Origin of the sequence: Rothia endophytica, assembly GCF_928381505.1 — a bacterium.
Classification (GTDB): Bacteria; Actinomycetota; Actinomycetes; order Actinomycetales; family Micrococcaceae; genus Rothia; species Rothia endophytica_A.
The window spans coordinates 57,672-287,475 of the sequence record NZ_CAKMSJ010000003.1 but is presented as its reverse complement, the minus strand read 5'-3'; the positions used below and the strand labels follow the sequence as shown (position 1 = coordinate 287,475).

General features: G+C 57.2%; 217 protein-coding genes, 8 tRNA genes and 2 pseudogenes (2 of these 227 only partly in view). 147 read left to right on the top strand and 80 right to left on the bottom strand.

The features are described from left to right. The 3 genes from L6990_RS05260 to L6990_RS05250 form a co-directional block, all read right to left on the bottom strand. Positions 1-699: the 5' portion of a heavy metal translocating P-type ATPase gene (locus L6990_RS05260; protein WP_237203018.1), read on the bottom strand. It extends 1,578 nt beyond the left edge of the window; 699 of the gene's 2,277 nt are visible here — the first part of the coding sequence; its start codon is at positions 697-699; its stop codon lies beyond the left edge, outside the window. Positions 700-790: 91 nt separating this feature from the next. Further along, positions 791-1,006, bottom strand: a complete 216-nt coding sequence (locus L6990_RS05255; protein ID WP_237203017.1) for a heavy-metal-associated domain-containing protein — start codon at positions 1,004-1,006, stop codon at positions 791-793. Positions 1,007-1,027: 21 nt separating this feature from the next. Beyond that, positions 1,028-1,354, bottom strand: coding sequence for a metal-sensitive transcriptional regulator (locus L6990_RS05250; protein ID WP_237203016.1), 327 nt, complete (start codon positions 1,352-1,354; stop codon positions 1,028-1,030). Positions 1,355-1,457: 103 nt separating this feature from the next. On the opposite strand from L6990_RS05250, the gene L6990_RS05245 reads away from it, so the two are divergent. After that, complete coding sequence (locus L6990_RS05245) at positions 1,458-3,533, top strand: glycoside hydrolase family 15 protein (RefSeq protein WP_237203015.1); 2,076 nt, start codon at positions 1,458-1,460, stop codon at positions 3,531-3,533. On the opposite strand, the gene L6990_RS05240 is transcribed toward L6990_RS05245, so the two are convergent. From L6990_RS05240 to pta, 7 genes are all read right to left on the bottom strand, one after another. Next, positions 3,530-4,234 (bottom strand): LysE family translocator, encoded by a 705-nt coding sequence (locus tag L6990_RS05240; RefSeq protein ID WP_237203014.1) that lies wholly within the window; start codon positions 4,232-4,234, stop codon positions 3,530-3,532. The two genes, L6990_RS05245 and L6990_RS05240, sit on opposite strands and share 4 nt — an antisense overlap. 115 nt (positions 4,235-4,349) lie before the next feature. Next, a complete protein-coding gene (locus L6990_RS05235) occupies positions 4,350-5,312 on the bottom strand; it encodes a bile acid:sodium symporter family protein (protein WP_237203013.1) in 963 nt (320 codons plus the stop codon). A gap of 24 nt (positions 5,313-5,336) precedes the next feature. Next, a complete protein-coding gene (locus L6990_RS05230) occupies positions 5,337-6,770 on the bottom strand; it encodes a M48 family metallopeptidase (protein ID WP_237203012.1) in 1,434 nt (477 codons plus the stop codon). 226 nt (positions 6,771-6,996) lie between these two features. Further along, complete coding sequence (locus L6990_RS05225; RefSeq protein WP_237203011.1) at positions 6,997-7,212, bottom strand: hypothetical protein; 216 nt, start codon at positions 7,210-7,212, stop codon at positions 6,997-6,999. A gap of 272 nt (positions 7,213-7,484) precedes the next feature. Continuing rightward, positions 7,485-7,976 carry a hypothetical protein gene (locus L6990_RS05220; protein ID WP_237203010.1) on the bottom strand — a complete coding sequence of 164 codons (492 nt, stop codon included), beginning with the start codon at positions 7,974-7,976 and terminating at the stop codon, positions 7,485-7,487. 154 nt (positions 7,977-8,130) lie between these two features. Continuing rightward, the gene (locus tag L6990_RS05215; RefSeq protein WP_237203009.1) at positions 8,131-9,270 is read right to left on the bottom strand and encodes an acetate/propionate family kinase; all 1,140 of its coding nucleotides are present in this window, start codon (positions 9,268-9,270) and stop codon (positions 8,131-8,133) included. Positions 9,271-9,527: 257 nt separating this feature from the next. After that, positions 9,528-11,639, bottom strand: coding sequence for a phosphate acetyltransferase (gene pta / locus L6990_RS05210; protein WP_237203008.1), 2,112 nt, complete (start codon positions 11,637-11,639; stop codon positions 9,528-9,530). 247 nt (positions 11,640-11,886) lie between these two features. Between pta and L6990_RS05205 the strand changes: the two genes are divergently transcribed. The 4 genes from L6990_RS05205 to L6990_RS05190 all read left to right on the top strand — a co-directional run bounded on the left by L6990_RS05205 (position 11,887) and on the right by L6990_RS05190 (position 14,706). Continuing rightward, positions 11,887-12,606: a DsbA family protein gene (locus L6990_RS05205; RefSeq protein ID WP_237203007.1), complete on the top strand. Its 720-nt coding sequence runs from the start codon at positions 11,887-11,889 to the stop codon at positions 12,604-12,606. Between the two features lie 72 nt (positions 12,607-12,678). Further along, complete coding sequence (locus L6990_RS05200) at positions 12,679-13,494, top strand: nitrilase-related carbon-nitrogen hydrolase (RefSeq protein ID WP_237203006.1); 816 nt, start codon at positions 12,679-12,681, stop codon at positions 13,492-13,494. 8 nt (positions 13,495-13,502) lie between these two features. After that, the gene (locus L6990_RS05195) at positions 13,503-13,832 is read left to right on the top strand and encodes an acylphosphatase (protein WP_237203005.1); all 330 of its coding nucleotides are present in this window, start codon (positions 13,503-13,505) and stop codon (positions 13,830-13,832) included. A gap of 85 nt (positions 13,833-13,917) precedes the next feature. Further along, positions 13,918-14,706 carry a spermidine synthase gene (locus L6990_RS05190; protein ID WP_237203004.1) on the top strand — a complete coding sequence of 263 codons (789 nt, stop codon included), beginning with the start codon at positions 13,918-13,920 and terminating at the stop codon, positions 14,704-14,706. Between the two features lie 2 nt (positions 14,707-14,708). On the opposite strand, the gene L6990_RS05185 is transcribed toward L6990_RS05190, so the two are convergent. Continuing rightward, a complete protein-coding gene (locus L6990_RS05185; RefSeq protein WP_237203003.1) occupies positions 14,709-15,680 on the bottom strand; it encodes an EamA family transporter in 972 nt (323 codons plus the stop codon). Between the two features lie 179 nt (positions 15,681-15,859). On the opposite strand from L6990_RS05185, the gene L6990_RS05180 reads away from it, so the two are divergent. Both L6990_RS05180 and L6990_RS05175 read left to right on the top strand, forming a co-directional pair. Next, positions 15,860-16,666 carry a di- and tripeptidase gene (locus L6990_RS05180; protein WP_237203002.1) on the top strand — a complete coding sequence of 269 codons (807 nt, stop codon included), beginning with the start codon at positions 15,860-15,862 and terminating at the stop codon, positions 16,664-16,666. Positions 16,667-16,769: 103 nt separating this feature from the next. Then, positions 16,770-17,717: a hypothetical protein gene (locus tag L6990_RS05175; protein ID WP_237203001.1), complete on the top strand. Its 948-nt coding sequence runs from the start codon at positions 16,770-16,772 to the stop codon at positions 17,715-17,717. A 4-nt stretch (positions 17,718-17,721) separates the two neighbouring features. Here the strand turns inward: L6990_RS05175 and purB are convergent, their stop codons facing one another. Then, positions 17,722-19,155 (bottom strand): adenylosuccinate lyase, encoded by a 1,434-nt coding sequence (purB, locus tag L6990_RS05170; RefSeq protein WP_237203000.1) that lies wholly within the window; start codon positions 19,153-19,155, stop codon positions 17,722-17,724. Positions 19,156-19,387: 232 nt separating this feature from the next. On the opposite strand from purB, the gene L6990_RS05165 reads away from it, so the two are divergent. Both L6990_RS05165 and L6990_RS05160 read left to right on the top strand, forming a co-directional pair. Continuing rightward, on the top strand, positions 19,388-19,930 hold the full coding sequence (locus L6990_RS05165; RefSeq protein WP_237202999.1) for a hypothetical protein: 543 nt from the start codon (positions 19,388-19,390) through the stop codon (positions 19,928-19,930). Between the two features lie 2 nt (positions 19,931-19,932). Continuing rightward, positions 19,933-21,864 (top strand): hypothetical protein, encoded by a 1,932-nt coding sequence (locus L6990_RS05160; RefSeq protein ID WP_237202998.1) that lies wholly within the window; start codon positions 19,933-19,935, stop codon positions 21,862-21,864. 11 nt (positions 21,865-21,875) lie between these two features. On the opposite strand, the gene L6990_RS05155 is transcribed toward L6990_RS05160, so the two are convergent. Continuing rightward, the gene (locus L6990_RS05155) at positions 21,876-22,952 is read right to left on the bottom strand and encodes a glutathione S-transferase family protein (RefSeq protein ID WP_237202997.1); all 1,077 of its coding nucleotides are present in this window, start codon (positions 22,950-22,952) and stop codon (positions 21,876-21,878) included. 80 nt (positions 22,953-23,032) lie between these two features. Beyond that, positions 23,033-23,644 (bottom strand): GNAT family N-acetyltransferase, encoded by a 612-nt coding sequence (locus tag L6990_RS05150; protein ID WP_237202996.1) that lies wholly within the window; start codon positions 23,642-23,644, stop codon positions 23,033-23,035. 72 nt (positions 23,645-23,716) lie between these two features. On the opposite strand from L6990_RS05150, the gene L6990_RS05145 reads away from it, so the two are divergent. Beyond that, positions 23,717-24,586, top strand: coding sequence for a spermidine synthase (locus tag L6990_RS05145; protein ID WP_336604470.1), 870 nt, complete (start codon positions 23,717-23,719; stop codon positions 24,584-24,586). 6 nt (positions 24,587-24,592) lie between these two features. Here L6990_RS05145 and L6990_RS05140 read toward each other — a convergent pair whose 3' ends face one another. Together L6990_RS05140 and L6990_RS05135 are read right to left on the bottom strand one after the other, a co-directional pair. Next, on the bottom strand, positions 24,593-25,015 hold the full coding sequence (locus tag L6990_RS05140; protein ID WP_237202995.1) for a YchJ family protein: 423 nt from the start codon (positions 25,013-25,015) through the stop codon (positions 24,593-24,595). Between the two features lie 143 nt (positions 25,016-25,158). Then, positions 25,159-26,631 carry an NCS2 family permease gene (locus tag L6990_RS05135; RefSeq protein WP_237202994.1) on the bottom strand — a complete coding sequence of 491 codons (1,473 nt, stop codon included), beginning with the start codon at positions 26,629-26,631 and terminating at the stop codon, positions 25,159-25,161. Positions 26,632-26,911: 280 nt separating this feature from the next. Here L6990_RS05135 and L6990_RS05130 point away from each other — a divergent pair, with 280 nt between their 5' ends. The 8 genes and pseudogenes from L6990_RS05130 (at position 26,912) to L6990_RS05100 (ending at position 35,780) form a co-directional block, all read left to right on the top strand. Continuing rightward, positions 26,912-27,247 (top strand): DUF2218 domain-containing protein, encoded by a 336-nt coding sequence (locus tag L6990_RS05130; RefSeq protein ID WP_237202993.1) that lies wholly within the window; start codon positions 26,912-26,914, stop codon positions 27,245-27,247. Positions 27,248-27,721: 474 nt separating this feature from the next. Next, positions 27,722-28,033 carry a DUF6457 domain-containing protein gene (locus tag L6990_RS05125; protein WP_237202992.1) on the top strand — a complete coding sequence of 104 codons (312 nt, stop codon included), beginning with the start codon at positions 27,722-27,724 and terminating at the stop codon, positions 28,031-28,033. Next, the gene (gene fdhD, locus L6990_RS05120; protein ID WP_237202991.1) at positions 28,020-28,895 is read left to right on the top strand and encodes a formate dehydrogenase accessory sulfurtransferase FdhD; all 876 of its coding nucleotides are present in this window, start codon (positions 28,020-28,022) and stop codon (positions 28,893-28,895) included. The genes L6990_RS05125 and fdhD overlap by 14 nt, the downstream gene beginning before the upstream one ends. Positions 28,896-28,933: 38 nt before the next feature. Then, positions 28,934-31,234 (top strand): FdhF/YdeP family oxidoreductase, encoded by a 2,301-nt coding sequence (locus L6990_RS05115; protein ID WP_237202990.1) that lies wholly within the window; start codon positions 28,934-28,936, stop codon positions 31,232-31,234. Positions 31,235-31,581: 347 nt separating this feature from the next. Further along, positions 31,582-32,847, top strand: coding sequence for a hypothetical protein (locus L6990_RS05110; protein WP_237202989.1), 1,266 nt, complete (start codon positions 31,582-31,584; stop codon positions 32,845-32,847). A 41-nt stretch (positions 32,848-32,888) separates the two neighbouring features. Further along, positions 32,889-33,215: pseudogene (locus tag L6990_RS11910) on the top strand (DUF3492 domain-containing protein); the annotation flags it as partial. Between the two features lie 160 nt (positions 33,216-33,375). After that, complete coding sequence (pelF, locus tag L6990_RS05105) at positions 33,376-34,632, top strand: GT4 family glycosyltransferase PelF (RefSeq protein WP_272879267.1); 1,257 nt, start codon at positions 33,376-33,378, stop codon at positions 34,630-34,632. Next, positions 34,629-35,780, top strand: a complete 1,152-nt coding sequence (locus L6990_RS05100; RefSeq protein ID WP_237202988.1) for a putative glycoside hydrolase — start codon at positions 34,629-34,631, stop codon at positions 35,778-35,780. Before pelF ends, L6990_RS05100 begins: the two co-directional genes overlap by 4 nt. Positions 35,781-35,787: 7 nt before the next feature. Here the strand turns inward: L6990_RS05100 and L6990_RS05095 are convergent, their stop codons facing one another. The 3 genes from L6990_RS05095 to L6990_RS11905 are packed head-to-tail and all read right to left on the bottom strand — an operon-like array spanning position 35,788 to position 37,739. Then, positions 35,788-36,438, bottom strand: a complete 651-nt coding sequence (locus L6990_RS05095) for a response regulator transcription factor (protein WP_237202987.1) — start codon at positions 36,436-36,438, stop codon at positions 35,788-35,790. An 11-nt stretch (positions 36,439-36,449) separates the two neighbouring features. Further along, the gene (locus L6990_RS05090; protein ID WP_237202986.1) at positions 36,450-37,604 is read right to left on the bottom strand and encodes a sensor histidine kinase; all 1,155 of its coding nucleotides are present in this window, start codon (positions 37,602-37,604) and stop codon (positions 36,450-36,452) included. A 3-nt stretch (positions 37,605-37,607) separates the two neighbouring features. Continuing rightward, a complete protein-coding gene (locus tag L6990_RS11905; protein ID WP_272879266.1) occupies positions 37,608-37,739 on the bottom strand; it encodes a hypothetical protein in 132 nt (43 codons plus the stop codon). 256 nt (positions 37,740-37,995) lie between these two features. On the opposite strand from L6990_RS11905, the gene L6990_RS05085 reads away from it, so the two are divergent. Next, positions 37,996-39,441 (top strand): FAD-dependent oxidoreductase, encoded by a 1,446-nt coding sequence (locus L6990_RS05085; protein ID WP_440480485.1) that lies wholly within the window; start codon positions 37,996-37,998, stop codon positions 39,439-39,441. A 245-nt stretch (positions 39,442-39,686) separates the two neighbouring features. Here the strand turns inward: L6990_RS05085 and L6990_RS05080 are convergent, their stop codons facing one another. Beyond that, complete coding sequence (locus L6990_RS05080) at positions 39,687-41,009, bottom strand: D-arabinono-1,4-lactone oxidase (RefSeq protein ID WP_237202984.1); 1,323 nt, start codon at positions 41,007-41,009, stop codon at positions 39,687-39,689. 256 nt (positions 41,010-41,265) lie between these two features. Between L6990_RS05080 and L6990_RS05075 the strand changes: the two genes are divergently transcribed. The 4 genes from L6990_RS05075 (at position 41,266) to L6990_RS05060 (ending at position 42,994) form a co-directional block, all read left to right on the top strand. After that, positions 41,266-42,279 carry a universal stress protein gene (locus L6990_RS05075; protein WP_237202983.1) on the top strand — a complete coding sequence of 338 codons (1,014 nt, stop codon included), beginning with the start codon at positions 41,266-41,268 and terminating at the stop codon, positions 42,277-42,279. Positions 42,280-42,662: 383 nt separating this feature from the next. Next, positions 42,663-42,735, top strand: a tRNA-Glu gene (locus L6990_RS05070). Positions 42,736-42,786: 51 nt separating this feature from the next. Continuing rightward, positions 42,787-42,860 (top strand) — tRNA-Asp (locus L6990_RS05065). A gap of 61 nt (positions 42,861-42,921) precedes the next feature. Then, positions 42,922-42,994, top strand: a tRNA-Phe gene (locus L6990_RS05060). Positions 42,995-43,108: 114 nt separating this feature from the next. Here L6990_RS05060 and L6990_RS05055 read toward each other — a convergent pair. Continuing rightward, positions 43,109-43,912, bottom strand: a complete 804-nt coding sequence (locus L6990_RS05055; protein ID WP_237202982.1) for an exodeoxyribonuclease III — start codon at positions 43,910-43,912, stop codon at positions 43,109-43,111. Between the two features lie 97 nt (positions 43,913-44,009). On the opposite strand from L6990_RS05055, the gene L6990_RS05050 reads away from it, so the two are divergent. Beyond that, the gene (locus L6990_RS05050) at positions 44,010-45,071 is read left to right on the top strand and encodes a 3-hydroxyisobutyryl-CoA hydrolase (RefSeq protein ID WP_237202981.1); all 1,062 of its coding nucleotides are present in this window, start codon (positions 44,010-44,012) and stop codon (positions 45,069-45,071) included. Positions 45,072-45,377: 306 nt separating this feature from the next. On the opposite strand, the gene L6990_RS05045 is transcribed toward L6990_RS05050, so the two are convergent. Then, positions 45,378-46,823 carry a glyceraldehyde-3-phosphate dehydrogenase gene (locus tag L6990_RS05045; RefSeq protein WP_237202980.1) on the bottom strand — a complete coding sequence of 482 codons (1,446 nt, stop codon included), beginning with the start codon at positions 46,821-46,823 and terminating at the stop codon, positions 45,378-45,380. Positions 46,824-47,040: 217 nt separating this feature from the next. Here L6990_RS05045 and L6990_RS05040 point away from each other — a divergent pair, with 217 nt between their 5' ends. The 4 genes from L6990_RS05040 to L6990_RS05025 are packed head-to-tail and all read left to right on the top strand — an operon-like array spanning position 47,041 to position 50,239. Beyond that, positions 47,041-47,982 carry a carbohydrate kinase family protein gene (locus L6990_RS05040; RefSeq protein ID WP_237202979.1) on the top strand — a complete coding sequence of 314 codons (942 nt, stop codon included), beginning with the start codon at positions 47,041-47,043 and terminating at the stop codon, positions 47,980-47,982. 23 nt (positions 47,983-48,005) lie between these two features. Then, positions 48,006-48,527, top strand: a complete 522-nt coding sequence (locus L6990_RS05035) for a YbhB/YbcL family Raf kinase inhibitor-like protein (protein WP_237202978.1) — start codon at positions 48,006-48,008, stop codon at positions 48,525-48,527. 10 nt (positions 48,528-48,537) lie between these two features. Beyond that, a complete protein-coding gene (locus tag L6990_RS05030; protein WP_237202977.1) occupies positions 48,538-49,353 on the top strand; it encodes an HAD family hydrolase in 816 nt (271 codons plus the stop codon). Between the two features lie 58 nt (positions 49,354-49,411). Continuing rightward, complete coding sequence (locus tag L6990_RS05025) at positions 49,412-50,239, top strand: glycerophosphodiester phosphodiesterase family protein (RefSeq protein ID WP_237202976.1); 828 nt, start codon at positions 49,412-49,414, stop codon at positions 50,237-50,239. A 78-nt stretch (positions 50,240-50,317) separates the two neighbouring features. Here the strand turns inward: L6990_RS05025 and L6990_RS05020 are convergent, their stop codons facing one another. Then, positions 50,318-51,640, bottom strand: a complete 1,323-nt coding sequence (locus tag L6990_RS05020) for a uracil-xanthine permease family protein (protein ID WP_237202975.1) — start codon at positions 51,638-51,640, stop codon at positions 50,318-50,320. 308 nt (positions 51,641-51,948) lie between these two features. Here L6990_RS05020 and L6990_RS05015 point away from each other — a divergent pair, with 308 nt between their 5' ends. From L6990_RS05015 to mnhG, 6 genes are read left to right on the top strand one after another with little or no spacing between them, the layout of a single operon-like run. Beyond that, positions 51,949-55,017 carry a Na+/H+ antiporter subunit A gene (locus tag L6990_RS05015; RefSeq protein WP_237202974.1) on the top strand — a complete coding sequence of 1,023 codons (3,069 nt, stop codon included), beginning with the start codon at positions 51,949-51,951 and terminating at the stop codon, positions 55,015-55,017. Then, entirely contained in the window at positions 55,014-55,535 is a 522-nt protein-coding gene (locus L6990_RS05010; protein WP_237202973.1) for a Na(+)/H(+) antiporter subunit C, read from the top strand. The genes L6990_RS05015 and L6990_RS05010 overlap by 4 nt, the downstream gene beginning before the upstream one ends. A gap of 3 nt (positions 55,536-55,538) precedes the next feature. Then, positions 55,539-57,158 (top strand): Na+/H+ antiporter subunit D, encoded by a 1,620-nt coding sequence (locus tag L6990_RS05005; protein WP_237202972.1) that lies wholly within the window; start codon positions 55,539-55,541, stop codon positions 57,156-57,158. Beyond that, on the top strand, positions 57,155-57,727 hold the full coding sequence (locus L6990_RS05000; protein ID WP_237202971.1) for a Na+/H+ antiporter subunit E: 573 nt from the start codon (positions 57,155-57,157) through the stop codon (positions 57,725-57,727). Before L6990_RS05005 ends, L6990_RS05000 begins: the two co-directional genes overlap by 4 nt. Further along, on the top strand, positions 57,724-58,152 hold the full coding sequence (locus tag L6990_RS11950; protein WP_336604469.1) for a monovalent cation/H+ antiporter complex subunit F: 429 nt from the start codon (positions 57,724-57,726) through the stop codon (positions 58,150-58,152). Before L6990_RS05000 ends, L6990_RS11950 begins: the two co-directional genes overlap by 4 nt. Positions 58,153-58,155: 3 nt before the next feature. Continuing rightward, positions 58,156-58,512, top strand: a complete 357-nt coding sequence (gene mnhG / locus L6990_RS04990; protein WP_237202970.1) for a monovalent cation/H(+) antiporter subunit G — start codon at positions 58,156-58,158, stop codon at positions 58,510-58,512. Between the two features lie 74 nt (positions 58,513-58,586). Here the strand turns inward: mnhG and L6990_RS04985 are convergent, their stop codons facing one another. The 8 genes from L6990_RS04985 to L6990_RS04950 form a co-directional block, all read right to left on the bottom strand. Next, entirely contained in the window at positions 58,587-59,345 is a 759-nt protein-coding gene (locus L6990_RS04985) for an ABC transporter permease (protein ID WP_237202969.1), read from the bottom strand. Continuing rightward, the gene (locus L6990_RS04980; protein WP_237202968.1) at positions 59,342-60,526 is read right to left on the bottom strand and encodes an ABC transporter substrate-binding protein; all 1,185 of its coding nucleotides are present in this window, start codon (positions 60,524-60,526) and stop codon (positions 59,342-59,344) included. The genes L6990_RS04985 and L6990_RS04980 overlap by 4 nt, the downstream gene beginning before the upstream one ends. Next, positions 60,516-61,250 (bottom strand): ABC transporter ATP-binding protein, encoded by a 735-nt coding sequence (locus tag L6990_RS04975; RefSeq protein WP_237202967.1) that lies wholly within the window; start codon positions 61,248-61,250, stop codon positions 60,516-60,518. Before L6990_RS04975 ends, L6990_RS04980 begins: the two co-directional genes overlap by 11 nt. Continuing rightward, positions 61,228-62,286 (bottom strand): acyl-CoA dehydrogenase family protein, encoded by a 1,059-nt coding sequence (locus L6990_RS04970; protein ID WP_237202966.1) that lies wholly within the window; start codon positions 62,284-62,286, stop codon positions 61,228-61,230. Before L6990_RS04970 ends, L6990_RS04975 begins: the two co-directional genes overlap by 23 nt. Positions 62,287-62,378: 92 nt before the next feature. Continuing rightward, complete coding sequence (locus L6990_RS04965; protein WP_237202965.1) at positions 62,379-62,912, bottom strand: DUF4242 domain-containing protein; 534 nt, start codon at positions 62,910-62,912, stop codon at positions 62,379-62,381. A 263-nt stretch (positions 62,913-63,175) separates the two neighbouring features. After that, positions 63,176-64,654 carry a peptide MFS transporter gene (locus L6990_RS04960; RefSeq protein ID WP_237202964.1) on the bottom strand — a complete coding sequence of 493 codons (1,479 nt, stop codon included), beginning with the start codon at positions 64,652-64,654 and terminating at the stop codon, positions 63,176-63,178. A gap of 227 nt (positions 64,655-64,881) precedes the next feature. Then, a complete protein-coding gene (gene pgm, locus L6990_RS04955; RefSeq protein ID WP_237202963.1) occupies positions 64,882-66,519 on the bottom strand; it encodes a phosphoglucomutase (alpha-D-glucose-1,6-bisphosphate-dependent) in 1,638 nt (545 codons plus the stop codon). 186 nt (positions 66,520-66,705) lie between these two features. After that, positions 66,706-68,088, bottom strand: a complete 1,383-nt coding sequence (locus L6990_RS04950) for an NAD-dependent succinate-semialdehyde dehydrogenase (protein ID WP_237202962.1) — start codon at positions 68,086-68,088, stop codon at positions 66,706-66,708. A gap of 224 nt (positions 68,089-68,312) precedes the next feature. Here L6990_RS04950 and L6990_RS04945 point away from each other — a divergent pair, with 224 nt between their 5' ends. The 3 genes from L6990_RS04945 (at position 68,313) to L6990_RS04935 (ending at position 70,646) form a co-directional block, all read left to right on the top strand. Continuing rightward, a complete protein-coding gene (locus L6990_RS04945; protein ID WP_237202961.1) occupies positions 68,313-68,642 on the top strand; it encodes a rhodanese-like domain-containing protein in 330 nt (109 codons plus the stop codon). Between the two features lie 115 nt (positions 68,643-68,757). Beyond that, positions 68,758-69,123, top strand: coding sequence for a DUF4190 domain-containing protein (locus L6990_RS04940; RefSeq protein WP_237202960.1), 366 nt, complete (start codon positions 68,758-68,760; stop codon positions 69,121-69,123). A 71-nt stretch (positions 69,124-69,194) separates the two neighbouring features. Beyond that, positions 69,195-70,646 (top strand): anthranilate synthase component I family protein, encoded by a 1,452-nt coding sequence (locus tag L6990_RS04935; protein WP_237202959.1) that lies wholly within the window; start codon positions 69,195-69,197, stop codon positions 70,644-70,646. Positions 70,647-70,664: 18 nt separating this feature from the next. On the opposite strand, the gene L6990_RS04930 is transcribed toward L6990_RS04935, so the two are convergent. Next, a complete protein-coding gene (locus tag L6990_RS04930; protein ID WP_237202958.1) occupies positions 70,665-71,075 on the bottom strand; it encodes a DoxX family protein in 411 nt (136 codons plus the stop codon). Between the two features lie 163 nt (positions 71,076-71,238). On the opposite strand from L6990_RS04930, the gene L6990_RS04925 reads away from it, so the two are divergent. The 11 genes from L6990_RS04925 (at position 71,239) to ald (ending at position 81,674) form a co-directional block, all read left to right on the top strand. Then, entirely contained in the window at positions 71,239-71,625 is a 387-nt protein-coding gene (locus L6990_RS04925; protein WP_237202957.1) for a GntR family transcriptional regulator, read from the top strand. Next, complete coding sequence (locus L6990_RS04920; protein WP_237202956.1) at positions 71,622-72,530, top strand: ATP-binding cassette domain-containing protein; 909 nt, start codon at positions 71,622-71,624, stop codon at positions 72,528-72,530. The genes L6990_RS04925 and L6990_RS04920 overlap by 4 nt, the downstream gene beginning before the upstream one ends. Then, positions 72,527-73,486 (top strand): hypothetical protein, encoded by a 960-nt coding sequence (locus L6990_RS04915; protein ID WP_237202955.1) that lies wholly within the window; start codon positions 72,527-72,529, stop codon positions 73,484-73,486. The genes L6990_RS04920 and L6990_RS04915 overlap by 4 nt, the downstream gene beginning before the upstream one ends. Before the next feature lie 73 nt (positions 73,487-73,559). Then, on the top strand, positions 73,560-74,141 hold the full coding sequence (gene pyrE, locus L6990_RS04910; protein ID WP_237202954.1) for an orotate phosphoribosyltransferase: 582 nt from the start codon (positions 73,560-73,562) through the stop codon (positions 74,139-74,141). Between the two features lie 35 nt (positions 74,142-74,176). After that, positions 74,177-74,308: a hypothetical protein gene (locus L6990_RS11900; protein WP_272879265.1), complete on the top strand. Its 132-nt coding sequence runs from the start codon at positions 74,177-74,179 to the stop codon at positions 74,306-74,308. Between the two features lie 11 nt (positions 74,309-74,319). Beyond that, positions 74,320-74,988: a TrmH family RNA methyltransferase gene (locus L6990_RS04905; RefSeq protein WP_237202953.1), complete on the top strand. Its 669-nt coding sequence runs from the start codon at positions 74,320-74,322 to the stop codon at positions 74,986-74,988. Positions 74,989-75,155: 167 nt separating this feature from the next. Further along, entirely contained in the window at positions 75,156-76,631 is a 1,476-nt protein-coding gene (locus tag L6990_RS04900) for an MFS transporter (protein ID WP_237202952.1), read from the top strand. A gap of 171 nt (positions 76,632-76,802) precedes the next feature. After that, complete coding sequence (locus tag L6990_RS04895; protein ID WP_237202951.1) at positions 76,803-78,413, top strand: SLC13 family permease; 1,611 nt, start codon at positions 76,803-76,805, stop codon at positions 78,411-78,413. Positions 78,414-78,789: 376 nt separating this feature from the next. Beyond that, positions 78,790-79,812: a class II fructose-bisphosphate aldolase gene (fbaA, locus tag L6990_RS04890; RefSeq protein WP_237202950.1), complete on the top strand. Its 1,023-nt coding sequence runs from the start codon at positions 78,790-78,792 to the stop codon at positions 79,810-79,812. A 245-nt stretch (positions 79,813-80,057) separates the two neighbouring features. Then, entirely contained in the window at positions 80,058-80,474 is a 417-nt protein-coding gene (locus tag L6990_RS04885; protein WP_237202949.1) for a DUF3151 domain-containing protein, read from the top strand. A 114-nt stretch (positions 80,475-80,588) separates the two neighbouring features. After that, positions 80,589-81,674 (top strand): alanine dehydrogenase, encoded by a 1,086-nt coding sequence (gene ald / locus L6990_RS04880; RefSeq protein WP_237202948.1) that lies wholly within the window; start codon positions 80,589-80,591, stop codon positions 81,672-81,674. Positions 81,675-81,722: 48 nt separating this feature from the next. On the opposite strand, the gene L6990_RS04875 is transcribed toward ald, so the two are convergent. The 4 genes from L6990_RS04875 to L6990_RS04860 form a co-directional block, all read right to left on the bottom strand. After that, on the bottom strand, positions 81,723-82,142 hold the full coding sequence (locus tag L6990_RS04875; RefSeq protein ID WP_237202947.1) for a hypothetical protein: 420 nt from the start codon (positions 82,140-82,142) through the stop codon (positions 81,723-81,725). Then, the gene (locus L6990_RS04870) at positions 82,111-82,527 is read right to left on the bottom strand and encodes a hypothetical protein (protein WP_237202946.1); all 417 of its coding nucleotides are present in this window, start codon (positions 82,525-82,527) and stop codon (positions 82,111-82,113) included. The genes L6990_RS04875 and L6990_RS04870 overlap by 32 nt, the downstream gene beginning before the upstream one ends. Next, positions 82,524-82,994, bottom strand: a complete 471-nt coding sequence (locus tag L6990_RS04865) for a hypothetical protein (RefSeq protein ID WP_237202945.1) — start codon at positions 82,992-82,994, stop codon at positions 82,524-82,526. The genes L6990_RS04870 and L6990_RS04865 overlap by 4 nt, the downstream gene beginning before the upstream one ends. 257 nt (positions 82,995-83,251) lie before the next feature. Continuing rightward, on the bottom strand, positions 83,252-84,172 hold the full coding sequence (locus L6990_RS04860) for an NgoPII family restriction endonuclease (protein WP_237202944.1): 921 nt from the start codon (positions 84,170-84,172) through the stop codon (positions 83,252-83,254). A gap of 129 nt (positions 84,173-84,301) precedes the next feature. On the opposite strand from L6990_RS04860, the gene L6990_RS04855 reads away from it, so the two are divergent. The 5 genes from L6990_RS04855 to pheA all read left to right on the top strand — a co-directional run bounded on the left by L6990_RS04855 (position 84,302) and on the right by pheA (position 90,160). After that, positions 84,302-85,555: a DNA cytosine methyltransferase gene (locus L6990_RS04855; protein ID WP_237202943.1), complete on the top strand. Its 1,254-nt coding sequence runs from the start codon at positions 84,302-84,304 to the stop codon at positions 85,553-85,555. 485 nt (positions 85,556-86,040) lie between these two features. Continuing rightward, the gene (locus L6990_RS04850) at positions 86,041-86,745 is read left to right on the top strand and encodes a DUF6318 family protein (protein ID WP_237202942.1); all 705 of its coding nucleotides are present in this window, start codon (positions 86,041-86,043) and stop codon (positions 86,743-86,745) included. A gap of 215 nt (positions 86,746-86,960) precedes the next feature. Then, positions 86,961-87,707 carry a hypothetical protein gene (locus tag L6990_RS04845; RefSeq protein ID WP_237202941.1) on the top strand — a complete coding sequence of 249 codons (747 nt, stop codon included), beginning with the start codon at positions 86,961-86,963 and terminating at the stop codon, positions 87,705-87,707. A 180-nt stretch (positions 87,708-87,887) separates the two neighbouring features. After that, positions 87,888-89,108: a DUF805 domain-containing protein gene (locus L6990_RS04840; RefSeq protein ID WP_237202940.1), complete on the top strand. Its 1,221-nt coding sequence runs from the start codon at positions 87,888-87,890 to the stop codon at positions 89,106-89,108. A 98-nt stretch (positions 89,109-89,206) separates the two neighbouring features. After that, entirely contained in the window at positions 89,207-90,160 is a 954-nt protein-coding gene (pheA, locus tag L6990_RS04835) for a prephenate dehydratase (RefSeq protein WP_237202939.1), read from the top strand. 16 nt (positions 90,161-90,176) lie between these two features. Here the strand turns inward: pheA and L6990_RS04830 are convergent, their stop codons facing one another. After that, the gene (locus L6990_RS04830) at positions 90,177-91,316 is read right to left on the bottom strand and encodes a diacylglycerol/lipid kinase family protein (RefSeq protein WP_237202938.1); all 1,140 of its coding nucleotides are present in this window, start codon (positions 91,314-91,316) and stop codon (positions 90,177-90,179) included. Between the two features lie 143 nt (positions 91,317-91,459). Between L6990_RS04830 and serS the strand changes: the two genes are divergently transcribed. The 4 genes from serS (at position 91,460) to L6990_RS04810 (ending at position 95,487) form a co-directional block, all read left to right on the top strand. Next, positions 91,460-92,764: a serine--tRNA ligase gene (gene serS, locus L6990_RS04825; RefSeq protein ID WP_237202937.1), complete on the top strand. Its 1,305-nt coding sequence runs from the start codon at positions 91,460-91,462 to the stop codon at positions 92,762-92,764. 192 nt (positions 92,765-92,956) lie between these two features. Beyond that, positions 92,957-93,883: a metal ABC transporter substrate-binding protein gene (locus L6990_RS04820; protein ID WP_237202936.1), complete on the top strand. Its 927-nt coding sequence runs from the start codon at positions 92,957-92,959 to the stop codon at positions 93,881-93,883. After that, positions 93,867-94,652, top strand: a complete 786-nt coding sequence (locus tag L6990_RS04815; RefSeq protein WP_237202935.1) for a metal ABC transporter ATP-binding protein — start codon at positions 93,867-93,869, stop codon at positions 94,650-94,652. The genes L6990_RS04820 and L6990_RS04815 overlap by 17 nt, the downstream gene beginning before the upstream one ends. Then, positions 94,645-95,487, top strand: coding sequence for a metal ABC transporter permease (locus tag L6990_RS04810; protein WP_237202934.1), 843 nt, complete (start codon positions 94,645-94,647; stop codon positions 95,485-95,487). Before L6990_RS04815 ends, L6990_RS04810 begins: the two co-directional genes overlap by 8 nt. Here the strand turns inward: L6990_RS04810 and L6990_RS04805 are convergent. Continuing rightward, positions 95,477-96,151 carry a metal-dependent transcriptional regulator gene (locus tag L6990_RS04805; RefSeq protein WP_237202933.1) on the bottom strand — a complete coding sequence of 225 codons (675 nt, stop codon included), beginning with the start codon at positions 96,149-96,151 and terminating at the stop codon, positions 95,477-95,479. The two genes, L6990_RS04810 and L6990_RS04805, sit on opposite strands and share 11 nt — an antisense overlap. Positions 96,152-96,260: 109 nt before the next feature. On the opposite strand from L6990_RS04805, the gene L6990_RS04800 reads away from it, so the two are divergent. The 4 genes from L6990_RS04800 to L6990_RS04785 all read left to right on the top strand — a co-directional run bounded on the left by L6990_RS04800 (position 96,261) and on the right by L6990_RS04785 (position 99,051). After that, on the top strand, positions 96,261-97,121 hold the full coding sequence (locus tag L6990_RS04800; RefSeq protein ID WP_237202932.1) for an HAD family hydrolase: 861 nt from the start codon (positions 96,261-96,263) through the stop codon (positions 97,119-97,121). 34 nt (positions 97,122-97,155) lie between these two features. Further along, a complete protein-coding gene (locus L6990_RS04795) occupies positions 97,156-97,680 on the top strand; it encodes an HXXEE domain-containing protein (protein ID WP_336604468.1) in 525 nt (174 codons plus the stop codon). A gap of 6 nt (positions 97,681-97,686) precedes the next feature. Then, on the top strand, positions 97,687-98,040 hold the full coding sequence (locus tag L6990_RS04790; protein ID WP_237202931.1) for a thiol-disulfide oxidoreductase DCC family protein: 354 nt from the start codon (positions 97,687-97,689) through the stop codon (positions 98,038-98,040). Positions 98,041-98,127: 87 nt separating this feature from the next. Then, positions 98,128-99,051: an AEC family transporter gene (locus L6990_RS04785; protein ID WP_237202930.1), complete on the top strand. Its 924-nt coding sequence runs from the start codon at positions 98,128-98,130 to the stop codon at positions 99,049-99,051. A 24-nt stretch (positions 99,052-99,075) separates the two neighbouring features. Here L6990_RS04785 and L6990_RS04780 read toward each other — a convergent pair whose 3' ends face one another. Genes L6990_RS04780 through L6990_RS04770 form a run of 3 tightly spaced genes read right to left on the bottom strand, consistent with a single transcriptional unit; the run spans position 99,076 to position 104,223 of the window. Continuing rightward, positions 99,076-99,681, bottom strand: coding sequence for a recombinase RecJ (locus L6990_RS04780; protein WP_237202929.1), 606 nt, complete (start codon positions 99,679-99,681; stop codon positions 99,076-99,078). Between the two features lie 42 nt (positions 99,682-99,723). Beyond that, positions 99,724-100,449, bottom strand: coding sequence for a hypothetical protein (locus L6990_RS04775; protein WP_237202928.1), 726 nt, complete (start codon positions 100,447-100,449; stop codon positions 99,724-99,726). Between the two features lie 24 nt (positions 100,450-100,473). Then, a complete protein-coding gene (locus tag L6990_RS04770; protein ID WP_237202927.1) occupies positions 100,474-104,223 on the bottom strand; it encodes an AAA domain-containing protein in 3,750 nt (1,249 codons plus the stop codon). Positions 104,224-104,774: 551 nt separating this feature from the next. On the opposite strand from L6990_RS04770, the gene L6990_RS04765 reads away from it, so the two are divergent. Further along, the gene (locus tag L6990_RS04765; RefSeq protein ID WP_237202926.1) at positions 104,775-105,887 is read left to right on the top strand and encodes a CAP domain-containing protein; all 1,113 of its coding nucleotides are present in this window, start codon (positions 104,775-104,777) and stop codon (positions 105,885-105,887) included. A 65-nt stretch (positions 105,888-105,952) separates the two neighbouring features. Here the strand turns inward: L6990_RS04765 and L6990_RS04760 are convergent, their stop codons facing one another. Next, positions 105,953-107,359 carry a D-alanyl-D-alanine carboxypeptidase/D-alanyl-D-alanine-endopeptidase gene (locus L6990_RS04760; protein WP_237202925.1) on the bottom strand — a complete coding sequence of 469 codons (1,407 nt, stop codon included), beginning with the start codon at positions 107,357-107,359 and terminating at the stop codon, positions 105,953-105,955. A 125-nt stretch (positions 107,360-107,484) separates the two neighbouring features. Between L6990_RS04760 and L6990_RS04755 the strand changes: the two genes are divergently transcribed. The 6 genes from L6990_RS04755 to folE all read left to right on the top strand — a co-directional run bounded on the left by L6990_RS04755 (position 107,485) and on the right by folE (position 114,059). Continuing rightward, on the top strand, positions 107,485-108,003 hold the full coding sequence (locus L6990_RS04755) for an inorganic diphosphatase (protein WP_237202924.1): 519 nt from the start codon (positions 107,485-107,487) through the stop codon (positions 108,001-108,003). 98 nt (positions 108,004-108,101) lie between these two features. Further along, complete coding sequence (locus L6990_RS04750; protein WP_237202923.1) at positions 108,102-109,274, top strand: zinc-dependent metalloprotease; 1,173 nt, start codon at positions 108,102-108,104, stop codon at positions 109,272-109,274. Further along, positions 109,274-110,479, top strand: coding sequence for a tRNA lysidine(34) synthetase TilS (gene tilS, locus L6990_RS04745; protein ID WP_237202922.1), 1,206 nt, complete (start codon positions 109,274-109,276; stop codon positions 110,477-110,479). The genes L6990_RS04750 and tilS overlap by 1 nt, the downstream gene beginning before the upstream one ends. 80 nt (positions 110,480-110,559) lie before the next feature. Then, a complete protein-coding gene (gene hpt / locus L6990_RS04740; RefSeq protein ID WP_237202921.1) occupies positions 110,560-111,111 on the top strand; it encodes a hypoxanthine phosphoribosyltransferase in 552 nt (183 codons plus the stop codon). A gap of 261 nt (positions 111,112-111,372) precedes the next feature. Beyond that, a complete protein-coding gene (ftsH, locus tag L6990_RS04735; RefSeq protein ID WP_440480484.1) occupies positions 111,373-113,493 on the top strand; it encodes an ATP-dependent zinc metalloprotease FtsH in 2,121 nt (706 codons plus the stop codon). Further along, entirely contained in the window at positions 113,493-114,059 is a 567-nt protein-coding gene (gene folE / locus L6990_RS04730) for a GTP cyclohydrolase I FolE (protein ID WP_237202920.1), read from the top strand. The genes ftsH and folE overlap by 1 nt, the downstream gene beginning before the upstream one ends. A 76-nt stretch (positions 114,060-114,135) precedes the next feature. Here the strand turns inward: folE and L6990_RS04725 are convergent, their stop codons facing one another. Together L6990_RS04725 and L6990_RS04720 are read right to left on the bottom strand one after the other, a co-directional pair. Beyond that, complete coding sequence (locus tag L6990_RS04725) at positions 114,136-114,726, bottom strand: hypothetical protein (RefSeq protein WP_237202919.1); 591 nt, start codon at positions 114,724-114,726, stop codon at positions 114,136-114,138. A 1-nt stretch (position 114,727) separates the two neighbouring features. Further along, positions 114,728-114,958: a helix-turn-helix domain-containing protein gene (locus L6990_RS04720; RefSeq protein ID WP_237202918.1), complete on the bottom strand. Its 231-nt coding sequence runs from the start codon at positions 114,956-114,958 to the stop codon at positions 114,728-114,730. 251 nt (positions 114,959-115,209) lie between these two features. Between L6990_RS04720 and folP the strand changes: the two genes are divergently transcribed. The 17 genes from folP (at position 115,210) to L6990_RS04635 (ending at position 131,378) form a co-directional block, all read left to right on the top strand. Continuing rightward, positions 115,210-116,100 (top strand): dihydropteroate synthase, encoded by an 891-nt coding sequence (gene folP, locus L6990_RS04715; RefSeq protein WP_237202917.1) that lies wholly within the window; start codon positions 115,210-115,212, stop codon positions 116,098-116,100. A gap of 249 nt (positions 116,101-116,349) precedes the next feature. Beyond that, positions 116,350-116,766 carry a dihydroneopterin aldolase gene (folB, locus tag L6990_RS04710; RefSeq protein WP_237202916.1) on the top strand — a complete coding sequence of 139 codons (417 nt, stop codon included), beginning with the start codon at positions 116,350-116,352 and terminating at the stop codon, positions 116,764-116,766. Continuing rightward, positions 116,756-117,262 (top strand): 2-amino-4-hydroxy-6-hydroxymethyldihydropteridine diphosphokinase, encoded by a 507-nt coding sequence (gene folK / locus L6990_RS04705; protein ID WP_237202915.1) that lies wholly within the window; start codon positions 116,756-116,758, stop codon positions 117,260-117,262. The genes folB and folK overlap by 11 nt, the downstream gene beginning before the upstream one ends. Next, positions 117,259-117,783, top strand: a complete 525-nt coding sequence (locus tag L6990_RS04700) for a DUF3180 domain-containing protein (RefSeq protein ID WP_237202914.1) — start codon at positions 117,259-117,261, stop codon at positions 117,781-117,783. Before folK ends, L6990_RS04700 begins: the two co-directional genes overlap by 4 nt. 95 nt (positions 117,784-117,878) lie before the next feature. Continuing rightward, positions 117,879-118,538, top strand: coding sequence for a PH domain-containing protein (locus L6990_RS04695; RefSeq protein ID WP_237202913.1), 660 nt, complete (start codon positions 117,879-117,881; stop codon positions 118,536-118,538). Beyond that, a complete protein-coding gene (locus L6990_RS04690; protein WP_237202912.1) occupies positions 118,539-120,182 on the top strand; it encodes a PH domain-containing protein in 1,644 nt (547 codons plus the stop codon). It begins immediately after the preceding gene. Beyond that, the gene (locus L6990_RS04685) at positions 120,179-120,844 is read left to right on the top strand and encodes an ABC transporter ATP-binding protein (RefSeq protein WP_237202911.1); all 666 of its coding nucleotides are present in this window, start codon (positions 120,179-120,181) and stop codon (positions 120,842-120,844) included. The genes L6990_RS04690 and L6990_RS04685 overlap by 4 nt, the downstream gene beginning before the upstream one ends. Continuing rightward, positions 120,841-122,217 (top strand): hypothetical protein, encoded by a 1,377-nt coding sequence (locus L6990_RS04680; RefSeq protein ID WP_237202910.1) that lies wholly within the window; start codon positions 120,841-120,843, stop codon positions 122,215-122,217. Before L6990_RS04685 ends, L6990_RS04680 begins: the two co-directional genes overlap by 4 nt. Before the next feature lie 57 nt (positions 122,218-122,274). Next, positions 122,275-123,171 carry a Rossmann-like and DUF2520 domain-containing protein gene (locus L6990_RS04675; protein WP_237202909.1) on the top strand — a complete coding sequence of 299 codons (897 nt, stop codon included), beginning with the start codon at positions 122,275-122,277 and terminating at the stop codon, positions 123,169-123,171. Between the two features lie 37 nt (positions 123,172-123,208). Beyond that, a complete protein-coding gene (gene panC, locus L6990_RS04670) occupies positions 123,209-124,117 on the top strand; it encodes a pantoate--beta-alanine ligase (RefSeq protein WP_237203105.1) in 909 nt (302 codons plus the stop codon). 86 nt (positions 124,118-124,203) lie between these two features. Next, positions 124,204-125,661: a lysine--tRNA ligase gene (gene lysS, locus L6990_RS04665; RefSeq protein ID WP_237203104.1), complete on the top strand. Its 1,458-nt coding sequence runs from the start codon at positions 124,204-124,206 to the stop codon at positions 125,659-125,661. 110 nt (positions 125,662-125,771) lie between these two features. Then, entirely contained in the window at positions 125,772-125,972 is a 201-nt protein-coding gene (locus L6990_RS04660) for a hypothetical protein (protein ID WP_237202908.1), read from the top strand. A gap of 181 nt (positions 125,973-126,153) precedes the next feature. Continuing rightward, a complete protein-coding gene (locus L6990_RS04655; RefSeq protein ID WP_237202907.1) occupies positions 126,154-126,507 on the top strand; it encodes a histone-like nucleoid-structuring protein Lsr2 in 354 nt (117 codons plus the stop codon). A gap of 410 nt (positions 126,508-126,917) precedes the next feature. Next, positions 126,918-129,536 (top strand): ATP-dependent Clp protease ATP-binding subunit, encoded by a 2,619-nt coding sequence (locus L6990_RS04650; RefSeq protein WP_237202906.1) that lies wholly within the window; start codon positions 126,918-126,920, stop codon positions 129,534-129,536. Between the two features lie 377 nt (positions 129,537-129,913). Beyond that, a complete protein-coding gene (locus L6990_RS04645; RefSeq protein WP_237202905.1) occupies positions 129,914-130,429 on the top strand; it encodes an amino-acid N-acetyltransferase in 516 nt (171 codons plus the stop codon). Positions 130,430-130,527: 98 nt separating this feature from the next. Next, the gene (locus L6990_RS04640) at positions 130,528-131,079 is read left to right on the top strand and encodes a hypothetical protein (RefSeq protein WP_237202904.1); all 552 of its coding nucleotides are present in this window, start codon (positions 130,528-130,530) and stop codon (positions 131,077-131,079) included. Then, entirely contained in the window at positions 131,064-131,378 is a 315-nt protein-coding gene (locus tag L6990_RS04635; protein ID WP_237202903.1) for a hypothetical protein, read from the top strand. Before L6990_RS04640 ends, L6990_RS04635 begins: the two co-directional genes overlap by 16 nt. Here L6990_RS04635 and L6990_RS04630 read toward each other — a convergent pair. After that, positions 131,375-132,337, bottom strand: coding sequence for an A/G-specific adenine glycosylase (locus L6990_RS04630; RefSeq protein WP_237202902.1), 963 nt, complete (start codon positions 132,335-132,337; stop codon positions 131,375-131,377). The two genes, L6990_RS04635 and L6990_RS04630, sit on opposite strands and share 4 nt — an antisense overlap. A gap of 87 nt (positions 132,338-132,424) precedes the next feature. Here L6990_RS04630 and L6990_RS04625 point away from each other — a divergent pair, with 87 nt between their 5' ends. From L6990_RS04625 to L6990_RS04610, 4 genes are all read left to right on the top strand, one after another. Then, complete coding sequence (locus L6990_RS04625; protein WP_237202901.1) at positions 132,425-133,195, top strand: hypothetical protein; 771 nt, start codon at positions 132,425-132,427, stop codon at positions 133,193-133,195. 148 nt (positions 133,196-133,343) lie between these two features. After that, entirely contained in the window at positions 133,344-133,631 is a 288-nt protein-coding gene (locus tag L6990_RS04620) for a hypothetical protein (protein ID WP_237202900.1), read from the top strand. Positions 133,632-133,805: 174 nt separating this feature from the next. Next, positions 133,806-134,615: a hypothetical protein gene (locus L6990_RS04615; protein ID WP_237202899.1), complete on the top strand. Its 810-nt coding sequence runs from the start codon at positions 133,806-133,808 to the stop codon at positions 134,613-134,615. 1,434 nt (positions 134,616-136,049) lie between these two features. Next, positions 136,050-136,421 (top strand): hypothetical protein, encoded by a 372-nt coding sequence (locus L6990_RS04610; RefSeq protein WP_237202898.1) that lies wholly within the window; start codon positions 136,050-136,052, stop codon positions 136,419-136,421. Positions 136,422-136,762: 341 nt separating this feature from the next. On the opposite strand, the gene L6990_RS04605 is transcribed toward L6990_RS04610, so the two are convergent. Genes L6990_RS04605 through L6990_RS04595 form a run of 3 tightly spaced genes read right to left on the bottom strand, consistent with a single transcriptional unit; the run spans position 136,763 to position 137,760 of the window. After that, positions 136,763-137,035, bottom strand: coding sequence for a helix-turn-helix domain-containing protein (locus L6990_RS04605; protein WP_237202897.1), 273 nt, complete (start codon positions 137,033-137,035; stop codon positions 136,763-136,765). After that, complete coding sequence (locus L6990_RS04600) at positions 137,025-137,390, bottom strand: primase C-terminal domain-containing protein (RefSeq protein WP_237202896.1); 366 nt, start codon at positions 137,388-137,390, stop codon at positions 137,025-137,027. Before L6990_RS04600 ends, L6990_RS04605 begins: the two co-directional genes overlap by 11 nt. Positions 137,391-137,415: 25 nt before the next feature. After that, complete coding sequence (locus L6990_RS04595) at positions 137,416-137,760, bottom strand: hypothetical protein (RefSeq protein WP_237202895.1); 345 nt, start codon at positions 137,758-137,760, stop codon at positions 137,416-137,418. 813 nt (positions 137,761-138,573) lie between these two features. On the opposite strand from L6990_RS04595, the gene disA reads away from it, so the two are divergent. Then, positions 138,574-139,650 carry a DNA integrity scanning diadenylate cyclase DisA gene (gene disA, locus L6990_RS04590; RefSeq protein WP_440480486.1) on the top strand — a complete coding sequence of 359 codons (1,077 nt, stop codon included), beginning with the start codon at positions 138,574-138,576 and terminating at the stop codon, positions 139,648-139,650. 208 nt (positions 139,651-139,858) lie between these two features. Next, entirely contained in the window at positions 139,859-141,280 is a 1,422-nt protein-coding gene (gene radA, locus L6990_RS04585; RefSeq protein WP_237202893.1) for a DNA repair protein RadA, read from the top strand. Between the two features lie 7 nt (positions 141,281-141,287). Here radA and L6990_RS04580 read toward each other — a convergent pair whose 3' ends face one another. Then, positions 141,288-142,772: an FUSC family protein gene (locus tag L6990_RS04580; RefSeq protein ID WP_237202892.1), complete on the bottom strand. Its 1,485-nt coding sequence runs from the start codon at positions 142,770-142,772 to the stop codon at positions 141,288-141,290. A 155-nt stretch (positions 142,773-142,927) separates the two neighbouring features. Here L6990_RS04580 and pstS point away from each other — a divergent pair, with 155 nt between their 5' ends. The 4 genes from pstS (at position 142,928) to pstB (ending at position 147,017) form a co-directional block, all read left to right on the top strand. Then, entirely contained in the window at positions 142,928-144,040 is a 1,113-nt protein-coding gene (pstS, locus tag L6990_RS04575) for a phosphate ABC transporter substrate-binding protein PstS (RefSeq protein WP_237202891.1), read from the top strand. Positions 144,041-144,129: 89 nt separating this feature from the next. Next, complete coding sequence (gene pstC / locus L6990_RS04570; RefSeq protein WP_440480483.1) at positions 144,130-145,098, top strand: phosphate ABC transporter permease subunit PstC; 969 nt, start codon at positions 144,130-144,132, stop codon at positions 145,096-145,098. Beyond that, complete coding sequence (gene pstA, locus L6990_RS04565) at positions 145,098-146,198, top strand: phosphate ABC transporter permease PstA (RefSeq protein ID WP_237202890.1); 1,101 nt, start codon at positions 145,098-145,100, stop codon at positions 146,196-146,198. The genes pstC and pstA overlap by 1 nt, the downstream gene beginning before the upstream one ends. Positions 146,199-146,237: 39 nt before the next feature. Continuing rightward, entirely contained in the window at positions 146,238-147,017 is a 780-nt protein-coding gene (pstB, locus tag L6990_RS04560) for a phosphate ABC transporter ATP-binding protein PstB (RefSeq protein ID WP_237202889.1), read from the top strand. Between the two features lie 203 nt (positions 147,018-147,220). Here the strand turns inward: pstB and L6990_RS04555 are convergent, their stop codons facing one another. From L6990_RS04555 to L6990_RS04545, 3 genes are all read right to left on the bottom strand, one after another. Continuing rightward, entirely contained in the window at positions 147,221-148,237 is a 1,017-nt protein-coding gene (locus L6990_RS04555) for an inorganic phosphate transporter (RefSeq protein ID WP_237202888.1), read from the bottom strand. A 1-nt stretch (position 148,238) separates the two neighbouring features. After that, positions 148,239-148,856 carry a DUF47 domain-containing protein gene (locus tag L6990_RS04550; protein WP_237202887.1) on the bottom strand — a complete coding sequence of 206 codons (618 nt, stop codon included), beginning with the start codon at positions 148,854-148,856 and terminating at the stop codon, positions 148,239-148,241. Positions 148,857-149,181: 325 nt separating this feature from the next. Beyond that, positions 149,182-149,889, bottom strand: a complete 708-nt coding sequence (locus tag L6990_RS04545) for a hypothetical protein (protein ID WP_237202886.1) — start codon at positions 149,887-149,889, stop codon at positions 149,182-149,184. Between the two features lie 114 nt (positions 149,890-150,003). Between L6990_RS04545 and L6990_RS04540 the strand changes: the two genes are divergently transcribed. Beyond that, positions 150,004-150,076: transfer RNA gene (locus tag L6990_RS04540), tRNA-Lys, on the top strand. A 91-nt stretch (positions 150,077-150,167) separates the two neighbouring features. Here L6990_RS04540 and L6990_RS04535 read toward each other — a convergent pair. Further along, a complete protein-coding gene (locus L6990_RS04535) occupies positions 150,168-151,328 on the bottom strand; it encodes a tyrosine-type recombinase/integrase (protein WP_237202885.1) in 1,161 nt (386 codons plus the stop codon). Between the two features lies 1 nt (position 151,329). Then, entirely contained in the window at positions 151,330-152,007 is a 678-nt protein-coding gene (locus L6990_RS04530) for a helix-turn-helix transcriptional regulator (protein WP_237202884.1), read from the bottom strand. A gap of 118 nt (positions 152,008-152,125) precedes the next feature. Between L6990_RS04530 and L6990_RS04525 the strand changes: the two genes are divergently transcribed. From L6990_RS04525 to L6990_RS04495, 7 genes are all read left to right on the top strand, one after another. Continuing rightward, entirely contained in the window at positions 152,126-152,350 is a 225-nt protein-coding gene (locus L6990_RS04525; RefSeq protein WP_237202883.1) for a helix-turn-helix transcriptional regulator, read from the top strand. Further along, positions 152,347-152,841, top strand: a complete 495-nt coding sequence (locus L6990_RS04520; protein WP_237202882.1) for a hypothetical protein — start codon at positions 152,347-152,349, stop codon at positions 152,839-152,841. Before L6990_RS04525 ends, L6990_RS04520 begins: the two co-directional genes overlap by 4 nt. Further along, positions 152,841-153,104, top strand: coding sequence for a hypothetical protein (locus L6990_RS04515; protein ID WP_237202881.1), 264 nt, complete (start codon positions 152,841-152,843; stop codon positions 153,102-153,104). Before L6990_RS04520 ends, L6990_RS04515 begins: the two co-directional genes overlap by 1 nt. Then, complete coding sequence (locus tag L6990_RS04510) at positions 153,101-153,328, top strand: hypothetical protein (RefSeq protein ID WP_237202880.1); 228 nt, start codon at positions 153,101-153,103, stop codon at positions 153,326-153,328. The genes L6990_RS04515 and L6990_RS04510 overlap by 4 nt, the downstream gene beginning before the upstream one ends. Continuing rightward, positions 153,321-153,623 (top strand): hypothetical protein, encoded by a 303-nt coding sequence (locus tag L6990_RS04505; RefSeq protein WP_237202879.1) that lies wholly within the window; start codon positions 153,321-153,323, stop codon positions 153,621-153,623. Before L6990_RS04510 ends, L6990_RS04505 begins: the two co-directional genes overlap by 8 nt. Further along, positions 153,620-154,636, top strand: coding sequence for an AAA family ATPase (locus L6990_RS04500; protein ID WP_237202878.1), 1,017 nt, complete (start codon positions 153,620-153,622; stop codon positions 154,634-154,636). The genes L6990_RS04505 and L6990_RS04500 overlap by 4 nt, the downstream gene beginning before the upstream one ends. Positions 154,637-156,742: 2,106 nt before the next feature. Next, positions 156,743-157,303 (top strand): hypothetical protein, encoded by a 561-nt coding sequence (locus tag L6990_RS04495; RefSeq protein ID WP_237202877.1) that lies wholly within the window; start codon positions 156,743-156,745, stop codon positions 157,301-157,303. Between the two features lie 10 nt (positions 157,304-157,313). On the opposite strand, the gene L6990_RS04490 is transcribed toward L6990_RS04495, so the two are convergent. Then, positions 157,314-158,162, bottom strand: coding sequence for a sulfurtransferase (locus tag L6990_RS04490; RefSeq protein WP_237202876.1), 849 nt, complete (start codon positions 158,160-158,162; stop codon positions 157,314-157,316). Positions 158,163-158,533: 371 nt separating this feature from the next. Between L6990_RS04490 and L6990_RS04485 the strand changes: the two are divergent. The 10 genes and pseudogenes from L6990_RS04485 to wecB form a co-directional block, all read left to right on the top strand. Next, positions 158,534-158,782: pseudogene (locus L6990_RS04485) on the top strand (DUF1295 domain-containing protein); the annotation flags it as partial. A 6-nt stretch (positions 158,783-158,788) separates the two neighbouring features. Further along, positions 158,789-159,901 (top strand): AMP-binding protein, encoded by a 1,113-nt coding sequence (locus L6990_RS04480; RefSeq protein WP_237202875.1) that lies wholly within the window; start codon positions 158,789-158,791, stop codon positions 159,899-159,901. Positions 159,902-159,918: 17 nt separating this feature from the next. Continuing rightward, positions 159,919-160,440 carry an NAD(P)H-dependent oxidoreductase gene (locus L6990_RS04475; RefSeq protein WP_237202874.1) on the top strand — a complete coding sequence of 174 codons (522 nt, stop codon included), beginning with the start codon at positions 159,919-159,921 and terminating at the stop codon, positions 160,438-160,440. 77 nt (positions 160,441-160,517) lie between these two features. Beyond that, positions 160,518-161,024 (top strand): asparaginase domain-containing protein, encoded by a 507-nt coding sequence (locus L6990_RS04470; protein WP_237202873.1) that lies wholly within the window; start codon positions 160,518-160,520, stop codon positions 161,022-161,024. 87 nt (positions 161,025-161,111) lie between these two features. Next, positions 161,112-161,774 (top strand): hypothetical protein, encoded by a 663-nt coding sequence (locus L6990_RS04465; RefSeq protein ID WP_237202872.1) that lies wholly within the window; start codon positions 161,112-161,114, stop codon positions 161,772-161,774. A 178-nt stretch (positions 161,775-161,952) separates the two neighbouring features. Next, on the top strand, positions 161,953-163,221 hold the full coding sequence (locus tag L6990_RS04460) for a glycosyltransferase family 4 protein (protein ID WP_237202871.1): 1,269 nt from the start codon (positions 161,953-161,955) through the stop codon (positions 163,219-163,221). Further along, positions 163,214-164,995: a glycosyltransferase family 4 protein gene (locus L6990_RS04455; RefSeq protein WP_237202870.1), complete on the top strand. Its 1,782-nt coding sequence runs from the start codon at positions 163,214-163,216 to the stop codon at positions 164,993-164,995. The genes L6990_RS04460 and L6990_RS04455 overlap by 8 nt, the downstream gene beginning before the upstream one ends. Beyond that, positions 164,988-165,893 carry an ABC transporter permease gene (locus L6990_RS04450; RefSeq protein ID WP_237202869.1) on the top strand — a complete coding sequence of 302 codons (906 nt, stop codon included), beginning with the start codon at positions 164,988-164,990 and terminating at the stop codon, positions 165,891-165,893. Before L6990_RS04455 ends, L6990_RS04450 begins: the two co-directional genes overlap by 8 nt. Next, the gene (locus L6990_RS04445; RefSeq protein ID WP_237202868.1) at positions 165,880-166,743 is read left to right on the top strand and encodes an ABC transporter ATP-binding protein; all 864 of its coding nucleotides are present in this window, start codon (positions 165,880-165,882) and stop codon (positions 166,741-166,743) included. The genes L6990_RS04450 and L6990_RS04445 overlap by 14 nt, the downstream gene beginning before the upstream one ends. A 307-nt stretch (positions 166,744-167,050) precedes the next feature. Continuing rightward, the gene (wecB, locus tag L6990_RS04440; RefSeq protein ID WP_237202867.1) at positions 167,051-168,196 is read left to right on the top strand and encodes a non-hydrolyzing UDP-N-acetylglucosamine 2-epimerase; all 1,146 of its coding nucleotides are present in this window, start codon (positions 167,051-167,053) and stop codon (positions 168,194-168,196) included. Positions 168,197-168,490: 294 nt separating this feature from the next. On the opposite strand, the gene L6990_RS04435 is transcribed toward wecB, so the two are convergent. The 4 genes from L6990_RS04435 to L6990_RS04420 all read right to left on the bottom strand — a co-directional run bounded on the left by L6990_RS04435 (position 168,491) and on the right by L6990_RS04420 (position 175,666). Then, the gene (locus L6990_RS04435) at positions 168,491-169,735 is read right to left on the bottom strand and encodes a glycosyltransferase (RefSeq protein ID WP_237202866.1); all 1,245 of its coding nucleotides are present in this window, start codon (positions 169,733-169,735) and stop codon (positions 168,491-168,493) included. A 1-nt stretch (position 169,736) separates the two neighbouring features. Next, entirely contained in the window at positions 169,737-171,815 is a 2,079-nt protein-coding gene (locus tag L6990_RS04430; RefSeq protein ID WP_237202865.1) for a glycosyltransferase family protein, read from the bottom strand. A gap of 214 nt (positions 171,816-172,029) precedes the next feature. Then, on the bottom strand, positions 172,030-173,283 hold the full coding sequence (wecC, locus tag L6990_RS04425) for a UDP-N-acetyl-D-mannosamine dehydrogenase (protein WP_237202864.1): 1,254 nt from the start codon (positions 173,281-173,283) through the stop codon (positions 172,030-172,032). A 385-nt stretch (positions 173,284-173,668) separates the two neighbouring features. Then, a complete protein-coding gene (locus L6990_RS04420) occupies positions 173,669-175,666 on the bottom strand; it encodes a glycosyltransferase (RefSeq protein WP_237202863.1) in 1,998 nt (665 codons plus the stop codon). A 74-nt stretch (positions 175,667-175,740) separates the two neighbouring features. Between L6990_RS04420 and L6990_RS04415 the strand changes: the two genes are divergently transcribed. The 10 genes from L6990_RS04415 to L6990_RS04370 all read left to right on the top strand — a co-directional run bounded on the left by L6990_RS04415 (position 175,741) and on the right by L6990_RS04370 (position 185,809). Then, positions 175,741-176,475, top strand: a complete 735-nt coding sequence (locus tag L6990_RS04415) for a DUF6270 domain-containing protein (protein WP_237202862.1) — start codon at positions 175,741-175,743, stop codon at positions 176,473-176,475. A 99-nt stretch (positions 176,476-176,574) separates the two neighbouring features. Continuing rightward, complete coding sequence (locus L6990_RS04410; protein ID WP_237202861.1) at positions 176,575-178,788, top strand: RecQ family ATP-dependent DNA helicase; 2,214 nt, start codon at positions 176,575-176,577, stop codon at positions 178,786-178,788. Positions 178,789-178,801: 13 nt separating this feature from the next. Beyond that, a complete protein-coding gene (gene tadA, locus L6990_RS04405; RefSeq protein WP_272879263.1) occupies positions 178,802-179,314 on the top strand; it encodes a tRNA adenosine(34) deaminase TadA in 513 nt (170 codons plus the stop codon). A 102-nt stretch (positions 179,315-179,416) separates the two neighbouring features. Next, positions 179,417-180,064 (top strand): TetR/AcrR family transcriptional regulator, encoded by a 648-nt coding sequence (locus L6990_RS04400; protein WP_237202860.1) that lies wholly within the window; start codon positions 179,417-179,419, stop codon positions 180,062-180,064. Between the two features lie 48 nt (positions 180,065-180,112). Next, positions 180,113-180,203: transfer RNA gene (locus L6990_RS04395), tRNA-Ser, on the top strand. Between the two features lie 100 nt (positions 180,204-180,303). Beyond that, positions 180,304-180,942 (top strand): uracil phosphoribosyltransferase, encoded by a 639-nt coding sequence (gene upp, locus L6990_RS04390; RefSeq protein ID WP_237202859.1) that lies wholly within the window; start codon positions 180,304-180,306, stop codon positions 180,940-180,942. Positions 180,943-181,364: 422 nt separating this feature from the next. Further along, positions 181,365-182,138: a winged helix-turn-helix domain-containing protein gene (locus L6990_RS04385; protein WP_237202858.1), complete on the top strand. Its 774-nt coding sequence runs from the start codon at positions 181,365-181,367 to the stop codon at positions 182,136-182,138. Positions 182,139-182,262: 124 nt separating this feature from the next. Further along, on the top strand, positions 182,263-183,039 hold the full coding sequence (locus L6990_RS04380) for an alpha/beta fold hydrolase (RefSeq protein ID WP_237202857.1): 777 nt from the start codon (positions 182,263-182,265) through the stop codon (positions 183,037-183,039). Between the two features lie 147 nt (positions 183,040-183,186). Beyond that, on the top strand, positions 183,187-185,232 hold the full coding sequence (locus L6990_RS04375; protein ID WP_237202856.1) for a BCCT family transporter: 2,046 nt from the start codon (positions 183,187-183,189) through the stop codon (positions 185,230-185,232). 49 nt (positions 185,233-185,281) lie between these two features. Then, positions 185,282-185,809, top strand: coding sequence for a SixA phosphatase family protein (locus L6990_RS04370; RefSeq protein WP_237202855.1), 528 nt, complete (start codon positions 185,282-185,284; stop codon positions 185,807-185,809). A gap of 123 nt (positions 185,810-185,932) precedes the next feature. Here L6990_RS04370 and L6990_RS04365 read toward each other — a convergent pair. Together L6990_RS04365 and L6990_RS04360 are read right to left on the bottom strand one after the other, a co-directional pair. Next, positions 185,933-186,024: transfer RNA gene (locus tag L6990_RS04365), tRNA-Ser, on the bottom strand. Positions 186,025-186,308: 284 nt separating this feature from the next. After that, positions 186,309-186,396: transfer RNA gene (locus L6990_RS04360), tRNA-Ser, on the bottom strand. 110 nt (positions 186,397-186,506) lie between these two features. Here L6990_RS04360 and L6990_RS04355 point away from each other — a divergent pair. The 4 genes from L6990_RS04355 to L6990_RS04340 all read left to right on the top strand — a co-directional run bounded on the left by L6990_RS04355 (position 186,507) and on the right by L6990_RS04340 (position 190,694). Further along, on the top strand, positions 186,507-187,499 hold the full coding sequence (locus L6990_RS04355; RefSeq protein WP_237202854.1) for an NAD(P)H-quinone oxidoreductase: 993 nt from the start codon (positions 186,507-186,509) through the stop codon (positions 187,497-187,499). A 151-nt stretch (positions 187,500-187,650) separates the two neighbouring features. Further along, positions 187,651-189,897: a carbon starvation CstA family protein gene (locus tag L6990_RS04350; protein ID WP_237203101.1), complete on the top strand. Its 2,247-nt coding sequence runs from the start codon at positions 187,651-187,653 to the stop codon at positions 189,895-189,897. A 14-nt stretch (positions 189,898-189,911) separates the two neighbouring features. Further along, on the top strand, positions 189,912-190,100 hold the full coding sequence (locus L6990_RS04345; protein ID WP_237202853.1) for a YbdD/YjiX family protein: 189 nt from the start codon (positions 189,912-189,914) through the stop codon (positions 190,098-190,100). A 105-nt stretch (positions 190,101-190,205) separates the two neighbouring features. Further along, on the top strand, positions 190,206-190,694 hold the full coding sequence (locus tag L6990_RS04340; protein WP_237202852.1) for a dehydrogenase: 489 nt from the start codon (positions 190,206-190,208) through the stop codon (positions 190,692-190,694). 35 nt (positions 190,695-190,729) lie between these two features. On the opposite strand, the gene L6990_RS04335 is transcribed toward L6990_RS04340, so the two are convergent. Both L6990_RS04335 and L6990_RS04330 read right to left on the bottom strand, forming a co-directional pair. Further along, the gene (locus L6990_RS04335) at positions 190,730-191,359 is read right to left on the bottom strand and encodes a response regulator (protein WP_237202851.1); all 630 of its coding nucleotides are present in this window, start codon (positions 191,357-191,359) and stop codon (positions 190,730-190,732) included. After that, positions 191,356-192,744 carry a sensor histidine kinase gene (locus L6990_RS04330; RefSeq protein WP_237202850.1) on the bottom strand — a complete coding sequence of 463 codons (1,389 nt, stop codon included), beginning with the start codon at positions 192,742-192,744 and terminating at the stop codon, positions 191,356-191,358. The genes L6990_RS04335 and L6990_RS04330 overlap by 4 nt, the downstream gene beginning before the upstream one ends. A 408-nt stretch (positions 192,745-193,152) precedes the next feature. Between L6990_RS04330 and L6990_RS04325 the strand changes: the two genes are divergently transcribed. The 4 genes from L6990_RS04325 to L6990_RS04310 all read left to right on the top strand — a co-directional run bounded on the left by L6990_RS04325 (position 193,153) and on the right by L6990_RS04310 (position 196,245). Beyond that, on the top strand, positions 193,153-194,250 hold the full coding sequence (locus tag L6990_RS04325; RefSeq protein ID WP_237202849.1) for an ABC transporter permease: 1,098 nt from the start codon (positions 193,153-193,155) through the stop codon (positions 194,248-194,250). Positions 194,251-194,297: 47 nt separating this feature from the next. Next, complete coding sequence (locus tag L6990_RS04320) at positions 194,298-195,044, top strand: ABC transporter ATP-binding protein (RefSeq protein ID WP_237202848.1); 747 nt, start codon at positions 194,298-194,300, stop codon at positions 195,042-195,044. 82 nt (positions 195,045-195,126) lie between these two features. Beyond that, complete coding sequence (locus tag L6990_RS04315; RefSeq protein ID WP_237202847.1) at positions 195,127-195,978, top strand: HpcH/HpaI aldolase/citrate lyase family protein; 852 nt, start codon at positions 195,127-195,129, stop codon at positions 195,976-195,978. 30 nt (positions 195,979-196,008) lie between these two features. After that, a complete protein-coding gene (locus L6990_RS04310; RefSeq protein WP_237202846.1) occupies positions 196,009-196,245 on the top strand; it encodes a hypothetical protein in 237 nt (78 codons plus the stop codon). Positions 196,246-196,449: 204 nt separating this feature from the next. Here the strand turns inward: L6990_RS04310 and L6990_RS04305 are convergent. Further along, a tRNA-Thr gene (locus tag L6990_RS04305) sits at positions 196,450-196,521 on the bottom strand. Positions 196,522-196,665: 144 nt separating this feature from the next. On the opposite strand from L6990_RS04305, the gene L6990_RS04300 reads away from it, so the two are divergent. The 4 genes from L6990_RS04300 to L6990_RS04285 all read left to right on the top strand — a co-directional run bounded on the left by L6990_RS04300 (position 196,666) and on the right by L6990_RS04285 (position 201,463). Beyond that, the gene (locus L6990_RS04300) at positions 196,666-197,799 is read left to right on the top strand and encodes a histidinol-phosphate transaminase (RefSeq protein ID WP_237202845.1); all 1,134 of its coding nucleotides are present in this window, start codon (positions 196,666-196,668) and stop codon (positions 197,797-197,799) included. Between the two features lie 145 nt (positions 197,800-197,944). Continuing rightward, positions 197,945-199,117: a thiamine pyrophosphate-dependent enzyme gene (locus L6990_RS04295; RefSeq protein WP_237202844.1), complete on the top strand. Its 1,173-nt coding sequence runs from the start codon at positions 197,945-197,947 to the stop codon at positions 199,115-199,117. Between the two features lie 4 nt (positions 199,118-199,121). After that, on the top strand, positions 199,122-200,111 hold the full coding sequence (locus L6990_RS04290) for an alpha-ketoacid dehydrogenase subunit beta (RefSeq protein WP_237202843.1): 990 nt from the start codon (positions 199,122-199,124) through the stop codon (positions 200,109-200,111). Between the two features lie 17 nt (positions 200,112-200,128). Continuing rightward, complete coding sequence (locus tag L6990_RS04285; protein WP_237202842.1) at positions 200,129-201,463, top strand: dihydrolipoamide acetyltransferase family protein; 1,335 nt, start codon at positions 200,129-200,131, stop codon at positions 201,461-201,463. A gap of 530 nt (positions 201,464-201,993) precedes the next feature. Here the strand turns inward: L6990_RS04285 and L6990_RS04280 are convergent. The 6 genes from L6990_RS04280 to L6990_RS04255 form a co-directional block, all read right to left on the bottom strand. Beyond that, positions 201,994-203,010, bottom strand: a complete 1,017-nt coding sequence (locus L6990_RS04280; RefSeq protein ID WP_237202841.1) for a hypothetical protein — start codon at positions 203,008-203,010, stop codon at positions 201,994-201,996. Beyond that, entirely contained in the window at positions 203,000-204,223 is a 1,224-nt protein-coding gene (locus L6990_RS04275) for a sensor histidine kinase (protein WP_237202840.1), read from the bottom strand. Before L6990_RS04275 ends, L6990_RS04280 begins: the two co-directional genes overlap by 11 nt. Positions 204,224-204,387: 164 nt before the next feature. Next, positions 204,388-205,101 (bottom strand): response regulator transcription factor, encoded by a 714-nt coding sequence (locus L6990_RS04270; RefSeq protein WP_237202839.1) that lies wholly within the window; start codon positions 205,099-205,101, stop codon positions 204,388-204,390. Between the two features lie 182 nt (positions 205,102-205,283). After that, the gene (locus tag L6990_RS04265) at positions 205,284-206,105 is read right to left on the bottom strand and encodes a hypothetical protein (RefSeq protein ID WP_237202838.1); all 822 of its coding nucleotides are present in this window, start codon (positions 206,103-206,105) and stop codon (positions 205,284-205,286) included. A 44-nt stretch (positions 206,106-206,149) separates the two neighbouring features. Next, positions 206,150-206,791 (bottom strand): sugar O-acetyltransferase, encoded by a 642-nt coding sequence (locus L6990_RS04260; protein ID WP_237202837.1) that lies wholly within the window; start codon positions 206,789-206,791, stop codon positions 206,150-206,152. Then, positions 206,784-206,939, bottom strand: a complete 156-nt coding sequence (locus tag L6990_RS04255) for a hypothetical protein (protein ID WP_237202836.1) — start codon at positions 206,937-206,939, stop codon at positions 206,784-206,786. Before L6990_RS04255 ends, L6990_RS04260 begins: the two co-directional genes overlap by 8 nt. A gap of 46 nt (positions 206,940-206,985) precedes the next feature. Between L6990_RS04255 and L6990_RS04250 the strand changes: the two genes are divergently transcribed. Next, on the top strand, positions 206,986-208,704 hold the full coding sequence (locus L6990_RS04250; protein ID WP_237202835.1) for a long-chain-fatty-acid--CoA ligase: 1,719 nt from the start codon (positions 206,986-206,988) through the stop codon (positions 208,702-208,704). Positions 208,705-208,916: 212 nt separating this feature from the next. Here the strand turns inward: L6990_RS04250 and nagA are convergent, their stop codons facing one another. Continuing rightward, on the bottom strand, positions 208,917-210,056 hold the full coding sequence (gene nagA / locus L6990_RS04245) for an N-acetylglucosamine-6-phosphate deacetylase (RefSeq protein ID WP_237202834.1): 1,140 nt from the start codon (positions 210,054-210,056) through the stop codon (positions 208,917-208,919). 213 nt (positions 210,057-210,269) lie between these two features. On the opposite strand from nagA, the gene L6990_RS04240 reads away from it, so the two are divergent. Together L6990_RS04240 and nagB are read left to right on the top strand one after the other, a co-directional pair. Further along, positions 210,270-211,486 (top strand): IS3 family transposase gene (locus L6990_RS04240; RefSeq protein WP_237202833.1). Its coding sequence is split into 2 segments (ribosomal slippage): positions 210,270-210,549 and positions 210,549-211,486, totalling 1,218 coding nucleotides; the frame shifts between segments, so codons are not numbered across the junction. A gap of 109 nt (positions 211,487-211,595) precedes the next feature. Beyond that, the gene (gene nagB, locus L6990_RS04235) at positions 211,596-212,390 is read left to right on the top strand and encodes a glucosamine-6-phosphate deaminase (protein WP_237202832.1); all 795 of its coding nucleotides are present in this window, start codon (positions 211,596-211,598) and stop codon (positions 212,388-212,390) included. Between the two features lie 183 nt (positions 212,391-212,573). Here nagB and L6990_RS04230 read toward each other — a convergent pair whose 3' ends face one another. From L6990_RS04230 to L6990_RS04200, 7 genes are all read right to left on the bottom strand, one after another. Then, the gene (locus L6990_RS04230; protein ID WP_237202831.1) at positions 212,574-213,266 is read right to left on the bottom strand and encodes an N-acetylmannosamine-6-phosphate 2-epimerase; all 693 of its coding nucleotides are present in this window, start codon (positions 213,264-213,266) and stop codon (positions 212,574-212,576) included. Positions 213,267-213,286: 20 nt separating this feature from the next. Next, a complete protein-coding gene (locus tag L6990_RS04225) occupies positions 213,287-214,216 on the bottom strand; it encodes an ROK family protein (RefSeq protein ID WP_237202830.1) in 930 nt (309 codons plus the stop codon). Between the two features lie 95 nt (positions 214,217-214,311). Continuing rightward, positions 214,312-215,232, bottom strand: a complete 921-nt coding sequence (locus L6990_RS04220) for a dihydrodipicolinate synthase family protein (RefSeq protein ID WP_237202829.1) — start codon at positions 215,230-215,232, stop codon at positions 214,312-214,314. 26 nt (positions 215,233-215,258) lie between these two features. Next, the gene (locus L6990_RS04215; protein ID WP_237202828.1) at positions 215,259-216,152 is read right to left on the bottom strand and encodes an ATP-binding cassette domain-containing protein; all 894 of its coding nucleotides are present in this window, start codon (positions 216,150-216,152) and stop codon (positions 215,259-215,261) included. Then, complete coding sequence (locus L6990_RS04210) at positions 216,149-218,227, bottom strand: dipeptide/oligopeptide/nickel ABC transporter permease/ATP-binding protein (RefSeq protein WP_237202827.1); 2,079 nt, start codon at positions 218,225-218,227, stop codon at positions 216,149-216,151. Before L6990_RS04210 ends, L6990_RS04215 begins: the two co-directional genes overlap by 4 nt. Before the next feature lie 2 nt (positions 218,228-218,229). Beyond that, positions 218,230-219,183 carry an ABC transporter permease gene (locus tag L6990_RS04205; protein WP_237202826.1) on the bottom strand — a complete coding sequence of 318 codons (954 nt, stop codon included), beginning with the start codon at positions 219,181-219,183 and terminating at the stop codon, positions 218,230-218,232. A gap of 141 nt (positions 219,184-219,324) precedes the next feature. After that, positions 219,325-220,929: an ABC transporter substrate-binding protein gene (locus tag L6990_RS04200; RefSeq protein ID WP_237202825.1), complete on the bottom strand. Its 1,605-nt coding sequence runs from the start codon at positions 220,927-220,929 to the stop codon at positions 219,325-219,327. Positions 220,930-221,184: 255 nt separating this feature from the next. Here L6990_RS04200 and L6990_RS04195 point away from each other — a divergent pair, with 255 nt between their 5' ends. The 4 genes from L6990_RS04195 to L6990_RS04180 all read left to right on the top strand — a co-directional run bounded on the left by L6990_RS04195 (position 221,185) and on the right by L6990_RS04180 (position 225,009). Continuing rightward, a complete protein-coding gene (locus L6990_RS04195; protein ID WP_237202824.1) occupies positions 221,185-221,973 on the top strand; it encodes a FadR/GntR family transcriptional regulator in 789 nt (262 codons plus the stop codon). A 238-nt stretch (positions 221,974-222,211) separates the two neighbouring features. Next, the gene (locus L6990_RS04190; protein ID WP_237202823.1) at positions 222,212-223,075 is read left to right on the top strand and encodes a MetQ/NlpA family ABC transporter substrate-binding protein; all 864 of its coding nucleotides are present in this window, start codon (positions 222,212-222,214) and stop codon (positions 223,073-223,075) included. A gap of 177 nt (positions 223,076-223,252) precedes the next feature. After that, positions 223,253-224,311, top strand: coding sequence for a methionine ABC transporter ATP-binding protein (locus L6990_RS04185; protein ID WP_237202822.1), 1,059 nt, complete (start codon positions 223,253-223,255; stop codon positions 224,309-224,311). After that, the gene (locus L6990_RS04180; protein ID WP_237202821.1) at positions 224,311-225,009 is read left to right on the top strand and encodes a methionine ABC transporter permease; all 699 of its coding nucleotides are present in this window, start codon (positions 224,311-224,313) and stop codon (positions 225,007-225,009) included. The genes L6990_RS04185 and L6990_RS04180 overlap by 1 nt, the downstream gene beginning before the upstream one ends. A 73-nt stretch (positions 225,010-225,082) precedes the next feature. Here L6990_RS04180 and L6990_RS04175 read toward each other — a convergent pair whose 3' ends face one another. Together L6990_RS04175 and L6990_RS04170 are read right to left on the bottom strand one after the other, a co-directional pair. Further along, on the bottom strand, positions 225,083-225,607 hold the full coding sequence (locus L6990_RS04175) for a hypothetical protein (RefSeq protein ID WP_237202820.1): 525 nt from the start codon (positions 225,605-225,607) through the stop codon (positions 225,083-225,085). 42 nt (positions 225,608-225,649) lie between these two features. Continuing rightward, positions 225,650-226,357, bottom strand: a complete 708-nt coding sequence (locus L6990_RS04170; protein ID WP_237202819.1) for an HAD family hydrolase — start codon at positions 226,355-226,357, stop codon at positions 225,650-225,652. Between the two features lie 126 nt (positions 226,358-226,483). On the opposite strand from L6990_RS04170, the gene L6990_RS04165 reads away from it, so the two are divergent. From L6990_RS04165 to L6990_RS04145, 5 genes are all read left to right on the top strand, one after another. Continuing rightward, positions 226,484-227,026: a histidine phosphatase family protein gene (locus tag L6990_RS04165; RefSeq protein ID WP_237202818.1), complete on the top strand. Its 543-nt coding sequence runs from the start codon at positions 226,484-226,486 to the stop codon at positions 227,024-227,026. 38 nt (positions 227,027-227,064) lie between these two features. Beyond that, positions 227,065-227,649, top strand: coding sequence for a histidine phosphatase family protein (locus tag L6990_RS04160; protein WP_237202817.1), 585 nt, complete (start codon positions 227,065-227,067; stop codon positions 227,647-227,649). Beyond that, a complete protein-coding gene (locus L6990_RS04155; protein ID WP_237202816.1) occupies positions 227,650-228,099 on the top strand; it encodes a VanZ family protein in 450 nt (149 codons plus the stop codon). 107 nt (positions 228,100-228,206) lie between these two features. After that, complete coding sequence (locus L6990_RS04150) at positions 228,207-228,998, top strand: DeoR/GlpR family DNA-binding transcription regulator (protein ID WP_237202815.1); 792 nt, start codon at positions 228,207-228,209, stop codon at positions 228,996-228,998. Further along, positions 228,995-229,804 carry the 5' portion of a 1-phosphofructokinase family hexose kinase gene (locus L6990_RS04145; protein ID WP_237202814.1) on the top strand. The gene runs 153 nt beyond the window's last position, so the window shows 810 of its 963 coding nt (coding positions 1-810); it begins with the start codon at positions 228,995-228,997; its stop codon lies beyond the right edge, outside the window. Before L6990_RS04150 ends, L6990_RS04145 begins: the two co-directional genes overlap by 4 nt.

Below are 229,804 nucleotides of genomic sequence, written 5' to 3'. Positions count from 1 at the left end.
AGTGGAATGCTCAATCTGCCTGCCCACCAACAGGAAGGTGGTAATCATGGTGGCAGCATCGAAGTAGAGCTGATGGTCCATGCCGTGCCCGCCACCGTGCCCACCGTGGGACGCACCCGCATGAGCCGTCATGGCAGGGTCAACAAGAAGCTGCCAGAGCGAAAAGACAAAACTGGCGATGACACCCAGAGAAATAAGGGTGTCCATGGTGAAGGAGCCGTGCTTGAGATTGGTCCAGGCGGGGCGGTGGAAGGGTAACGCCGCCCACGTGGCAACCGGCAAGGTCAGGGCAGCAACTACCCACCCCCAGTGCGGGAACTGGAAGCTAGAAAACATGGAGATAAAGAAAACCGGCACCGCAAAAATCAGCGCCACCACAATGCGGAGCGTTAGCGAGGTGCCGGCTTCCTGTTCGTCGTCCAGGGCGTCTTCCGCTTTGAGGCGTGCGGTATAGCCCGCCTTCTCCACGGTTTCAATGAGCTGCTCATCGCTGATGTTCGCCGGAGCAATCACTCGGGCGGTTTCCAGAGGCAGGTTGACGGAGGGGTCTACACCCAACTTTTTCAGCTTGCGCTCTACCCGCCCCACGCAGGACGCGCAGGTCATACCCCCCACGTCCAGGGTGACGATGCGGGTTGGCTGGCTCAGGGTGTTAGAGACCTCCGGAGCGGAGGCCGAGGTGTCGGGTGTAGAGGTCATGGTGTGGTTTCCTCCATCGGAGGCATGGGTAAAGCGTCATTAGCAGGGGGTAATCCCTCTGCTGGTGATAGGTTGCCCATGCAGGTTGCGCTTACTTAACCAGGGTGAAGCCGGCTTCGGTAATAGCGGCTTCAATGCTGTCGTTGGTGAGGTTGCCGTCGTGGGTGATAGTGACGGTTGATTCGCCGTCCTTGACGACAGCGACCTCAACGTTAGTCACGTTCTCGATTTCTTCGAGCTCTTCGGTAACGCTCATCGCGCAGTGGTTGCAGGTCAGACCGGTTGCTTTGACGGTGGTTGCTGACATGGGTTTCCTCCTTGAGGTGGGTTAGCTTTTGACCAGTCGGCTAATGGCGGTCATAGCTTCGGATAATTTGGCGTCCAAGAGTTTTGGGTTGCCGCTTGTCTGCGCTTCGGTGGCTGCGCCGACCACACAGTGCCGCACATGGTCTTCTACCAGTTGTAGTGAGACGCTGTGCAGTGCCTTGTTGATGGCGGCTACCTGGGTGAGAACGTCGATGCAGTAGGTGTCCTGCTCGACCATGCGGGCGACCCCGCGCACCTGCCCTTCAATGCGGCGTAGGCGCTTGAGGTAGGCGTCCTTCTCAGGGGTGTAACCGTGGGGTGCAGTGGGGCTTGAATCTTCTTCGCACATACCTTTAATGTATACCCCATAGGGGTATATTTCAAGTGTATTGCCTCCAGCAGTTTTAGATCATCTCCACAGTCTTAATAAGCCCCCTGTTAGACTGGGTGGCATGGCTTCATTCATCGAAGATTATGCTCTACTTTCAGATATGAACACCGGTGCTTTGGTCTCACGGGCTGGTTCTATCGACTGGTTCTGCGCTCCGCGCTTTGACTCCCGCGCGGTCTTTGCAGCTCTGCTGGGCGAGCGTGAGCACGGGCGCTGGCTCCTGGCTCCCCTCGAATCGGTGAACCCAGCTCCGGTAGAAGAGGTGCGTACTGAGCGCTCTTACCGCGAAAACACTTTTATTCTGCAGACCGTCTGGTTTGTGGGGGACGCCAGTGTGCGCGTCACCGAGTTTATGCCCCTTTCTGGCGGTACCACCATCGTTCGTAATGTTGAGGGCCTCACCGGTGAGGTCACCATGTACCACGAGCTAGCTATGCGCTTTGACTACGGCAAGACCGTGCCCTGGGTGACCCGTTATGAAGGCACCAGATCAGATGGTTCACCAGACCCGGATGCAGCCATGCTGGTGGGTATGGCTGGCCCCCACGCACTGGTTTTCCACGGTGATAGTGTGCCTGAGGGTGACCCTGAATCCAAGGCGGAAACCTTCACCGTTTCAGCAGGTCAGAGCTATACTTTTGCGCTGTCTTACTTTGCCTCTAACCACAATCCGCCGGTACCGGTCGATTACCCCACGGCACTGACTTACACCCAAGATCAGTGGAGTGAGTGGTCTGATCTTTACACCGCTCCAGAAGAAGAAACTAAGCCTCAGGCTATTGGTGCTGATACGGCCGGCGCTGATACAGCAAGCCCAGAAGAAATCTCTGCGGTGCGTTCGGTGCCCGAGCTTCAAGAGGATGCCACCGAGAGCCTAAAAACCTCCTCTATTCTGCTTGAAAGCGGGTCCAACACGAGTTCGCTGGAGGTCGACGAAGAAACCTACCGAGAACTGGCACAGACTGCTGCTACCCCCATTGCTGTACCCACCGAAGAGTCCCACCGCGAAGAGGCAGACGCCCGTTACCGTGAAGCTCGTCTACGCTCACTGCTGGTGCTGCGTGCCCTGATTTCGCGTGAAACCGGTGCGCTGGTTGCTTCAGCAACCACATCCCTCCCCGAGGTCATCGGCGGTAAGCGCAACCACGATTTCCGCTTCACCTGGCTGCGTGATGTTGCTATGGCTATGGACGTCACCCTCACCCACGGGCACGAGCGTGAAACTGCGCAGCTGCGCAACTGGATTCTGCGCGCCCTTGCCAATAACCCGCGTCAGATTCACGCGGTCTACGGGCTGGCGGGCGAGAAGGACGATATGGAACGCCGCCTGGCGCTCCCCGGCTATGAGGGCTCTCAGCCGGTGCGTTCGGGCAATGGTTCTGGCGATCAGTTCCAGGGGGATGCCCTGGGGCAGGTGCTGGTGACCTTTGCGAACCTGCGTGAGCAGGGTGTGGCTGAGGATCACCTGTCCTGGCCGATTCAGAAGGCACTGCTGAACGCGGCTACTGAGCGCATCGGTGAAACTGACCGGTCCATGTGGGAAATCTACGGTGAACCTTCCACCTACACTCACTCTCAGGCGATGCTTTGGGCTGCCTTTGACGCCGGTGTATCAGCAGTTCGTGATTACGGCATGGACGGCGACGCCGCTACCTGGGAGGCCTGCCGTGACACCGTGGCCGAGGACATTCTGACCCGCGGTTACAACGAAACCCTGGGTTGCTTCGTCTCAACCTACGGTGGTTCCAGCGTGGATGCCTCCCTGCTACAACTACCCCAGATTGGGCTTGTGGCTTGGGATGATCCGCGTATGCTGGCGACCGTCAAGCGTATCGAGGAAACCATCCAGCACACCTCGGGCATGATTTATCGCTATGACAACTCCGATTCGCATGACGGTTTTGAAGGACAGGACAACCCCCATTTCACCTCCACCCTGTGGCTGGCTGAGCAGTACATCCGTTCAGGGCGTGAGGCAGACGGCCGCGCCCTGCTGAACCTGGTGCTGGACTGCGCCAATGACCTGGGCTTGATGAGTTCGGAGTACGACTTTGCCCATGAGCGTTTGACCGGTAACTTCCCGCAGGCTCTTGCTCATATTTCTTTGATTCGTGTGGTTCAGGCGCTGGGTCTTTAGAGGCTAAGGGCAGCTTCCCAGAGGATAGTTGCACCAAAGATCACCAGCACGGTGCCGGCCACCCCGTCAATCACTAGGGTGGCGCGTGGGTGCAGGAGCCACTTCATAGACAGGGACGCCAGGGCGATGATGACTGCGAACCAGGTGACGTTAATGCCACCGTGGATGAGTGCCAGGTAGGTGCCCATCAGCAGTGGTGGCACGGTAGCAACCATAAAAGGTGGCACCGTGGCGATGTAGAAAACCGCGATTTTTGGGTTGAGAATGTTGGCGATAAAACCCGCTAAAAAGTCCCGGTAGACCCCTGCGTTACGGGTGCTTGCTGAATCAAGGTTTCCCACGGGAGTCTTGGGGGTTGGCATACTGGCCAGGGCGGCGTCCTGGGTTTTGAGGGCGGTCACTGATCCCCACTGGCGCAGGTTGAGCAGAAAACGTACGCCCAGGTAGATGAGGTAGGCACCGCCCGCCAGGGTGATGGCATCAAAGACACCCGGGGCTGCTGCCATGAGCACTGCCAAGCCGGTGGCTGCCGCTATGCCCCAAATGAGCAGGCCAGCGGTGATACCCAGAACGCAGGCAAAGGCTGCGGCTCTGCCCCGGGCTACGAGGGAGCGCAGCACCAGGGCGGTATCAGTGGCGGGAATGATGGTGATCAGAAAAGCGATACCCGCAAAACCGATCAGCGCCTGGCTAAGAGTCATGGGCACAGGCTACCAAGGCAGTTTTACTGCTTGCAAGAAAGTTTTGTGATGTAGGACGGCGGGTGTTCTAGGTGCGCCGATAGTAGCCGGCTTGGGTTCTGGACCGGCCTTGGGCCTAGGGCGCCTGACGTGCCCACTTGGCGGCGCGGGCGGCACAAATCATCAGCTGTACCTGGTGGAAAATCATCAGCGGCAAAATAATGGCGCCAACTGCGCCACCACCGAAGATGACCGCTGCCATCGGCACACCGGTCGCCAGTGATTTTTTGGAACCGCAGAACTGAACTGCCACCCGATCACCGTAGCTAAAGCCCAGCTTCTTGGAGACGAAGCCGCTGAACCACAGCATAAACTCCACAATGAGCAGGGACAGAATCACCAGGGCAAGCAGCTGCCAGATGCCGATGCGGGACCACACGCCGTCCACAATGCCCGCTGAGAAAGCAGAGTAGACCACCATGCCGATGGAGAGTCGGTCAACGTTTTTGGTGAGTTTATTTTTGGCGATCCCACCCACCCAATGGCGTAGTAGCTGGCCGATGAGGAAGGGTAGGAGAAGCTGAATAGAAATATCCAGGAAGGCGCTGCCAGAAATAACTAAGTCGCCATTACGCATGAGCAACATCACCAGCAGGGGGGTGAGCAGAATACCGGCAATATTGGAGGCGCTGGCGCTGACGATAGCCCCGGCAACGTTACCGCGAGCAAGCGAAGTGAAAGCCACCGAGGACTGCACGGTCGAGGGTACCAGGCACATGAAAAGTAGACCCAGGTAGAGTTCTTGCCCCAGCACATAGGTTAGGGGGTAAAGCGCCAAACCCAGCAGGGGGAAAACTAGGTAGGTGAAGCCCAGAATGGTGCTGTGCAGCTTCCAATGCTTAAGGCCCTGTAGCGCCTCAGTAGGTGAGAGACGGGCACCGTAGAGGAAGAAGAGCAGAGCAATAGCTACTTTGGTGGCCAGGCTGAAGCCCTCGGCAAAGTCACCGCGAGCTGGTAGAAGGATGGCCAGGATAACCGCCACGATAATCAGCACGATTAGCGGGTCCGGGCGGCGGGCCAGCAAGTTTTTCAGGGTCATTCTAGGGTTTCACCAGCCCCCGGTTTAAGCGGGGTTCTGAGGGTCAGATGCGCCTGCTGAGCTACCGGGATCGTCCGAACCATTGGAGCCGCCGGTGGCGTCCGGGCCTTCTGAGGTAGGACGCTGGGGTGTGTCCGAGCTGGGAGTTTCAGGGTGTGCCTGCGGGGTAGAGCCGCCGGCTGGTGCTGCCGCACCACGCGCCGGGTCACCAAAGCTACCGGGCATATAGCCGCGGAACTGCGGGGGCACCCAACCGGTGTAGAGCATATCGCCCACGGTGCGGTCGCGGTACTGGGCAGGCTCGCGGTAGACCGTCTGCACTGAACCCCAGTGCTGGTTGTCCTCGCGCTCGGGGTAGGTGAGCATGAAGTCGCTGGCCTGTAGCGGGTCTGGCCAGGCGGCTGCCGGTTCGGCAGCAGGCACAGCAGAGAGGGGGTAGACCGGGTTGTTCTTGGGGCGCCAGACCAGGCGTCCGGGCTCGGTGCGGTCGCGCAGGGCGTGGGCACGCCAGGTAACCGGTGGGTGGGTGGTGTTGAGGTTGGCTAGCCAGGTGAAGAATCCGCGCTCGTAGACGGCGCGGTTGGCGAGCTCGTGAAAGTTCACGTCATTCATCAGGTACTTACCGGCGGCAAGAACGCTGGTGGTAGTTTCGGCGCCTTCGGGGCAGAAACGGTAGCCGAAGTTATCGGCGGTGTATTCCTGGGTGCGGGAAAGTAACGTTCCTAGGAAGGGCACTTGGGTGAAGAAGGAGGTAAAGATGAGGCGGAAATAGCTGACGTGGCCAGCGGCGACATGCCCCACTTCGTGACCAATGATGAAGCGTAGAGCTTCGGGGTTGCGTGCTTTTCCGCCAATTTCAAAGAGGTCTGAGTAGATAACGATGAAACGGCGGTGCCCATGCCCGGAGGCAAAAGCATTGATGGTGCCGTTACCGGCGACCACGTAGGCGTCCGGCACGCGGCGCAGACCGGCAGCGTGGGCAGCTTCAACTACCATGTGGTAGCCCTCGGGGAACTGGGTGGGCGACATGCGCACACCCTGGATGCGCATTTGAGCGTAGTTCATGGCGCGCACAAAGAAGGCGATAATAGGCAGGTAGAGAGCAATGACGATGAGCTGAACTACCAGGTTGCTTGGGGTCCAGAAGAAGTCTGGTTCCACGATGAAACGTGTCAGCTGAACGACGAGGAAGACAGCGCCGCCGATGTAGACCATGAAGGTCAGGGCGTAGGCCATAGCCACCAGCGGCACTTCAGCGGGGTGGCGGATGGCGTTGAGGAATTTGAAGGGCAGCAGCGACTGGAAGCCAAAGAGCTTGGGCGCGGGCAGGGGCGAGAGGGGCCGCTGGCGCGTGTCTTCGGGCAGCCAGCCGCGCGAGAGGTCATCGGGTAATGGGGTTCCGGGTTGCTGAGCCGCCTGCTGCTGGGTCGGTTCGATGCCGTAGGGTGTTTCGCTCATGCGTCTCTCGCTGGTTAGACCTGTACTTCCTGTATAACACTAGCAAGAAAGCGGGGAAGGGGCGTGGGTTTGGTGGCGGGCAGAACAAGAAAGGACGGCGGGGCGCTAGCAACTACCGTGCTGGGCTATTTGCGCTTAAAGCGGGAAGTAAAGAGTAAGAAGAGCAGGAGAATGCAGACGGCAAGGACCAGCAGTTCTAGTGGGCTGATCTGAAACATGGGTGCTCCTAAGCAGTACTATCGCGGGAGTCGGTCATGCTTTTCTGCTGACGCTGGCGGTTGGACAGCATCTGAGTGGGAATGAGGAAGCCCATCATGAGGGCAAGCAAGATAAGGGTGACGTACTTGTTAGTTTCTCCCGGATTAAAGAAACCCCACAGGCTATAGATGCTGGTTGCTAGCGCCACCAGAATGCCTACGGTAGCCAAAATTTTCAGTTTCATGGCGTCACCTTTCCTGCCAGGCTTTTAACGGTCTGACCAGCGTCCTTGCTGACAGCACCTATAAACGAAGAGGTAGTTTGACTCTACCCCTCCCACCTAGCCACCACAAGGGGTTTAGACCAGCATGGGTATTCCCTCACGAGCAGGGGGATTACCCCCTGCTCGTGAGGGAATACCCATGCACGCGCCACCGCTTAAAACATTCTGCCCCGAGACGACCGGCTGCAACGCTACGTCTTTTGAACAGAACTCTATGAGGAGACCAGCAGCCATTATTTTAGAGTTTGAACCTCAACTCCCACCCTTTGTAGGTAGAGTTTTAGATTTTCAACATCGTTTGCATCCGGTATGAGGGTTTCATATATTTTGTCGCCGGTATTTATGAAGATAGGGTGCCCATCTGAGATGCCGATTGATGAGCGTTCTGCTGCTATAGATAGCCCTATTCCGCCATACCGTGAAATCGGCGATGCAATGTTGTCTTGAAACTGTACTTCTTCGATGTCTTCAATCCGAACTTTCAAAGTTATGAGTGGCCAATACCTGATATGGATGTATTCACTGTCTATTTCCACCCTGCTCCTTGCCGCTATGATCAGCGGGGTAAAAAGCAGGATAAGTACAGCGATTATCAATAAGGCAAGCCACTCGTACCCCTCAATATCCGCATATATTAAAAGGATAGCTAGAAGGATGATAAGCATTGCGCTGGCAATTCGAATCCACTGGGGAAAGTATGCCCACTGAGACTTGAACTCTTCCACTGACCTCTCGCCTCCTTGCAGAAATAGTTGCTAGACATCCTAGTAACGGCTTCTGACCGGTAACAGCTACACAGCAGAACCTCCGTGCCCCGGGCATAAAAAAACCGCTACACACCCATAGGGTACGTAGCGGTTTTCAAGGGCTGAAGCCGGGCTACTTGGTCAGGGCCTCGGTAGCTTCAGCAATAGCCTTTTCCTCGTTGGTGGGAACGACCAGTACGGGGATAGCTGAGTCCTCGGTGGAGATGATGCGGGGCTCATCGCCACGTACCTTGTTGGCTTCGGCGTCCAGCTTGATGCCCAGGGCACCCAGGCGGGAGATAGCCAGCTCGCGGAACTGGTGGGAGTTCTCGCCGATACCTGCGGTGAAGACCAGCGCCTGCATGCCACCAACAGCCACATGGTAGCCACCGATGTACTTAGCCAGGCGGTAGGAGGTCATGTCCAGTGCCAGCTTGGCACGCTCGTCGCCGCCCTCCATTGCCTCAACGACCTCGCGCATATCGTTGTTACCGGCGATAGCCAGCAGACCGGACTGCTTGTTAAGAATGGTGTCCATCTTCTCAGCGGTGATTTCAGGGTTCTGAATCATCACAGAAGTCAGAGCTGAGGGGTCAATATCGCCGGAGCGGGTGCCCATAATCAGACCAGCCAGGGGGGTGTAGCCCATGGAGGTGTCGATGCAGGCGCCCTTTTCGATAGCGGTGATTGAGGCACCGTTACCCAGGTGGGCGATGACGCCGTTGAACTCGCTGCGCTCTACGCCCAGAAAGTCAGCGGCAATGCCGGTGACGTAGTCGTGGCTGGTGCCGTGGAAGCCGTAGCGGCGCACGCCGTACTGCTCGTAGAAGTCCTCGGGAACAGCGTAGCGGTAAGCATGTGCGGGCATGGTGCCGTGGAAGGCGGTGTCAAAGACAGCGACCATGGGGACGCCGGGGTAGGTTTCCTGCGCTGCACGGATACCCAGCACGTGGGCGGGATTGTGCAGGGGAGCCAGCGGTGAGAGGTCATCAATCTTGGTGATGACGTCCTCGGTAATGATGACGGGTTCAGAGAAAATCTCGCCGCCGTGGACCACGCGGTGGCCGATAGCGCCAATGGTCTTGCCGTGCAGGGGCTCAACCAACGCTTCAGCCATGATGTGCAGAGCCTCGGTGTGAGTGGGGATCTCAGCCCCACCAATGTTTTCGATCAGGCCCTTAGCAATGACCTGGGCGTCTTCACCGGTAGCGGCGGTGTCGCGCACCTGGTACTTGACTGAGGATGAACCGCAGTTGATAACAAGAACGAGCATAAAGTGTTTCCTTCTAATAGATAAAAAGTTTGTGGGTGGCAGACGTCCGGGCGCGCTTTCGCTAGGTGGCAGTAAGCGTGCGCTTGGAGCCAGCTGGCTCGGGGCTGGCGTGAATCACGCGTGAGCGCTAGAGAACCCGTGAGAGTGTCAGCTGGCAAAGGCGCACGCTTACTGCCCAAACCAAGCCGGAGATTGATGCGGCAGAGGGGCGTCCACCGCGTCTAACCTAACTAGCCGGCGTCCGTGCGGAGCCTGAATTACATGGTCTGTGCCTGGATCGCGGTGATAGCAACGGTGTTGATGATGTCATCAACGGTGCAACCGCGGGACAGGTCGTTCACCGGCTTGCGCAGGCCCTGCAGGACGGGGCCAACAGCGACGGCGCCGGAGGTCTGCTGGACAGCCTTGTAGGTGTTGTTGCCGGTGTTGAGGTCGGGGAAGATGAAGACGGTTGCTTTACCTGCGACCTCTGAGTCGGGCAGCTTGGAGGAAGCGATGGATATGTTGGATGCCGCGTCGAACTGGATGGGGCCTTCGAAGGCGAAGTCGGGGTTGGACTCACGCAGCTTCTCGGTTGCTTCGACTACTACCTCGACGTCCGCGCCGGAGCCGGAGGTGCCGGTGGAGTAGGAGAGCATGGCGACCTTGGGGTCTACACCGAACTGGCGGGCAGTTTCAGCGGAGGCGGTGGCGATGTCTGCCAGCTGCTCGGCATTGGGATTGGGGTTGACTGCGCAGTCACCGAAGACCAGCACGCGGTCTTCCATGAGCATGAGGAAGACCGAGGAAACGATTTTGACGCCGGGGCGGGTCTTGACGAACTCCAGGGAGGGGCGGATGGTGTTGGCGGTGGTGTTTGCTGCACCGGAGACCATCCCGTGCACGATACCCTTGTGCACCATCATGGTGCCGAAGTAGGAGGGGTCCATCATGCGGTTGCGGGCGCCTTCAAGCGTCATGCCCTTGTGAGCGCGCAGTTCAGCGTAGGTGGCGGCGAAGTCATCGAAGTATTCGTTGTCATCGATGTCGATGATGGTGACGCCACGCTTACCGTCACCTGCGATGGGTAGGTCGATGGATTCGCGCTGGCAGATTTCCGCGATTTTCTGGGGGTTGCCGATGATGACCAGGTCGCAGAAGTCGCGGCGCGCAATGATGGACGCGGCGCGTAGGATGCGGGGGTCATAGCCTTCAGGCAACACGATGGAGCGGCGGTCGCTGCGTGCCTTTTCAATGAGGTTGTGCAAGAAGCGCAGGGGGGTCATGGTGGCGGGGCGTTCGAGTTCTAGGCGCTCGAAGAGTTCCTTTTCGTCCACGTTGCGGAACCATTCACCCAGGGCTGCCGCGATTTTACGGGGCTGGGCGAGGGCTAGCTGGCCGCGCACCTGGGAGACCGCGCGGCCTGCCTTGAAGGTGTCTAGCTGGGTGGAGAAGACGGGGAAGGGTGCCTTTTCAACCAGCTGGCCGATGGCGGTGTCGCTGCCCAGTTCGTTGGTCAGGCCGCCGGTGAGCAGCATGCCTGATGGCGCAGGGAAGCTGGGTGCCAGGGCAGATGCCAGGGTTGCAACCATGATGTCTGAGCGGTCACCGGGCACGATCACGAAGTCGCCGTCGGTGAACTGGGAGAGGAAGTTTGAGACGGTCATAGCCGCGATTTTGATGTCGTGGATGTCGCGGTCCAGGAAGTCAGCGCTCATGCCTTCACTGTTCAGACCCAGATTGTGCACAACCTCTGCCACGGTGGGCAGTGCCATTTCGGGCAACTCGGGTAGAACGTAGACGGGACGGTTGGAGGGGCCGCGCTTGACGTTCTTGGCGATTTCGTCACGCAGTTCGGGGCGGCAGCGGTTGACCATCATGGCCAGCACATCAACCTTGGCGTTATGCAGCTCGGTGCGGGCGACGTCAATCGCATTTACCGCGTCAGAGACGGATGCCTCCTGGGCGCCAACCACGGCGATGACGGGTAGGCCGAGGTCGCGGGAGAATTGGGCATTGAGGTCAAACTCAACGGTGGCTGCGTTGTGGGAGAGCAGGTCGGTGCCGTCCACGATGATAACGTCACAGTGCGCTGCCATCTGGGAATATACCGACACGGCAATGGAAGACATTTCTTCGTGGTTGCCCTCTGCCAGTAGTTCACGGCAGCGGTCCAGGGAGACGCCGCCGCGTGCCTGATCTTCTGTCAGTTCGTACTTGGTACGCAGCAGGCGAATCAGCGGGTCTTGCGATTCGATTTCACCGGCGAAAACGGGGCGGAAAAAGCCCACGCGGTCAGTTTCTTTGACCAGAGAATCGAAGAGGCCAAGTGCGATGAGGGACTTGCCTGAGCCCTGGGTCATCGCTGAAATGTACATGCCGTTGGTCATCAGTATCTATATTCCTTGTGGCGGGTTGGGCCCTCGCGTCAGGCTCAGTGCGGGCGCGAAGGGGGCTCTTTGCCTTACCTTCGAGTCTATTCCTTTAGGTGAGTTTTAAGGGGTGCAGGTCGTGCGTTTGTGTGACATCTCATGTGCGCTCGCTGCTGTGCTGGGTGCTGACAGTTTGTCGCCACTGGCCCCATTCTGGTGGGGGTAAGGTGGTGGTCAAGTGTTACTCATTTTTAAGGAGTCCCCTGTGAAACCCTCCGCCCGTACCCGCACTCTTACTCTGTCTTTTATTGCGCTACTGGCGCTGACTGCTTGCGGTGGATCTAGTGAAAACGCTCATTCACCGGCGGCACCCAGCAGTGCGGCATCCGGTGCCACGGCGCCCTCAGGTCAGCAAGAGTTTCTCAGTGCTACCGAAACCGGGGCGCGCACCCAGGACGGCTACCATCTCAACGAGGTCACCGAAGGTGCCCCCACCGTCATACTCTTTACTGACCTAGAGTGCCCCTACTGCGCCAAAGCTGACCCCACCTACGCGCAGGTGGCAGGGGAGCTTGAAGGCACCATGAACGTGACGGTTAAGCACTTCCCACTGCCGATGCACGGTAACGCTATTCCGGCTGCACAGGCAGTTCAGGCGGCGGAACTTCAGGGTGCTCATCAGCAGATGGCTGATCATATTTTCAAACACCAGAAAGACTGGAAAGAGCTCACCACATCCGAGAGCCTGATTGAAACATTCACCGGCTATGCAGAAAATCTGGGTTTGAACGCAGAGCAGTTTGCAACCGATCTCACGAGGGACGATCAGTTCGAACTAATTCAGCGCGAGTACGAAGAGGGTAAGGCAAACGGCGTCACCGGAACCCCGCAGTTCGTTGTTAACGGCAAGGTAGTGGAGAGCGTTGATTCATCCACCTCAGCTAGCGATATGGTTGCCGCTTTTAAGAAAGCAGCAAATCTTTAGCACCGTTCCCTGCCCTGTTGTATCAGCCGATAAACCCTTTGAATAAGCACCTTTCTTGCCTAAAGTGGGACTATGAAGATTGCCCTCTGCCAGATTCAGTCCACTAAAGACGTCCCCGCTAACTTGAAGCTACTGCGCGAGTACACCGAGGCAGCGGTGAGTCAAGGGGCGCGCCTGGTAGTTTTCCCCGAGGCAAGCATGGTCAGTTTTGGCGGCTCTCTCTACGATGATGCCGCCCAGCACGAGCTTAGCTTCCGCCAGACCCTGGGCAATCTGGCGCGGGAGCACCGTGTCACCGTGGTCGCCGGAGGTTTTGCCCCCGTGCAACTGGCGGACGAGTGGAACCTGCGGGTGCATAACAATCTCTATGCCTTCGACCAGAATGGTGTGGAGACGGTCTACACCAAGGTGCACCTCTACGACGCTTTCGGCGTGAAAGAATCAGACGGGGTCAAAGCCGGTAAGGAGCTGAAGCTCATTACCGTGGACGGCGTGAAAGTAGGTCTGGCCACCTGCTATGACGTACGATTCCCCAAGCTTTTTGCTGATTACTCACGTGCCGGTGCGCAGGCTGCTATCGTAGCGGCGTCCTGGGCTGGCGGTGAAGGTAAGGCTGAGCAGTGGCAAATTCTGACCAGCGCCCGCGCCCTTGATTCCAACATGTTCATTCTTGCTGCGGACCAGGCCTCCCCGGCTGTGAGCGACCCGCGCGTTGATATTACCCAGCCGCTCGGTGTGGGCTACTCCCGGGTGGTCAGCCCCTTCGGCAGAACCCTGGTTCAAGCGGGCGAAGCGCCCGAGGTGCTGATTGCAGAGCTAGATTTGGGCGAGGTCACCCAGGCTAAGAAAGCGCTACCGATTTTAGACAACGCGAAGTTAGGTTACTAGGAGGCACTGTGGGTTTCTTCGATTTTCTCTCCGATGACAAGGGCACCAAGCAGGCAGCGGAGCCTGCCAAGGCGCAGTTAGCTGCTATCGTCTCGGGGCGGGTGCAGGGAGTTGGTTTCCGCTGGTGGGTTGCCGGTGAGGCAAAGCCTCTGGGGCTGGTGGGCTACGCAAAAAACCTCGATGACGGAACCGTTGAGGTTATCGCCCAGGGCAGCTGGACGGGGTGCGAGAGTCTGCTTGCAGCTCTTAGATCAGGTGATACCGCCGGTCACGTAGAGCAGGTGCAGGCTGAAATTGGTGAGCCAGAAGGGCGCTACAAGAGCTTCGGCATCTACTAGCGTTTTGGACGCCCTTAGTTCTATGGGGTGTGTACTAGTCATAGGCAAATGGAACTAAAAGCGCCCAAAACGGTAGGGTCATTCTATGACCAAGAATATCCAGCTCTCCTTCTCGGGGCTTTCTGCTTCCGTTGCTCGCGATGGTTTCAGCGAGACGGGCTACATCCTCGAGATTGGGGGCGCTGAACAGTCCCACGTGGATCTCGCCAGCCCTGACCACATTTTCTACGAGTACCTGCGCCGCATTGGCCACATAGCTGACCTGGTGGCACCTGCAGGCCAGCCTATGACTGCTGCGCATTTGGGGGCCGGCGCCCTGACGCTGGTGCGCTACGTGCAGGCAACCCGCCCCGGTAGCCGCCAAATTGCCGTGGATATTGAGCGGGAACTACCCAGCTTTGTCATTTCCCAGTTGCCCCTGCCTGCGGGCACCGACTGCCAGGTTCTTATTGAGGACGCGGCGGCAGCGGCACCTCAGCTGACGGGTCACCTAAATGCCCCAGAGGGCATAGATTTACTGGTGCTCGATATTTTCTCGGGCTGGTCAGCTCCCGAACACCTCACGACACAGGGCTTTTATATCGACCTGCGTGATGCCTTATCTCAAGAAGGCATGCTGGCGGTGAACGTGGGGGACGATGCCGGTCTAACCTTCTTCGCCGCCCAAGCACGCACCCTGCTAGAGACTTTTGAGCACGTCTGGTGCCTAACCGAAAGTTCCATGCTGACCGCTAAACATGCGGGCAACCTGATTCTGGTTTGTTCACAGCGACCGCTGGACGCCGATACCCGCGCCCGGATTCTGACGGCTGGGCCGCACCCGGCGTCCGTGCTAGACACTCACGAGCTGGCGGATTGGGTGGGCGAACTCTAGCCTTACTCGGGCTTTTGTGGTTTCGAGCCCTGGGCAGCGGCATCCTCAATCATGGGCAGGGACGCGGTCACCGGCGCTACCTCACCCAGCTGCACCTCTTTAGGGCCGGGATTTTTGCGGGCAGAAAGGGTCACGCCCACGCTGGCGGCAATGAGCAGGGCGATAGCTAGCCAGCGCACCGGCCCGGTGACCTGTCCCAGTAGGAAGAAGCTAGCTATTGCTGCCACCGCGGGTTCTAGACTGAGCAGAATACTGAAGGTATTGCGCGGTAGGCGTCGCAGAGCCATAAGTTCTAGGGTGTAGGGCACCAGTGAAGCAAGCAGGCCGGTGCCTACCGCTAGTAGAAGCAGGTGGGGGTCAGTGATGCCCTTGATAGCTCCGGGCGCCCCCAGGGGCAGTAAAAAGACGGCAGCAAACGCCATGGCAACTGCTAGCCCGCCGGTGCCTTGAACGGTCTGGCCTACCTTTGCACTGGCAAGTACGTAGAGCGCCCAGCCAAGCCCTGCAATGAGGGCAAAAAGTACGCCCAGGGGATCATAATCTGCAGCCCTATGCAGGCTTTCGTAGCCCAGCACACCCATGCCCAGCACAGCGATGCCTAGCCATACAAAGTCAATACCGCGGCGTGACAGCAGTGCAGCTAAAACTAAAGGCCCCAGAAACTCGATGGTGACGGCAAGCCCAATGGGGATTCGCTCAATAGCGGCGTAGAAAGTGCCGTTCATTAGCGCCATAGAGCCGCCAAAGAGTGCTACTGCCTTCCATTGCCCGGCGCTCCACTGGCCTACCTTGGGGCGCACGATGAGGGTGAGTATCAGCGCCGCAACACCCAGGCGCAGGGTGGTCACACCCCAGGAGCCCAACTGCGGGAACAGCTGGTAGGCAAAAACCGCACCAAACTGTAGCGACAGGGCGGAACCGATGACCAGGGCGACGCCGGTGTAGGTGCTGCGGGCGTTAGGGCGCTGTGTCATGGAGTCCTCTCAAGGCGGCTGCTACCTCACCATACGATAGCCCAGGCCAACTAGCGGTGAAAATTGAGCGTTTTGCGGTGTGGACACCTGCTTTCATCCCCGTATCGGAATATGTGCCCTGGGCGTACAAAAGACAAGTAGCCTGTTCATAGTGGGGCGCTGGGCAGTAAACTAGCGGTATGTTTGATATGTTCAATGCCTCCAGTGCCTTTGATTCTGATGGCAAGCCCAAGCCCGCTGTGACCAAAGCTGTTGACACCGTGCTGAAGGTGCAACGCCCCCTCATCGTTTCTGCGCTGAAAAAGATGCGCGAGAAGTACCCCCACGAAACCCCGGACCAGCTAGCGAAGCGCCTTGAGAAGGCCTACCTGCGCGATGTCACCGTCGGCGGCGGCGCAGTGGGTGCCTCAGCTTTCGTGCCCGGTTTAGGCACAGCTGCTTCTGTAGGCCTGTCCGTTTTGGCGGTTGGCGGTTACCTTGAGCGCACTGCTATTTACGCTCAGTCCATGGCAGAGCTGCATGGGGTGCACGTAGAAGACCCCGATAAGGCCCGCCTCATGGTTATGGCAATCATGCTGGGCGAAGACGGCTCCGTGCTCATGAATTCCATGCTGGCGCACACCGGTAAGACCGGTGGTGTCTCCCGCAAGTGGGGCATGATGATGGGCTCTAAGGATTCCGGCAAGATCTTTAGCATCGAGCGCACCATCCGCAACATGTTCATCAAGCGCTTCCTCACCCGCCAGTCCGGTGCACTGCTGGGCCGCGCTATGCCTTTCGGTATCGGCGCTGTGGTAGGTGGCGGTGCCAACCTGGCACTCGGCCGTGCCGTGGTGAAATCAGTCGCTGACACCTTCGGCGCCCTGCCCGCCGTCTTCCCCGCCGGTCTTAACACCGACCGCGCACCCAAGCTGGTGGACGATGCCGCTCAAGGCGTCAAGAACCCTGAGGGTGATACCGAGGGCGGCGCACCCATCGAGGCTTAGGGGGTTACGCTCCGGCGTCCTTCCATCTTCACCCACCCTGTCTGAGTCAGCACCCGTTGCTGGTCTCGGGCGGGGTGGGTTTTTAGTGTCTTAGAATGAAGCCATGACTGACTCTGCTCCCGGTACGCCCTCTGCTGGCCAACAGCCTCAACCGCTGGCGATTCGCCGGCTCAAGAAGCTGCGTCTAAAGCACCCCTATGACACCCCGCAGCAACTGTTGAGCAGGGTGAGCGCTCTTTTTATCAGGGACTTCACCCTGGTAGGTGGGGTAAGTGCTGGTGCTGAGCAGTTCACCCCCGGGGCAGTTGGTCGCCTTACCCGTAACCCTAAGATTGCCCTGGCAACCCGCGCAGCGTCTCACCTGGGTAGCGCCGGCCAGAAAATTGCAGGTGCGGGGCTGAGCGCTCAGCAGGGGGTCAATACCGCGGCTCATGTGGGTTCAGCTCAGGCTATTAAGACTTATGTGCATGCGCTTGCGCTCTTGCACGGGCGGCAGGTGGCAGATGCTGAAGACGCTGCGGAGCAGCTTTTGGGAGGGGGTGTCAATGACCTCCTGGCAGCCCTGGATGCACCCCGGCAGAACACTCCGCAGGGTCAGAGCTTTAACCTACTAGGTGCTATCGGTGTTTTTGCGGCCCGTAACCCTCAAGCTTTCCTGTTCATCAAGGCAGGCGAGCAGTTAGCTAAGACCGGTAGCGCTGTGCTGACCAACAGCAAAGAACGCAAGCTTTTTGCTGCCAGCCTGGTGGAACAGCTGGCCGAGCAGTTGGGGGAGCCGCCGGCAGACTTTCCCCAGTTTTTAAGCCGGGATTTACTTCAGGACGCCGGGGCAGAAGCTGACGACACCGAAGATGCAACTGCCGGCACCCCCGCTGTCACCGCTGACGATGGGCAGGGTGCGGGAGGCATCCTCACTGAAGGCGCAGAACAGGCGAAGGAGGCTCTAGCGGTAGCAGAGCCTGCTGAGCTACCGCAGAACCACCCCGGTGCTATCGGCGCCCGACTGGCCGCCCGCGCGTACTTGAAGGCACGCGGGCGGATGGGGCGCTAAAGCGCTAGCGGTTAGCGTGCTCCAAAAGCTGGGCTGCTAGACCGGTGTAGGTGTGCGGGGTTAGCTCGCTCAGGCGCTTTTCAGCGTCGGCTGATAGACCCAGCTCTGCCACAAATTCCTTGAGACGAGCGGCGTCTACGCGGTGACCGCGGGTCAAATCCTTGAGACGCTCGTAGGGGTTCTCCATGCCCTCAACTCCTGCAATAGCCTCAGCACGCATGACCATCTGAATGGCCTCAGCAAGAACTTCCCAGTTTTCATCTAGGTCAGCGGCAATGACATCGGTGGCGATGTCCAGGCGCTCCAGGCCCTTAACTACGTTTGAGATTGCCAGTATCGAGTGCCCAAAGGCCACACCGATGTTGCGCTGGGAGGACGAGTCGGTGAGGTCGCGCTGCCAGCGGGACTGCACCAGGGTTGAAGCCAGCGTATTCAGCAGGCCGTTGGAAATCTCGAGGTTAGCTTCTGCGTTCTCAAAGCGGATGGGGTTAACCTTGTGCGGCATGGTTGAGGAGCCGGTCGCACCTGCCACGGGAATCTGGCGGAAGAAACCAATGGAGATGTAGCTCCACACGTCGGTGCAGAGGTTGTGCAGCACCTGGTTGAAGTGGGCGATGGAGGAGTAGAGCTCCGCCTGCCAGTCGTGGTTTTCGATCTGGGTGGTGAGCGGGTTCCAGTCCAGACCCAAGCCGGTGACAAAGTCTTCTGAAATCCTCTGCCAGTCAGCACCGGGTACAGCCACAGTGTGGGCTGAGTAGGTGCCGGTTGCGCCGTTGATTTTGCCCAGGAACTCGGCGTTTTCAACCTGCTTAATCTGGCGGTTCAGGCGGTAGGCAAAGACAGCCAGTTCCTTACCCAGGGTTGAGGGAGTAGCGGGCTGACCGTGGGTACGCGAAAGCATGGGCACCTCGCGGGCCTCTTCTGCCAGCTTCATAATCTGCTCTACCAGGCCGCGGGCTGCAGGCAGCCAGACATTGGTGACGGCGTCCTTGATACCCAGGGCGTAGGAGAGGTTGTTGATGTCTTCGCTGGTGCACCCAAAGTGAACCAGAGGGGTCAGATGGGCAAGTCCTAGAGCTTCAAGGCGGCGACCAATGAAGTACTCCACCGCCTTCACATCGTGAACGGTAACCGCTTCAATCTCAGCTAGTTCAAGGGCAGATTCTTCGGTGAATTCGGTGACGATGGCGCGCAGGCCATCGCGCTGGGCGTCTGTCAGGGGAGACAGACCGGGCAGGACAGAGTGATCACAGAGGTAGATGAACCATTCCACCTCTACATGCACGCGGTCACGGTTGAGCGCGGCTTCTGAAAGGTAGTCAACCAGAGTTTCGGTAGCGGCCTTGTAGCGGCCATCCAGAGCGCCGAGGGCTAGACCGGCGCCGGTGAGTGAGTGGCGGCCGTTGGGCAGTGTGGTGCAGTTATCACGATGAGACATAGGTCTAGTTTCTCACGGGCACTAGGGGTTCTGCACCTTTGACGTCTCTCTGTATCAGCCTGTGTGCACCGGGTGGTCATACCCCGTCACAAGTTCACCATTTTTCTTCCCTGGGTGCCGCCCCAGTTCATTCTGTGAAGGCGTGCCTCATCCACAGGGCTGCTGGCGGTAGTGCTGAGGCAGTTTCTCTTTTCTATGCTGTGGGCAGGTGACGTTTGAAAGGAGAAACCAGATGGCCAGCACAGCAGACATAACGGCAGCGTTGGGTCGTGGCGGGTTGGGTGCGGACGCCGCGGCGTCCGCTAGCGCTTCAGCCAGTGGGCTAGCGGCGCGAGTGCGAGAATGGGCGCGGGCGCTCGGGGCACATATTGACGCCGAAGTGCAAGAGCTAGAGAGCATTGCTGCCGAAAGTAGGGCCTACTCTCTGGAGAGCTGGCGCTCGCAGGCGGCGGTAGCTTTTAGGGAGGCTTTGACCCAAGAACAGGTAGCCAACGCAGCCTTTCAAGGGGAGTTGGAGGCAGCGGCAACCTCCACTCGAAATGCAGGTGAGACCATCGGAGCCAGTCTTGATGCCCTGGCCGCCACCCTGGGCGGGGTGGGAGCCCTCATTGATAACGCTCTGCTGGGTATGAGTCAGGTTGAAGGTGTCCTGGATGATGTAATTGCCCATGCCGACCGCTCCGGTTTGACCCTTCTGCAGAATGAGTTACAGAGCCACTTAACCGACCCCCTCTTGAACCAGGTGGCTGGTGCACTGTCGCAGGTGGGGAGGTAACTATGCCCATCGCGGTAACACCGGATTTCTCCCTAGTACCTGCCGGCGCCACTCACATCGTCAGCGTTGATACAGCAGAGCTAACTGCGGTCTCTCAGCAGTTATCAGCCCTGGCAGACCGGTATGAGAGCTTGGGGCGCCGGCTAGCTCCTGTTGCCCTTCAGGTCGGTGCTCTTGCTGCCCTAGATGCCAGCGGCCAGGGGGCTCTTGCCTTCAGCAGTCTCACTGTGGGTGCCACTACACTGGTTACCCTCGCTGCTGCCGCCCAGAGGCTAGCGGTTGCCGTGCGTCAGTCAGCTGCCAACTATGAGGCAGCTGAGGCTTTTGCCTCCGATGTCTTGCGGGGCTATGAAGCCGCCCACCAGCAGGGTCTATCTCTTGCCCGTTCTGTGGGGTCTGCCTTTGGCTACCGGCTCGATAGCCTTGAGATTAAGGTCGAGCTGGCAGATAGGGCGGTGAGCGTCTTTGTGCGGAAGAAGGCCGCCTATGGCACGCTGTCGGCTATTGAAAGCTTTGAGGCCTTCCGCGCCAGTAAGGTGGGGCGCACCGTTATTTCGGGCGCGACCGACCAGCTTCACGACACCGCAAAAAGCTTCGGGCTAGTCCGCAGACTCAGGGTATTTGAGGATATCAGTAACGAGATTGACCCCTGGATTGACCCAGAAACCGGTGAGAACTTACGCCCTGATGGGCCGCCAAAAACAGCCGCTGACCTGGTGCAGATGAACTACCTGGTCAGTGGCGCCCACCAGGCGGTAGACGACCACTACCAGGGCGAACATTACGTCAACGAGTGGGACCATATCGTCCTGCAACGGCACTACGACGAGCAAACCGGGCAGGAGCGCGTTATTATCACCCTGCCCGGAACCGATGGTGAACTGTCTGACCTACTGGCAAACTATGACGGCGGTACGGCGAGCTGGGCTGAAAACATTGCCAATGCTGCCCTGCTTGATGACCCGGACGTCCCGTTGGCGCAGTCCTCTGCTGCTATGCAGTTGGTGGACCAAATGTTGCGAGAAGAGGGTGTAGACTCTGATACCCCTATCATGCTCAATGGGTATAGCCAGGGCGGAGTGGTGGCCATGTCTTTGGCTAACAACAAAGAGTTCAGAAGCAGGTACAACGTGCAGGTGGTTGCTACCCAGGGTTCCCCGGTCAGCGACATAGGCGCTGCACCGCCAGGGGTGGCGCACATTCGTATGGATAACAAGAAAGACTACGTTCCGAAAACCCAGGGGGCCAACCCTCACTACCAGCCCACAGAAGACTACTCCCTCAACTATTGGAATGAGGGCGACCCTCATGGCAGCAAGGGTTACCTGAGCGAGGCCCAAAATAGCGAAAGCTTCAACCAAGAGTCAGAGGTGCTGGCGGACTTCTTCAACGGGGACTTCCGAGCCGGTGAAACAACCGTTTACGCAGGGTCAAGCCAAGATTCAGACCTCACCGAGGTGGAGCTTAACCAGCAACGTTTACTGGGCATAGCCCACGGGACGTCGGAACTATCAGTGAGCGCAAAAGATGCGGCCGATCTGGCAGGGGACAGTGTCAATACCGTCTTGAAGAAGACAGACCTTGCAGACGGAAGCCGTGTTCCCTCTGGCTACATGGATGACCTCACCCAACCGGTTAACCCCACCGAGGTCTATCAAAACCTGGATGAGGGCGTGGACTGGCTCAACGACGAGGTGATAGTTCCTGCTGATGAGAAACTGAACAGTGCCCTGCAGAACATCAAAATTGGCGATATTGAACTTTATCCCCCAGACCTCTCCTGGAACCCCGGTGGGAAGGAAACGCCGCCGGTGCCCATGCCAGATGACAAGATTAAAACCTACTCGCCCAACCCCATCGAAGTATCGCCCGCTGTTCTTCCAGATGGCAGAAACCCCGCCCTCCACGGGGTGGGGGCGGGGTCTAGATTCTAGCCCGGGTGAGCTTAGGCGGGGTAGAGCGGGTTGTGGCCGGGGGTGACGTGCTCGCCGTCCCTGACCGGCCCGGGTGCGGTGGCGCCGGCGTCCGTGTTGAAGGGGGACCCTCCCAGGGCTTCGCGGCCGTGGTCACTGAGCCAGTTCTCTAACTGGGGGCCAGCGGGGACGACGCCGGTGGGGTTAATATCCTCGTGCACGATGTAGTAGTGCTCTTTGATTTGTTGGAAGTCCACCGTATCCCCGAAGCCGGGGGTCTGGAAGAGATCGCGAGCGTAGCCCCAGAGGTTAGGCATAGTAGTTAGCGGCTGACGGTTGCACTTGAAGTGACCGAAGTAGACGGAATCAAAGCGCACCAGGGTGGTAAAGAGGCGCACGTCAGCTTCGGTGATGTTATCGCCCATCAGGTAGCGGCGGGTGGACAGGCGCTCTTCCACCCAATCCAGGGCGTCCCACAGGCGCTGGTAGGCCTTCTCGTAGGCATCTTGGGAGCCAGCGAAACCGCAACGATAGACCCCGTTGTTGATTTCGGTGTAGATGCGCTTCATCACCTGGTGCATCTCGTCTTCTTGGTCAGCAGGCCAAAGATCAGGGGCGCCTTCGCGATGGAAGGCGCCCCATTCCTTGGCGAAGTCCTCGGTGATTTGAGGGAAGTTGTTGGTGACCACCGCGCCACTTTCCACATGGACGATAGCGGGCACGGTGATACCGCGGGAGTAATCGGGGAAACGCTTGAAGTAGGCATCCTGAATGCGTTCGATGCCCAGCACTGGGTCCTTGCCATCTTTGTCCAGATCAAAGGTCCAAGAGCGGGCATCGTGGGTGGGGCCGGGGAGGCCCACCGAGATAGCGTCCTCTAGACCGAGAAGGCGGCGCACAATCAGAGTGCGGTTGGCCCAGGGGCATGCGCGAGCGGCGACCAGGCGGTAGGCGCCAGCTTCTGCGGCCCAGAGCTGGTGCTCGCTGTCGTTGCTGGCCTGCGGGTCCGCTACGATGCGGTCCTCGATATAGGTGGTATCTCGATTGAACTCTTCACCCTCGTGCACGTAGGCGCCGCGGGTTGAACGTTCGGTGGTGTGGTTCGTCATTAGTCCATCATCTCAAATATTATTTTCATAGTAAAGTAATTATTTAAGATGTGGGACGCCCATCTCAGCCTCAAAATTCGCTAGGCCGGTGGCCTTACCCCGCGAAACATACGCCCGGTGACAGCCTCACCCCAGGCTCCCTGGCAGTCCACAAACCTGCCATCCTGGGCAAAACCCAGACGCTCGTAAAACTGCACTGCCCTCTCATTACCCTTGATATACCAGAGATAGGCAGGCTCCTCCTCATAGAGCACCGCATCAAAGAGAGCTGCGCCCAACCCGGTGCCGTGCGTCCTGGCTAGCGTGTAGAGGTGGGTCAGCTCCCGCGTCCCTTCGGGCACCAGGGGCAGCCCTATACGGCGTTCCCACTCCAGAGGGCCGGGCCGCGAAAGCGCGAAACCCACCGGCTGCTCCCAGTCCACAGCCCCACCCATCGCACACGACAGGGGTGCACCCGGCTGCCATGCCGGGTTCTCGTAGGCGAAGAAAGCCCGCACCTTCGGCGCAGTAATGTTCTGATCAAATTCCTTAAGCCAGCTGTCACGTTCCGCCCGCTGGCGCTCGCCAAAACCGGCGTCCACTAGCTCGTTATAGGTCTCTGCTAAGCAGTCCAGCTGCAGGTCCACGTACTTCTGCGCGTCCGCTGGCTCCACCGGTACCAGCACGTACCTGCCCTCTACTGCAAACCCCACACTCGCCGTCCTTTCACCAAGGTCATATTGTTCCCCCTCAGTCTATGCGTCAGCGCGCACTAGACTGGGAGAGTGGCTAAACGCAGAAGAACTCCTAAGAAAAAACAGCAGATTGAAGGTGGCCCCGTTGAGGGCGTCTACGAGATTTCAACCGGCACCGCAGAGCTGATTGAGGATGACTACACCCCCAACGGTTGGGTGCTAGAAATCAACGGCATGGAAAGCTCCCACATTGTGCTGGGTGACCCCCGCGCGCTGGACTTTGAGTACATGCGCTGGCTAGCTGCCGTCATTGAACCCCATGTGGACGCTCATCTGGACCCCGCTAAACTGCGTATCACCCACCTGGGTGGTGGGGCGTGCTCCATGGCACGCTACCTGGCTGACGTCTACCCCAGCTCTCGCAATACCGTGGTTGAGTTGGACGCTAAACTCGCCGATTTCGTGCGTGAATGGTTCGAGTTGCCCAAGGCGCCCCTGGTCAAGATTAGGGTGGGGGAGGCGCGCGCTGTCACCGCGACCCTAGCGCCAGCTTCGAGGGATATTATCATTCGCGATGTGTTCTCTGGCTATATCACCCCCGCCCCGCTGACTACTCTTGAATTCACCGAAATGGCGGCCAAAACGCTGGATACCGGCGGGCTTTACATCATCAACTGCGGCGATAATCGTGACCTGGCAGGTGCCCGCGCTGAGGCTGCTGCCATTTCGCGGGTCTTCGAGCATACCGCCGCGGTGGCTGACCCTGCCATGCTTAAGGGGCGCCGCCGCGGCAATATCATTATCGCTGGCTCGCATTCCCCGTTGCCTGTTGATGGTGAGGCTGTGACCGCTGCGATTTCTAAGCGGTTGCTAGGCGGCGGAGTGCCTGCTCAGTACAAGGACGACGCCTGGGTGCGCGAGTTCGCCCGTTCGGCGTCCCCGCGCCGCGACCCCAGCTAGAGCCCGCTAGGCAACCTCCCCGTCCATGTAGAACCAGTTACCGGCCTCTTTGACAAAGCGGGAGTTCTCTTCTTGCACTCCCCTGACTCGGGCGTCCGGGGCAGTGCCCGGCACAGACCGGTAGTAGGCGGCAAAATGTACTGTTCCGCTGGTTTCAAAGACCGACCCGCTGGTGCCCAGAATATCCAGCCGGTACCAGCGCAGGGTCTCATCCAGGTCTAAGGACGCCGGCCGGGTGCTGGGGTGCCAGGTGGCAAGCAGGTAGGGGGCATCACTCACCGCAAAGGCAGTAAAGCGCGATCGCATGAGAGCCTCTGGCGTTGGTGCGGTGAGCTCACCGGTTTCAGCGAAACGGGCATGGTAGCGATAGCAACATGATCCATAGGTCTCGCCGGTGCCGCAGGGGCAGCGGGTGTGAAAGTCAATCATGCTTTTCATTAAACCTAAACTTTCTGCGGGTCGCCCGCTGGCGCCCAGCCCTGCATGCAAAAGTGACCAGATTTTTCTCATGTGACCAGAAAATACGTGGTCATGTGAGAGAAATCTGGTCACTGTAGTCAGTGATGGGGCGGTTAGTGCATCCAGCCCTCAATGACGCCCATGCCGAAGAAGACTAAGAAGGCAGCTGAGACGACGTACATGATGGGGTGCACTTCGCGCCCGCGGCCCTGAATCATGCGGATGAAGGTGAAGGCAACGAAGCCTGCGCCGATGCCGTCTGCGATGGAGTAGGTGAACGGCATCATGATGATGGTCAGGAAGGCAGGGATACCCAGGCCCCAGTCGGTCCAGTCGATGTGAATCGCCTGGCGAACCATGAGGAAGCCAACGATCACCAGGGCGGGAGCAACTGCCTCGAAGGGGACGATGGAGACCAGCGGGGAGATGAAGACCGCCAGCAGGAAGAGGGTGCCAGTGACGATGTTGGCGAAACCGGTGCGTGCGCCCTCACCGATACCGGTGGCTGACTCGACGAAAATCTGGTGCGCTGAGCTGGAGGAGCCGCCACCGAGTACGGAACCGGCAGCGTCAATGATGAGCACGCGGTCGATGTTCTCGATTTTGCCGTCCTTGATGGTGCCAGCTTCGGTTGCCAGACCTACGGAGGTGCCCATGACGTCGAAGAAGACGGCCAGAAGAATGGCGAACATGAGCATGGTGGCGCCCAGTGAGCCCAGTGAGCTACCGGCAAAGGCTCCGGTCATGTCAACTGCACCAATGAGGGAGAGGTCGGGGTGGCCGACCCACTGGCTGGGGATGCCAGGAAGCATGAGGGACCAGCCGGTGGCTGAGTCCATGGAGGAGCCCGAAGGCCAGACGGTTTCCAGGGTCACTGCCAGAATGGTCGAAGCAACCACGCCAATCAGAATGGCGCCGCGTACGTTGCGGATGAAGAGGGCGATGGTCAGAAAAAGACCGAAGAGGAAGACGGCGATGGGCCAGCCTTGCAGGTGGCCGCCGGCGCCGAAGGAGACGGGCACGGTGGTGCCTGCGGCGTCGGGCATACGGCGCACGATGCCTGCGTTGACGAGGCCGATGAGGGAGATGAAGAGGCCGATGCCCACCACAATGGCGGTTTTAAGGGACTCGGGCACGGCGTCAAAGACGGCACGGCGGAAGCCGGTGAGCACGAGAATACCCATGACGATACCTGCCCACACGACCAAGCCCATGATTTGCGGCCAGGTGAGATTGGGGTTGGTGGCGATGGTGGATGCCAAAAGTGCGTTGACGCCCAGGCCAGCTGCCATGGCGAAGGGCTGCTTAGCCCAGAGGCCCATGACGATGGTGAGGATGCCGGCGATCAGCGCGGTGGCTGCGGCTACGCGTTCAACGCCCAGGGCGTTGCCGGCGCCGTCCGGGCCTAGACCCAGAATTAGGGGGTTAAGCACCACGATGTAGGCCATGGCGAAGAAGGTTGCCAGGCCGCCGCGGAATTCGGTGGCGAGGGTGGAGCCGCGTTCGGTGATTTTGAAGTAGCGGTCGAGCGCGCTTTTAGGGGCGGCGGGTGCGGTTTTGTGAGCCGCGGTGTTCTCAGAAGACATTCGTGAAAATCCGTAGATACTCGTGGGTGTGTGCCCAGAAATGATGAAGCGCCGGGCTCTTGCTGATGGCAAGGTCGGCGCTGAAGTTACTGTCTTAGTCTACGCCAGAGGTCATCGGTGCGGACCAGCGCTAACTGTGACCTGAGTCTAATTTAGGGGGTGTAAATGGGGTAGGGCTTTGCGGTTTGTGGCGCATGGGTAAAGTTTGGCTGATAAAGCGCCATTTTCCTCTTCTTTCGCGGTAGGGTAGTTAGGTAAGCCTAAGTTCAAAGGAGAAACTGTGTCTGATTACCCTGCCGTTGCCGAAATGACTCACACTGCCCGCTCACTGGTAGTTACAGACCGACCCGCCCGGTACGCTAAGCAGTTGGTCTCGCACATGGGTAATAAGTTGCCCGTCGAAGAGATTGAGGGTGGGCACCGTCTGACCTTTAACCGTGACGGTGTCTTTAGTGGGTACGGGGACGTACTCGCGCAGGACGGCGTGCCCCAACTGGTTATGGTGGTGCATGCTCCGAGCGTTGAGAGTTGCACACGAGTCTCTGATGTACTGGCGCGCCACCTGGTGCGCTTCGGGGAGCGTGATGAGCTAGTAGTGGAGTTCTCAGTAGTTTAGGGTTTCGGCACTCTGGGGGAGTGTGTGGGTGTGCAGGAGCTTTCCCTTCGGTCTGGGTCGAATATACTCCAGAGCCTTGCCCCGGTCAGACTACGGGCGTAACATGTATCACATAAATGCGATATCGTGAGAAGGGTGAATTAGATGAACAAAACGGTTCTCGGTTTATTGTGGGGAACCGTGGCGGCAGCACTTCTTGCTGGTATGGCTACACTTGCACTGTTTGTCATGTCTCTAACATCATCTGGCGGCGTGCCTATCGCTCTCGGTTTGGTTCAAACATTGTTTAGCTTGTGCGCGGGAGCTCTGGCTCTCGTGGCTACCCTGGTGCATCTCACCTCCACAAAAAAGTGATATTTACATTTTCCAAAGGGACACGCTCTACTTTAGAGCGTGTCCCTTTGACGTTGCACCCGGGAGGTAGCGCGCTGATAGTCTTTCTGAGGTAAGTATTGGGCTAAAAAGTGAGGGGTCATGAGCGAGAGAAACCCGCAAGATTTAGTGCTTGCCCGGGAATTTGTGCAAGAGGTAGCGCAGCGGCTAGACCTTGACCCGCAGGTTATCCAGCAGACCCTGCCGCATCTTTTAGGGCTCACCAAGCATGTGGCGCACGGGGTGGTGCGCCCGGCTGCGCCCCTAGCAGCTTTTCTGGTGGGTCTTGCCGCAGGGCAGAACTCGTCTCTCGCTGGCTCTGAAGTTGACACTGAACAGCTGGCTGCCGGCGTCCTTGCCCATATTGCCGCGGTTGAAGAGCTGGTGAAGGAGCACAAGAATGGGCAGGCTTAACCGCTCGGTCGCTGCCACCAAGTACGTGCGCAAGCCAGATGGTAGCTTCAGTAAAGATCGCCGGGCTGACGCCATCACCGCCGAAGAACCCCTGGAAATCAGGGTCAATGGCACCACCCTCACCACCACCATGCGCACCCCCGGCCATGACCTAGAGCTGGCGCACGGGTTTCTGCACTCTGAGGGTCAGATTCGCTCAGCGGCTGATATCAGCACCGCCCGCTACTGCGCCGGTGCGGGCCCGGATGGGCAGAATACCTACAACGTGCTCGATATCAACAGCACCTACCAGCCCCCGGCCCCCAAGGGCGACGGTAGCTCGGGCTCCGCGCTCTTCCCTACCAAGGCTGCGCCCCTGCGCCTGACCATCACCAACTCTGCCTGCGGGGTCTGTGGTTCTGGTTCTATCGAGAGCATCATGGAGAAGAGCTACCGGCAGATTAAGGCGGTCAAACTTACCCCTGAACTGGTACTTTCCTTGCCTGAGCAGCTGCGGGAGCACCAAACTCTCTTCCGCAAAACCGGCGGTATTCACGCAGCGGCTGTTTTTGAAGAAGATGGCACCTTCTTGGTGGCCAGGGAAGACATCGGGCGCCATAACGCGGCAGATAAGGTGATCGGCCACCTCCTGCTGGAAGATAGCCTAGAAACCCGTGGTCGCATCCTGGTCATGAGTTCCCGCGCCTCTTTTGAGCTGGTGCAGAAGGCGATCATGGCGGGCTTTTCCGCTCTGATTACCGTTTCGGCGGCGTCCTCCCTTGCCGTAGAACTAGCGCGGGAAGCAGGGCTCACGCTCATTGCTTTTGCCCGCGATAACCGGTTCAATCTCTATGCCGGGGAAATGGACGACAACACCCTTTAGCCTTAGTAATCTAGGCCACTAGCGATAGACTGGAAGCTATGACAACGCTACCTAAGAACGACAAAGCCCCCCTCGTGAGCCGCGTGAGCAAAGACGCCACCCGCTTCGACGGCCCCCGTATCAGTAAAAGACCTAAAGCTGCTGCCGGTGTTGGCGGCGTTGTTCATGCCATGCAGCACGCCGTACCCGCCCGCGGCCTACTGCCCCTGATTACCATGAACAAGCCCGGAGGCGTTGACTGCCCCGGTTGCGCCTGGCCCGAGCCAGACCAGCAAGACCTGGGTATTGTGGAATTCTGCGAAAACGGTGCTAAGGCTGTGGCAGAAGAAACCACCCCTGACCGCGCAACCCCGGATTTCTGGGCGCAGCACACCGTTTCCGAGTTGCGCGATAAGACCGACCACTGGCTGGGCAAGCAGGGCCGTATTACCGAGCCCCTGCTCTATGACCGCTCCAGCGGGGACGACCACTACCGCCCCATCACCTGGGAACGTGCCTTCTCCTTGATCGCTGAGCAACTCAAAAAGACCGACCCCACCAAGGCGGTTTTCTACACTTCGGGTCGTGCCTCCAACGAGGCTGCTTACAGCTTCCAGCTGCTGGCACGCCGTCTGGGGTCTAATAACCTGCCCGACTGCGGCAACCTCTGCCACGAGTCCACCGGCGTCGCTCTCAAAGAAGTCGCCGGCCTGGGCAAGGCATCGGTCACCATGAAGGACATGGAAACCACCGAGCTGTTCATCTCGGTGGGTCAGAACCCCGGCACCAACCACCCGCGCTCGCTGACCACCTTCAAGAAGATGAAGGAAAACGGCGGCAAGATGGTGGTGCTCAACCCCATGCCCGAAACCGGCCTGATGGCCTTTAAGGAGCCCCAGTCGCCGGTGGGCATGTTCAAGCCCGAGCAGCTGGCGGACGAGTACCTGCAGGTACGCCTGGACGGGGACCGCGCCTTCTTCCAGCAGCTCAATAAGGAGCTCATCCGCCGGGACGCCATTGACCACGTCTTTATTGAACGCTTCACCTCTGGCTTCGATGAGGTCAAGGAACATCTGCTGAGCCTGGACGATGCTGAGCTTGAACGCGGCTCGGGTATCTCTGCTTCTCAGGTGGCTAAGGTCGCGGACATGGTGGAGAAGGCGAAAACTGCCATCGTTGCCTGGACGCTGGGCGTCACCCAGCACCGCGAGTCGGTCAACACCATCCGTGAGATGATGAACTTCCTCTTCCTGACCGGTAACATCGGCAAGCCGGGTGCGGGTAGCTCGCCCTTCCGCGGCCACTCCAACGTGCAGGGCAATCGAACTGTTGGCATCTGGGAGAAGATGCCAGATACCTACCTGCAGGCCATCGAAGATTACTTCGGTTTCCCTGTGCCTCGCGAACACGGTCTCGACACCGTAGATGCCCTGCGCCAGATGCGCGATGGCGGCAACCAGTTCTTCATGTCCCTGGGCGGAAACCTGGTGCGCGTTGCTTCCGATACCACCGCCTGTGAGCAGGCCATGAGTCAGCAGGAAATGACCGTTCATCTGTCCACCAAGCCCAACGGCTCCCACGCCTACCCCGGCGAGAAATCCCTGATTCTGCCCGTTCGCGCGCGCACCGATGTGGACGAACAGGCGTCCGGGCCTCAGAAAATCACGGTGGAAAACTCCGCAGGCGTTGTTTCAGCCTCCCAGGGCCACCGCACCGCCAACAAGGATCTGAACCTTAGGTCAGAAGTGGATATCATCTGCTCGGTGGGCCGGGAAACCTTCGGCGATGACTTCTGGCAACGCATGATTGATGACTATGGCGTGATTCGTGATGCCATTGAGGGCACCATTCCCGGCTTTGATCGCTACAACGAGCGCATCGAAAAGCCCGGCGGCTTTTATCTGCCCAACGGCCCCCGTGAGCGTGTTTTCAATACCGCTACCGGCAAGGCCATGCTGACGGTCAACGAAACCAACGTTTTGCAGGTGCCAGAAGGTCACCTACTGCTCTCGACCGTGCGTTCACACGACCAGTTCAACTCAACCATTTATGGGCTGGACGATCGCTACCGTGGTGTGCGCGGAGGCCGGCGCGTGGTCTTTATGCACCGCGATGACATCGCAGCCCTGGGGCTGGTCAACGGTTCTATGGTCGATATTGTGTCGGTCTGGGAGGACGGCGAGCGCCGTGCCCCTAACTTCCGGGTTGTTGAGTATGACCATGCCCGCGGGTGCTGTGCGGTCTACCTGCCGGAGGGTAACGTGCTGGTGCCCCTGGATTCTGCTGCTAAGCGTTCTAATACTCCTGTCTTCAAATCAGTGGTGGTGCGCTTGGAGTCGCTGGGCAGGGTTGCTGATTAGCTGAGCCGCTTAAGAATTGCCCCGTACCTCTGTGAGGTACGGGGCTTTTGTCTGCTCTTCTTGCTCAGGGTGGGTTTGTGAGGCCTGGTGATAGTGGCTGGCGACACTTTCCCATGTCAGGCCACAGTTTGCATATTGCCCCCTAAATGGTGGAGTGTTTTTCTTCTTTGATGTGCGAATGTGTGGGGTGTTTGATGATTATTAAGGTCAAACTGTGGCTACTTGTTCTCTGATTAGTAAATACTTTCTTAACGAGGGGTCTTTCTAGCCACGGCGCGAAGTAGTCTTGAGAATGCAGGGCAGAGATCTGCCTGTGACAAGTTCGCACCACCAGAGAGACTAGATTTTTGTCTACAGCGCTCCTTTCAGGCACCCAAAAGTCAAAACACCGATACAAGAGAGCTCGCTTTCTATACCAGTTTGTTCTCTACCTATCCCCGGTTATTCTTCTAACGTCCATCTTCCCCCTGGTGACCCCTCGTATGGCTGGCATCACGGTGGGCGGGGTGGAGCTACCTCAAATCATCCTGGCAGTTGCTATTACGGTGCCCTGGATGTCGCAGAGCGTCTGCCTGCCGGTCTACCGTGCTATGGGCGACCTTCTGGGGGAGCGCGAGATGAACGCCTGCATGCGCAGGTTCGCTGAGTACTGGATTACTACTAACCTAGCGGTCCTTCCGGCTCTTCTGTTCTTCTCTTTGCCCTTCTTCTTTGCTTTGAACTGGAGCCTCACCACCCTGTTGGCCTTCCTGGTTCTGGGCTTTTTCAACATGGTCTTTAGTCAGTTGCTGGTGATTGCTAACCTGCCGACCGATAGCCGAAACACCTGGGCTTTTGCCTGGCTCGCTTACGCCCTGGCACTCCTTGCCTTCCCTGCCGTCTGGTTCCTGCCCCCGCTCATGGGTATCTTTGTCATGCTCTTTGTGCTGCGCGGGCACCTGCGTCACTTGGTTGCCTTCAAACGTCTTGACTACCACGTGGTTGCCCGAGAGATGCTACGCGGTTACCTACTGGGGTCCGTGCTCTGGGCAGATAAGTACATCCTGTTCATCACCTTGGACGGCACCATGAACGTTATTGCGGTTTACATGGGTCTTGCTCCCGCCGTGATTGCCTACAACTACTTCTTCGCAGCCGAAGCCACCAAGGTGGATCGCGCCGTTGGTAACCTGCGCACCATCATTCAGAGCAAGGGCTACCAGCAGGTTGAGAGCTACTCCACCAAGGTTGAAAACCGCGTGGTTGATTCAACCCGCCGCACCCTGATGATTGCGGGCATTAGCTCCGTTATCGTTGCTGTACTCATGTTCCTCCTGTCTCCTGAATCCTTCACCCTGGCACTGACCGTGATTGTTTCGTCCTGGCTCTTCTTGGCGGTAACGGTCTTTTGCTACCAGATCGATTACCTGGGCTCGCACACAGCCCCCCAGCTCATTGGCTTAGCACATCTCTTCATTTGTGTGGTGGCCTTCCAGCTATTCCCTGGCACCCACGCCTACTTCGCCATCATGGTGGGTGAACTTCTACTCGTTGCGGTCAGCTATGTTGCCTTCCGCCGCACCTGGAAGACTCCGGCCTATGACCTTTTCTGGCGTCACGCCGTTGCCTGGTAAATCGCTAGCACCGCTTATTTTGATTGTTGAGGGGAACAATAATGACTGAGAATACCTACAAAGATTTGATCCTGCCCGAGACCGGGCCCAAGTACACCGACCCTAACTACCCTGATGTTGACGTAGCAATCGTCATGGAATCCACCTACCCCTTCTTGAAGGGCGGGGTGTCGGCTGTGGTGCACGATATCATCACCACCAACCCCGATATCACCTTTGGAATTATCCACATCAGCTGGGATAGCAACTCACCCAATGAAGATCTCTACGGTATGCCCCAGAACGTGCTGTGGGTTAAGACCATCTACATCAGCCTTGAAGAGCACCGAGACGGTTTCAGCCTGCCGGTGCGCGAGCTGAAAATGAACTCTAAGCAGCGAACCGCTGCTTGCAACGAAATTATTGACGCCATGCTGGCTCTGTCAGAAGATTCTGACCCTAACCCGCTCTGGTCCATCTACGACCGCATGTTCTCTGAAAAGAACCGGGAATACCCCCGGGTGGGCTTTGCTGGGCACCAAGGAGTTCATGCAGGTCTTCTTTACCCGCATGAAGCTCCCGGGTATGAGCTTCTCGGACGCCTTCTGGCTGGTTCGCACCTTCTTCTCACTGGCTTACGCCCTCTTGCACGAGCGTATGCCCTACGCCCGGGTTTACCACGCCCACACCACCGGCTACGCCTCGGTGATTGGTGCGGCCGCAGCCCGCGATAACGGCACCAGCTTCCTCTTGACCGAGCACAACCTTTATGTGCGCGATACCATCAACACCCTGCTGAACCGCAACATGTCCTTCCCCGTGGCTGTGGGCGATGAGGACATCTTTGAGCTCACCCCCGAGCAGCGCGCCTGGGTCATTTGGTGGATCCAGATGGGCCGTTTCTGCTACCCTAGCGCTGATTTGATTACCTACCTCTACCCCAAGGCAATTGACGAGGCCAAAGGGCTACACGGCCTCGAAGAAAAGTCGGTCATCCTCCCCAACGGCATGCTGCTCTCGGATGTGAACGAGGCCTACGCGTTACGCCGCACCGCGCGCGAAAAGATTGAACTGCAGGGCAAGAACCACCACTGGAAGTTTGTTTTCATCGCCCGCGTAGTGCCCATTAAGGGCCTGATTGACCTCATTGACACGGTGGGCATCCTCAAGGACCAGGGCTACAACCTGCACATTGACTGCCTGGGGCCCACCGAGCACGTACCCTGGTACTACGACGAGTGCCGCGAGGCAATCGCCGCCAAGGGGCTTGAAGACTACATCACCTTCCACGGCACCGTGAACGTGCGTGAGAAGCTGGGCGAATTCGACGCCCTGGTTATGCCCAGTTACAACGAGGGCCAGCCGATTGTGGCGTTGGAAGCCATGAGCGCGTCCATACCTGTGATTGGCTCGGACGTGGGTGGAATGTCTCAGCTGATTGATGACACCCTGGTGGCTGATAATGGCGAGATGATTGAACGCTGCGGCATTCTTACCCAGGCAGGTGACCCAGAAGGGTTTGCGCAGGCACTGCAGCGCATCATGGATAACCCTGCCTTCTACGAGCAGCTCTGCATCAACGCTCGTGAGCGCGTCCAGCAGTTCTTCCAGTTGCATACCGTGATGGAACGCTACAACATGATTTACCGTGACTTGGGCAAGATGGAACCCAAGCCGGAGCACGCCGGCATGTCCATTGACTCGGTGCGCAGCATCCCCTCCGACGAGCGTGAACAGCAGATCTCTCTTCTGGAACGCGGGTTGGGCACTGACTTGGCCGCCACCACTTTCACCGCTGGCTCATGAATTTTGGTAAGCCAGCAAACAGAGGCCTGTGGGTACGCTACGGCGGGGAGCCAATTACAGAGGATCAAATTGAGTTCGCTGCTGAGCGCTACTCCGTAGCCCTTCTTCAGCCGCGGCAGGTTTATGCTGCTGCGCGGCTTAAGGAGCTTAACCCTGCCATGACGGTGCTCTGCTACAAGTGCCTGTCCTCCACCCGTAGCTATGAAACTGAGGGCCCTTTTACCTCGGGCGTTTCCTATGCTGAGGCGGAGCAGGCTGAGCAGGCGGGGGAGCAGTGGTTTGCCCGCCGTTTGGATGGTCAGCTCATTGAATGGATCGGCTACCCTGGGCACTACCAAATGCAGGTGTGGTCCTCGAGTTACCGCTGGCACTGGGTACGCAACGTGACCACCGAGATTGCTGCCTCACCCTTTGACGGGGTCATGGCAGATAACGATATCCACGGCGATTACTACGGCCTTAACCTGCCCATTCAGGGCGCCAGTAGCTTGAAAGAATTTCATCGCGGCTTGGACCGCCTGGTGAAAGACGCCGGGCGGGCGCTGAACGCCGGGGGTAAAATTCTGGTGCCCAACATTGCAGAATCGCGTGTGAGACCGGGCAAGTGGGAGCGTCACAGTGCTTACGGTGGCGGTTTTGAAGAGGTCTTTTTGGGCTGGTCAGAAACCGACTTCCTGGATCAGCCTTCTGCTCTAGCTCAGATGGAGCAGATGATTGGTCACCACCGCCCCGTGGCTCTGGGTCAGGTTCCTGAGATGGGGGTGCGCAGCCCCAGGCTGACCCTGCTGCGGGCAGCCACAGACGGGCAGGACGACCACCCTAACTTCCTGGCGGCACTCGCCGCTTTCTGGGTCTTTGGTGCTGGCCACTGGTCTGCTCTGAGCGCTAGCGGCCACGATGCCCATAACGGCACCCCCTGGCGAGAAGAACTGGACTGGGATTTGGGCGCCCCGCACGGGGATGCCCTGATGACTAAGGGTGCTTGGGTGCGCCGTTTCAGCCAGGGCTGGGCGGCTATCAACCTCGGTCACAAAGATTCAGGCACCCTCACCCTGCCTGCCGGCCTGGTTTCAGCTACCGGCCCCGCACCGTCCACACTGGTTCTTCCTGCCCACGGTGGGGCTATCTTTCGCTCTACCTGGAACTAGCTCGGAGCTAGTTGAAGATAGGGAAGTTGTAGCGCCCCGCCTCCACCAGTATCTGCAGGCGGGTGTTGATGCCCAGGGTGCTGTAAATGGAGCCGAGCTGGTTCTTCATGCTAGAGAGCGGGGAGCCTAGCTGATCCGCGATTTCTTGATCCGTTTTGCCCAAGCAAACCAGCTTCACAATGGTCTGCTCATCCTCGCTGAGCTGCACCCAGGGGTCCCCCTGTGGGTAGTCGGCAGCGTTCATGGAGGCAACCAGCGAAGCAAGTGCGCGCCGGTCAATCAGGGTGCGCCCCTCAAGGGCTGCCCTGATAGCAGTATCAACCTGGCTGGGGCTTGAGTTCTTCAGCAGATAGCCGTGAACCCCAGCCCTCAGCGCCCCCGTCACGTAGTAGTGATCAACGAAGGTAGTCAGGGCAATAACGGTCAACTCTGGATAGCTCTCTCGCAGGGCAACGGTCGCCTCAATGCCATCCAAAACGGGCATTTGCAGGTCCATGAGCATCACATCAGGCTCAGTACTAGCTACCAGTTCAAGCGCTTCAGCCCCGTTGGTCGCTTCGCCCACCAGCTCAAGGCCGCTCAAGCTCTCCATATAGAGACTGAGAACCTCACGGATTTCGGGCACATCATCAACGATGGCCACCCTAATAGTCTGCACGGTTATATCCTTTACAGGGGGATGGGAAGGTGAATGGTCAGGTCCCAGCGGTCAGCCACGGCGCCGTAGCTCATCGTGCCACCCAACCGGCGGATGCGTTCTTCAATACCAACCAGCCCAAAGCCGGTCCCAGGTTCGCCCGGTTTAGCCTTTTTCTGCAGTGTACCGGTCTTCACCAGGTTACTGGTCCTAATGGTGATGCCCGTGAGATTGGGGCTGACCTGAAGATCAATTTCTGTGTCAGGCTGAGCATACTTGCTGGCATTAAAAGCAAGCTCTTTGATGATTTTGTAGACGGTGGGGCGCAGGCCCTCGGGCACATCGCTGGAACTGTAATCAATAGCTGCCCTCACCATGAAACCCTTAGACCGCAGGTTTTCTAGCTCGGAGCGTAGGGCATCACCCAGCGGCGGGACGTTCGCTGCCGGAAGCTGGGGAGCCCCGCTGAGGCCCTGGTCATCTCTAGCAGTCTGAATGAGAGCACGAACATCGGTCAGCGCCCGGTCTGAACTGGTGGTGATGGCAGTTAGTGCGGCGTCCTTACCGGTCGTCTCAGCCTGCTGCAGAGCACTGTGGGCGTTGAGGTTAATGACGCTGATGTGCCGGGCTACGGTATCGTGCAGCTCTCGGGCGAGTTCCCGGTTAGCTTCGCTAACGCGCTCGCGGTAGATGGCTAGGGTGCTTTCTGAGCGCAGCCGCCCCTCCCAGTGCAGGCGCACTGCCAGGGGCAGGATGAAGAAGATGCAGAAAATCAGTGGGATGTAGGACAGCAGATCTGGGCTATTGAGGCGGTAGTCATCTACTGCTATCAGTGTGAGCACCAGAAGGTTGAAAATATTCTGCGCCGCTGAGGAGTGGATGATACAGATGAAGAGAGCGTAGAGCGCAAAGGGGGTCTGGCCCGATGCGTCGCTGATAAACCACAGGGTAAAGCAGAAGGCAAAGAAAGGCACCGCATAGCTTCTACCCCGGTAGATGAGTAAGCCCCAGGTGAGGCAGAAGGCTGGGGTGAGCGCCTGAACCCACCCGCCCACACTGCCGTTGATAATCCAGCTCAGGATTTCAACGACAGCGAAGAAGATACCGATTCCCAGGCTGATTTTTTTGACCAGCAGAGAGGGCGCACGAAACTTAAGGGCAAAAACCCGCTGCAGGGTTTGTCGCATCTGCTAGCGGCAGATGAAGGGGAGCCACTGGCAGACACCCTGCGGGCTATCGTCCATGTGAGTGACGGTCTGGTAGGCGCTCACACCCAAGGTGCTGCTGGCAGAGATAAGGAGGACGGCGAGGAGCTGCTTCATAGTCTGGTGTCCCTTTCACGAGGAAACCCTTGTGGGTTTAGCTCAACTATAGGTGCCCTAACTCCTTCGGTTCAAAGGTTTGAGATAAAAAGGAAAAAATTGCTCCCATTAGAGTTTTTGGTAGAAAATTTTCGTGGCAAAGTCAGAGCGCTAGAGCTTCTGTTGCAATAACCGCACGCTCTTTTGACCTAATTCATGCTCGCTGGGTGTGCTTATCTCGGCCAACTACCGCTTGCGCTCGGTAAACTGGTAGGCAATGTCTACGTTTGGCACGCCCACCGCGTGTACGAAAGGAACAACTGTGTCTCAAGCACCCCGCGCCCTGCGCGTCGCCGTCATCGGTGCAGGCCCCGCCGGTATCTACGCCGCCGACATCCTCACCAAAAGTGAAGAAGTCAAAAACGGGGATGTTCCCGTAGCCATCGACATCTTCGACCGCTACCCCGCACCCTTCGGCCTCATCCGCTACGGCGTCGCCCCCGACCACCCCCGCATCAAGGGCATCGTCAACGCCCTGCACAAGGTGCTGGACCGCGGCGACATCCGCTTCTTCGGCAACGTAGAGTACGGCACCGACATCACCCTGGCTGAACTCAAAGAGCACTACGACGCCATCATCTTCGCCACCGGCGCTATCAAGGACGCCTCCCTGGACATCCCCGGCGTTGAACTTGACGGCTCCTACGGCGCCTCAGACTTCGTCTCCTGGTACGACGGCCACCCAGACTACCCCCGCGAATGGCCCCTGAACGCCAAGGAAATCGCCGTGCTGGGTAACGGCAACGTAGCGCTGGATGTCGCCCGCGTACTCTCCAAGCACGCCGATGACATGCTGGTCACCGAAATCCCCGCCAACGTCTACGAGGGTCTAAAGAAGTCACCCGTTACTGACGTGCATGTCTTTGGCCGCCGCGGCCCCGCCCAGATCAAGTTCACCCCCCTGGAACTGCGCGAACTGGCCCACTCCCGCGACGTCGACATTGTGCTCTACGACGAAGACTTCCAGTTCGACGAAGCCTCAGAAGAAGCCATGACCACCAACAGCCAGGTCAAGGTCATGATGAAGACCCTCAACAAGTGGCGCGAAGAGCAGAAGGAAACCGAGCAGACCGCATCCCGCCGCCTGCACCTGCACTTCCTGCAGTCACCCGCTGAAATCATGGGCGAAGACGGCAAGGTCACCGGTATCAAGATGGAACGCACCGCCCTCAACGGCAACGGCGGTGTAGAAGGCACCGGCGAGTTCATCGACTACCCCGTGCAGGCTGTCTACCGCGCCATCGGCTACTTCGGCACCGAACTACCCGAGGTCGGTTTCGACATCGAACGCGGCGTCGTCACCAACGTCGAAGGCCGCGTCATCGACGACTCCAGCGTGCCCGTGCCCGGCCTCTACGCCACCGGCTGGATCAAGCGCGGTCCCGTCGGCCTCATCGGCTCCACCAAGTCAGATGCGCTTGAAACCATCACCCACCTGCTCGAAGACCGCCTGGACCTCTACACCGCAGCGCAGCCCGAGGTTGATTCCATCAACGCCCACATGGACGCCAAGGGTATCGAGTACACCACCTGGGAAGGCTGGCAGAGGCTGGACGAGCACGAAAAGGCACTGGGCGCCCAGTCCCAGGACGCCGCCGGTGAGCCCCGCGCCCGCGTCAAGGTGGTAGACCGCGAGGAAATGATTAAGGTGTCCCGCGGCTAAAGCCCTGCCGCCTAAATAATGGAGGGTTTGCTTAAAGCGACTTTCCAGACTTCACAAGCTCATAGCCCGCCTGCTGACCCTCTCGCTGGTTCGCTTCGCTCACATGCGATTCACGCCCAGCCTCGCGAGCTCGGCTGATTCCGCACACTTTTTCTTTCCTCGCGAGCTCGGAAAAGTGTGCTTCATCCAGCCAGCAGGCGGGCTATAAGTTTGTTCCGTCTAATGCCGTGGTAAGTGCCAGTCCGTTAGCTGAGAAGTACCTTCTCAAGGTAGGGATTGAGGAAGGTGCCTGCCGGGTCCAGCTCCTCGCGTAGGCTCGTCAACTCCTCAAAGAGGGGGTAGAGCTCTGCCAGGGCGGCGGCGTCCTGGGTGTGGAACTGCCCCCAGTGCGGCCTGCCCCCGTGCACCATAAAAATTCTTTCTAGGGCAGTGAAATAGTCAGTGTGGGGGCGACGCCAGTACTGGCGTGCCGAAACATAGAAGGTTTCGCGCCCGTAGGCCTGGGACAGCGGGATATCATCGGCGGCGGCAGTGCGCACCACCAGCGGGTAGCTACTTTCACCCAGTGAACCGTTCAGGTGGGTGTAGAGATCTGCCATGACTTCATCGAACTGCTCAACATCGAAAGCGTATTCCATATTGTTTTGGGGGATAGTGCGAGCCACCGTGAAAACCCTGGCTGAGTAGTCGGCGTAACGGCGGTTGCCCTTACCCCAGTTAGAAATTTTGTTGAGCGTAGGTTGAGCGGCGGGGAGTTTCTGCCCCGCGTAACTGAGGGCCGAGAAGATGCCGTTGTTGAGCAGGTGATCCCCGCCGTAGCGCCGTGCCTGGCTCAGTGTGGCACCTGCGGGCATATAGCCGTCGGTGAGCAAAGGTAGACGGGTGAGGCGGCGGGTGCGCACCTCTTTGGACCCGGGAAACCAGCTGAATTCGTAGTGGTCGGCTCCTCGGGCGCGCTCAATAAAGGCGGGGACTATGGTGCTGTAGCGGTGCCCGCGTTCGGCGGCGTGCAGGCGGAACTGGGGCACCACGTTGAAGGTGATGTGGGTGATAATGCCCAGAGCGCCTAGGCCGCAGAGGGCCGCCCTAAAGATTTCGGGGTTTTTGCTTTCTGAGCAGGTGAGAGCTTGGCCGGTGGCATCAACCATGCTCAGCTCTTTGACCTGGGTGGCAAAAATTCCGTAGCCCAGACCTGTGCCGTGAAAGCCTGTAGAGATTGCACCTGCCAGGGTCTGGTCGTCGAGCCTGCCCAGGTTGGTAAAAGCCAGGTTGTAGTAGCCCAGTGCCTTATTGGCATCACGGACGCTGGTGCCCGCTAGAAAGGTGGCGGTGAGGTTCTGAGTATCGACGCTCACCAGCCCCGTGAGGTAATCCAGGGTCAGATGCTGGCCATCGGGTTGCGCTACAGATGAGGCACTCCGGCCCCGTCCTACTACCTTGACGCGTTGACCTGACGCCGCTGCGTCTTGCACCTGTGCTGCAAGCTCAAGGGCAGAACGCGGTGACAGCAAGCCGGTAGGGGTGGTGCTGTGCTGGTGTGACCAGGTGCTCCAGGCCTTATCTGTCATTGTGCCCTCACTTCGTGGAATTGGTCATTACTTTTATTGTCTCACTGCGGGATGGGTAACTACTGGCAGGTTGCTACACAAGAAGTGAGGTTCCGCAGTTTGTGTCAGATTCGCACCATCTTGCGACCATCATGCGAAATAAGACCCTTAAATGTGAGCGGAGGCACTAGACTTGAGGTAAAGACCCCGGCGGTTGCGCCGGAGATTCGGCCACTGCATGCCACGGGGTTCTCACCTAAATAGTAAGGGGAAAACCATGACCGACCGCGAACTCCGCACCTTCGGCGAAGAAGCTGTAGCAAACCGGGGCGACCACTCGCAGCTTGCTGGTGCTCAGGGTGAAATTATCGTAGGTATTGACGGTTCAGAGCAGAGCTACGGCGCTCTGCGCTGGGCGGTGCACGAGGCTGAGGTGCGTAAGGTTCCTGTGCGCATGGTAACCGCTTACTCCCTCCCTGTTTTCACCGGTACAGGTTTTGACGCCGGCTACTCTATGGTTGATGAGAAGGCGCTCACTGACGGTGTGGCTCAGATTCTTGATGAGGCGCACTCCCGTATCGGTGAAACCAGTGTTGAACTGCGCGCCACCGTTGAAACCGGCGATGCCACTGCGGTTCTGCTAGAACTTTCCAAGAAAGCTGAGCTGATGGTCGTCGGCTCACGCTCACACGGCGGCTTTATTGGGCGTCTGCTGGGCACCGTTTCCACCTCTCTTCCGGCGCATTCTCACTGTGCCACGGTGGCTGTGCCTCAGTCCTACGCTGAAAAGATTGAAAAGGACGCCTCCCTGCTGGGCGGCGGAAAGTCAGTAGTGGTCGGTTCTGACGGTTCAGAAGAAGCCCGTATCGCTATGATGCAGGCAGCTGATGAGGCTGACCGCCGGGGCGTTAAGCTCACCCTGGTCAACGCGCTGGCCCCTTACACCGGTGCACTGAACTGGGTGCCTGCCGCTGTTGATTTTGAAGCACTCTACCGCGAAATTGCCGACCTACAGCGCAAGGCTGCCGAGTGGATCCGCGGCTACTTCCCCAACCTGGAAATCGAGTTCAAGCTTATTGACGGTTCCCCCGTTCAAGTTCTGCTTGAAGCTGGTAATAACGCCGACATGATTGTGGTTGGTACCCGTGGTCGCGGTGGAATCGCCGGCATGCTTCTGGGCTCAACCTCTCAGGGCATCCTGCACAACACCCAGGTGCCAGTCATGATTGTTCCCCAGCTTGAAGACCCCCGTGTCGAAACCGCGCCCAGTGCGGAAATCACCTGGGGCTAAGTACCTAGCCCTAAAACCTCCTTACTCCTTCTCTGGTCTCGAGACTCGGGGAGGAGTAGGCTAGTACTAGGCTGCAGACGGCAGAGCATCGCGCCGAAGCTCAAGATTCAAGATGGCTTGGCTTCGACGGTGGTGTTCTGCCGTCTTTTTTAAAAAAATATAGAATTTTTTCCTCATCTACAATCCGCCCCGTAAAAACGCCTTGACTAGGTGTTTCTTTGGTGCGAAGGTGGTAATTTCCTGCTTTTTGGTGGCGTGGGTTACTTATTTTTGGGCAGATTTTATGCAATTCCCGGTTTTTTGATTTGCGCGCTGTTTTGAAGTCGCGTAGTGTATTACTTGTTCGAGCGACGGGCTGAGAAGTCTGGAGTTCATGCGAACTAGCCCCTATCGTCTAGCGGCCTAGGACGCCGCCCTTTCACGGCGGTAACACGGGTTCAAATCCCGTTGGGGGTACTGTGAAATCTTTAGATTTCACGGCCAAGTTGGAAAGAAATTTCTAGCTATGGCCCCGTAGCGCAGTTGGTTAGCGCGCCGGCCTGTCACGCCGGAGGTCGCGGGTTCAAGTCCCGTCGGGGTCGCTCCGACCGCGTAAGTTCTCGTAAGAGAAGACGCGGTTGTGGCATATCTAAGGGTATGTCTGGCTCTGTAGCTCAGTTGGTAGAGCGTGCGACTGAAAATCGTAAGGTCACCGGATCGACGCCGGTCGGAGCCACGAAATCCACTCTCTAGGCTTCTACATGAGAGTGGATTTTTATTTTAAAAGTAAGCCGCCCCGCGCCAGTTTTCTGGTGCGGGGCGGCTTCTTCTTTAGCTATTAAATAAAAGATTAGGCAATCTCGATGATGACGGGGGTGTGGTCAGAGGCTCCCGCACCTTCGCGTTCTTCCCGGTCAATCTCTGCAGCAACGACGCGCTGGGCCAGAGCGGGGGAGAGTAGCTGGAAGTCGATGCGCATGCCCTCGTCCTTTGAAAAACGGCCCTTGGTGTAATCCCAGTAGGTGTAGGGCTCATTGGTCAGCGGGCGCACCGCATCCACCAGGTTCAGCGGTTCTTGCAAGAAGGCGTTGAAGGCGGCGCGTTCGGGTGCAGTCACGTGGGTCATGTTGTTGGCCCGGAAGAAGTCGATATCCCACACGTCCTGGTCTAGCGGGGCGATGTTCCAGTCCCCCACCAGGGCAAGCTGGGCTGCCGGGTCGGCTTCAAGCCAGCTGCTGACGTCCTGGTGCAGGGCAGAAAGCCAGTCCAGCTTGTAACTCATGTGGGGATCCTCGGTGCCGCGGCCGTTGGGCACATAGAGGCTCCATACGCGCACACCGTCACAGGTGGCGCCAATAGCGCGAGCCTCTTGAACGGGCTCTTCGCCGGGCTTGCCGAAGGTGGGCTGGGAGGGGAAGGTGCGCTCTACGTCCTCAAGACCCACGCGGGAAGCGATCGCTACGCCGTTCCACTGGGAGATGCCAAAGTGGGCGACATCGTAGCCGGAGTACTCAAAGATTTCGTAGGGGAAGGTCTCGTCGGTTGCCTTGGTTTCTTGAATTGCGAGGACGTCTACCTCGGTTTTCTCGAGCCAGTCTTCTATGCGCTCAGCGCGGGCGCGAATGGAATTGACGTTCCAGGTAGCAATTTTCATGACTTTAATCCTAGCAGTGCGTCCTCTTGGGCTAGTGACCCCTGCCCGCAGACGGTAGGCTGTGATGTGCATAACCTTTTACTATTTTGGAGGGCTAATGACCGACGAGAAACTGGTGCTGGGCAGCAGGCAAGGAAGCCTGGGCATCATCACGCTCAACCGCCCGCGTGCGGTGAATGCGCTGAACCTAGAAATGATGCAGCAGGTGGATCATCTACTCACCGAATTTGAAGCAGATGACAGCGTGGACACGGTGCTGATTACCGGTGCCGGGGACCGCGGCCTCTGCGCCGGCGGGGACGTGAAGTCAATTTACTACGAGCCCGAGCGTCTGCCCGAGTTCATGGGGTTTGAGTACACCATGAACCTGCGGCTTTCCCGCTACCCCAAGCCGCTGGTGAGCTTTATGGACGGTCTGGTGCTGGGCGGTGGTGTCGGAGTCTCAGCACACGCCGCCTACCGGGTGGTGACCGAGCGCAGCCGGGTGGGCATGCCCGAAACAATCATCGGCTTCAGCCCCGATGTGGGTGCCCTGCACATCCTTTCCCGCAGCCCCCGCAAGCTGGGCTACGCTATGGCACTCACCGGACTGCACACCTCCGGTGCAGATGCCCTAGCAGTGGGGCTAGCAGACTACTACGTGCCCTCTGAGCGCCTCAATGATCTAGCAGAGGCACTGAGCAAGGTGGACGCAGCTGATGACGTTGAGCGCTGTATCCAGGGTTTCGCTGAGGACGCCGAGCCCTCCCGCCTAGAGGAAAATGCTGACTGGATTGAGGCGGCCTTCTCGGAAACCACGGTGGAGAAGATTGTGGCTGAGGTTGAACGCCAAGCGGCGGCAGAGGCGGACGAGGGTGCGCTGGTGCACGAGGTGCTGGCAGCGCTGCGCCATAATAGCCCCACCGGCATGAAGGTGGCGCTACAGGCTACCCGCCGGGCAGCGGACCAGACCCTGAACCTAACGCTGAATCAAGACTACGCAGTGACCCTTAATTCGGCTGCCGGCCACGATATGCGTGAGGGCATTAGGGCGCAGGTCATTGATAAGGATAGACAGCCCGCTTGGCAACCGGCCACCCTGGAAGAGGTGGATGAGGCCAGTGTCCTTGCCTTCTTTGACAATCCGGAATCAGGCCCGTTGGAGCTACGTTCGGTCTAGGCAAAGGGTGGGGAGGGCATCTCTTAGGTTGTGCTCCATCGCTAGACTGGAGACAAGAAAGGGTGAATGCCGTGGAACATGAAAATCAGAAACAAGAGTCAGTTATGAAACAGTTTCTGGCGAACAACTCCTGGGTGCTGTTGGGATTAGCTGTTGGTGCTGCACTTGGGCTGATTGCCTACACCCAATACTGGCTCTAGGGTCAGCTGGTACAAAGCATCCCAAGCACTCAGGTAAGTAGTTGCAGACAGGGCAAAAAAGCCTGCCCCCGGTTTGTCACCGGGGGCAGGCATTCTGTTGAGAGTTTTACTGGCTGACGGGGAAGCTCTGCAACTTGCCGCCGACCATGGTTTCCAGCACGCGGATGACCTGACAGGAGTAGCCGAACTCGTTGTCGTACCAGACGTAGAGAATGGCGTTGGTATCACCCGAGGTAATCGTTGCTAGACCATCAACAACGCCGGCAGCACGGGAGCCGACGAAGTCGGTGGAGACGACCTCATGAGAGTCGGTGTAGTCGATCTGACGGCGTAGGGATGAGTGCAGGGAGCGATCACGCAGCAGGTCGTTGAGTTCGTCCTTAGAGCCTACGGGCTTTTCGAGCTGTAGGTTGAGGATTGCCATGGAGACATCCGGGGTGGGGACGCGGATAGCGTTGCCGGTTAGCTTGCCTTCTAACTGGGGCAGAGCCTTAGAGACAGCCTTGGCAGCGCCGGTCTCGGTGATGACCATGTTGAGAGCTGCGGAGCGGCCGCGGCGGTCGCCCTTGTGGAAGTTGTCAATGAGGTTCTGGTCATTGGTAAAGGAGTGGACAGTTTCAACATGGCCGCGGACCACGCCGAAGACCTCATCCATCACAGCCAGAACGGGGGTAATGGCGTTGGTGGTGCAGCTGGCGGCTGAGAGCACGGTGTCGTGTTCGTCGATGAGCTGGTCGTTGACACCGCAGACGATGTTCTTGACGCCCTTACCCGGTGCAGTCAGTAGAACGCGAGCTGCGCCGGTTGCCTGGAGGTGCTGTGAGAGAGCGTCCTTATCGCGCCAGCGGCCGGTGTTATCGACGACGATGGCGTTGTCGATGCCGTAGGCGGTGTAGTCGATTTCGCTGGGGTCTGAGGCGTAGATGAAGCGGATGGGGGTGCCGTTGGCGATGATGGTGCTGTTCTCTTCGTCCACGCGGATGGTGCCCTTGAAAGCGCCGTGTACGGAGTCGCGGCGTAGCAGGGAGGCACGCTTGTAGAGGTCCTTATCGGAGTTCTTGCGCACGACGACGGCGCGCAGTTTGGGGCCGGCACCGGCTGAGCGTTCGAGCAGGATGCGCGCCAGTAGGCGGCCGATACGTCCGAAGCCGTAGAGCACGACGTCCTGGGAAGTGCCCTTGATGTCGCCCTTCTTGTCGATGACGGGAGCTAGCTCGCCGCGCAGCCAGGCTTCAAGGTCGCTGTCACCGGATTTCTCAAACTTGCGCCAGAGAGCTGCAAGATCGAGGGAGCAAGCGCCCAGGTTAAAGCCCTGAACAATCTGCAGAACTGACAGGGAAGCAGCAGGATCCAGCTCAACATCGTCAATCTGACGGGCAAAACGGTGAGCCTTCAGAATCTGAATGACAGACTTGTTGATCAGTGTGTGCCCGTGAATGGAAACCACCACGTTGTTCTCGCGGTTGAGTTTACCGATCATCGGGATCATGGTCTCAGCTTCAGCTTCAGAAGCGAGCCACTGATCGTGAGCGTTGTCTGCAGAAATAGTCATGGTGTGACCTCTCTCGATAAGCATCGTCGTTGAACTTATCGGTTATGCGCTACGGTGCGCTGACTGGGGTGCTTGAACTCTTGGCGGTAGCTCGACTCCTTTGTAGGAGGAGGGTGTCAAGAGCACTACAAAGACAGTGTATAGTTTCTACGCCACCGTGTGCAGTTTGTGACGTGAACGTTATACGCGGGCGCGCTCACACGGTAAAATTGTGCTCATGCTTACTGTCATTGGCGAAGCCCTCGTAGATGTTGTCCAGCGCCCCGGTGCCGAAACTGCCGCGCACCCCGGCGGATCCCCCATGAATGTAGCCGTGGGCCTGGCCCGTCTCGGCCACGATGCGCAGTTTATTGGCCGCTACGGCAAGGACGATCACGGCACGCTCATTGATGAGCACCTGCGTGCTTCGGGCGTGCACCTGCCGGTGGGTGCGGACGAGAAGAAGACCTCGGTCGCCCAGGCCACTATCGGTGAGGACGGCGCAGCTGACTACGAGTTCGACATCGACTGGTCACTGGACGGCGCCGCCGAGAAACTGGCGGACGTCGCCGCAGGAGCTACCGCAGTGCACGTTGGGTCTATCGGCGCCATGCTAGAACCCGGTGCCAGCACCGTACTGGACACCGTGCGCAAAGCATCTGCCAACGCACTGATTTCTTACGACCCCAACTGCCGACCGACCATCGTCCCTGACGCCTCGGTAGCGCGCAAGTGGGCCGAAAGCATCGTGCGCTACTCGGATGTCGTCAAGGCATCAGATGAAGACCTGCTCTGGCTCTACCCCCAGCGCTCTCTCGAAGAATCCGCCAAGGCATGGCTGGAATTGGGCGCCTCCCTGGTGGTCGTCACTCGCGGCGAACTGGGCCCCTGGGCAATCACCCAAAAAACTGGCCCCGCCGGTGTAGCCATGCCCGCCTACCGGGTTGAGGTCGCTGACACCGTGGGTGCCGGCGACTCCCTCATGGCAGCCCTGCTAGCAGCTCTACTGGATCGCGGCATCGAAGGTAAGGGCGCTCGCGCTACCCTGCAGCTGATGAGCAAGGATGAACTCAAACAGATTCTCACCTTCGCCGCCACAGCAGCCGGTATCACCGTTTCACGCCCCGGCGCTAACCCACCCACCCGCGAAGAGCTCGAAGCGACTCTCGCCCGCTCATAACCCCACAAGACGAGGAGGCTTCAATGTTGAACCGTGAACCCTACGCCGATTTGCCCGACCTACCCACCTTTACCCTCACGTCCACCGACATTCAGGAGGGCGCGTCGCTACCCAAAGCCCAGGTGTCGGGGATTATGGGCTGCGGGGGTGAGGACGTCTCGCCGCAGCTTTCCTGGGAGGGTTTCCCTGAGGGCACCAAGTCTTTTGTGGTCACCTGTTTTGACCCCGATGCTCCTACCCCCAGTGGCTTCTGGCACTGGGCTGCCTCTAACCTGCCCGCTGATGTCACTGAGCTGGCTACCGGTGCCGCAGAGAACCTGCCAGCAAGGGCTCTGGGGCACCTGAATGACGGCGGCACCCGCGGCTTTGTAGGCGCAGCCCCGCCCGCCGGTCACGGTGCTCACCGCTACATCTTCTGCGTCACCGCTGTGGACGTTGAGAAGCTGGACATCGATGAGAACGCCAGCCCTGCCGTCGTGAACTTTAACCTCTTCTTCCACGGGATTGCCCGTGCCTTCCTCACCGCAACCCACGAAGAAAACTAGTTTCACCACCGTGATAAAACTGATTGCCAGTGACCTGGACGGCACCCTCATTGGGCACGACTTTCGCTTTCGCGAGCGAACCCTTGACGCCCTGAGTGCCGCCCGGGACGCCGGCGTGCAACTGGTGGTTGTCACCGGTCGCCCCTTTCGCTGGTTAGACGGAGTGCTGGGTCAGCTGCCCGGCTATGACTCCTACGCTATTTGCTCTAATGGGGCGGTGACTTACCATGTGGGTAAAGGCGAAGTGGTAGCAACCCGCACCCTTGGAACGCACACAGTTTTAGGGGCACACCAGATTTTAGAGCGTGAGTTCCCCACCGCTACTTTCACCGCTGAAACGGTCGACACTGTCTTTTTACAGGGCGATGTGAAGGTGGAAGAGGGCGGCCCGCTTGAAAATAGTGAGCTGGTCTGGGGCAACCTGGCAGAAATTTTGAGCCCAGAGGCGCAGCTGGTTAAGTACCTGGTGCGTGTGGAGGGGTATGACCCCGAGGACTTGCTGTCGCGTGTGGCAAAACTGGTGGGGGAGCGAGTGTCAGTGACGCACGCGGTGCCGGGGGATCCCCTCATTGAGATGGCAGCACCCGGTTTGAATAAAGGGGCGGTGCTGGCTGATTTTGCCGCTGAGCGCGGTATCGAAGCGCACGAGGTTGCCGCTTTTGGTGATATGCCCAATGATCTGGAGATGTTGCAGTGGGCTGGTCAGGGTTATGCCCTGGAATCCGGCTCGCCCTCTCTGCGCCAAACTGTGGGGCGCACCTGCCCCGCATTTGACCAGGACGGCGTGGCTCAAATAATAGAGAAACTGCTGGTCAGAGCGTCTTAGACGTAGTTCTCTTGAGATGAGCGCCCCTAAGTTACTGGCGGGTAGTACTCTTATAAGAATGTCTACTAGGTCAGCAGCGCACAGCTCTTCTCTTCACCGACCCCTCGATACCTTTGAAATTTTTGCCCACAGGGGTCTAGCTCATGGGTGCACCGAGAATACTCTAGAAGCATTTGCTCAGGCAGTGGACGCCGGCGCACACTGGCTGGAAACCGACGCTCACACCACCGCCGACGGTGTAGTGGTGGCATTCCACGATCACACTCTCAACAGGCTCTTTGGTACCTCTGGTGCTATCAAGGACGCAACCTGGGAAGAACTCAAAGACCGTGAAATGGCCAAGGGGGGCAAGCTGGCAACCTTTGAACAGGTACTTCGCACCTTCCCCAGCATGCCGGTCAACGTAGATATCAAGGACGCCGCCGCGGCAGAACGCATCGCCAGGATCACCGTGCAGGAAGGGGCTCAAGACCGTGTGCGCTTTGCGTCCTTCAGGGAAGAGCGTAAGGCGCGTGCGGTTCAGTTTGCAGCCCAGCTGGGTGCGCATATTCCGTCGAGTGGCAGTGAACTCGCTACCGTCCTCTTTTATCTCTGCAGCCGGGTGAGCTGGCGTCTGTGGCCTCTGGTACGCGCCGTTACTGCTCCCTGGATTAGCCCTTTTCAGTCCATCCAGGTGCCCGTCACTCAAACTTACGCTGGGGTTACCTTTAGGGTCGTAGATCGTACCACCGTTGCTATGGCGCACCGTTTTGGCATTAAGGTGCACGTCTGGACGATTGATGATGAAGCGGAGATGCGCCGCTTGCTCGACCTAGGGGTAGACGGTATCGTCACTAACCGCACCGACCTGCTGGCCGCAACCCTGGCGGAGCGGGCAGCGTCCTAAGGCAGATTATGCGTGAAAAAGCGGGGCTAGTTCAGTGTGAACTAGCCCCGCTTTGTGTGGGTCTTAGCGGTGCGGGCCTTAGTGGGCGTCGCCCTTAGCTTCGCTGGGGGTGAGTGGCTCGGGGTGGGAGCCGGTAGTGCGCGCAATGGCTGCCATGAGGTGGTAGACCACCAGGGTTGCGGCGGTGCCCAGGGCGATGCCTGCGAACTGGAGATCCCCAATATCCCAGGTGTAGTCGGCAATGCCCACGATCAGGGCCACGGACGCGGCGGTGAGGTTGACCTGGTTGGAGAAGTCCACGCGGTTCTCTACCCAGATGCGCACGCCCAGCATGCCGATCATGCCGTAGAGGACGGTGGCGGCTCCACCCAGCACGCCTGCGGGGACGGAGGCAACGGCTGCACCGAAGACCGGGAAGACCGAGAGCAGAACTGCCACGATAGCGGCTACCCAGTAAGCTGCGGTGGAGTAGACCTTGGTGGCTGCCATGACACCGATATTCTCGGCGTAGGTGGTGGTACCGGAACCGCCGCCAGCGCCGGCAATGGTGGTGGCCAGGCCGTCTGCCATGAGAGCGCGGCCGGAATACTTGTCCAGGTTTTCACCGGTCATCAGTGCCACGGACTTCACGTGGCCAATGTTCTCAGCCACCAGCACCAGAATCACGGGAATGAAGAGGCCGGCTAGGTTCCAATGGAATTCGGGGGTCTGGAAGTGGGGCAGGCCGATGAGGCCTTCGGTGTCCCATGCCTGCTGGATTGCGCTGAAATCAACTTCGCCGCGCAACGCTGCGGTGATGTAGCCGATGATGACGCCCAGCAAAATGGCTAGGCGTCCAATCATGCCCTTGAAGATGACCGAAATCAGGATGATGGAGGCTAGGGTGACCAGGGCGGTGACGGGGGCTTCCATGAAGTTGTTTTTGGCGCTGGGTGCCAGGTTGAAGCCGATCAGTGCCACGATGGCGCCGGTGACGACCGGAGGCATGAGCTTGGTCAGCCAGCCGGTGCCGGCGAACTGCACAATGGCGCCTACCAGGAAGAGGGAAACACCTGCCATGACGATGCCACCCAGGGCACCGCCGGGGCCGTACTGGTTGGTGGCTGCTGCCAGTGGGGCGATAAAAGCGAAGGATGAGCCCAGGTAGGAGGGCACGCGTCCTGCGGTAATCAGCAGGAAAAGGATGGTGCCAATACCCGAGAAGAAGAGGGTGGTGGCGGGCGGAAAGCCGGTCAGCAGGGGCACCAGGAAGGTCGCGCCGAACATGGCAACCACGTGCTGGGCGCCAATGCCGATGGTGCGGCCCCAGGCCAGGCGTTCGTGGGGGCGGACGACGCCGCCGGGGGTGATATTTTTACCGTCGCCGTGCAGCGTCCAGGCGAAAGGGGAGCGAGAGGTCACAGGGGGTCCCAACCGTAGTGTAATGAGTGTAAATCGTCCTTAGTTTACTCTGCCGCCGGAGCTTAGGGACGCAAGGGTGGGAGTGATGCTGAGTGGATCGTAGAAAAGATGTGTTGAGGTTTCTACCGGACCTTCAAAAGATAATTACCGTTTACGTAACCCCCGACAGATATGTAGCAATCATTGCACCGTGCAGGAATTGCTTTTTATCTGACAAATGTGAATTTTTGAGACCTTCATCATCGACAGAGACGCTAAGCGCACGTATTCTTTTAACAGAATGCCCCTGTAGACCCAAGGCCTGATACGTGACCATAGTTCTTGCCCTCTTCCTCCTCCTGTCGATAGCCACGCCCTGGCTGGCGCGCCGTATGGGAACCAGCGTGTTTTACCTGCTGGCCGCAATACCAGCACTCGTGCTGGCTTTTGTGCTCACGAAAACCCAGAGCATCCTGGGTGGTACGCCCTGGTCCGAAAGCTACCGGTGGATCCCCGAGCTCAACCTCGAACTCACCTTCCGTATGGATACCCTTTCCTGGGTGATGAGCCTGCTCGTGCTCGGAATTGGCTCTCTAGTGCTCTTCTACTGCGCAAGCTATTTCAAGCACAGCAGCGGTGACATCGGTCAGTTCGCCGCCTACCTCTTCGGCTTCGCCGGCGCCATGTTCGGTCTGATTACCGCAGATGACTTCATCATCATGTTCATCTTCTGGGAAATCACGACCATCCTCTCTTACCTGCTCATTGGCTACTCCCGCCACCGCCTCTCGGCTCGCAGCTCGGCGTTGCAGGCTCTGACGGTCACCACCGCCGGCGGTCTTGCTATGCTGGTGGGCATCATCATGCTGGGTCACTCCCTAGGCACCTACAGTCTGGCTGAACTGGTTGAACGCGGCCCCGCCCTGGTAGCCGCCGCGCAGGCAGGCGACAGCAGCACCATGAGCTTAGGGCTACTTTCCGCCGCGCTAGTGCTCATTCTTTGCGGCGCGCTGAGCAAGTCCGCCATCTTCCCCGTGCACTTCTGGCTACCCGGCGCAATGGCCGCCCCTACCCCCGTCAGTGCTTACCTGCACGCAGCTGCCATGGTCAAGGCAGGCATCTACCTTCTGCTGCGTCTGGCTCCAGGCTACGGCGAGGTAGCCATCTGGCAGAACATACTGGTCATCTTTGGTGCCTTCACCATGATTTTTGGTGGCTGGGCCGCTCTCAAACAGACCGACCTTAAACTGATTCTTGCTTACGGTACCGTGAGCCAGTTGGGTTTCCTCACCCTGATTATCTCGGGTGGCACGCCCAACGCTATATATGCCGCTATGGCTATGATGCTGGCGCACAGCCTCTTTAAAGCAACGCTCTTCCTAGCAGTTGGCATCATCGACCATCAGTCCGGTACTCGTGACATTCGCCGTCTCTCCGGCATCTACCGCCGTGCCCCTAAACTCTTCTGGGTCTCACTGATTTCGGCGGCGTCCATGGCCGGTGTATCTCCGCTGGCCGGTTTCGTCGCTAAAGAAGCAGTGCTAGAAACCTACGTGGGGCATACCACTGGCTGGCAGAGCGCCGTCACCTTGGCCGCTATCGTGCTGGGCTCCGTGCTTACCTTTGCCTACAGCGCCCGCTTTGTCTGGGGTGCTTTTGCGGCTAAGCCCTACAACTACATTAACCACGAACACGTCAAATATTGCCAGGAAAGCGCGGACGGCGGCCGCCCGGCTGCCCTGCGCAGCAAGAGCGGTAAAAAGCTGAGCCCCGACACCGCCTTCCACCAGGTCAGCTACAGCTTTGTCGCCGCCCCCGCGGTGCTGACACTGCTCACCGTGTTCTTTGGTTTCTACCCGGAGCCCGCCCACCTCTTCATCAAGCCCTTCCTTGACGCTTTCCCGGCGTCCGCACCAGAACTTGAACTGCACCTGGCTCTCTGGCACGGTTTCACTCCCGCGCTCTTCACCTCACTAGCCATTGTGCTGGTGGGCCTCCTACTCTTTGTCTTCAAGCGACAGATTGAAGAACTGCAGCGAGCCCTGACGCATACCCCCAGTGCGTCAGTGGTCTACCGTAATCTGATTGACCTGCTGGACCGATTCGCCGTGTGGGTCACCGGTATGACTCAGCGAGGCTCCCTTGCCTACTACTTGGCCGTCATCCTGATGACTGCCGTGCTAGTCCCCACCGCAGCGCTTTTCATCAACGAAACCCCGCCGTTAGCTAACATTCGCATTAGCGAATCCCCAGCGCAGTGGTCAATCGTTCTGGTCATGATGGTTGCCGCCCTGGTGGTGGTCTTCGTGCGCCGCCGCTTCCTAGCGATCCTCATGGTGTCAGTGACCGGCTACGGCATGGCAATTCTCTTTGCCACCCGCAGCGCCCCTGACCTTGCCACCACCCAGCTCCTGGTTGAAACCATCGTGCTGGTCGCCTTCGTGCTGGCGATGCGTGTGCTACCCCGTGACATCCCTCGCGTGAAAGCCAAAGACGGTAAGGACGGCGCCCGCAAAACCCTGCGCGTCATTATCGCCGTGGGTTTCGCAACCCTGATGATGGCACTTGCCATGTTCACCTTCTCATCTCGTTCCCTGCCGGCTATTTCTCTGGACATGCCGCGCCTGGCCTACGAAATTGGTTACGGCTACAACGTGGTCAACGTAATCCTGGTAGACCTGCGTGTCTGGGATACCTTCGGTGAAATTTCAGTGCTGGCACTGGCTGCCACCGGCGTGGCATCCCTGCTCTTCATTGAAGGGCGCGCGGATAACCGCAACCAGCGCCTGGACACCACCACCATGAAGAAGATTGAGAAATCTTTCACTCAGCGCAGCCACATTAGTGTGCATCAGCGGGTTGCCGGTCAGTTCTCATCGGTGGAACGTGACCCCTTCATCGTGGCGGGCCGCACCCTGCCCCCGGAGTCCCGTTCCATTCTGCTCGAAGTGGTCACCCGTCTTATTTTCCACACCCTGATTATGGTTTCCCTCTACATGCTGGTTGCCGGTCACAACCTGCCCGGCGGCGGCTTTGCCGGCGGTCTGTTGGCAGGCCTTGCCTTCGCTGTGCGCTACCTGGCCGGCGGCGGCGCGGAGTTACGCGCCGCGTCCCCGCTCTCAGCGGGAGCCTTCCTCGGTGCCGGTTTGGGGCTCTCCACGCTCTATGCGATTGCACCAGCCTTCTGGGGAGATCCCATCTTCTCCAGCTACGTCTTTGACTTCTGGGTACCGGTCTTTGGTGATGTTCACTTTGTCACTGCGACGATCTTCGATACCGGTGTTTACCTGCTGGTCATCGGCCTGGTTCTCGATATCCTGCGCAGTCTGGGCGAACGAGTAGACGAGAAACTCATCAAGGAACGCAAGAACAAAAATCGTAGAAAGGCACAATCATGATTATTGATCTCAGCCTCATCCTGGTCATGGGTGTGCTCTACGCCGTGGGCGTCTACCTCATCCTGGATCGCTCCATGACCCGCGTGGTGCTCGGCCTTATGCTGATTACCAATGCCACCAACATCCTCATTCTGCATGCCGGTGGCCCTGCCGGGCTCGCCCCCTTCTACGCAACAGATATTGCTGCAGAAGACTACTCTGACCCGCTACCGCAGGCACTGGTTCTCACGGCAATCGTGATTTCCTGCGCGGTGACTGCCCTGATCCTGGGCATTATCTACCGCAGCTGGTTGCTCTCACGCGCCGATGAAATTCAGGACGATGATGAAGATATCCGCGTGGCAGAGCAGAGCTCCTTTGACACGGAAGCCGACGCCGATATCGAAGCGGAAACCTCAGAATTTGATGCGGACGAAGAAACCCGTGAACGCCAAGCTAACAAAGAGAGAAGGAAGACCCATTCGATCCCTGTTCGGTCAGCGACCGGGAGCGACAGCTCAGAAGGATTGGGGGCTTAACCTGTGGAACTAGCTCAGCTCGCCCCCCTCAGTGTCATCGTGCTGTTCATGGCAGCAGCCCTGACCTTCATCTCTAAAAAAGATAAAACACAGCGTCTCATCGCCTTCTTTGCCGTGGCAGGGGTGCTCATTTTTGAGATTCTCATGCTTTTCTCGGTATGGAACCTAGAGCCTCAGATTGTTTTCATTGCCGGTTGGGAGGCTCCCTTCGGTATCACCCTGGTGGTCGATCAGCTCTCGGCTCTCATGCTGGTGGTTTCCTCCACCATCTCTCTTGCCGTGCTGGTTTTCGCCACCGGCCAGAACCTGGCGGATGACGATGACGAGGTGCCCATCTCGGTCTTCTACCCCACCTACCTCATGTTGCTGGCAGGCGTCTCTAACGCCTTCTTAGCAGGGGACCTCTTCAACCTCTACGTGGGCTTTGAAATCCTGCTCATGGCGTCCTACGTGCTTATCACCATGAACGCCAACACCCCGCGTATTCGTGCGGGCGTGACCTACGTGGTGGTCTCCGTGGTCTCATCTCTGCTCTTCTTGACCGCTATCGGCTTTGTCTACGCTTCAGTAGGCACCGTGAACATGGCCGATCTTTCGCTCAAGCTGGGAACCCTCCCTGAAGGCACCCAGATGCAGCTACACCTCATGCTGCTCATCGCCTTCGGCATCAAGGCAGCGGTCTTCCCGCTCTCCCTCTGGCTACCCGACTCCTACCCCACGGCACCAGCACCGGTGACCGCCGTCTTCGCGGGCCTGCTCACCAAGGTGGGCGTTTACGCTATCATCCGCACCGAAACCCTGCTCTTCCCTGGCGGGCAGCTCTCCACCCTGCTGGGCGTCGTCGCTGGCCTGACCCTACTGGTAGGTATCCTCGGTGCTCTGGCGCAGGGCGACATCAAGCGTCTGCTCTCCTTCATCCTGATCAGCCACATCGGTTACATGATTTGGGGTATCTCGCTCAACAACGAACTGGGCCTGACCACCGTGGTCTTCTACATCGCCCACCACATCGTGATTCAGACCGGCCTCTTCATGGTGGTAGGTCTGATTGAACGCCGTGCCGGCTCAACCAATCTGCGCCGCCTGGGTGGGCTCATCAAAATTTCACCCTTCCTGGCTCTGCTCTACTTTGTGCACGCCATCAACCTGGGCGGAATCCCGCCCTTCTCCAGCTTTATCGGCAAGGTTGGCTTTATCGAAGCTTCCGTGCAAAACGGTGGTGCCCTCGCCTACATCAACGCAGGCATCGGCGTCCTCGTTTCACTGCTGACCCTGCTGGCTTTGGCTCGCGTCTGGAACAAGGCTTTCTGGCGCCCCGCCAAGGACGCAGAACAGCCCACCCCCGCTCTGGTCCGAGCTGAGCATACCGGTGAGCAACCGGATGAAACCGACAGTAAAAATATCCCCGCCTCCATGATGGTCTCTACCGTCAGCCTGGTATCAGTAGGTGTGCTCATCACTGTATTCGCGGGCCCACTCTACAACCTCTCAGACCGAGCATCAGATAACTTGTTCAACCCCGACCGCTACATCTCAGCGGTTCTCGGTGAGGACGCTCCCACCCGCGAACAGTTCATCAACGAACAGGTCAACCTCAACGGCTCCCAGGAGGTCAACCAGTGAAAGCCCTAAAAACCTCCAGCTCCGACCTGCTGCACTCCATTCCGCCTACCCTCTGGTTGGTTTTCGTGTGGTGTGCCCTCTGGCAGAACTTTTCCCTGCCCTTCCTGGCCTTCGGGTTGGTGCTTGCGCTGGGAATCGTCTGGATTTTCCGACTGCCCACCCTTTACCTCTCTAACCGCTTTAATCCCTGGTATGCCATCAAGTTCTTGGTGTTCTTTATTTGGAATATTGCGGTAGCCAGTGTGCACGTCATGTGGTTGGCCTTCACCTTTACTCCGCCGCTGCGTAACTCTGTGGTGGCAGTTCAGCTGCGCACCCACTCTGACCTGCTCCTCACTGCGGTGTCACACACTATGTCTCTAATTCCTGGTTCTGTCGTGGTGGAGGTAGACCGTTCCCTTTCGGTGCTCTACTTCCACGTGCTCGATAGCTCTACTGAAGAAGAGATTCAAGACTTCATCCGCACCGTGGGTTACTTTGAGTCTCTCATCATCAAGGCAGTAGGCAGTAAAGAAGAGCACGAAGCGCTACTTGCAGATGAGACACGCGATAAGGAGGCCGCAGCATGAGCCTAAGCACCATAGCCTGGATCGCAGGCGTTATTCTCACCATCTCCACCTGGGGCACCGTTTATCGTATCTGGAAGGGACCGTCCCTGCTGGATCGCGTGCTCGCTAGCGACGTTCTGCTCTCCATTATCACCTCGGCGCTCTGCATCATCATGATCGTCACCGATACCGAGTTCTCTCTGATTCTGCTGGTCGCCATTGCTCTCATCGGCTTCGTTGGCTCTGTTACCGTGGCACGCTTCGCCGACAACTCTAAGGCCGATGAAGCTACCCCCATCACCACTGTTGAACAGCACCGCCGCCGTAAAAACCGCGGCAACCGCTCAACCGGTCACGATCACCGTGATCACCATGCTGAGGATACCGACAAAGTGCACCACAGCGAGTCGCATCCGTCCCGCGCATCAATGGATCAGGGGGAATAAACCGTGAATACCGATCTCATTCTCGATATTGTTACTGCTATTTGCCTGATTGTTGGCTCCCTTATGTCCTTAGCGGCGGCGGTGGGCCTGGTGCGCTTTCCCGATCTGCTGACCCGTCTACACGCTGGTACCAAGCCCCAGATTTTTGGTCTTATGCTGCTGCTCCTGGCGGTAGGGCTTCACATGAGAAGCTGGGAGGACGTCCCCGTGCTGATTCTCATTATGGTGCTTCAGATGATCACCATCCCCATCTCGGGTCATATGATGGCGCGCTCTGGCTACCGTAATAAGCACTTCCGTAAAACTGACCTCCGCCACGACGACCTGCGTCGCCTGGTCGATGAGGTAGAAGGCAAGTAGAGCCCTCGCGTATAAAGACCCGCTTTCTGTTATGCCCTTGTTGCGTTGCAGAAAGCGGGTCTTTTAGTGCCCGACTACTTGAGTAGCTTCTGTGCCAGCGTGTCCAGGGCAATGCCTAGAACACCAATGACCAGGATAACCACTAGCATCTCGTCGTAGGCTAGCCGGTCACGGGCATTCAAAATCTCGTAGCCTAGCCCCGAAGAAACACCCAACATCTCGGCTGGCACAATAATGACCCAGCCAATACCCAGCGCCAGGCGGACGCCCGAGAGTACAAAGGGGCGAATGGAAGGTAACACCACCGAACGCAACTGCTCCGGGCCGCTAGCCCCTAGCGTCCTAGCTACCTGAAGGTGTGCCGGGTTGAGTGCCCGCACCCCCGAAACCGTACCCAGAGTAATGGGCCAAATAGCGGCGATAGCCACCAGGAAAATGACCGGCAGGCTACCCACCCCAAAAAGAGCCACCGCAATGGGCGCCCAAGAGAGCGGGGAGACCATGCGCAAGAACTGCACCAGCGGCGCACTGGTCTGCTCAACCAGACGGGAGAACCCGATGAGCAGCCCGAGAGGCACGCCCAAGAGGGCAGCAAGACCCAGCCCGCTCAACAGCCTAAAGAGGCTAATGCCGATATCAGAGAGCAGCACCCCGCGCCCCAGCAGGCTACTCAGGGCGCCGGGGACGTTCTCGGGGGCGAAGGCTGCCAGCATCAGGTTGCCGGTAGCCGCCCGGGTGAAAATCCACCAGAGAAGAACAGCGAAGACAATGCCTGCAGCGCCCAGCACCCAGCTCTTAGTCAGTGACTGATTCTGTTTCTTGACGGTGCTCATGCTGAAATCTCCTCGGTGCGCTCTAGGCTCTTGACACCGAACGTGCCCAGACCACCCGCTGCTTGCATAGCCTGGGTGACTAACTCAGAATTAACGAGCTCCCCATGCACCGCCGAAGCGTCTAGCCCTTCAAGAAAGTCGGTGGGGGCGTCCATGAGAGTGTTGCGCATCTGCTGGACCAGTTCTTGGGTGTAGCTAGCGTAGGGATAGGGCTGAAACTGCAGTAACTCCCCGCCCCAGCTGGGGTTTTTAATAATTCCCTTATGATCCTCAAAATGGTCGGTCATAGCCCGCAGAATGGCAGCGGGCTTCTGCGGTAGGTACTTCTTTTCAGAGAGTAGGGCGGCTGCCTCCACACGGTTCTCGCGGGCGTAAATCTGCGCCTTGACTAGGGCATCTGCAAACTTTTGGGCGGCCCCGTTCTCTCGCTCAATCAGCGAGGAGCGCATCATGGTTACGCAGCAGGCATGGTCGCGCCAGACATCGCCCATAAAGCGCTGAATAGTGCCGGCCCCGCTGGCGTGGGCGGCAGCGTTGAAGGGGTCAGCCACCGTAAAGCCGGCTATGGTTCCGTTGGCCAGCGCCGGAATCATATCCGCCGGCGCCATAACAATCAGAGCTACCTCGTTCTGGGTCTTGTCTGCGGTTTTACGAATCACCGGCGTCAGGCCAGCCTCCTTCAAAATCTTCTGCACCAGAATGTTGTGGATTGAAAACCAGGCTGGAATCGCCACTGTCTGCCCCGCTAGCTCTGACAGGTCTCTGATGGACGGCGAGAGAGTCAGCGCCGAGCCGTTCACGTGATTCCATGCCACCACCTGGGCGTCAGCGCCCAGATCGTACTTGAGGTAAACCGCCATGGGCATGAGCAGGTGAATCACATCAACGGTGCCCGAAATAAAAGCTTCGGTGAGGGACGCCCAGGAGCGGAAGAGCACCGGTTGTTCCACCTGCACACCGGCGCCCTCATACATGCCCCTGGCGTGCGCTAGGAGCAGGGGAGAAGCGTCAGTGATAGGGAGGTAGCCGATCCTGATAGCGTCATCGGTGCTCTGTGCCCTGCCGGCAGCTTCAGCACCGGACGCCGCGCCCAGAGTATGTGCACCCCAAGCAGCACCGGCTGCCGTTAGGGTAAGGCCGCCTGCACCCAGCACTCTTCGACGGTTGAGTTTAGATGACATAGGAACCCTGCTCCCGGTAGTAGCCCAGAATTTCGTCCTTGGATACCTGCTCATCACGGGGCCGCCAGAAGCGGGTGAAACCCTTGCCCGCCTCAAAGAAGCCAATGCGGTCGCCCACCGTCGTGGCCTCAGCGATATCGTGGGAGACCATCAAAACGGTCAGCCCCAGATCCTCAATCAGGCTGCGCAACCAGCCTTGTAATTCTTCGCGGGTGGCTGGGTCAAGTGCTGAGAAAGGCTCATCGAGTAGCAAGAGAGAAGGCTGAATAGCCAGGGCACGGCCAATGGAAACCCGCTGGGCCTGGCCGCCAGAAATCTCACTGACTTTACGGTTTTCAAGCCCGTTCAGACCCAACCGAGAGATAAGTTCCTTGACCCCCTCAGCGGTTACTCTGCCGCTGTTGCGTTTGTAGCGGGCACCTAGCTCGATATTCTGCCGAACCGTCAGCCAGGGGAAGAGTGAAGCCTCCTGAAAGACTACGGCTAGACGGCCCCGGTCAGCCACCTGTATTGAGCCGGAATCCAGTTCTTCAAGCTGCGCCACCGCACGTAAGAGAGTGGACTTACCAGAGCCGGTAGCTCCCAGAATCACGAAGGCTTCACCCCGGGGGAGGGTCAAGTCAATATTTTTGAATACAGGTTGAGGTGCCCCGGGGTAGGTTTTAGTGGCACCTGTGACGGTGAGAGCGTCCATGATTGTTTTAGTCAATCTGAGAGAGTTCATAGCGCAGGTGCCCCTCGGTGGGGGATTGGACGGGCAAGAAGGTTGCCTCGCGATATCGGCGGGCGGTGGCGCTGGTGGTCTTGTAGCCGCGTCCGCCAATCACTGCCATTTCCAGGCGGGTGGCGCTGGTCGCCAGATGAGAGACGTCCAGACGCAGCTGGAGTAGACGGTGGCGGCTGGCAGCAGCAGGCTCCTGGGCGAGGTCGGTGAGCTCGGCGCGCAGGCGCTGGTATTCAGCATTGATCTGCTCAAATTCCTGGGTAAAAATACCCCGGGAGACATCGGTGTGGGGCGCTGTTGCTGCGAGTGCTGCAGCTGCCAGACCGAGGCAGAAAGAGGACTGAATCAACAGAAAAGGTGCAGTGATGGCAGCGAGGAAACCGGGGACGTCGCGGCTGAGAATATCTGCCTCGGGGACAAAGACCTCGGTCAGGCGGATGAAGCCGGATTCAGTCGCATCCAGGGCCAGGAGGCCTTTCTGGTAATTCACATCTAGCCCCTCAACGCCCACACGCAGGGTGACGATGTAGCTACCAGGTTCACCGGGCGCAGCGTCCTCCACTGCCACGGGAAGAACCATGACGCCTCCCGAGTAGAGGTTGGACGCCCAGCTGATGCTTCCATTGAGCAGCAACCCGCCTTCGGTATGCTTTGCCTGAACCCCCAGTTCACCTACTCCCGAGGCGTGTTTGAAGGCGGCAGCCATGGCGGTTGACCCGGTGGTTTCACCGGTTTCCATGCCCTCGGGCAGCTGACGCCCCACGGCGTCAAAGAAGGCGATAGTAGCCCGGTGGGCCCAGAGTGAGAAGGCGGTTGCTGTGTCTTCGGTCGCCAGGTCAAAGGCTACGGCCGCCTGGGGTAGCACTGACCCGGTGCGCCCTAGCGTCAGCAGACCCTGCTGCCCCAGCTGACGCAGGGTCTCGAAAGGGGAGCGTTCCCCCGCGTCCACTGCGGCAGCGTGTTCTCGCGCTAGCGCCAGCAGGTTGTCCCGCTGGGAGTAGGGGTAGAGAGGTTCAAGGGTAAAAGTGCTTGTCATGGCTGTTTTCTAACTGCTCTAGAAGTGGGGTGCTGGGGTTTTAGAGTGTAAAAAAACCGCCGCCTGGTGGTGGGCGGCGGTCTCTGCTGTGTCTAGACGTTGAGCTTGAAGAGGCGGTCAATGGGAGTTGATACCGCTTCGCGTGCTCGTACGACCGCTGCCTCATCAGGGGCATCGTAGAAACAGAGGCACTTGGCGGTATCTTCTCTCACGTAGGTGCGCAGGAAGGAAACCTCGGGCACCTGCGCGTACTTAGGAGAATTAGCCTTCTTGCGAGTGAGGTACTGATCCATGGTGATTTCTGCGGGGATATCCCATTCAACCAGGTACTCTGCGCTGGACTTGAGCTTCTTGATGTCCTCGAGTTCAGCACCCACCAGACGCACCTCATCGGGGCCCTCCAGCCCAGCGCGGGCACTGAAGGCGTCCTTGACCGCGGGAGCGAAGACGCCGGGGTTAGCTGCCTCGATGATGGCGAAGACCAGCTTGTAGTCACCGGTGACCTGGGTTTCAATCAGCTCAGCGCCGTCCACGCCGCCCAGTACCTGAGCGATGTCAGCAACCAGTGCTTTCACTTCGTCCTGCGAAGTATCGTGAGGGGTGAATTCTACGAGGTAGAGTGACATGTTCTCTCCGTTTCATGCGGGGTGCCAGCATTTTAAAGACACCTGTTCACACTAGACTACGCCCGCAGTTTTAGAGGTGTCTAAGTTTTAGAATATTCCGCTTTACATGGGGTAACGCTGGGCAACAATTCGTAACGGGTGCTTGTCAAAAAGGGCAGAAGTAGCTAGAAGGACGCCGCCCCGCCGCTCCCCTCATCCACCGAAAATCGGTGCCGGCAGGGAGCTGCGGGGCGGCGTCCTTCTGTCTAAAAAGATGCTTGCTGCTAACGCACGCCGGCCATCTTCTTAACGATCCACTTATTCATGGCCCAGAGGACGGCACCGATAATGATGGTGACGACACCCAGGGTGGTGAAGTAAGCGACTTCGGTTTCCATGGTGTAGAAACGGCCCAACCAGCCCGCCAGAACGGTACCCAGCGAGACAGAAGTGAAGTAGAGCGCAACCATAGCCACGCGGTGCTTCTCGGGCGCCAGTTTGGTGGCCAGGGAGGTACCCACCGGTGAAATTGCCAGCTCGCCCATGGTGCAAATAAAGAGAATCAGCACAATCCACAGGAAGTTCACGTTGGTGTTCCCTGCCTGGGTTAGGAAGATCAGGAAGGCTAGACCAATCAAAATCAGGGCAAGCGAGAACTTGACCGGGGTGGTGGGCTGACGGTCACCCAACTTGGTCCACATGGCAGTAAAGACAGCGCCGAAGATCATGATGAAAACCGGATTAATGGAGTTCATAAATTCGGGGGTGAACTGTAGACCCATGATGTTCCAGTTGATACGGGATTCTGAGTAGATCGCTAGCACAGTGAACTGCTGCTGGAAGAGCGCCCAGAACGCTACGTTACCGATGAACATGGGAATGAAGGAGACCACCCGGGAATGCTCGTCCACTGTGGTGTGCTTTGAGGTCAGCAGGGTGTAGAAGAGTACCGCGGCGCTGATTGCAACAATGGTCATGACCCAGGTCGCCAGGTTGGCGGGGTTGATAAGACCGGTCATCACCAGGACGAGCACAGCTGCAATGATGAGTACAGCAAGACCGCCGTAGATCTTCTTCTCGCTGGCATTCATGGGCTCAGAGAGCTCGTGGACGCTGGCGGGTAGATTCTTGCGGGTCAGCGAGTACTGGATGAGGCCGATTGCCATACCTGCAGCCGCTAGACCGAAGGCGATGTGGAAGCCGTAGGACTCACGCAGAATACCGGTGAGCATGGGGCCGAAGAAGGCACCGATGTTTACACCGATATAGAAGATGGTGAAGCCACCGTCACGGCGGGGGTCGGTGCGGTCGTAGAGAGACCCTACCAGCACTGATGCGTTGGTTTTAAGACCGCCGGAGCCGATAGCAACAAGCACCAGACCGGCAATAACGCCAGCTGCGCCGGGTAGCACGGCGAGTGCCAGGTGACCTGCCATAATGGCGAAGGCTGAGTAAAAGAGGGTGCGTTCGGGCCCGAAGACACGGTCGCCTAAGAAGCCACCCACGACTGCCATGAGGTAGACCATGCCACCGTAGGCACCCATGACGCTGGCTGCTGATGCCTCGCTGAGGAGGCCCAGGCCGCCACGGTCAGCTTCCCAGTAGAGGTAGTAGAGCATGATGACCTGCATGCCGTAGAAGGAGAAACGCTCCCAAAGTTCTACGGAGAAGAGACTGGCAAGCATACGGGGGTGGCCGAAGAAGGTTTTGCCACTGGGATTGTGGGCGTCCTCCGGAGTAGGCCGCATTGCGGGGGTTGTCATAGTAGTACCTTGTGTGTAGATGTATTGCGCGGGAGACCGTGTATATAAATGCGGTCGGTAGGCTACCTTACTCTCTTAGCTTGGTTATTTACACTTCTGAATGAATATCTATGGGGTTGATGGAGGGTTTTTGAGTCGCTGTTAGGGAGGAAAAAAGGGGCTGCCCGGGAGATTGCTGTGATAAATACAATCTCTCGAACAGTCCCTTCGCAGCGGAGCGCTAGACGCTAGGCGATGACGCCGTCCACCAGCGCCTTAGCTTCCTTCTGAACCTGAGCCAGGTGCTTTGCACCCTTGAAGGATTCGGCGTAGATTTTGTAGACATCTTCGGTGCCTGAGGGGCGGGCCGCGAACCAGGCGTTCTCGGTGGTCACCTTCAAACCGCCAATGGAAGCACCGTTGCCGGGTGCCTCGGTCAGCTTGGCGGTGATAGCCTCGCCTGCTAGCTCCAAAGCGGTGACGTCCGCCGGTGAGAGCTTGCCTAGCTTGGCCTTCTGCTCGCGGGACGCCGCGGCGTCCACCCGGGCGTAGGCGGGCTCACCAAAGGACGCGGTCAGCTCAGCGTAACGCTGGGAGGGGGTCTTGCCGGTCACTGCGGTCATTTCGGATGCCAGCAGGGCCAAGATGATGCCGTCCTTATCGGTGGTCCAGACCTTGCCGTCGCGCATGAGGAAGGAGGCACCTGCGGATTCTTCGCCGCCAAAACCGATCGTGCCGGTGCTCAGGCCGTCTACAAAGTACTTGAAGCCCACGGGAACCTCAATGAGCTTGCGGCCCAAAGAATCAGCCACGCGGTCGATAATTGAGGAGGACACCAGGGTCTTGCCAATGCCAGCATCTGCTGCCCAACCGGTGCGGTTGCGGTAGAGGTAGTCAATGGCGGTTGCCAGGTAGTGGTTGGGGTTCATCAGCCCCTGATCGGGGGTGACGATGCCGTGGCGGTCTGAATCTGCGTCGTTGCCGGTGGCGATGTCGTACTTATCGCGGTTGGCAATCAGGGACGCCATGGCGTTGGGGGAGGAGCAGTCCATGCGGATTTTCTCGTCCCAATCCAGGGTCATGAAAGCCCACTGGGGGTCAACGGCGGGGTTAACCACGTCCATGTTGAGCTTGTACTGCTCGGCGATACGCTGCCAGTAGGCAACGGAAGCGCTGCCCATGGGGTCCGCGCCAATCTTCAGACCGGAGGAGGCAATGGCCTCCATGTCGATGACGTCGCCCAGCTCGTCAACGTAGGTACCCAGGTAGTCGTAGGTGCCGGTAGTCTCGGCTGCTGCAGCCTTTTCGAGGGGCAGGCGCGCGACGTCCTTGTTCCCACCTTCAAGCAGCTGGTTGGCGCGGTCGGCAATCCAGCCGGTCGCGTCAGAATCGGCGGGGCCACCGTGGGGAGGGTTGTACTTGAAACCGCCGTCAGCAGGGGGGTTGTGGCTGGGGGTAATCACAATGCCGTCAGCCTGCGCGGTGTTGGCGGGGTTGGCGTTGTGAACGATGATGGCGCGTGAGAGCGCGGGGGTGGGCACAAAACCTTCGTTGGCGTCCAGAAGAACGGTGATGTCATTAGCCGCCAGCACCTCTAAGGCGGTGTCCTGCGCCGGGCCTGAGAGTGCGTGGGTGTCCTTGCCCATAAACAGCGGCCCGGTGATACCCTGCCCCTTGCGGTACTCTGCAATTGCCTGCGAAATAGCTGCAATGTGGGCGTCGTTGAAGGAGCTCTTGAAAGAGCTACCTCGGTGGCCGGAGGTGCCGAATGCCACGCGCTGGGCGGGGTCGGTCATCTCTGGGGTGAGGTCGTAGTAGGCGCTGATCAGCGCATCGATATCAACAAGGTCTTGAGGGGTGGCAACTGTGCCGGCGCGGTTTGACATGCTTTAAGCCTATCCCGGTGGTGTGCATGAACCGCGTAGAACCGCCCGTGTGTAATCCTCATTGTGGACGCCGGTGAAGCTGGTGAACGTTAGAGAGCCTTCAGTGATGAGACGGTTTAAAACGTGTGACCCGGCTAGAACAATAGCCGGGTCACGCGACGCCGCGGGGAAGCGGCGAGAAGAACTCTAGCTGAGCTGAGTAGCGCGAATCAGCTTCTCATTGGTGAACTCGAGCAGACCCCACTGGGTCAGTTCGCGCCCGTAACCTGACTTGTTGATGCCGCCGAAGGGTAGATCTGCCTGGGTGACAACATGCTCGTTGACCAGCACCATGCCGGCTTCAATCCGATCTGCTACTTCAAGACCGTGATCCATATCAGCGGTCCACACGGATGCCTGCAGACCGTACTCGCTGGCGTTGGCGAACTTAATGGCTGCCGCCTCATCCTTGACTTTGTAGACCACCAGCGCTGGGCCGAAGAGTTCATTGCAGGAAAGGTCATCGTCAAAGTCAACGTCGGTCAGCAGTGCAGGGCTCATAAACCAGCCGGGGCGGTCCAGCTTCTTGCCGCCCACATGCAGGGTCGCTCCGTCCTTGACTGCCTGCTCGATGCGCTCAACGGCGTCATCGCGCGCTGACTCTGAGGATAGCGGGCCCATCTGGGTCTTGGGGTCATCGGCGTCGCCCACCACGAAGTTCTCAACAGCGGTCTTTGCGGCTTCAACGAACTCATCGTAAATGTCTTCAACCACGATGACGCGCTTGGGTGAGGTGCACACCTGACCAGCATTTGAAAAGCGCAGACCAGCAAGGGTTTCTGCCACCTTGCCAACGTTGTCAACGTCGGCCAGGACGATAGCGGGGTCGTTGCCACCAAGTTCCATCACGGACTTCTTGAGGTTCTGCGCCGCCAGCTCAGCAACCGCAGCGCCGGCACGTTCAGAGCCAGTGACCGATACGCCCTTCACGCGGAAATCCTTGAGGATGTGCTCGACGTCTTCGGTATTGAGGTAGAGGTTCTGGTAGGCACCCTTGGGCAGGTTTGCCTCTAACAATACTTCCTCAAAGACCGCCGATGAAACAGGGCAGATGGACGCCTGCTTCATCAGGACGGTGTTACCCACCAGTAGATTGGGGGCCGCGAAGCGTGCTAGCTGGTAGTAGGGGAAGTTCCAGGGCATGACGCCCAGGAGGACGCCCAGTGGGTCGTGGCGCACGAAGTTTACGGGTGCACCTTCGGCATCTAGAGGTGAATCTTCAAGGTGCGCTGGCCCCTCGGTGGCGTACCAGTTGAAAATATCCACCACGAGCTGGATCTCAGCCAGAGCTTCGGCGCGGGGCTTGCCCATTTCACGGCCGATGATTTCAGCAAGTTCTTCCTTGCGCGCATCGAAGCCCTTGGCGGCCGCAGCGAGTACCTTGGCGCGCTCCGCTACGGAGTTGGTTTTCCATGAAAGGTAGGCCTTGTGGGCAGTGTCGATGAGCCCGGGGATCTCGCTGGATGCGAGGGAATCAAAAGTCTTTTCGACCTTGCCAGTGTTGGCATTGGTCAGTGCGTAGGTGCTCATAGCAACCTCCTTTGAGTAAGCGCACGATATTTATAAGCGTGCTTTCTACTAACTCTAGCTGCGCAGCATGGCTCGTCAAAGGGGGTGGGCAGGAAAGCTCTGCGCTCACAGCGTAGAAGTGCGATTCGGAGGCGGTGATTTCGGTACTGGCTGAACCACTTGTGAGCCGCAGCCCACCCTGCCTATGCTGAAGCCAAGAAACATCTCAAGTAAAGGACTCAGCTATGAACGAAGACATCCCCCAGGTTACCGTCGACCAGATTCCCGAAGGCGCCAAAATTCTGGACGTCCGCGAGGACTACGAGTGGCAAGAAGGTCACATTGAAGGCGCCCAGCATATTCCCCTGGGCGAAGTGCCCGAGCGTTACGGTGATGTGCCGGCAGACGAAGATGTATACGTCATCTGCCGTGCCGGTGGCCGCTCACTGCGTGCCGCCGCCTACCTCAACCAGTACGGTTTTGACGCCATTAACGTCATTGGTGGCATGGGTGCATGGCAGGACGCCGAGATGCCCATGGTCTCCGAGAATGGTGAGACCCCGCAGGTGCGCTAAACGCTTCTGCCACTACAGCCGCCCCGGTGCCATCGGGGCGGCTTTTTGTTGCGTAGCTTTGTTGTATGGCGAAATATTTTAGGTAGTTACTTTAAACGCCGTTAGGCTAGTGGGCATGACTACACACCCTGATAACAACAATCCTTACGGTAACTACAACGGGCAGAACCCTGCACCCGGTCAGCCCAACGCCCAGCAGCCTTACGGTGCTAACCCTGAGCTGGTGAAGCAGCAGAAGGACGCTAAGACTTCTGGCATTCTGTCCATTGTCTTTGGCGCGGTAGCCTTCATTATTCTGCCCTTCCTATCAGTTGCTGGTCTGGTGGCTGGTATTCGCGGTCTGATGTTGTCGAATAAGCTGGCTGCTGCTGGCGTTCCCCAGAACTCTAAAGGCTTGAACCTCACCGGTGTCATTATCAGCTCAATTTCCACCGCCCTGTGGATTCTAGGCTTGGTCCTCCGCATCAGCGGGGTTGTTTAAGGTCCAACCCAAAACATTCTTGGAGGGGCACCTGAGGGGTGCCCCTTTTGTTTGCCAGCTATACTAAACCGGTGACTTCCCTGATCTGCCTGCCCCTGCCCTTTTGGGTGGAACCTAAAGATGCTTTTCCCCTGCTTGCAGGCAGTAACCCGTATGCTTTCTGGCTCGACTCTGCCCGCGATGAATCGCCCATGTCCCGCTACTCCTATCTAGGTGCTCCCCACAATGGGGGAGTGCTGCGCTACGAGTCTGCCGGAATGAATCAGCCGCAGGTTAGCGTTCTTGATAACGAGGGGGCGGCGGCTCGCACGCTACCCGGCACGATCTGGCAGGTGCTACCCCGGGTGCTGGCGGAGGCTCCTGCTATTACCGGCGCGGAGGGTCTCCCGCCGGATGCTCTGCCCGGTGGCTACGTAGGTTTCATGGGCTACGAGGCGCACGCTGATCTTGAACTCACTGACTTTCACCACCATCACCCGCACCGGCAGGCGACCACCCCCGATGCGCTCTGGATGCCCGCCACCCACTATCTTGCCTATGAGCACGTCAGCGGTAAGGCGTGGCTGGTGGGCCCGGATGCCTGGGTTCAGCAGACCGCCCGGCAGTTGGCAGAACTGGGTAAAGATACTGGCATCCAAAATATGCTAGATAGTGCATATATTCCTGTCATTCCTGACTTCCCCTTGCCTGACCGCGACGACTACCTTGCTAAGGTTCAAGAATCTCAGCGGGAAATCTTTGAGGGCAACAGCTATGAAGTCTGCCTGACCGCTGAAACTTCTTCTCGGGTGCAGCCTGCTCTGGATGAAGCTGACCTGCTGGCGCTCTACCTAGCCCAGCGCGCCAAGAATGCCGCCCCCTACGCTAGCTTTTTGCGCTGCGATGACTTCACGGTGCTCAGCTCTTCGCCCGAAAAGTTTCTCACCGTAACCGCCGGTGGGCAGGCGGAAAGTAAGCCCATCAAGGGTACTGTGCCCCGCGGTGCTACCCCTGAAGAGGACGCCGCGGCGTCCGCCTGGCTGGCGGCGGACCCCAAAACCCGGGCGGAAAACCTCATGATTGTTGATCTGCTCCGCAACGACCTTTCGTTGGTGTCCTACCCCGAGTCAGTACGCGTGCCGGTACTGATGGGGGTTGAAAGCTACTCGACCGTCCACCAGCTGGTCTCCACTATCACCGCTCAGTTGCGCCCCGGCGTCACCGCGGTAGGTGCAACTGCCGCCTGCTTCCCGGGCGGCTCCATGACCGGGGCGCCCAAAGCGTCCACCATGGCAATTATCGACCGGCTTGAGGGGCGCGCTCGCGGGGTCTACTCGGGCGCCCTGGGATATTTTGGGGCGGACGGCTCAGCGGCTCTTTCTATCGTCATTAGGACGCTGGTTGCCCACCGGGATGGCACCCTCACCCTGGCTGCCGGCGGAGCGATTGTGGCTGACTCAGACCCCGCTGCCGAATACGACGAGATGGTCACCAAGTTGCGCGCGGCCGTGCCCCGCCAAGCAGGTGAAGTAGCGGCATCCTAGCTGGGTTTCAGCCCCGGGCTATTTCTTTGCTACGTAGAGAGCCCCTGCAATCATAGGAATCTGCATGGGGAGGCGGCGCAGGCGCTTGGCGTCTGTATCAAATACCCCTGGAATATCAATGCCCTGGGTGTACTGATAAACATTGGCGGGGAAAACCGCCGCAAAGAGCGCGGCTGCACCAAGCCCGGATGCGCGTCGAGCGCCGGGTGCGGTCAGCAGGGTCAGGCCCAGGGCCAGCTCGGCCACGCCGGATGCATACACTGCGCCCTCGGGGCTGCCAGGTACCCAGGGCGGAACGATGGACGCGAAGGACTGCACGGCGTCCTTCTTGAAGTGCAGGGCGCCCATGAAGGTCAGGCCAGTGCCTAAGCCTAGACGAGTCAATTTCTGCCCGGTGGTTTCGGTGGGGTCTTTCTTAAAAGGATTCATGCTCACCATGCTACGCCCGCCGGTCTATCTGGTGACGTTCTTCTAGATTTCTGGGTTCTCTCAAAAAAACTTCTTGCCAAGCGCCCACCTCTGCCGTAGGTTAACTACATGAGTAACTAACCAACTAACTTGGCGACCGCTAAGTACCGATAAGGAGGTGCTCATGCTAGCGGGTGACAAACCCATCTTCCAGCAGATAGCCGACCACATCAGTGGCGAAATCTTAGCCGGAACCTACGCCGAAGAAACTCAGGTGCCCTCAACCAATGAGTTCGCGGCCTTCTACCGCATCAACCCGGCAACCGCCGGTAAAGGGGTCAACCTCTTGGTTGACCGGGGCATTCTCTACAAGAAGCGAGGCATTGGCATGTTCGTGGCCAGCGGAGCAGCAGAAATTTTACGCACCGAACGCAGGCAGCAGTTCGTCGAGGGGTTCGTAACCCCTCTAATCGAAGAGTCCCGCACCCTGGGGCTGGACCGCAGCGAAGTGCTGGCGGCAATTACAGCGGCCTTTGGAGGCAGTTCACCTACTCAAGGAGATGCATCATGAGCCCCATCGTGCGCACAGAAAACCTCAGCAAAACCTTTCGCGGCACCAAGGCCCTAGACGGTATCAGCCTAGAACTTGAAGAGGGGCTGATTTACGGCCTTGTGGGCAGGAATGGCGCAGGTAAAACCACCCTGCTGACCTCCCTGACCGGGCAAACCCTGCCAGATGCCGCGTCCACCATCGAGCTCTTTGGTGAGGCACCCAGCCGAGCCAACCTTGCCCGCACCCACCTGGCACGCACCGGGCAGACATACCCCGACGACGCCAGCGTCCACCAGGTGCTTCGAATGGGGCGCATCGCCTACCGCAATTGGGATCAATCCCTGGCACTTTCCCTGCTCATGGATTTTCGGGTTCCGCTGACGGCCCGCGCTCGCAGGCTCTCGGACGGGCAAAAATCAGCGCTGGGGATCGCGGTTGCGCTAGCCAGCAGGGCTGAACTGACCCTCATGGACGAGCCCTACACCGGCCTGGACCCGGTCGCCCGCGGCATCTTCTATGACCGCATACTTCAAGACTTCAGTGCTAACCCGCGCACCTTCGTGATTTCAACCCACCTGATTGATGAAATCGCACCCCTGCTGAACCGCGTGATTCTGCTGGACGAAGGCAGGGTAGTTTTCACCGGCGACGCTGAGGACGCCGTCTACACCGCACACGAAATCGCTGGCAGCCAGGACGCCGTTTCGGTCTACCTAGCTAAAGCCAGCCTAGAGGGAGCTGTGGTGAGAGAGCGCTCTATCGGTGCGCTGCGCAGCGCCGTCCTTGCTGCCCCGTTGACCGATGAATGCCATCATCTGGCTGCGGAGTTGGGCGTGAACGTCCAGCCCGTTGCCCTACAAGATACGGTTGCCGCCCACAGCGGCGCAGCCTCCACCCATCGCACCACAGGAGGTGCCCAATGACCACCACCGATTCTTCCTGGGCAGAAGATACCGGCTTGCACCCCGTGGTGCCCGCCGCAGAAAAGAAGCCAGCCCGCTCCACAAAGCGCGAGGGCTCAGGGCATGGCGCTCGCACCGTAAGCCGCATGATACGGGTTAGCTACCTGAGCTCCCCTTTGGCTCTGCTGCTACCGGTTGCAGTGGGGCTGATAGTGGCGGGTTTGGGGGGTATCTCTATGGTGACCAACGGTGTGGATTACGGGGTAGTAGCGCGACCCCTGGAACGCTCCGGGGCAACCCTCTTGCTGATGGGTGTGCTCTTTGCGGTACTCATGTTCTTCACTGTATCCAGAGGCGCATCGGCAATCATGAGCTTGGGCGTTAGCCGGTCTGCTTACTGGAACGGCATGGTGCTTACCACCCTGATCACCGCCCTCAAACAGGGTGCCATTATCTCGGTGCTAGTTGTAGTGGAGGTACTCACCTACGGCTGGGGCATTCTCTGGGGTATTTTCAGTAGCCCCTTCCTGATTCCAGCCATGCGCGATAGTTACGGCTGGGCAACGGGCTTACCTCTGCTAGCATCCGGTCTTCTTAACTGGGTATTTTGGATCTTCCTTGCCCAGCTCATGGGAGCTCTGCTTGGCGCTCTCACTCACCGCTTTGGCACTTCGCTCAAGGGGGTACTGATTTTGGCGCTTACGGTGGTGGCGTGCTGGTATTTCGTTACGGCTATTTTATTCCTTTTCCCGAGCATGGGAATTAGCGACATGATGCGTATCTACCCCGTAAGCTGGGATGCCAACGGAAAACCTGAATACTTACGCTACATTAGGTTTGAACCGGGCTTCTGGCCAGGGCTAGCCACTATGCCTTATTTAGGTTTTATCCCTTTCACGGTGGGGCAACACCTGCTCGGAGTCGTACTTGCCTACCTCGCAGGGCTGCTTGTTTGGCGCCGCACGTCCCTGCGCTAGCAAGGTAAAAAGAGTGAAATGGGGTGCACAGCTGACCGGCTGGGCACCCCTTTCATCTACTAGACTGGGGAGCATGACTAACCTCTCTGACACCCCCACCATTGAAGAAGCCCGCGAGCGTCTGCGCCAACTCATCTCTGAACTAGCTGTTGTGCGCGGCAAGGTGACCCTGGCATCCGGCAAAGAAGCCGACTACTACGTCGATCTGCGCCGTATCACCCTGCACCACGAGGCATCCCGCCTGGTTGGTCAGGTCATGCTCGACCTCATTGACTCAGCCGGCATCGAGTTTGATGCTGCCGGCGGTCTGACCATGGGCGCTGACCCCGTCGGGCACGCCATCATGCGCACCGCAGGTGACAATGACCGCGCCATCGACACCTTCGTAGTGCGTAAGGCTCAGAAGTCCTACGGCATGGGCCGTCAGGTTGAAGGCCCCAGCGTGGTTGGACGCCGCGTCGTTGCTGTTGAGGACACCTCCACCACCGGTGGCTCCGCCCTGACCGCTGTTGAAGCCCTGCGTAACGCAGGTGCCGAGGTCGTGGCTGTTGCCGTCATCGTTGACCGTGCAACCGGCGCTAAGGAGCACATCGAAGAGGTTGCCGGCGTGCCCTGCCTCTACGCCTACTCCAAGAGCGACCTGGGCCTAGACTAAGGTACTTATTCCGTAGCGGATGAGAAGACGCGGGTGTGCGCCCGCGCCAGCAGACCCTCTCACGGGTTCGCTGGCGCTCACGCGTGATTCATGCCAGCCCCACCAGCTGGCTGTGGGCGCACACCCGCGTCTTTGAGCGCTCCACCCAGGTTCAAAACAAGCAGTAGATAGTGAATGTATGCATAACGAACACGCAGCAGAAGTAACCACCACTGACGGTGTAGCAGAGGATGCCCGCGAGGTCGGCGTCGGCCCCTGGGAAGGCGAGTGGCCCGAGGGCGACCACTGGGACGAGGAACTACTGCGTGAGGGCGACCGCCGCAACGTCCTGGACCACTACCGCTACTGGAGCATGGACGCCATCATCGCGGACCTTGACACCCGCCGCCACAACTTTCATGTGGCGATTGAGAACTGGCAGCACGATTTGAACATCGGCACCGTAGTGCGCACCGCCAACGCTTTTCTAGCCAAAGAAGTGCACATCATCGGTAAGAAGCGCTGGAACCGCCGCGGCGCTATGGTTACCGACCGCTACCAGCACGTGCGCCACCACCCCACGGTAGAGGATTTCGTGGAATGGGCGCGGGCTGAGGGCCTGGCAATTATCGGTATCGACATCTTCCCGGACTCCAAGCAGCTAGAAACCTACGACCTGCCCAAGGACTGCGTGCTGGTCTTCGGCCAGGAAGGCCCCGGTTTGTCAGAGGATATTCACGCTGCCGCCGAAGCCACTCTGTCCATTGAGCAGTACGGCTCCACCCGCTCCATGAACGCGGCAACTGCCGCCGGCATCGCCATGCACGCCTGGATCCGCCGTCACGAGTTCGGTCAGAAGGTCAACTAGATTTTCGTGCAGAGTGGCGCTTCCTGCCAGTGAGTGACAGAAAACGCCATTCACTGGTAGGAAGTGCCACTTTTGCCCTAGCGGCTACTGGCAAGCAGTTCAGCCCTCTGAGCGGGTGTACTCTTGGCAGATAGAGACCTGCACCTGTGCACGAAAGGACGCCCGCAATGAGCCAACCTGGCAGCCCACCTTCCCCTACCAAAGGTAGCGGGGCGCCCGCGTCCTTACCGGCTCACACCAGCCCCAAGAAACTGCTGACCGCCCTACTCGTGCCTCTTTTCATGGCGCTCATGGCGGTGTCCGTGGTCAACGTGGCACTCACGCCTATCGGCTCATCACTGGGGGCAAGCTCTAGCCAAACCCAGTGGGTGGTATCAGGCTATGCGCTTTCCTTCGCCGTACCCCTGGTTGCCGCCGGACGCCTGGGCGACGCTACTGGCCGCCGCCGCATGTTCATGCTCGGTCTTATCCTCTTCACGCTGGGCTCCTTGCTCAGTGGGCTGGCCCCCTCCATTGAGTTTCTGATTGCTGCCCGCGTTCTGCAGGGCCTCGGTTCTGGCTTCATCAACCCGCAAACCACCGGCATCATTCAGCAGAACTTCACAGGGCAAACCCGCGCCCGCGCTTACGGAATGTTTGGCTCAGTGGTGGCGCTCGCAGTGATTGTGGGCCCGGTGATGGGTGGTTTCCTTATCCAAATTTTTGGTGAGTCGCTGGGCTGGCGCATGATGTTCCTTATTAACGTGCCTATTGGCCTGCTGGGTCTGGTTCTGGGTTTGCGGTGGATACCTCGAGACCGCATCGCTCCCTCACCTGGCACCAAGCGTCTGGACCTAGACCCCGTGGGTATGGTTACTCTCGCCTTGGCTGTTTTTACCCTTCTTTTGCCTTTCGTGCAGCGCAGCGATAACCCGGCTTTCTGGGCTTTCCTGCCGGTAGGTTTGGCTCTTCTTGTATTCTTCGTGATCTGGGAGGGGCGTTACAAGAAAGCTGGGCACCCACCCATGCTGGACATGGATCTCATCACGCAACCTGCCTTCCGTAACGGCATCATGATTGTCTCCCTCTATTTCTTGGGTAACACCAGCGTTTGGCTGATCATACCTATCTACGTGCAGGGGCACCTGGGTCAGAGCGCCCTGATGGCTGCCATGATTGGGGTGCCCTCAGCGCTGGTGTCAGCCTTTGTTGCCCCCTGGGCAGGACGCCGCGTGCTAGGTGCCGGGCGCCGCATGGTGATGGTGGGTTTCTGCTTTTCTTTGCTGGCAATCCTTGGCACCATTGCGCTCATAACCCCGGTAGAAAACGGCACACTACCGGTCTGGGCACTCGCGGTGCCTCTGCTTCTTCTGGGTATCGGTGGCGGCTTGACTATCTCACCTAATCAAACCCTGACCCTCAAGTCGGTGCCGCCGCGAGTCAGCGGTGTTGCAGGGGGCGTGCTTTCCTTGGGGCAACGTATGGGCACTGCGGTGGGTACTGCCCTGATTCCTTCCATCCTTTACGCGCTGACCGAGGCCGGGTTCCACTGGAATGTGGGTATCATTGCAGCCTTTTCGGCGATCGTGCTGACCCTTAGCAGCGGCCTGGCTTTCACTATTGCTGACCGCAGGCGCGAGGTGCGCGAGACGGCGTCCGCCTAGCCCTAGATACGCTCAACCTGGGGCTCTGCTGATGACTGCCCCGTGCTGCTGCGTCCACCCATGTCATACAAATGTGAGACATGCTTCATAAAAGGCTTCATCCAGTAGAGTGGAGTGACTACCCGCACAAGCGCGGGCTAGGAGCTACACACACAACGAAGTGAGGTCTATATGTCAAAACCCCACGTCACGGGCGATCACCTGCAAAAGTACAGCGCGGCGCCCACCCAGGCGATTTCTCAGATTCACCAGTCTCGCGGTTCTCAGGCCCCAGAGGTTGAGCAGGGTGAACGCAAGAAACGCCTCATTGGTTTCATCGGTGGCCTAGCTGCCGCGCTTTTGGTCTACTTCATCATGCCCGGCGATGTGCCTGATGCTGCCCGCCTCACTGCGGCAACTGCTGTGCTCATGGGTGGCTGGTGGATGACCGAAGCGATCCCGATTCCTGCCACAGCCCTCCTGCCGCTGGTGATTTTCCCGGTCCTTAACAGCGAAGTTAAGATCAATGACATCGGCGCCAGCTACGGCAACAGCATCATCTTCCTTTTTATGGGCGGCTTCCTGCTGGCTCTTGCGATGCAGCGCTGGAACCTGCACCGCCGCATCGCCCTGCTGACCCTCAAAGTCATGGGCACCAACCCCTCCATGATGGTTGCGGGTTTCATGGTGGCCACCGGTTTCCTCTCGATGTGGGTATCGAACACCGCCACCGCGGTCATGATGATCCCCATCGGTGTCTCCGTGCTCATGCTGATTGCCCAGGCAACCGGTGGCAAGAACATTCAGATTGAGGACGGCGCCGCCCCTGACAGCGATGAGGTCAAGAACGCCGTCATTGAGTCCAACTTCGGCACTGCACTCATGTTGGGTATTGCTTACGCGGCGTCCATCGGTTCGCTGGGCACCCTGATTGGCACCCCTCCCAACACCCTGCTGGCAGGCTACATGGCGGACGCCCATGGGGTGACCATCGGCTTTGGCCAGTGGATGATCGTGGGCATGCCCATCGCCATCGTGGTTCTTTTCTTCTGCTGGTTCCTGCTGACCAAGGTACTGTTCAAGCCTGAAATTGATGAGATTCCCGGCGGTAAAAAGCTGATTGCCACCGAGTACCAGAAGCTAGGGAGCATGGGCTCCGGCGAAGCGCAGGTGCTGGTAATTTTCATTCTTGCGGCTCTTGCCTGGATCTTTGTGCCCATCATCTGGTCTGATGCACCCCCGATCACGGACGCCGGTATCGCTGTGGCCGTGGGTCTACTGCTCTTTGCCCTGCCTGCCGGTGGCAGCGCTAATAAGGGTGTTCGTCTAATTGACTGGGAAACCGCCACCAAGCTCCCCTGGGGCGTCCTGCTGCTCTTCGGCGGCGGTCTGGCGCTCTCAGGTCAGTTCACTAGCTCCGGGCTGACCGAATGGATTGGTAGCACGGTTGCCGGTCTGGGCGCCCTGCCCATTCTGCTGATTGTGGCTCTGGTAGCTACCGGCGTCCTCTTCCTCACCGAGCTGACCTCCAACACGGCTACCGCGGCGACCTTCCTGCCCGTGGCTGGCGGTATCGCCCTGGGCATGGGCTATGACCCCATGCTGCTGGCAATCCCCGTGGCACTGGCTGCAACCTGCGCCTTCATGCTGCCGGTGGCAACCCCGCCCAACGCTATTGCTTACGGCTCGGGCTACGTCACCATCGGTCAGATGATCAAGGGCGGTCTGTGGCTGAATATCTTCTGTATCTTCGCCATTACCGCGACCACCATGAGCCTGGCTGTCTGGGTCTTCGGTCTCTAGCCTTTTAGGTTCCGGTGAGGACGCCGCCGCGCACCTTCCCTGCTTCTAGCAGTCGGGTGCACGGCGGCGTCCTTGTGTATATCAAGAAGGAAGGTGAGCTGAGGGTAAGAGGCATCCACGTAAACCCATAAAAACCAACATGTAAGCTTTCTCAGCTGAGAAAAACTGGGCTTGAGGTGCATCAGACCTTATGGTTTTCATGGTTTTAAGTGGGTTTATGACCGAAATTTGTGTGGGAAACCTACCTTAAGAGCGCTCACCCTTGGTAAACTGAGAAGCAGGCAAGTGCCCCTGCCCGGTTAGCCCGGCAGCGCTGGTACTAACTCGACCAACAGGCAGCCAACCGGGCCGCCCAACCGACAACCAAGGAGTCAGCATGCCTATTGCAACCCCGGAAGTCTATGCAGAAATGCTTGAAAACGCGAAGACCAAGGGTTTCGCGTACCCAGCAATCAACGTCACCTCATCACAGACCCTCAACGCAGCCATCGCAGGTTTCGCTGAGGCAGGTTCAGACGGCATCATTCAGGCATCAACCGGTGGCGCAGCATACTGGTCAGGCTCAACCAAGAAGAACATGGTTGTTGGCTCACTGGCTTTCGCTGCCTACGCCCGCGAGGTCGCTAAGCAGTACGACGTCAACATCGCTCTGCACACCGACCACTGCCCCCAGGACAAGCTGGATGGCTTCGTTCTGCCCCTGCTCGAAGAGTCAGAGAAGGCTGTAGCTCGCGGCGAAGACCCCATCTTCAACTCACACATGTGGGACGGCTCAGCGATCTCCCTGGAAGAGAACCTTGAAATCGCTCAGCAGCTGATCGCTCGCACCGCTAAGAATCACCAGGTTCTTGAGGTCGAGATTGGTGCTGTTGGGGGCGAAGAAGACGGCGTTGAAGGCGCTATCGATGACTCCCTCTACACCACTGTTGAGGACGCCATCAAGACCGTTGAGGCTATCGGCCTGGGCGAGAAGGGCACCTACATGGCTGCTCTAACCTTCGGTAATGTTCACGGTGTCTACAAGCCCGGTAACGTGCACCTGCGCCCCGAGCTGCTCAAGGAAATCCAGACCGAGGTCGGCGCTAAGTACGGCAAGGACAAGCCTTTCTACCTGGTCTTCCACGGTGGTTCAGGCTCAACCGAGCAGGAAATCGCAGACGCAGTTTCATACGGTGTTATCAAGATGAACATCGACACCGACACCCAGTACGCCTACACCCGCCCCGTTGCTGGCCACATGTTCAGCAACTACGACGGTGTGCTGAAGGTTGACGGCGAAGTTGGCAATAAGAAGCTCTACGATCCCCGCGTATGGGGTGCAGCAGCTGAAGCTGGCATGACCGCTCGCGTGGTAGAAGCAGCTCAGCAGCTGGGCTCAGCAGGTACTTCAGTGAAGTAGTCCCTAGCTGGCTAGTTTTACAGGCGCGGCGCGTCCTTCTTTCGGGGAGGGCGCGCCGCGCTTTTTGTGTGCGTGGATTCGGCCCGGCGTCCTGGTGGTTCCTGCTTGCGATGTAACCCAAAACTTCACGGGCGTGAAGTAAGAACATGCTGGTGAAGTTTATGGTTACATCGGACGGAAGGCAGCGTGCCTGGCTAGCGCGTAGACTGTGCTGTAGAAGAAGACCCCCACACGAGGAGACCTCCATGTCACTTGCCGGTAAGAATCTGCTGGACGGCCCTGCCCCCACCTACCTGCCCGAAGAAACCGAGCTGCTGGCGCGCGTCCAGGCCGGCGATATTGGCGAAGATTTAGCTAAGGCTTTCCCCAAGTCCCCACTGGCTTGGGCCACCCTGGCTGAAGAAACCTGGGCGGAGGGGCGCGTGCTTGAGGCTTACGCTTATGCGCGGATTGGCTACCATCGCGGTTTGGACGCCCTGCGCGGCAACGGTTGGAAGGGGCACGGGCCTATCCCCGTGAGCCATGAACCTAACCGAGGTTTCCTCAAAGCCCTGCTGTTGCTGGGCCAGGCTGCTGCCGCAATCGGTGAGGCTGATGAGGCGGAGCGCATCGAAAAATTCCTGAATGATTCAGACCCTGCGGCTAAGGCTGAACTGAGCTAGTTTACCCAGGTTTTGTTGCCCGGGCTCTTCGCTCCTCTAGGTGGGGGAGCCCGGGTGCTTGCATGTAATATGGATTACGCCCCAGTTTTCAATGGCGAAGCAAAGGAAGTAACCATGCGCATCGGCGTACCCCGCGAAATCAAGCCCCAAGAACAGCGAGTGGGGCTGACCCCCGACGGTGTCTATGCACTCACCCAGGCTGGTCACCAGGTCTTTATTGAAAAGGACGCCGGTGTTGGCGCTGGCTTCACCAATGAAGAATATGAGGGTGCCGGTGCGCAGCTGGTGAGCCAGAGCGAGGCCTGGGAGCAGGCCGAACTGCTGGTCAAGGTCAAAGAACCCATTGAATCTGAGTATGAGTACCTGCGCGAAGATCTTACCCTTTTCACCTACCTGCACCTAGCTGCAGATAAGCCCCTGACGGAGGCTCTTCTGGCGGCTAAGACTCGCGGTATTGCTTATGAAACCGTGCGTACCGGCCGGGCTCTACCCCTGCTGTTGCCTATGAGCGAGGTTGCGGGGCGTCTTGCGGCCCAGGTTGGTGCTCAGTACCTGCTCTCAACGGAGGGCGGTAGCGGTACCCTGCTGGGCGGTGTGCCCGGTGTCGCGCCTGCCCGCGCCGTGGTGTTGGGCGGTGGCAATGTGGGTACCCAGGCGGCAAAACTTCTGGTGGGTCTGGGTGCTGAGGTCACGATTCTTGAGGGTTACGGGCCGCGGGTGCGCGAACTGGCTGACCTCTTTGGCACATCAGCGCGGGTTCTGACCTCAACCCCAGCCAATATCGAGCGGGAAATTGTGGGGGCGGACGTGGTGGTCGGCTCCATCCTGGTACCCGGTGCTAAGGCACCCAAGGTGGTGCGTCGTGAGCACCTGAAGCAGATGAAACCCGGTGCACTCCTGATTGATGTGGCGATTGACCAGGGCGGATGCTTTGAAACCTCCAAACCCACTACCTATGCTGACCCCATTTTTGAGGTAGACGGCATCAGGCACTACTGCGTAGCCAACATGCCCGGAGCTGTACCGCGCACCTCAACCTTGGCGCTGACAGACGCTACCCTGCCCTACGTACTCAAGCTGGCAGATGGAGTGGACGCCGCCCTAGGAACTAACCCCGATTTGGCACTGGGGCTCAATACGGATGCGGGCAAGATCGTCTTTGACGGTGTGGCAAAAGCCTTCCCTGACCTAGCGAGCTAGGTGCCGGGCGTCGGCCCCTGCCGTGCTGCTGTTATCCACGTCTGCGCACTAACCGTGCTGCAGGCGGGGATTGTTGACGGGGATCATTCTGCGGAAGAAGAGGTAAAGAGCAGCTGCCATGACCGCCTGCTGGGTGAGGACGCCGGGAACCGTGCGGGCGAAGTGGTCGGGCAAGGGGTTGACGATGGCATAGCTGACGAAGAGGCTACCGAAGATGCCAACTAAGAGTAGACCTGCTGCGTACCAACCTGCTTTACCGTGCTGGGGGAGGTTCATGCCGACTTTGACGGTGATGAAGCCCATCATGGTGGCTAAGGCACTGATGAAGGGATAGCCGTCACCGATGAATGCCCAGACAAAGAGGCTGAACCCCAGGGCGGCAAGAAGGGCCGGGAGCCTGCCCACGCCAAAGGCAAGTGTTGCCTCTTCATCCTTTTCAACCTGTGCTGGCTGAGGTTGGCTGCTCATGATGTTCCTCCTTTGGGGATGGAGCGCTGACGGGATAGACAAAGATAAAGCAGATAAAGAACCATATAAAGAGCAGAGCGTGCTGGATTGCTGCGCCGGTGGGGGAGGTGTTGAAATCCTCGCTGGCTATGGCGTCAAAGCCATAGGAGACGGCTGCGAAGCCGGCCAGTATGATGAGGATGGCAGTAGTGGTGCCTTTTAGTGAAGCCAGGTTCCAGCGGTCTTTCTCTACGGAGTAGAGACCGGAGTAGCCAATAAACAAACCCAGGAACATCACCCAGCGCTGATCAGTAGCCACTGACCAGATGGGCAGGCTAAACCCAAAAGCTGCGACGGCTGCGTGTACGGGGTGGATTCCTCTGGTTGGACGCTTGTGGCGGCTCATGGTCGTCCTGTTGTGTGGTTTCGGGGCCGGCCGGGCACTTTAACGGCACTGGGCGCAACGAAGCGGGTGTAAATAAAAGCGATAATTGCGGATAGCGGTAGGCGCCAGTAGAGCGATTCAAGGTTGGTTTGGTCGTAGTAGAAAAGGAAGAAGAGGCAGCCTAGGAAGATGACGGTGGTGACCAGGTGGTAGCTGACTGGAAGGGAAGCGCGCGCTTTCCTACGTTTTGATGTGAATCCCAGGGCAATAACAATAATGAAGCCGGTGGCTAGGGTGATGGTGGTCCACTGGTGCCCGGGGCCGCTCAGGGTGAATGAGACGCTGAGGATCAAGAGGGTAACCCCCAGCGCATAGAAGAGGCTACGGCCGGTGGTGTCGCCGCGTTTTTCTACCCAGTGGTAGTCGTCCGGGCTGAGCACGGAACCGGAACTAGCGGGCTGTGTTTGCGGATCTACTGTATGCGCCACGGTCTCACCTCTTTGTGTCCTGAGTTACCGCAAGTTTAGCAGGGGATGGATAGTGCGTATAAAGCGTTCTCTGTATGGCATGACGCGTTGATGGAGCGATGAGGGTTATTCATAGGGCAGATGAATTAGACTAGTAGCGAAGCTGCTGGCTCGGTGGCTGGTGTGAATCGTTCTTGTGAGCGAAGCGGACCGGGGGCGAGGGCGGTAGCAAGCATGGACCTGCGGAACCCCTTATGAAGAACCCTCCTCAATTTTTACTAATCTGTATACCCAACGAAAATATATGCTTCCACTGTTTTCAGCGTATCGTTTGGGTCGGAAAGGTCCACCGCATAGCGGGTAAGACGTCCAGCATCCATAAACTTTTCTAGACTATGTGCATTATCATTTAAGTCAACCACTTCACCCAACTCCTCATAATTAGACTTGAGAATCACCGTATATATCTCAGTTGAATTTTCAGGGAATGATAAGTCAAGATCGTCCAAAACATCTTTGAAGGCAATTGCGGGGTGTTTTAGTTCGTACATGCCCCGCACGCGAAGGTTCGTGTTTTCGAGTGGATCAATGCCGTATACACGACCTAACTCTTTAGAATCAGCCATCATGTTGCCGCGCAGGTTTGATAGTGCCTCACGTATATCTTGGATTGCAGACTGGTAAATAACGTCATCAGCAATAAATGTATTTCCGTAAACTAGCCAGAGATACTTGAGTTTATTAGCAACTTCCTGTCCCTTCGGGAGGTTACCTACTGCGTATACAACTTCCTTCCTGGTCCATGGCTCCGGCTCCCGAATGCTACTCGCCGCAGGCATGTTTTGGGTTTGGGGCGTTATATACCCCTTAGGATACGAGCTGTTAAGCGAGAGGTTCGAAAAACTGGCACTCTGAATTTTTTTCGGTTCAACGCCCACCCCACCTTTGACGATAAAGTCAGGGAAGTTAGAACTATTTCCTGTCCAAGATAAATATTCTGAGTAAGCCTGCTCTTTGGCTTGTTCATTGCCGTGTTGAGCAGCTCTATTACCAGGGCTAAACATATCCTTAACGAAGTACTCCAAGCTATCCCCGGCTGCGTTGGCAGAACCGTCAGACCGAAAAATTGGTGCCAGAATAGTTGAGTTCCGATCCATAATGTTATGAAGCGCAATAATGATGTCACTTGCCGGTTGCATAGACTCCCTCTTTCTTGACCATACATACCACCAAACGCATTATCTCACACTTCCCCTGTTGGCCTTCAGTGAGCAAATTTGATAAGATATTAGAATATATGTTCGGCCTATGGGATTAGGAAACTTACGATGCTCAGTAAAGCCTCACCTACTTTTAGGTCTTCTCTGACCTATCCCCCTGAAGAAGTTCAGCAAGTTTTCGATGCCAAGATCCAGGAGGAGGAGCTTATTGTTGAAGAGAACTCAACTCCTGTTGCACATCAATTTGAGGAGTTTCTCCACTCTCGTTTGTCATATCTGAGCGGTTGTATAAATATAGCTTCACTCTTCAGTGGAGCAGGAGGGCTTGACCTAGGCGTCAAGCTTTCCGCTGCCACGGTTGAATATGGTGAAGATATTTCCTTAGCAGGTTTAGCAAACCGCGCAAAATTTGAGAAACTCTCAGGTAAAGTGCATTACGTATATTCCAATGACCTTTTTGCTTCTTCGAACGAAACCTATCTATCTAACATTGGGGGAGGAGTTGTAAAGGACTCTCGCGATATTCGTCAGGTTATATCTTTTCCAGACAGTGACCTTATACTGGGCGGTTTTCCTTGCCCAGGTTTCAGCGCTGCAGGTCCTCGTCTGTTAGATGACCCTAGGAATTTCCTCTACATCCACTATATACGTGCTCTCATGCAGTCCAAACCCTCTTTCTTTATTGCGGAGAATGTCAAAGGTCTTATGACGATGGCAGGAGGTCAGGCACTCAAACAGATTAGTGAAGATTTTGGCGCGGCTGGCTACCAGGTAAGTGCTCACCTTGTGAATTCACGTGATTACGGTGTACCCCAATTTCGCGAGCGGGTCTTCATCATTGGTGTTCGTAACGATATTGCTGAGAAATACGGTTTTCAATACGAACTCCCTGAACCTACTCACGGACCTGGTAAAGAATATCCCTGGGTTACACTAAGGGAGGCTTTCGAAGGTCTACCTGTTGGTCACGATGAGGAAGTCTTCGACACCAGCTATAGCTCGATGTACATGTCTCGCAACCGCAAGAAATCATGGGATGAGCAGTCATTCACTATCCAAGCTTCGGGTCGTCAAGCACCTCAGTGGCCAGGCGGTAAGCCTATGGTCAAGCTCGGTAAGAATGAGTGGAAGTTCCAGGGTAGCGAGAACCGCCGCATGTCTGTTAGAGAATGTGCCCGAGTTCAGACCTTCCCCGACTGGTATGAGTTTTCTGATGGTGGCAAGCTTCATACTACTAAGAACAACCGCTTGAATGAGCAGTACAAGCAGATTGGTAATGCGGTCCCTGTGTTGTTGGCTGAAAAAATTAGTCGACCTATCATTCGATTCTTTCTTGAACACAAAGAAATACTGAAGAATTAACGGATAGGTGGTTGAAAGCTCAGACTGATATGTACTGGCTTTAGGTCTGTGGTGCTTCCCAAAATTTAGACCACCACACAACTCTATAAACCATGCCGGAACTCCGAGGGTTATTCATAAGGGGTCCCGCAGGCCCGCGCTTGCTGCCACCCTCTCGCCTGGTTGACTCCGCTCACAAGGCGATTCACGCCAGCCGCCGAGCCAGCAGCTTGGCTGTGAGCCTGCTTCACCTACCCTTATGAATAAAGCTCTCCAACGGTGGCACCCTTTATCAGGCTGCGCGTGGACGCCAGGCACAGTTTTCGAATAGAGACGCAGGGGACATAGATATCTCAAGTGGCAAGCGAAAATGCGTAATAACCGGTCACAAAGGGGGCGCATAGGGCTGGTGGTTGGCGCGGGCTTGCCTTGGCACAAGTCCAGTGGTAGAAAAATGAAACAAGCATTGACTCACGTCACAGCACGATTCTTTTGGAGCTACCCTCATGCATGCACTTCGCTACTTGACTCAAACCCTTACTCTGGCTGCCCTTGGTGCCCTGGTCTTGAGTGGCTGTGGGGAGAAGTCGACGGGGAGTATTCCGGAGCCTAGCGATAGTTCTTCATCTGCTGTTTCTTCGGCTTCTAATGCCGCCGGTGGTGGTTCTTCAGGGGGTGCTACAGCTGAGGCAACTGAGCACTTTTCTGGTGGGTCTAAGGCGCCTGAGGGGGAGTATCGGGCTGCTGATGAGCAGGGCCCTGCTCAGAATGTGCCTCGTCCGGTTGAGCCTGAGGGGATGAATGTTGAGTCTGACGAAGGGCTTGAGAAGTTTTTGGGTTACTGGGCTGAATCGGTCAATTATGGAACACAAACTGGCGACTTTACTTATGCGCTTCCTCTAGTCAGCGAAGCTCATGAGGCAGATATTGAGTATTTCGCTTGGACTGAAAATCTATATAGTCACGGAGGTTGGAAGGCAGGAGGTCTCCGATCCGTAGTTTTGGGTGATGGATTATTTGTTAACCAAGGTAATGGTACCTACACCTGGGGCGGAAATCTCATTGTCCAGGATAGCTACACCTACCATGATGGCGAAATGAGTTTTGTAGATAACTCTGCCAGTGAAACTGAAGGAATATACTTCGAAGTTGAATATAAAGACAACAAGTGGGTAATGAATGGGATTGAACTAGTCGGAGCTGATCAATGAAACGCTTCTTCCCGTTTGTCTCTGCCATGGTGTTGGCGTTGACCCTTTCTTCCGGCACTGATGCATATGCCAATAACTCATGCACGAAATTTGGGGGAAATGCTGATCGGGATCGGCTAAACATGATTTGTAGTGGGGCTCCGCCGAGCTTTGATACACAGCCAGGCGAAAGGGGTAGGAAAGGTAATGGTGGGGGTGGTGCCGTTACTCAGCCCGTGCCCCCTCAGTTAGAGGCGCAGCCAACTGCCATTGCGCCTGTTAAAAGAACCTCTGCCCCGAACGTCCCCTGCAGTAGCCCCGACGCCTCCAGAAACCTCGTCCTCTCCCCACCAGACGCCCCGGGAGTACGCACCGACCAACGAACCGGTCAAACCTACCTCTGCACCCCCAAAACACCAGAAGGCCAAGACCCAGCCCCTGTTGAATACACCCTGCCAGACGGCGAGGTCATCGAGGCGCCAGCCCCTATCGTTGTTACAGCAGAGGACTTCCAAAACCTAGGTATTTTGCCTTCTGCTGCTCATCAGGAGCGTGCCCCGCATACCTTGAAGAATTACAACACTAATTTCTGGGCTAGTCCGCAGGAGCAGACTTTTGATATTGAGATGGGTGGGGTGCCGGTGCAGGTGCGTGCCACCCCGGTTTCTTATCGTTTTGACTATGGTGATGGGGAGTCGCTAAGTACGGTTAATGCGGGTTATCAGTTGGGTGAAGAGGTGTGGGATGAGCCTACTCCTACTAGTCATAAGTATGTGCAGCCGGGTGATTTTACTTATTCGGTGACTACTTTTTATCGGGGTGAGTTTAGTGTTGCTGGTGGTCCTTGGCAGGTGATTGATGGGACGGGTGTGGCTGTGAGTGAGGGTCAGTTGGTGCGGGTGTGGCGGACGCAGGTGGGTTTGGTGGCTGGTGATTGTTCGGTTGATGGGGGTGCTTGGGGTTGTCCCGGTGCTGACCGTTAGCCAGCTGGCGTAACTGTCTCTTTCAGGCTGTAACTACAGGGGAGCTTTCTGCTACCCCACCTTCAGCGTGCTCGCTCGCCCCGGCGTCCTGAGCAGAAAGCCCAATAAAACACCCTTGTCATGTCACATTTCCAGTGGTAGCAATAGCTATTACAAGCAGAAACGAACAAGGGAGAAACCATGTCAGCCCCAGAAGTCGCACCCGTGCGTAGACGCATCTCGCGGCGCGATACCCACCACCCGCAAGACCCACACCCCCGCCCCGCCGCAAGTCTGGCCCATGCCTGGGGCAACTTCTTCACCTACCTCACAACCTTCCGCGGCAGAGCATCACGCAGTGAAGCCTGGGCAGTAGGCAGCCTGGTCTTGCTCTGTCTGCCAGTCCTCCTGGTGCTACAGTTCTTCCTCGACCGTCTCACCGCCGGTTACCGCTACCACGGCCAAACTTTCAGCCTCGTTGGCCTTGGCATTATTCTGATCTACTTCGGCGTCCAAATCCTGGTGCACCTACTTCTCCCCGCGCTCCTCGCTTCACTGGCTGCTCGGCGCCTGCGCGACGTTGGGTTCACTCCTCAGCTGGCATGGCTACTCCTCGCAGCGCCCCTGGGACTACTGCTGCAATGGCTGGGCTTCTGGACTACCGGCACACTTCTTCCTGTCTTACCTATCCTTGCGCTGATGGGGCTCACGCTCCTGCCGTCGGCACCGATGACCGCCGAAACAACACCGGGTGAACCTTTCGCGCCAAACCATCGCCAGCTAGCCGCCGGCCACCCGGTCAATGGTTCACACACGGCGCCGCCCCCTGTATCCCAGCACCCCACTGACGGTCTGCCCCGCCCCCGTGTTGGCCTCGGCACCGCCCTGAGCAACCTCTTTTCATACATGACCCTCTACAAGGGCAAAGCCTCGCGCAGCGAATACTGGTGGGTCTTTGCCTTCTGGGCCGCTACCACCGCCTTGGTATGCGCTACCATCTTCCTCTTCATGCTGTGGATAGCTCCAGAGACAGGGCAACCCGGTGACAAAATGCACGGCTTTGGGGAAGTCATGATGGGCCTGGCGGGCATTATCTTAGCGTGGGTGGCATCCATGCTGAGCTACATCATTGGAATCAGTCTGAGCCTCGGGCTTCAACTGCGACGCCTGCGCGATGCCGGTTTCTCGCCCTGGTGGGCGCTCTGCTTCGTAGGGATTCTGCTGGATGTCCTCATGCTCCCTGTCACTAGCATGATGGGGATTGGTCCTATCCTGGGATTCTGGTGGCTGGGCTTCATACCGCTGCTACTTTGCCTCACACCTTCACGTGACCGGTCAGGCCACCCCTCCCAGCAATCACCCTTGCCAGCGCAACCTGCCACGGCCTACTACCAGCAGGCCCAGAACACCTCTCAGCGATAAAATTTTTTTGGTGCACCGTGCCGCCGTCCCTCTCACCTGCCGGACGCTGCCCCGCACCCACTAGGTTAGGGCCAAGGGGCGCACTAGACTGGTTAACCATGCGTTACACCTACCTAGGCCCCAGCGGCACCTTCACCGAAGCAGCCCTGCTGACCGTACCCGGCGCACTGGATGCTGCCCGTGTGCCCGCTACCAGCGTCCCTGATGCACTGGAGCGACTACGCAACGGGGACGCAGACGCCGCCATGGTGCCCATCGAGAACTCGGTGGAAGGTGGGGTGACTGCAACCCTGGATGCTATCGCTGCAGGGGGTGCTGACCTACGAATTATCCGTGAGGTTTTGGTACCCATCACCTTCGTGTTGGTAGCCCGCCCCGGTGTGAGCCTTGAAGATATTAGAACCGTTTCAACCCACACCCACGCCTGGGCGCAGGTGCGTGCCTGGACGGCAGCTAACCTGCCGGGCGTGGATTACGTGCCGGGATCGTCCACAGCCGCTGCTGCACTGGGGCTGTTGCACGAGAACCCCGGCTACCAGGCCGCTGTCTGCTCGCCTACGGTAGCTCAGCAACACCCTGAACTTGAGGTACTGGCACACAATATCGGTGATAACAAGAACGCGGTCACCCGCTTTGTGCTGGTTGCCCGCAACAAACCTGCGCCTGCTCCCACAGGAGCTGACAAAACCACCCTGGTGATTCCGCTGCCGCAAGATCGCCCCGGCGCTTTGCTTGACCTGCTCGAACAGTTCTCTACTCGCGGGATCAACCTCTCCCGCATTGAATCGCGCCCCACCGGCGAGTTCTTGGGCTCCTACTTTTTCTCCATCGATATTGATGGGCACCTGTATGATGCTCGTGTGCGGGACGCCCTGCGCGGCATCCACCGGGTCTCACCGGGGGTGCAGTATTTGGGCTCTTACCCCCGCGCTGATCAGCGTGTCACCGCTGTGGAAACCCTCCACTGCGAGGATGCCTTTGACGCCGCCCGCGATTGGGTTGAGGCCCTCTTTGTAGGTGGCCGCCCTGAGGGCCTCAAGCACAATATCTAAGGTTCAATGGGTGCCGTTAGAGCCGCAATAGCCTCTGCCACCAGCGCACCTGTTGTTCCACCAGGTCTTCGCGCGCTTCGACCAAGTCAGAGAGGGTGCGGATCTCAAGCTCTTCGGGGTAAACATTAACGTTAACGGCGCCGGGAACCACCGTGGCTGTCATCGAGTCAACTTCGCCCAGCACATCTCCGTCCACCTCGACGGGTAGGGGGTGGCGGGGGAAGTCTACTGTCACGCTTGTGCCCACGAAGTGCTCTACGACGGGGAAGCGGGTATGGGGGCGGCGGGTGATGTACTGCCCAGCTAGGCGTAGCCAGCTGACCACGTTACGCGGGGTCAGCACAATGACCTCAAGATGCCCGTCTGAGGCTTCAGCAACCGAGGCCAGATTCAGACCACCCTGGATCTTGCCGCAGTTGGCAATCAGGACGGTGCGGATTTTACGGGTAAAGGGGGCTCCGCCGTCCACAGAAATCAGTGCGGGGCGGCGGCGGGTAAAGACATGTTTGAAGCTGGCACCTACGTAGGCTAACCAGCCGATTTTTGCCTTTAAATCCTCGCGGGTGTCGGTCATAATTTGGGCGTCGAATCCCGCGCCACCCATGACAAGGTAGTCGATGGGGTCGAGCTCCTTACCGTGCCCGGTTAGTTCGAGATGAATCATATCGATGGCCTGGCTGGTGCCGTGCAGAGCTACGTTAATGCAGCCGTTGAGGTCAGAGATATCAAGCTCAAGGTTACGTGCCAGCAGATTGCCGGTGCCCAGGGGCACCAGACCCAACCGGGCGTCCGTACCAGCTAGCCCGTTGGCTACGGCGCGCACGGTGCCATCGCCGCCCACAGCAATCACGATGTCGGCGCCGTCTTTGACCGCTTGCTGAGCGAGGCCTGTGCCGGGATCCTCAAGGGTGGTTTCATAGAAGAAAGCGCGCGGCCAATTAGCGAAACCCAGCTCGGCGGTAATCATGCGTACCGCTGCCTCCGCCCGGGTTTTAGTGGGGTTATATATCACCGCTACCTGCCGCGGTTCACCCGGTTCAATCATGCGGTGGAGGGGGCGGTAGACCGGGAAGAGATCCGGGCGGGCCAGTCTTGCCCAGCGTATCAAGAGAGCGGACGCCGCGGCGGCCACCCCAGCACCAGTTACTGAAGCCACAAGAATTGTTGAACGGGAAACCATATGTTCAGCATACTGAAAAGATGTTACTTGTGGAGTGCAGTACGCTACGGGCGTCTTCTTGACGGCGCTCGCCCCGTTTAAAACCAGCGCTACCCTAAAACTGCGGTAAATTTAAGAGCATGATCGACATTAACCTCCTCCGCGAAAACCCCGACGTCTTCCGCGCCTCCCAGCGTGCCCGTGGCGCCGATGAAGCCCTCATCGACCAGATTCTGGAAGCTGACACCACTCGCCGCCAGAAAATCTCTGAATTTGAGGCCCTGCGTGCCGAGCAGAACGTCTTCTCAAAGAAGATTGGCAAGGCAGATAAAGAAGAGAAGCAGGCACTGCTGGCTGAGGTAAAGGAGCTTTCACAGAAGGTTTCAGAGGCTAAGGCAGCTAGCGAAGCAGCCCAGGAACGCCAGGAAACCCTGGTGAGCTCAGTGGCTAACCTGATTATTGACGGCATCCCTGCCGGCGGTGAAGATGACTACACCGTCGTCAAGACTGTAGGTGAGCCCCGCAACTTCAAAACGGAAGGCTTCGAACCCCGTGACCACCTAGAAATCGGTGAACTGGTGGACGGTATCGATATGGCGCGCGGCGCAAAGGTATCAGGTTCTCGCTTCTACTTCCTCAAAGGCCATGTAGCCCGCCTGGAGCAGGCTCTGATGTGGATGGCACTTGATCAGGCAACCGCCAACGGTTTCACCATGATGACCACCCCCACCCTGGTGCGCCCCGAAACCATGAACGGCACCGGCTTCAACGTGGAGCACGACGATGAGATTTACCGCCTAGAGCGCGATGACCTCTACCTGGTGGGTACCTCTGAGGTGGCGCTCGCTGGCTACCACGCCGATGAAATTCTTGACTTTAAGAACGGCCCCCTCAAGTACCTGGGCTGGTCCTCCTGCTACCGCCGTGAAGCTGGCTCAGCTGGCAAGGACACCCGCGGTATCATTCGTGTGCACCAGTTCAACAAGGCAGAGATGTTTGTCTACTGCCCCGTTGAAGAGGCGGAAGAGATGCACACCAAGATGCTGGCCTGGGAAGAGGAAATGCTGGCTAAGTGCGAGCTATCCTACCGCGTCATCGACACCGCCGCCGGCGACCTGGGCTCATCCGCTGCCCGCAAGTTTGACTGCGAAGCATGGGTTCCCACCCAGGGCGCTTTCCGCGAGCTGACCTCGACCTCCAACTGCACCACCTACCAGGCACGCCGCCTGAACGTACGTGAGCGCCAGGCTGACACCGTGACTGCTGAGGGTAAGAGCAAGAAGGGTGGCACCCGCTCGGTGGCCACGCTCAACGGCACCCTGGCAACCACCCGCTGGCTGGTTGCGATTCTCGAGACTCATCAGCAGGCAGACGGCTCAGTGCGCATCCCCGAGGCACTTCGCCCCTACATGGGTGGCCTAGAGGTCATCCCGGTAGCATCCTAAAGGGTAGCTGAATAGTAGTAGCGCGGCGTCCTTTCATCACCGTATGAAGGGGCGCCGCGCTATTTTCTGCCCCGAAATTTGAAAGTTCGTTGAGGCGAACTTATGATGGAGGCACACAGGCATGAAGACTTAACCGGCTGCAAGGACGCACCCCGCAAGGCCCTGCCTAACCCCCGAAGGGACAAAATGCCCATGACTCATTGGTGGCAAACGCTCATTTCAGCGCGTACTTTTCTCATAACCTGCCTAGTAGCGATCACCGGGCTAGCGACTGCCTGCTCCACCGTTGAACCTGCCGATAGCGGCAAACCCACCGTGCTAGCTACCTTCACCGTCCTAGCCGATATCGCCCAAAACGTGGCGGGCGAGCACCTAGAGGTGCAGTCTTTAACCAAGCCAGGGGTTGAAATTCACGACTATGACCCGGTGCCATCTGACGTGAGAAAGGCAGCAGATGCTGACCTCATTCTCGCCAATGGCTTGCATCTGGAGGCCTGGTTAGAGCAGTTTTTGCAGGACGCCGATGCGAACAGTGTGACGGCCTCTGAAGGTGTTCAGACTATCGGCATCGCAGAAGGCGGCTCAGCTGATAAGCCCAACCCCCATGCCTGGATGAGCCCGCTAGCTGCCCAAATGTATGTGGACAATATTGCCGCTGCTTTTGCCGAGCTTGACCCCCAACACGCTGCTGACTTCGAAGCGAATGCCAGCGCCTACAAGCAGGAGCTGCAGGCCGTACATGACCGGCTGGTCACTGACCTGGGTGCCCTGCCGCAGAACCAACGCGCCTTAGTGACCTGCGAGGGCGCCTTCTCCTACCTGGCAGCGGATGCGGGGCTAACCGAGAAGTACCTCTGGGCAGTGAACAGCGATGGTAATCCCTCAGCCGGCCGAGTGGCCGAGGTAGCAACCTTTGTAAAGGAGCAACAGGTGCCTGCTGTCTTCTGCGAGACCACCGTGCCCGCAGATACCATGAGGCAGGTTGCCGCTGAATCTGGTGCTACCTACGCCGGTGAGCTCTATGTTGACTCCCTATCGCAGGAGGGCGGAGACGTGCCTACCTACTTGGATTTAATACGCCATGATGCGGAGGTGATTGCTCGTGCGCTCGGCCAGTAAGTTTCCTGCGCCCAGTAGTAGCGGCGCGCAGCCTACCGAGCCCCTGCTCGATGCTCAGGGTTTGACCGTGAACTACGGCGAGGTGCAGGCCCTCCAGCATGCCTCACTGAGCGTCCAGCCCGGTGAAATCTGCGGGTTGGTGGGCATGAACGGCTCCGGTAAATCCACTCTCTTTAAAGCGATCATGGGAGTCACCCCGGCTGAGGGGCAGGTGCTCATTGACGGTCAAACACCCGCACAGGCTCGCAAGCTGGGCCTGGTTAGTTACGTGCCCCAGAGTGAGGACATCGACTTCACCTTCCCGGTGTCAGTGCGAGATGTGGTCTCGATGGGGCGATACGGGCGCCTGGGCCCCACCCGCCGCTTACGGTCAGCAGACCGGTCAGCAGTTGATGAAGCACTAGAACGGGTTGATCTTCTTGACCTTGCCCACCGGCAAATCGGCAACCTGTCTGGTGGCCAACGGAAACGTGCCTTTGTAGCCCGCGGTTTAGCCCAGGGCGCCCGCCTGCTCCTGCTGGATGAGCCCTTTGCCGGAGTCGATAAACGCAGTGAAACCATGCTGATGAGCCTGCTGCGTCAACTTCGGGACGCTGGGGCGGGCGTCCTGATTTCTACACATGACCTAGCCAATTTAGCCGAATTAGCTGATACCGCTGTGCTGTTGCGCAATGAGGTGCTACTCAGCGGGGAGCCAAGCGCCGTGCTGGCTCCCGAGAATTTAGTACGCGCTTTTGGCATGAACCCCCTGGGAGGCGCCCATGACTGAACTCTTATTTGACCCTCTGGCCTACGGCTTTATGCAGCGCGGTTTTCTCGTCACGGTACTAGCGGCTCTGGTCTGCGCCCTGCTCTCTTGCTGGTTGGTTCTCATGGGCTGGTCCCTGATGGGTGACGCTATCTCCCACGCGGTGCTTCCCGGAGTGGTGATCGCTTACATGACCGGGGTGCCCTTCGCCGTGGGGGCAGTCGTCGCTGGGCTGGTAGCCGTAGGGCTGATTGGGGCGGTGCGCTCTAAGGGGCGCATCCGTGAGGACGCCGCCATCGGCATTGTCTTTACCGTCATGTTTGCGCTGGGGCTAGTGCTGATTTCAGTAACCCCCTCCCAAACTGACCTGCACAGTATCCTCTTCGGTAACGTGCTGGGAGTTGCTTGGTTTGATGTGGTTCAACTGGCCGTCCTGGGCATCCTGGTGGCTGGAGCCCTGCTCTTTAAACGGCGGGATTTAACTCTCTATGCCTTCGACCCAGGCTATGCTCACGCTATTGGCCTTCGCCCCCGTTTTTTAGCTGGGCTGCTACTGGTCTGCCTGGCGCTGACCTCGGTGCTGGCCCTGCAAATCGTGGGAGTGGTGCTAGTGGTCGCCCTGTTAGTCATTCCCGGGTCGACCGCCCGCCTGCTGACTGACCGCTTTGCTCCCATGCTGGCCATCTCTGCCTGTGTTTCAGTGCTGGGTTCTCTGGTAGGGCTCTACGCTAGCTTCCACCTGGATGTTTCAGCCGGTGGTGCCGTGGTACTGGCTCTGGGCGCTATTTTCGCCTGCGCCTACCTCTTTGCCCCGCACCACGGCCTGCTGCGCCCGCGCAGAAAAGTTAGGGGATAACCGTTGCCACAAAGACAGCGGCGGCGCCCTGAGGGGAGAGCGCAAAGGTGACCCCACTCCTAGTAGACAGAGCGAGGTGACCGCCTGGGTCCCGGGAAAGCACGGTCAGCTCCGTTCCCGGGCCCACCTCTTGCTCGCTGAGGAAGCGTAGCAGGGCGGGGTCATCGTCCGAAATGCGTTCAACCACCAGTTGCTGGCCCTCACTAGCCTGCTGCAAAGTGAGCCCGGCTAGTTTATCTATCTCACCCGAGACCGAAGGGATAGGGTCGCCGTGGGGGTCACGGGTGGGGTTCCCCAGTACAGCGTCGATGCGCTCAATCATCAGATCAGAGACAGCGTGTTCCAGCACCTCGGCTTCATCATGCACCTGATCCCAGGTGTAGCCCAGGGTTTGCACCAGAAAGGTTTCAATGAGGCGGTGGCGGCGAATCACCTGCAGGGCTGCTGCCTGGCCCTCTTGGGTTAGCTCAATCGCTCCATAGGGCTGGTGCTCCACCAACCCGGCAGCTACCAGCCGCTTCACGGCGTCCGATACAGACGATAGCCGCAACCCGGCACGCGCGGCAATCACTGAGGTGGTGGCGGGGGCGTCAGCGTGCTCGGTGATGCTCCAGATAATTTTGAGGTAATTCTGGGTGCTATCAGAAAGATGATCAAGGCGCATAGGTAACAGTCTAGAGCAGGGCGCCTCACCCCTGCCCGCCCCACAGTTTTCACCCCCTGTTCGCCTGGGAGTAAGGTGTAGGCTAGAGCCAGATGCAAGACTGAAAGGCGTGATTGCTGCAATGAAAGACTTAGAAGTAAACCCGCCCCGACGCTCTAACTGGCAGAAGGAAGACGGGGTCAAATACCTGGTGGCCATCGACATCGATGGTACCCTGGTCAACCACGATGGCGCTATGAGTGAGGCCGTCAAAGAAGCCGCCCAGGCTGTAGTGGCTGCTGGCCACCACGTGGTTATTTCCACCGGACGTTCCATGGGCGCCACCTTGCCCATCGTGAATATGGTGGGCATGACCCGAGGGTACGCGATTAGCTCCAATGGCGGGGTAACCCTTGAAATTGACCCCGCAGCTCAGGACGGTCACCGCATCCTGGACCGGGTCTGCTTTGACCCCTCCCACGCCATCACCATGATCAAAAAACGTTTGCCTGAAGCCTCTCTGGCTCTTGAAGCACCCGATGGCACCGTCTACGCCACCGAAAACTTTGAAGACTGGTCCTTTGGCGCTAACACCGTGAAAAGAACCCGCACCGAGATGGCTGCTATGGACTCAGCCGTGCGTGTGGTGGTGTCATCCCCAACCCAAACCCCCGATGACTTCAAGCGAGCTATCTACGATGTGGGTCTGCACGGGGTCAACTACGCGGTGGGCTGGAGCGCCTGGCTTGATATTGCCGCTCACGGTGTTTCGAAGGCATCAGCCCTCGAACAGATTCGCCGCCGCTTGAGCGTTGACCCCCGCCACACCGTTGCGGTGGGCGATGGCTACAACGACAAAGAAATGATTCACTGGGCTGCCCGTGGCGTCGCTATGGGCCAAGCACCGGCTGAAATCGCTGCGCTCGCCACTGACGTCACCGGCAGTGTCTACGAGGACGGCATCGTGCCGATTCTGCGCGAACTGCTCTAGATGCCCTTACTCGCTGACTTTACTGAGTGATGGGATGTACCAAAAGATGAAAGTAAGAATCCTATCTTCAGCACCAGCCCTGGTAGGGATTTTCAGCCTGCACAATGCTGAGGAAATAGGTTATATGCAAGACCACCTGCCGGTCTCGCCGCAGTTACTTGCCAGAGTGGGGTTAATGCCAGAAGACTATGCTCCCCGGAATATGGCAGTAGGCACTGGGCTGATTACCCTAACGTCTGCCGGCATCCTGTGCGCTCCGTTCCGCAACCGCGCTGTAGGAATAGCCCAGGTGGGGGCTGCAGGGGCATTGGCGGTGAATGCTCTAGCGCATGTGGGGCGGGCATTGAGAGAGAAACGTTATAACCCCGGGCTGGCTACTGCACTGGTCATGCTCTTTAGCTCTCTCAACTATATTTCCCGTATCCGTAGAGAGCTGGGCATGACCAGAATGACTGTAGGCTGGACGACCCTCGGGGCAGGAGTTCTGAGTTTTCCCATCATCATAGGTTATCTACGGCTCGCACGTTGGGTGATAGGCGCTAGGGCCTGGGGAAAGTAGAGCCTCATGACCGAGATCGGCACCTTGTTCTATGACCCGGACTGCGGGATCTGCCAGCGTGCCGCCAAGATACTGGCGCACGCTGGGCTTACCGCGCGCGTGGTTCCCGGTGAGGTAGAAACCCTGCTGGACGCCGGGGTGCACCTGGAACGATTCATGCGGCAGATACCCTTTCGCACCGAGCAGGGGCAGGTTGCCTACGGTGCGCTCGCCATTGGCTTAGCCCTGCGCACCAGCCGCTATGCCCCCGTGCGGGCTACCGGCGTCCTGCTCACCCATCCGCTGGTTCGCCCCACTGCTGAGCGTGCCTACCGTCTGGTGGCAGAAAACCGCTCCAGCACCTGCACCCTCAAGCCCTGAGAGCTAGCACCGTCATAAAGGGTCACCCTTGCAACCGGTCACCGATCACCTTGCTAGCCTAGAGAGGCAGAGTAAGGAGGGCGCCGCGTGGTTGGAGTTTTAGAGGGTTTCACGATTATTGCCGTGGTAGTCGGGGTCGGCTACCTGGTGGCCCGCCTGGACATACTGCCCCCTAACTCGGGTCTGGCACTCAATAAGTTCGCCTTCTTTGTGGCGCTACCGCCGCTCATGTTCGTCACCATGGCGCACGCTGATTTGCACGTTATCTTCTCTGCCCGGCTACCCATCGCTGTGCTCAGCTTCAGTGTCGTTGCCCTGCTCTACGCACTGATTGCACGGTTTTTGCTGAAGAAGGGTGCCGGGAGAGTAACCGTGGGGGCTGCCTCCTCGGGCTACATCAACGCTAATAATATGGGTTTACCAGTGGCAACTTACATCGTGGGGGACGCCGCGCAGGTTGCACCCATCCTGCTCTTTCAGCTGCTCATTGCCGCGCCGGTTGTGCTAACCATCCTTGATACCGTTTCAACCGGTCGCCGCCCCTCGCTCACCACGGTGATGAGCCAGCCGGTCAAGAATCCGCTGATTATCGGGTCGGCACTCGGTCTGCTGGTCAATGTCGCTGGGCTCACCCCGCCAGATATCGTGCTTGAACCCCTGCGAATTCTAGGTGGTGCCGGTGTGCCCCTTATTCTAGCCGCTTTTGGCATGTCCCTGCGCGGCTCGCGTCTGCTCGATACCCCCGGGCAAAAGCTTGAAACTATTCTGGCCGCCAGTATCAAGAACGTGCTGATGCCCCTGCTCGCCTACCTCTTGGCCCAGTTTGTTTTCGGGCTTGATGCGCAGGAAGTCTTCGCAGCCGCCGTGCTAGCAGCGCTACCCAGCGCACAGAACATGTATAACTTCGCGGTGCGCTACAACGTGGCGGTCGGTCTTTCCCGCGACATCGTGCTGCTCTCCACCATCGGGGCGGTGCCCGTCATCCTGGTGATTTCGCTACTGCTTGCCTAGCGGCAGCAGCTACAGGCCGGTTGGTTAGGCGGCGTCCAACTGCTCCATGAGATGTTCTACCAGGGGGCGGGTGGCTAGTTCTTCGTGCCAGAGGGAACGCACTAGCGTCTTGCTGACTGCCTGCGAGGTGATACCCAGAGCCTGCGCTACCGCTTTTTGCTGGCCGCGCACCCCTGGAATCAGCAGGTCAAGGACGCGCCACTCGGCGTCGGTGCGGGCGGCAGCAACTCGGTAGAGCAGGCGAAGCAGGCCGGTGACCTGCTCAGCCTTCTCTCGGTCCTGGGCGTTCAGGCAGATACCGCGCGGAGGGGCGCCGGTCTGCGCCAATTCCACCGCAGCGCGTGAAGCGTTGAGGGCAGCACCTTCACAGTCGGTGGTCGCTACCGCCCCCAGAGCTGCAGCAAAACGGGGCAGCGTGAGAGCGCCGACGCCGAGACCTACCCAAAATTCACCGTGACGGGCACCTAGAAGGGCGGCCGCCAGGGCGTCCTGGGCGGTATCGAAAGCGCCCTGCAATTCATCATGGTAGGTCTGTGCAAAACCTACGGTGGGCTCTAGCTGCTCCAAGCGCTGAGCTAGCGCGGACACATCGGAGCTGGCTGATCGGGCGATAAAGGTTAGAACAAACACGGTTTCCAGTATGCCCTAATCAGCCGGACTGTGCGCGGGTAGCTAACCCTCGTCCCAGAAAAGGGTCTCGGTATCAACGCCAATCAAGAAGAGCTCTTCTTCTAGGGGTTGGCGGCATTCAAGAGGTAGGGCAATGCTGCTACAAGACAGGTCGTAGCCTAGGTAGACACTCATCTGGTCAAAGCCGGTGCGTAGTTTGGCTAGGGAACGGCAGAGATCAACCACACCTGCTAAATCAACATCTGACCCAAAGACCCAGAAGGAGTCGGGGCTGGTCAGCTGAAAGAGCCCCACTGGCTGACCGCCGCCGTCCCGGCCGCGCACCCGAACCCAGCCGGCGGCGTCGATAGCGCCTTCTGAAGGGGCAATCGGGTCAAAGACCCAGGCGCGGGCCTTTTCTAGCCAGCTGGGTAACTGCGGCATGTAGAGGGTCTCTTCACCCTCTGACCAGGGGGTGGACGCGAAGGTGCGGGCGTACATGGCAGACCAGAATTCTTCTTGAGAACAGCTCACCCCCACGCTGTTGAGCAGGGCAGGATCACTGGGCGCACCAAACTGCTCCAACCCGGGGCTAAAGTTCTCGGGGTTCTGCATTGACAAGTCGGCTAGGTAGGCCTGGTCCCAGAAGGTGGGCCGGGTGGTGTAGCTCTGCTCGGTGAGCCGGTCGTTGATACGCCGCAAAAAGTCAGGCTCACCAAGCGCCACGGTCTGCCCATCAAAATGAAAAATGTAGGGTGATCGTGATCGATGGGTGGGGGTTAGTGCCATGCTCTCTCCTTGTAACGTACCGGTCTAATTATGCTCTCTTGCAGGGCGCTTGGGTAGCGCCGCAAAGCTCGGTAGGGGCAGCGCCGAACGGGTGAGTGTGATGAAGCCACCCAGAAGACTCAGCGCCTCCGGTGAGACGGGCAGAAAGTGGGTGAAACTAGTGGACTTGATGATGACCGCCGCCCACATTCCGCGTGAAAGGGCAACGTTCAGTCGGTTGGACGACAGCAGAAAGTCGGTGCCGCGCGGGGAGTCCCCGGCGCTGGAAGCCGCCATAGAAACCAACACCACCGGCGCCTCCTGGCCCTGGAACTTATCGACCGTGCCCACTCGCACCCCGCCGTCCTCATCAGCTAAGCCTGCCTCTAGGAGGGCTTCGCGAATAGTCTCAACCTGGGCGTTGTAGGCTGCCACCACAATGATGTCCTCGGGCTCCAGGGGTCTGGTGCTCTCGGGGTCATGGAGGGCGGGCGTCCATTGATGCCCCAAGAAACTGCGTGCCAGGCGCACTACCTCCGCTGCTTCTTCGGCTGAGAAGGTGCTGTTGCCGCTGTGCTCCACTTCGCTCACATAAACCCCCGGTTGCCAGGTCTCGAGGTGACGCTCGGCCCCGGCTGGTGCTGAACTGAGCTTGCCTTCGTAGGACAGCGCAGAGACCGGGGCGCAGAGCGCCGGGTGCATGCGCCAGCTAACATCCAAAAAGTAGCCAAACGTCTCGGGGAGCACCGTGCGCCCGTCAGAAAGCCAGCCCAATGCTGACTCGTCTACCGGGTAGGGATGGGTACCTTGGGTGACCTGGGGTAGCTGGGCAGGGTCACCCAGCAACAAGAGGTTCTTAGCTGACCGGGCTACCGCCAGCGTGTTGGCCAGGGAATACTGGCCTGCCTCATCGATCACCAGTAAATCTAACGACTCTGCGCGGAACTTGCGATCTGACGCGAAATCCCAGGCAGTGCCGCCAAAGATTCGCCCACCTGCGCCGTCCATGAAGTGTTGAACTTCAGGGTTGCGCACCTCCTGCCAGGGGAAGTCCGGGGTCTGGCTCTTACCCAGCCCCTTAGCTACCTGATCGGGGTCAACCCCGCCATTTTTGATGCAACCCAGCAGCATGTTCTCAACCACCGCGTGGCTCTGGGCCACAATGCCCACTTTCCAGCCCTCAGCTACGAGCCGCCCAATCACATGGGAGCCCACAAAGGTCTTGCCAGAACCGGGAGGGCCCTGAACCGCTACGAAAGAACGGTCAAGATCAGCCACCGCCGAGTAAATCGCCTGAGCCGTCGCCATACTGCCGTGGGTCTGTGCGAAATCAACCGGACGCGGCAGCTGGCCACCGGTTTTCAGCCGCGGGGACGCCCGCAGGAGCAGATCGGTTCCGGCAGTTTGGGGCAAGTTAGGCAGGGATTGCGCGGTGGCACTGGCCAGCTCTAAGAGAGAATCTTCCTGAGCCTTTGTGGGGATAGGGGTGGAGAGAGTCAGCGCCAGGGGTAGCGCCCGGTAATGCTCAGGCTGCCCCTCCCCAAAGCCCTTGAGGCTCTCACGCACCCTAATCCGCACCAGAGCGTCCTCACCTTCAACTTCTTCCAGGTCGAGTATCTCGCTGTTAAAGGCACCAGCCCGCTCAGCCGGTGCTGGCAGGACGCCCTCGTGCAGCGCCGCGTATTCCAGTGCCTGCTGGTGGGTTTGCTGCTGCAAAAACTCGGGCAGAGGGCGTGAGTACATGGCAAAAAGGTTCTTATCGCCCACCTTGACCGAAGACCCCGGCGCCAGGCGTGCAGTGCCTGCCAGAACCCGCGAGAGACTGCGGGCACCGGCAGGTTTGTGCCAGTCCTCCTGCACAGCAACTCGCTCAAAAATGAGGACGTCCCGGGTCTCTTCCCAGTCATCGACCGGAGCGGTCAACCGGTCAAAGTGGTCCCACCAAAACTGGCGGCGCTCCCGGCGGTGGTAACCGGTGGCAGAAGCAACCATAGCCACTGCTTCCTTCTGACCAGCAAGGGCACCGGCCACATCAACGCCCGCTACGAAGCGTTGCAGGGTGCGCTCCACCTGAGTTTCCTGCTCGTCCTTACCGGACTGCACGAGCAACTCGCTGACGTCAACCAGGGGAGCGGGCTGCCTGGCCTCGCCCCGGGCGTCACGCCCCGCTAACTCCAAAAGCCAGTTGCGCAGGCCCAGCAGAGAAACTCCGTCAAACTGCACATCGGTTTCCAGGGCAGAGGTAATGGCAGCAACCCTCTGGCTATCACCGGCGGCGCGGGCAGTACCTAAATCTGTGTAGGCACCTTCAGGAATCTCAAAAGCCCGGCTCTGCCCCTGCATATAGAGGGGTTCTATACCTGCTAGGGAAGCCGTGCCAGCAGAGACCCGTAAGGATCGACGCAGCACTTCAGACAGGTCCACCAGAATGTTATGCCGCAGTAGCTCTGCAATATAGTCCTCGCCCAGGCTGTGCTGGGCCGCTAGCTGACGTAGAGCGTTCTTGGTTTGTGCACCGAAGTGGTAGATGTGCAAGCCGGGGTAGTCGGTGCGCCTTTGGTGCACGGCATTGAGAAAGGAGAGAAGAAGCTGTTTTTCCTCTGCCCGGCTGTGTGCCCAGACCGGGGTGAAGCTGGGTGCCTGGCCCGGCTCCGAATAGGAGGTGAGGCCCAGTAGGTAGCTTAGCCCCCAGGAGTGTTGCCCATTGGGGCGGCTTTCATCACGCCAGAGGCCGTCGCCCCTTAAGCTGAGAAAAATATCTTCCGAGCTAGCCCACGGCAGCTGCCCCAGTGAATGCTTGGGGAGCAGCTTGTAGCTCACGCTCTGCTGCTGGCCTCCGCTCTCAAAGGCGGCCGAAGCGTCCGGTTGCGCCAGCCCCGTTTGCAGAGCTGCCTGCTCGGCAAACTTGCGAGCAGCGCCGCTTAAACCAGGCTGACCCGCCAACTGTGCCAGTTCCTCTATACGGCGCACTCCGTGCCGCTCTATCAGGAGATTGCGGGAGCGCGCCGTCATGCCCTGGGTGAGCATAATATCGCTGTGCTCCTGCACCTGCAGCAGGCATTCATCACAGACGCCGCAGCGGCTGATTTTGCCGTAGTCAGGGTCTGAATGCCACTGCACTGGCTCGCGCCCACTCTGGCAGTGGAGGCTCAACAGCAACCTCAAACGCTCCCGCTTCTCTTCAAAAACAGGGGTAATGGTGCCCAGATTGTGGAGAGATTCAACCCCGTTGCCCAGAATGAGCGAAGCATGACGGTCTACCTCAAGGCCTGCCTGGGATAGCTGATCAGCGTAGGCAGCCAGCTGCAAAAGGGCAGTGACGCGGGCGGTGCGGGCCAGCTTGGAATCAACCACCCGATACGTACCATTTGCTTGCTTCACTAGAAAGTCTGCGCGACCGTGAAATTCACCGTCAAAAAAGGAAGCTTGGAAGACTACATCTGCGCCTGCCCTGAGCGTAGCTAGAGATTCGTCGTGTTTATCTTTGAGAGCCTCAGGGGTATAGGTGGCTGTCGGTTCTACCTCGTAGACACCCCGCTCACCGTCCCAGGTGCCGTAGGTAGAGACTAAATCGGCGAGAACCCTGGCCTCGTGTGCTTCACCCAGGGCGGCAGCGCGGGCCCTGCTTTCGTTGATCACCGGCTCATCGCGGGGCACCCGACCCAGTTTTTGATCCACCATGTGCAGAACAGAGAACTCACACTGGGCAGACTTCACCAGGTCAGAGGCAGAAAAAACCGGACGCAGGGGTGTGCCACCGGTGGTAGTTGAAGGTTCTGCTGCGGTAAAGAACATGGGTGCTCCTTGGTATCTTTCTCTAAGGCTAGCAAGGGTGGCTGACAGTTTAGAGCCGCCCGTAGGGGCGTGATTTCACCGGTAGAGAGACCCGGAGAGCCGTTGTTTAGTAAGTATTTAAAGACATCAAGGGTTGGTTATGAGATGGCTTATAACCATATTCTTATTAGAAAATAATGCGAAAGTATGTTCGACCATTTTCTATTTTTAATAGAAGGTTAATTAATTTCTGTTAGCCGTTTTGCCCGATTTCTTGTCGAATTTTTAATGACAGGTTCTGTGTTTTGACGGCGCCACGCCGGTGAAAAAGGGAAATTTGATACCCTCCCCCGGTGTTGTTGATTCCACATTAAAGCAAGCGTTGTCTTGGGTGTACATTGATAACCTGTGCCCATCTTCATTTATAAATTTGCCCCCAAAAGTGTTGTTTTGCGATAAATATGTCACGAAATGATAAAAATTAGGTCACGATTCTATAAAGTTGTCTTCAGTTATTTCACATTGCACACACACCACATCGCATCCTTAGGGTGCAACGAATCGGAGCCATCGTGAACAATCTTCTTGAAGCTGCGCGGCCTACACGCCGTCAGGTTGCTGCTCTTACTCTCTCTGGCCTGGCAGTAGCTGGCGCAGTTACCGCTGCTACCGCAGCCCCCTCTGACATGCGCAGCGTTTCAGCTGCTCAGCGCGCAGCAGACCAGCAGAGGTTGCTTGACCTCATCAACGCTTTCAGGGCTCAGAACGGGCTGAGGGCAGTGCGTCACTCCGCCACCGTAGCTACCGTGATGCAGGCAGAGGCTGAACGCCAGGTGCGAGCCGGCTACTTCTCCCACGGAACTGAATTTATCTATAACCCCAAGGTGCAGGGTTACAGCTTCGTGCGCGAAGTTATCGCCCTTTCTTATAACGATGACCTGAATGTGCTGCTTAACTTCTGGAAGGGCTCACCCGCCCACCGCGCCGCCGTACTGGCTCCCCAGGCAAACGTTATGGGCATTGGTCTTGCCTACGGTCACGGCACTTCGCTGCCCTGGCGCGTGCTGGGCAATGTGGGTATCTACGAGTACCAGGCTGGACGCGGCCCCAATGATTACGTTTCGAACATTACCGCCAATCTGGGTGCCCAGTCCGGTGACTCTAGAGAAGTTCCGGCCTTCACTCTCACTGGAGCGATCGGGAACCACTACTATGCTCGCGGCGGCGCCAACTTCTTTGGCCAGCCTACCGGTAACGAATTTGGTTCCATCAATGGCGGCGCTATCCAGAACTTCTCCAATAGCCGTACAATCTATTGGACTCCTCAGCAGGGAGCCCATACTGTCTACTGGTCAGGTGCTATCGGCGGACGCTTTGCCGGTGCTCGCTTTGAGCACGGTTGGGGCTACCCCATGAACTCTGAATATAATTTCTGGGGCAGCGTGCGCCAGGACTTCGTCAAGAACGGACGCATCACTTCTGTTTATTGGACCCCCTCAACAGGGGCTAGAGCCATTCAGGAAACCGGGGCAATTTCAGCTCGCTGGTACGCGATGGGTGGCCCTAGCGCACTGGGCTTCCCCACCACAGACGAAACTATGGGGAGCGATGGGGTAATCCGCGTTAGCTTTTCTAGCGGCACCACTATTAACTGGACTGCTACCCGAGGCACCTGGGTGAGCTAACAGCCTTTACTACAAGGCCCCGCACCTTATCTGTTGGTAGATAAGGTGCGGGGCTCTTTGTTGTTCTAGCGGTTGGTCAGGGTTGCTGAAAAACGGTCGATCACGTTCTTGGCGGCTTCGGCGTCCTCTAAATCATTCATGACGACCGAGAAGATGAGCACTCGCCCGCCGTCAGTGACGGTGTAGCCGGTCAGCGATAGCACGCTGTTGAGCGTGCCGGTTTTGGCGCGTACCAGGCCTCGGGCTTCTACTTCTTCTGGGCTGTTAAACCGTGTGGGCAGCCCCAGGGTGCCGCTGTAGCCAGCCACCGGTAGACCAGCTAGGGCAAGGCGTTCGGTGTCTGTGCCGGTGACGGCGCGTTGCGCCAGATCGGTGAGCAACTCATTGCTGACCTTATTGTTGAGAGACAGACCGCTGATATCGGTCTGCTGGTAGTCAGTGGGCAGACCCTGCTCGCCCAGGACGGCGCGAATCTGGGCAAGAGCATCACTCTGGGAACCATCCCCACCCCGCGCAACCGACAGGTTACGCCCCAGCACCTCTGCCAGGGAATTATCGGACTGCTGCATCATCAGCGCGCTTTGCTGGGCGGCGGTGGCAGATTCCACGGCAGCCAGCTCGGTGGCACCTTCACCGCTGGGGCCCTCTGCCCCTGTGGTGAAGCTTAGCCCGGCGTCCGCGCCCAGTTGGTTAAGGGTACTCACTAGCTGTTCGTGCACCTGCCCGGGAGCGTCCTGGGGGCGGGATATGCTGGCTTCACTGCCGCTGGAGTCGGGGGAGTAGTGGGAGAAGAAGGCTAGGGGGGTTACCTCCGTCATGAAGCCCGAGTCGATGTCTTCCTGCGCCCAGTCCGGGTTGAGGGCAGGCCCGGCAAAGATAGAGGTATCCAGATTGACGGCTAATTCGCCGGTGATGCCCTGGCTCTTGAGGGCGTCCACGGTTTTCTGCGCTAGCGTGGTGATGCCTGCGTGGCCCATGACCGCATCGGGGTCAGATTCGCCGGGTACCAGTAGGGTGTCGCCGCCTGCTACCAAAGTGAGGGTTTGGGGGTCAGCCAGCTCTACGGACGTTTTAAAACGAGCCTGTGGTGCGGTGGCCAGCAGGGCGTAGTCCACCAGCATTTTCATGTTGGACGCCGGCAGGCGGCCGGTACTGGCGTCGCGGCTGTAGAGCACCTGCCCGGTCGCGGCGTCCACTATCTGAGCGGAAGCTGTGCCCTGACCCAGCGAGTCAAGCACAGCGTTGGCGTCTGCGGTGAGTGCGGCGGCATCCACCGGGGTGCCTTCGCCTGCACTCTCTACCTGCTGAACTTGCGCTGAGGACGCCGGTGCAACGGCTGCTGCTTCAAGACGTTGGGTTTCAGACCAGGTAGGCACAGCCCAGATGCCCGCACCGATGCAACCTGCGGCTAGCAGGGCGGTGGCAGCCCACCAGCCCGCAGTTTTTTTGCGGGTAGTAACAGACTCAGACACGCCAACCTCCAAAAACGACTACCACCACAATAACCCGCCTGAGCGGCATAGCCTTGCCTTGTCCGCTAGACTAGACCCGATACACTCGTGCACTCGCGCACATACTTCAACCTAGGAGGTTCCTCTTGGAGCTCGACGTCACCATCGAAATCAACCGCGGCTCACGCGTCAAGTACGAAATCGACCACGAAACCGGCCGCCTGCGCCTGGACCGTGTTCTCTTCACCTCCATGCAGTACCCCACCGCCTACGGCTACTTTGAAGACACCCTGGGTGAAGACGGTGACCCCCTGGACGCCATGGTCATTCTTGATGTTGACGTTGTTCCCGGTGTGCTCGTAGAGTCACGCCCCGTTGGTGTCTTCCGCATGACCGACGAGGCTGGCGGCGATGACAAGGTTCTCTGCGTTCCCACCGACAAGCGCTACGACCACATTCAGACCATCGACGATGTGTTCGAGCAGCTCAAGAACGAAATCAAGCACTTCTTTGAGCGCTACAAGGACCTGGAGCCCGGCAAGTGGGTTAAGGGCGAAGGCTGGGAAGACCGCGAATTCGCGGAGAAGCTGGTTGAAGAAGCTAAGGTTCGCTTCGCCGAATCCCACTACGACTCAGCTGCTGAAGCAGAAGCTGACGAGAACTAAGCAGTTTTCTATCACCGGTGAGTGATAGTGGTGCAGTCCCGCTACCGAATGGTAGTGGGACTGACCCTTTTAAGGGGCAGACGGTAAAGTGGTGGTCTATGAATGCCTCACCCGATCCCCAGCGTCCTGCAGTAGCCCGCTCCGTGCCCCTGAATTTTGGGTTGGCTCACAAGGTTGCCCGCTTTATCACCCCCGGCGGGCCTCGGCTTGAAGACCAGCGTAAGCGCAGTGCCGTGGAGGACATGCGCTACGCTGCAACCGCCGCCGTGGATCACGTCTATAACATCACCAGTTTGGACGCCGCCCACAACCTGCACGACTCTGAGTTGCTTATCGTTGACCGCGCCACCTGGGTGCAAGCCAACGCCCAGTCCTTTGACGTCATGCTGGGGCCTGTGGCTGATGAAGTGCTGGGGAGCAAGCTAGAACATCTGACTGACACCCAGTACGCCATCACCGAGGTGGGCGGTGCCACCGAGCTGGGCGCGGTGCTGGGCTTCCTCTCCACCCGCGTGCTGGGGCAGTACGACCCCTACGCCGCGCTCGCCGGTCACGGGGCCTCCGGTGGCAGGCTCATGATCGTGGCACCTAACCTGGTTCAGCTGGAAAAAGAACTCAACCTTGACCCCGCGGATTTCCGTCTCTGGGTGGCACTGCACGAGCAGACCCACCGGGTGCAGTTCTCCGCTGCCCCCTGGTTGCGGGACTACCTGCTAGCCACCATGCACGATCTTGCCAGGGAACTGGGGCAGGTCACCGAGAACCTGCCCGAACGCCTCGCAACTGCGGCCACCGGCGCGGTGCGCGGCATGAAGAACCGCGAAGCACTGGGGGAGGGCACCCCTGCCCCCGGCGTTACCGCCCTGCTCAGCCCCGAAGGCAAGGAACTGATGAACCGGGTTACCGGCATCATGAGCCTGCTCGAAGGCCACGCCAACGTGGTCATGGACGCCGTGGACGGCTCCATCGTGCCCAGCGTCAAAACCATCCGCCGCCGCTTTGAGCGTCGCGGCAAAAATCAGGGCTTCTTCCCCCGTTTCATGGGTAAGCTCCTGGGCATGGACGCCAAAATGTTGCAGTACAAAAACGGGCAGAAGTTCGTGCAGTACATTGTGGATCAGGTGGGCATGGAGCGCTTCAACACCATCTGGGAAGCCCCCGAGAACCTACCGACCGCTACCGAAATCACCAGCCCGCAAGCATGGATTGACCGTGTGCTCGGCGCCGCCCCGGCAAAAACTATCTCAGCAGAAACCATCCCGGAGAACTAATGCAAGAGGCACGCAAAGGCAGACTTAACCCCACCGTGGGTGCAGCGCGCGGGGCGCTAGCTTCCGCCCTCAATGACACCCTGGGCCCGGGCACCGTGGCCCCGGCAGGCCGGGCTACCCGAAACCGGCAGGACGCTCACGGGCAGGACGTCGGTATCCAGCAAGAAAACGCTGCCGTGCCCCTGGTGCTGGTGGCGGTCAGCGGCGGCCCTGATTCTCTGGCGCTCGCCTCGCTCACTGCCCACTTTGCCCGCCGCGGTGATTTTCGTGCCGGTGCTATCGTGGTGGATCATCAGCTGCAAAAAGGATCGGGAGAAGTTGCCGAGAACACCGCCCGCGTTCTGCGGCAGATGGGGCTATCACCGGTTTTAGTAGAGAAAGTCACGGTTAATTCCAGTAGTGAGGGCCCAGAAATGGCGGCACGCCTTGCACGCTACGGGGCTTTTGAAAAGGCAGTCCGCGAAACCGGGGCCGCCGCCGTCCTTTTGGGGCACACCCTAGATGACCAGGCAGAAACCGTTCTGCTGGGTTTGGCACGAGGTTCAGGCACTCGGTCGCTCGCTGGCATGCCCGCCCTCAAAGAAGAAAACGGTGTCACCTACCTGCGCCCTCTTTTGAGCGTACGCCGCAGTGAGGTTGAAGAAATCTGCGCCGCCGAGAACCTGAACCCCTGGTACGACCCCACCAACACCGATCAGTCCCTCATGCGCGCCAAAGTGCGCCACAGCGTCCTGCCCTATCTTGAGGAGCATCTGGGAGGGGACGTAGCCCTATCGCTGGCACGCACCGCCGCTATCGCCGGGCCAGATGCCCTCTATATGCATCAACAGGCAGAAGCAGCCCTCACCCGGGTAGAGATCAGCCTTACCGAGGTGGGAGGCCTGGAAAAACTAAACCTACCCCCGGCAACTGAAGCAGCTGACCTGGTTCTACTAGACCGCACCAGCTTGCTGAACCTTCACCCAGCTTTGCGGGGCAGGGTGCTGGTGCTTGCCGTCAAAAAAGCCGGTGGTTTCAACCCCGGGTTCGAGCGTTTAGGTGCTCTGGATGAGTTTGTGAAAGAACACTCCATTGCAGGCCCCGTTCAATTGCCGGGCCATGTCAGCGCCTACCGGCGCCGCCCTTCGACTACCCTTTTGCGCCAGGAAAAACAGACAAACCTCAAAAAAACCGGGCTTATCGTTTTACTCAGCACCTCAAAGTAACCATACTTAAAGGTAGGACGCGCCGCTGCCCGTTTACGGGGGCGGTGCCAGCACCTTAAAACAACCAGAAAGCAACAGACGTGGACGCTAACGACGTACAGAACGACATCAAGCACGTTCTCTTCAGCAAAGAAGAGATTGACGCCAAAATTAAGGAGCTTGCCGCTCAGATCGATAAGGATTACGAAGGCAAGGACGTGCTGCTGGTAGGCGTACTCAAGGGCGCTATCATGGTGGTCGCCGACCTTTCCCGTGCGCTTAAGGCTCACTACACCATGGACTGGATGGCTGTTTCCTCCTACGGTTCAGGCACCAAGTCCTCGGGCGTCGTTCGTATCTTGAAGGATCTCGACACCGACCTGACCGGTCGCGATGTGCTCATTGTTGAGGACATCATTGATTCGGGCCTGACCCTCAAGTGGTTGCAGCAGAACCTGGTGTCCCGCGGCGCGGCGTCCGTGGAAATCTGCACTCTGCTGCGTAAGCCGAAGAGCGTGAAGACCGATGTTGACGTGAAATATGTTGGCTGGGATATTGAGCCTGAGTTCGTGGTCGGCTACGGCCTTGACTTCGCTGAGCGCTACCGCAACCTGGACTGCATCGTCACCCTGGCACCGCACGTTTACTCCTAAACTGCCTTAGCTTTGAGCGCGCAGGTAGCCCCCGGGCACCTGCGCGCTGCTGTATCTAAGCAGGGTCAGGGCGGGTAAGGGGAGAGGTAGCCCCGGCTTGCCCTTTAGCCCAGAGGCGAAACAAACTAGCATCACGGTTAGAATTCAGGAAACTTAGGTACATTAGATAGGTCTTTAAGTTCTTAGGCCCCGTTCGCGGCGGCAATAGAAAATGTAAGTGGTTGGGCTCGCCTAGCCCCGTCAGATGTGGAAGGCACGGCATTGACGCAAAAAACGGATAACACCCCTGATGGCAAGAAGAAGGGGTTCTTTGGCAAGCTGATTTCAGGGCCCTGGTTCTGGGTTCTTCTTGCCGTGCTCATTGCGGTCCCCATGCTGTTTGCTAACAGCTTTTCATCAGCACGCCAGGTTGATACCAACGTGGGTCTGGGGTTGCTGAACGACGATAAGGCGATCAGCGCCAAGATTTACGATGGCGATCAGCGCGTGGATCTTGAGCTCAAGGACGACTACGTGAATGGTTCTGGTGAAAACCAGGGCAAGTCCGTTTCTTTCTACTATGTTGAGCCCCGCGCTGATGATGTGGTGGCGGCTATGGACGATGCCGGCTTGGAATCCTTCACGGATCAGCCGGTGCAGACCAACTGGTTTACCTCCATGCTGTCCTTCATGTTGCCCTTCCTCATTCTGGTCGCTCTCTTCTGGTTCTTGATGTCTCGCATGGGCGGTGGCAGCTCCCAGATTATGAACTTCTCTAAGTCAAAGGCTAAGAAGTTCAACAAGGACAACCCGACCGTGCGTTTCGCCGACGTTGCCGGTGTGGATGAGGCTCTGGCTGAGCTTGAAGAGGTACGCGAATTTTTGGCTGAACCCGAGAAGTTCACCCGTCTGGGCGCGAAGATTCCCAAGGGTGTTCTGCTCTATGGCCCTCCCGGGACCGGTAAAACTCTGCTGGCTAAGGCTGTTGCTGGTGAAGCCGGCGTGCCCTTCTTCTCCATCTCCGGTTCTGACTTCGTTGAAATGTTCGTTGGTGTGGGTGCCTCCCGCGTGCGAGACCTCTTCAAGGAAGCCAAGCAGAACCCCGCCGCCATCATCTTCGTGGACGAAATTGATGCTGTTGGCCGCCAGCGCGGCGTCGGCATGGGCGGCGGTAATGACGAACGCGAGCAGACCCTTAACCAGTTGCTGGTTGAGATGGACGGCTTCGACGGAACCTCCAACATCATTGTTATTGCGGCGACCAACCGCCCCGACGTGCTGGACCCCGCGCTGTTGCGCCCCGGCCGTTTCGACCGCCAGGTGGGCGTGGACGCCCCCGATATGGCAGGACGCACGCGCATCCTTGAGGTGCATGCTGCTGGCAAGCCGATTGACCGCCGCGTTGACCTGGGCTCAGTTGCTAAGCGTACCCCCGGTTTCACCGGTGCTGATCTTGCCAACGTTATGAACGAAGCGGCCCTGCTGACGGCCCGCGATGGTGGCAACGTCATTGATGAGCGTGCCATTGACGAGGCGATTGACCGTGTTATGGCAGGCCCCCAGCGTTCTTCCCGCATTATGAACGAGCACGAACGTAAGGTCACCGCCTACCACGAGGGCGGTCACGCTCTGGTAGCTGCTGCCCTGCGTAACTCGGCACCCGTCACCAAGATTACGATTCTGCCCCGTGGCCGCGCCCTGGGTTACACCATGGTCATGCCGCAGGATGATAAATACTCCACCACCCGCCACGAACTGCTAGACCAGATGGCCTACGCCATGGGTGGCCGCGCCGCTGAAGAAGTTGTCTTCCACGACCCCTCAACCGGTGCGTCCAACGATATTCAGAAGGCAACCGACACCGCGCGCAAGATGGTGACCGAATACGGCATGAGCGCCAAGGTGGGATCGGTGCGCCTGGTCGCTAAAGAATCTGACCCCTTCCTGGGTGGTGGCGGTGGCGGCGGCAACCAGCATTCCGATGCTCTGGCTGCTACCGTGGACGCCGAGGTGCAGGCCCTGCTTGAGGGTGCTCACGATGAGGCTTTCCAGATTCTGGTTGAGAACCGCGACGTGCTGGACACCCTGGCTCTGGCCCTGCTAGAGAAGGAAACTCTGTTAGAGAACGAGCTGGCAGAAATCTTTGCCAACGTGCGCAAGCGCCCCGAGCGCGAGCACTGGTACTCCAAGGAGACCCGCGAGAAGACCGATATTCCCCCCGTGCTAGCCCCCAGCGAACGTGCTGAGGCAAACCAGGGTGAGAGCGAAGAGTCTGATAACGCTCCCGTTGAGGGCATTGTGCAGCAGCCGGTGGTTGATCCCATGGACCATGGCACACCCCACCCCGGCGCGGCCGGCCCTGAGGGGACCCCCGATGTGGACCCGCTGGGAGGGCAGCGCTAGTGGCGGTGGACCAGCCCCGTATCGAGGCGGCGGTTCGCGAGATCCTGCTGGCGATCGGTGAAGACCCCGAACGCGACGGTCTCTTGGATACCCCTGCCCGCGTGGCGCGTGCCTACGAGGAAATGTTTGCTGGCCTTCACCAGGACGCCGCTGACCTTCTGGGCACCACCTTCGATATCGACCATTCCGAGATGGTGCTGGTCAAGGACATTCCTTTCTTCTCTACCTGCGAGCATCACCTGGTGCCCTTCTACGGAACAGCGCACATTGGCTACATTCCCGGAGGGGATGGCAAGGTAACCGGTCTATCCAAGCTGGCACGTCTGGTGGATCTCTACGCTAAGCGCCCACAGGTGCAGGAACGCCTGACTACTCAGGTGGTTGAAGCTCTTGAAGAGCATCTGGCTCCTTTGGGTGCCATTGTCGTGATGCAGGCTGAGCACATGTGCATGTCCATGCGTGGCGTGCGTAAGCCCGGCACTAAGACCGTGACTTCGGCGGTACGCGGCGCTTTGCACGACCCGGCTACCCGGGCCGAGGCAATGAGCCTTATTAACGCTTCCTAGCCTGAAGATTAGAAAGGGGCCTGTTTGTAGCAACAAACCGGCCCCTTTCGTTGTGCCCTAGCGCCGAGGGCACCTGTTAGATCGTGGCGTCTGTGTCTTCCTGAAGGGTCAACCCCCGGCGTAGTGCTCCTTCGATGAAGAAGAGAGCTGCGATAAACAGAATGGTCACCATGCCCTGGTCTGAGAAGAAGGTTGCCTCTTTTTCTAGGGAATCCAGAACGTAGGCCCTGCTGACACCAAAGGCCACCACCTCAGTGAAAATGGAGTAGCCAATCATGCCGATTAGCAGGACGATGGGCACGGCTCGCAGGGTCGACAGGGCTGTAGCGGTGAAGTCAGCCTTGCGGTAGAAAACCCTAGCCACCCGGTGAAGGAGCACCGCTGTGGCGAGGTAGACCAGGAACTTCCAGGCGAAACCCGCCCAGGCTGCCACTACGGTGAGCTGGCCGAGATTCTCTGCGCTGACCCAGTGAGTGCCGCCGGTGAGCTCGGGGTTGAAGCGGTGCAGGGGTGAGGGAATGCCCTGCTCTGGCCACTGCATGACGGCAAGCCCAAGGACCATGAAGATAGCGAAACCGGTGTAGATGTAGGCGACGCTGAAGTTGTGTTCTTCTGGCTGGGGCTTGTTGTCGGCGTCCAGCCCTAGGTAGTTTTTGAGGTTTCCCATCTCATGCTCCTTGGCTGTCGTAGGTGAAGAGGTCGCCCGGGCTGCAGTCTAAGACCTGGCAGAGGGCGGTGAGGGTTGAGAAGCGGACGGCGCGTGCCCGGTTATTTTTGAGCACCGACAGGTTGGCAACCGAGACGCCCACCTGCTGGGAGAGCTCGACCAGGCTCAGGTTTCGCTCGTCTAGAAGCCGGTCAAGGTTACACCTGATCTGGTGTTCCTGGTCTGGTGGCATGCGTCCCTCCCTACATCAAAAAGCCTATCGTTTATCGATATGCTCTAGTGTGGCATATCGATAAACGATAGGCAAGAGGGGGAGCTGTTTTCGCGAGCGTGCACCTTATCGCCGAGCGTGCGCATTAGAGGCGCACACTCGGCGATAAGGCGCACGCTCGCTGTTGAGGTTAGCCAGGCGCGGCACCGGGCGCCCCGCCAGCTTCCCCTGTAGGGGTGCGGTCTAGTCAGCCTGCCACCTAGACTGGAGACATGAATTTACCGCACGCTCACGGCACTTTTGAGGCTTTGCCTACCGACCGAACCCTGGTGATGGGGATTCTCAACGTCACCCCGGATTCCTTCTCTGATGGCGGTTTGCACGCCACCACCGAGACCGCAGTGGCGCACGCTTTGCGTCTGGTAGAGCAGGGGGCTGACATTATCGACGTGGGTGGTGAGTCCACGCGCCCCGGTGCGGTGCGCGTCCCGCTGGCTGAAGAGCAGCGCCGGGTGCTACCCGTGGTTGAAGCGCTGGCGGCGCAGGGGATTGTGATGAGTGTTGATACCCTCAACCCAGAAACCGCCCGGGCGGCTGTGGATGCCGGCGCCCACATCATCAACGATGTAGCCGGTATGAGTCTGCGTGATGACATGGTCGAAGCGGTAGCGGAGCTGAAGGTTCCTTACATTCTTATGCACGCCCGGGGCACCTCTCAGACCATGGATTCTCAGGCGACTTACGGCCGGGTTGCTGATGAGGTGATTGCTGAGCTGATGGGGCTGCGCCAGCGTCTACTTGCTGGGGGAGTGGAGTCGCAGAAGATTATCCTTGACCCTGGGCCTGGTTTCGCAAAACGTGGGGAGCAGAACTGGCAAATTCTGGCGGGTATTGAGGGTCTGGTTGCCCAGGGGCATAAGGTTCTGGTGGCAGGGTCCCGCAAGCGGTTTATTGCCGCTGCCTTGCAGGCCAGCGACGCGGCGTCCGCCGGGCTGCCTGTAGAGCAGGTTGCTGAGCGTGCGCCCGCTGATCGTGATGTTGCCAGTGCTGCCCTTAGCCTGATGGCGGCGGACGCCGGGGCTTGGGCAGTGCGGGTGCATAATGTGCGTGCGACCGTGGACGCTCTAGCGGTGAGGTCTGCCTGGCAACAGGGTGCCGAATAGGCTGTCGAAACATACTTCTCAACGCTGCAATAAACGCTTCACAAAAGAAAAAGTGTTTGTGACCTTAACCTCCTTTTTTGGGTGATGTGAAACTCAGCAAGCTGGGAGTTTCCGCAGAAAATCGGCAAAGTTTGAACAAATCATGCTTAAAAGCACAAATTACTAGCAGGTCACGCGGCCTAAGCACCGTGGATAATTGCTAGACAAGACACCGACGATGGTGCCCACTGACCCCGGTGAAAGGTGGCCATGCACGTTCACGAATCATCTAGCGATTTCACGCGCAGGGACTACTCGCGCGCCGACCGCATCACGCTGACCGGCGTGGGCAGCGTCGGCTATCACGGCGTGCTCGATACCGAGAAGCAAACAGGGCAGCCCTTCTTCGTCGATATCACCATGTTCACCGATTTCACCCAAGCTGCCGCTACCGACGATGTCGCTAATACCGTCAATTATGCTGAGGTCGCTGAAGTGATCCGCGAAATTGTCACCGGTGAATCCTTAAATCTGATTGAAACCCTGGCAGAGAACATCGCGCAGACTGTACTGGAGCGCTTTCCGCTGGACGCTGTGGAACTAACCGTGCACAAGCCTAAAGCTCCTATCGAAGTCACCTTCGCAGATGTTGCGGTCACAATTTTTAGGGAGAATCATGCCCGTTAAAGCTGTTCTTGCGCTGGGGTCAAACCTGGGTGCTAGTGAAGACACCCTGGCCCAGGCTGTTGCTGATCTTGCTGCTCACGAGAAGATTGAGATTACCCAAGTCTCACCGATTGCGATTACTGCACCCGTGGGAGGCCCCGCCGGTCAACCGGATTACACCAATATGGTCATTGAGATAACGGTAGCTATGCGGCCCTTCATGCTCCTGGAATATTGCCAGAGCATCGAAGAGAAGCACCACCGCACCAGAGAGGTGCGCTGGGGCCCTCGCACCCTGGACATCGATATCATCGACATTGCCTCCCTTGAGATGGACGACCCCGACCTCACCCTGCCCCACCCCCGCGCCGCTGAACGCGCCTTCGTCCTTGAACCCTGGGCCCGTATGGACCCTGCCGCCCAGCTCATGGGATCCTCTGTACGAGAACTTGCGGATGTAGCCCCTGACGCAGAAGGCATTAGGGAGTTCCGCCCAGCCCCAGTGGTGTACGCGTGAATCTGAAGCCCCGCGCGCTGGCGCTCGCCCTTGCCGTTGGAGCCGCTGTCGGCGCCATCGTTAATTCGCTGAGCGTGCGTAACGGGGGGCCGGAGCTTTCCCTCCCCGCCCTTATCTGGGTGGCTGCTCTCCTGATTGGCGGCACAGTCCTTTATCTGGCTAGCCAGGTCAGTAAGTTCAGCAAACGTGAAACCCGCAGCCAGGCGGGCAACATGAACTCCCTGCTCGCTGCTCGCGTTGCGGTCTTTGCGCAGTCGCTGGCCCTGACCGGTGCACTGGTTATGGGCTGGCAACTAGCTATCCTGGTCTTCCAACTTGGCCTCATGAGCAGTCGCGCTTCTACCTGGCCGCTCGCAGAATCAGCTATCTCCATGGTCGCAGGGCTGTTTATGATGCTTTCCGGCGTTATCGCAGTGAACATGTGCAGAATCCCTCCCGGTGATGATGAGGACGGCGGCGGCACGGGTCTGGGCGAGGGTCTGCCGCAGACCGGGCCCCTGGCTAACCGCGAAAGTAAGTAGTATCCTTCTTCGACAGATTATTTTCTTCGCTAGCTTCCATGCCTGTGAAACAATGAACACTGAGGTTGATGAGATACTAGGCAGGGAGCGCTTCCATGACTGAGAACAGGCTGATTGAAGATAACGACCAGGGGCAGGCTGTGCGTCCGTCTGCTACCGAGGTACCTTGGCAGGAGTCTGAAGCACAAAACCCTGTTAGCTCTCCAGTTTTTACCCCCACTCTGCCTCCGCTTGACCTGGACGGTCTGGGCAAGGATTTCATTGACCCCGCCGACATTGAATGGAAGCGGGTATCCCCCAAATACTTCAAGGTGCGTATGATTTCGCGGGCTATCTGGTCGCTTATTATGATTGCTCTGGCCTGCCTTCCCCTGCTGTTGACCGAGGTTCTGGGCTGGTGGAATATGCCGCTGTGGCTATCGGTATCTTTGGCTGCGGTAATGGTGGTGTGGCAAATCTGGCTGACCGTTATCGTCAGCCGGCAGGTGCACGCCCTGGGCTACAGCGAACGTGCTGAGCACCTGCTGACCCGCAGGGGCATCATGTTCCGCAAGGTGCGCGCAGTACCCTACGGGCGCATCCAGTTCATTGATGTAAGCTCCGGGCCCATTGAGAATATGGTGGGTCTTAGCCATCTTGACATCAAAACGGCCGGTGGAGCTAGCACCGTCCTTCCCGGGCTTGATAGGACAGAGGCCCAACGTCTGCGTGAAATTTTGACCGACCTATCTGATACCAAGATGGTGGGCCTGTAAATGAGCGCCACACAACTTGAAAACACGGCGCACTCAGATGAACCTCTCGATCGGGAGCAAGAACAGACCCTGACCTGGCGCCGGGCACACCCGCTCTCACCCCTGGTGCGGTCCTGGCTGATCATCGTTGCCTTCCTTTTGGGGATTGTGCGCCCCGCTGTTGAAGACTTCTTTAGGGGCGATGATCCCCTGACCTTCCAGGATTTGGCGACAGTGCAACCGCCTGAGTCCGGAATCCTGGCATGGTTGCACATCTTCGGCAGTTTCTGGCTTCCGGTAGCTGCCGTGCTGGTTTTTCTGCTGCTGCTGGTTCCCTTTTTTCTGACCTGGTTTTTTTACCGGTTTGCGGTGGATACCTCCAACGTTTACATCAAGAGCGGCATGCTCTTCAAAACTGAGCGCAAGGCACGCCTTGACCGGGTGCAGTCTATCGACGTCAACCGGCCCCTGGTCGCCCGCATACTGGGGCTTGCTGAACTTAAGTTCGATGTGGCGGACGGCGCGGGGTCAGCCTTGCAGGTGCAGTATCTTAGCTACCGAGAGGCACGCAGGCTACGCGATGAACTGCTGGTGCAGGTGCGGGAACTGAAGTCAGGCTCGAAGCCTAGCGCGGCTGGTAGCCAGCTAGAAGTTGAGCATTCTGCCCCAGAGGTAAGTGCTCATACAGGGGAACACCATCTGCGTCAGCGCCTGGCCCAGCACGTCACCGAGAACTTCCTGGGGGTACGCGGTGAGGGCGAGCAGCAGATTGTGCACGTGCCGGTGGCCAGGTTGCTGGGGTCTATGTTCCTTTCGCTGGGAGTATTTTCCGGTGTGCTGTTTGTTGGTGCTCTGATGGGTGTCATGCTCTGGTCAGACATCTCTTTCGGCGCTGTTTTTGCTTCTAACCTGGCTTTGATTGCGGGTCTGGCATCTGCTCTGTGGAAGCGTCTGAACACCGGGTGGAACTTTAGACTGGTGACCAGCCCTGATGGTCTGAAGACCCGTTTTGGCCTTACCGATACCGTCACAAGAACCGTGCCTGAGGGGCGCATCCAGTCGGTGATTGTCACCCAGCCCCTGCTCTGGCGCCTGACCGGCTGGTACAAGGTATCTGTTGCCCTAGCCGGGCAGGGTGAAGGCGAAAATGCCGCTTTTGCCGGTGAGTTGCTGCCGGTGGGCACTCGCTCTGACCTGCTGCGCATCCTACCCCTGGTCGTTGTCGATGAGGCGCACGGCGGGGCTACCGCTGAGCAGCTGCATGCAGGTCTGGACGCTAAGGGTAGCGGTCACGGCTTTACCGCTAGTCAACTTACTGCCCGCTTCCGCGTTGACTGGTTTGCAATCAGCCGCAATGCCTTTTCGCAGACTCCCGCACTATTGCTGGTGCGCGGTGGCATGATGACCAAAAAACTAAGCATTACCCCGCACGCGAAAATTCAGCAGCTTGAACTGAAGCAGGGGCCTCTGGGTAAGCGCTACGATTATGCGGAGGTATCGGTGACTGCCGCCGGTGCCCTGGTGAGTGGTAGCGAGATAGACCTCGTGGACACCGCAACGGCCCGCGCCTTGTTGGTCCGTCAGGCCCAGCTGGGCGTCCACGCCAACCAGGTATTGGCTACCCCCGGGTGTTCGCTCACAGGCAGGGCGGAGGACAGCCCTTGATTGAGTTACTTGCTGCCAAGAAGGCCTTTAAAGAGAACCTGGTTTTTGAGGACGCCTCGGTGCAGCTGCATCCCGGCACCTACTACACCCTGACCGGGCCAAACGGCTCGGGCAAGTCGACTCTCATGAAGTGCCTGCTGCAGCAAGAAGAGCTGACCGAGGGGCAGATGCTTCTGAACGGTGCGCCGGTTAAGTCCTCGTCCCGCCCCTTCCGTACCCAGGTCTTCGGCATCAATGACGCCATCGGCTGGTTGCCCGGGGTGACTGTGGGCCAGCACCTTGAAATGATGGCGCGGGCTGCCACAGAAATTAACACCGCTCTGGGCGCTGACCCCGAGAATCTCTACAGCCCGCGCGAAGCCCTAGAAGAGCTGGGCGTGCCCCAGGCCTACGACCGGCAGCCCTACACCCTAAGCTCTGGGCAGGAGCAGCGCTCGCGCCTAGCATCCCTGCTGGTACGCCCGGCCCGCTACTATTTTCTGGACGAACCCGAAAAACGGTTGGATACCGCCGGCGTGCAGTGGATCACCGAGTGGGTTGACTGGCGGGTTACGGACTTAGGCGATATGGTCTGCATTGCTACGCATGACCCGCTGCTCAATGAAATAGCGGGTACCGTCAATCTGCGTTTCCCTCTGAACCAAGAAGAGAGCCGGGCGTGAGCGCCCTATCGGTCGCCCGCAGCCGCGGGGACCGTTTCGTAGAGGTCTACAATTCTTTCTTTTACGTGGCAGTATTTTTCGCTATTGCAGCCACTATGGCCTACGGGCTTCGCAATGTTCGCGGTACTTACCTTTACTTCACCCTCACCGATCAGCAGGCCCTACCTTTCTTTGCTGGTGCCCTCCTGATTTCTAGTGCCGCCTTTGCCTGCATCCTCTATCTTCTGGGGCCGATTGCCTATTCTTCTTCGGATCTCTTCTGGCGTTTTACCGGTCGCCTGCCCGGGCGCAATCTTTGGCGACGCACCGAGAGCTGGGCGGTGCTGGCGTCCTGGGGGCTGGTCTCCACTCTGCTCGCCACTATCTTTGCCCCTTTTTCAGCCGCTTGGCTGGTGGGAACAGCCCTTGCAACCATGCTCTTCGGGGCGGTTCTCATGCAGGGGGCGCTGGGCTGCCAACTGCTGGGCAGAAAGCTGCCCCTCCTGCTCTGGGCGGCAGGTGCTTTTACTCTTGGCGTGGGTGTGGTGCTGCTGACTACCACCGGTTTAGGGACTGGCGTGAGGCTGGATTTCGTGCCCTTCCTTGCCGGTGGCTGGGTCTTGGCGGCGATAGTAGGTTCTTTAGCCCTAGCCCTCTGGACGGCGCGCACCCCGCTGGAATGGCGCGCAGCAACGGCGGCTTACGGCAGAAGTTCCATGTTACTCTATGCTCTACGCAATGTGGGCGGGGCTGATGGTTACCGCTACTACGGCTCGGAAAGCTCCCGCACCCGGCGCCGGGTCATCTCTGCCTCGGCGGTGCGACTTTCGCTAGCGGCCTTGGCGGACAGCCTCTTACCGTTGATGCTCACCGCCCTGGTCAGCTTACCTTTTGCTATCTTCCTGGGAGTGGGGTTCGGTGCCCTCGGCGCGGGGGCTGCTATCGCACTGGGCACATGGGCTGTGGCCTCTTTCTACCGCTGGCTGACCCGTGAGTGGGCGTCCCACCAGGCTCTGCGCCAGTGGCTGGGGGCTCCCTACTATCGCACATTGCTGGGGTTCGCAACGGGCTCCGGTGTTGCTACAGCTGTCTACGTGCTGACCATGGCACTGGTTTTTCAGCTACCTCTCCAGCTAGCTCTGGGCGGACTGCTCTTTGGGCTTGCGATAGCGCTGGGCGAGGTAAACCCGCCCACCCAGTTCAACTACGATCTCACCGTCACCACTATTGAGGGGCTGGCCGTCCCCATTGAACCCGTTATTGCCACTCTAAAAACCGTGGGGCTTTTGGTGGGTATAACGGCTTCCTTCATGCTTGGTGGTGCTGCTCCGCTACTGGTACCCGCAGCGTTGCTGGTAGCGCGAACCGTGCAACACCTGCGCTCTGCCCGCTAGACTGCCGCCTGCGCGTAGAATGGTGGGGCATCTGCACCTGCCACCGAAAGGCCGCCCGTGAATCCCCTGAAACCTGCCCGCCTGGGTATAGGCATTATTAGCGCCGGGAAAGTGGGAGCAGTTCTAGGGGCCGCATTGCGTACAGCCGGTCACGCTATCGTGGGGGTGCACGCTGTTTCTGAGGCCTCCCAAACCCGCGCTGAGGTGCTGCTGCCCGGCGTCCCGGTGTTGGCTATCCCCGAGATTGTTGAACGCAGTGAAGTGGTTCTTTTGGCAGTGCCCGATGACGCCCTGCCCTCCCTGGTCAAAGGCTTGGCAGAAACTAAAGCCTGGCAGCAGGGGCAGATTGTTCTTCATACCAGCGGACGCCACGGTACTGATGTGCTGGCCCCCGCTAAAGAGTGCGGTGCTATCGGTCTGGCTATCCACCCGGCTATGACCTTCACCGGGCTGTCTCTTGACCTCACCCGCCTCAAAACCACTAGTTTTGGTGTCACCGGCCCTGCTCCCTTCCTGCCCATTGCCCAGGCGCTAGCTGTTGAGATGGGTGGTGAGCCGGTCCAGATTGCTGAGGGAGACCGGGCGCTCTACCACGCTGCCCTGGCTCACGCTTCTAATCACCTGGTCACTATCACCGGTCAGTCCCTGCAGATTCTGCGGTCTATCGGGGTAGAAGATCCCGCTCGTTACCTTGAACCTCTGCTGCGAGCATCCTTAGATAACGCCTTATCAGCGGGAGAAAATTCGCTCACTGGCCCCGTGGCTCGCGGGGATGCTCATACGGTGGATGCACACGCCCAAACTCTGGCAGGATTCGCGGTAGAGGAAGAAGCGGGCGACATCAGCTCTGCTTACCTGGCCCTGGCACGAGCCACCGCCGAACGTGCCCACCGCCGCGGGGCGCTCAGCGATGAGCAGTACAATAGTGTGCTTGCAGCTTTGACGGTAAACTAGAGCCTGTCGTCCAGTGAAAGGACCTCTCACAGTCGTGATGAGCCAACCCGCTATTACACACACCATCGCTGATCTTGGTAACGAGATGCTGCTGGCGCGCGCCAGTGCAGCCAGCCAGCTAGGCGCCCAGAAGGGCTCCAAGAAGCAGCTGACCGTGGGCTATGTCGCCACCATGGGTGCTCTGCATGAGGGGCATGCCACCCTGATTCGCCGCGCCCGCGAGCAGAATGATCTGGTGGTGCTGTCCATCTTTGTGAACCCCCTGCAATTCGGGCCCAATGAGGACTTCGACCTCTACCCCCGCACCCTTGAAGCGGATGCCGCGCTGGCAGCTGAAGCCGGGGTGGACGTTATCTTTGCCCCCACGGTTGAAGAAATGTACCCCGGGGGCCAGCCTCGTATTACGGTGTCCTCCGGCGAGCTGGGTAACCTCTTTGAGGGTAAAACCCGCCCCGGGCACTTTGACGGTGCGTTGACGGTGGTTAACAAGTTCTTCAATATTCTTAAGCCGCTGACCGAGGGCGCTATCCTGAATGCTTACTTTGGGCAGAAGGACGCCCAGCAGTTGGCCCTGATGCAGCGTATGGTTACCGATTTCAACCACGATGTGGTCATCAAACCTGTACCCATCGTGCGTGCGGACGACGGGTTGGCGCTGTCTTCGCGCAACCAGTACCTCACCCCTGAGGACCGCGAAGCTGCCCTGGTGCTCTCCCGCACCCTGGCTCATTTGCGCGAAAAGCACATCACCGGTGTCCTCAGCGATACTGCCGTGGACGAAGCGCGGGAGACCATCAACAGCACTCCCGGCGTGCGTCTTGATTACCTTGAAGTAATTGATCCCGCCACCTTCCAAGCTCCCGTTGACGATCAGGGGCGTGTGCTGGCACTCGTAGCAGCCTACGTGGGCAAGACCCGCCTCATCGATAACATGGACATTAACTAGACCACCTTTGCACCAATCTCAGAACGGGTAAACCATTGACTGAACAGGGCACTACCGTGCACGAAAAGAACGATGTCTCAGAGCAGATGCAGATCCGCCTGGACAAGCGCGCCAAACTGCTTGAATCTGGCCGTGAGGCCTACCCGGTGGGTGTGCCGGTAACGCACACTATCACCGAGATTCGCGAGAAGTATGACGGCAAGCTGGAGGCAGACCAGACCACTGGTGAGCTCGTAGGTATCGCCGGCCGCGTGGTCTTTGTGCGTAACACCGGTAAGCTCTGCTTCGCTTCCCTGCAGCAGGGTAACGGAACCCGTATTCAGGCTATGATTTCTCTGGCTGGTGTGGGTGAAAAGGCGTTGGCTGATTGGAAGGCCCTGGTTGACCTGGGCGATCACGTTTTTGTTCACGGTGAGGTGATCTCTTCCCGCCGTGGCGAGCTGTCCATTATGGCGGACTCCTGGCAGATGGCGTCCAAGGCACTGCGCCCCATGCCTAACCTTCACTCAGATCTCAATGACGAAACCCGTGTGCGTCAGCGCTACCTTGATTTGATGGTGCGCGATGAGGCTCGTCAGATCGTGCTCAAGCGCGCCAAGATTACCCAGACCGTGCGCGACGTACTGAATAAGCGCGGCTACGTTGAGCTGGAAACACCCATCCTTCAGCTGATTCACGGTGGTGCTTCTGCCCGCCCCTTCACCACCCATCTCAATGCTTTTGACCAGCCCATGACACTGCGCATTGCCACCGAGCTATTTCTCAAGAGTGCAGTGGTGGGTGGCATGGAACGCGTCTATGAGATTGGCCGCGTCTTCCGCAACGAGGGTGTGGACTCAACCCACAGCCCTGAGTTCACCACCCTGGAGTGCTACGAAGCCTATGCTGACCAGTTCGTGATGGCTGAGCGCATGAAGGAAATCATCATGTCCTGCGCTGATGCCGTGGGTGTGCACCAGATTGAAACCGAGGCGGGCACCATTGACCTGACCGGTGAGTGGAAGTGGCTGGGTGTTTACCCCGGTCTCTCAGAAGCCGTGGGTAAGGAAATTACCCCCAAAACTTCGGCTGAGGAGCTGCGCGCGATCGCTGCCCAGCACGAGGTTGCCGTTGATCCCAAGTGGGACGCTGAGAAGCTGGTCGTCGAGCTCTTTGGTGAGATCGTAGAACCTACCCTCATCAACCCCACCTTCGTTTACGACTACCCGCCCTCAGCCCAGCCCCTGGCGCGCCAGCACCGCAGTGAAGCTGGACTGATTGAAGCCTGGGACCTCATCATCGGTGGCATGGAACGCGGCACCGCCTTCTCTGAGCTGATTGACCCCGTGATTCAGCGTGAACGCCTCACTGAGCAGTCCAAGCTGGCAGCCGGCGGCGATGACGAAGCTATGCAGCTGGACGAAGGCTTCCTGCGCGCTCTTGAACACGGCGCGCCCCCCATGGGTGGACTGGGGCTGGGCATTGACCGTCTCATTATGCTCTTCACCGGTGTGGGTATCCGTGAAACCATTCTCTTCCCGCTGATGAAGCCTGAAGCCGAGTAAAGGCAGCTGAGAAGCACCTGCAAATATCGCCCATTGGTTCTAACCGATGGGCGATATTTTTGTGTTCACGGTAGATTGGTGGGAGCGAAACACTAAGGAAAAGAGTCACCATGGAATTCTTTATTGGGCTACTTCCCTCTATCGGGGCGGGCCTAGGCCTCTACTTCATCTTGCGGTGGATTAGCCGAGCTGACCGCACAGAACGTGCAGCTAAAAGCGATATTCAAAAGGACGCTGAGGCATGGTATGAAGCGGTCAAGAAGGATAAAGGCACTAAAGACCCTTTTGGTACCGGCAAAGAAAGTAAATAATTTACCGGTAAAATTTCTCTTCATTTCCCATTTTTATTCTCCCGGTGTATATTAATGATTGATATAGGTCCTCCTAATAACTTGTTACAAAAGTTTCACCGAAACATCCTGTTTTTGGTACTTGTATGTTCTTAAGGGTTCCTTTTCATAATCACTGGATTATTTATATGAGGAGAATGTAGTGGCTCAGAAAGTAAAGATCATTCTTGAAGATGACCTTGATGGCGGCCCCGCAGATGAGACCGTCCGCTTTGGTCTAGACGGCGGATCATTTGAAATTGATCTGTCCAGCGCTAATGCGGCTCGTCTTCGCGACGCAATTCGCCCCTTCGCTGCTAAGGCTCGCCGTGTGCAGGGCAACCGTGCACCCGGCCGTCCGGCAGGTTCACGCACCACCGCGGGTGCTACCAAGCGCAACCCTGAAATTGCTGAAATTCGTCAGTGGGCACAGGAAAACGGATACAAGGTATCAAGCCGTGGCCGTATCCACCAGGAAATCCAGGATGCCTACTACGCTGCTAAAAAAGATAAGTAGGCTTTAGCGCGCGATGCTAAAGGTGGGTACCCCGTCAGGGGTACCCACCTTTTGTGTATTCAGTGCGTGATTAAGTAACTTACTATAGCGGGGGTCTAAGTGGGTATATCCTGCGTAGATGCTGGTGATAGGTAAATAGCTGTACCTGGGAATTATCTCGAAGTTTGGTAGCCTCTGATTTTCGATAACAGATTGAAATAAATTTGCGTTCATCAACGTGGGTTTGATGTAGACAGAGAAAAGTAATCTGCCCTCTCTAACACCCGGTGCGTGAAACTTACCTTTTTCCCTCAAACTCGGCACAGTTTACTTTGTTGGCGAACGCAGTTCATTCCCTGGCGAACAGCCCCCCGCGCCCTTGCAAAGACGCGTAATCTTTGGGGTAATAATACGTTTCCAAGGAGTGTTCAATGTTTGAACGGTTTACTGACCGCGCTCGCCGAGTGATCGTGCTTGCTCAAGAAGAAGCACGCATGCTCAACCACAATTACATCGGCACCGAGCACATTCTGCTCGGTCTGATTCATGAGGGCGAAGGTATTGCTGCCCGCGCGCTGGAATCACTGGGCGTGAATCTGACAGCTGTCCGTGAGCAGGTGCAGGAAATCATTGGCTCCGGCCCCCAGGCCTCTAGCGGCCACATCCCCTTCACTCCGCGTGCCAAGAAGATTCTTGAGCTCTCCATGCGTGAAGCTATTCAGCTGAACCACGGCTACATCGGCACCGAACATATTCTGCTGGGCATGGTGCGCGCCAACGAGGGCGTCGCTAACCAGATCCTGTCCAAGCTGGGCGCTGAGCCCGCTAAGGTGCGCCAGACCGTTATGGATCTGATTTCGGGTTACCCCGGCAACAACTCTGAAGGCGGCAAAGAGACCGCCGGTGTTGGCGCGGGTAACTCACGCGAAGGCACTCCTGCCGGTTCAGCTATCCTGGATCAGTTCGGCCGCAACCTGACCGCTGCTGCACGCGAGGGCAAGCTTGACCCCGTGATTGGGCGCTTCAAGGAGATGGAGCGCGTTATGCAGGTGCTCTCGCGCCGTACCAAGAACAACCCCGTGCTGATCGGTGAGCCCGGTGTGGGTAAGACCGCTGTCGCTGAGGGTCTAGCTCAGGCTATTGTTGCCGGCGACGTGCCCGAAACCCTTAAAGATAAGCACCTCTACACCTTGGACTTGGGCTCAATGGTAGCGGGTTCACGTTACCGCGGTGACTTTGAAGAGCGCATGAAGAAGGTGCTCAAGGAGATTCGCAACCGTGGCGATATCATCCTCTTTATCGACGAGATTCACACCCTGGTGGGCGCCGGTGCAGCCGAGGGCGCTATCGATGCTGCTTCTATTCTTAAGCCCATGTTGGCGCGCGGTGAACTACAGACCATCGGTGCTACTACCCTTGATGAATACCGCAAGCACATTGAGAAGGACCCCGCTCTCGAGCGCCGTTTCCAGCCTATCCAGGTGGACGAACCGGCTCCCGAGATGGCTGTTGAGATCCTCAAGGGTTTGCGCGATAAGTACGAGGCACACCACCGCGTCACTATCTCTGATGAAGCAATCGAAACCGCTGTGAACCTGGCTCACCGCTACATCTCAGACCGCTTCTTGCCCGATAAGGCAGTTGACCTGATTGATGAGGCCGGTGCCCGCCTTCGTATCAAGCGTATGACCGCTCCGCCCGAAATCAAGGTGCTTGAAGAGCGTATCGCCAAGATTAAGGGTGAAAAAGAAGAAGCTATTGCTGGTAACGAGTTCGAGAAGGCAGCAGATCTGCGCGATAAAGAGCAGAAGCTGATTGCTGAGAAGGATGAAGCTGAGAAGACCTGGCGCAATGCCGGTGACGCTTTCGGTGAGGTAACCCCAGAGGTTATCGCCGACGTGCTGGCTGCCTCCACCGGTGTTCCCGTTTACAAAATCACCGAGGAAGAGACCGGCCGCCTGCTCAAGATGGAAGATGAGCTGCACAAGCGCGTCATTGGCCAGGAGAACGCGATCAAGGCTCTCTCTCGCTCCATCCGCCGTACCCGCGCGGGTCTGAAAGACCCCAAGCGCCCCGGTGGCTCCTTCATTTTCGCCGGCCCCACCGGTGTTGGTAAAACCGAGCTGGCTAAGGCACTGGCAGAGTTCCTCTTCGGCGATGAAGATGCCCTCATCACCCTGGATATGTCTGAGTACCAGGAGAAGCACACCGTTTCTCGTCTCTTCGGTGCCCCTCCCGGGTACGTGGGCTACGAAGAGGGTGGCCAGCTGACCGAGAAGGTACGCCGCAAGCCCTTCTCCGTTGTGCTCTTCGATGAGGTTGAAAAGGCTCACGCTGACCTCTTCAACTCACTGCTGCAGATTCTTGAGGACGGCCGCCTGACCGACTCCCAGGGCCGCGTGGTGGACTTCAAGAACACCGTCATCATCATGACCACCAACCTGGGTTCACGTGAGATGGCGCGCCGTGTGCCCGTTGGCTTCCAGCAGGTGGGCGATGACGCCGGCTCCTACGAGCGCATGCAGGGCCGGGTTATGGAGTCGCTCAAGGAGCACTTCCGCCCCGAGTTCCTCAACCGTGTGGATGACATCATCGTCTTCCCGCAGCTTTCAGAGACCGAGATTTTGCAGATCGTTGACCTCTTTGTCGCCCGCCTGGCTGAGCGCCTGCGCGAGCAAGATATGTCTATCGAGCTGACCGATAAGGCTAAGGTTCTGATGGCAACCAAGGGTTATGACCCCTCAATGGGCGCCCGCCCGCTGCGCCGCGAAATGCAGCGCAACCTCGAAGATCCCCTGTCAGAGAAGATTCTCTTCGGTGAGATCAAGCCCGGTGAGAAGATCACCGTGGACGTCGAAGGTGAAGGCGACCTGCAGAAGTTCATCTTCTCTTCAGCGCCCCTGGGCGAGTTGGACAGCGCTAGCTTTGAGAAGGCCTTCAACCAGGAGGACGCCGCGGAAGCCCCCGCGGTCCCCGAAGCTGAAATCGCTAACAAGGTAGCCGAGCAGCAGGCCGAGGCTGAAGAAGCCCGTGAAGCTGACGAGAGCTAAACCAGCGGCTTAAGCTCTTAGCCGCCTGCCAGCGTCCTTCACCTCAGGGTGGGAGAACGGCAGGCGGCTTTTTGCTGCCTGGTCGGTGAGAGAATTTGGTTTTGAGGTATCTCTGCAGTGGGCAGCGGGGCTAAAGTCTCGAAAAGATATCAAACCTTAACCAACCTCTCAGGTAGCGCCCAGCTTCTTTAAACGACAGCCCAAGGGTAGTGCGCCATACTTAATTCATACGGTTCGAGAGAGCCCCTAGAGAGCTTTAGTGTGTATGGCTCAAAAGGACAAGAAGATTCTTGTGTGTATGTGTGTGTAATGATGTTAATCAGCCCCGTAGCTTAGGCCGCGGGGCTGATTTATTTTCTCTGTTCTAGACTGAGACCATGACTCAACTGCTTGTTCGCGCCGCAACCGTTAAGGACGTCCCCGCTATCCAGGAGCTTGTGCGCCCCCTTGCGCTCGATGGGATACTGCTGGACAAGGAAGCAGTGACCTACTTTGAAGCTATCCAGGAGTTCTTGGTGGTAGAAGTAGACCGCGGCGCCGGGCCTGAACTGGTGGGCTGTGGAGCGCTGCACGTGATGTGGGAGAACATCGCAGAGATTAGAACTTTGGCTGCAGCGCCGGATGCCCGCGGGCTAGGGGTGGGGCACCAGTTGGTGACCGCTCTATTGGATAGGGCGCGTAAGCTCATGGTGAGCAGCGTCTTCTGTCTGACCTTTGAAGTGGACTTCTTTAAGCGTCAGGGCTTTAGGACCATGGAAAACCAGGAGCAGCTAGACCCCGAAACCTACATGGAACTGTTGCGCTCCCGGGACGAGGGGGTTGCCGAGTTTCTGGATCTGGCGCGGGTCAAGCCAAACACCCTGGGAAACACTCGCATGATTATTGACCTCTAAACACGGTAGTTACCGCCCTGTACGGGGCCTAATATGTCTAGACAATACCCACCACCGTTAGTAATATAGCTCATAATACACGAAGGGGTGGGGTAGCGGTGCAGCTCAATATCGAACAAAAATATGACGAACGAAAAAGACCTGGGTTGATTGTCTGGTTCGTCCTGCCCCTGAGCCTGGTGTTGGCCGTAGCAACTTCTTTCTTTTTAGCTGGAACATCCACTGTGAGCAGGCAAGGCGAGACGCCTATCGAAGACCTCAAGGTCACTAACATCTCATCGAGACCGGGTTACGCTGACGCTGACTGCTGGCAGGCGTCCACCGAAGTTACTGAGAAAAACTATCTGGGCAAACCTTTGGTGACTAACAACTTTATCGTTGTTTGGTGCTCCAAGGATGGCGGCATTATCTACCGGGAGGACGCCACTGAACCGGGATTTGTAGCTGAGGGTATGAAATCGGGGGAGTCACCCTTCGGGGAGCAGGCAAAAACAGTGATTGTAGATTCAGCTGAGGAGATTACCTACATTCCTGTGCGCATGGTGGAGTTCTCTAACAGCTGGTCAAGCTATGGTTTTTCACGCTGCGTCAAATTTACTCTAAAGGCAGACGGTGCAGCAGAAGGGGTCTTGTCATGCATTTCCAGCTAGGTGATATTCCCGGTAGTCGTACGCTTGAAGGTGGCGAGCAGATTTTTCTGAGCAAGAAGCCTGGACTCTTTGCCACCTGGGCTTACCCTGTCGGTGTGCTTCTACTGCTTATCACGAGCCAGTATATTGCCCTATGGCTGGTGCTAGTGGCAGGTCTCTTAGCCCACGGCGTGCGCTACCCCCGCACCTACGATGTCTTCTACCCGGTGAACTTTTATCTCACAGCGGCTCTGGTGCTGTTGTTGCCCTCCTTCTACCTTCTTCTCACCTCGGCAACGCACGTGCAGATAGGTTTTTAGAGGGATACCAGCCCGGCTTTTTCTTGTGCCAGTCCGTCCGCCAGAAGCCCGGCGTAACAGCGGTCAATTTGCTCTGAGGGGGAGTTGAGCGCTGCGAGAGCACGGACGGCTGGGGCTAGCTCTGCGGGGTAGGCGACATCAGGTTTGCCACCGGTGGTGAGTAGCGTGCGGTCAACGCCGCCGCTTGCCGCACGAAGTACCGCCAGCATGGCACCCCGCAATTGGCGGTCAGTGCCAGCCCAGGCCTGGCCCTTGGGCTGGTAGTCAGCTTCGGGCCTACCGGCGGCCACCCAGGCACAGCGGTCAAGCACCGGGCACTGATCACACGAGGGAGACTTGGCGGTGCAGATGAGAGCGCCCAGCTCCATAACCGAGACGTTCCAGAGGTTTGACTCTGCAAGTTCTTCTGGCATCAGTTCTTCAGCCAGCCGGGTTTCTGCAGCGGTGAGAGCCTTGGAAGGCAGCGCCTTGCCCGAGATAAGCCGGGCGTGCACGCGCCGAATATTGGTGTCGATGACCGTGGCCCGGCGTCCAAAAGCAAAAACTGAGATAGCTGCCGCGGTATAAGACCCAACCCCTGGCAGGGCTAGTAACTCTTCATAGGTGCTGGGTACCTTGCCGCCGTGACGCTCCAGGATGGCAACCGCGGCAGCGTGCAGACGCTGGGCGCGGCGGGGGTAGCCCAGTCTGCCCCAGGCGCGTACTGCCTCACCCGGCTCTTCAGCTGCCAGGTCAGCGGGCGTAGGCCAGCGCTCCAGCCAGGTTTCCCAGACCGGCAACACTCGCTTGACGGGTGTCTGTTGCAACATAAATTCGCTCACCATGACCTCCCAGGGCGTGTTGGTGCCGGTACGCCAGGGCAGGTCACGGGCATGTTGCAGGTACCACTGGTTGATACGGTCATGCAGCAAATCTATATCGCGGGCTGAGGGGAGAGCAGGAGTCTGAGAAGAATGCACCTCAACACTCTAAAACACCTGCTCATAAACCGGCTAATACGGTACATAAAGTTTTCTGACCGGTGCTAAACCCGGTACTCTAGTCTTATGTCAGAAAACGTTGATTCACATGGGGGCGAAGTTTCGCCCGAGGTTTACCGTCGCCGCCGCATCGTTGCGCTTCTTGTCTTAGTCTTGGTGCTTCTGCTGGGCATTAGCCTGGTGAGTTGGCTCGTAGGTCGAGGCGGAGACTCTGAACCCACGGCCGCTACATCGTCAACCTCAGCTAGTGCCGAGGCTTTTAGCGATTTCAGCCAGCGCGCCACTGAATCAGCAACTGCCAGCCCCTCAGATAGTGAGAGCGCTGATCCTTCTGCTAGCTCTGATGAATCCGAGAGTGCAGAGCCTACTGAGTCTGCCTCCCAGGAGCCCACGGAGTCAGCGGAACCCACTGAAGAGGCCACCCCTGAGTCCCCCGAAACCCCCGCCGTCGTTGCTGCCTGCACCCCGGCTGACCTGCAGGTAAGTCTTACCGCTGACCGCACCAGCTACGCTGCTGGCCAGAACCCTGCCCTTGCCGTGACTTACACCAACGCTTCAGGTAACCCCTGCCTGGTTACCGGCGGCGTTGCTAACGTGGATGTCAACATCACTTCTGGCCCTGCCCAGGTCTTCAACTACGCCCAGTGCCATGCTGCACCTGCAGAGGACGCTCAGGTTGAGGCTGGCTCCACCAACACCACCTCGCTAAGCTGGGACCGCTCACTCAACGTACTGGGCTGCGGCACTAGCACTAAAATTCAGCCCGGGCACTACTGGGCCACTGCAAGCGTCAACGGTGTGAACTCACAGCCGGTGCGCATCGTCGTTACTGGCTAAAGCGACACCGTCTTTAGATCGGGAGCGCCCTCTTGCAGGGCGCTCCCTTTTTATTTGAAGCTCAGGCCTATGAACTGAACGAGCTGTGTAACCCGCCGTTACCCTTGTCTGAGGTTGCTGGAATCGTTAGGAGTGTTCAGAAAAGTTCATGCGTGAGAAGTACACCCCGAAAACAGGTGCTCAGGGTCGTGAGCCTGCCCCTGAGCAGTTGCGCGAGTTCATGGCTGAGATTGGGCGTAAGGGCGGAAGCCGAAAGACCGAAGCCCAGACCCAAGCACTAGCTAAAGGTGCGAACGCTTCTAGGGCTGTGCGGAGTGCTCAGGCTATCGGGCGTAGGGCACAGATTCAGGCACTCAAAGAGGCTGGGTACAAGCAACGAGAGGTTGCCGAAAAAATGAGTGTCAGCCTTCGAACGGTCAAGGGGTATTGGCGATAGAAGCTGGGGTGCAATTCCTGGAGCTTAATCAGGGTATTACGGTTTCTCTCTCTCTCTGTCTCTCTCTCCCCCCGAATCCCTCCTGCTGCCTGCGGCGCCTCCGTCCGGCCGCTGGCTCCGCTGCTCTCTCGTTACCAAACTGTTATGAAGGTCAGTTGACTTACTATCTAATCTTTGCTTGACTTGTACGTAACACAAATCATTTCGCCTGGTAGCTTCTCTTACGAAAGGAAAGTAATAACTCTGACAAAGAAGGTTTCGACTGGTTTTGCAACTGGCATTCTTGCTCTTGGTGTGGTTGGCGGAAGCGTTGCCCCATCATATGGAGTCGAGGAGAAGAACAATGAAATCTCGCACAATACTGTGAATCTATCTGATTCTGATAAGCAGCAGCTGAATGAATTTTTTGATAAAGCAAAAATTGATTCAGAAACTCGAAAAAATCTTACTGATAAACTTGAGTCAGGGGAGATGTGGGATTCAGTATCTGACACTAAGCCTATTAGCTCAGAAAATTTCTCAGATGAGAACTTTGCGTACATTAAGAATACTTATGCAGATGGTTCTGTATCTTTGGTCAGTGTGCAGAGCGGAAGCGATACAGCTGAGGGCGTCTCTACGTTGCAGTCATTCCACACCGGGGCAAAGATGACAGGATGCAACAACTTGCCAGGCGGCACTGTCCATGAAGTCCGTCAGGAAAAGTGCTTGGTCAAGAATGAGCTGGGTCTTATTATGATGTCTTTCTATATTGACCGTACAGTTTACCCCCATTCGCCAGGTAAAATCACCAGGTATTACGGTGAGAACCACCGAGTTATTGGAGGGGCGCTATCTAATCACCGTTTAGAACAATTCTCGGATCAGCAAGTTCGTTACTCAGCTGATATATCTGTAGCTTTTGAGGGCTCCCCCGTCGGTGCAACCCTTTGGACGCAAGTTACTCTCGGAATCGGTGAAAGTGCGACTGTTGAGGTGAACTAGAAGCAATGACTCATGCATTTATAATAATCTGTATACTAGCTTTTTTTGGGGCGATTGCATTTATGGTATTATGTGCCATAAAAGCGATACGGAATCATCAGAATAAAAAATCAATAAATAATAAATAAAATGTGCGGAGGTAGTACCTCCGCACATTTTATTTATGTATCTAATTTTTTTAAGATTTCTTATTGAAGAGCTGACTTCCTCCTTGGGTAACAGGGATGAGCCTGAGCCCCGTTGTCTGCACTGTACTTTCGAGCGCACTCACCAACGAACCAGCAATACATTCTTTAGTGCAGACAAAAACCTGACGAAACCAACTCTCTTTTAAGTCCCGCCGAGGTCTAATGGCTTAGATACCTCCCCAGCACAGACAGCTAGACAGCTAGGCACAGACAGCTAGACAGCTAGGCACGTATGCCAAACTTCGTTTGACCCTCTCCTTGCTGTGACAAAAACGCGTGTCTCTTTGCCTGCGTTTATCTCAGAAAGTGCGTGGGGAAAATCTACATACCTGTGGCATTGAAGTGCACTTCCGGGGAGTTTTGCCCCGGTAATACAAAGCTCGAACACTGAAAAATCGGTCAGTCAGTCGGTCGGTTTTGTGCTCTGTTTTGTCGTCACACCTCATGCATCCAATGACTGAGGAAGTTGCATTTTGAGTAACTCATAAATAGCGGGGGCATCTAAGCACCGGGTGGAGCAAGCTATACATTTACGTTACGTAAATGGCTTTTGTCCCTGGCGGAGCAAGCTATCTACTTAGGTTACCTAAGTGCTTGTTTCGCCAGGTCTAGCCCGTTTTTGTCGGGGCGCTGCGCTGGGCATTTTTTGCACGCTAAGGGCGTGTGTTTTTCTTTTGGCCGCTCGCTGGTGGTGGCGAATCATAGCCCCCGAACACAGCCCGCCAAGGGCGCTTCGCGTCGCTACGCGATGGCGCTTGCGCCACCCATTGACTCGGGTGTGACATGGGGGGGGGCTTATGCTCCGCGTATCAGCACCAAGAGGATATAAAAGTAAATCTCCACGCCGCATGGTGAATGGGTTGGCCTCTAAGCTTTGTGCAGGACCCCTTGACGATAAGAAGCTTGCTTGGTAAAATTGGGGGTGATGTAAATTACCTTAACTTGGGAGTAATCAATGGCGACACTACTTCAGAAAACTGCTTCAGTAACTACTGCTTTGGTGCTTTGACTTACGCTTACGACTACAAGTCTTACAGCGGCTTCAGCCAATGAGCTGCACTCCGTTGCTGTCTCTTCGGTAGCAGAAAATACGGAGGTTACTCCTGCCGATTTGCCTGTGCAGTCGTTAGAATCAGTCCGGGCAGAAGCTGAATCTCGTGGATATGCGCCAGAAGCAGTAGAGTCCGCTGTAGCTCTTCAAGAAATCGTTAATGCTTATCATGAACTCCCTACTGAGTTGCAGGGTTTGCCCACTTCTGATCCTCGAGTAGAAGCAGCTCTTGAAGAAATAATTGATAAAGACATTAGCACTCCAGAACCTAATAGAAACCCTGTACGGTCAAGCTCTCTGAGGTCTGCTGCTAGTGGTTTTGACCCTATCGCCGCTACTGATTGCATCCTTGCCATTGCAGACGCATTAACAATCGTAGTTCCTGGCGTGAATGCTTGGAAGTGGATTAAAGCTGCTGGCGGAGTTATATCAGTTGCTGATGCCGTAAACGAAGTTATCCAGGGCAAAAGCGAAGACGCCCTCCTAAAAGTGCTTGGCAAGGAAGGAGCTGAACAGTTCCAAAAAGTGCTCGGCGTAAAGGGAGTTGTGGAAAACTGCGTTCTATAGCAACTTAGTAGGAAAACTTTCAGCTGATGAAAAAAATAATTATGATTTTGGTCTTCGCACTCGTCGGAGCTGTAGCTTATTGGCTTAGAGCTGAGTACAACATAACGACTTCGCGATACGCCAGTGTGAATGATGCTAAAGATATAGATTTTAGCTGGGGATATTGCTTGCTGTGGGCCGTAGTCGGTGGGCTTATAGGCGCTTTGCCTATCAAGTCAAAAAAGCAAAAATAACGTAGCTAAACTATTCATGTCAAAGATGGGTACCTATTTTTAGGTGCCCATCTTTGACATGTACTAGGTAAAACAGCTTGAGGGTGTATGGAACCCAAAAATCAGTACTTAAGTCACGCTAGGCTGCTTGGATTTTGCTTCGTATTCTTGAACATAACGTCCAGCAGTGCTTTTGGAAATCTCTAACTTTTCGGCGATAACTCGTACACTCAGCCCTTCCGCACGGAGTTCCGCGACCTGCTCACGCTTGGCATTCGCGCGGGCTAGGTACTGGTCACGAGGCTCAGCCATCAGACGCTGAACAGTGCTTACGCTGACACCTAGCTTTTCTGCTAACTCCCGCGCTGTTTTTTTACGCCGAACCGGGTTCTCAGCAACCATCGTCGACCTTTCTTAGTTCTTCTATAAGAGATTTCTTTCTAGCAATACGCCCTTGTTCTAGGTTCTTTGCCCAGTGTTTGCGGTTAACCTCTGTCTGCTCAGGGGTAATCTTTACCCACACCCACGAAGCAATCGACTTAGCAATCTGAGCAACCTCACCCTCACCCATCGGGCCACGAGAAAACTCATCAGCAATCACCGAAGCATTCTTCATCGAAGCAAAGGCGTACACCGTCTCTGACCACTCCGTGAAGTCCGTATAGCGTAAACGCGCCCTGTAGGCCCACTGGCGGGTGAGGTTGAAGAGGGCGACATTCCTGCCCACCGTGGAGTCTAAGACCGTGGCGTGTCCCAACTACGAAATGAACTTAATCAGGGTATTACGGTCTCGACCCCCTTACACCCTCCCACCCCACTCCCGGCAGCACCTTCCAAGCTACCGAAGCAAACCGCTTCAAGGACTCCTCGACCCAGCCCAAGCTCTCACCCCCAGCCAGTGCCAGCTCTAGCTCCTCTGCACCTGTTGCCAATGCTGCCGACCAGAACCAGGGTTGCTCTAGAAGTCCTAGGCTCACTTCTTGCAGCACTACCCGTTCAGCGGTGTCTTGAACCATGCTTCGGACTGTCTCAGTGTCCAGGTGCCGGTGCTCAGTGAAATCAAGGTCGATAACTTCCCCGGTGGGGTTCTCTTCTGCCTGATCGAACAGGGTGATTTCAATCTTCATGACGGGGTTTCTTTCTCTCGTGATTTTTTCTCACGGTACCGTCCTTGGGTGCTGGTGGTGCCCAAGGGTGCGGGTGAATTTTTGGGGAAACAGGGGGGTGATCCGTAAATTACCCCGTACAGATACCCGTCAACATATCTGTACCCCTGCCCCCTTGATTTTCCGGGGCGCTTTGACCCTTCCCAGCCGACACCACACACCCTCTTCGTCCCTCATCTGGTGTGTGGTGTTGGCTGGTTGGGTTGTGCGCTAGAAAGGCCAAGGGGGCAGGGGTGCACAGGTACGGGGGTTGAGAGTAGAAGAGCGTGAAGAAAAGAAACGGCAGGGGCTACACAGGGTAGATTCATATCAACAATCAGGTAGGAGCTCAAAAGTATCTAACAGCAAGCCCCAAGGTGCAAGGGCGCTAAGGGAAGAAGCCTCAGGTAAGAGCATGGGTAAAGAGAGAGTCGATAAGAGCAGCAGGCACCCCCAGAAACCAAAAGCAGAGACAGGCAGACAGACAGACAGGCAGACAGACAGGTACGTATGCCAAACTTCGTTTGACCCTCCCTTGCCGTGACAAAAACGCATGTCTCCCTGCCTGCTTTTACCTCAGAAAGTGCGCGGGAAAACCTACACACCTGTGGCATTGAAGTGCACTACCGTAACGAGCTGTTACGGAAAATCGTGTTTCGTTGTGGTCTTAGCCGAGCTAGAAGCCGGTCAGCGTAATGAGATGATTTTTCAGACCATTAGGCGCACGGCCTACCGTGGTGGAGACTATGCGCTGCTGGCCATCGCAGGCTGGGAGGAGTTGCCGGGTAGACTACCATTGAACATGTGCTGACAGCTTATAGTGACTCCCTACTGAAAACCCTTGCCCAGATTGCTCCCGGGACGGAGCTGCGCGAGGGGCTAGAGCGCATCCTGCGTGGCCGCACCGGTGCCCTGATTGTGCTGGGTACTGACAAGACTGTCGCTGCAATGTCCTCCGGTGGCTTTGCCATCAACACCGCTTTTTCAGCCACCCGCGTGCGGGAGCTAGCCAAGATGGACGGCGCTATCGTCTGCGATAAGGACGCCTCCACCCTGCTGGCCGCCGGTGTTCAGCTTCTACCTGACCCCAGCATTGAGACCAATGAATCTGGCACCCGCCACCGCACCGCTGAACGTGTGGCCAAGCAGACTGGCTTCCCTGTGATTGCTGTTAGCGCCTCAATGTCCTTGATTTCTGTCTACACCGAGGGCATCCGCTACACCGTTGAAGACACACAGTCACTGATGAGCCGAGCCAACCAGGCGATTCGTACTCTGGATAGTTACACCGAACGTCTGGAGCAGGTGCTTCAGTCTCTTTCGTCCCTAGAGATAGAGGCTAGCGTGACCATGCGCGATGTCGTCAGTACCCTGCAGCGCATGGAAATGGTGCGCCGCATCTCCGTTGAGGCCGGGCACTACGTGGTGGAACTGGGTAACGTGGGCCGCCTGGTAGCCCTGCAACTTGAAGAACTCATCGCCAATGACCTTCCTGCCTCCTGGGTGGTCTTGCGCGATTACCTACCAGCAGAAACCCCCGCTGAGACCCTGCACGGTGCCATAGCAGCCCTTGAAGCCTTGGACGACAAAGAAATCGTAGACCTGCACGCCATCGCGCAGGCTATAGGCTTCGATGACCATCTTGAGGCACCCATGCACCCCCACGGTCACCGTCTACTGGCCGGAATTCACTCCATGCCCGGTACCGTTGCTGACCGACTGGTCTACCACTTTGACGGTTTGCAGGCACTCATGGCAGCCAGCCTGGACGACCTCCGTGCGGTTGAGGGCATCGGCGAGCAGCGCGCCCGCGTCATCCGTGAATCCCTTTCCCGCATGGCAGAAAGCTCTCTGCTAGAACGCTTTATGTAGGGGCTACTCGCAGATTTCAAGCCGCCGCAAGCGCAGCACTGGCGAGCTGACCCTCTCGCCCGGTTCGCTAGCGCTCACGAGGCGATTCACGCCAGCCCCGAGCCAGCTCGCCAGTGCTGCGCTTGCCCGCGGCCCTTAAATTTTGGGATGAGCCTCGCTGTGAGCTGACGGCGCTAAAAATGTCAGCCCGCGGCTCTATGCTGGTTTTATGGCTACTCGTAAGACTTCTCGCTCCCGCTCCGCTAACGCTTTTCGCTGTACTGAGTGCGGGTGGACGACCGCTAAGTGGGTGGGGCGCTGCGGCGAATGTCAGCAGTGGGGCACCGTTGAAGAAGCGGGGGGAGCCGTTACCGCTAAAACTACGGTAGCTTCCAGCGTGCAGAACCCGGCCCGGCCCATTGCTGAGGTGGACTCGCGGGTGGCGCAATATATGAGTACCTGCAACCCGGAGTTTGACCGGGTTCTGGGTGGTGGCCTGGTTCCCGGTGCGGTGATTTTGATGGCGGGGGAGCCCGGCGTCGGTAAGTCCACCCTGCTGCTTGATGTGGCGGCTACTTTTGCCCGTGGGCAAGGGGCTACCGGGGGAGCAGCGGCTAAACCCCACAATGTGCTTTATGTGACCGGTGAAGAGTCAGCGGCGCAGGTGAAGTTGAGGGCTGACCGTATCAGTGCTGTTGCTGACACCCTTTATTTGACCAGTGAAACTGATTTGGGCACAGCTCTAGCGCATATTGAGCAGGTGAACCCCTCCTTGCTGGTAGTGGACTCCGTGCAGACTCTGGCTTCTAGCGAGGTGGAGGGCAGCGCCGGCGGTGTCACCCAGGTGCGCGAGGTCGCGGCGTCTATCATTGCCGCCGCTAAGAGCCGTAATATGTGCACCCTATTGGTGGGCCACGTAACCAAAGAAGGTACCATCGCCGGCCCACGCCTCCTGGAACACCTGGTTGATGTGGTCTGCCAGTTTGAGGGTGATAAGCACTCACAGATCCGCATGCTGCGCGCCATCAAGAACCGCTTTGGCCCCACTGATGAGGTGGGTTGCTTTGATATGCACGAGGACGGCATCGCCCCGGTGACTGACCCGTCTGGGCTTTTTGTCTCGCGCACTCCGCACCCGGTGGCGGGCACTTGCGTCACCGTGACCATGGAGGGCCGCCGCCCCCTGCTAGCTGAGGTGCAGGCGCTGCTGGATCAGAGCGCTACTCCGCAGCCACGCCGTGCCACCAGTGGGCTAGACGGCGCGCGCATCTCTATGCTGCTGGCAGTGCTGCAAAAGCGAGCCGGCTTCAATGTAGGCAAACTGGACTGCTACATCTCAACGGTGGGGGGCGCTAAAATTTCTGAGCCTTCCGCCGACCTTGCTTGCGTTATTGCACTTGCTTCAGCAGCTCAAGATAAACCCCTGCCCCGTAAGCTAGCCGTCTTTGGTGAGGTAGGTCTAGCCGGTGAGGTGCGGGCGGTGCCCGGCATTCGCCAGCGCATTGCCGAGGTAGGCAGGTTAGGCTTCACCCACGTGATCGTGCCAGCCTCGCCTGCCGGGGTGGGTGAGGTACCTGCTGGTGTCTCGGTGCGTGAGGTCGCTTCGCTAGCTGATGCTCTTGCCCTGCTGTTCCCCGGAGCAGGCAGCTAAAGACCTACTACCTTTTTTTGGAGCTGAACTCCTCTTCGATGATGGTCAGCTGGGCGGTGTTGAGCTGTCGCTGTTTCTCTACCCGCTCGGCATAAGCAGCCCTACTGGTAGCTGTGGGAGCTTCGCTCATTTGTTGTTGGGGCAGTTTTGAGGTTGCTGTGCTTTTATCTTTAGCGCGCAAAACGGCAGTCAGTTGACGGGTATCAGCCCGGTGCTTATCTGACTGATCAGGCTGGTGGGTGGGGATAGCGCTAGTCTTGGGGGCATGCTCGGTAATGGAGTCGTCCAGCGGCACCAGCATAGAGGCTGCCTCGTCGTGGGTCAGCCCCGAAGCTTCAAGTAAGTCAACCACCAGGGGGCGCAGCATCAGCACCAGCGCCTCAGCTTCAAGGGAGCGAACCCCCATGATGTGGGGCTCCAGGCGGCTTGCGAGCAGGGACAGCTCGCGGCGTGCTTCTACGCGGCTGGCTCGGCGCACATCGGCTTCGGGCTGAGACATCCCTCGCCCCAGTGCGTCAATAGCGGTGCTGATGGTGCGCAGGGCATCGGCCAAAGACTGAGCGGCCTCAGACGAGATATGCACATTATTGATGGTGGACGCCATGCGCCGGTTGAGCACGCGGGTGTTGCGGATCGCGTAGTCAATCTTGGTGAGGGTCTGCTGGTAGCGGTCAAGCTCTTGCATGTGGTTGCGCCCCGTCCAGGCAAGTTTTGCCATGCCCTTTGAAGTGATGATGTCCCGCTCGCAGACGTTGTAGAGGGGCTGTAAGCGCCGGGCGCTAGAGAGTGAGTGCCAGGCTTCCTTGCCGTCGTAGTGTTCCATGGCGAGTGCGGCGTCGCTGAAGACTTTAGCGAAAGCTCCCATGAGGGTGCTGGCGTTCTCGCGCGGTGTGCGGCGGGGGTCTTTGGGGAAGAGGAACATGAGCAAAAAGGCAAAGACGCCGCCGATGATGCCGTCCAGACTGCGTGAGAAGACGCCGTCCGTATTGGGCGGTAGCAGAACGACCAGGGCCGATTGCAGGCCCATTTGAATGGTGAAGAGAATGCCGTTATCGAGGAAGCGTGCCAGCATGATGGAGAGGAACATGACCAGCCCGGCCTGCCAGATACCGCGCCCCAGGGCTAGCATCATGAGGTCGCCCATGAGGATGCCCAGGGTTACGCCGAAAGAGACTTCGAGGATGCGGCGGGCGTGGGTGGCCCCGGTGATGTAGCCCAGAGAGACAATAGCTGCTGTGGCAGCGAAGATGGGTTCGGTGTGCCCCAGCACCTTCTCGGCAAAGAGGTAGGCACCGATGCCAGAGACCACGATTTGCAGGGACTGGAAGAAACCGTCCTGCATACGCCTGACGCCGTCGTGTACGCGTGTGCGTGCACCGCTTTGTAGTTTCTTCACGTTCTGCCCATAACCCATACCTACCAGTTTAGCCGGGCTGGGTTGGCGAACCGGGCGGGAGAGTGTGAGCTTGCTTGGGCTGCCGGTAGAGCTCACTTATCAATAAGCCGTCTAGTGTTCACCGGTCGTTCACCTGTTTCTAGCCCTTTTAATACTTAGGCTCCTTAGAGTCAGATGCGTTAGACCACGGTTTCCTGCGCCGTCCACCACCTCTCCGGTGGGCATACAGGACCTATGAAAAGGACACACACTTGAAGGCTAAGTCACTCACCCGTTGGGGTTCTCTCGCATTTGTTGGCGCACTGGCACTGACCGCTTGCGGTTCAGATAACGCAACCGACACCGCTGATGGCGGCTCCAACAGCGGTTCTGGCGACTCATCCTTGCCCTCCACCCCGCTGACCGGCGTTGGCGCCTCCTCCCAGCAGGCAGCGATCACCGCTTGGGAGTCAGGTTTCTCAGATCTCGGTGGCCAGGTGCAGTACTCACCCGATGGCTCCGGCGCTGGCCGTGAAGCTCTGCTGGCTGGCGGCGCTCAGTTCGCTGGTTCAGACCGTGCGCTCAAGACTGAAGAGTGGGAGCAGTCCAAGGAGGTCTGTGGCCCCGAAGGTGCAATCAACATCCCCGTTTACATTTCCCCGGTAGCCGTTGCCTTCAACCTGCCCGGCGTTGATTCACTCAACCTGGACGCTGAGACCATCGCCAAGATTTTCAAGGGTGACATCACCACCTGGAACGATGAAGCTATTGCCTCTCAGAACGATGGCGTGGACCTGCCTGACACCAAGATCACCGTGGTTCACCGTTCAGATGATTCGGGTACTACCGAGAACTTCACCGAATACCTCGAGGCTGCCTCCAACGGCGCTTGGGATGTTGAAGCAGATGGAAACTGGCCTTCACAGTACGCCGGTGAATCCAACAAGGGCACCAGCGGCGTTGTCTCCACCACCTCATCCACCGAGGGCGCTATTACTTATGCAGACGCCTCAGCTATCGGCGACCTGGGCAAGGTCAGCGTCAAGGTAGGCGATGACTACGTTGAGCTTTCAGCAGATGCAGCAGCTAAGGCCGTTGAGCTTTCAGAGCGCACCGGTGGTATGAACGAGAACGACATGGCGATCACGGTCAACCGCACCCCCGATGACTCCAGCGCCTACCCGGTCGTTCTGGTTTCCTACCACATCGTGTGTTCCGGCTACTCAAGCCAGGACAACGTTGATCTGGTAAAGGCCTACGAGAGCTACGTCGTCAGCAGCGAAGGCCAGCAGGCAGCAGCAGACGCTGCCGGTTCAGCTCCCCTGACCGATACCTTGAGCTCAGATGCCAAGACCGCTATCGACGCCATTGAAGTAACCCAGTAAGAGATCCTGACGCAAGGAAGCGGTGCGGCCGGCACATTGGGCCGGTCGCACCTTCTCTTGCCTAACGTTCAAAGGCAGAAACACTCACCATGTCAATCTCAGCAGACGCGCTTAAGCCCTCCGGCAATAAGCGCACGAAGACAAAAGACCTACCGGATGTTGGTAATCCGGCAGCCGACAAAATTTTCTCCGGCATCTCCCTGGCCGCGGGCATCCTAATCCTGGTGGTGCTCGCTGCCGTAGCTATCTTCCTGGTAGCTCAGGCCCTACCGGTCTTCACAGCAGATTCAGAAGACCTGACCTCCGGTAGCTTTTTCACATACATCCTGCCGCTGACTATCGGCACCCTGATCGCCTCGGCGATAGCCCTACTCCTGGCAACCCCCATCGGCATTGGTGTGGCACTTTTTATCTCCCACTATGCCCCTGCTAAGCTCTCCAAAGGTATCGGCTACGTCATTGACCTGCTGGCAGCCATCCCCTCCGTCATTTTTGGTGCCTGGGGCGCCTCCGTACTGGCCCCTAAAATTGTGCCCTTCTACGACTGGCTTGCCACCTACCTAGGCTTCCTGCCCATCTTCGAAGGCCCCGCCTCACAGACCGGCAAGACCATTCTCACCGCCGGCATCGTTCTTGGCATTATGATTCTGCCGATTATCACCTCCATGTGCCGCGAAATTTTCATTCAGACCCCCAAGCTGCAAGAAGAAGCAGCTCTAGGTCTGGGTGCCACCCGCTGGGAAATGATCCGCATGACGGTCTTCCCCTTCGCCCGCGGCGGTATTATCTCGGCCGTGATGCTGGCTCTGGGTCGCGCGCTAGGCGAGACCATGGCGGTAACCCTGGTGCTGGCCTCCGGCCCCTTGACCGCCTCGCTGATTACCAGCGGTAACCAAACCTTCGCTTCTGAAATTGCTCTCAACTTCCCCGAAGCGTACGGTCTGCGTATGAGCGAGCTCATCGCCGCTGGCCTGGTTCTCTTCGTGATTACCCTCATCGTCAACGTGATAGCCCGCCTTATCGTGTCTCGCTACAAAGAATTCTCAGGAGCCAACTAATGACCGCCACTCCTGCTCACACTTCACGCCTGACCAGCGGGCAAGCACCTAAGTGGCTTCCCCTGGCGATTCTCGCGGTATCACTGGTTCTGGGCGCTGCCGCCTCCGCCCTTGTCGGGTTCTCGATTGCCACCTTCGCCCTCTTCTCCGGCATCATCTTCATTGTTGCCGGCCCCCTGGTTGTAGGTGCCATGGAAGGCCGACGCAAGGGAGCGGACGCCCTAGCCCGTTACGTGGTCTACGGAACCTTCCTCATCGCCCTCATCCCCCTGGTATCGGTGCTCTACACCGTGCTAGCTCGCGGTGTGCCCGGCCTTTCGGGTGACTTCCTGATGACCAGCATGAAGGGCGTCACCGGCGTCCACGATAACGCTGCAGCCAGCGGCGAGGGCAACGTGCTTGGCGGTATCTACCACGCCATCATCGGCACCCTGGAAATCACCCTGCTGGCAACCCTCATCTCGGTGCCCATCGGCCTGCTGACCGCCATCTACCTGGTGGAATACGGCGAGGGAAAATGGCTAGCAAAAGCGATTACCTTCTTCGTGGACGTCATGACCGGCATTCCCTCCATTGTGGCGGGTCTCTTCGCAGCCTCCTTCTTCGCCCTCGTTACGGGTAATCCCATGAACCGTATGGGTCTGGTTGCCGCAGTAGCGCTATCCGTGCTCATGATTCCCACCGTGGTCCGTAACGCAGAAGAAATGCTGCGCATCGTGCCCAACGAGCTGCGCGAAGCGTCCTACGCCCTGGGTGTGCGCAAGTGGCGCACCATCACCAAGGTAGTTATCCCCACCGCCATCTCGGGTATCGCATCAGGCGTCACCCTGGCTATTGCACGCGTTATTGGTGAAACTGCCCCCATCCTGGTGACCGCAGGCTTCGTTACCTCCATCAACTGGAACGCCTTTGGCGGCTGGATGGCAACCCTGCCCACTTACATCTACTACCAGATCATGACGCCCACCAGTCCCACAGCTGCCACCGTCTCTGAGACCCGCGCATGGGCTGCTGCTCTCATCCTGATTCTGATTGTGATGGTGCTCAACCTCATTGCCCGCGCTATCGCCAAGATCTTCGCCCCAAAAACCGGCCGCTAACAGAGCCACCCACAGATTTTTTAGACAAGGAAACTAACAGTGTCAAAGCGTATCGACGTCGAAAACCTCAACGTATACTACGGCGACTTCCTGGCCGTAGAAGACGTAAACATGGCCATTGAGCCCCGCTCGGTCACCGCCTTCATCGGCCCCTCAGGCTGCGGTAAATCCACCTTCTTGCGCACCCTTAACCGTATGCACGAAGTTATTTCTGGTGCCCGTGTAGAAGGAAAGGTGCTGCTCGACGGTGACGACCTCTACGGCAAGGGCGTAGACCCGGTGGTAGTGCGCTCGCAGATCGGTATGGTCTTCCAGCGCCCCAACCCCTTCCCCACCATGTCTATCCGTGAAAACGTACTGGCAGGTGTGAAGCTGAATAACCGCAAAATCTCAAAGACTGATGCTGATGAGCTGGTCGAAAGCTCCCTGCGCGGCGCTAATCTCTGGAATGAAGTCAAGGACCGTTTGGATAAGCCCGGTTCAGGCCTTTCTGGTGGCCAGCAGCAGCGCCTCTGCATCGCCCGCTCCATTGCGGTGAAGCCCGAAGTGATTCTCATGGACGAGCCCTGCTCTGCTCTTGACCCCATCTCAACCCTGGCGGTTGAAGACCTCATCAATGAGCTCAAAGAGGAGTACACCGTGGTAATCGTGACTCACAATATGCAACAGGCTGCCCGTGTCTCTGATAAGACAGCCTTCTTCAATATTGCTGGCACCGGTAAGCCCGGCAAGCTCATTGAGTACGCCCCCACCCAGGAAATCTTCAACAATCCCCGCGAGAAGGCTACCGAGGACTACGTCTCGGGCCGTTTCGGCTAAGAGCCAGCTCGCCCCACAAGTTTCCCGCCCTGCGCAGAGCAGGGGTAGGGGTAGCAGGCACACCGCCCGCTGTCTTGCTTTCTCAAGCTGAGATGAGAAAAGCAAACCAGCGGGCGGTGTCTTTTGTATGAGTGGTGCTCTCTTCGACCCTGCTGGAAAACTTTCTAGGCTCGCTTAGATCGTCCAACCAAGGAGGGAGCGGGCTAGGCAGAGAGCAGGGGTGAGAGCGCTAGAAAGAGGATGGCTGAGATTGCAAAACTTGCCGGGATAGTGATGATCCAGGTGAGGATAATGCGCAGCACGATTTTGTGCCGCACTGAAGCAAAGCGTTGGTTGACGCCAGAACCTAGAGCTGCTGAGGCGGTGAGGTGGGATGAGGAAACCGGGGTGCCCAGGAGGAACTGCAAGAGCACCAGGGCTAGGGCTGCGGAGCTTTGAGCGATCGCACCGCGAAAGGGATCTATGCGCACCATCTGATGGGCGAAGGTGTAGCCGATACGGGAGCTACCGCGTGCGGTGCCAAGACCTAGAACCAGTGCTAGAAAAATAGTTGCAATCAGCTGGGTAGATGACTGCATATCGTAGTTAGCGCTCAGCAGCATCACGGCAAAAATGATGACCGCGCGCTGACCTGTTTGGATGCCGTGCACCAGAGAGATGAGCGAGTTGGAAAGTGAGAGGACGTTGCGGGAGGCCCTGTTAACCGTGGAGGGGTAGACCCGTTGTAGTAGGCCGAAGAAAGGGAAGACGGCCGCCCACGCAAAGATAAAAAGAAGGATAGGGGCAAGTAGGAGGGGGATGATCGCGAAGAGGATGAGCGGTTCGTTGAAGGGGTTGAAGCTGCCTAAACCTACAGCCTGCGCAGCCCAGGCACCTCCGGCGAGACCGCCGAGTAGGGCGTGGGTTGAGGAGGAAGGCATGCGGTACCACCAGGTCAGCATGGCCCAGATACAGACAGTGATCAGGCCGATAAGCGCCATGCTCAGACCGATATTGTTATGGGGCACAGTGAGCCAGCGAGTGGTGAAAGGCATCAGGAGGGTACCTGCAATGAGGAAGCCTATGAAGTTGAAAAAGGCGCTAGAACGCAGAGCGATGCGGGGAGTGAGGGCTCTGGTTTTAACCGGGATCGCAGTCCCGTTGGGGGCGTCGTGAAACCCGGTGATAAAAGTGAACCCCACCAGAGCGAGGCAGCAGAGAGCGAAGAGGGTGACGGTCACGCTAGGATTCCTGTACGATGATGCGCCCAATTTCTGTGGCAACGGATTTCATTGCCTCGGAAGCTTCCACCAGTTTATGAATGAAGACCGTGGTCTGTAGGTAGCGGGTGTGCTTATAGCGCCCTAAGGCATCGGCGTCGTATTCCTCTGCGATACGCACCGCCTGCTTGGTGAGACGCAGTAGGTTGATCCAGTATTCATCAAAGCTTTGCAGTTCGCTGAGACGCGGGATGATGGCGCTGGTGAGCACCGCTTGACGCTGAATAAGGTCAAGTAAGGTGGCGGCCTTAGGGGAGAAACGGACGATGGTGTAAAGGTGCATGATGTTAGCGGCTGAGGCCAACTTCTCAACGGCGGTGTTTAGTTCAACAGCGAGGGTATAGATATCTTCGCGGGGAATGGGGGTGGAGAAGGAGCTGCGCACTGCGGTCATGGTAGTGAAGAGCGTGTCTACGGTCGTTGACTCATGATTGAGCATGCGTTCTAGAAGCTCGGGGTAGCGTTCCTCTGGGGAGCCAACCATTTCAGAGAGGATAGCTGCCGATTCCGCCACCTGGTCTGAGAGACCTGCAAGCGCTTTGAGAGAGCTGTTTTCTTGGGGAAACATGCGTTGAAGCATGGGCTGCCTGTCTCCTGTGTGTTAACGATGGTTGGTGAATTCTCTAACATGGTACAGCCGCAAAGTTAACGAATGGTTTGGCAGGGCTCTGGCACTTTGGGGTACAAAAAACCGGGCCCTCACTCGGCGCTGATATCTGAGGTGGAAACCCGGTTTGTTGATGAAGTTTTGCGATGCCAGGCTGGGAGCGCCTCTCGGCGATAGGCCGCTCGAAGCGGCTAAATATTTGGAGCCCGGGGCTACCTATTATCAGCCTGGCATCTGTTAATAATCTTTCTCTTCTTCGTCTTTTCTGTCAACTTTTGGTGAAAAATTTTCCCGGTCTTTAGTCCAGGGTGTTGGCTCGCCACTTAGCGGCAGAGGTCTCCAACTCGATGGCTGTGTTCAACAGTTTCTGCGCCCCTGTTCTTAGCCGGGAGGCTCGAGCGGCTGCCTCAGAACGCACCTCGGCAGAGGGACTGAAACGCTGGGTAGCTTCTTCTGGGGCATCTGCCTGCAACTCAAGTTGCCCGTGACGTAGACCGAGCGCGACGTCGTCCTGACCCAGGGAGAGTACCCGGCAGAAGGCCGCGAACCGTTCGAGCGCTATATCAAACTCACCGGTGAACGCCCCGGCGAGAATAGCGTCCACGGTGGTGCAGATTTCTTCTGCAGTGGGTGGTGAGGCGACGCCGGCGAGCACGCGGGCTGCGTAATTGGAGTGCATGCCCCGCTGGTAGTAGTGGCTAATGAGTGCTGGGTTTTTTCTGATGACGCCGCGCAGGGCATAGATGCGCCAGAGAGAGCCGGGCAGGGTGATGGGTGCTGCTTGCGCCCAAAGCTGGGCGACTGCTTCAAGCCCGAATTCGTCGGTGAAGTGCACCAGGCGTTTGGTGACGGAGGGGTCTGTGCTGGCACGTCCGCGGTCAAGAATGAGCCGTGCGGAGGTGTGCGCAGCGCGCGTTGTTTCCTCGGGGCTGGTGCCACCGGGGTAGTAATCGAACGTGTCAGGGGAGAATTTCACCGGCCGGTGATACCTTGCCTCAGATGCCATAGGGGCTAGTTTAGCGTGACTGCTGAAGCGGTGAAGAAGGCACGGGCGCGGTCCTTTTTGTGCCCAGCAGGGGTTGAGTGTATAGTGGTGTCTGCTGAGTTTTGCTCAGTGGATGCGCCTTTAGCTCAGTTGGTAGAGCATCGGACTTTTAATCCGTGGGTCGTGGGTTCGAGCCCCACAGGGCGCACAAAAACAGCCCCTCACTTGGTAAAATAAGTGAGGGGCTTTCTTGTTAAAAGTCAGACGGGCACGTTTTGGGCACGCTTTCAAAAACCCACCTACGAAGAAACCTCACGCCCAAACAGCTCAAGCACAGCTGTTGAGTCCGGCGCTTCTGTCTCACGCTTCACATAATGCCGCGCCGTCACAGCCGTGTCAGAATGGCCCAGCTGCAGTGAGGCAGTGGTGAGGTCGGTGTTTCGTTCTAGGAAAGTAGCCACAGTCGAACGGATGTTGTGAGGCGTTACCTTTTCGAAGTCAGTACCCTTGACCTGCTCACGCCACTTACGGCGAAAATTGTTAGGGTCTTGAGCCGTGCCAGTTGAGGACGGGAATACAAACATCTCAGGTGTTGCCCATGCTGTCGTTGTTGCATGAGCTGGGATCTCTGTATCACGCCGTCTAATCAGCATCTCAGCCACAAACGGGGGCAGGAAAGCAGAGCGGGTGCGCTTATTTTTGGTGTGCTCTTGCCGGTAGTAACGCCCGTGAGTGTCACGGGTCAGGGTGCTATTGATGCTGACCCTTGCCCGGTTGCTGTCTGATAGGTCAAGGTCTGCCCATTGCAGGGCCAGCACTTCACCTACGCGGCAACCAGTGCCCAGCATGATCTCTAAGGCTTCTCTCACCTCGCCGGTAAGGGACTGCCTGAGCTTGAGCACGTCCATGTATTCCAGCGCTACAGTTTCTTTTTTCTTAACCGGTGCAAGGGTTACATCTTTTACAGGGTTGCGTGGTGCGGCGTCATAGGCTGTCGCTAGGTCGAACATGCCCTTGAGGATGTTCTTAGCTACCCTGGCGCTCTGAGCCCCATTCTTGTTGCTTACGGTCTTGAGAAAGGCTGAGAGCGTACCTACGGTGCACTCTCGTATTTTGAGGTTGCCGATGCTGGGAAGTATGAGCCGGTCTAGATCGTAGCGGTATCGGTGCTGCGTGCTGGTTGCCCGGTCTTTGGCCTGAAATTCCTCCCACCAGATGCCGGCAAGTTCTTTGACGGTTGAGGCAGGGGTGAGATTAGCCGCCGTGGTCACGTGCTGCCGCTCTGCTAGGTGCGCTTTAAGCTTGAGCATGGCGGCATTCTTAGTTGCACCATTGCGCTTAACGGTGCGGGTTATGCCGTCTGCATCGCGGTATCGGGCGCGGGCTTGCCAATTGCCGTTTTCGTGCTGGTAATAGGTGATGTTGCCGTGAGTGCCCAAAGGCAGGGGAGCACGTACCATACTACTCCTCGGGCTCTTCTGGGGCAGGCTCAAGAGCAGTATCGATAATTTCACTTAGCTCCTGCTTGTCAAAATGCAATGTCTCAATAATCCACGACTTAAATTGATCGTTAGTTTCCTGATCTTCACGTTGACTGTATCTGTTCAGATAATCTAATAGCGAGAACTTGATTACCTTTGCTAAAGATGCATTTCGGTATTTTCGAGCAAGGGAAAGTTGACTTTTAAGCTCCAACTTTGTTCTCTTGCTCTCTCCTTCTGACGCCTTGTCCACCCTGTCCAAAAATGGGTGATCTTCTGTGTAGTACGTAAGGCGTTGCTTGTGCTCTAGGTATTGGATAAGAGAGGAGGCAAGCCTTTGATTTATTCTCCAGTTGGTCTGGTTGACCGATGCCACAAGCTTTATGTAATCAATCAAAGGCGAATTGATCATTTCATCAACTGAGGTCTCAAAGATTTCAGCAATGATGCGGGCTTCCCCTAGCTTGAGGGTTCTCTGGCCGTTTTCCAGACGTGCAACGGTTGCCTGCCGGTACTCGGTCAGACCTGCTTCTTGTAATAGCTGGGCAAAGTGATTTTGCGACCAATTTCTTTCAGTCCGCAGCTTTATAACAGAGTTTCTAAATGCTTCCTCGTCACGTTCTGCACTGGTCGATATTGGCATTGGTGATGTATCCATGCCTAAATCATACACGTATGATGAACCACTTGTCGCTTATTGACATTATTTAAATCATGGTGCAACCTAGATACATGAGCGTTGAACCCAGCGCACAAATCAACATAAGGAGGTTTTTGTGACCGTCACACCCGCCCCCGACCGCTCTGCGGCCCCAGTAGGTGAGCCCATCTTAGGTGATGCCGACCTTGCTGCCCGGTGGGGTAAGTCCCTGCACACTATCCGTGTTCGCCGTATGAAAGGCGACCTGCCCCGCGGCTTCCGCATCGGCCGGACGTGGAGGTTCTACCTATCCGAGGTGCTTGCTTACGAACAAGCCAAAATGTCAGAGCAGGCCGCATGAACACGATAGGCCCACCGCAAAACCCCACAAAAAAGAGCGAGCACAGCACCAAATCGCCAAACCCGGTTGCTGCACTCGCCCTCGAAACAACCAAACTCACTGCCCCTGAGCAGTCAGAAAAAGCTACAAGTAAGAAGGGTTCAGTCATAAACCAAAATACCAGCATCACCGATGCAAAAGCCACATTCCTACGCCTACACGATATAAGAGACCTCGTAACACCCAGCGGCTACACTTACATACCCGACCCCGTGCAACCCACCGAAGGCGTTGGCCACTACTCAGGAGCCATCGAAGACGGCAAGGACGATTACTACTTTGAGTCCATGATTGACCCCATCAACCCCCTCAAAGACTCGGCCTACCACATCGAAATGTACCTAGAAGCTGCCAGCAAAAAAGAGGTACGCGCTGTTATTACCAAGCTGCTGAACTGGTGGGCAGAACGTGAGAACGAACAGCTCACCATGACACAGCAGGCGGCCAAATAATGCCTACTGAAAACCTAAAATCTCGTGCAGAGATCCAGAAGCATATCGAGGACATGTGCAAGCACTACGGCATTAGCGATGTGTTCGGCACCCAGGCAACCTTTATCGCCAACGAATGGGCGCGGGTGATTATCTTTGACGACCGGCCCACCGCTTACATAGCGCGAGCCGGGTACGGATACATCTTGCAGCACGCCACCCGCAACCGTGAACGCCTCCAAGAGTTCTTAGAGGCCACCCGCAAGCTAGGGGTGCAACCGTGAGTCAGAAGCAAACCCTCACAGCCCAGGACTACAAGCACCTACTCGACCCCTCCAAGCACACCACCGCTACCGGGGACATCGTGGCCCTGTGCGGCTACACCTGGCCTGAGGAACCTAACGAGCTCAGCACGGCTGAGGTGTTGCGCCAACTGGGGGAAATGCCAACCTGCGAAATCTGCAGCGTTATCGTACACACCCTCGTTTCAGGAGGTGCCCATGCCTAACATCATCTACCAGACCCATGAACTCCAAGACCTCGATACAGCCCTAGGTGGCGCGGTGCAAGCCCGCACCCAGGCAGAGCACCAGCAGAGCTTCAACGCCGGGTACGTGGCCGGGTGCGCGGTAGGCCAGCAACAAGAGCGGCTGCACTGGCACCTGCACTTACAGGGCTATCTTGCCCAGTTGGCCCGCTTTAATGAAACCATGGCGGCGCGAGTGCCGTTCAGTCCTCGGATTGATGCACCAAAGCGGCTTAGGAATGAGGATCTCGATTATCTGAGGGGTGCTGCTTCTTGACTGAAACCATGCCAGAGGTGACACCTCACCCACTGGATACCATGTTCACCGCTCACGAGGTGCTATCAACGACCTACCCGCCTGTTGAGTTCACTATCCCCGGCCTCATTCCTGAGGGGCTGACACTGCTTGTTGCGGCCCCGAAGATTGGTAAGTCTTGGTTTGTTCTGGGTCTAGCTGCAGCGTGCGTGACCGGTGGGTATGCGCTGGGCTCTATCAGGGTTGAGCAGCGTCCGGTGCTGTACCTGGCCCTTGAAGACGGGCACAGGCGTTTGAAGTCACGGCTGAACAAGCTGGGAATTTATGAGCCTGCACCTGAGTATTACAAGTTCTGTCTGGTCGTAGATTTGGGGCCCTCCACCGTTCAAATGATGATTGGTGAGTTCCTGAAAGAGCACGGGTCGCAGAAGCCCCTCATTATCCTTGACACCCTGGGCCGTGCTCGTGGTGTGCATACCGGTAATGATGCCTACGGCAAGGACTACAACGACATGGCCCGTCTTAAACGGTGCGTGGACGAGTACCCCGGCTCTTCTTTGATTGTTGTTCACCATACCAATAAGAGGGGAGGGGACGAGGACTTTCTAGGGGCTATCAGTGGTACTCAGGGTTTGGCCGGTGCGGCTGACTCAACCCTTGTTATCAGGCGTGATCGTGGCCAGGGCCAAGCGCGGCTGCAGGTCACGAGCCGTGAGGTGCAAGAGGGTGAGTATGCTATCTGTTTTGATAACGGGCAGTGGTTCTTGGTGGGTGCCACATTGGAAGAGGCCGCCGCTGCCGCTGTCCAGAGCGAGCAGGTAGGAGCCCTGGGGGACGTGCAAACAAGGATTTTGGAGCACTTCAATAAGTATCCAGAGCCTCAGAGCATTGCCCAGGTTGCCAGCGCCCTGAATGAAGAGCGCGACAAGGTGGGCACCTACATTCGCCGGCTGCATGAAAGCAACCGTCTAGCTAAGGCCAGTCGTGGCAGGTACGCTGCCTTGCCTGAACTTCCTGTTCTGGAAGTTGCATAGAGGTGTACGAAGTGTACGGGGTGTACGTAAGCCCGATAGATACGTACATTCCGTACACCCTGTACGTAACTCAAGCTACAAAATAACCCCGTTGTGACTAGGCAAAAAGACAATCCGGACACAACGGACACCAGCCACGGGGCACAGGGGGCGGTCTGGTGTGTGGCTAGGGGTTTTGGTTTTTCTCGGTGCGGGGGGATATTTCCCTATGCCGAGGGGAGGGAACGCAAAGGGGCAGGGGAGTGGATAATCCCCAGGGGTCTTGTGAGACTGCCAGAGCTGCTGACAAAGGGGTATCGACAACCTCGACACCCCCACCTCTAACTACCTCCACAATGTGGAGGGCATCGGCTCTGGGATTTTCTACCCGATCGGGCAACAAGTAGTCCCTTCTCTGCATCTTCTCGGCCCCCATCAGTAGGCCAGTGCTAGACACCGCGGCCCCGCACTCCAAAACCTGCATGAACGAGGTTTCAAAGAGCAGCTAGTACGCGCACCCTAGGGGCGGTAATATCACCAGCTTGAAATTATGTGGACAAATTCCTGGGCGCTCTCTCCTCTCCCCCTCCGTCCACGCATAGGGAGGGAGTGAACTTGCATAACCATGCACCCCGTACTGCATTGCCCGCAACATCACAGCGAACACCCGCATAAAAGAACGGCAAAACCCTGCCCGCCACCCCATGGCGCTCCCTGCCCTGCAACTGACCCCATGGCGCTCCCGACCCCATAGAAACCCACGACCTCATGCAAACCCCTGCAGCTGGAGCCAGGGGAGTGGGGTTAGTTCTGGGGTGAGGGGTGTAGCTTGCTTACTGGTTGAGCTGCGTATTGCCGCTGTCTCTGAGGCTAGTAACGGGCACGCTTTGGGCACGTTTTGAAAACAATCGGAGGTAATTTCAGGCAATCAAAATAGCCTCAAAATGGGGAGTATTGCCTAGCCAAAGTAATATTGCTAGAACTGTCTGAATGTACTGAAATTAGGCTAATCCTAATCCGTGGGTCGTGGGTTCGAGCCCCACAGGGCGCACATATTACCCCTCACCTAGCAGGATAGGTGAGGGGTTTTTCTTTACTCTGGGCAGGTCCCTTTCAAGCTTGCTTAAGCGTTTCCTTGCAGGGATTCAATGAAACCGACCACAAGAAACAAAATAAGGATGCTTGTACTACCTAGGAGGAAAGTTATGATAGCGGTCTTCACCATCTTCCCTAAGGCGAATAAGAGGGAAGATAGCAAGAAGAGAGTAGTAATGCCGACTGCTGTGATTAGGGTTTCCTGTGGCGAATGGGTTCCAGTGAAGAAAACCCCAATGTACCAACCTAGCGTAGGAATGAATATTGCTATAGCCAGTTTCTGATAGGTGCCCTCCCGCAATTTCATGACTGATTCCTGATTATCTCTTGTAGCTTCTTATGAAAAGTGGTTGCATGCCGGATGCATAAAAGCAAGCTTTACGGCTGCTGCCATGGCCCTTTCTTTGCTTCCCATCCTGTGGGAAAAACGGTCGATTTCTGCCTTGAGTTGAGCATCGCAATAGCAACTGAGATAGCCGCGTTGTGCGTAGCACTTGTCATGGCGCATGCAAAGTATATCAAGTGTATCTACGGGGGGGCGGGGCCACTATGTCCAGGGCCACACCAATTACCCTAAACTGGGATCTTAATGCCTTGCGGTTGTGCATAGCGTTCAGAGCTGTAAGAGTTGCTTGCGTGAGCTGGTTGCGGTGAGGAATCGTGATTCTGGGCTTGCTGGATGCGATTAAAATTCTGGCCAGCCTGGATGATTTGGCTGTGTTCACCAGCAGCTAGGGCCGCCTCTGTATTGAATGCTACACCTGAACTGGTTGGAACTAAATATCTTTCGCCACCTGAGGTTATAAAGCTAACCACTAGAAATAAGATGAGGATACTTGTGGTGAGCTAGCTCCGGTAAAGAAAAGAACGATACACCAAACTTTGGCCTGGTTGAGCTTTGCTCATTTGAGCCCTGTCGAGGACCCAGTACATTCTGTCCTCGTGTATCATTTGCCCCCGGGGGTAGATACAGTATGATTTAACTCTTGAAAGATAGTTATATCGCTAATTCACTCACTCGCAGAGGATACCATGTCACAACAACCACGCCGTAGCATCGTTAAAGGAGCGGCTTGGGCCGCTCCCGCCGTCCTAGCGACAGCAACCATACCCGCCTACGCGGCTTCGCCCCAGCCCGCCCTCGATGGTTGGCTGTTGAATACAACCAGGTGCTCCTCATCTACTCAAATGACCTACACCATCAATGGTCAGGGTACCTACCCTAAACGCGGGCTATGGGTTTCAGACACAACAGCTTCAGCAGTGATCGGCGTAACCAAAATAACCCAGTATGTCTCCACCGCTGCTGGTTCGCCCATCTTTCAAAAAGGCGGGATCGCCAATGAATGGTCAGACCTTATCTACGACCCCGCTGCTCCGGTCAAAACCAACTACCGTGCCTACACCACTACGTTTAATGGAACATGGCGATACGACACCGCCACTAAGCTGTGGTTCCCCAGCACACTACCTTATTTCACCACGAGTGTGAACAGATGTGTCAGAGCCTTGCAAATTATTACAGTGCGTTCTGTAACCGTTAACGGCACGGTCTATTCCTTTGAACGTTCTGGTACTCTTCAACCAGCATAACTGTGTCTATCTAGCGCTTTTGCTCGACCGGGCGGACGCCAGCGGGGTCAGCGGCACCCCACTCAGCCCATGAGCCGTCATAGACCGCGATTTCGGTGTAGCCAGAAACATACGCTGCGAGCGCACCGATGCAGGCTGTGACACCCGAGCCGCAACTAAAGACCAGGGTCTCTTTGCCGCCAGCTGCGTCGTCTACCGCTTTACGTACCTGCTCGGGGGCAACAAATGCTCCCTGGGCATCCAGCAGAGAAGTAAAAGGCAAATTGACTGATCCGGGGATATGCCCTGCTCGCAAACCCTCACGGGGTTCGGGGTCAACACCTGCAAAGCGGCCAGCGCTGCGCACATCAATGACCTGCGCGCTCTCGTGTTGCGCGAGAGCTTTGGTGGTCAGAGCGTCCACAAATAGTTCTCGGTCCTGGGCAACAAAGGAGCCGGTGGTGAAGGGCCCGCGGTTGAGCGGGAGTTCATTGAAGCCTGCCTCTAGCCAGGCCGGTAGCCCGCCGTCCAGAATCGCCACGTTATCGTGGCCCATTGCCACGAACATGAACCAGCCACGGGCTGCAGAGAAGAGCCCTTGCCGGTCGTAGATAACGATGGCGGAGTCCCGGTTAACCCCCAGTGCACGCACCCGCTGCTCAAAGACGTCTGCGGGCAGCATGGTGTGCACTCCTTCATCTGCGCTCATAGACCCATCGATATCAAAGCGGCGGGCTCCAGGAATGCCCGTATCAGCGCCAGAAAACTCACCCACTGAAGCGTCCAGGACAACTAGGTTAGGTGCCGCAAGGTGAGCGGCTAGCCACTGGGCTCCTACGATGGGGAAGCGAAGGGTGAGGGCTTCTCGCGAGGTGGTCATGGTGCTACTTTCTCTTAGGAGTGGTTGCCTCCATGCTACCTTCCTGCCAGCAAGCCCCGAAGGTCACCTGTGATGCTGCGCTATGCCAGGCGAGAAAGCGTTTGGGTCTAGGTTACATTGGCGGTAAGGTCAGCACCATCATTTGTAGATTTATAAGGAAGTCGCCGTGAGTACATCACATCAACCTGATCAAAAGGGTTCAGCTGAGATGAACCGCCGCATTGCCATCGCGCTGGGCGTGGTGCTGGTGCCTGCTGGCTTTAGCGGGGAGCTATAGAGGTCAGACCCTGCTAGGTCTACCCATCTTCGCCACCCTGGTGGTTTTAGTTTTTGCCGTGCAGTGGTTAGCGTATATTCCGGCTTATTTGGTGAGCCGCAATCCCAATTATTTTGGTGATATTACCCTGTGGGTTGGTGTATTCCTCACCGCTGCCCCCGCGCTCGTGGGCTGGCAGTGGGTGGCACTCCTTTCACCCCTCGTGGTGACGCTCTTGCTGACCAAGGTAAGCGGTATTCCGATGCTGGAAAAGAAGGCAGAGAAAAAATGGGGTGATGACCCCAAATACAGGGCTTATGTGGAAAACACCCCCGTCCTCATTCCTTTCACGAAGGGCGGATAAGAGAAGATGCAAGAAGTTTTATCCCCTTTACTCGTTAATCCCGCAACTGACCACCGTAACCTGACGGATATTTTGTGCTACCGGGTGCAGAAAGCTCCGCAGCATACCGCCTTCCGCGTGCTAGAGCATGATGCTTCGGGGCAGATTGCTAGCTGGCGGGACGTCAGCGCTGAGCAGTTCGAAGATGACGTGAAGGGGCTAGCTAAGGGTCTGATAGCTGCCGGTCTGAAGCCCGGTGGGAGGGTTGCGATTATGGCAGCTACCTCTTACCAGTGGGCTGTCGCTGACCTTGCGATTCTGTATGCAGGCGGCGCCGTGGTGCCGGTCTATGAGACCAGCTCGCAGGTTCAGGTAGATCAGATTATTGAGGACGCCGGGGTGCAGTTTGCCTTTGCAGGTACGGTCAGCCAGGCAAATAAATTGGAGACCGCACTAGCCAAGAGCCAAGGGGCAGAACAGCAGGGCATCTGGTGCTTTATCGGTGAGCTAAAGCCCCTGGAGAGCCTGAGGCAACTGGGGCAGAGTGTCACCGAGGATGATTTAGAGACCGCTCGAACCCAGGCTGCCCTTGATGATGTGGCGACCCTGGTCTACACCTCCGGCACCACGTCTGCCCCTAAGGGGGTCATCATCACCCACCGTAACCTGCTGGGGCAGGTGCTGAATGTAGGTGCCTCCTACCGTGAAGTGGTCCATGAAAACGGCTCAACGGTTATTTTTCTACCCCTGGCGCATGTGTTGGCGCGAGGGTTGCAGTTTGTCTGCCTGAACAGCGGAATGAGCGTGGCCCACCTGTCTCACCCCACCCAGGTCATTGAACAGCTGGTCACGCTGCGCCCCACCTTCTTAGTCGTGGTGCCCCGGGCGCTTGAAAAGATTCAGCAAAAAGTAGCTGCCCAAGCCAACGCCAAAAAACTTGGCGCTCTGCGGGCACGCGCCGAGGCCACAGCTCAAGCTGTGGGGCAACACCGCGAGCGCCTAGACTTAGGCCAGGTAAAAAAGTTTGAGCTGGTTGAGGTAGATGCGACTGACCCGAGCCTGGTTACCCCCACGCAGAAGCTTAAACGCACGGTTTTCGCGCAGCGGTGGGCAAGCGCGGTTGAAAGCATGTACCGGTAGGGCACCATAATAGAACCATGACAACTCTAAACATTGTGGTCGTAACTGCTGGGGCGGCCCGTCACTCTGCCTCAGCACTACTGGCTGAGAAACTGCGGCAGGAGGTAGAGGGCGCATTGGCGGCAGGAACCTCCGCTAAGTACTCCACCTACCACCTGGGGCAGTACACCCATGACATCGCTGACTACCTGGATGGGGAGGCCCCCGGCACCCTTGTTGCCCTCTTTGAGCAGTTGCGCGCAGCTGACGCGATTATCACCGTAACCCCCATTTTTAAGGCGAGCTATTCCGGTCTTTTCAAGCTCTTCTGGGATTTAGTGGAACCAGATGACATCAGGGGAAAACCCCTGCTCATGGCGGCCACGGGTGGTAGTCACCGTCATATGCTCGCACTGGACTACGCCCTGCGTCCGCTCTTCAGCTACCTGGGTGCAGATACCTGCGCTACAGGTGTCTACACCACCCCCGGTACGTTAGATGAGGCGCGAACACTGGACCGCATCAGACGAGCCGTTGGCGAACTAGCCCAAAAAATTTAGCTAGAGCCCTACTCCACTACTAACGCCCTAGAATAAAATCCCAGCGCTAAAAAATCTGAGAACAAAAGAGGATTATTATGACCATCAACAATGCCTCCACCGTTACCTTGCTGACCACCGGGGGGACCTTCGACAAGGTCTACTCCGTTGCCGGGGAGCTAGAAATTGGTGAGCCTGCCGCCCCGGGGTTGCTCAGCTTTGTGCGTACCGATACCACATTTGAAACCCAGAGCGTCCTGAAACTCGATAGCCTCGATATGACCGATGCTGACCGGGCAGAATTGGTCAAGGCCCTGGACGCCGTGCACAACGACCGCATTCTCATCACCCACGGCACCGACACCATGCCTGAAACAGCACGTTATCTTCAAGCCCACGCAGCGCTGGGGCAAAAAGTCGTGGTACTCACCGGTGCCATGCAGCCTGCCGCGATGCGCGCCTCGGACGCCTCCTTCAACCTGGGAGCGGCAGTGACTGCCCTCAACCTTCTAGAACCAGGCGTGTATATCTCTATGAGCGGGCGAATCTTCCCTGCCTCAGACGTCAAAAAAGATCGCTCTCGCGGCATTTTTGAAGCGAACTAAGGTAAGAGGCAAGGTGCAAACATCTTCTCTCCTGCTAGATTAAAAGGAACATGTCCCACTCCACCAGCTGATCGAGGAAGCAAAGCTATGAGCGAGAACAATTACGGCACCTACCCCAACCAGCAGCAACCGCCCAGCTACTCGTCCACTCACAGCGGGGGTGCCTACGAGAACTACGCACAGGTTTACGGCCAGGGGCTCCCTCAGCACATGGAAAAGCCGGCTGTTCCCGGCACCATTAAAATGGCAGCGAACAGCGTTTACGCCATTGTGCTACTCAATATTGTGAGCACAGTGCTGGGTCTTGTGTATTGGAAAGAGCTTCTGCAGTCCTCGATGGACGGCGTGATGGGTATGTTCGGCAGTTTTATCCCTGAAGAGGATAGAGCCACTTTCGAAACGGAACTGGCTAACGCACCGACGGAGCTCAGCACCTTTGAACTGGTAACCTCCCTCGGTAGCACCCTACTGTTCTCCGCTGCTCTTATCATCCTGGCAATCTTCCTGGTGAAGGGTCATAACTGGGCACGCATCGTTCTGACCGTTTACGCGGCTTTCAAGGTACTGGGTCTGTTCGGCGTCTTCACTTTCTTCCTCTTCTTCCACTGGACCATGCTGGTGGGCCTGCTCGCATCAGTCGTCGCGATTGCTCCTCTCGTGTTGATGTGGCTACGTCCCAGTAATGCCTACATTCGTCAGATGCAGGTCTACGGTCAGTGGCTTAAGCAACGCGCTTACATGGGCTCCTAGCTGGTCTATTTTTAGAAGATACCCCCTGGGGCCACCGGTCGTTATTTCAACCTCTAGGTGACCCGGGGGTATTTGCGTTAAAAGGTGAGAGTCGCAATGTTAGGTGACAAGGGTGTTGGCTAGTAGGCTTAAACAGGAGTGACTAAGCCAAACAGCCCACACCTCAGCACACCGCACCATGAAAATACTCCTTCTTACGCACTATTATGAACCCGAAATAGGGGCACCTCAGCGCCGCTGGTCCGCTTTTGTGAAGCATTGGACATCCGCCGGTCATGAGGTGCGCGTGGTGTGCCCTCCTCCGCACTACCCAGACAGGCAAACTGCTGCCCAGTGGCGCGGTCAGTACAGCTTTTTCAAACCCGCCCCCGGTGCTCTAGGAGAGATCGTGGTGCGCACCCCCTACCTTGCGCATGGTTTCTCGGGAGCTCTGCGACTAGTGGATCAGCTAGTAGTTGCTGCGGGTTCAGTGGCGTGGACGCTGGGTTCAGCGGCAAGCGGTTGGCGGCCTGATGTTGTGGTGGCAACCGTACCTGGTTTGCCGTCCTTATTAGCCGGTAGCCTTGTGAGTAACGTTATACGCCGCCCGCTGGTAGCGGAGTTTAGAGATGCCTGGCCCGATGTAGTGACCGGTGACATGAGCACGCAGGTAGCGCGCCAGTCTTTGCCCCGGCACCTGCTAAAAGCCGCAGTTTTTAGAAGCGTCACCGCACTGCAGAAACAGGCTGCTACCTGTATCACTACTACCGAGGGCTTCGCTGCTATCTTGAAGGAGCGGGGCATCAAGCACGTTGAGGTTATCTCTAACGGTGCTGAAACAGCGAGCTTTATGGAGCTTGAGCACACCGACCGCGGCGATGGTATCTTGCGGGTTCAGTACCTGGGCACCGTGGGGCGCAGCCAGGGTCTGAGCGTACTACTTGACGCTCTTGAGGAGCTGTACCAGCGTGGATATAGAGAACAGGTGAAGCTTCGCATAGTAGGCAGCGGAGCAGATTTGCCGGTCCTTCAAGCGGAGGCTGCCCGCCGCTCACTGGACGTTGATTTTCAGCCCCCTGTACCCCGCGCTAACCTACAGGAGACCTATCGGTGGGCCGACGTCGAAATAGTGTCGTTGAAAGATACCAAACCTTTCCGGCACACCGTACCCTCTAAAATCTTTGAGCTGCTTTCTACCCAACGCAGAATCATCGGTCTAGTGGCCGGTGAAGCAGCCATGATTTTGCAGCGTTCAGGAGTCAGCACCGTGGTGCCGCCACAGAACGCCCAGGCTCTGGCTGATGCCCTGGAACAACTGATTGGTAACTCCACAGAGCTGGCGGTGGGGACCACCGGGCGCTTTTTGCTCTATAACGACTACAACTACGGAACGCTCTCACGCCGCTACCTTGCCAAACTGGAGCGCGTAGTAGACCGTTCGCGCGAGAGAAGAGGCAGGCATGTCTGAGGCTCGAAGAAAGGTTGCGCGGGCAACAGGCCTGGCTCGGAACCTTGCACTGGTGGTGCAGGTTGCGGCTCGTCACGCTATAGATGACCCTGCACTCCTTGCTCTACAGGTCACCCGTAAACTACCTCACCGGGCAGGCACACTAGCTGGCCGGGCACTCAGCCGTCTCCCCGGCGCCGGAACCAGGGCACTGGGGCAGCAAATTATGGGTGCGGAGCAACTGCCTGAACCTGCCCTGCGTCTGTTGGCAGAACCGCAGCAACATCTTCTTGGCACACTCCAACGGCGCATAGCCGCTGAGGTGGCGGTGAGCTATGGCCTCATTGATTACCAGGATCTATCTCTACCCGCTACCGTACGCGCACGCGCCGCCTGGGACGCCGGGGCAGTCAGCCAGGCGATAGCTATCGCACAGCAGAACCCCGGCGCTAGCGCCTACGCCCGCCGTCTGATTGGCGAAGCGACCGCTCTTGACCAAAACTTCTTGCTTACCTCACCAGTACCGAGGGTGCCCTCACCAGTCTCCACCGACGGCGAGCTAGCGGTCCTGCATTTGCTGACTAACTCACTGCCCGCCACACAGTCGGGGTACACGCTGCGCTCGCATCGTCTGCTCAGTGCGCTGGTGGATGCCGGGGTGAAGATTACTGCGGTTACCAGGTTAGGTTATCCCGCGATGGTGGGTGGTCTGCTGGCAGAGGGAACAGCCCGGGTAGATAGGATCACCTACCGCCGCCTTTTACTCTGGCGCTTGGGAGCCACCCTGCCTCAGCGCCTGCAGCAGAGCGTTGCCGCAATTCTTAAAGAGGTTGAGGGTCAACGGGTTGACCTGGTGCATACCACCACCAACTATCAGAACGCCCTCGTGGCGCAGGCAGTGGCGCGTAGCCTAGGGGTGCCTTGGGTGTACGAGGTGCGCGGGGTAATGGAAGAAACTTGGGTTTCAGGTAAGAAAACTGAGGCCGCCCGCCAGCAGGCAGAAGCCAGTGAGCGCTTCTCGCTCCTAAGAGCCAGAGAAACACAGTTCTGCATGGAAGCCGATGCCGTCGTTACCCTGTCCCAGACGATGAAGGATTTACTGGTCAAAAGGGGCGTTCCGGCAGAAAAAATTGTGCTGGCTCCCAACGCGGTGTCTGACCATCTCTTTGAACAGAATCTCACCCCTCAGCAGGCCCGGCAACAGCTGGGGCTGGATACTGAGGGTCAGTGGGTAGGCAGCGTTACCTCTGTGGTGCCCTATGAAGGGCTAGATACCCTGTTGCACGCAGTTGCTCTTTTGCGGGCCGCTGGGGCGGACGTCCGCGCGCTGATCGCAGGGGAGGGTGCCGCTAGAGCCTCCCTAGAACGTCTTGCTGCTGAGTTAAACCTGGGTAAGGCCGCGGTTTTTACCGGAAAGCTGGCACCTGAAGATGCCCTCCTAGCTCACCAAAGCCTAGATATTTTTGCAGTGCCGCGCACTAATGACCGGGTGTGCCGTTCGGTTACTCCTCTTAAACCCATCGAGGCGATGGCAGTCGGGCGGCCAGTGGTGATGAGCAATATCCCGCCTCTAGCCGAGCTGGTGCATAACGCCGTGGCACCGGGGGCAGGTAAACTATGTGAAACTGAAAATCCCGAAGATATGGCGCGGGTTCTCACTGAATTTCTGACTGACCCAGCCGCCTGCGCTGAGTCTGTGGCCCAGGGCCGCCGTTTTGCCCGCACCCGCCTGTGGTCACACAACGCCGAAACTCTCTTAGCCCTGTACCGAAAGACCCTGAGCAACTATGGCTGAAAAAATTTATTATGCCCGTGAAGGGGTCAGCGGCGAGCTCACTGACGTGGTGCCCCACGTGCATTCGGGGCGCCTTGCACCGGTGGGGGTGCGCGTGGGTGCCTGGCGTTACCTCAAAAACGTGTGGGACCGCCGCCAATACATCTGGTTTGATTCACATACCAAAGTACGCACCCAGAACAGCAACCACCGACTAGGCTCTCTCTGGCTCTTGGTTAAGCCGGTGCTCGATATCGCCTTCTACGGCGTGCTTTTTGGGCTGGTGCTGCAGGTATCCCGGGGCATGGATAACTTTCTTGCCTATCTGATCATCGGTATTTTGATGTTCCAGTATATGTCTGGGGTTCTCAACAGCGCGGCTTCGGTCATGATCCAGGGTAAACCCATGATGCGAGCCTTCTCTTTCCCGCGTATGGCGCTGCCGATTTCGATGATGGTGCGGCAGACTATGCAGATGGGCGCCATTGTGGCCGTCATGCTAGTGGGTATAGCTGTGTTACCGCCGCACGTGCTCCCCACAGTCTCCTGGCTGGCTTTTGTGCCAGTTTTCGCTTTGAATTCCCTGTTCTTAACGGGCTTGGCGCTGATGATTGCTCGGTATGCGTACGTGGTGCCTGATATTCAGCAGCTCCTGAACTTTGTGACCCGCGTTCTGCTCTATGCTTCTGGGGTTATCTTTCCTATTGAGCGTTTTGTTGAGCACCCACTGGTCACCCAGATTATTCAGGCTAACCCCTTCTACATTTTTATTGACCTCTATCGTGAAGTGCTCATGAGGGGCAGTTTTGGCAGCCTTGAAACTTGGCTGACTGCTGCCGCTTGGGCTGTGGGAGCGGCTGTAGTAGGTTTCTTCATTTTCTGGCGTGCTGAGGAGGTCTTTGGCCGTGAGCTCAACTAAGAGAACGATTATTCCGCGGGTGGCACCAGGTAACCCCGGTATTGACCCGCTTAGCCAGCAACCTAACATTTTGGTTAACCAGGTGTCGGTGGACTACCCCGTTTACACTCAGCGTGGTTTGAGGGGGCGCCGCGTGCGCCAGGTAGTTCATGCGGTTCAGCCCCTTTCTTTCACTGCCCATGAGGGCGAATTTATTGGTCTGGTGGGGCGCAACGGTTCGGGTAAGAGCTCCCTGTTACGCGTGATTGCCGGTCTGGAATCCTCCACCACCGGTACGGTCTACGCGTCTGCGCGGCCTTCGCTGGTGGGCGTGGGCGCAGCTCTCAACCAGGAGCTGACTGGCCGCCAGAATATTGCTCTGGGTTGCCTAGCCATGGGGCTGAAAAAGCACCAGTTGGCGGAGGCTGAACGTAAGGTCATTGAACTTGCGGGTATTGGTGAGGCGATTGATCGCCCCATGCGTACCTATTCCTCTGGTATGGGAGCCCGCCTGCGCTTTGCTATCTCATTGGCCGCTAAGCCCCGCATCATGCTGATTGATGAGGCGCTTTCAACTGGCGATGCTGCCTATGCGGAGCGTTCTGCCCAGGCGATGCAGGAGGTGCTGGATGATGCTGGCACGGTGTTCCTGGTGAGCCACGCTGCGCAGACCATTGAGGATCTCTGCAACCGAGCTATCTGGCTGGACTTTGGGGAGTTTGTCATGGATGGGGACGCCCGCGAGGTAGCCCGCAAGTACCGCTGGTTTGCCCACAACCTAGCCCAGGGCGATGAGGCTAAAGCTGCCCAGCTACTGGCTGACGCGAAAGCGTTGGGAGCGCAGGGCTACGTGCAGGGCAGTGGGGAGTAAGACCTGAGACTCAGCAAAAAAAATGTTCCTCTAGACTATGCCTTGGTGCTGAACCTATCTTTACACTTCATTACAAATCAGCAATCTATAAAAAATATAAAGAGGTAAATTTGTAACTACCCCTCCGTTACCCCTGTTTAAACTCCCTATATCCCCCTAACAGATGTAAACAAATCAACAGACTTCGGTCATTAAAATCTGCTATAGGTATCTCTGCCAGATGAAACAGCTTCTTGCTGAATACCTGCACTTATTTGAGACGCTCGTTTCGTCGCATCAGCACACCTAGAAAGAAATATCACAAGACATGCTAAAAATTATGACTGTCTATGGCACACGTCCGGAAGCTATCAAGGTAGCCCCGATTATTAAGGCTCTAGAAGAGTCAGATAATTTTGAGTCTATTCCTGTTGTAACTGGTCAGCATCGCGAAATGCTTGATTCTGTGAATAAACTCTTTGGTATCGAGCCTGTGCGCGATCTGAATATCATGAGTGCAAAACAGGGACTAAATGGAATCGTTGCCAAGGTTATTAAGGGTCTTGACGCGGTCTACGCTGAATTTGAACCAGATGCTGTCATTGTTCAGGGTGATACTTCAACGGTGATGGGTGCTGCTATTGCTGCTTTTAACCGTCAGATTCCTGTCGTGCATGTCGAAGCTGGGTTGCGGTCGGGTGATATTAATTCGCCCTTTCCTGAAGAAGCTAATCGCAAGCTGACCTCGCAAATTTCTAAGCTTCATTTGGCACCGACCTCGACCTCTAAAGCAAATCTCTTGCGCGAAGCTCTACCCGAAAAAGAAATTGTAGTCACCGGCAACTCGGTGATTGATGCCCTACTTGAGGTTGTTGAGAAGCCTGTAGAGTTCACCGACCAGACTGTAGCTGAACTCGTTGCCCAGAAGGACGATGCCCCGATTGTTTTGGTGACTACGCACAGGCGTGAAAATTTGGGGGAGTCAATGCAGAATATTGGCCGTGCTGTTGCTACTTTGGCAGGTAAGTACCCAGGTTACCGTTTCTTGCTCCCTGCCCATAAGAATCCGCTGGTGCGTGAGAATGTCCTCCTTCATCTTGAGGGACTACAGAACGTTTTCGTTATTGAGCCCCTTGTTTATGCGGAGTTCGCTCATGTTATTGCGGCATCTCGTATTGTGCTCACTGACTCAGGTGGGGTTCAGGAAGAGGCCCCAAGCCTGGGTAAGCCAGTGCTTGTGATGCGTGAGAATACTGAACGCCCTGAGGCTGTGGGTGCAGGTACTGTCCGACTGGTAGGCGCAGACTATGATCGCATTGTTGCGGAAGTATCTGCCCTAATCGACGATGAGAAGCACTTCGCGTCAATGGCGAACGCTGTGAACCCTTACGGTGATGGTCGTGCTGCAGAACGAACCGTGGCAGCCCTTGAACAGATGTTTGGGCTGGGGCAGCGGTTAGCTGATTTTAAGTAATAAAATTATGGCGGCTGGGAGATAAACCCCCAGCCGCCTTCTATTACTGAGGCTTATTCATGCGGGGGTTGGGGCATGGGCCCCAACCCCCGCATGAATAAGCCTCTTTAAAAAGCGATGCTATCTTTTTTCAAGAACAATCGACAGCGCCATTTAGGAAGATTAGAATGGGGCCCCGGGTTTAATTGACAGATGATAGTACAAATCAATACCAATTGAATCTTGAATTATTCTAACTGCATTTATTTTATCTGCTTGGTTATATAGAGGCTGGCAGGTATTCTAATAATTGCATTAACTACGAATTGATAGAAAATCAACTGAAATTGGTTTCTGAGTTTCCTTGGAGTTCCAGACTTTTACTTTATGTGGAAAGTTTTTGATATCTGATATAAACACAACCCTTCCTGCAATTTTATTTTTATTCGCAAGAATTCCTGTTACAAGCTCTTTATTCCCATAATTTTGCCACACCCCGCTTGCTCTAGGGCGACTTAAACTATCAGCGTACTCTAGGGAAATGAAAACTCTACTTTCAGTAGAGGGGGATGAAGAGGTGAAGTGATAGTCAAACTCAACTAACCCTTGTGTGTGAAGGGAATAAGGAAGTTCGATTGGTTCAGTAGAGAGGTATTGAGTATTTGATGCGGCGTTCTTTAATGAATTGAAGTAAATGTACTCTGATTTAGCAATATGCTTACTAAATTCAGGAAAAGTTTGGTTTAGTATTGCATCGCTATATTCAACATAGGGAGCATTATTTTGTTCGCGATATATTCGTTCGATTATCTTCTCATCAGGTTTGCTCTTGTATCCATCCTGATTTTCATGAAGCATGGTGATGAAATTAGGATATCGCGAGTCTAAGATGGTGGGGGCCCATTTGTCGACTTGAGTATGATTTTGTCTAGGTGCTTCAATAAATGAATCTGTTGATTTGGTGTATTTACTTATATATAGCTGCCCTACTGAAGTTTTAGGACGGTAGCATTCACGGATATCCCATATTTTGCCCTCATTGTAGAATGCGGTGTAACCACTACCAAAGGAGAGGCAGTACCCGGCGTGCTCGCTTTGGATGTACTGTGATGCCATTTCGAAAAATTGTGTACCAAGCAAATCATCATCATCTACCCGGTACCATGCGTAAAGCACCTCATCTGAAGAATAGTTCCGGGAAATATCCTTAGCAACAGTATTGATGATGTTCGAGTGGTGGTCTGCTGAGTCGTTGCAAAATAATTCCAAAAAATTATATTTATTTTTTGCATCTTCAAGTTGAAGTTTATATTTTTCAGGAAGGTGGCTTGAGTATTGAACTATATGTCTGACGTTATGGCCTTTGGATGCTTTTTCAATCTGAGGTAACGATATATTAACAAATATATTAATTCGTGAATCTAAGCGTTCAGAAGAGTATAGCTTCTGCATATATTCTTCAACTGTTGTGGATGAGGAAAGGTTCCAATTGGGAGACCCAGGAATGAAAAGTGAAAATCGAGTAACGCCGATAAAAAATGGTTTATTTATATCAAACAATTTAAATCTCAATCTGTTGAGTATCTGAACCGACGAATTTCATGTCACCTGTGGCGAACAACTTTGCATCGTCAACTGTCCAAGTATGGGTGGTTTTATCTGCTCTACGCATGACTAGTAAATTAAACCGATCACTTGCATAAATTTTTTCTCCTGAACGTTTTACCTGTTCCAAGAATGAGGAATCTTCTGAGCGTTCCAGCTCAGGGAACCGGAAGCGTTCAAAAGTATCTTTCCAGCCACAGAAGGTAGCTCCGCGTACAAAGTCTGTATAGCGATTCTCGTGGCTAGAGTATGTCAGGACAGTGCTATTCATTTCTTCAAAATAGATATACGAAGCTGCTTTACCCGCTAAGGCTGCACCGCTGAATTTTAGTGCGTTCTCAAGGTCAAGGGCGTAATTTGCACCGTAAAAATCATCATCATCCATACGAAATAAAATATCGCCATTGCATGCATCAGTTAATTGATTAAGGTTCGCCCCTAGAGTTTGAGAAGCTGGAGCAGATAGCAACGTCAGGTTTGAAATTTTATATTTTTGTGAAAGTGATTCAATCTGTAGGTCAGTGGGTTCAAAACCGTGCGTTAAAATAACCAATTCTTTATTTTCGACTACCTGACGCTCAAAATTCTGGAAGATAACTTCCAGGTTCGAAGGACGATTGGTTGTAATAAAGAAGCTTCGCTTCATTTGAGGAACGTTCACGTTTATGCCTAATTGTCGCATAACCTGAACTGCTCTTTGGGTGTAGGTGTGGTGTTGAAAAACATGTCGCTGTGCTACATGCACACGTCGTTCACGGTATTCGTCTGACCTTAGAAGAGCACGAATTTTATGGTAGGCATCGTCCTCCCCCGAGACCTCCGTTAGCATCTGATTGGGGAAAAAGTTCCTAATAGCGCCGGTACTCCCAGTCACGACAGCTGCACCACAGGCAGTTGCTTCAAAAATTCTGCGTGCACACATCGTGTTTGAATCCACGACAGAATTTACATTAATGACAGCTTTGTAGGCATGGTAGGCGGTTAGCATTTGAGGATAAGGGAGGGTTCCTCTTACCTTTTTAATATATTCATCGGGGAATCGATATTTTGAATCTTCCCCTGAGTTGCGAGAGTAGATATCAAGATTAAACTTCACTGCGGCAGGAAGAATCATATCAAGTTGATCACGACGTTCTGGGTACTTCTCTCGAAAATACATACCCCCAAAAACAATATCGCGGTCTCGGTTAACCATCCCGATACGGGCTGGGTTGTGAATCTTAGGCTGAGCAGCAAATGGTAGGACATCTATATTGTTATGCCCCAACCGTTTCTTGTACTCATGCACCAGATTTCCATCGGTAGTGAATACATAGTCAAATAGTTGTGCAGTAGGAAGAAATTCCTCAAAATGTGGGGGATCCTCTTTATTCCAGAAGACGGTTGGAATACCTTTAGTTTTGCAATACTCCACCATTTCAACGACTGCAGCGCGTGGAGCTGTCTGCCCTACCAGGTGGTACCGCCACGCTCCTGCATTCGCTTCCCACGCGCTCTCTACAAAAAGGAAGTCAGGTTGAAATTCATCAGTAATTGATTTCCAGTTGTCAGGTGTGGGTTCAATTATTGTCCATTCGTAAGCAAATGCGCGCGCTGTGAATTCATCTGCTACAACCATTGCTTTTACGTCACTGAATACAGGCTCTGCCGAGGTGGGCTCAACACTCGGAAAGGAAAATTGTATTTGTGGTTGCTGCTTTCCAGCACTTTGAGAAACTGCTGTTGTCGTGGCATGAGATGAAGCTTTTGTCGTGGCATGAGAAGAAGGGGAAGTAGTAGCCCTAGCCAGATTATTAACAGTTGATTGAATATCTCTAATAATGGGAGCTGAACGTCCTGCTGAACCAGCTACGTTGCCAACAATGATACCGTTCTTTAAGATTCGACGGTCAATTCTTTGTGACAGGGATAAGTTTTCTTCTAATACAGATTCAATGCTTTTGATTGAATTGACCGTTGCAGAGGTATTACGTTGTACGGTAGCTGTATCATTCTTAATTTCTTTTATTTTTTGCAGAGATTCATTAGTGTTCATTTGGCCAGCCCGTGCAGCAGTACTAGCAACGTAAAGTATCTTTCGGTCTACTATGCGGTATATTGTGAGCGTAACCCAGGCAAAACCTATGAGAACAGCGAGAAGCGCTATTGGGAGATTATCTAATATTAAACAAATAACAAAAATTACTGATGTAACTGCAATTGGAGTTGTTATATGTTTAATGAAATTCTTTGTAGAAGTCGAGTGCATGTTAACCCCAAATCCCTTTAGTATCTACGATTTGCTTACCCACTAGCGCCGTGGCTGGCACCGCCTTGAATTCTTCGTGATCCACCAAGAGGACCACCACATCTGCGCGCTCGATAGCGCTTTCATAAGTGTCAAACTCAAGATTTCCGATACCCTCAAGTTTTGCCGGTAACGCAGAAACATTGGGTTCAACTGCAAGTACAGTCGCCCCAGGGAGCTCCTGGGCGAGACGTTGCGTGATATCCATGGCAGGTGACTCTCTAAGGTCATCAATATTAGGCTTGAAAGCCAAACCAAGAGCTGCCACAACAGGCTGGGGAGCCGAACCTGCAGCATCACGCACCTTACCGATTACCCATTCTGGCTTACCATCGTTGACCTCTCGTGCGGTACGAATCAAATTTGAGTTCTCACGGTCAGCCGACACAATAAACCAAGGATCAACTGCAATGCAGTGCCCACCCACACCAGGGCCAGGCTGCAAAATATTCACGCGCGGATGATGATTAGCTAGGCGGATAAGCTCCCATACATCAATGCCGAGCTTATCGGCAATCAGCGACAGCTCATTAGCGAAGGCAATGTTCACATCGCGGAAGGAATTCTCGGTCAGCTTCGCCATCTCAGCTGTCACATCATCAGTGGGCAATAGCTCGCCGGTGCAGAAGCTACCATAAACCTCGGTTGCGATTTCAGTTGCGCGAGGAGTCTGGCCACCAATAATACGGTCGTTAGTAATAAGCTCTTCCATTGCATAGCCCGGCAGGATGCGCTCGGGGCAGTGGGCGAAGTATAGAACCGGCTTATTCTCGGGGTTCTCAGCGCCATCAGCAACAAGGTCAGGACGCAAAGTCAGGATGTGCTGTGCCATCTTATCCGTGGTTTTGGGGGGAGAAGTGGATTCAAGAATAACAAGTTCGCCGCCCACCAGCTGGGGCGCAATAGTCTCGGCAGCTGCCATAATGTAGGACAGGTCGCCCTCGTAGTCATCTTTGAAGGGTGTGGGCACGGCAAGAATATATACGTCAGCATGTACCATCTCGGTGGTTGCCTTTAAGTTACCCGAATTAATGGCTTTTTGAAGTTGCTCTTCGAGCCCGGGCTCAACGATAGTGACCTCGCCGCGATTGATGCGCTCAACGTTGGCTGCGTTAATGTCGATGCCAGTAACTTTGAGGCCATGATTAGCCATAACAACAGCAGTGGGTAGACCGATATAACCGAGGCCTATGAAGGCAATAGTGGGGGAGGGCATGCGTTTCCTTAGTTTTTGTGTTTAGCAGTGCGGAGTTCTCTAGTTCACTGTAATTCTATATGAGCTAAATGAAAATAGAGACTATAGATGGTCTAGCTCTCATCATAAAAAGTGTGAGGTTGAGCTGGTTATAAATACACCAAGATACATATTTGGTAAACATGTAGAAGTTGGTATCTGACCATTCGCTACCCTCAAATTTAGAGTGAATCCCCTTGTTAGATAATGATTTACGGCTAAAGGTAGCGAAGATGAGTGTTTTTTCATGCAGTTGCGCTATAGAGTTCTTGTCTATTTCTAATCACTAAACTGTAGGTCTATCTAATACAGAAGAAGTCATGTCCAGAAAGCGGACTCTACAAACTCTCTGAATGTTTATAAGCCCCTAAAAGAAAATGTGTTCTTGACTCAAACCAAAGTGATGCACCTGAGCATTGGCAAGAAGCTCAGCGTCACTTACCCGCCAGGTGTGCTCACTGCCCTCTCCGGGGGCACGGCGAACCTGCACAAAATTGAAACGGTCAGCAGCGTAGAGCTGGCCGCCAGCTGCAACCACACTTTTCAAAAAAGCGGTGTCTTCGCCCGTATTGACCGCCTCAAAAGGGTGAGTCTCAAAGACTTCGCGGCGCGCAGTCAGGGTGGGTCCAGCCAGAAAATCCGTGAAACGGTGCTCCCTCTCACCTGCACGCAAGACCGTGGCATTGTTACCAGCCAAGTGCATGTAGTAGGCTTGTTTGCCCACCACATCAGCGCGGGAAAAATCTAGTGCATGCAACTGATCCTCTAGATAGTGTTGACCGTAAAAATCATCGTCATCCATCTTCGCAAGAATCTGACCATCAGCCGCAGACACCAGAAGGTTAAGGCACTCACCCAGAGAGGTTTCTGCGCTGGCACTGAGCTTGCGCGCGCCTACCAGCCCGGCGTCTTCGGTCAGCTGAGCAAATTCAGTGTCGGTCAGTTCAAAACCGTGGGTCAGCACCACCAGCTGGGCACGGACGGTCTGTTGCGCCACCTGGCGCATCAGGTGGGGCAACTGCTCCGGGCGGTTGGTGGGAGCAAGAACGCTCACCGTCGGTTGTTGACGCTCACCCACCAGTTGCCTGCCGGTCAACTGAGCTACTGCCTCCAGTACCTGCTGCGCTCTGTGGGTATAGGTGTGCTTCCTCCAAATCTCCCGTTGTGCCAGATGTACGCTGCGATCGCGTAATTCACCGCTGCGTAATAGTGAGCGCACAGCAAGCTCGGCTTCTGCCGTGTTCTCTACAACAGAAATCATGCCGGACGAAAAATAGTTGCCGATTGCTGCTGAAGCGCTGGTCACGACGGGTGTACCGCTAGCGAGAATCTCAAAGATGCGGCGGGCACACATACTGGGGGAGTCAACCACAGAGTTCACGTTCAAGAACACTTTATAGGCCTTATAAGCCACCAGCATCTGCTCATAGCTCTGGCTACCCACCACGTGTTCGGTTAACGGTGCGGGAAACTGGTAACGCTCATCCTGCCCCAAAAACCGCGAGAAAATCTCGAAGGGTTCCTTAGTCTTAGCTGCTGCCGTGCGGGCGGCACCCAGCAAGAAGTCCATCTGTTCACGGCGCTCCGGGTACTTATGGGCAAAGTAGCTACCGGCGAAAGCTACCCCTCGCTCGGCAACCCCGTGGTGAGGGCGCACCGGGTTGTGCACAGCGCTTTGAGCGGCAAAGGCCAAAGGATAGATGCGGTCATGCCCCAGACGCTCGCGGTAATCAGCAATCTTGTTGGAGTCTGAAGTGAAGACGATGTCGAAGAGGGCAGCTGTATCTAGAAAATCCTCAAAGTGTGGGGGGTCTTCTTTGTTCCAAAAAACAGAAGGGATATTCTTTTTTCGCGCGTAATCCAGCATCTCCACCACAGCTGGGCGTGGAGCGCTCTCGCCCGTCAAATGATACTGCCAAGTGCCACTATTGCCCGCCCAGGCTGACTCAACCAGCAGGAAACTGGGTTCTTCCCGCTCAAAGACCTCGCGCCAATCAGCGGGAGTCACGGGCAGGCAATCAAACTCATATCCCCAAGCCACAGCCGAAAAATCATCGAGAACAGTAGCCACCTTCAGGCCCTCAAAAACCGGTGCATAGCGAGGGTAATCCAAAGCCAGAAAATCTAGGGAGTACCCAGCCGGGCTCTTCTTGCTTTTAGCCACAGCCGGCACCGCCCCCACTGCCTCCTCGCTGGCTAAACCCACGCCCCGGCGTCCTGCTGTGCCACGTGATGCAAAAGCAGCCCCGCCAAAATGTGAGGACATCAGCTGGCGGCGGCGAAACTTCTTCAACTGTTTGAAGCCACCGTGACGTAGATGCCAGATTGCCCTGCGTACGTCTGAAGCAGAAAACTTGGTAGGCAAAGGGGCTCCTTCGCTAAAATAAAAAAGGGTATACCTAAAGTTACCCCAACCCAGCACACAGGGAAGAGTAACCCATGACCACAGAAACAGAAGTACACCCAGTCTTTGTGTACGGCTCCTGCGTGGCGCGGGACAGCTTTGAGTACTTCCCTAACAGCTATCGTGTCTCACAATACGTTGCCCGGCACTCCCTGCTGGCAGATGACACCGACGCCAGCTACAAGCTCCCAGCAGACATCAAACTGGCCAACGCCTTTCAAACCCGAATGCTCCGCGCTGATTGGGGGGCAGGAGCACTGAACCGACTGCGCAGTCAAGCTAACCGCTACCACCTTATACTTTGGGATATCTTCGACGAACGCCACGGGGTGCACTGGTTCCATAGCGGCGAAGTGGTCACCCGATCCATTGACCTGGTGAGCTCAGAAACCGCCATGAGCCTGATTGAACCCGGCACTCACGTGCCCTTCGGCGCAGACGAACATTTTGAAGAATGGGCAGAAAAAGCTACCGACCTTGTGCAAAGCCTTAAGGAACAGGGTGCTCTAGAACGGTTGCGTCTTATCAAGGTGCCCTGGGCAGAGGTTAATACCGAAAGTCACCCTACCCCTGTGAGCATGGGCGTTACCGCAGCCGAAGCCAACCAGAAAAGCCAGCGCTACTACGCACATCTAGCCGCACTGGGCGCCCCCACCCTTGAAGTACCCGCAGAACTAGCTATTGCCGACCCTAACCATCAGTGGGGCGAGGCTCCCTTCCACTACGTGCCAGCTGTCTACGAGTACGTACGCGACGCCCTAACGGTCTAGAACCTGCCGATATGAACGCCGTTAGCCCCATCTGCACATCAGTAGCAGGCGCCCATTGGAACTTATGCTGCTCAAACTTACCTATGGGAGACTGGAACCATGACCTCACCCCTGCACCGTGAAGCCCTGGAGCTTCTGCATAAGCTCACCGCTAACCCTGCGGCCCACTTCCATCCCGGTCAGTTTGAATCTATCGAAGCGCTGGTAGAGCACCGCCGCCGCGCTCTCGTTATTCAGCGCACGGGCTGGGGCAAGTCTGCTGTTTACTTTCTCTCTGCTCTTTTGCTGCGGCGGCGCGGGGCTGGCCCGGCGCTGATTGTTTCGCCCCTGCTTGCTCTTATGCGGGATCAGGTAGAAGCCGCCTCCCGTGCAGGTGTGCGGGCGGCGATGGTGAACTCCTCCAACGTTACCGAGTGGGACGAGGTGCGCGAGCGCTTGGCCGCCGGTGAGATTGATGTTCTCCTGGTAGGGCCAGAACGCCTCAACAACCCTGCCTTCCGCGAGGAGTGGCTACCCACGCTCTTGCACACCATCGGTCTATTGGTGATTGATGAGGCGCACTGTATTTCAGACTGGGGTCACGACTTCCGCCCTGATTACCGCCGTATCCGCGACCTCATTGCCCACCTACCTGCCGGTGTGCCGGTTCTTGCTACTACGGCAACGGCTAATGAGCGGGTCGTGCAGGACGTCGCCGAGCAGCTGGGCGCGAAGGCACACGATACCGTCAGTACTGTTTCTGCCGGTGGAGAGAGCGCTAGCCAGAGTGCTGCATTAGATGATGTCTTCATTCTGCGCGGCCCGCTCTCTCGCGCATCCCTTCGCTTGGGAGTTTTGAAATTACACAATTCAGAAGCCAGGCTGGCCTGGTTGCTGACCCATCTGGGGCAGTTGCCGGGTTCGGGAATTATTTATACCCTCACCGTTTCCGCAGCTGAAGATACCGCTGCTGCCCTGCGCTCTGCCGGGTATGATGTGCTGCCCTACACGGGCAAAACCGATGCGGACGAACGCCAGGAGGCAGAGGCCGCATTGAAAGGTAACCGCGTCAAAGCTCTGGTGGCTACCAGCGCCCTGGGCATGGGATTCGATAAACCCGATTTAGGTTTCGTGGTGCACCTAGGTGCCCCCTCCAGCGCTGTTGCCTACTACCAGCAGGTGGGCCGAGCCGGTCGCGGCGCGATTAAGGCTGATGTGCTCCTACTACCCGGTGCTGAAGACCGGGAAATCTGGCACTATTTCGCCACCGCCTCTATGCCCACCCCAGAGAACACCTCAGCAGTTCTTGCTGCCCTGGCTGAGTCAACAGCGGCCGGCCAGGAGCTATCGGTGCCAGCTCTCGAAACCCGGGTGGACGTGCGGCGCTCTAGCCTGGAGCTCTTGCTTAAAGTGCTAGCGGTTGAAGGCGCTACCGAGCGCCGCAGCAAGGGCTGGGTGGCGACCGGCGCCCCCTGGCAGTATGACGCCCCGCGCTACCAGCGTGTACAGCAAGCCAGGGTTCGTGAGCAGGACGCCATGCTGGCCTACCAGAGCACCCAGCAATGCCGAATGCAGTTTCTGGCCTTTGAGCTCGATGACCGCACCGCTGAACCCTGCGGTATCTGCGATGTCTGCGCCGGGCCTTGGTATTCAACTGACGTAGACCCCGAGTTGGGGCAGGGCGCTCGCGGCGCGCTGAACGGCACAGGAGTTCCCATTGAGCCGCGCGGGATGTGGCCCACCGGCCTTGACCGGGTTGCGCCCGGTGCTGTTCACGAGGTAACAGGTAAGCCCCTGCGCGGGCGAATCGCCCCGGCAGAGCGCGCTGAGACCGGCAGGGCGCTGGCCCGCCTTACTGACTTAGGCTGGGGCAACCGCCTGCGTGAAATCTTTGCCCTGGACGCTAACGGTCAGCCCCAGGATGGCCCGGTGCCCGCCGATCTTGGGAGAGCCTGCCTCAAGACTCTTGCTGAGTGGGGCTGGGAGCAGCGGCCGGTGGCGCTCATCGCGTTGCCTTCACCGGCACACCCTGTATTGACTGATTCGCTGGCGCGGGGCATCGCCCAGGCAGGTAAACTTGCCGATTTAGGGACCTTTGAACTGGTAAAAGAGCCAGCACATTTTAGCGGCAACAGCGTCTTCCGGTGCGGAGGCGTGCTGGGTGCCTATCGCCTGCCTCAGACTGCCGCTGACTACCTCGCTACCCATCCCGGCCCGGTTCTACTGGTCGCTGACCGGGTTGATTCGCGCTGGTCTTTCGCGGTCGCTGCCCGAACCCTGCGCGCTGCCGGGGCCACCGCCGTCCTACCCTTTGCCCTGGCAGCTACCCACTAGAAGAAAGGCTCGTATGAAGAACTCCTACTCAGAGCTCAGAAGCCGCCAGCCTTTCTCTGACCGGCCCCGCAACCTGTGCCATGAAGAACTCATGCGCCTGGCACTAGACCAGGCACGTTTAGCCCTGAATGAGGGGGATGTTCCCATCGGTGCAATCGTGGTGGACGCCCAGGGGCAGGTGATTGGCCGAGGCTACAACAGGCGCGAGGCTGACCATGACCCCACTGCCCACGCCGAAGTGCTGGCACTGAGGGAGGCCGCTTCCCGCCTGGGCAGTTGGCGCCTTGATGGTTGCACCCTGGTGGTCACCCTTGAGCCCTGTCTGATGTGCGCCGGGGCCATGCTTCTAGCGCGCCTGCCCTACCTAGTGATGGGTGCCTGGGAAGAGAAAACGGGGGCTGCCGGGAGTGTCTATGATGTTTTACGCGACCGCAAACTCAACCACTGGGTAGAAGTGCATCCCGGTGTCTTAGCAGAGGAGTGCGCGAGTCTTCTCAAAGATTTCTTTCGCTCTCACCGACCGTGACATTAGATTTCTTCCTTGTCCCATTAGGGTGCACAGACTTGCCCACTTTTGCTGTATCTTTGAAAAAGTAAACAATTTTATTCAAATAAGAATGGAGTGGGTGTGTCCGGCGAAATGCACAGTTCGGTGATTTATGCGCACCAAGTGCCGGTGGTTGAGGCTTCTACCCGGCGCCCGGGCCGGACCAATAAAACCCAGCTCAAACTGTTTGAAGCTGCCATGGAAATCATGAGCAAGGGCGGCCTCACCGCTACCACGGTAGAGGAAATCGCTGAAAAGGCAGGGGTTTCTAAAGGGACGGTCTACTACAATTTTGGGTCGAAGAAGACCATGATTGATCAGCTGCTTCAGTACGGAGCCAAGCTCCTTCTAGCCGAAATGTCGGCAGCGGGCGACCACGAAGACCCCAGGGAGGCTTTGAGTAATTCTCTGCACGCCGCGGTGCTCTATCTTGAAGAGCACCCCGGCTTTGCGCGGCTGTGGGTCTCTGAGCTGTGGCGTAGTGACGAGAACTGGTCAAAGACCACCGATGAAATCCGCTCGGACATCATGCGGTTTGTCTGCTCTAAGGTCTCAGCTCTTTCTACCCGCTACGATGTGCGCAAAGAACAAACCATTGAAGGGTTGGCCCTGGTCATTTTTGGAGCCGTCTTTATGCTGGCTATGGACCACACCAGGCACGGTGTTCGCCGCCCCGCCAGCGTCGCCACAGCCACCGCCATGCTAGCGGTTGACGGCTATATCCTCTAGTTTTTCAAGTTGAGATGAACCGCCCCCTAGGGTAGTATTTCGTGAGATGGTGACGTGTCCGAGCGGCCGAAGGTGCAACACTCGAAATGTTGTGTACGGTAACCCCGTACCGAGGGTTCAAATCCCTCCGTCACCGCCAGTAAACCCTGTTTGTCCTAGTGAATCTAGGGTGAGCGGGGTTTTCTTTTTAGATGCGTCTCTTACAGCGGGGCGCAAGGACGACGGAAGGCGCTTTCTCCATGCGTATTAAAGTTCTCAACCACCCCCTGGTGGACCACAAGATCACCGTTCTGCGGGATAAGAACACCCCCTCACCGATTTTCCGTCAGCTAGTGGATGAGCTAGTTACGCTACTTGCCTACGAGGCAACCCGCGATATCCGTGTGGAACCCCGAGATGTCGAAACTCCGGTTGCTAAGACTGTAGGATCACACATCGCTAGCCCCCGCCCCCTGATTGTTCCCATTCTGCGTGCTGGCTTGGGCATGCTTGAAGGTATGACCCGTTTGATTCCCACCGCCGAAGTGGGCTTCTTGGGCATGGCGCGCAATGAAGAAACCCTGGATATCGTTACCTACGCTGAGCGTCTGCCAGAAGATCTCACCGGGCGTCAGGTCTACGTGCTGGACCCCATGCTTGCCACCGGTGGCACCCTCATTGAAGCTATCAAGTTCCTGCGTGCTCGCGGTGCCGAACATATCACTTGCGTCTGTGTGCTGGGTGCTCCCGAGGGAATTGAAGCCCTTGAAAAGGGTATCGATGGTCTTGAGAACGTTGATCTCTTCTTGGCTGCCCAGGATGAGCGCTTGAACGAGAAGTCATACATTGTGCCCGGTCTGGGCGACGCTGGTGATCGCCTCTACGGGGTAGCTCACTAGTTCTTGATGATGGGCTCCTTCTGGGGTGTAGCTGCTGAGAGAGCAGCTGCACCCCATTTTTATGCCAGGTAATCTCGCTTCGCGATCCTCTAAAAAAGAATTATTGACTTTTTGCGTTGCCTTGTTGTAGTCAAATTGACTCTGACCCGTAGTAAAAATATTCATATTTTTCCCAATTCCTTATTCATACTCGAGGTATTAATTGGAAAAATATTCAGAACACAGATATTTTTTGCATCATGCATTCTCCTTGCCGGTGCTATAGTCTAAGGAGAGCCGCATAGATGTCTTAAATGTTACTTGCTTAATCCGCCATATCAGACAAGGATTAAAGGAAAGACGGGCAGCTCACGTTTCACACACATGAACTCGTGCGTCTCTAGAGGTTACACACTCGATGCCCATCGAACAGGGGAGAAAAAATGTCAGGTGCACCGGGATATGTTCACATATCACAGCGAAGCCGCTCCACCGCCCAGCGCCCTCATGCAGCTGGTGTGCAGAACGGTAGTCAGAATAAGCCTCAGCCCACTAACCTGCGCCCCATGACTTTCAAACCCGAGCCCCAGCGCGCCGTCGCGCAGGAAAACGAAGCTCGCGGTTTCGTGGTCTACGTAGGTTTGAGTGAAGAGGCTGCAGCTTCTAACGGCACCTCCCTGGTGCGCATTGTGCAGGACCTACGAGCTTACGCCCATAACCTGGCACCCGAAGCTGAATCCTACGCCGCCGTTGCTCTGGCTCCTACCGGTGCAGAAGGTAGCGATCTTGAGGTAGTGCGTAACGCCTTGGGTGACCCCACCGCCGTGCACTACCAGCCTGAGGCTCTGCCCACCGCCCTCCATCAGGGGGCAGAGGATGCGAAGCCCACCCACTCAGTCGGTGTGCTCATTGATCTTTCCCGCCGCGAGGTCTTTCTGGACGGCGAAATGCTGAACCTGACCTACAAAGAATTTGAGCTACTCAACTACCTGGTAGAAAACGCAGTGCGGACCGTAGCTCGTGAGGAGCTGCTGGTGAGCCTGTGGCGAGACGCTGAAGAGGTGCCTAACGAACGCACCATCGACGTCCATATCCGCCGCTTGCGCTCTAAGCTGGGCCGTCTTTCCAACACCGTGCGCACCGTGCGCGGTCAGGGCTACCGTTTCTATGAGCACCCCGAGGTTGTTGTCTGGGCAGCCCCTGAATACTCCATCTAACCCGCTGACGCGGACGATGCGCCACCGTCTGGCTAAATGCCCGGCGGTGGCTTTTTCTTGCCCACGCCCAGGGCGTTTTTGGGTGCTAACCGATGCTTGACACCCTGCCGGTAGAGTAAGGGGTATGACTGTTTCAGCTCTCTCTACCTCACTCGTCGGTTCTGGCCCCATCAAGGCAGTGTTTCTGCACGGCTTACTGGGCCGCGGCAAGAATTTCACCCGCATTGCCAAAGATCTCGGTGAGCAGGCTCAGACCCTGCTCATTGACCTCCCCAATCATGGCGCGTCACCCTGGACTGAAGGCTTTGATTACGTGCAGATGGCCGATGCTGCCGCGGTGACGGTGGAAGAGTTTGCTGACGGTGAGAAAGTAGTGCTCATGGGTCATTCCATGGGCGGCAAGATTGCTATGCTGCTTGCCCTGCGCCACCCCCATTTGGTGGAAAAACTGGTGGTTATCGACATCGCACCAGGGGAGTCAAAGGGTAACTTTGAGGTGCTCATGGACGGTATGTTGGCGCTTCCTATCGATACCTACACCTCCCGCTCCCAAGCTGGAGCTGACCTGGCACCTAGCGTACCTTCTGAGAGTACGCGCGCTTTTCTGCTACAAAATCTCATCATGGGCAAGGAGGGGAACCGCTGGGAGCCCAACCTGGCGATGCTACGTGAGAATCTGCCTAGCATTATGGGATGGCCGGGTGCTGAGGGCACCTTTGATGGGCCGGTGCTCTGGATAGCGGGCGGTGATTCGCCCTACATCACTGACGCTGATACTGCCCCTATGCGTGCGCTCTTTCCCCGCGTCCGTAAAATTTCGATTAAGGGGGCCGGTCACTGGGTGCACGCTCAAAAACCGGAAGAAACGGTTTACTTTCTACGTCAATTCATGGCGGCCTAGGTGCCGCTAACTGCGCTTGCCCGCAGAATGTACTAGCCCGTGAATGAGCCAACCGAGCCGCCACATTACGCCTACACCTATCGATTCTTGGCCCAAAGAGTAGTACAGTCGATGAGTCAGCAAACTTATAATCAACGGAGTATGTGCATGGATGGCCAGCACCCTAAACCCGAACATAAAGATCTCACGGTAGAGCCCATCATCTCACCTACCTCAGATAAGAGGCCCACCTTCTCTTACAACAATCCCGCCACGGGAAAGCTAGGGCAGGTTGCCCCCGCGGCAGGGTCACAGAAGGCGAAGAAGCCGGCAAGGAAGCGCACCGCACCGCAGATTATTCGTGACGTTATTTACCCGCACGATACCCACCCCGCCCTGGTACCCGGTATTTCTGTTGAAGAGCAGAAAATCAAGTACGGGGTTGATAAGCCCATTTTGGCAACGGTAGGTGCCCTGATTATTGGGTTCGTTATTTGGGGTGTTCTGGCGCCTGCTCAGGTGCTAGAAACTTCAACCGCCGCGCTGAACTGGGTTATGAGTAACCTGGGCTGGATTTTTACCTCCCTGGCCGCCGGTCTCATGGTGCTGCTGCTTCTCATCGCTTTTTCTCGCTACGGAAGAATACCGCTAGGCGTGGACGGTGAGAAAGCTGAGTTCTCAACAGCGTCCTGGGCCTCTATGCTCTTCGGCGCCGGTATCGGCATTGGCATTATTTTCTTCGGCCCCTATGAGCCCCTGACCTATTACCTTTCACCGCGTCCAGGTGCCTATGATCCTGCTACTGCTGAAGCTATTACCGGCGCCATGGCCCAAGCTGCCCTGCACTGGGGTGTTAACGCATGGGCCATCTACGCCATCGTCGGTCTAGCAGTCGCCTATGCCTCCTACCGCCGCGGGCGTGTGCCGCTCATGAGCGCCATCCTTGAACCCCTGTTCGGTAATAAGAGCGGATCCTTTGGGTCACGACTCATCGACGGTATGGCTATCATCGCCACCCTCTTTGGCACCGCCGCCTCCCTAGGCATCGGTGCGTTGCAGATCGCTCACGGCACCAAGCTGGTCACCGGCTGGAGCGCCACCACCAATAACGTTGCCCTGATCATTATCGTGGTGCTGACCGTGGGTACCATCCTTTCTGCGGTATCCGGCGTCTCCAAGGGCATCCGCTGGCTCTCCAACATCAATATGGGCCTTGCTGTGCTCCTCGCTGTTTTCGTGTTCATCGCTGGCCCCACCGCCTTCCTGATGAACATCATCCCGGCCACCATCATCGAATACGTGGGCACCATGCCCGACGCTCTTTCAGCCAACATGGCAGAGAGCCAAGAAATGCAAGCCTTCCTCTCATCCTGGACCACCTTCTACTGGGCTTGGTGGGTCAGCTGGGCACCCTTCGTCGGCGTGTTTGTTGCCAAGATTTCACGCGGACGCACCATCCGCCAGTTCATTCTGGGCGTGCTCTTCATCCCCTCCACCATCATCGTGCTTGCCTTCACCATTATGGGCGGCACCGCCATCTGGATGCAGCGGGAAAGTAACGCGATTGCCCCCGATGGCACTGCGGCAACTATCCCACCGGCCCAAGAAATCTTCTTCGTGGTACTCGACCAATTACCCGGTGCGTCCATCATTGCTCCAGTGGTTATTATGATGCTGGCAATCTTCTTCATCACCACCGCTGACTCTGCTTCGCTCGTGAACTCTCAGCTCTCCCAGCGCGGCAACCCCTCACCGAAACGCCGTATCACCACCTTCTGGGCCCTCTGCATGGCGGGTATCGCCGTGGTCATTCTGATGACCGGCAGCGAAAATGCTCTGCAGGGCCTGCAGAACCTGATCACGGTCACGGCCCTACCTTTCTCTATCGTTCTTATCCTGATCTGCATCGCCTTCCTCAAGGAGCTACGCACCGACCCCATAGCCATCCGCCAGAAGTTCGCCGCAGTCGCCGTTGAGAACGCAGTGCACCAGGGGGTGAGCGAGCACGGGGACAACTTCGCGCTCAAAGTTGAGAAAACTGAACCCACCAGTGACTACGCCACCGGTGCCGATTTCGATTCAACCGCTAGCGAAGTGACGGACTGGTATGTACGCCGCGATGAAGAAGGCAATGAGGTGGATTACGACTACAAGACGGGCGAATACACCGGGGAAATCCCCATTGTTGAAGCTCCCAAAAAGCCCCAAGAATAGCTAGGTGCTCTCGCGCCGCCTGCCCCGGCGGCGCGTTACACTGGGGGTTATGAGCGAGTTTTCTCTACCGCGTCACGACGCTAAAACACTGATTATTATGCGCCACGCAGAGGCAGACTGGGGGCTGGATGATTTTAACCGCCCCCTGACCCGCCGCGGGCATGAACAGGCATCGAGAGCAGGGCAATGGCTGGTGCAGCAGGGGTTTGTGGCCGAGATGCTGGTGAGCTCAGCGGCTTTGCGCACTCGGCAGACCACCACCTGGGTTTCTGAAGCGTTGGGGGAGAAAGCCCCCACCGCTAGCTTGGATGAGCGGCTCTACAACGCCCCGGCATCCGCTTTGGTCTCAACGGTTAATCGAGCGCCTCAGGGGGTGCAGGCACTCATGCTGGTAGCGCACCTACCCGGTGTGCAGGACGCAGCCCTGGAACTTGCGCGCCCCGATTCTGACTATGAGGCTCTCATGGACGCTTCGCACGGCTTCTCTCCATCATCGGTAGCTGTTTTTGATGTTTTTGACGATTGGTCCGAACTCACAACCGGCTCCGCCTTCCTCAAAGCCTTTAAGTCCTTCTAATCGGCTGCTCAGTCTCTCACTAAATACCGCCACTAAATACCGCGAGGGGAAAAGACCTTGCCCCGGTACAGAAAAACCCTGTCTAACCTAGGTTTCACTAAGTTAGACAGGGTTTTTCCTGATTGGCGGAGACGGGGGGATTTGAACCCCCGGTCGAGTTTAATCCCGACCCTTCATTAGCAGTGAAGTCCATTCGGCCGCTCTGGCACGTCTCCATGTAGCTTGTGCATCCAGCTCGTCAACGTTGCTTTCAGCACCACAGCTCCCCCAATACTAGCCGCAAAAAGAGCAAGGGTCAAAACGCTGCGCGGTATTTGGCGTCTTCATCTCGGCTATGGGGCTGAGTATGTTTGCACAGAAATCAGCAGTTATCCGGTGACTAGTACCGGGGCAGAACGTGAACATTTTTCCTGAACATTACTTCACCGCCTGCCAGCCCTGTGCGAGCCCAGAGGGCATACAAAAAGCCCCGCTTCTTTCGAAGCGGGGCTTTAGCTTGCGGATGGTGTGGGATTTGAACCCACGAGACGGGGTTGCCGCCTACTGGTTTTCAAGACCAGCTCCTTCGGCCGCTCGGACAACCATCCAGCGTGCTGAGCACTCAAACAATACTACACACCCAGCATAACTTTGCAAAACATAACCGGTGTGTGCTCACTCTCGTTAGAGTGGGGTAAGAGAAAACTAAGGAGCAAGTATGCGTGCAATACGGGAAATAGATCACGGTGGGCCAGAGGTTCTGGTAGTGAGTGACGCACCCCAACCCGCTGCTGAGCAGGGGCAAGTGGTACTCAAGGTTGCTGCTAGCGGCATTAACCGGGCCGACGTGATGCAGCGCCGAGGGTTTTATCCACCCCCACCGGGCGAAAGTGATATCTACGGACTGGAGGTGTCAGGCACCGTGGTTGAAGTGGGCCACGGGGTTCCGGAAGAGCTGCTGGGCCAGGAGCGGGTAGCACTGCTGGCTTCCGGAGGCTATGCCGAATGTGTTGCCGTGAACTATGACCACACCCTGCCGGTACCCAAGGGCGTCAGCCTGGTAGAAGCCGCTGGCTTGCCGGAGGTTGCGGCTACCGTCTACTCCAATTTAGTGATGACCTGTGGTGTGAGCGAGAGCGCTGATGATAACGCCGGGCGCACCCTGTTGATTCACGGCGGGACCGGGGGGATCGGCTCCCACGCTATCCAACTAGCGCAAGCTCTAGGGTTGCGGGTTCTAGCGACTGCTGGCAGCGACAAAAAGTGCGAGCGCATCAAGCAGCTAGGTGCTGAGCCCATCAACTATCGCACCCAAAATTTTCGTGAGGTGGCACTAGAGCTAACCGAGGGTAGGGGAGCGGATGTCATCTTGGACGTGGTGGGTGGCTCTTACCTGGACGATAATCTCAAGACCCTGGCTGTAGACGGTTCGCTGGTGATTATTGGCCTGCAGGGTGGGAATGAAGGGAATATTAATCTGGGCTACATGCTTTCCCGGCGGCTCAGCGTCCATGCCACCTCCCTGCGCACGCGTAGCTCAGCGAATAAGGCCGCCATCGTTGCTGGGGTTGGACGTATCACCTGGCCCCTGCTGGAAAGTGGGGTAATTTCACCCCACCTGGACTGCACCTTCCCCCTTGATGACGCGGCGGCTGCTCACACCTACTTTGACTCCGGGGAGCACGCCGGCAAAATCCTGCTGGTGCCCTAAAGGTCTGAGCCGAGGAAACTCTTTGTCACACACGGTTCAAAAATGGAGAAAAATGTGAGACAGGTCTAATGTGTGAGTACGCACATTATTCTCGGTCACACACCGGGCACACAGTATGGAGATTCTTGTGGAAGCTCACTCCCCATCAACTATTGATAACGAGCGGCCGGCGGCTTACGTCGACACCGACAAGCTAGAAACAGATCATGTCACGTGGACGCCCAAGAAAATAGCTATCTGGGCTGCCATCGCTATTGTTGGTGCGGTCAGCTGGTCCATGATCGCTATCTTCCGCGGCGAAACTGTGAACGCCATTTGGTTTGTTTTCGCAGCGGTCTGTAGCTACCTGATAGGTTACCGTTTTTACGCCCGCTTCATTGAAGCCAAACTGACTCAGCCCGATGACCGCCGCGCAACCCCAGCGGAGTACGACGCGGACGGTAAGGACTACGCGGCCACTGACCGCCGGGTGCTCTACGGCCACCACTTCGCAGCTATCGCGGGCGCTGGCCCTCTGGTTGGCCCCGTGCTGGCAGCGCAGATGGGCTTCTTGCCGGGCACTATCTGGATCATTGTGGGCGTTATTTTCGCCGGTGCTGTTCAGGACTACCTGGTTCTCTTCTTCTCCATGCGCCGCGGTGGGCGTTCCCTGGGCCAGATGGCTAAGGAAGAACTAGGAACCGTTGGTGGTTACGCCGCTATTCTGGCAACCCTCGCCATCATGATCATCATTACCGCCATCCTGGCCCTGGTTGTGGTGAACGCCCTGGGCGAATCGCCCTGGGGTGTTTTCTCCGTGGGTATGACCATCCCCATCGCGCTCTTCATGGGTGTTTACCTGCGCTACATCCGCCCCGGTAAAGTCGGCGAAATCTCTATCCTTGGCTTCATTTTGCTCATGGCAGCCATCATCGGTGGTGGCCTGGTTAGCAACACCGAATGGGGCGTGCAGTATCTTACGTTGGACCGCGTCACCCTGGCCTGGGCTGTCATCATCTACGGCTTTATTGCCGCCGTTCTGCCGGTCTGGCTGCTGCTAGCACCCCGTGACTACCTCTCCACCTTCATGAAGGTGGGCACCATCATCCTGTTAGCAGTCGGCATCATCGTGGTCCGCCCCGAAATCACCGTTCCCGCGGTCAGCGAGTTCGCCTCCCGTGCGGACGGCCCGGTGTGGTCAGGCTCCCTCTTCCCCTTCCTCTTCGTGACCATCGCTTGTGGCGCCCTGTCAGGCTTCCACGCTCTCATCGCATCGGGCACCACCCCCAAGATGGTTGAAAAAGAACGTCAGACCCGTTTCATCGGTTACGGTGGCATGCTCATGGAGTCCTTCGTGGCTATCATGGCGCTGGTTGCAGCCGTAACCATCGACCGCGGTATCTACTTCGCCATGAACTCGGCAGCCGGTGTCACCGGCGGCACCGTTGAATCGGCTGCGCTTTTCGTCAACTCCCTGGGCCTGACCGGGGTGAACGTCACCCCCGAAATCCTTCAGTCCACTGCAGACGCCGTGGGTGAGCAGTCCATTGTTTCCCGTACCGGTGGTGCCCCCACCCTGGCGGTTGGCATGGCGCTGATCCTGAACAAGATGATTCCCTGGTTTGAGCTCACCAGCTTCTGGTACCACTTCGCCATCATGTTTGAGGCTCTCTTCATTCTGACCGCTGTGGACGCCGGTACCCGCGTGGCTCGCTTCATGCTCTCAGATACCCTGGGCAACTTCTTCCCTAAATTCAAGGATCACAACTGGCGTACCGGTGCCTGGATTACCACCGCCGTGATGGTCGCTGGTTGGGGTAGCATCCTGATTCTTGGTGTGACCGACCCGCTGGGTGGTATCAACACCTTCTACCCGCTCTTCGGTATCGCTAACCAGCTGCTGGCTGCGGTCGCTCTGGCGGTCTGCCTGGCTATCGCCGCTAACAAGGGTAAGTTCAAGTACCTCTGGATTATCGCCGTGCCGCTGGTCTTTGACCTGGTCGTTACCGTGGTGGGCTCCTACCAGAAGATCTTCTCCTCTAACCCTGCCGTGGGCTACTGGGCTAACCACTTCCGCTACAAGGATGCAATTGCTGCAGGTGAGACCTCCCTGGGCGCAGCCGCAACCCCCGAAGCCATGGACGCGGTTGTTCGCAACACCTTCGTGCAGGGCTCCCTCTCTATCCTCTTCGTCGTGCTGACCCTGATCGTGGTGACTACCGCTGTCATTGAGGTATTCAAGGCGAAGAATGGGCATGCTCAGCAAACCAACGAGAACCCCTACATTGAGTCCAAGATTTACGCCCCTGCCGGCATGCTGGCTACGGCTCCCGAGAAGGAACTTGAGCAGGAATGGAAGAGATTCTACGCCAAGTACCCTGATCAAATCTCGGGCTCAGCCGGGCACCGTGAGCACTAGCGAAGCAGGTGAATATGTCACTGCGTGATTTCTTCTCCCGAGCGCGCTGGCTGGCTAACGGTGTGCTGGGTGCTGACAAGTACCAAAAGTACCTGGCCCACCACCGTGCCACCGGCTGTGAACACCCGCCCATGACCGAACGCGAGTTCTGGCGTGATCACACCGACCGCATGGAAAAGAACCCGGGCACCCGCTGCTGCTAGAGTGCACAAAGAAGTCTGCCGGAGTTGCCTAAAGGGCAGCTCCGGCAGTTTTCTTAGGGTAACCTAAGAAGACACCTGTTGAGGGACGACGAGAGGAGCTGCGCCTTGGGTATCAAAGATTTTCTGCAGTCACGCCGCGATGACGCCGAGCTCGGCACCGGCCTCTGGCGCAGGGCCCATGACCGCTTTGTGCGCGGGCTAGACCGTTTTCACCAAATCCTTGAGCGTATGCCCGCTACGGATACCCTCGAACACCTCATCCCGGTTGCCAACGACCTGGCAGACCTATTGCCCAGGGTTCGATCTGTTGCGGCCCAAGCTCAGAGCATTGCACCCAGTAGCGGTACCGACGTGCCGGCGTCCCCCACCGGGGTTTATTCAGACCTGCACCGCTCACTTTCAAAGGCGGGTAACTCCCTGGCGCTCTGCGCTGAAGCTCTAGCCATGACACGGTGCGCGGGCACCTGTGAGCAAAGCTGTGACCGTGAAATCGTGGTCTCCCGCAGGGTGCAGACCGTGGTTCAGCATATCGAAGCCGCAGAAGAACTCCTGGGCCGGGCTCTGGCAGAAAAGGCAGAGCTGGCCTCTGCCTAACCTCTTTACTTGACCCTCGGGAAAGGCGGCCCGAGCTAGAGCAGGTTCTCAGCGCGGGCGGTTGCCACAGCCGCCGTGCGGTTATCAACGCCCAGCTTGGAGTAAATGTGCACTAGGTGGGTTTTAACCGTTGATTCTGAAATAAAGAGCCGCTGCGCCATCTCACGGTTGGTTGCCCCCGTCGCCAGCAAGGCAAGAATCTCGGTTTCCCTCTTGGAAAGGGTAATGACCGGCCGGTGCATACGGTCCATGAGAGTAGCTGCGATATCGGGGGAGAGGGTGCGACGGCCTTCTGCTGTTGCCACTACTGCAGCCTGCACTTGCTCGGGCGGGGCGTCCTTCAGCAGGTAGCCCAGCGCCCCCGCCTCAACCGCCGCCACAATATCGCTCTGGGTATCAAAGGTGGTGAGAACCAGCACCGGGGTGCGGAACTGCTCGGTGATAGAGCGGGTAGCGACGATACCGTCCACCGGCTTCATCTGTAGGTCCATGACTACGGCATCCAACGGGTGCCCCTGCTCTGCAAAACGGGCTACTTCAGCTAGCGCCGCACCGCCGTCTGCTGCCTCAGCGACCACCGTGATGTTCTCAAATTCCTCAAACATGGCTCGCAGTCCAGCCCGTACTACGGGATGGTCATCAACCAATAAAACACGTATGGTCATGCTTTCTCCTGAAGGTATAAAGGAAAGGAGACGGTGAGGGCAGTGCCTCCGGTGCCGCTTTCGAGTTCAAGGGAGCCACCTAGTGCCTGCACCCGGTTGTGCATGGCGGTTAAGCCGAAGCCGGTATGGCCTTCTGTTGATGGGGTGCGGCTCTCAGCAGCTCCGGGGTCAAAGCCCCGCCCATTATCCAGTACATCTAGAATAACTTTCTCAGGCCACAGCGTCAGCGTCAGCGCGCTTCGGGTTGCCTGCGAATGCGCGACCACGTTAGCCAAAGCACCCTGAGCACACCGCATCACCGCAGCCGCCACCTGCGAAGGGAGCTGCCGGGCGGCGTCCTCGTTACCCTCAAAGGTGAAGGTGCAGACAAAGTGCTCAGCGCCCGGCTGGCTCTTGCCCAGCGCTCGCCGGGACTCGGCTGTGGTGGTAGCTAGCCGTTGCAGAGCAGAGACGAGGGAATCGTCCAGGGCGGGGGAGGACAAATCTTTGATGAAACGGCGTGCCTCCGCTAGGTTCTCTGACGCGCTGGCGCTAATGATGCTCAGCTGCTCGGACGCCCGCGCCCGGTCTCCCTCCTGCAGGGAGCGCTCTGCCGCCCGTGATACCAGCACGATGGAAGACAGCCCCTGGGCTAGGGTGTCATGAATTTCTCGTGCCAGACGCTCACGCTCTTCTACCTTGCCAGCACTGTACTGTTGCTGCACCAGCTGCGCCTGAACCGCCCGTAGCCGCTCTGCTAGTCGGTACTGGTGGGCGGCGTCCTCCCGCAGAGCGCGGTAGGTAAAAGAAATGACGATAGCAAGCAGAGCGCCCAAGGTGGGACCGATCAGGTAGCCCGGGGCAACACCATCATGAAGCACCGCGCTCAGCCCAAAACCGGCAGGGCCCACCAAAGGCAGAGCCACCGCTAGGCAACAGAGCAGAAGCGTGGCCAATACACTCCTGACCGGGCGCAAGAGGTGCAGATAAAGAAACATAATGGGGAAAACGACCCAGGTGAAAGAGCTACTCAGCAGCATTAATGCCAGCCAGAGCAGGGTGATACAGCTCAACCAGAGAGCCACCGGCAGAGGTGTGCCGGTTTGTTCAGGGCGGTAGGGGGCGGACGCCCCGGCACGGCTAAAGACCTGGTGCAGATTTGAGGGCAGACCCAGGCGATTCTCAAAGACTGTACCCCAAAGGTAGACCCCGCCCAGAGCTAGGGAAAGCGCCGCTACCGCTGTGTGCCTGGCCGCCGGAGCCTCAGATAGCAGGGCGGCTGCCGTGCCAAAAAGAACCAGGAAGGCAAACATCACGTGCAGGCTGATACGCAGCACCATCAGCACCGTTACCGTCTGCACACTCTGGCCGGTGGGTAGAGTCTTAGGCTCCCGCTTATTGCGCACTGGTATCTCCCCAAGGTAAAGGCTTCTTCAAAGATGCTTTGTAGGGCTTTGCAAGCTCACAGTTTGCCTACTGACCCTCTTGCCTCGGTTCGCGAGCTCACAAAGGCAATTCACGCCCAGCCTTGCAGGCTCGGCTGATTCTGCACGCTTTTTGATTCCTCGCGCGCTCGGAAAAGTGTGCTTCATCGAGCCAGCAGGCAAACTGTGAGCTTGCTCCGCCCAAAGCTCTCCTGCATGAGAAGCCTCGTAATAGTCAGCACCAGTCTACTCAGGGTGCAAGCTGCTTTCCGGCCGCGCGCATCGTCCAAACGGTTGATAAAAAGCTCAACCCTTACCCCGATGTGCAACCTACCCCCTGCCCGGTTGAATAGTAATAGATTAGAAAACCGTGACACGAAAGGCAGAACAATGTTTGTAGGCTGGCGAGACATCCTCTTTGCTAAAGGCAGGTTCACCCTCATCGGGGCTACCGTAGCCCTCATTACCCTGCTGCTGGTCATGCTGACCGGGCTCACCGGGGGATTGGGCAACCAAAACACTGATGCCCTTGAAAAACTTCCCGCTGACACCCTGGTCTTTGCGCCCTCCAACGAGGGCGGCGAGGCGTCTTTCACCGACTCACAAATCACCGCCGGGTTACTGAACACCTGGCAGAGCGCAGAGGGCACGACCTTAACCGAGCCCCTTGGCGTGAGCACCGGAAGGCTTGAAGCTGACACCGCGGTCTCCATGACCCTCTTCTCGCTGCCTGAAGGCTCAGCAACCGTGACCGAAGTTTCGCCCCTGCTCGAAGGCTCACTGCCTGCCGACGGCGAAATCCTGCTCCCCGCCACCACCGCCCAGGACGCCGGGGCACAGGTGGGCGATACTGTCACTTTCAGCGGCACCGACCTGGTGGTCTCCGGTATCGCTGAAGACACCTTCTACTCCCACACCCTGACCGGCTGGGCAACCACCGCCACCTGGCAGAACCTCACCCACCAGCGCACCCTAGAGGGAGATGAAGCAGTGCTGGGCACCGTGATGCTGGCAGAGGGTAGCGCTGACGTTGAAGCTCTCGCCGCAGAAACCGGCACACAGGCGCTCACGCCCCGCGAGTCCTTCAACGCTTTGCCCGCCTACAGCTCAGAACGAGGCTCCCTGGTCACCATGCAGGGCTTCCTCTACGGCATCTCAGCTCTGGTGATCATCTCCTTCCTGACCGTCTGGACGATCCAGCGCACCCGCGACATCGCCGTCATGCGCGCCCTGGGAGCCTCCCAAGGCTTCCTCACCAAGGATGCCCTGGCACAGACTGCCTTTATCCTGGCAGTAGGTGTGGCAATCGGAGCTCTGACCGGGTTGGGCCTAGGTGCCCTGGCAGCGAACGCCGTACCCTTCCAGCTCACCGCGCTTACCGTTCTTGCACCCGCAGCAGGTATCTGGGTACTGGGTATGGCAGGCTCTCTCTTCGCCCTGCGCAAGGTAGCCAAGGTAGACCCCATGATTGCCCTGGGCGGCAACTAACCCCACGCTCTTACTCGATCACCCCTCTTCGCGAAAGGCTAACCACCATGACTGCAACCCTCACCGCACCTACCCAAGCCGTTACTCCCAACGACAGCGTGCTAGAACTGCGCGACATCGTTCTGGAATACCCAGATGGAGTAGACGCCGACGGCAACCCCACCGTCATGCGCGCACTCGACAGCGTAAGCCTGACCGCCCACCGCGGCACCCTAACCGCCGTGACCGGGGCATCCGGCTCCGGTAAATCCTCCCTACTCTCGGTAGCAGCCGGGCTGATTACCCCCACCAGCGGCGCCCGCATTATCCAAGGCAACCGCACCGAAAATTACAGTGACCGCCAACTGGCCGAGCTTCGCCGCACCACCGTCGGGTTCATCTTCCAGCAGCCCAACCTACTGGCCTCCCTCACCGCCGCTGAACAGCTCGAGCTGGTGGCGCGCATTAGCGGCGCTCGCGGCACTGACCTCAAAGTAGCCCGCCAGCGAGCAACCGAACTTCTTGACCTGGTGGGGCTCGGCGCTGAGAAGGGCCGCAAGATGCATCAGCTCTCAGGCGGTCAGCGTCAGCGCGTCAATATTGCCCGTGCCCTCATGAATACCCCCGCCCTGCTCCTTGCCGATGAACCCACCAGCGCCCTGGACGCCGAGCGCTCCGCCTCTATCGTGGAACTGCTGGCACAGATCACCCGCGAATTCAACACCGCCACCTTGCTCATTACCCACGACGGGGACCAATTGGCTCACGCGGACCGCACGGTGCACATGACCGATGGGTGCCTTACAGACGCCTAGAGATAGCTTACGTGCCAGCCTCCCGGCAGGGTGAGCAAGGTAGAATGAGTTGCAGTCAAAGAAACCATAACAAGGACTTTTTGTGATTAACTTTCACCGCAACGAACGTGCCGCCTCCCTCCCCGCCCGCCTCTCCCGCTCCTGGCTTTTGGTCAGCGCAGCAGCAACCGAAGAGGCGATCGCTCAAGCCCTTGAATCTGAGGCTGACTCGGTGCTGATCGACCTTGAAGATGGCTGCCCGGCCGATCAAAAGGACGCGGCGCGCGAGCGCGTAGTCGCCGTGCTCAATGGGGGAGCTAGCGCCTGGGTTCGTATCAACGGTATTGAGAGTGAGCACTGGGCTAAGGACCTTGAAGCCCTGAACAACGCTGCCGGTCTCAAGGGCGTCATGCTGGCTATGACAGAGCACCCCGACCACGTGACCCGCACCGCCATGATGCTCCCTGCCGGCACCCCCGTTATTGCTCTCATTGAAACCGCCCTGGGTATGGTGAACGTTGTGCGCATCGCCAAGGCACCTGGCACCTTTCGCCTGGCTTTCGGGCAGGGTGACTACCGCCGTGACACCGGTGTCTCAGATGACCCCATCGCTCTGGCTTTTGCCCGCTCCCAGATGGTGCTGGCATCCCGCGTGGGTGGCCTTGCTGGCCCCATTGATGGCCCCTCGGTCGGTAAGTACGGGTCAGACCTCATCAGGGATTGTGCGGTAACCACCAGCCACGGCATGACCGGTAAGCTGACCCTTGACCCAGCCCAGACCGAAACCATCAATCTGGGTCTGGCGCCCAGCTCCGATGAAATCGCTTGGGCACGGGAACTGCTGCAAAAGAGCGAGGGGGACTCCGTGCCTAAGGACGGCTCCTACCTGCCTCGCCTGGCACGTGCCCGCAAGGTATCCTCCCTGGCCAAAACCTACGGCCTGTGGCGTAGCTAAATTGTTGGTGAGACGCTGAAAGAGGCACCGGTGAAAGATTATTTCGGATTCGATAGCAGGAGGACGCCCTCGGGTGGCTTTTCCCGCGGCTTTATAGCTCTCTTTGTCTTCCTGCTCATCCCCTCAACGGCCCTGTGGTTCTTCTACCGCTGGCTCTTTGCCTCAGACACCATGTTCCTGGTGCCCATTTTTCTAGCGGTGATGACCGCTTGGGTCTGGGCCTACCTGATTGGCTACGGCTCCGGGGTTCACCTGGACGAAGACTAAGTGGGTTAACTTCCTTGCTAAGGCGGCAGAGGCATCTGCCGCCCTGACGCGGGTGGGCGCCTTCTTCCGCCAACTGGCTCGGGGCTGGCGTTTAAGGGATGTTGGCGGAAGAAGGTGCCCGCTGTGTCACCGATAAGCCGCCTAGAACCTTCCTGTATACAACAAGACCCGTTCCGCTGTTGCGGAACGGGTCTTGTCTTTCGGAGCCCCCAGTCGGATTTGAACCGACGACCTTTTCTTTACGAGGGAAATGCTCTACCCCTGAGCTATGGAGGCCTGTTGCTGCTGAAAGTCAGCGCGAACGAAAGAAAACTTTACCAGAGGGCAAGCGGGTTCACCACCTGCTGACCCTGCACTGGTTACCAAGCTAACGGCGTCCACCACCTAGCGGCAAAAGTGAGGAGCACTACAATGGTGGGTATGACTACTTCAAAGCGTTCCGGGCTCAACCCTCGCCCGGTCTTCTCTCAGCTTCCCAAGTACGCAGCGGGTAAACCCCCGGCACCGGTGGAAGGGCTGACCCAGTTTAAGCTTTCGTCTAATGAGAATCCTTTTGGGCCGGTGGAGCCGGTTGCCCGGGTGCTTGCTGAATTTAACACCGTGCACCGTTACCCAGATCCGCTCTCTACTGCCCTGCGCACCCGCCTGGGGGAGCACCTGGGTGTGAGTGCTGATGACATCGTGACCGGCGCTGGCAGCCTGGGTGCCCTCAACCAGATTCTGGCAACCTTCGCTGGGAGCCACGCGGACGGCGTTCAGGATGAGGTCATTTACGCCTGGCGCTCATTTGAGGCTTACCCCATCTGTGTTGGTTTGGCAGGTGCCAAGAGCGTGCAGGTACCCAATCTGCCCAACGGCGCCCACGATCTGGATGCCATGGCGGCGGCGGTTACCGACCAGACCCGCGTCATCCTGGTCTGCACCCCCAACAACCCCACGGGCCCGGCAGTAACCGAGAGTCAGGTGCGAGATTTCCTGGCCAAGGTGCCCAGCGACGTGCTGGTCGTTATTGATGAGGCTTACTTCGAGTTCTGCGCAGCCAGCGATATCCCCGAGGGGCAGGAGCCGCCGGTCAACGGGCTCGACGTTTTCCCTGACTATGAAAACGTCATCATCCTGCGTACCTTCTCTAAGGCGCAGGGGCTTGCAGGGTTGCGGGTTGGCTATTCCATCTCCCACCCTGTAGTTACCCAGTACCTGCGTGTGGCTGCCACTCCTTTTGCGGTGACCTCTATTGCTGAGCAGGCTGCCGTTGCTTCCATCGATCACAACGACGCCGTCATGCAGCGGGTAGCCCACCTGGTCGAGCAGCGCGAAAAGGTGGTTACTCAGCTAACTAGCCTGGGCTACTGGGTGCCCGAGACCCGCGCTAACTTCGTCTGGCTACCCCTGGGCGAACACTCGGCTGCCTTCGCTGAGCTAGCTGAACGCAACGCCCTATCGGTGCGAGCTTTTGCTGGTGAGGGCGTGCGTGTCTCTATTGGCGAAGATGAAGCTAATGACCGTTTTCTAGCGCTCGCGGAGCAGTTTGAGCACCGCACCAGCGCACCCTAACCCCTTTTACCTCGGGCCAGCGCCAGCTGAGACTTTGCCCATTATTTGCATATTTTCACTGAAAATTGCAAAAACTGGGCAGAATGACGGTGGCGCGGGCGTAGTCTTAATAGGTACACCACCCCGGTTATCACGCGGAGATCCCATGCCAGAAGCAAACACCCCTGCCACCCCCTGGGGTACACCTGACCTCGTACAACTCATGGATGAGACCGGCACCGTCAGAGCCCACCCCACGTTCAGCTCCTATGCTGATGAGCTGACTGACACCGACCTCAAAGAGATGTACCGGACCATGGTGCTCACCCGCCGGTTCGACGACGAAATGACGGCGCTGCAGCGCCAGGGCCAGCTGGCTCTCTGGGTGCCCTCCCGTGGGCAGGAGGCCGCTCAGGTGGCGTCCGCCCGGGCTTTAGCACCTAACGACCACATCTTCCCCTCCTACCGCGATCACGGCGCTCTGCTGGAACGCGGCATCGAACCTGCCGAAATTACTCCGCTCTTCCGCGGAAGCGCGACGCTGGGCTGGGATCCAAAGAAGCACAACGTGCACCCCTACACTCTGGTGCTGGCCGCTCAGGTGCTACACGCTACCGGTTATGCCATGGGCCTGAACATGGACGCCCAGATTGAGGCAGAAACGGGTGAAAAGCAGACCGGCCAGGGCCAGGCTACAGACCCCAACCAGGATGCCGCGAAGCCGGCTGTGGTGGTCTACTTCGGTGACGGTTCATCCACCGAGGGCGATGTGCATGAGTCTATGGTCTTTGCCGCCAGCTATAACGCCCCGGTTCTCTTCTTTGTGCAGAACAACGGCTGGGCTATCTCGGTTCCCTTTGAAACCCAGTCCCGGGTACCCCTCTCTACCCGTGCGGCCGGCTACGGGTTTGAAGGTCTGCGTGTGGATGGCAACGACGTCCTCTCGGTCTACGCAGCTACCCGTTACGCCATGGATAAGCTACGCGCAGGGGAGGGGCCAGTTATGATTGAGGCTCAAACCTATCGCTTAGGCCCCCACACCACCGCAGATGACCCCACCAAGTACCGCCCGCAAGACCATGAGGCAACCTACACTCCCCTTGACCCTCTGCCCAGGCTCGAAGCCTACCTGCGGTCACGCGGGGTCGAAGAAAGCTTCTTTGAAGAGGTCGCCGCAGAGACCAAGCAGGGTGGGCAAACTGTGCGCGACTACGTGCTGAACAGCAAACCCGAAGACTTTGAGACCTACCTTGACCGGGTTTACGCTGAACCCCACCAGCAGGTAGAGGACGACCGCGCCTTCTACCGTGCCTACACTGCAGGTTTTGAAGAGGAATAAGACCATGACTGAACAGACTCAAGAAACCCTTACCCTCGCCAAGTCCATTACCCGTGCTATGCACGATGAAATGACCGCCAACCGCAAGGTGCTCATCCTGGGTGAAGACATCGGCAAGTTGGGCGGGGTCTACCGTGTCACCGAGGGGCTCCAGGCAACCTTCGGCGAAAACCGCGTGCTGGACACCCCCCTGGGCGAAGCCGGTATCATCGGCACCTCAATTGGTATGGCCCTGCGCGGCTACCGCCCCGTGGCAGAAATTCAGTTTGACGGCTTTGTCTTCCCCGGCTTCAACCAAATCACCAGTCAGCTGGCCAAAATGCACGGTCGCACTCTGGGCCACTACACCGTCCCGGTCACCGTGCGCATTCCCTACGGCGGCATGATTGGCTCTATCGAGCACCACTCCGAGTCACCCGAAGCCCTCTTCACCCACACTCCGGGGCTGCGCGTGGTGACCCCCTCTAACCCGCACGATGCCTACTGGATGCTGCGCAAGTCCATTGCCCACCCAGACCCGGTCATCTACTTTGAACCCAAGCGCCGCTACTGGTCCAAGGGAGAAGTAGACTTCACCGATACCGGCTTTGACCCCTTCAAAGCCCAGGTGGTGCGCGAAGGAGCCGACCTTACTCTAGTTGCCTATGGACCCCTGGTCCCTGTTGCGCTAGCCGCAGCTAAGGCGGCTGAAGAGGACGGCCGCAGCATCGAGGTCATTGACCTGCGTTCGCTCTCACCCCTGGATTTCCCCACCATTATTGCCTCGGTTGAAAAGACCGGGCGCTTGGTAGTCACTCACGAAGCTCCGGTCTTTGGTGGTATTGGTGCCGATATCGCATCCACCATCTCAGAGCGCTGCTTCTTCCACCTTGAAGCACCCGTGCTACGGGTGGGTGGTTTCCATATGCCCTACCCGGTCTCGCGCGTTGAAGAAGAATACGTGCCCGGTATCGACCGTATGCTCGATGCCGTTGATCGTTCCTTTGCCTACTAGAAACGAAAGGTTAAACCATGTCCCAGATTTTTAACCTCCCCGATGTAGGCGAAGGCCTCACCGAAGCAGAAATTCTCAGCTGGAAGGTTGCAGTAGGCGATACAGTAGCTGTCAATGATGTCCTTGTTGAAATTGAGACCGCAAAGTCAGTGGTTGAACTGCCCTCACCCTACGCCGGTAGGGTAGAGGAGCTCATGGCAGAAGAAGGGCAGACCGTAGAGGTAGAGAGCCCCATTATTGCTATCTCCGCAGGTGATGCTTCCCCTGAACAGGGCGCTGACCCTAAAGCTGCTGAACCTACTTCTCTTAACACTAAGGACGCTGGTGCCCAGCAGGCGGCACTGGTAGGTTCAGGTCCCAAGGCAGACCCGGTTAAGCGTCGCGCCCGCAAACGCCCCGATCCAGCATCCTCTTCTGCTCCCGCAGCATCCTTCCAGCTTCACACTAAACCTGCTGCTTCCCGTGCTTTGGCTAAACCACCAGTGCGTAAGGCAGCGCAGGACATGGGTATCAATTTGCAGGATGTCACACCCACGGGCGAGCAGGGGCAGGTCACCAAGAAAGACCTGCTCAACTACGCTGCACATATGACTCTGCCCCAGTCCAAAACTCCCGGGGCAAGCCCCAGTAGTTTCTGGCAGGCAACAGAGGTGAGCGACGATCGAATCGAACGTATACCTGTCAAGGGTGTGCGTAAGGCAACGGCTGCTGCCATGGTGCAGTCTTCCTTTAGCGCTCCGCACGTTTCTATCTTCGTTGATGTTGATGCCTCCCGCACGATGGAGTTCGTCAAGAGGCTTAAGAAGTCACCTCAGTTTGAAGGTATCAAGGTAACTCCGCTACTCATTCTGGCCAAGGCCGTCATCTGGGCTGCTGCCCGTAATCCCCAGGTCAACGCAACCTGGACTGACACCGAGATTCAGATCAAGCACTTCATGAACTTGGGCATTGCCGCAGCTACCCCTCGCGGTCTGATGGTGCCCAATATCAAGAATGCACATGAGCTCAACCTGCGAGAACTGGCTATAGCACTCAACGATCTCACGGCACGTGCCCGTGAGGGCAAAACCCAGCCGGCAGAGATGTCTAATGGCACGATGACCATTACCAATATTGGCTCCCTGGGCATTGACACTGGAACACCGATTATTAACCCGGGCGAAGCTGCCATTATCGCTTTCGGTACTATCAAAGAGAAGCCCTGGGTTGTCAGCGGCGAGGTTATTCCACGCTGGGTCACCACCCTGGGCGGATCCTTCGACCACCGTATTCTGGACGGCGATCTCTCTGCACGTTTCCTGGCAGACGTTGCTTCTATCCTTGAAGAACCGGCCCTGCTTCTAGATATGTAGGAATGAAATTTACCGCCGGGGTATAAACCGGCACAAAAAAAGACCCAGTCTGCGCAAAGCAGACTGGGTCTTTAGGTACCGTTTGCTAGCTCAAGTGGAGCATTACAGGAAAAAACCTGTAAAACCCTGCTCGAGAGCAGAAAGCCGGTACCGTGCCAAGGTGTGAAGACTGTTAAGTATCCCGCATCATCTCCCTAGAAATGCAGGTCGTAGGATCAAACCTACAAGCAATCTTCACAAGATACCTGGTTGGGTCCACGGATGGATAATGCTCCGGGTCAGTCCCCCAACGTCGCCGGTGCTTTGAGTCCCCCGACTCAGCACCACCCGTAAACCGATTTCATCATATCCCACTTAGTGAATCTCTGTTTGTCCTCATAGGTGCTGACAAGAGATCCCTTGATTAGCTCAGATGAGCCAAAAAACCGCGGAAAATCAAGGTTTTTACAAAAACAGGTGTGTTGCTTGTAGAGGTTTTCTGAGGGGCAAAGTGATGTAATTTTATTTATGCGGAAACCAAAAAGGTGTGTCTAGAAGCGTTCAATGGCCCCTGTTTGAGAAATCTCGATAGCGCTTGGTTCATCGTCCTCAGAGTTACCATCGTGCACAAGCATGACGGCGCAGGGGTCATCACTGGGGAAGGCACGGATGGTAATAGTCCCGCTTGAAGCATTATCAAACAGGTCCACGGCGCAGTGGGTGAGTGCAGAGGCCACTCTGCCAGGAAGGCTGGAGCCGCGCTCGTCCAAGATATCGACTTTAACTCCGCGTTGGCGTGCAAGCCAGGCTGCATCCAGAATCTGCCGATTGACGATATATCGCCCGCGGATCGTATCGCGTAGCTGAGCTTCAGCGAACCTAAAGCTGTCCATCTCGTCGTGTGTTACCGGGCTTTGGTTATAGGCGATGCGGTAGAGCATGTCTTCGGTGAGCGCTCGAACCTCTTGAACACGCTGGGAGGCTACCGCTCCCATTCCGGTTTCTTCAGCTCGGTCAGCATCAGCGATAATTCGCATACCACGTGCCTGCCTGGTCTTAGAGTGCGCCTGCTCAATTTGCCGAGGGACAATTATGGCGATGAGCATCAGCAAGACGGGAATAATAAACTCGGTAGCCAGCACGATGCGGGAATCGAAGTAGCGGGTATGCCAGCTCAATACCAGGATATTAAAACCGATGAAGAAAAGCCACCCATAGAAACCGTGGCGCCGCAAAATGAGCCCCAGAGCTAGTGCCGTGTAGGCCATCAGCGGCCAGGAAAGATTCAAGAAAGTCAGGGAGTGACTGATAGCGGTCAGAGTCATCTCCACGCTGGAAAGCCCCAGCACCACGATGAGTGGGGGGAGATACACAGGAAGCTCTAACCGGTGGGTGGGAAGAAAAATAGGGCAGATTGCCAGGATGTAGGCCCCCAGGATGGCTCCCCAGTGCGGGGCTGTGACGACCGTGTAAAAGTTATACCAGATAGCGAAGGCAGTGATTAGCAGTAAGCTACCCGCAGCAAAAACGCTCAGCAGCACGCTGGAGTGGTAGTACTTAGCCAGCATTAGATTCCTCGTTCGGCCACTGCACCACAACCGTAGTTCCCTTATCTGGCGATGAATTGATAGTGACCTTGCCACCGGCTTCTTCCATGCTGCGTAGCATTGATACCCTCACGCCCAACCGGTGAAAATCTAGGTCACTCATCGAAAAACCCTGACCCTTATCTGTAATGGTGCAGAGAATATAGGGGCGCACTTCATCGGATCGGGTGGATCTAAAAGGGCGCCTCATCTCGGTGCGAATACTGATAACGGTGGTGCGAGTTCCTGAGTGGCGGGCTGAATTAGACACTGCCTCGGTCACTGCATGGGTGAAGGCTCGGGCGGTAGCGTAGGGCATGGTTGAATCAGGGGACGCCTGGGGGTGCTTCTCAATGACATCTGGCACGAACCTTAGGCGCTGGTTCCACGGCTCCACTCCTTCCGCTATTTGCTCGGTGAGTTGCTGGAAGGTGATGGGCTGCTGAGGCGGGAGCTTAAGAGTTTCTTCTTCAAGCACAGCGATTGCGCGGCGGGCTAGAAGGCGGGTGCGTTGAGGCAGTTCACCTAAGTTACGGCTGGCATCGAGCAGGGCAGCCATGACGTTATCGTGAACCAGTTTGTCGAAATCCTGTAGGTCTTTGGCGTAATCCCTTGATCGGTTGAGCAGAAGCTGGGCTGAGAGAGTTTCGTAGTAGGTTTTGTCTGATTCCCTCACAGCGTTGAGAGCAAAGCGAGCAAACCCGGCGAGCAGTGCACAAAAGAACCCTAGAAAGGCTACGCGGCTGGCTAAGTCTGCGTAATCTAGGGGAGCGCCGGTGAGCCAGTGGGTTGCGAAGGAACTAGCAATGAGGAGCGAGGGAATGGCGAAGCTGTGAAGATAACTGCCTCGTGAGGTTTCTTCAAAGGCCGGAACAAGCATGGCGTAGATCCCAAAAAGCCAGGACCAGGGGATAGCTGAGGTTTGGGCTCCTTCGCTAAAGGGCCAGGTTATATAGGCGCCGTATGCAATGATCAGCATAAAACTGACCGCTTTAGCGCTAATTTCTTTGCGCACTCCGTTGAAAATTAGGAGGGCACCATGAGCTAAGGTGACAGGGATTAGAAAGAGGTACCAGTAAGAGTCTCGCCCGTACGCCCCTGAGATATCCGCTAAGGATTGGAACACCAGGGCGGTAGCAATCAGAGCATAAATAATCTCTAGGGAACAGTAGAGCCCGAAAGAACTAGGCCCCATGAGCCTTTGCTGACCAGAGGTTAGTGACAGGGGCTTGAGAGAGAAGGAACGTATGCGCTCGACTCGGGATGGCTGAAGAGCGCGGGTTAGATCCCGAGAAGCACCACCGGTAGAGGTAGACAGGGCGTTTCCTTGCTGTAGGGAGGGCGGGAGAGGGCGGTGCCTTAAATATACCGCTGGGCGCTCTGAGTATCTTCCATAGAATCAACCAAACCATCTTCGATAGCGCGGATGCGCAAATCAATCTTGGTGGGGGCGGGTCGTCCTACACGGGCGTACTTTTCGCGGATGCGGTCAATGTTGGTTTTCACCGCAGACTGCTTAATGCCCATGCGGCGGGCTACCTGTACCTGGGCAAAACCGGAAGCGTAGAGACGCAGAGTTTCCTGCTCGCGGGGGGAGAGGCTGGCACGGGAGAACTCTGGATCACCATCGATAGCTGCTGCTAGTTCTTTGGTGACCACGGCTTTACCGTCGGCAATATTCTTTGCTTCAGCCAGTGCATGATCCAAGGGCTCAGACTTTCGAACCAGCCCCAGAGCACCTGCTTTCAGCGCTTCACGAATCAAACTGGGGTTCTCACCAATGCTAAAAATGAGAACCTTGATGCCAGCGCGCTGAAGGATGTCTACGTTCTCGCTGGGACGTGAACGGTCCTGTAGAGAAAGGTCAAGGAGCACGACATCGCAGTCCCTTTTGAGCTTACCCAAATCAGCCGACGACGGGTCATGAAGGTTCCTGCCTAGGGCTACCAGGAGGTCAGCGGCGGTGGGAGCTGCAGCTACTAGTTCAATTTCGCTGGCTCCGGATGCGACCGCTCGCATGCCCTCACGGACAACCTCGTGGTCATCAACAATTCCTACACGTACAACGCTCATACTTACCTACTTCGTTTGTGGTGTGCCTCTGACAGCCTGACCCCTACCCTCGCCCCGTATTTGTGTCACTGGGGCCATCTCCTATTCTTTACCCTTGAAATATTTTACAGGCAAAAAATAGCGGCGACCCGTTTGGAACTATAGTGTGAAGGGTTGATGTCGCCTACGGCACCGTTTATGACTTATTCGCTCCAGCTATTCTCTAGCTTGCGATGGTAAGAAACGCCTATGAAAGATCCCAGCAAGGCTGAAAGGTAAGCGATGACCAGCACGCTGAGAAGGGTGAGCAAGCCGGGAGCAAAGTTTTGTTCCATGAAAAGATGGCCCGCAAAAGACGGTTGCACCTCAATGCTCGCCAGGGATGCCAGCCAAGCGATGGCTGAGCCCAGTAGCACGCCCAGCAAGGTCATCATGAGTACCCCTAGGGCTTGTTTTGCCGGAGCTACCCCACTCATACGTGCAGCTGCATAGCCTGCTGCAAGGAAAGCAAATACGTAGCAGATCCCGAGGAAGATGGCCCAGGGAAGGGCTGCCGCTCTCGCATCGGCGTTGAAAAGGTCGAGAGCTACAAGGGTGGGGGTGTCATAGCTTTTCAGCCCAGCCGCCACCAGAAGGGGAGCTGCCAACTGAAAGAGCAGGTTTAGCATGCCGTGGGCAGCAAGAGCACCCAGGAAAGCGGGGATGAACTGAACCCTTCGGTAGGGGCTCAGCTTGCTTTTGCGACGGGCTGGCACCTCGGCCGTGCTGTAGGCTGCCCTCTGATCGGCCCCAGAACTCCGCAGCTCGGCAGGAGCAGCAGGTACAGAGTGCTCCGCAGCAGAAGGGGTAGGGTCGGGCTGATAACGCACCGCTGAGACCGATGAATCGGCAGCTTGCGGGCTACCTGCTTTAGCGCCGGGCTCTGATGAGTAGGGTGGGAGTATTCGGGTGGGGTCTGCGTCGTTGAATACTGCCTCCCAGTCGCCGGAATTGTTAGGGGAGGGGCGGCTAGAATCTTGGGACATACTCGAGGCTCCTTCTGATAGATAGGTTGAGGATACATGAAGGACTAAGCGAGGCCCAGAGCCTGCGGACTATATTGATGGTTGGGGTCGGTAGGGCGTTCATCGTCAGCCACGTACCGCACCACCTTAGCGGGGCTACCCACCGCTACGGCGTTGGCCGGGATATCTTTAGACACCACGGCTCCAGCGCCAATAACAGCGTTCTCGCCGATGGTGACTCCAGGGAGGATGATTGCGCCCCCACCGATCCAGACGTTGCGGCCCACGGTGATGGGTAAACCACCTTCCCAGAGCGCTGCGCGATCCACCGGGTTAAGGGGGTGGGTGGGCGTCAAGAATTGAACGTTGGGCCCAACAAGCACACCATCACCAAAAGTAATGGGGGCTACGTCTAAAAAGACACAGCCAAAATTGAAGAAGCAACCAGCGCCAATATGGGTATTAATCCCGTAATCAAAGGAAACGGTGGGGCGGATCATCGCGCCCTTGCCCAGGGAACCAACCATGCTCTTGAGAGTTTCAGTCATCGCGGGATCTGAGGCGTAGTACTGCTGGGCGTAGACCTGGGTCAACTGAGTCACCTTCATATGAAGGTCATTGCATTCATCATCGGGCCGGTAGGCATAACCTGCCGTCATCTGTTCAAAGACGCTTTTGCCTTCGCGTTTTTGCTGCCAGTTAGCCATGAGGGCCTCCCCAAAGAGCAAGCGCGCCGATAATGAGCAGACCAGTCGTAATCACGATGAGACCGGCAATAATCATGCGCTTGTTAATTTCGCGCATCAGCTCCCTAAATTCATCGGGAGTGATATCTTGATTTCGTCTACGAGCCATACCCCCAGTATGTCAGTAATAAAGGCCCTGTGGCACAATCGTGTGTATGCAAACAGTCGAAAATTCACCCCAGAGCAACGATTTTCCGCTCGCCCATCGCCCCTGGCAAAAGAACTACAGCCCTGGTACCCCCGCCAATGTAGATTTACCAGAGACATCACTGAGCCACCTGATGGCAGATGCAGTCCGTGAGCATCCCCAGAAAATCGCACTGGAATTTTTCGGTGCCACCACCACCTACGGTGAGCTGGGTGACCAGATTTTGCGCGTAGCTGAGGGACTGCGCAAAGCCGGCGTTCAGCACGGTGACCGGGTGGCCGTCGTCCTGCCTAACTGCCCGCAACACATGGTCGCTTTTTACGCCATCATGCGCCTGGGCGCCGTGGTGGTAGAGCATAACCCCCTCTACACCGCTGCTGAACTGCGCCACATGTTTGAAGATCACGGTGCTAAGGCGGCCATCGTTTGGGACAAGATCGCAGATAACGTCACTTCGCTGCCGAGTGACATCCGCCCCAAGCACATTTTTGCGGTCAACATGATCGAAGAGATGCCGCGTCTGATGCGCACCGCACTGAAATTGCCAGTGGGCAAGCTCAAGGCATCCCGCGAGAAGCTGGAAGGGGCGGCCAAGGGCGCCACCCCCTGGCGTCAGCTGCTCAAGAACGAGCCTATCGCCGCAGACCATCACCGCCCCACCGCACACGACCTGGCGCTGCTGCAATACACCTCAGGCACCACAGGCCTACCCAAGGGTGTTATGCTCACCCACCGTAATCTGGAATCGAATGGGCGCATGGGGGAAGCCTACATCCAGCCGCAGGGTGGGGACGTCATCTACTCAGTGCTCCCGCTCTTCCACGCCTACGGTATGACCCTGGGGCAGACTGTCGCTGCTGTCTGCCACGCTCGCGTGGTGCTCTTTCCCACCGTCGACATGGACCTCATTTTCAGAGCCATGAAGAAGACACCGCCCACCATCTTGCCCGCAGTGCCACCGGTCTACCGCCGTATTCTGGACGAAGCCAAGCAGCGCGGTGTCTCCCTGCGCGGCATCCGCACTTCGGTCTCAGGTGCTATGCACCTGCCCTACGACCTGGTTGCTGAATGGGAAGAAGCCACCGGTGGCATGCTGGTGGAAGGCTACGGCCTGACCGAATGTGCCCCGCTGGTCTCCTGCAACCCACTCAACGAGACCCGCCGCGCGGGCACCATCGGTGTACCCTTCCCCTCCACTGACATTCGGGTTGTGGACCCTGAAACGCTAGAGGACGTTGCCAACGGCGAAGAAGGTGAACTCTGGGTACGGGGCCCGCAGGTCTTCAAGGGCTACTGGAAGCGTGAAGAAGACACCCTCAAAACCCTGGTTCAGGGCGGCTGGCTCCGCACCGGCGATATCGTGAAACTCGATGAGGATCATTTCATCCAGATCGTTGATCGCATCAAAGAAGTCATTATTACCGGCGGCTTCAACGTTTCACCGACCGAGGTTGAGAACGTGCTCAAGCAGCATGACTCGGTAGCTGACTGCGCTGTAGTGGGCCTGCCCGATGCCTCTGGCGGAGAAACCGTAACCGCGGCCATCATTCCTGCTGAGGGATACGCTATTGACCCCGAAGAGCTCAAAGAGCACTGCCGCGCCCGCCTCACCCGTTACAAGGTGCCCCGCAACTACTACGAAGTCAAGGAGCTGCCCCGCTCCATGCTGGGGAAGACCCTGCGCCGCAAGGTGCGCGAGTGCCTAGAAGAAAAGCACGGTAAGTAAAGCCTGCTCACCTACGAGCAAGCCCTTGCTTAACCCATATGAGTTGAGCCGGGGTCTATGAGGCTTATTCATAAGGGTCTTGTATGCTCACGCTCGCCGCCGACCCTCTCGCCTGGTTCGCTTCGCTCACAAGGCGATTCACGCCAGCCCCGAGCCAGCAGCTTCGCTGTAAGCATGCTTTGTTAAACCTTACGAATAAGCCTCTATATCTTCTAACGGAAAGTGCGGACCAGCTGACCAGCAGAATCCAGCAGATTTAGACCGCTTTCACGAGCACAGAGACCCAGGGCAATACGCGGAGTGACGGTAGCTGCCTGCACAGCATCCGCCAGCGGGATTCCAAAAGCAACAGCTTTCTGCACTGCTGCACCCAGGGTAAGGGTGCTACCGGCGATGGTGTCCGTACCGCTAATTTTTGCTACCGAATCAAGAACTTCGACATCAAGTGAGCCCAGCATGTAGTGACCGTCTGCGCAACCGGTGGCTGCCATCGCATCGGTAACTAGAGCGATACGGCCGGAGGCCATAGCAAAAGCAGCCCGCACTAGAGGAGCATGTACATGCACGCCGTCGGCTATAACCTCCAAGGTGACGTGGGGAGAGTCCACGGCTGCGGCTACGGGGCCGGGAGAACGGTGATGGAGCGGCCGCATGGCGTTATAAGTGTGGGTTAACAGTGAAGCGCCCTCGTCAAAAGCTGCTTTTGCGGTATCGTAGTCGGCGTCGGTGTGCCCTACCGCTACCCGGATGCCCAGTTCAAGGCAACGTTGCAGAGTTGCAAACCCGGTGTCCAGCTCAGGTGCAAGGGTAATCTGGCGTAGGTGCCCTTGTGAAGCTTCATAAAGTGCTTCCACTTGATCCGGGGTAGGTCTTATTAGAAAATCAGGGTTGTGCGCCCCCCGGTGAAGGGGCGAGAGGTAGGGGCCTTCAGCATGGATACCCCGTAGGCGTGCCCCCGACGCTGAGAGATCCGCATCTATTGACCTGGCAAGCTTGTTCATTGTGCGCTCAAGTTCGTTCACCGGATTGGCGACCAGGGAAGCGATCGTCCCACTGGTACCGCTAGCGGCGTGTATCTCCAGCGCCGCGTCCAGTTCCGGAGCGTTTTCAAAAGCTACCCCACCGCCACCGTGACAGTGGATATCGGTAAAACCCTCACTGAGATAGAGAGCACTACCGTCCAGAACCTGGGAAGATTCTAGTCGGTGCCGTGAAATCGCTTGTTGCCAGCCGTTGCCGGTGCCCTGTTCTAGCAGGGTCTGACCGTCTGTCAGTATCCATGCAGTGGCACCCGGTGCATGCCCCAGGGTCAGGGGTGTCAGTGAGTGAAAAAGGGTGAGGCGACTCTGCACGGGTCCTCCTTTTGAATCGGTATTGAGGGAAGGTTTTCGAGAGGTCGGTGTTTGATATGTGCTGGCTTCAACTCCGACTATCATACGAGGGTTGCCAAATAGTTTGGGTAAGCCCTACTAAAAGGAACTGGAACAATCATCACTATAACTGATATGTACTGGGTTCAGTCCACACCTTCCACCCACACCCCACCGGAAGGAATAATAAAGACCATGCCCACCAAATACCCCCAAGAATTCAAAGAACGAGCAGTACGACTCGTAGGCGACCGACTCAACCACGCTGACGCTCCATCCATAACCGCGGCAATCAAAGACATCGCCCCTCGGCTAGGAATTTCCCACAACACCCTGGCCCGCTGGTGCAACACTGCTGCACTGGACACCGGCAAAGAAATCAGTACTACTAGTGACGCGGCGGCCGAAATCAGACGCCTGAAACGAGAAAACGCGGAACTGCGTAGGGCCAACGAGATTTTGAAAACCGCCTCAGCTTTTTTCGCAGCAGAACTCGACCGCCCAGCCCGATGATGATCCGCTACATTGATATGTATAAGGATTGTTTCGGGGTCGAGCCCATATGCCGAGTCCTATCCGAGCATCTTGATGGTGGCTTCATTACGGCCAGCGGCTATTACCGCGCAATTGGCCGTGTCGCTTCAGCCAGATTACTATCCGACCAGCTCCTCATTCCTGAACTGATCAAAATCCACCAGGAGAACTACGGAGTCTACGGCGTGCGCAAAATGTGGCAAGCGATGAGACGAGCAGGCTGGGCAGTCGGACGGGACCAGACCTACCGATTGATGCGTGTAGCTGGTCTCCAGGGTGTGCATCGGGGTCGTAAGCCTGTGACTACTAGGCCTGCCACTGTCTTGGATCACCGCCCTGATCTGGTCAATCGCCGTTTTACCGCTGATGCGCCGAACCGTCTGTGGGTCGCAGATTTCACCTATGTGCGTACTGCTGGCGGGTTTTGCTACACCGCGTTCATCACTGATGTGTTCAGCCGGAAAATTGTGGGCTGGGGCGTTTCCTCGACTATGCATACTCAGGGCATGCCGCTGATGGCTCTCAAGCAGGCTTTGTTTGAAGCCAGGCGTTCAGGGTCTGATGTGACGCAGGTGGTGCATCACTCAGACCGGGGCTGGCAGTATGTGGCTGAGGATTACACTGGTGAGCTGGTCCAGCTGGGTGTTCGGTTGTCCGTAGGATCTACTGGAGATTCATACGATAATGCCCTGGCTGAGTCGGTTAACGGTGCGTATAAGACTGAGCTTGTACGTGGCCGGTTCTTTGAATCTGTTGCTCAGTTGGAGGCTGCCACGGCGGGTTGGGTGTGTTGGTGGAATCGGCAGCGGTTGCATCAGGGTCTTGGGTTTAGGGCTCCTCAGGAGGTGGTGGATGATGCTTTAGTTGCTGTTGTTTGATGTGTTAGTTTTTTTGGGTGGTGGGTGTGACCGAAACCCAGTACATATCATTATCTGTAACAGAGCCAAAAACAGTGAAAATTATCGATTATTTACATAAAATATAGGTATGGAAATTATTATTTTTAAAGACAGGGATCGTGCCGGTGAATATGCGGCAGCACTTATTGCTGCGATAACCGAAGAGTGTGCTGCAGCTGGCCGTTCTGCTGTGTGGGGCGTTGCCACCGGATCCTCTCCCGAGAGTACCTACCAGCATCTGCAGAAGCGAGTAGCCGAGGGGCTGGATGTAAGTGCGGTTAAAGCATTTGCTCTTGATGAGTATGTGGGGCTTGACCCCGCACACCCTGAGTCTTACCGCTCGGTTATTGAGGCTGAGGTGGTGAAGAAGGTGGGATTGGCTCCCCAGAACGTTCATGTGCTGGATGGCATGGCATCAGATATTCCCTCCGAGTGTGCCAATTATGAGCAGAAAATTAAGGCGGCATGTGGTGTTGACGTGCAGATACTCGGTATAGGTGCCAACGGGCATATAGGCTTTAATGAGCCCGGATCCTCGCTGGCATCCCGCACCCGCATTAAAACTCTTGCTCCTAAGACCGTTGCTGATAACGCCCGTTTCTTTGATGGCGATACGTCTCGGGTGCCAGTGCACTGCCTGACTCAAGGGATCGGAACCATCATGGAAGCCCGCAAAATTGTGCTTGTTGCCGATGGCCCTAACAAGGCAGCAGCTGTTGCCAGTATGGCAGAGGGGCCCATCAGCACCATGTGCCCTGGCTCCGTCTTGCAATTGCACCCTAATGTGACCGTAGTGCTGGATGAAGCTGCTGCCAGTGAACTAAAGCTGAAAGATTACTATAATTTTGCTCAAGAAAATATCCCCGATTTCCAACGCCCCTAAAATAGATAAGATATAAGAAAAGGAGCCCTATCTGGGTTCCTTTTCTTATATCTTTTGCAAGGATATTTTGTACAATTTTGCTCGAAATTTATTTAGAGCAAATCTCGAAGCTAATATTCAAAGGTACCCCAGTTTTGCCTCTCTGTGGTACCAGCTCCGGCACCAAAGAACCTTACTTATAGCCTAGGCATCGTAGGAGAGTGCCTCCTTGAACCAGCCGGTGATGGACGCCGGATGGGTAATCGCCGTGCCGACCACCACCGCGTGGGCGCCGGCGTCCAGTGCCTGTCTCGCCTGCGCTGGGGTGTGAATACGTCCCTCAGCAATGAGTGGAACCCCGCTAACTTCTGCCCTAATTGCCGTCAACAGTTCAAGGTCAGGGCCCTCGGTCTTGGGGCGGGCAGCGGTGTAGCCCGCTAAGGTAGTTCCGATAAAATCTGCCCCTGCCTCTGCAGCAGCAAAGGCAGATTCTAGAGAGTCGCAATCTGCCATAACCAGTGCCCCGCTTTGCTCATGGAGGCCTTCGACCACCTGCCTAAAGGTCAGTCCGTCCGGACGCTCCCGCAGAGTGGCATCGATGGCAACCACGTGTGCACCTGCCTGAGCAACCGCGAGGGCGTGGTGCAGGGTGGGGGTGATAAAGACACCCTCGTGCCCATCCTTCCACAGGCCGATAACCGGCACCTCCACCGCTGTGCGCGTGAATTGAACATCGGCTAGCCCCTGCACGCGAACAGCTGCTGCACCTCCGATGACGGCGGAAGCGGCAACCTGGCTTGTAGTACGCGGGTCTCGCATGGGCTCACCAGGGTAAGCCTGGCAGGAGACGATGAGCTGACCGGCAAGCTGGTTAATGAGTTGATCTTTGGTGAACACGGGGTGCCTTTCGGTGGGTTTTAACTCGTGAAATCGGGGATGAGGCGGGCGGCACCCAGCAGGGGCGCATCAGACCCTAGGGTCGCAATGGTGATAGGGGTTTCTTTTGCTTGCCCCAGTGTTGCCTGGGCGTATGCTTCCCGGAGTTGGTGCCACCAAGCATCACCTAGGTTCGTTACGCCACCGGAAACTACCAGCAGATGGGGGTCAAGAATAGTTGCCAGGTCGCCTAGGGCAATGCCGGCAGCACGTGCACCAATGGCAATTGCTTCACGCGCGTTAACGTCCCCAGATTCGGCAAGTTTCTTAAGATCGATAAGGGTATTGCAGTTACTAACTCCACCTATCCGAAAATAAGTGCGTACGATACCGGGGCCTGCTGCTACCGCTTCTACGTGACCGATGCCGCCACAGGGGCAATCGATTCCAACAGCCCAAGGGGATGAGAAATGCCCGACGTGCCCAGCGAGTGAGTGAGCCCCGCGAAGGGGTGAGCCGTCCACAATGAAGGACCCACCGACGCCGGTGCCGAAGGCAACCATCAGGCTAGTGGAAACGTTTTGAGAAGCTCCCTGCCAGGCCTCGCCCAGAGCGTGTCCGTGCACATCGTTAATGGCGTAGGTGGGCAGACCGGTACCTTCTGCCACTATGGCGGCAAGGGGCACCCCGCTCCAGTCTGTAATGACGTTGGCAGCGGTGATGACCGCGCCGTCCATACCAATAACCCCGGCAGAGCCGACACCAACACCAACGGGCTCCCAGCCCTGTTCGCGGGCGTAGTCTGCAAGTTTTGCGACTTCGTCGGCTGTGTGCTGAGCAAGCTTGGTTCCGCCTATCTGCGCCAGGGTGGGAATTTTGGTGCGGTGCAGGACGACGCCGCTGGGGTCGATGATGCCAAGGGCGGTTTTAGTGCCGCCGAGATCAACGGCGAGTGCTACGGAAGTGGTCATGGCTGTCCTAGTCAAACCTGGGTGAACGGGGCGGTATGCGGTGCCGGGCGGTGATGTCATGCCGCCCGGCACTTAGTGGTGCTATGGGCACCTTTTTAGATGAGACCAGCTTCTGCGACGATACCGCGCACACGCTCAATCTCAGTGCTGCCCAGGGATTCCATTGGTTCTGACATACGATTTGATGCCAGAATGCCCATGACCTGCAGGGCAGTCTTGAATGCGCCTAGACCGGCTGCGCCGCCTGAGACACTGGGGGTCTCTACAAACACGATGTTGAAGAGACGCGCCAGGCGGTCTTGTTCTTTTTTTGCGGCCTTCCAGTTACCTGTGCGTGCTGCCTCGTAGAGGCGTTTGTAGCTTGCGGGATCGACGTTGGCAAGGCCCGGTACCAGACCGGCGGCGCCGGAGAGCATGGCACCGTCGCAGACGACTTCGTGCCCTGTGAAGACCGAGAAACCTTCGATATCTTCGGTAGCAAGGATGAGTTGGCGGAAGGAGATGTCATCACCGGATGAGTCCTTGACGCCGGCAATCACACCTTCTCGTGCCAGCTTTGCGAGTAGCGGTACGGGTAGTTTCTGCTTAGTGCGTACCGGGACGTCGTAGGCAAAAACCGGAACATCGACTGCCGCAGCAATCGCACGGAAGTGGCGTTCTTCTTCAAAGACGTTGTCGATAGCGTAGAACTGGCTGGTGACCACAATGGCGTCACCTCCGATGGCCAACAGGCGTCGCGCCTCATCAATGACACGCTCGGTAGTCATGTCATTGATACCAACAATGAGCTGGGTGCGTCCGGCGATAGTCTCCACGCAGGTTGTCAGCACTTCTTCGCGTTCGGTGTTGGTGAGGTATAGAACTTCGGAGGATGAGCCCAGCGTGAAGATACCGTCTACTCCACCTTCGATGAGATGTTCAATCAGTTTCTTGAGAGACTCGTGGTCTACCGAACCATCAGCGGTGCGGGGGGTCAGTAGCGGCGGGATAACGCCGCTAAAAGTTGGTTGTGCCATGGTGTTTTTCTCCTTTGAAGTTTGGTTTAGACGTGGAGCAGAGTGGGAGCAGCCCCGAGCAGGGTGCGGGTGTAGTCCTGGCTGGGGGTATCGAAGACTTGCGCTGCGGTGCCTTCTTCAACGATTTTTCCCTTGTTCATCACGCAGATACGGTCTGAGACATAGCGTACGGTTTGAATATCGTGGGAGATGAAGACCATGCCCAGGTAGAGCTCTTCCTTGAGGTCGGAGAGCAGATTAAGCACCTGGGCGCGGACCGAGACGTCCAGTGCGCTGGTGGGCTCGTCGGCCACGATAATCTTGGGTTCCAGCGCTAGAGCGCGAGCGATAGCTACACGTTGGCGCTGACCGCCCGAAATCTGCGAGGGTAGAGCATCCGCAGCAGAGACGGGCAGACCTACCAGTCCTAGTAGATCGCGCACGCGGCGGTCGCGGCCGGATTTGTTACCGATGCCGTGAACGTCCAAGGGGTCTTTGAGGATGTCCTGCACGGTCATGCGCGGGTTGAGAGCAGTTGCAGGGTCCTGGAAGATGATGGATACGTCCGAGCCAAAATCCTTGCGCAGGGCGGCGTTGCGTTTGAGAGCACTCTTACCCTTAAAGAGCACATCGCCGCCGGTGGGCTTTTGTAGACCCACAATCACGGAGGCAAGAGTAGATTTTCCGCACCCTGATTCACCGACGAGACCGATGGTTTCACCACGGCGAACCTGCAGGTCAACCCCATCTACCGCTTTCACGATATTGGGTTTGAAGATACCGCCGGTGCGGGCCCGGTGGTAGACCTGTACGCCCTTGAGCTCAACAATGGGATCGCCTACTCGTCTTACTGCGGCACGCCCGGTGGTGTTGAGCAGGTTTTCTTGTTCTCTCACTGACCCGTCTGCTGCTCGGACGGATCCTGCCCTGTCGGTGGTCATGCCTTCTCCTTAGCGGTTTCGAGGTGGGATGCCCAGTAGTGGTCAGCCTCTCCCGGGACGGGGGTGAAGACCAATTGCTGGTTGGGGTCTGCGCCCTCGCGTTGGGAGCGGGGTGCAAAGCGGTCGCCGGGGGCGAAGTCGCCGGGGGAGGGTACGGTTCCGGGAATCTGGTAGAGACGCTCTGAACCGGACTCGATGGAGAGTACTGAACCGAGCAGACCGCGGGTGTATTCGTGCATGGGGTTAGAGAGCAGCTGGCTGGTAGCGCCAGATTCAACGATCTGCCCCGCGTACATCACCGAGATGCGGTGTGCGACCTGGGCAACCAGGGCAAGGTCATGGGACACAAAGACCATGGCGAAGCCCAGTTGCTCGCGCAGTTCGTTGAGCAGGTTGATGACCTCTGCCTGAACGGTGACGTCGAGTGCGGTGGTTGGCTCATCGGCAATCACTAGCTTGGGCGAGCGGGAGAGCGCCATAGCAATGAGTACGCGCTGACGTTGGCCGCCGGAAAGCTCGTGGGGGTAGGATGCCAGGGTGCGGACAGGGTCCAGCTTGACCAGTTCAAGCAGTTCTTCGGCACTCTTACGGCCACCGCGTCGGATTAGTTGCTTCATTTGATCCTTGATCAACATGGAGGGGTTCAGGGAGCTGAGCGCGTCCTGATAGACCATGGAAATCATCGAGCCACGCAGTTTCTGGTAGACAGATTCGGAGGCGCCTACCAGCTCCTGTCCTTCAAACTTCACCGAGCCGGTAATCTTTGCTTTCTTATCCAGTAAGCCGATGATAGCCAGAGACGTAATGGACTTACCCGAGCCGGATTCGCCCACCAGCCCCATGGTCTGCCCCTCGGTGACGGTAAAGGACACACGGTCCACCACGGGGGTGTCCCCGAAGCGTTCTGGGAAGAAGATGGAAAGGTCCTTGACCTCGAGGATTACTCGGGCGTTGGGGTTGGCGATCAGCCGGTCACCGCGCCCTGCTTCTGCATCCTTGAGATCAGTCAGCACGGCTGCTAGGGATGCGGCTGCTGCACGATCCTTTGCTGCTACCACGGATGCGGGGGGTTCAACTTCATGGGGTGAAATTTTACGTAGGTCATCAGAGAGTACCTCGCCACCATCGATGGTCTTATCGTCGGCTGCTGAGGGAGCGGCCGTCACCGCGCCGGAGGTGGTAGGAGCCATGGTGGAGGCATCATCAAGCTTGAGCTTGCGGCGTAGCTTAGGATTGACCATAGCGTCGGTCATTCCCTCAGAGAGCACGTTGAGCGCCAGCACGGTGAGCAGGATGATGACACCGGCAAAGGTAGTTGCCCACCAGCCACCGGCAAGTACGAGTGCGCGGCCGTCTGCGATGACGTTACCCCAGGAAGGTTCGGGTGGGCGCACACCGGCTGAGAGGAAGGACAGGGAAGCCTCAAGGATAATGGCATCTGCAACCATGACGGTGGCAAAGACTAGTACGGGAGCGATGGTGTTGCGTACGACGTGCTTGAGCAAGATGTAGAAGCGCGGTGCACCCATCACACGCTCAGCGCGCACATAGTCTTCGTCCCAGGCCGCCAGTACCTGCGCGCGAACTACGCGTGCCAGCTGAGGGGTGTAGACAATTGCGATGGTGAAGATAATGGTGCCGACCGAGTTGCCTAGGGATGCCAGCAGTACAGCTGCAAGAGCGATACCGGGGAAGGCCATAAGGATGTCCATGAGCCGCATAATGACTTCTGAGACAAACTTGGAGCTGGTCGCTGCCAGAGCACCGAGGATACCACCCATAATCAGTGCCAGAGCTACCGCACCCAGACCAACCTGAAGGGAGGCACGGGCGCCGTACATGAGGCGCGAGAGGATGTCGCGGCCCTGGCGGTCGGTACCGAAAAGATAGTCGGAGTTAGGAGCGCCAATGGGGGCGCCGGTGGATGCCAGGGGGTCGTGTGGTGCCAGCCAGGGAGCGAACACCGCGACCAGGGCGATGATGAGAATGAAGGCAAGGGAGATTTTAGAGCCCAGCGGTAGCGCCCTAAAGCGGACACCGGGCTGCGAGAGCCGATCTGCTAGTCCTTTACGCATGATTAGATGCTCCTGATGCGCGGGTTGATGAGCAGGTAGAGCAGGTCAACGATGATGTTGACCAGCACGAAGGTCACCGCGATGGTGAGCACAACGCCCTGAACAAGATTGATGTCGTTACCGGTAATACCGATGAAGATGAGGTTGCCCATTCCGTTGAGCGAGAAGATCATTTCGATAACTACTGCGCCGCCAAGCAGGTAACCGATGCGTAGACCCAGCACGGTCACGGGGGTGATAAGGGCGTTCTTGAGAACGTTCTTGGTAATGACCTCGTTGCGGGGCACACCGTTGCCGATAGCGGTTCGTACGTAGTCTTTATCGAGTTCTTCAACCATGGAGGTTCGCACGGTTCGGGTAAGCGACGCACTCACGGGCACTGCCAGCGCCACTGCAGGCAAGAACATGTGCGAGAGCCAGCTACCGAAACCGGCACCTGCGGGTGCTGAACCGCCGGAGGGAAACCAGCCCAGGTTCAGCGAGAAGTACTGAATCATTAGAATACCCAGCCAGAAGGAGGGGGTGGCAATGGAGGCCATGGAAAGTACACGGATGATCTGGTCTGGCCAGCGATCCCGGTAGAGTGCGGCAAGTACACCAAGAATCAGGGAGCCGATGGCGGCGATAACCACGCCTAGAAAGGTCAGCTGCAGAGTGGTGGGGAAAGCGGTTTTGATCTGATCAATCACAGGCTGTGCCGGTGGGGTCGTCATCCCCAGATCGAAGTGTAGTAGTCGCACGAGGAAAGCGAAGTACTGAACGATGAGCGGATCATTGAGCCCGCGGGATTCGCGGTAGGCCTCTTTGGCTTCTTCCGAGGCACCTTCACCGAGGGCGATGGTGGCCGGGTCGCCCGGGGTGAACTGCAGGATAACGAAGACCAGAATAGTGACACCCAGCAGCATGATTGGTAGTGCCGCTAGACGCCTGCCCAGGAGTCTAAGAAAGTTTGACAAGGTCTGCTCCCTGAAAAGAGTGAGTCAGTGTGTAGTGAGGGATTTCCCGTGAGTAAAGGTGAAACAGTACAAAGGGGAGGCGGTGGCACCATCTGCACAACAACGATGAGATAGATACCACCGCCGGGTTTGGCTGGGTGCCTAGGCCTGTGAAGAACCTACGTTTTGGAAAGACAGGCCGGTGGTGGGCAACGGCTTGAAGTCGCTGAGGGTGGTTTCTGACCAGGCGGTAGGTAGCTTACGGTGGAAGACAGGGTAGAGCGGCACGTTCTCTGCAATGATGTCAAAGACCGGCTGCCAGTCGGGGTTCTCTGAGGAAACTGCGGCGCCCATAGCGTCCTGCAGATTTGTGTATTCATCGGTGTCGGACCAACGGAAACGCTTTTCAGGCCAGGTGGCACCGCGGTACCACCAGGAGAGCAGCAGATCAGGGTCGTTGCCAAAGACTGAAGGGTCACCGGGAGCAAGAACCACATCAAAGTCGCCGGTATCTACGTAATCGGCGTATAGGGAGGAGGATTGGGCGTCCTGCAGGGTAACTTCAATGCCGGCGTCCTTCAACGACTCCTGAACCAGCTGAGCGCACTGCTTGACCCAGTCGTGGTCGGTGGTGCGCAGGGTGATTGAAAGGTTCTCTGCACCCGCTCCTTTGAGTAGCTTCTTTGCCTTCTCTTTGTCATAGCTGTAGACCGTGGATGCCTGGGCGTAATCCGTGTGCTCCTTGTGTAAAAAGGAGGTAGCAGCAGTAGCGTTCCCCAGCAGACCGTTGGTAATTACCTTGTCAATATCAATGGCATAGAAGAATGCCTGGCGCACTTCCTTCTGATTGAAGGGCTCCTTCTCGCAGTTAAACATCATGAAGAGCAGACCAAAGGACTGTACCGACTTAACGGTCACACCATTGGTGTTCTCCAGAACGGTGGTGTTGTCATAGGGGACAGACTCAATAGCCTGAACACGCTGGGAGCTCATTGCATTCACACGAGCTGCTGAATCGGCAAGGATTGACCAGCGCATGGTCTTGGCAAGAGCCGGACGGGGGCCGTTGTAGTCATCAAAACGTTCAAAGGCGATGTGATCACCTTTGGTCGCAGAAACAAACTTATAGGGACCAGAGCCGATGGGGTGCGCACCGTAGGCATCGATGTCATCGGTAGCATTTGCCGGCATGATGTTAACCAGCGCGATGCGGTCAGCAAAACGGGGGAAAGGCTGGTTGAGCTTGAATTCAACGGTTTTCTCATCCACGGCTGTGGTGCTATCCAGGAAGTAGAGGAACTGGCTGAAGAGGGACTCTTCTGAGGTATAAAGGTCAAAGGTGGAGGCGACATCTGCGGCGGTGACATCTGCGCCGTCGTGGAACTTGGCGCCATCACGCAGGGTTACACGGTAGGTGGTGTCGCCTACGGACTCGGGATCACCAGTGGCGAGAGCGTTATAGCGCTCGCGGGTGGCGGGGTCCAGCCCGTAGAGGCCTTCGAAGATATGCAGATTGGCTGCGAAGGGCGCAGCACCCGAGGACTGTGAGGGGTCAAAGGTAGTTGAGACGTCGTAGGCTATGCCGGCGTTAATAGTGGCGTCTTTATTGACTTCTGCGGTTCCTCCTGAGCCTGCTGTGGACGAGGATCCGTTACCGCACGCTGCGATGGAGGCAGCGAAAGCGGTTGCGGCGCTAATTGAACCAGCGACCTTAAAGAAGCCGCGGCGGGAGGTTCCCAATTCTTGTACCTGGGTGAGCTGTGACATCGGTGTCTCACTCCTTATCTGAAATATTGCTCGCTATTGAGCAGTGATCATCCGGAGGTAGGACGTCCTACCTATATCTTGTATACTAGTGACGGACGTCTAGTTGGGTCAAGCCTCATGGGATGTAAACCCGTAACAAAGAGCGTCCAACCCACCCTCAAAATTTCACAACTTAAGTAAAGGCGCAGGTTAGTGAGTATTGCACCAGCATCTAATCTTAAAAAGAAAAGTTCCCGAGAAAGGTAGAGCGGAAGCATGAAAAACTTGCCGAATCTCACCCCCGTTTATGGGGACTTGCTGGTGCTCAAAAACAGTCGCAGTGCAGCGCAGCAACGTCAGTACCAGCTGCAAAATGACATCATTGCCCTTATCTTTAGCCGCCAATTGGGACAGGGGGACCCGCTCCCAACAGAACAAGAACTCATTGATGAGCTGGGCGTAGGGCGCAACTCTGTGCGCGAAGCCCTCAAGGTGCTTGAAGCACTCGGCATCGTCGAGGTACGGCACGGTTTTGGCACTTTTGTGGGAGGTAATGCTCTGGGGTCAATGACGCGGGCACTCAGTTTCCGTGGTTGCCTAGCCCTTTACCACGGCGGCAAGGAGGCGTTGGAACTGGTAGAGGTACGCGAGGCGCTGGAAATCGGTCTAATCCGCTCAGTCATTCCGGTCATGACTGATGAGCATCTTGCGTTGGTTACGAGAGCCTACGAGGATATGGCGGCTAATGTTGAGAGTGGCACCTGGAAGGCAGAATATGACCAGCGTTTTCACGCCGCTATTTTCGCTCCACTAGGTAACGAGCTTCTGTCCCGCCTGCTGGATGTCTTTTGGCAGGTCTACAACAACATTGCCGGGGTACTTGATAGGGTAGCGCCGCTGAATCGTGGTCAGACCACCGAACTGCTCGATGCTCACCGTAACCTTTACGAGGCAGTGGTCGCCCGTGATGCAGATGCTGCCGCGGCCCTGATGGAAGAACATTTTGTGGGAATCCGCGGGCGTCTGACCTCCTGGCAACACACTTGGCTTGCAGAGCAAGGCTAGTGCTCGGTGCCCGTCCGGGTGCTACAGAATGTTACGCACTGTTACTGGTTAACTTTATGTTGCGGTCAGGCACGTGAAATGTGCCGCAAAATCTGTGTGAATAGGGAAGTGAGTGGGCTCTAGTGGTCTAATGGAAGGAGCGCCGAACCGGTGCTCGAAACCACTTCAGCAATTTGAAAATGTCAGAGGCTGAGCGTGGCCGCACTTCATATACTTTCCAGCAGAAAGATTCATAGCCGTGAAGAAATTTGTTGCCTCTTTGGCTCTCGTACCCCTAGCGCTCGGTCTTGCAGCCTGCGGCTCATCTGACTCAGCATCATCTAGCGATGAAACGGTTCGCATCGGTGTAGTCGGTTCCAGCGATTCCAACAAGAAACTGGTCGAAGTTGCTGCTGGAGAAGGCATTAATGTAGAACTCGTTGAGTTCAGTGACTACAGCCAGCCCAACCCTGCCCTCAAGGCCGGGGACATCGACATGAACTGGTTCCAGCACATCGCTTACCTCTCTGACTATAACGTCAAGAACGATGACAACCTGCAAATTGTTGGCCCCACTGTCATCTACCCCATGGCAATGTTCTCCAAGACTCACAGCTCAATTAGCGATCTGCCTGACGGTGCTGAAATTGCAATCCCCAACGACACTGTCAATGAAGCCCGCGCGCTGAAACTGCTGGAAGCCAACGGCCTGGTTAGCTTCACCAGCGAAGTTGATACCCCCACCATTGACGATGTAGATTCAGCTGCATCCAAGGTCAAGGTCACCCCGGTTGACGCTACTCAGACCGTGATTTCTATGGAATCGGTTGATGCTTCAGTTATCAATAACGACTTCCTCATGGACGCGGGTCTAGACCCCAAGAACGCGCTGGCTCAGGATGACCCCGCCAACGAAAGCGCCCGCCCCTACGTCAACCTCTTCGTAGCTCAGGCTGATGATGCTGACAATGAGACCTACAAGAAGGTTGTCGAAATCTTCCACACCGATGCTGTGCAGCAGGCTGTGCAAGAAGAGACTCAGGGTACCGCCGTTGCGGTAGATACCGACCTCGAAGAGCTGCGTTCAACCCTGGCAACCTTGGAAGACAAGCTGCGCGGCTAAAACGCCCCGAGCTTGTCGCTTTGAGTTAGCTCACCACGCACCCGTAGCGGTAGCCCAACTAGGGTACGCTGGATTTTTGCAGAAAAATCTAGTCGCCCAGCGAGGCTACCGCTGCGTTTGCTTGACCGACATCCAGGGCTTTAGCGCCAGGATGCTCCTACCCACTGAAGAGAAACCATGACCGAAGACCACATTGTATCGTCACGTTCGGCGGCTGAACCCATGGTCGTCCTGTCGAACGTCACCAAGGAATTCCGCGTAGGCAAGAAAACTGTCACCGCCGTTGATAACGTCGATTTGACCATCAACCGTGGCGAAATCTTTGCCATCATCGGCTATTCCGGTGCCGGTAAATCCACGCTGGTACGGCTCATCAATGGGCTTGAATCCATTACGAGTGGCTCCCTGGCCGTCAACGGGTTTGAGGTTGCCGGTAAACGCGAATCCCAGCTGCGTGAAGCCCGTACCAACATTGGCATGATTTTTCAGCAGTTCAACCTGATGAACTCACGCACTGTAGCCGGTAACGTAGAGTTCCCGCTCAAGGTAGCTGGCTGGGATAAGGACAAACGCGCTGCGCGTGTAACCGAGCTACTGGAGTTCGTCGGCCTTGCTGATAAGGCAAAGAACTACCCTGATCAGTTATCGGGCGGCCAGAAACAGCGCGTGGGTATTGCCCGCGCCTTGGCCACCTCGCCCTCCCTGCTTCTAGCAGATGAATCCACCAGTGCCCTCGACCCAGAAACCACCGCTGAGGTGCTGGATTTGCTCAAGAAGGTCAATCACGAGCTGGGTATCACCGTCATTGTGATTACCCACGAAATGGATGTCGTCTCAAGCATCGCAGACCGCGTGGCCGTGATGGAGCTGGGCAAGGTCGTAGAGAGCGGCAACGTCTACGATGTTTTCTCTAACCCTCAGACCGCCACTGCCAAGCGCTTTGTGGGGACGACCGTCAAAACTGCTCCCGTTGGTGGCGAAGCTGCTGAACTCAAAGAACGTCACCGCGGCTACCTCGTCAACATCGAAATCACCGAGGGGAACACCGGCATCGGCAAGGTGCTCTCTTACCTGGGATCCCGTAACGTTTCCTTCAACATTGTGCAGGGTGGTCTAGAAACCCTGCAGGGTAAGAGCTACGGTAACCTCACCCTGGAACTGATAGGTGATGTCATCAGCATTGATGCTGCGGTTGCTGAACTCAAAACCGTAACCCGCGTGCAGGAGGTGCGCTAATGTACACGAGCGAAGGTAAACTGCTGGCGGCTAATTCGGTCGACTGGGCCTCTTTCGTGCCCGATAAGCTCATCCCCGCCCTGGGCGAAACTCTCTACATGGTGTCCTTCACCATGCTCATTGCCGGTTTCCTAGGCCTGGTGGTGGGGCTTTTGCTCTACACCACCCGCCAGGGCAATATCTTGGCAAACCGCTTCGTTAACATCGTGCTTAACGTGGTGGTGAACGTGGTTCGCCCCATCCCCTTCATCATTCTGCTGGCTGCCCTAGGCCCGCTGACCTCTATGGTGGTCGGCACCAGGCTGGGCGCTAACGCGGCTATCTTTGCTATGGTCTTCGGTGCAACCTTTGCTATTGCCCGCATTGTTGAGCAGAACATGGTTTCCATCGACCCCGGCGTGATTGAAGCAGCCCGAGCTATGGGCGCCTCTAAGATGCGCATCCTCTTCACCGTCATGATCCCCGAAGCACTCGGCCCGCTGGTCCTGGGCTACACCTTCCTTGTCATTGGCGTGGTTGATATGTCCGCTATGGCAGGCTACATCGGCGGCGGTGGCCTGGGCAAGGTGGCTCTGGTGGACGGCTACCAGCGCTTCAACGAAGTCATCACCTGGAGCGTTGTCGCTGTGATCATCGTTCTGGTTCAGCTCATCCAGCTAGTCGGTAACATGCTGGCCCGAAAGGTCATGCGCCGCTAATCAGAGCAGGCGGGCTTACCCCGCATGTTTAAGGCCGGTCTCCCCTCTGGGGAGACCGGCGTTTTGTTTGTGGTTAGTCTTTCTTGCCGCTGACCCAGGATGAGTCGTAGAAACCAGAGTCGGGCAGGTTTTTCTGGGCGCGGGCTATATCTTTTTCGTAAAGACGCTCGGCGTAGTCGGTGGGGCGTACCAGCCGGTCGTCGTCCTCATCATCGTGATCAGTGAAGCGGGCCAGAGCGAAGATGCCGTAGAGCAGGGCAGCAAAGAGCAGGAAGAAGAAGGCAAGCTCGGCCCACATAATCACGTAGTTACGGCGCAACTCCGGTGATATATCCGAGTACACAGCGGGCACTACCGTGAAGCTTGCTAAAGCCGTAATCAGGGCAAGTGCCGTTAGGGCGTGCGGAAACCAGAACCAGCGACTCAGCGGCTTCTTGGGCTTCTGGGTAGGACGCTGCCAGGCTGGCTCATCAGCAGTACTGGTGGGGGGAGTAGGCGAGGGCGGCAGAAAGTCCCTGTAGTAGGCGCGCTCGTCCTCACTGAGGTCTTCAAGGCGCCTACCAAAACGCGATTGCTCACCTTCAGATTCTTCAGGCATCGTTGCCCTCCCTCTCTTTGGCTAGTCTATATAACCTGCAGGCTATTCTTTGCTGGCCAGCCAGCGGTCTACCTGGGCGAGGAGTTCTGCGTCTTCGAAAGAGTCAAAGCGCCCGATTCCAGCCGTTAGGAGTTCGTCTTGTTCCGGTGTCTCGGGAGTAAAAATCAGACAGCGAGTGCCTGCGCCGGTTGCTGCCGTCATGCCCGTGACGGAGTCTTCCACGGTCAGAGCTTGTTCGGGGCTAAACCCTAAACGGCGTACCGCTTCAAGGTAGATATCGGGTGATGGTTTGGGTGAAGGTACATCGCTTGAAGACACCCAGGTGGTTACGATATCTGCATAGCCGAACTTCTGCATTTTTACAGTCAAAAGTTCCCCGGAGGAATTAGAGGCAACCGCTACGGGAATGTGAGCCGCCAGTTTCTTGATGAAGTCAAGAGCGCCCGGGATGGGTATGACCCCGCGGTCCAGAATCTCCAGCTCAGTGGATTTCACATGCGCAAGCACCTGGTCATAGAAGTTTTCATTGCCCTGTGCCTGGGGTGAAAGGTGGGTAATGGCCTTAGCCAAATCTTCTGCTGCCGAACCGATCAGAGACGTTTCGAGTTCTTCGGTCACGGTCACGTCGTAATGGTCAAAGAGCTCAATCTGGACATCGTTCCAAATAGTTTCTGAGTCAAGCAGCACGCCGTCGCAGTCAAAGACAGCGCAGTGGGGCGCCCAGGTATCAGTGGCATCGAGAGAAAACATACCTTAATGCTCTCATAAGAGCCCTCACCCCGGGCGCGATATTACGCAGCTGGCGCAGATTGCCTAGAGCAAGCTAACAGTAGCTCTACCCTGCAGGGGAGAGGGAGTGCTGGAATAATGGAGCCTATGCCTATCGTACTTATCAGACACGGCCAGACTGACTGGAACATCGACCGCCGCCTGCAGGGCGCCACCGATATCCCGCTCAACGACACCGGGCGGGGCCAGGCGCTTGAAGCAGCCCACAACCTGCGTACCTTTGCTGAGGACCGGAGTGAAAGCTTCAGTTGGGACGCCGTGGTCACTTCCCCGCTGAGCCGAGCGGTGGAAACCGGGCAGATTATTGCCGATGCTCTGAGCCTAGAGATCGGCGGCACCTATGCCGGGCTGGCTGAACGGTCCTTCAGAAGCCTCGAGGGCACTAAATCCAACCCAGAGATTTGGGCGGCCGTACTAGCGGAAACCCTGGATATCGAACCTATGGCGGACTTTTTGGAACGCACCGATGCCGCCCTGATGCAGGTCGAAGCTGACTACCCGCAACAGAACATCATTGTGGTTGCTCACGGCATGCTGATTGGTGCTACCTTGCAGGCTCGCACCGGCGGTGAACTGCTGATTCCGGTTAATGGTGCAGTCATTGAACTGCCTGTGCACCGCTCCGCCTAAACTGCTCTGCCGCTGATCAACCGCCCAGAAAGAACCCTATGACTACGCACGCCACCGGCTCCCTCACCCTTATCCGTCACGGCCAGACCGACTGGAACAAACAGCGTCTGATGCAGGGCTCCTCCGATATTCCCCTTAATGATGTTGGGCGTCAGCAGGCACACGATACTGCCGCTGCTCTCAAAGCGCGGGGCCTCAGTTATGACGTGGTGGTTGCCTCCCCGCTGAGCCGGGCTTTAGAGACAGCCCAGATTATTGCCGCAGATTTCGGTCTCACGGTCAGCGCCACTTATTACGGGTTGGTAGAACGCGGCTATGGTGAAGCTGAGGGGCTAGATATCTCAGAAGAAGCCCGCCGCACCCCCGATGCCTTTTATGCAGGAGTCGAGTCGGAACGATCTGTCTACCTGCGCGGCATTGAGACTTTGCGCAAAATTGCTAGTGATTACCCGGACCAACGGGTCATTGCTGTTTCTCACGGTTCCCTCATTCGCCGGGCTCTCTCAGCTACGCACGGTAAGGAATTTGGCACGGTCGCCAACGCAGAACCTTTCGAGGTGCACCTGCCGGGGCTGGCGTCCTGGTCAGTTGATGCTGAACCGCTGTTGATGGGCAAACCCTAGGTGCGGTCAACTGTCACACTGCTGGGGTGGGTGGCTCTAGCCTGCTACCTGCTTACCGTTGCTGTGATTGTATTCTGGCCGGTGCACGTCGACGCGGGGGAGCCCAGCCAGGTTCTGCAAGAACTTCTGCATACCGGTTACCGTTCAAGGTTCTTACCCCGCTGGTTCGGCTACACCCAGGTAGAGTGGCTCTCCAACGTGCTGATGTTTGTGCCCGGCGGCTTGCTCTTCACCTTACTTCTGCGCCCTAAACGCTCCTGGCTGGTGCCCCTGGGCGGTCTTGGCGCTACCCTTTTCATCGAAACTATCCAGCACTTTATGCCCGAGCGAACCAGCTCACTGCTGGACGTGCTAGCTAACTCCCTGGGCTGTGCTATCGGTTGGGTTTTGGGTTTAGTGGTTTTACGTGTTGTCTTGAAACCCACGCAAACCCTCAAGGAATCCGCGTAATACAACGCTTCCAGGTCTTTCAACATTGACGTACCCAACCAAACCCACATAAAATCAACTGTGTATAGGGTTTACCCCCAAACCAAATTTTTTAAGGTGATGAACACATGTTCGCTGAAGAACGACGTGCCGAGATTGCGAAGCTCGTAGCCTCTGCCCGCCGTGTTAATGGCGCTGACCTGGCTCGCCGCTACGAAGTCACGATGGAAACCGTCCGCCGTGACCTCGCAGCGCTTGAAGCTGATGGTAAGTTGCGCCGAGTACACGGTGGCGCGGTGACGGTTGAGCAGTCGACCTCGGTAGAATCCTCCATCGCCCTGCGCCAAAATATGAATACCCCCGAAAAGCAAAAAATCGCTATGCGAGCCTACGAGCTCTTGCGCGATTCGGATGCCGGGGCCGTTGTGCTGGACGCAGGTACGACCATCGAAATCCTGGCAGACCGTATTGCTGCTAGCGACTTCTCCCTCAAATCTGGTGCTGACCGTCTGATTATCACTCACGCCCTTCACATCGCGGTGAAGCTGGCTGAAGCTGACGGCATTGTGCTCGATATGGTGGGTGGGCAGCTGCGCAAGATGACCTGGGCAGCTGTAGGCACTCGAGCTGCTGACCACTTTGCGACCATCCGCCCCGATATCGCTTTCATTGGTGTCAACGGCCTAGACCCCGAATTCGGCCTCAGCACCCCAGGCCTTAACGAGGCAATCGTTAAAACTGCCATCGTTAAGTCTGCTCGCCGTGTAGTGCTTCTGTGTGACTCAGCCAAGTTTGGCCAGGAATCCCTGGTGCGCTTCGCCGGGCTTGAAGATGTAGACACGCTTATCACCGACAGTGCGCCCGAGGGCAAGCTTGCTGAGGCGCTTGAAGAATCTAACGTAGAGGTACTGATCGCATGATCGTCACGCTAACCGCTAACCCCAGTATGGACCGCACCGTTGAACTTGAACACGAGATCAAGCGCGGTGCCGTGCAGCGCGCCGTGGCCGCGGCGTCCGATCCCGGCGGCAAGGGTGTCAACATCGCTCGTGCACTCACTATCTCTGGCTTTGAGACGATAGCTGTGTTGCCGGGCGATAACGAAGACCCTGTGCTGGCCAGCCTCAAAGAGGCCGAGGTTCCCTTCGTGAACATGCCCATCGGTAGCCCCATCCGTTCAAACATCACCGTGGTTGAACCCGATGGCACCACCACCAAGATCAACGCTCCGGGTGAACCTCTGAACGATGTCGCTCAGCAGCAGCTGACCCGTCTGATGATTAAAGAAACCATCGATGCCAGCTGGCTGGTGCTGGCAGGCTCCCTGCCTGCTGGGGTCCCCGGTGACTACTACGCAGTAGTTGGCCGCTCTATTCGCGAATCCCTGGGTGAAAAAGCTCCCCGCATCGCTGTGGATACCTCAGGTGTAGCCCTGCGAGATGCGCTGGTTGGACTAGACGGCATGCCCAATCTCATCAAGCCCAACTCAGAAGAACTGGCTGAACTGGTAGGCAAACTTGAGATGGCAGATGAGCTAGAAGATAGCCCCGAACTGACCGCCCGCACCGCTAAAGAACTGGTAGACCGCGGTGTCGAGATGGTGCTGGCCACCCTGGGCGGTAACGGTGCGGTGCTGGTGACCAAGGACGGCGCGTGGCACGCAGTGCACGCCCCCGTGAAGGTTCGTTCAACCGTGGGTGCAGGCGACTGCTCCCTGGCTGGCTTC

Coding starts and splice junctions, on each gene's coding strand:
- L6990_RS05255 (WP_237203017.1), bottom strand. CDS start 1,006: ATGTCAGCAACCACCGTCAAAGCAACCGGTCTGACCTGCAACCACTGC.
- L6990_RS05250 (WP_237203016.1), bottom strand. CDS start 1,354: ATGTGCGAAGAAGATTCAAGCCCCACTGCACCCCACGGTTACACCCCT.
- L6990_RS05245 (WP_237203015.1), top strand. CDS start 1,458: ATGGCTTCATTCATCGAAGATTATGCTCTACTTTCAGATATGAACACC.
- L6990_RS05240 (WP_237203014.1), bottom strand. CDS start 4,234: ATGACTCTTAGCCAGGCGCTGATCGGTTTTGCGGGTATCGCTTTTCTG.
- L6990_RS05235 (WP_237203013.1), bottom strand. CDS start 5,312: ATGACCCTGAAAAACTTGCTGGCCCGCCGCCCGGACCCGCTAATCGTG.
- L6990_RS05230 (WP_237203012.1), bottom strand. CDS start 6,770: ATGAGCGAAACACCCTACGGCATCGAACCGACCCAGCAGCAGGCGGCT.
- L6990_RS05225 (WP_237203011.1), bottom strand. CDS start 7,212: ATGAAACTGAAAATTTTGGCTACCGTAGGCATTCTGGTGGCGCTAGCA.
- L6990_RS05215 (WP_237203009.1), bottom strand. CDS start 9,270: ATGCTCGTTCTTGTTATCAACTGCGGTTCATCCTCAGTCAAGTACCAG.
- pta (WP_237203008.1), bottom strand. CDS start 11,639: ATGACCAACGGCATGTACATTTCAGCGATGACCCAGGGCTCAGGCAAG.
- L6990_RS05200 (WP_237203006.1), top strand. CDS start 12,679: ATGAAGATTGCCCTCTGCCAGATTCAGTCCACTAAAGACGTCCCCGCT.
- L6990_RS05190 (WP_237203004.1), top strand. CDS start 13,918: ATGACCAAGAATATCCAGCTCTCCTTCTCGGGGCTTTCTGCTTCCGTT.
- L6990_RS05185 (WP_237203003.1), bottom strand. CDS start 15,680: ATGACACAGCGCCCTAACGCCCGCAGCACCTACACCGGCGTCGCCCTG.
- L6990_RS05180 (WP_237203002.1), top strand. CDS start 15,860: ATGTTTGATATGTTCAATGCCTCCAGTGCCTTTGATTCTGATGGCAAG.
- L6990_RS05175 (WP_237203001.1), top strand. CDS start 16,770: ATGACTGACTCTGCTCCCGGTACGCCCTCTGCTGGCCAACAGCCTCAA.
- purB (WP_237203000.1), bottom strand. CDS start 19,155: ATGTCTCATCGTGATAACTGCACCACACTGCCCAACGGCCGCCACTCA.
- L6990_RS05165 (WP_237202999.1), top strand. CDS start 19,388: ATGGCCAGCACAGCAGACATAACGGCAGCGTTGGGTCGTGGCGGGTTG.
- L6990_RS05160 (WP_237202998.1), top strand. CDS start 19,933: ATGCCCATCGCGGTAACACCGGATTTCTCCCTAGTACCTGCCGGCGCC.
- L6990_RS05155 (WP_237202997.1), bottom strand. CDS start 22,952: ATGACGAACCACACCACCGAACGTTCAACCCGCGGCGCCTACGTGCAC.
- L6990_RS05140 (WP_237202995.1), bottom strand. CDS start 25,015: ATGATTGACTTTCACACCCGCTGCCCCTGCGGCACCGGCGAGACCTAT.
- L6990_RS05135 (WP_237202994.1), bottom strand. CDS start 26,631: ATGTCTTCTGAGAACACCGCGGCTCACAAAACCGCACCCGCCGCCCCT.
- L6990_RS05125 (WP_237202992.1), top strand. CDS start 27,722: ATGAGCGAGAGAAACCCGCAAGATTTAGTGCTTGCCCGGGAATTTGTG.
- fdhD (WP_237202991.1), top strand. CDS start 28,020: ATGGGCAGGCTTAACCGCTCGGTCGCTGCCACCAAGTACGTGCGCAAG.
- L6990_RS05115 (WP_237202990.1), top strand. CDS start 28,934: ATGACAACGCTACCTAAGAACGACAAAGCCCCCCTCGTGAGCCGCGTG.
- pelF (WP_272879267.1), top strand. CDS start 33,376: ATGCAGGTCTTCTTTACCCGCATGAAGCTCCCGGGTATGAGCTTCTCG.
- L6990_RS05100 (WP_237202988.1), top strand. CDS start 34,629: ATGAATTTTGGTAAGCCAGCAAACAGAGGCCTGTGGGTACGCTACGGC.
- L6990_RS05090 (WP_237202986.1), bottom strand. CDS start 37,604: ATGCGACAAACCCTGCAGCGGGTTTTTGCCCTTAAGTTTCGTGCGCCC.
- L6990_RS11905 (WP_272879266.1), bottom strand. CDS start 37,739: ATGAAGCAGCTCCTCGCCGTCCTCCTTATCTCTGCCAGCAGCACCTTG.
- L6990_RS05085 (WP_440480485.1), top strand. CDS start 37,996: ATGTCTACGTTTGGCACGCCCACCGCGTGTACGAAAGGAACAACTGTG.
- L6990_RS05080 (WP_237202984.1), bottom strand. CDS start 41,009: ATGACAGATAAGGCCTGGAGCACCTGGTCACACCAGCACAGCACCACC.
- L6990_RS05075 (WP_237202983.1), top strand. CDS start 41,266: ATGACCGACCGCGAACTCCGCACCTTCGGCGAAGAAGCTGTAGCAAAC.
- L6990_RS05055 (WP_237202982.1), bottom strand. CDS start 43,912: ATGAAAATTGCTACCTGGAACGTCAATTCCATTCGCGCCCGCGCTGAG.
- L6990_RS05050 (WP_237202981.1), top strand. CDS start 44,010: ATGACCGACGAGAAACTGGTGCTGGGCAGCAGGCAAGGAAGCCTGGGC.
- L6990_RS05045 (WP_237202980.1), bottom strand. CDS start 46,823: ATGACTATTTCTGCAGACAACGCTCACGATCAGTGGCTCGCTTCTGAA.
- L6990_RS05040 (WP_237202979.1), top strand. CDS start 47,041: ATGCTTACTGTCATTGGCGAAGCCCTCGTAGATGTTGTCCAGCGCCCC.
- L6990_RS05035 (WP_237202978.1), top strand. CDS start 48,006: ATGTTGAACCGTGAACCCTACGCCGATTTGCCCGACCTACCCACCTTT.
- L6990_RS05025 (WP_237202976.1), top strand. CDS start 49,412: ATGTCTACTAGGTCAGCAGCGCACAGCTCTTCTCTTCACCGACCCCTC.
- L6990_RS05010 (WP_237202973.1), top strand. CDS start 55,014: ATGATTATTGATCTCAGCCTCATCCTGGTCATGGGTGTGCTCTACGCC.
- L6990_RS11950 (WP_336604469.1), top strand. CDS start 57,724: ATGAGCCTAAGCACCATAGCCTGGATCGCAGGCGTTATTCTCACCATC.
- L6990_RS04985 (WP_237202969.1), bottom strand. CDS start 59,345: ATGAGCACCGTCAAGAAACAGAATCAGTCACTGACTAAGAGCTGGGTG.
- L6990_RS04980 (WP_237202968.1), bottom strand. CDS start 60,526: ATGTCATCTAAACTCAACCGTCGAAGAGTGCTGGGTGCAGGCGGCCTT.
- L6990_RS04975 (WP_237202967.1), bottom strand. CDS start 61,250: ATGAACTCTCTCAGATTGACTAAAACAATCATGGACGCTCTCACCGTC.
- L6990_RS04970 (WP_237202966.1), bottom strand. CDS start 62,286: ATGACAAGCACTTTTACCCTTGAACCTCTCTACCCCTACTCCCAGCGG.
- L6990_RS04965 (WP_237202965.1), bottom strand. CDS start 62,912: ATGTCACTCTACCTCGTAGAATTCACCCCTCACGATACTTCGCAGGAC.
- L6990_RS04960 (WP_237202964.1), bottom strand. CDS start 64,654: ATGACAACCCCCGCAATGCGGCCTACTCCGGAGGACGCCCACAATCCC.
- pgm (WP_237202963.1), bottom strand. CDS start 66,519: ATGTCAAACCGCGCCGGCACAGTTGCCACCCCTCAAGACCTTGTTGAT.
- L6990_RS04950 (WP_237202962.1), bottom strand. CDS start 68,088: ATGAGCACCTACGCACTGACCAATGCCAACACTGGCAAGGTCGAAAAG.
- L6990_RS04945 (WP_237202961.1), top strand. CDS start 68,313: ATGAACGAAGACATCCCCCAGGTTACCGTCGACCAGATTCCCGAAGGC.
- L6990_RS04940 (WP_237202960.1), top strand. CDS start 68,758: ATGACTACACACCCTGATAACAACAATCCTTACGGTAACTACAACGGG.
- L6990_RS04930 (WP_237202958.1), bottom strand. CDS start 71,075: ATGAATCCTTTTAAGAAAGACCCCACCGAAACCACCGGGCAGAAATTG.
- L6990_RS04925 (WP_237202957.1), top strand. CDS start 71,239: ATGCTAGCGGGTGACAAACCCATCTTCCAGCAGATAGCCGACCACATC.
- L6990_RS04920 (WP_237202956.1), top strand. CDS start 71,622: ATGAGCCCCATCGTGCGCACAGAAAACCTCAGCAAAACCTTTCGCGGC.
- L6990_RS04915 (WP_237202955.1), top strand. CDS start 72,527: ATGACCACCACCGATTCTTCCTGGGCAGAAGATACCGGCTTGCACCCC.
- pyrE (WP_237202954.1), top strand. CDS start 73,560: ATGACTAACCTCTCTGACACCCCCACCATTGAAGAAGCCCGCGAGCGT.
- L6990_RS04905 (WP_237202953.1), top strand. CDS start 74,320: ATGCATAACGAACACGCAGCAGAAGTAACCACCACTGACGGTGTAGCA.
- L6990_RS04900 (WP_237202952.1), top strand. CDS start 75,156: ATGAGCCAACCTGGCAGCCCACCTTCCCCTACCAAAGGTAGCGGGGCG.
- L6990_RS04895 (WP_237202951.1), top strand. CDS start 76,803: ATGTCAAAACCCCACGTCACGGGCGATCACCTGCAAAAGTACAGCGCG.
- fbaA (WP_237202950.1), top strand. CDS start 78,790: ATGCCTATTGCAACCCCGGAAGTCTATGCAGAAATGCTTGAAAACGCG.
- L6990_RS04885 (WP_237202949.1), top strand. CDS start 80,058: ATGTCACTTGCCGGTAAGAATCTGCTGGACGGCCCTGCCCCCACCTAC.
- ald (WP_237202948.1), top strand. CDS start 80,589: ATGCGCATCGGCGTACCCCGCGAAATCAAGCCCCAAGAACAGCGAGTG.
- L6990_RS04875 (WP_237202947.1), bottom strand. CDS start 82,142: ATGAGCAGCCAACCTCAGCCAGCACAGGTTGAAAAGGATGAAGAGGCA.
- L6990_RS04870 (WP_237202946.1), bottom strand. CDS start 82,527: ATGAGCCGCCACAAGCGTCCAACCAGAGGAATCCACCCCGTACACGCA.
- L6990_RS04860 (WP_237202944.1), bottom strand. CDS start 84,172: ATGCAACCGGCAAGTGACATCATTATTGCGCTTCATAACATTATGGAT.
- L6990_RS04855 (WP_237202943.1), top strand. CDS start 84,302: ATGCTCAGTAAAGCCTCACCTACTTTTAGGTCTTCTCTGACCTATCCC.
- L6990_RS04850 (WP_237202942.1), top strand. CDS start 86,041: ATGCATGCACTTCGCTACTTGACTCAAACCCTTACTCTGGCTGCCCTT.
- L6990_RS04840 (WP_237202940.1), top strand. CDS start 87,888: ATGTCAGCCCCAGAAGTCGCACCCGTGCGTAGACGCATCTCGCGGCGC.
- pheA (WP_237202939.1), top strand. CDS start 89,207: ATGCGTTACACCTACCTAGGCCCCAGCGGCACCTTCACCGAAGCAGCC.
- serS (WP_237202937.1), top strand. CDS start 91,460: ATGATCGACATTAACCTCCTCCGCGAAAACCCCGACGTCTTCCGCGCC.
- L6990_RS04820 (WP_237202936.1), top strand. CDS start 92,957: ATGACTCATTGGTGGCAAACGCTCATTTCAGCGCGTACTTTTCTCATA.
- L6990_RS04810 (WP_237202934.1), top strand. CDS start 94,645: ATGACTGAACTCTTATTTGACCCTCTGGCCTACGGCTTTATGCAGCGC.
- L6990_RS04805 (WP_237202933.1), bottom strand. CDS start 96,151: ATGCGCCTTGATCATCTTTCTGATAGCACCCAGAATTACCTCAAAATT.
- L6990_RS04795 (WP_336604468.1), top strand. CDS start 97,156: ATGTACCAAAAGATGAAAGTAAGAATCCTATCTTCAGCACCAGCCCTG.
- L6990_RS04790 (WP_237202931.1), top strand. CDS start 97,687: ATGACCGAGATCGGCACCTTGTTCTATGACCCGGACTGCGGGATCTGC.
- L6990_RS04775 (WP_237202928.1), bottom strand. CDS start 100,449: ATGGCACTAACCCCCACCCATCGATCACGATCACCCTACATTTTTCAT.
- L6990_RS04770 (WP_237202927.1), bottom strand. CDS start 104,223: ATGTTCTTTACCGCAGCAGAACCTTCAACTACCACCGGTGGCACACCC.
- L6990_RS04750 (WP_237202923.1), top strand. CDS start 108,102: ATGAATGCCTCACCCGATCCCCAGCGTCCTGCAGTAGCCCGCTCCGTG.
- tilS (WP_237202922.1), top strand. CDS start 109,274: ATGCAAGAGGCACGCAAAGGCAGACTTAACCCCACCGTGGGTGCAGCG.
- L6990_RS04725 (WP_237202919.1), bottom strand. CDS start 114,726: ATGGGAAACCTCAAAAACTACCTAGGGCTGGACGCCGACAACAAGCCC.
- L6990_RS04720 (WP_237202918.1), bottom strand. CDS start 114,958: ATGCCACCAGACCAGGAACACCAGATCAGGTGTAACCTTGACCGGCTT.
- folP (WP_237202917.1), top strand. CDS start 115,210: ATGAATTTACCGCACGCTCACGGCACTTTTGAGGCTTTGCCTACCGAC.
- folB (WP_237202916.1), top strand. CDS start 116,350: ATGCACGTTCACGAATCATCTAGCGATTTCACGCGCAGGGACTACTCG.
- folK (WP_237202915.1), top strand. CDS start 116,756: ATGCCCGTTAAAGCTGTTCTTGCGCTGGGGTCAAACCTGGGTGCTAGT.
- L6990_RS04695 (WP_237202913.1), top strand. CDS start 117,879: ATGACTGAGAACAGGCTGATTGAAGATAACGACCAGGGGCAGGCTGTG.
- L6990_RS04690 (WP_237202912.1), top strand. CDS start 118,539: ATGAGCGCCACACAACTTGAAAACACGGCGCACTCAGATGAACCTCTC.
- panC (WP_237203105.1), top strand. CDS start 123,209: ATGAGCCAACCCGCTATTACACACACCATCGCTGATCTTGGTAACGAG.
- lysS (WP_237203104.1), top strand. CDS start 124,204: ATGCAGATCCGCCTGGACAAGCGCGCCAAACTGCTTGAATCTGGCCGT.
- L6990_RS04660 (WP_237202908.1), top strand. CDS start 125,772: ATGGAATTCTTTATTGGGCTACTTCCCTCTATCGGGGCGGGCCTAGGC.
- L6990_RS04650 (WP_237202906.1), top strand. CDS start 126,918: ATGTTTGAACGGTTTACTGACCGCGCTCGCCGAGTGATCGTGCTTGCT.
- L6990_RS04645 (WP_237202905.1), top strand. CDS start 129,914: ATGACTCAACTGCTTGTTCGCGCCGCAACCGTTAAGGACGTCCCCGCT.
- L6990_RS04635 (WP_237202903.1), top strand. CDS start 131,064: ATGCATTTCCAGCTAGGTGATATTCCCGGTAGTCGTACGCTTGAAGGT.
- L6990_RS04625 (WP_237202901.1), top strand. CDS start 132,425: ATGTCAGAAAACGTTGATTCACATGGGGGCGAAGTTTCGCCCGAGGTT.
- L6990_RS04620 (WP_237202900.1), top strand. CDS start 133,344: ATGCGTGAGAAGTACACCCCGAAAACAGGTGCTCAGGGTCGTGAGCCT.
- L6990_RS04605 (WP_237202897.1), bottom strand. CDS start 137,035: ATGGTTGCTGAGAACCCGGTTCGGCGTAAAAAAACAGCGCGGGAGTTA.
- L6990_RS04595 (WP_237202895.1), bottom strand. CDS start 137,760: ATGAAGATTGAAATCACCCTGTTCGATCAGGCAGAAGAGAACCCCACC.
- radA (WP_237202893.1), top strand. CDS start 139,859: ATGGCTACTCGTAAGACTTCTCGCTCCCGCTCCGCTAACGCTTTTCGC.
- pstC (WP_440480483.1), top strand. CDS start 144,130: ATGTCAATCTCAGCAGACGCGCTTAAGCCCTCCGGCAATAAGCGCACG.
- pstA (WP_237202890.1), top strand. CDS start 145,098: ATGACCGCCACTCCTGCTCACACTTCACGCCTGACCAGCGGGCAAGCA.
- L6990_RS04550 (WP_237202887.1), bottom strand. CDS start 148,856: ATGCTTCAACGCATGTTTCCCCAAGAAAACAGCTCTCTCAAAGCGCTT.
- L6990_RS04545 (WP_237202886.1), bottom strand. CDS start 149,889: ATGGCATCTGAGGCAAGGTATCACCGGCCGGTGAAATTCTCCCCTGAC.
- L6990_RS04535 (WP_237202885.1), bottom strand. CDS start 151,328: ATGGTACGTGCTCCCCTGCCTTTGGGCACTCACGGCAACATCACCTAT.
- L6990_RS04530 (WP_237202884.1), bottom strand. CDS start 152,007: ATGGATACATCACCAATGCCAATATCGACCAGTGCAGAACGTGACGAG.
- L6990_RS04520 (WP_237202882.1), top strand. CDS start 152,347: ATGAACACGATAGGCCCACCGCAAAACCCCACAAAAAAGAGCGAGCAC.
- L6990_RS04515 (WP_237202881.1), top strand. CDS start 152,841: ATGCCTACTGAAAACCTAAAATCTCGTGCAGAGATCCAGAAGCATATC.
- L6990_RS04505 (WP_237202879.1), top strand. CDS start 153,321: ATGCCTAACATCATCTACCAGACCCATGAACTCCAAGACCTCGATACA.
- L6990_RS04495 (WP_237202877.1), top strand. CDS start 156,743: ATGTCACAACAACCACGCCGTAGCATCGTTAAAGGAGCGGCTTGGGCC.
- L6990_RS04490 (WP_237202876.1), bottom strand. CDS start 158,162: ATGACCACCTCGCGAGAAGCCCTCACCCTTCGCTTCCCCATCGTAGGA.
- L6990_RS04480 (WP_237202875.1), top strand. CDS start 158,789: ATGCAAGAAGTTTTATCCCCTTTACTCGTTAATCCCGCAACTGACCAC.
- L6990_RS04475 (WP_237202874.1), top strand. CDS start 159,919: ATGACAACTCTAAACATTGTGGTCGTAACTGCTGGGGCGGCCCGTCAC.
- L6990_RS04470 (WP_237202873.1), top strand. CDS start 160,518: ATGACCATCAACAATGCCTCCACCGTTACCTTGCTGACCACCGGGGGG.
- L6990_RS04465 (WP_237202872.1), top strand. CDS start 161,112: ATGAGCGAGAACAATTACGGCACCTACCCCAACCAGCAGCAACCGCCC.
- L6990_RS04460 (WP_237202871.1), top strand. CDS start 161,953: ATGAAAATACTCCTTCTTACGCACTATTATGAACCCGAAATAGGGGCA.
- L6990_RS04455 (WP_237202870.1), top strand. CDS start 163,214: ATGTCTGAGGCTCGAAGAAAGGTTGCGCGGGCAACAGGCCTGGCTCGG.
- L6990_RS04450 (WP_237202869.1), top strand. CDS start 164,988: ATGGCTGAAAAAATTTATTATGCCCGTGAAGGGGTCAGCGGCGAGCTC.
- wecB (WP_237202867.1), top strand. CDS start 167,051: ATGCTAAAAATTATGACTGTCTATGGCACACGTCCGGAAGCTATCAAG.
- L6990_RS04430 (WP_237202865.1), bottom strand. CDS start 171,815: ATGAACACTAATGAATCTCTGCAAAAAATAAAAGAAATTAAGAATGAT.
- wecC (WP_237202864.1), bottom strand. CDS start 173,283: ATGCCCTCCCCCACTATTGCCTTCATAGGCCTCGGTTATATCGGTCTA.
- L6990_RS04415 (WP_237202862.1), top strand. CDS start 175,741: ATGACCACAGAAACAGAAGTACACCCAGTCTTTGTGTACGGCTCCTGC.
- L6990_RS04410 (WP_237202861.1), top strand. CDS start 176,575: ATGACCTCACCCCTGCACCGTGAAGCCCTGGAGCTTCTGCATAAGCTC.
- tadA (WP_272879263.1), top strand. CDS start 178,802: ATGAAGAACTCCTACTCAGAGCTCAGAAGCCGCCAGCCTTTCTCTGAC.
- upp (WP_237202859.1), top strand. CDS start 180,304: ATGCGTATTAAAGTTCTCAACCACCCCCTGGTGGACCACAAGATCACC.
- L6990_RS04385 (WP_237202858.1), top strand. CDS start 181,365: ATGTCAGGTGCACCGGGATATGTTCACATATCACAGCGAAGCCGCTCC.
- L6990_RS04380 (WP_237202857.1), top strand. CDS start 182,263: ATGACTGTTTCAGCTCTCTCTACCTCACTCGTCGGTTCTGGCCCCATC.
- L6990_RS04375 (WP_237202856.1), top strand. CDS start 183,187: ATGGATGGCCAGCACCCTAAACCCGAACATAAAGATCTCACGGTAGAG.
- L6990_RS04370 (WP_237202855.1), top strand. CDS start 185,282: ATGAGCGAGTTTTCTCTACCGCGTCACGACGCTAAAACACTGATTATT.
- L6990_RS04355 (WP_237202854.1), top strand. CDS start 186,507: ATGCGTGCAATACGGGAAATAGATCACGGTGGGCCAGAGGTTCTGGTA.
- L6990_RS04345 (WP_237202853.1), top strand. CDS start 189,912: ATGTCACTGCGTGATTTCTTCTCCCGAGCGCGCTGGCTGGCTAACGGT.
- L6990_RS04335 (WP_237202851.1), bottom strand. CDS start 191,359: ATGACCATACGTGTTTTATTGGTTGATGACCATCCCGTAGTACGGGCT.
- L6990_RS04325 (WP_237202849.1), top strand. CDS start 193,153: ATGTTTGTAGGCTGGCGAGACATCCTCTTTGCTAAAGGCAGGTTCACC.
- L6990_RS04320 (WP_237202848.1), top strand. CDS start 194,298: ATGACTGCAACCCTCACCGCACCTACCCAAGCCGTTACTCCCAACGAC.
- L6990_RS04300 (WP_237202845.1), top strand. CDS start 196,666: ATGACTACTTCAAAGCGTTCCGGGCTCAACCCTCGCCCGGTCTTCTCT.
- L6990_RS04295 (WP_237202844.1), top strand. CDS start 197,945: ATGCCAGAAGCAAACACCCCTGCCACCCCCTGGGGTACACCTGACCTC.
- L6990_RS04290 (WP_237202843.1), top strand. CDS start 199,122: ATGACTGAACAGACTCAAGAAACCCTTACCCTCGCCAAGTCCATTACC.
- L6990_RS04285 (WP_237202842.1), top strand. CDS start 200,129: ATGTCCCAGATTTTTAACCTCCCCGATGTAGGCGAAGGCCTCACCGAA.
- L6990_RS04280 (WP_237202841.1), bottom strand. CDS start 203,010: ATGCTGGCTAAGTACTACCACTCCAGCGTGCTGCTGAGCGTTTTTGCT.
- L6990_RS04275 (WP_237202840.1), bottom strand. CDS start 204,223: ATGGGGCCTAGTTCTTTCGGGCTCTACTGTTCCCTAGAGATTATTTAT.
- L6990_RS04270 (WP_237202839.1), bottom strand. CDS start 205,101: ATGAGCGTTGTACGTGTAGGAATTGTTGATGACCACGAGGTTGTCCGT.
- L6990_RS04265 (WP_237202838.1), bottom strand. CDS start 206,105: ATGTCCCAAGATTCTAGCCGCCCCTCCCCTAACAATTCCGGCGACTGG.
- L6990_RS04260 (WP_237202837.1), bottom strand. CDS start 206,791: ATGGCTAACTGGCAGCAAAAACGCGAAGGCAAAAGCGTCTTTGAACAG.
- L6990_RS04255 (WP_237202836.1), bottom strand. CDS start 206,939: ATGGCTCGTAGACGAAATCAAGATATCACTCCCGATGAATTTAGGGAG.
- L6990_RS04250 (WP_237202835.1), top strand. CDS start 206,986: ATGCAAACAGTCGAAAATTCACCCCAGAGCAACGATTTTCCGCTCGCC.
- nagB (WP_237202832.1), top strand. CDS start 211,596: ATGGAAATTATTATTTTTAAAGACAGGGATCGTGCCGGTGAATATGCG.
- L6990_RS04225 (WP_237202830.1), bottom strand. CDS start 214,216: ATGACCACTTCCGTAGCACTCGCCGTTGATCTCGGCGGCACTAAAACC.
- L6990_RS04220 (WP_237202829.1), bottom strand. CDS start 215,232: ATGGCACAACCAACTTTTAGCGGCGTTATCCCGCCGCTACTGACCCCC.
- L6990_RS04215 (WP_237202828.1), bottom strand. CDS start 216,152: ATGACCACCGACAGGGCAGGATCCGTCCGAGCAGCAGACGGGTCAGTG.
- L6990_RS04210 (WP_237202827.1), bottom strand. CDS start 218,227: ATGCGTAAAGGACTAGCAGATCGGCTCTCGCAGCCCGGTGTCCGCTTT.
- L6990_RS04200 (WP_237202825.1), bottom strand. CDS start 220,929: ATGTCACAGCTCACCCAGGTACAAGAATTGGGAACCTCCCGCCGCGGC.
- L6990_RS04195 (WP_237202824.1), top strand. CDS start 221,185: ATGAAAAACTTGCCGAATCTCACCCCCGTTTATGGGGACTTGCTGGTG.
- L6990_RS04185 (WP_237202822.1), top strand. CDS start 223,253: ATGACCGAAGACCACATTGTATCGTCACGTTCGGCGGCTGAACCCATG.
- L6990_RS04180 (WP_237202821.1), top strand. CDS start 224,311: ATGTACACGAGCGAAGGTAAACTGCTGGCGGCTAATTCGGTCGACTGG.
- L6990_RS04175 (WP_237202820.1), bottom strand. CDS start 225,607: ATGCCTGAAGAATCTGAAGGTGAGCAATCGCGTTTTGGTAGGCGCCTT.
- L6990_RS04170 (WP_237202819.1), bottom strand. CDS start 226,357: ATGTTTTCTCTCGATGCCACTGATACCTGGGCGCCCCACTGCGCTGTC.
- L6990_RS04165 (WP_237202818.1), top strand. CDS start 226,484: ATGCCTATCGTACTTATCAGACACGGCCAGACTGACTGGAACATCGAC.
- L6990_RS04160 (WP_237202817.1), top strand. CDS start 227,065: ATGACTACGCACGCCACCGGCTCCCTCACCCTTATCCGTCACGGCCAG.
- L6990_RS04150 (WP_237202815.1), top strand. CDS start 228,207: ATGTTCGCTGAAGAACGACGTGCCGAGATTGCGAAGCTCGTAGCCTCT.